This is a genomic window from Pararhizobium sp. A13, assembly GCF_040126305.1.
Taxonomy (GTDB): domain Bacteria; phylum Pseudomonadota; class Alphaproteobacteria; order Rhizobiales; family Rhizobiaceae; genus Pararhizobium.
In genome coordinates, this window is the sequence record NZ_CP149512.1 from 57,672 (window position 1) to 288,357 (window position 230,686).

Consider the following 230,686-nt stretch of genomic DNA (forward strand, 5'->3'; position numbering starts at 1 on the left):
TCGTTTCGACGGACGGCTTTGATGCAAGCGTCCAAAGGCTGCGGGTCGAGGGCAACGAAACCGTTACCTGCCTGCCTGCCGCCGGAGTTTCAAGGTTGACGCTGTCATCGACGGCACGGGAGCTGATCGTGTAGGTTCCGCTCGCCTGGACGACCCAGTTGTAGCTCCAGTTCTCCCTGCCACTCGCCTTGAACCAGTGCGCACCACCATCGGTCGATACCTCGACGCCCGCGATGATACCGCCGCCGAAGTCCTGCGCTGTCCCCGTGACGGTGACACGCTGCCCCTCGACGAAGCTCGCACCGATATTCGGCGAGGAAATCGTCGAGACCGGCTTTGTCTGGTCGGGCGACTGCGTTGCGAGGACCAGGCTCGCATCGATCGTGGTGGGTTGAATGCCCATGTCGGCGAACATATTGATCATCGACTGCTGCACGTTGCGGTCGGTCGGGGTTGCCGGCCCTTCGTGCTGCGCGTTCAAACCCCAGGACCAGAAGACCGTGCCGGCGCCAAAAACGAGCGCGCCGCTCTCCGCCCGGTACATGGTCAGGCTGTGCGTCACATCGGCCGTGCCGAGGGTGGTTCCATAGTCGCGCAGATAAGTATCGACCGACACGGTCGACAGCGAAAGATCGACCATCCCTGCGGGCCGGAAGCCGTTTTCGACGTCGGAATCCCACTCGTAGCCGAGAAGGTTTCTCACAAGGCTGAAACTTTGACCCGGTAGAATGTTTGCGACATCCGTGTTGCGCCAGAACCGGAGGTTGGAATAGTCGTACGGGATCGAAATTACATCCTGGCGGTAGCTGTCGACGGTAAACATGGTGCCCGTCAGCGAGTTCTCCGGCTCCTGCCCGGGATCTGCAAAGCGCGGGTCGCGCCAGGTGCCTGTTCCGATATTGCTCGGATCGGTGCTGTTGCCCCAGGTTTCCTTGTAGCAGACCAGGGTGCGGTAGGGCGTGCCGTTGCCGTCGATGCTATTTTGCCAGCGGACCTTCCAGTAACATTCGTTGCCGCTCCAGAAGGCGAGGTTGACGCCCGCGTCACGCGCCGCTTCGACATTGTTGCGCTGCTCGGCCGACCAGTATTCGTCATGCCCGACCGAAAGGAAGGCCCGGTGATTGAGCAGCAGGCTGCCGCTTCGTGTCGCATCCACGCCGGAGATGTAGGAAACGTCGTAACCGTTCTGTTCCAGCCACTGGATCGCCGAATGCTCGACGCCAAAGATGAAATCGTGCGTGCCGCCAAACGTGCTGGTATTGGTGATGAACGGGCGATTGTAGCTGACCGCCGAAGCGCGGCCGCTCGCGGTCTGGGCAGAATAGAGGCTGGCTCCGCCCCAGGCATTGTAGGCCTGCCAGGTTGTATCGGACGTCTGGAACACTATATCGCTGGTGGAGCCGTCCTCGCGAACGATGAAGGGGATGATGCTCTCACCCGCGGTGCCGTCCTGGCGGACCAGCTTTGCGAAATAGACCCCCGAAACCGCGTCCTGCGGAATTGTCCAGCTTGCCGAGACCGACCAGTTGCCGCAATCGATCAGGCCGAGCGACGCGTCGACGATCGGATTAGGCTGATTCTGTGCGGTGGCGAGCGACCTGTTGATTGTGGCGACCTTGCGGGCGCCGTCGCCGCCGTAGTAGCCGAGACGGTAGATGTCGATGCGGTAATTCCTCGAGTTGGTGGCGATCTTGAAATTGACCGTCTGTCCCACGTTGGTGCTGATTTCCGTAGCGAAGCCCTGGATGTTGCTGTTGCCATCACCGTCGATGCCCCATTCGCTTCGCGGATTGCCCTGCTTCATGTTTTCGAGAGCAATCTTATTGGGCGTTGCCGCAGCCGCGGCCACATCCGTCGCCGGGGCGGCCGCGGTCACAGCGAAGGTCTCGGCAACAACCGGCGGGGTGACGGAGTCACTATTCCCACTGCCCGTGTCGAGTTTTGCGCCGGCCGGGTCGAGGCTTCCCGACGAGCCTGAGTCAAGCGGGGCTGCCGCCACCGAGAAGGCTTCGGCGACAACCGGGGGTGCTGCAAAGACCGGCAATACGGCCTCCGACTGCGCACTGATGGGGTTACTGCTGGGAGTTGATGGTAAGGTCACGCCTGGTGTAGAGAGTATGCTCGCCGGAAGGGTGATAGAGGCCTTGCGTCCATCGGCCGCGTCGAGAGTTTCCGACGAACCCAAGTCAAGTACGGACGATTGTGCGTCGCCTGGGGAGAGTATCTTCGTGTCGCCGAGCACTGAGGCCGGCGAGGGCGCAGTGACGCTGCTTGTCGACAAATCTGTCGACGGGCGATATACGACGGCCGCGGCCTCGTTGGACGGTGCAGCGATCACATTCGATGAAACCGCGCTCCACGCAGCCAGGGGGTTGAAGACGCTGCTCACCCCTCCGGATACACTCAGATACTTGTCGCTCTTGATTTGGATGCTCAACATGCGGCACCCCCGATCGCCGTTTTGGATTGAATGACTAAGGTTTCAAGCCAACCATCTTGCCAATTTTCTCGCGTCGGCGAACGACACCAATCGGTGGTATGCCGCGCAGCGACCGTATCCACCGATGTGATTAGGCAGGTCAATCTAACAACAAGACTTATCTGCATGCGAGGTTTACGCGGCCCGGCTGCAAGCGATGGATCATTATAAACACTGACGAGAGTGGGTCTTCGCAAACGCCCGCGCCTGTTCCCTTGCCTAAAGAAATGAAGCCCTTACTCAGTTTGTGGAGATATCCAATGCTGGTGAACGCGATATGATCGAAACTCATCCCCGTCGAGGATGAAATCGAGCCGTACTCCTGACGCCTTTCTTCAATTGATTGAAGAAAGGCGCTTTTTCGTTGATGTTCAGGCGCTCAACCAGATGAGGCCAGCACAACCAACCGCGGCAACCGCGAGGAAAGCAGCGATTGCCCGCCAACGTGAACTACGGAGGCTCGGCTTTCGATCACTGAGATCGCCCTGATACCCAAACGCATGGTGGTCCTCAGCGAGTGCGGAATTCAGGTATTCGTCCTGGATGGCGTTAATGGCTGGCTCCTCCATTGCGCAAATCCGGCTTTCCGCGCTGCGGTTCCAGATGGATGATGGTGGAGAATAAGCGTAGCCTAAAACATGCATCGATCCAGCTATCACTTTGGTGGATGAGGTACCGGCCCTGCGTAGGGCTCCACTTCCCGCAGCTCTAGTTCCAGGGATTATGAATAATTGAAATGGGCGCTGGCGATGTCGGAGATGTGCCTGCCGATCGGTAATGCCGACGTCGCCGCGGGTGATGGCGCGTTGAGCACATGGACAGTGCGTGCCGTCCGTTCGATCAAAAAATCATGCAGCAGACGGCCGTCGCGATTGACCGCCTGGGCGCGGATACCGGCGGGATGCGAATGCAGGTCGCTCAGGTTCAATTCCGGGCAGTAACGCTGGCACAAGGCAAGATAGCGCCGACGGCTGAGCGAATTGGCGATCTCCGTCAGCCCGGAGCGCATGTTGTCAATGATCATCCGGCGGAAACCGCGGAACCCTACCATCTCCCAGAGGTCCGTGGAATTGACGTCGCCGAAGTGATAGCCGTTGCGGGCAAAGGCAAGCACCGCATTCGGGCCGACCGTCACGAACCCGCCGATCATCGGCGTCAGATGCACGCCGAGAAACGGGAGTGATGGGTCCGGAATTGGATAGATAAGGTGCTCAACGATCCGGTTCCTGTTGGCACCGAGGCGGAAGTATTCGCCACGAAAAGGGATGATGGCAAGGTCGGCTGCAAGGCCGCACAATCGCGCCAAACGATCGGCATTGATGCCGGCACAGGCAACAACATGTCGGGCGCGAAGCAGGATGCCGGCGTTCAGAAGAATGTCGACGCCGTTATGTTGTTCGCTGATGCCGCGAACTTCGGCACTGGTCATGATCGTACCGCCGGCGTCGGTGAGGATCGTGCCCATGCGGCGGGTGATCTTGCCGTAGTCAACGATCCCGGATGCGGGAACGAAGAGCGCCCCACGGCCGGTGACATGCGGCTCGCGCTCGGTGAGTTCCTCCTTGCTGACGCGGCGAACCTCAAGTCCATTGGCGAGCGCACGCTCGTAGAGCTTTTCCATGCGCGGCAGTTCGTCCGCGTCGGTGGCGACGAGCAGCTTGCCGCGCTGTTCGAAGGGTATGTCATACTCCTTGCAGAAGCGCATCGTTGCGGCGCTTCCTTGCCTGCAGAACTGGGCTTTCAGGCTGCCGGGTTCGTAGTAGACCCCGGCGTGGATGACCCCGCTGTTGCGTCCCGTCTGGTGGCCGGCAAGAACCGGCTCTTTTTCGAGGACGGCGATGGCAATGCCCGGAAAGCGCCGAGACAACTGCATGGCCGTCGACAATCCGACAATGCCGCCGCCGATAACCACGATGTCGAAATCCGCCATCGTCCGACGCCCCTTCCTCTCAGTTATCACCGGATTGGAAGTTCGTAGCACTCGTCAGTGCCAAACGCCACGTGTGTCGTAGATAACTTTGCCTCCAAGACGTGTATGCCTCATGGCCTTGAACGGTTCGTGTTCAACGAGAAGGACGACAATGTCTGCACGCTCGACCGCCTGGTAAGCGCCCTCAAGATGGAGATTGCCATACTCCGACAGCAGCCTGGGCATGACGCTGACATATGGATCCGACACGAAGATATCCACCTCCGGCAGAGCTTTAGCGATAAGCCCGACAACTTCTATTGCCGGGCTTTCCCGGACATCGTCGACGTTTGCCTTGAAGGTCAGGCCCAGGCACGCAACTGTCGGCGAGCGGAACCTTTTCGCCTTCTCGACGACCTGCGCGGCAACATGGTGCGGCCGATGATCGTTGACCTCGCGTGCTGTGCGGATCAAGCGCGAGAGCTGCGGCGCTGCGGAAACGATAAACCAGGGATCTACCGGAATGCAGTGCCCGCCGACGCCGGGACCGGGGCTCAGAATATTCACCCGCGGATGCCTGTTGGCCAGGCGGATCACTTCCCACACGTCGATATGAAGAGATTCGCTGATCAGGGAAATTTCATTGGCGAACGCAAGGTTGACATCGCGATAGGCGTTTTCAACCAGCTTGGCCATTTCGGCGCTTGCTGCATCGGTCAACAGGATTTCGCCCTGAGCGAACAGGCGATAGATGGACGCCGCCTTTTCGGCGCATCTCGGCGTCAGGCCGCCGACGACACGGTCGTTGGTGATGATCTCGATCATGATGCGGCCGGGAAGAACGCGCTCCGGGCAATGGGCGACGAATATGTCTGCGCCGGTCTCGCCGTCACGTGGCATTTTGAGATCAGGCCGCAGGGCACCGATCCAATCTCCCACCTTCTGCGTCGTCCCGGGAGGGGAGGTGGACTCCAGAACCACGATGTTTCCGGACCTCAACATTGGAGCGATCTGCTCGGCCGCCGCCTTTACATAGGACAAATCGGCCGTTCGATCCTCGTTGAAAGGGGTGGGCACCGCGATGATGAAAGCGTCCGCTTCGGGTGTTTCGGTTGTCGCGGTCAGCCGGCCCATGGCAACAGCACCGCTGACCCCCACTGCAAGGTCCGGCTCAACGAAAGGCACTTCGCCGCGCCTCAAGGCCGCGACAGTCGCCGGATTGATATCGACCCCAATAACGTCGATGCCGCGCGTCGCGATGGCGACGGCGGTTGGCAAGCCGATATATCCCATTCCCAGTATGGCCAATCGGCCCTTGAACACGTCAGTCATCGGCAACGCTCCGAAGTTGGGCATCCGGGAGCATCGGACTGCCAGGTTCGACATTACGGTCTGCGCCAGCCCTGTAGGGGCCATCGGGATGGAACATCTCACGGGCGGTGAGCTGGGCGAAGCTGGTGTTGGTTTTCAGATAGCGCCACCAGAGCCGCCGGGGTTCCTGCAGCAGCCTGTACGCCCATTCCATTCCGCATTTCTGCCACGCAATCGGCGCGCGTCTGGTCAGACCCGCCATGATGTCGAAGGAACCGCCGACGCCGTGCAACACCGGAACGTTGAGCGAGGCGCCATAGGCGGCCAGAAATATCTCCTTCTTGGGTGACGTCATTCCAAGGAAGAGCATATCGGCCCCGGACTCCCTGATGCCGGCAGCAATCTGCTCCGCTTTAGCGGCTTCATAATATCCGTGATGGCTATAAGCGATTTTCAGACCGGGAAACCGCCGGGCAACAACGCGCTGCATCTCCGCGAGGATCTCCGGCTTTGCCCCCAGAAACGCGACGGAGCGCCCTTCCTGATGCGCAAGGAGGAGAAGCCGGCTGAAGATGTCGATTCCTGCCACACGCTCAGGCAAGGGTCGACCGAGCAACTTGCTCGCCCAGACGATGGACTGGCCATCCGCCAGCAGAAGGTCGCATTCCATCAACGATTGACGCAGCAGCGCGTTTTTGCGCAACTCCACGACCTTGGCGGCATTGAGAACTCCGAGAAGGATTGGCCGCCGTGTGATGAGCGCCGTATGGCAGCGCTCGATGACGTCATCCATGCGCATGGCATCCATGTACATGCCGAACAGAAGCTGACGTTGTCCAGGCATCTCAAATCTCCTCAAAGGGTGCGGGCATGTCCTTCACCGAGCCGGGAGCCAGCCTGGTGACCACCCCGCCCGAGAGCCACGCGTAAAGCAGCCAGCCCAATTCATAAGGGCGGCATTCAAAGTCCACTTGATTGGGGGGGAAAAGCGCATCAAGGGCTGGAAGATGCAGGCCGGGCGCCAGTGCCGTTGTGATCGCTGAAATTGCCCGCACCGCCTTGCGGGGTTCGCGGCGTGCCACCTTGCGCCAGATCACTCCTTTTTCGGGAACGACGAGTGTTGCCGCGACCTCGGGATGTTCATCGAGCCAGCGCAGGCCCTTGACGATCGCCTGGGAATGGTCGGAGCCTCCAGCTTCGCTGAGATCGAGCAAGGCCATCGGGGCCATCGCGTGCTGGTGGACGCTGTAGACCGGATAGCCTTCGACCACGTTTCCGTCGCGGGTATCATAGTGCCACCACCATTGCCCGGTGGGACCCTGCAAGGCGCAAATCCTTTCTGCGCATGCTTCGGCGGCCGACAGGGCGGGAGCATTTCCGCGCGCAACATGAAGGCGAGAAAGGGCCTGTATGGTGTAAACCTGATCGGCAAAACAGCCGATATGCGCACGCAGGCGCCCGCTTGCAGATGCCGGGAGCATGTGCGGAAACAGACCGGTTGGCGACAGTCCCGACATCAGCCGGTTAGTCGCCAACGAGACCACATCCTGGGTAGGACCGAATTGTTCAGCCGCCAGGGCGGCCGTCAGTGTCCACGCACAGTGCACCGTCGCGATGGGAGCATCCGAGGCAAGCAACAGATGAAGCTTGCGAAAGAGTGCCGTAGCATGAAACCACCCTGCTTCCGCGGCAGCCCAGGCGGCCAACGCCACCGCGCCCGTGTCGGAAGATGTCTCGGCGCGCGCAGCGCATGCATGCGCCAGTTCGCACGCCGTGCTGCCGTTCAGTATTTGCTGCTGGATCGCCTCGTCGGCGTAGGATAGGCCGAGGGCAGCGATCGACGCATAGCGAAGACTGTCGCCTTCGAGCCGTTCCAACCAGTGCGGACCTATTTTGACTGCGCGCAGCGTATGGCCGAATACTCCGTCCTTATGCATGCGCGGTAAGCCTCGCAACGCGACGCCCAGCAAGTGAATGACCTGGGCCTGCCCCTCACGCGACGTCAATTCAATGGCTTCCAGCCGGTCGAGCGTGTCGATGCGGCTTTGTTCGGGAGTACGTCTGTTGCGACTACTGTTTTCCGATGGAGCGTTTTGTGTTCTCGCAGACAATGAATGCTGAAAATCAATTGGCATGAAAACTCCTCACACCTTGCGTTTAAACGGAAACGGCCGTTACCAAAGGTTGAAGCGAGCGCGTCGCTTCAAGGCGCGAAGACGACATGCTAGAAAATCCCTGCAGATATTCCAGCGCACTCAAAGACTTACGAGATCGATATCGGCATGCCGCCAATGGTATTGCGATACACCGATCGGATTACCTGGATTGGTCGTCGTCTAGCATTCCGGATTAGTGGTAGATGCGAACGGGGCGTAAGCTACCTCTCTCGACCGTCTTTCGGCCCGGGCACTTTTTCTTCAAGGATTGCCGAAGTCCCATGCCCGGGTTGCCGCGCGATGCGAGAGCGCAAAATGGACGCTTAAACAAGACAGAGAGAACCCCAAAACCACAACGGCGTCGCTGCCACTCTCTTAACTGCGCGAAGAGTTGCGATCGTAGTGGTCACCTACAACAGCGCTTCCGTTTTGCCCGGTTTGCTCGATACCCTGCCGGCGGGACTTGAAGGCACCGAGCAATATGAAGTGATTATCGTCGACAACGACTCGCACGATCAATCCGTCGATCTCGCACTTGCTCACCCGATCGGCGCCAGAGTCATTCGAACGGGCGGCAACGCCGGCTACGCCGCTGCCATCAATGCGGCGACCGCGACCATCGATCCGTCTGCCGATCTGCTTGTACTCAACCCGGACATCCGCCCGCAGCGGCTGCATCAGCAGCCTTAACGCGGGCCTGTGCAATCTTTCTGTCGGCGTAGCAGCACCGCGGCCCAGGGAGAGGACGGCGTCGTCTCGAAATCCATACGCCGCGAACCGTCTGTAGCGACCGCGTGGTCCGAGGTGTTGCTGGGCGGCAGGCTGGCAGCGCGACTGGGGCTTGGCGAAATTGTCGATAGCGCTGCTCTATACAGGGACGAGGGGCCAGATCGAATGGGCGACCGGCGCCATACTGCTGGTTTCCGCCACAGCCCGTGAAGCGGTCGGTGATTGGGTTGAAAGCTTCTTCCTGTACAGCGAAGAGGTTGACTACCTTCGCCGCGTTCGAACGGCCGGCCTTGAGGTCTTGTATGTTCCTGAAGCTCTGGCAATCCATATCGGCGGCGACTACCACAGCAGTCCTTTCCTCACCGCACTCATGACCGCCAATCGTATCAAATATCATCGCCGACACCATAACACTGGGGTCTCGGCACTGTTTCGGCCCGATATCATAGTCGGAGAGGACCTTGCAGCCGGATTGGGACACCGCTCGGCGTTTCGGGCTGCGCTCGGTTTTTGGGACGGTCTGTAAGTCCTGCACTCTCGGCTTGCGGACAGCCAATCCCGCCTCTCTGTAAGCTCTTGCTTTCGCGAATCAGGCGAACGAATCAGCGCCCTCCCGCCCTGCTTCGTCCTCTCCCGCGTACACAGACCTGTGGAAAATGCCCCGAAAAACGGTTGAACCGAGGGTTCTTATACTCTTAGGTTGCCAAGAAAAAAATTTCAAAAAAAAAGATATCGGCTTTGCTCGTCGCGGCGAAGGCGGCTGGTTTGAAATTTTTTTCCAAATATTTTCAGAAGAGTAGCCACACTGCAAGTTGCGCTTTTGTATGATTTTTTCAAAATTTTGAAAAGTTTATTTTTTGTTGAATCGGCGAAAATTAACCAATTATTTCATAGTAGCAACGTCTAATTCAATTTATTGCGGCATTAGTAAGGCCTCCATTTTCGACGCCTTTTAGCCAATTCCTACCGCATTGCACAAGTTTTGAAGTTGCATTAGGTCTCCGTTTCATAGGTTCGGCTTACCAAAAAAGAGGTAGTCGGCTTAGCAGTAAGTCCATCTTGAAACGGGGTTCAAGGGCTGAGGAGAAAGGCAATACAACAGTGACAGATTTTCCAGATGCAACCAACACAGGCGTCAAAGCCGGGGCGGCGATGACCGTGTATAACGGCACTTACTATGTCACCCAGGACAATGCCAACATCAGCAATCTCGAGGTCCATGGGAATATCGTCATCGAAGCCAAGAACGTGACGATGACGAACATCAAGCTGGTCTCCGAAACACCCTGGCATGCGCTCAGGGTCATGGACGACGCCACCGGCTTTACGCTGCAGGACAGCGAGATCGATGGCGCCGGCAGCACCGTCAACGCCATCTACGGCGCCGGCACCTTCCTGCGCAATGATCTGCACGACATGGACAACGGCATTAATGTCGTCGGCCCGTCTGATATCCGCGACAACTACATCCATGATTTCCGCGGCGGCGCCGACGCCCACTACGATGGCGTCGAGATCAATGGCGGTGGCGGTCACGACATCAACGTCATCCACAACACCATCATCAACGCCCACACCCAGACCTCGGCGGTGATGATGAACAACGAATTCGGCGGCCTGTCGAACATCACGGTCGACGGCAACCGCCTGGTCGGCGGCGGCTACACCGTCTATCTGGATGGACGCAAAGGCGGCGGGACAGTCGACGACGCGTCGATCAAGATCACCAACAATCAGATCGGCGACGGCTACTGGGGCGATTTCGCGCTCTATGACGACCATCCGGTGGTGTCCGGAAATACCGACCTGGACACGCTGCCGACAGTCACGCCGCCGACGGACACAGGTACCGACACGGGCACGGGTACTGACACGGGCACGGGCACGGATACAGGCACCGACACGGGCACATCGGCGACAGTCTACACCGGTACCGAAGGTGATGACACTTTGCCTCTCACCGGAAAAACGAATGCGGGAAGCGAGACCTACAAGGGCCTCGGCGGCAACGATCTGCTCAAGGGCGGTGCCGGCGCGGACGTTCTTGATGGCGGTGCAGGTATCGACGCAGCAAGCTATTCTGGATCATCGGCCGCTGTGAAGGTCAATCTTGGGGCGGGCACTGCATCCGGGGGCCATGCAACGGGTGATAAGTTCACCGGCGTCGAGAAAGTGCTCGGCTCCAGCTACGGCGATACCCTGCAGGGTGACTCCGATAATAACGTCCTGAACGGCGGCGCCGGTGCCGACAAGCTCGACGGCGGAGCAGGCGTGGATACCGCCTCCTATATGGGCTCCACGGCCGGCGTTACGGCAAGCCTTGCCAATGCTGCGTACAACACCGGCGACGCCAAGGGCGACACCTATGTCTCGATCGAGCAACTGTCCGGTTCGAGTTTTGCCGATAAGCTCTATGGCGACGCAGGTGCCAATTTGCTTTCGGGCGGCGCCGGCGATGATGTCCTTAAGGGCGGCGGCGGCAACGACGCGCTTTATGGTGGTCTCGGCGCGGATGATCTGGTGGGCGGCTCGGGTGCCGACACGTTCGTCTTCAACGCGGCGGCTGAGAGCACGGCTGCACTGACGGGCCGAGATTCGATCTTCGACTTCTCAGGCACCGGCGGCGACAGAATTGATCTTGCGGACATCGATGCCAATTCGGCAGCGTCCGGCGATCAAGCGTTCACCTACCTCGGTACTGCTGCCTTCACTGGCAAGGCCGGCGAGCTGCGTTACGTCAAGCAGGCCTCTGACACCTATGTTTATGGTGACACCAATGGTGACAGGAATGCCGATTTCGCCATCCATCTGGATGACGCGGTGACGATGTCGAAGGGGTACTTCGTACTTTAATGCGAAGAGGCCGCTTTATGCGGTCTCAGAGCCCTATTTCTATCCATCCGCACAATACCAAAGGCGACCATCGGTCGCCTTTGGCTGTCCGAAGCGTCCAGCACGGTCATGAAACGCCCGGCGCTTCGTATTCCTGCCTCGACATCTCGGAAAAATCCGCAACTCTAGGCGGCGACCACGTGTGCCTGGCGTGGCGGCGCTGGTTTGGAAACAGGATCCAACTCCGTGTCGAACTCGATCGGCCGGTCTCCCAAAGCGAAAAAATGTTCGATGGCCTGGACCGACCGCATCGCGGCGTGTCCATCGCCGTACGGGTTTACCGCGCGTGCCATCTCCTGATAGGCTCGCCGATCCGTTAGAAGGTTTGTCACTTCGCCAACGATACGATCCTCGCTCGTGCCGACGAGCCGCACGGTACCGGCGGCGACGGCTTCGGGACGTTCGGTCGTTTCGCGCATGACAAGGACGGGTTTTCCAAAGGTAGGCGCCTCTTCCTGCACACCGCCGCTATCGGTAAGCACGATTGCGCAGTCGCGCATGGCTTTGACGAAATCGCCATAGTCGAGCGGCTGCGTGATCACGACATTTTCGAGCCCGGCGAGCGGAGGAAGCAGAACCTCGCGCACCACCGGATTAAGATGGGCTGGAAGGAGAAAGGCAACCTCCGGAAATATCCGCGCAAGCCGAGCGATGGCGCGAGCGGCTTGCGCCATCGGTTCACCCCAGGATTCGCGACGGTGCGCGGTAATCAAAACACTCCTCCGGCCCATGATCCGTTCGAGGTCGCGATTTTCGCTCGGGTTGTTTCGGCCCGACACCTGCAGCAACGCGTCGATGACAGTGTTGCCGGTGACGACGATATCGCGTTCAGCAACACCATCCTTCACGAGGTTGAGTTTCGAGGTCTGGGTCGGAGCCAGGTGCAGGGCGGCGAGCTGGGTGGTCAGGCGGCGGTTGATTTCCTCCGGAAAGGGATTGTAGCGATCGCCCGTTCTCAGCCCGGCTTCGAGGTGAAACAGCGGAATTTTCTTGTAAAAAGCGGCCAATGCAGCGGCAAAGCAGCTTGTCGTGTCGCCCTGAACCAGAAGCGCGTCCGGCGCTTCTGCCTCGATGACCCCGGAAACGCCGGAGAGGACACGGGTGGTTACATTTTCAAGGCTTTGCGATTGCGTAATGATATTGAGGTCATGGCTGGGCTGGATACCGAACAGTCGGTTGACCTGATCGAGCATTTCGCGGTGTTGACCTGTAACAGCGACGATGGGCCTGCAATGGCGGGAACGAGCGAGTTCGCCGATCAATGGTGCCATCTTGACCGCCTCCGGGCGTGTGCCATAGACCATCAGTATCTTACGCATGGCAATCTCCTTTTGATCCTGTGTCGACAGCTCATCGGATCGAGAGGTCGTCGGGGTTGCATTTCGCCGCCAAAGACGCGCGTGTCATTGGTCGGAGTTGTACCTGCACCTGTTCAACACGGTGCCGAGCATGTTGGTTCGCTCCGACAGATACCGCTCGCACTCGTCCACTTCGTCGAACGTGCTGCATTCAGCCGCCGCAACGAGGATCGCGCAGTCCACATTCGGCAGAAAAGCCGTGACGTCGTCGTTGGAAAGCATGGAGGGCATGTCGAACAGGATCACGTCCGGTTCCAGCTTCAGTTGCAGATCCTGCAATATCCTTGCCGCTTCCAGAGACTGCAGCAATTCCGCCGAAAACTGCACGGGCTGATGGTTCGTGCCCACCGCCAGGTTGTCGCCATAGCGCAGAAAAAGGTTGTGCGCCGCAGCGTCACCTCTCAAAAACGCCTCCATCGAGGCCGGCGCTTTCACCCCAAGCACCTCACCGATTGCCGGTTGTTTCAGATTGAGATCGATCAGAAGCGTGCGGCAATCTTTCTGGTGGGCAAGACTGAACGCCAGATTAAGAGCGACAAGCGACTTGCCGCAGGAGGGTGTCGGCGAGGTGATCGCAACGGAAGTCCAGTTGTTTTGCCGCAGACTCTGCAGCACTCTCGTCCGCATCATGTCAAACGGGGCGTGCGCGGCATCAGAGCGGTCTATGGTGACGATACGGTTCTGAAGGATCCTCTCTGGATCGAGGTCAAGCGTTGACAAGTTTTCCCAGGCGATTTCACGCCCAAGCCGCGTGCAGGCCTGAATTGCCTGCTCAGTGAGCCGGTCCGTGATTTGAAAACGCCGGGCCTCTTGCAATGGAGTCGGAACCTGCTTCATAATTTAAACTCTGATCCTGATGACAAACACAGCTCGTATTTGGCGATGTTGAAACTATACATCGGGCTTATATCTGCCCGAGGCCGGCGATCATTTCCTGAGCAGCATGTGGCGGCATGGAAATGTGATTGGTCAGAATGAAGGAAATCGGTATCAACCCAGCGGCAAGTATTGCCGCCATGCGGCGTCTGAGTTTGGCGGGGTGACGCTTGTCAGGGGTTCCGATACTCGGAATCGTGGCCAACAGTTGCGATTGAAGCACCCGTTCTAACTCCACGGGCCTGCGGACCGTTTTATTGAGCACTTCGAGCAAAACGACGAAGGCTAAGCCCAGACCGATTCCGGCGACGGCGCCGAGGCCGATTATTAGGTTCCGCTGAGGACGGATCGGGCTTATAGGCGGCGTCGCAGCCTCGAGAAGCGAGAACCGTTCGCCATCCGAACGCATCTCTATCTGTTCGCCAGTCAATGCTTCCGCGCGCCTTGCGATTGCGGCGTTATATTGCGTTTGAATGTTCTCCCGGTTCCGCTCGAGCGAATTCAGAACAGTTTCACTTGCCGGCGTTCCACTTATCGAATGGGTCAGCTCTTCTATACGCCGGGCGACCGAGATCTTCTCCACAGCCACGGCCTGAAGGCGCTTGTCGATATCGGACAGTTGCAAGCTAAGCCCAAACGGTGCGCTCTGTGCGCCGGGTGGACTGTTTTCTTTCTTGCTGCCTTCTGGCTTGGTCGCCAGCAGATTGTTCTGCAACGACGCGATCCGAAGGCGAAGGGCCGCGATGTTTGGACTTGCTTCCGAGAAAATCAAGAGTTGCTCGGACAGTGCCTTGTTTAGATCCAAGAGCATTTGCTGTTCCGGTGTGAGTGAAACAGAGCCGACAAGCTGTCCAGTATTGGTATATGTTGCGATAAGACTGCTCCGCCTGGTGCGGAGATCGGATTCTTCGCGTTCCAGCGCAATTAGCCTTTCCTGCAGACTGCTTTGCTGGCTGCGGCGAAAATCGAGACTGTCCGGCAACGTGTCTTTATGCTCGGTCTTGAACTTGAGGATTTCTGCCTCAAACCGATTCAAATCAGAGACCAGCCTTGAGACTTCCTGATTGAAAAATTGCAACGTGCTTCCCGCACGATCAGTGCGTTGACGCTGGTTTCTGCCCAGGATCATTGCGGCGAGTTCGTTGGCGACTTTTGCCGCAAGATCCGGCTCGTTCGCCAGGAAGGATACACTGAAGATCGTTGCACCACCGTCGTGGCCTTGACTGTCAAGCTGCAGTCGCTCGAACTTTATACGTGACCGCATATCACCTACGACATCTTCACCGTAAGCCTTCATCTCAGTGCCATCATAGACATGGAGCTTCCGCGCTAGCGCAAAGAGGTCGTCGCGTGTGGTGATCTGCTGCTGAAGGATCTGCAGTTGCTCAATCGCACCTGTCGAAACGGTAGACCGGGCGAGTTCAGCTGGAATTTGTGGAGCTTCCGCCAGAATTTTGGCGCTGGAGCTGTACACAGGTGGGAGGACGCGTGTGATCGCTACAGCGGACACGAATACGATGGTGGCAATCGCCAACACATACGGAAGCCTTTGCACCAGGATCGAGCGGTAAAAGCGTAAGTCTCTTAAGTCTATGTTGCCCATTGCGCAAACACCCAACTCCTGAACCAGATTGGTACCGTGACGGGGTTCATTGTTCGGCGGTTCGTAATCGCGGAATAGATAGTCAATATGAGGTGGGAAGAGGGGTGCCCTCCGCGGAAGTAGTACTTTTGGGCATGGCGACTCACCCTATGCGTTAGGGATTGTTTCGGTTTTGCGCAGCTACTTTCAGCCGTCAACTCAGCCTGTTCTTGATGGCTCGACGTCTGGGAACCCGTGCTGCTGCATCACCGACTCTAAGGCCGCGATTGATACTTTGCAGTCTGTTGTCCGTCGAAAGGCGTAATTGGCGCTAAGCCAAGCCCTGATACTTGCCCAGCAAGACTTAGCCGTCCTGCGCCTTAAGGCAAGGAATGGAGGGGTTCCTACGCCCAACCCGTTCATGTTGTGATGAAGGGCATTCACGCTCGCCGCGGTGACAACTGAAAAGGGGTTGCCTTGGCCAGGGCCGTCATGTGCCTGCGATAACGCTTGAGTTCTGCTTGAAACCGGTGGGAAAAACCGATGAACCTTCCATTGCAGCTAAGCGTGATCATTCCGCACCTTAACGAGCCGGACGATCTGCGTCGTTGCCTTCTTACCTTGGCTGCGCAGCACGCGGACGGCATCCCGTTCGAGATCATTGTCGTGGACAATGGCTCGACTGAGATGCCTGAAGCAGCATGTTCCAATATTCCAAACCTCCGCTTGGAGCGAGAAGCGCTTCCCGGGCCGGGGCCGGCGCGCAATTTTGGCGCCAATCTCGCCCGGGCGGAGATACTGGCCTTCATCGATTCCGATTGCATTGCGCAACCTGGCTGGGTTCGTGCGATTGTCGGGTGCATGACGAAAAACCCGAATATCGACCTTGTGGGCGGCGATATTGGAATTTTGATCAACAATCCTCAATGTCCGAGCGCGATCGAATCCTACGAGAGCATCTACAGCTACCGCGCGCGTGTTTACGTGGAACGCTACGGGTTTGCTGCGACGGGCAACATGGCGGTCCGAACACGGGTTTTTCAATCGGTTGGCCCTTTCGGCGGGATTGCGACGATGGAGGATACCGAATGGGGCCAGCGGGCGACGGCACGGGGCCATCGGATCGCGTTTCTGCCCGAGGCAAGAGTTCTCACGCCCTCGTGCAAATCCTTTGCGGAACTGGCCCGTCGATGGGACCGGCACGTCGCGCATGAATACGGGAAAGTCGCCGGCCGTCCCGCGGCGATGCTGCGGTGGCTCGTCGGTTGCGCGATCGTCGTGGCGTCGCCCCTGGCCGAGAGCGTCAAGATCCTGAGGACGGATCGCGTTTCAGGTGTGCGAAACCGCATCCTCGCGCTGGCATGCCTGACACGCATTCGGCTCCACAGGGCCCGGCGGATGTTCGATCTGTTACTTCACGGGGATTCAGGTCGGTTTGTCGAAAGCTGGAACCGCGAGCGGTCCTGATCACCGTTTTCGTGTCGCCTCGCTCCCATCTGCCTTCCAGGCGACGGCGATACGCGCATCGCTTTCGCAAGACCTCAGCGCACGTTTGGCCACACCTCAATTTCTCCAAAGCGATCTACGGCCCGCACGTCATGACCTTTCGACGGTCAGCTCATTTCCTCGCCACCCTGACCGGCAAAAAACCAGCCCTCGTTGAGTTTCTGGCGGGCCCGGTTCGACCTTCCTGGCTTTGTCACCATGCGGCCTACATCTAATTGTTTAGATTAGATTTATTGAGTTTAATTTCAATATGCTTAATATTCTATTAATCAGGGGCTTCCGGGATCAAAACAAGAAACAAGATAACGGAGATAATTGTCCTGGCACAAATTTATTATTTCCATTTTGTGTCATATCGGCCCGACTGTTCTTACCAAATTTATAATGTGGAGGATTTATGTCGAAGGGAGAGATACAATACTCTTTGCGGCTTGTCGCGCAAAGTATCCCAGGCCGTCAGGAGATCAAGTCGCGACTTCTCTATTTCGCGGCGAAGCGCGGGTTTGATGTCGTGGTGACGTTGTTGGCTGCGCCATTTGCGCTCGCGATTGTTGGAATATTTGCGTTGCTGATCCGCCGGGATGGCGGTCCGGTTTTTTTCTGCCAGCCGCGCGTCGGGAAGGGCGGAAGGCTATTCAACCTGTGGAAGCTTCGCACTATGGCTCCCGATGCGGAGCAGCGGCTGCAGGCGCATCTGGCTGCCGATCCTTCCGCAAGGGCAGAATGGGAAACCATGCAGAAGCTAAGGAACGATCCACGTATTACGAGGCTGGGCAAATGCCTGCGCAAATACTCTATCGATGAACTGCCGCAGTTGTTGAATGTACTTATTGGGGACATGAGTCTTGTTGGTCCGCGCCCGATGCTTCCCGAGCAGCGGCAACACTATCCAGGGACCGCTTACTTCGATATGCGTCCCGGCTTGACCGGACTTTGGCAGATCAGTGAGCGCAACGGGTGCACATTCACAGAACGAGCGCTGCACGATGCGCGCTATTCGAGCATCATGTCCTTCAGCACCGATTTGTGGATATTGATGAGGACACCCGCTGTCGTCCTGAAAGGAACCGGCCTCTAAACGGATTGAAGCAAAAAAAGCAAAGCATCAGCTGTCGCTGTATGCTTTGCTTAAGTTCTTGATCCGAGCATTTTTTCGAATTCAAGCGGTTGGATGCGGCCACTCAATGATGCTCACTTCCACTCGTTCCTTCGACTGAAAGCGGGAAGAGATCCTTGATCTTGTAGGCTACCTCGGTCCTGTTGGTAGCCTTGACCTTCTTCATGATGTTGCGGATGTGAACTTTTACTGTGCTTTCCCGCAAATTCAACTCATAGGCGATAATCTTATTGGCTTTCCCGCGCCTCAGCGCCTCTACCACTTCAGCCTGCCGTTCTGTGAACATGCCGGCCAAGGGGCGTGCAGCTGGGTTGCCTGTCTCAATCGCCTGGCGCATTGCCAGTACGCTGCTGGCCGGTACGAAGATGCCACCTGCCATTGAAAGGGCGATCGCCTCGATGCAGACATCAATGCTGACTGAGGATGGAATATAGCCCTTGGCTCCGCATTCGAGCGCCTTCATTATTTGCGAAAGCTCATCGGTGTCGGCCAGCACGATAATCGGCGCTTCCAACGTGGAAGAAAGTTTCCGGATTTCCTCGGCAACGGCTGGTTCGGCGATTTTTTTGCCGCCAACATTCAACAGAATGGCGGCTAGCGGCGGGTAGTCTTGGCGCTTGCGGTCCCATTCATCCATCGACCCGAATGCGAGAACGTCCATGTCCATCTTGTGAGCAGATATGCAATAGGCAAGACATTGACGATCAAGCGCGCGATCGTCGATGATGAGAAGCGAGCGCCCTCGCGGAAGCGCCTCGTGCTCATTATCGTTCAGAGTATGGGATGGGTCGACGGTTGTCGTATGGAAAAGACTATTTTGTACTGCCTTGCCGTTCGTCATCATCAGCGAGTTCATAGGTAGCTTACTCCCTTAAAGACACATGCTTACCTGCCTCGATCCAAGTCGAGACGTCACAAAGCGCATGCGCTAGCCCCAGTTATTATTGTGGGCCCCAAGCCCTTTTTTTATACATTGATCAATAAACGAAGAGTTCTATGCGTACTCGCTTATATTAACCGATCCTTACGCGATTGCATAGCTTTAGAGCGTTTTCGTGAACTATTTGTTTTTGAAAGAGAAATCGCCTGATCACCTAATTGAGATAAAGGATCATCCCTAAGAATACCCCCTATCTTTTTGGGGGATCCTTGATGCTTTTTATCGGGCCAGGGCCATCGAATGATCGCGCTGTGGTCCACCTCGAAGCCACGTTCGAGGAATATTTCTTGCAACTCCCGTGACTCAATGGACCTGAAAGGCTGCGCCCCGACGACAAGAATTCGTTTCCGGTCTTCTTGCCGCCGGGGCACATTATTTGTCACTCTGGATTGCCCCTGATGAATAGTTGTCGCCAGTATTCCGCAGAATATTCACGACCGCCTCCACCAATCCGATAGAGTGACCTTCCTTCCCCCCAAAAGCATTTATAAATAGGTCATTGAAAATGAATTACGTTTAAAGTCTTTTCAATCTTTATATATTCGGCTGCAACAACCAGGCTTTATTTAATACAAACATCAGCCGCGAATGTCGTTATCCGTGCATCCTGAAATTTATCGTCACGTGCATTTCTACTCCAAATGGAGTACAGACGGCCTGCAGGGGGCAGGCCGGACGGATCAGAACAACCGATAGTGGGCGAAGGCCTATAGTCGCCCATTAAACCGCACCTCCCGCGTGACGGCGTCGTGATGTTCGACCAGCGGCTTCGCATTGTCCAACAATACCTCACTGGGAACACCGCAAGATGCGCTTAGGCTGGGAGCCTTCGCCGGCCAATGCGGCGAAAATCCTGTCGAACACGAGCCGATCTTCTTACCGCGTCAAAGCCCCGCAGACCGCCACTCTCCGCGGCTTTTAACGCTCAGGTCGTCGATCACGACAGCCGTCGGAGAGGCTTCCTTTCGCTCCAGTTGCGCCATGAAATGACGGTTGATCCGGTTCCACAGGCCCGTCGTACGCCTCGTCGGTGTTGCGGACGTTTGCGCGTGGTTGGCGTCCGAGGCGCTTTTGCCTTTTCGAAGAGGGGTCAGCGGTTCCGTGCATACGGGCGCCCGAGATACGAATTTCAGGCATCGGCTCGACATCGACGAGCCAGGCACCACTACCCAGAAGAAACAGGAACAGGACATAGGTGGCGTTCCAGAAGTGAACCGTCCAGCCGACCAGGAAGTAGCTGGTCATAACGATGAGGAAGGCGGTCCGATACTGGGCAATCTTTGGATCGAGCCCTTTCCGGAGGCTAACTGAAATGATCGTCAGCAGAAAACTCACTAGCAGCAGAATGCCGGCGGGTAGGCCGAACAGAACGGCGTGATAGAGCCAAAACATATCGATGCTCCCAGGCATCCATTCCGGGCGATCCCATCTGCCGAATCCCACACCGAAAAAGGGATGGTTGAGAGCAGACTCGGATCCGAAATTCCATATCAGGACACGATAGTATGCCGACCCCTGATCAAACGAAAAATGCGTCATGAGGAATTGGGGGACCGTCTGGTTGGAGACCAGCGAGATGAGAACGTATACTGCAAAAAGCAGTGCCCACAACAGTCGCCAGCGCATTTCATTGGCACGCAGAGCCCAGTTCCAGAACAAAAGAAACACCTGGGCCGTGAGCGCAGTCATTGGGCCTGACGACAGCGATAGCGACGCCGTGAACAAGACAAGCGCGGAAGCAGCCCACCTTCGGATGGAAGACTGCTTCTCGCCCAGTACCAGGTGCACGAGTGCCAGGATGGCGCCGCAGGATACGCCGAACAGAATGGGATGCTCGAAAACACTTTGAACACGTCGCACCCCCCATCGAGGCACATTGACAGTTACTTCGTGGGTGGGGAAGAATATCGAGAAGAATTCCAGTAACACGTTAGAACTTGAAAACGCTTCCAACACCGCGAAAGGGAGCAAAGCCGCCACGATCCAAAAGAGCAATCGTATCATTGCGCAATACTGCTCGGGACCTCGAATAAAACACCTGCCCAACAAATAAGCCCCGGCTGTTTCAATGGATATGATCCCACCCGACTGGAGGCCCGCTTGCGTTCCGTGGATGATAGTAAGACTTGTGATGCACCACAGGCAGTAGAGAAGTATCGTAATGTCGGATGCACGAACCCCGCCACCCTTCCCACGTACCCATATCCAGAGGCATGGCAATGTCATCACCAGGAGCACCAGCCGGTAGGGTGAGACGATCACAGAGCCAATCGACCAGTGCCATGGAACGAACGCGCAAATCAAGAAGGCAATAACCGGCCAGGTAAGCATTCTTCCCGATGCCGATTTTGACTCGTGCTTTCGCGAGAATGCAGACCTAGAACGGCTGGATGCGCTAACCAATAATCTAGACGCCGGAAAGCTGGCACTTGTTCTGGGCGACGTTCTCATCAAGATATCCCACTCCGGCTTTTGGTTAAGGGTTTTGGGCATACCAATATCAGGCTAGGGCAAGCGCGATCATCAACGAGCAAGGATAACTTGTGCTGTCCAAATCCGTCCATATGATCGAAATGGGCAATCCCTGTGCAGAAAATCCAATGGGATGCATTGTTACGGAAAATAGACAGCCAAAGGAGGTATTCCTCTCTGCTTGAGAGTTGCACAGCACCAATCCAATCGACCGTCCGGAGAACACGCATCACAAACTTGGAGAGCCACGCTTGACAACAGCGATCAGAGAACTCTTTGGAACGTCGTCCTCCGCAAAATCTACAGCAATTTCCCGTCGGGTTGATCGGGGCCGGGGTATCATCACCGAGTGTATTTAGTCCTGGTCGAATCGTCGAGTTCGACGTTGCCATGCACGACCGGCTTGTGGTCATACAGTGAGAAATCACCCCAGTAGCCGTTGCCGATCTGATTGTTGATGATCTTGATCGACGCGTCGTCGACGGTGCCGCCGCCTTTGCGTCCATCCAGATAAACGGTGTAGCCGCCACCCGACAACCGGTTGCCCTCGACCGTGATGTTCGACAGGCCGCCGAATTCGTTGTTCATCATCACCGCCGAGGTCTGGGTGTGGGCGTTGATGATGGTGTTGTGGATGACGTTGATGTCGTGACCGCCACCGCCATTGATCTCGACGCCATCGTAGTGGGCGTCGGCGCCGCCGCGGAAATCATGGATGTAGTTGTCGCGGATATCAGACGGGCCGACGACATTAATGCCGTTGTCCATGTCGTGCAGATCATTGCGCAGGAAGGTGCCGGCGCCGTAGATGGCGTTGACGGTGCTGCCGGCGCCATCGATCTCGCTGTCCTGCAGCGTAAAGCCGGTGGCGTCGTCCATGACCCTGAGCGCATGCCAGGGTGTTTCGGAGACCAGCTTGATGTTCGTCATCGTCACGTTCTTGGCCTCGATGACGATATTCCCATGGACCTCGAGATTGCTGATGTTGGCGTTGTCCTCGGTGACATAGTAAGTGCCGTTATACTGGGTCAGCGCTCCCACCGAAACGCCCGTGGTGCTCGCGTCCGGAAAACCGAACATGTTCGCCAGAGTCAGGGAAAGGAACAGAATTAGGCCCACGAGCGCCATGCAATCTCTCCGCTAACTATTCATGATATCGCGCGTCAGTTTAACTTGTGCGTTTCGGCCGATTCTGCCGGAAGCCGAAACTTCAGTGGCCCGCCGGCGATCTTGCAGGCTTTTCGTAGGGTAGCGATGCCCACCGAACCTATGTGAGCGGGATGATCTCTAAGAGCTGCGACCATGAACTTGAGGGCCCGTTTCGTTTTCCCCGCCTTGTACAGGGCGACCGCGAGGTCGATCAGCAATCTCGATCGTTGCCTCGCTCTGGATTCAAGGACGATTTTGTTGTTTCGCAGAATGCGTAGCATGCCCATCATCTGCTTGCGCGAGTTGGATGATATGCTGTCCGGTGAAATGAAGCCGAGCACAACTGGCTCGATGTCTTCGTAGACCGTTGTCTGCTGAACGAGCCGAATGGCAAATTCCCAATCTTCGTTGGCGCGCGCGCAGATATCGAACCAGACGGCCTCGCCAAGGCAGTCCCGCCGAAACAGCGCATTCTGGAGGCTAATGCGATTTTCTCGCAGCAGGTGGCCAAGTTGGTCTTCGTCGAGCCGAAGCGTCCCTTCGGGCGACGGCGCGTACGCAACCTTGGCGGGGCCATAGTTGAAGAAGGCGTCTCGACCGTAGATGATCTTGCCCCCCGTCACAGCGCCGATATGACCGGGAAGCGTCGAAAACAGCGCCACCTGGCGGATCAGCTTTCCCGGGAGCCAGATATCGTCGCTGTCCTGAAATCCAATGAACTTGCCTTTCGCGTGAGAAAGCCCGGTGTTACGCGCCGCGGCGGCCCCGCCGTTGACCTGTCGTCGGATATACTTCACGCGAGCGTCCTGGATACCGCGGACAAGCCCCTCCACGTCTTCCGAGGAGCCGTCATCCACCACGATAAGTTCTAGATCCACGTAGGACTGAGTAAGTACACTCATCATGGCGGCGGGGAGGCTGCGCACGCGATTGAACGTCGGCAGGATAACAGAGACGTTGGCATCCATGAAAAGCCTCCACGAAGCGCGGCGTCGATGGCCCCTTCGCAGTTCGCGTTGTCGCTTTGGGTTGCGGTCGCGCCTTCGCGCGAACGGTGCTACACGCGAATTATGCAGAATAGGCTTGACATGGAAAGGCCTGTCAAAGCGGGTCCGACACTATCCTTTAGGAGAGTCCGCGTTCGACACGAGCGCGGGTAAGCAGTGTTCGCTGGCGATATTGGGTTCGGCGCTTGCGCGAGACAGGCAGCGCCGCACCCGGCCACATGGATGGCCTATACTTCAACTCGCCGGACGACGCAGCTTTCACATCGGAGGGCCGTTCGGCAGCAAAAAAATGACGAACCCCATGACCTTCCGAGTGCACGTGTCGAGTCAGCATACACCTTTGAGGTAAGCGCGAGGGAAGGGGGTAGACCGGTTGCGCACCATCGGTGACGTTGCTCCGCAGGGCTGACCCATCATACTGCTGCGGTAAAGTGCATTCTTGCTTGTGCCTGCAAGTTTCGAGAGCACAGAATGCCGCATTTCTCGTCGTCATCACAAAGGATAGAAGACGTGGCGAAAATCCTGCTTATCGCGCCGACCTGCAACGGTGAGGACGTCGGAGAGGCCTGGGTCGCCTGCCAGTGGACGCGCCGGCTCGCGGAGCGCCACGAAGTCACTCTGCTCACCTATTGCAAACGCGGTGCAAAGCCCGCCACGGAGCAATTGAGCGGCATCAGGATTGTCGAATGGCGGGAACCGCCATTGCTCGGCCGCGCCGAGCGGCTGAACAGTCTTATGAAACCGGGCTATATTCCATTCTATTTCCGCGCTCGCCGCTGGATTGCCAATGCGCTAGATAAAGGCGACCGATTCGACCTCGTGCATCAACCAGTGCCGGTCGCCATGCGATATCCGTCACCGGCGGCGAGGTTAGGATTGCCACTCGTCGTCGGACCGCTGGGCGGCGGGCTTTCCACACCCCCAGGCTTTGCCGCCGAAGAAGCATCAAACCCATGGTTCATGAGGTTGCGCGGACTAGACCACCTCCGGCTGAGGTGGGACCCGTTGCTTCGTGCGACATTCCTGAGCGCGGACTGCGTTCTCGGCATCGCAGCCTATGTGCGCGAACAACTCGCGGAAATCCCATTGCGCCGATTTGAGATCATGAGTGAGACGGGCCTTGATGTTCTTCCGGCGCCAGTCGACCGATCCGCGCGGATAGGGCCGGTCAAATTACTTTATGTGGGGCGCCTCGTCCGCACCAAGGGCGTGCGTGACGTCATCCGTGCCCTGGGGCTTCTCGGCGATCTGCCGGTTGAACTCGACATCGTTGGCGAGGGGCCGGAGAGGGCTGAATGCGAGAAACTGGTCTCGACGCTTGATCTTGGCCAGAGGGTGCGCCTGCACGGATGGCGGCGAAAAGACGAGCTGCCGGAATTCTACCGGCAAGCCGACGTTTTCGTCTTTCCGAGCTACCGGGAACCCGGCGGAAACGTTGCCCTTGAGGCGATGGCGTTTTCATTGCCGCTCATCGTCGTCGATCGCGGTGGTCCCGGAAGCGCGACGTCTGAACAATGTGCGATAAAGCTTTCCGTGACGAACCCCGAGATCCTTGCCGCAGACGTCGCCAAGGCTATTCGCAAGCTCGTTGCGGACCCGGGACTGCGGAGGGCAATGGGAGCGGCGGCTTACGCGCATGTCGGACAAACCGCCCTTTGGTCGGCCAAGCTTGATCGAATGGATTCGATCTACGCCGACCTCATCAGCGCGGCTCAGGCCGGCGGCGCCCGCTGAGGTGCGGGCGAAAAGAACAAGGCCGCGCGCAGGGCAGCGCGATGCCCGGGACCCAGCGCGATGCGCATCGTTTCCCCGATGATGATGGCAAGCCGAAAGACCGCCGTTGCCGTTGGTCCGTGATGTTGTCTGAAGTAGCGGATACGATTGGTGGTCATCAGTGCCGACAAATAGGTGTTTTCATGATACGCGCCGCCAAAATGCACGGCACGGGCCTTCACCTCATAGACAACGTTCAGGTCTGACCTGCGGACCCTCGCCATATAGTCGACTTCCTCACTGTAGAGAAAGAAGGACTCGTCCCAGATTCCGGCGGCCCGCCGCGCCCGCGCCGAAATAGCGAGCGCCGCGCCGGTCGCCCATTCTACGATGCCGCCGTGCCGATAGAGTGCCGGCTCGGCAACAATTTCGCCCAAGCCGATCAGGGCCGCGAGTTTCGTTCCGAGCAAAGCATCCGACCACGCCGTGACTATCGTCGGTTCCCGACGCAAGGATAGCGCGACGGTCCGATCCTCGTTCAAGATTTGCGGAACCACGATTCCAACAGTCCCTTCAGACAGGCGCTCGCTCAGGCGAAGCACGCATCCATGCTCGAGGCGAATATCCGGATTGAGAACAAGGACGTCCGTGTCCGCCGAAAGGGTCTTGATCGCGGCGTTGATACCTGCCGCGTAACCGGCGTTTCGTCCCATCTGAATGACTTTTGCCCCGATCGGATGGCACTGCGCCAAATCAACGGAATTGTCACAGGAGTTGTTGTCGACGACTAGCACCTCGTAGCTGTCGACCCCCGCCAGGCCCGAGGGCAGAGAATCCAACAATCCGCCAAGAACGGAGGCGCTATTGTAGGTGACGACGACGACCGCGATTTTTGCTGCGACATCGGAACCGGCCATTGCCCGGGTGTTTCGATAAGCGGTTTTTCTTCGTAACGCGTCCATTTCGTGCTCTCGCTTTCATTGCGACCCGGCGCGGGAAGAGGGTTCCAAGACCTTGTCGAAAAACGGAGCGTCCTGAAAGACTGCCGAGAGTCGTACAGAGCGGAAAAACCAGACGGCTGATCTCGCCCGTAAGGTTAGGCCCGTTACCGTCGTTGTACTCCTATCGACGCATGACGGCCGTCATCATCAGGCAATCACGCCCGGACCTACAGGTTTTTCAGCCTGTGGGCGTCGCATTTTGCGATGTGCTGGAGGGCGCGCTGTTGCCCAGCGACCGGACCGCGCAGCCGGTGGAAGCTCCACAGTCATGCGCCTGCTTTTCCATTTCCCGAACGGCTTCCTTAGCTGGCAGCCGCAGTTTGTTAAAACGCCCGCCACGGGTTTTGCAAGCGAAGCCCCTTCGCGGTGGCGAGCGAAGCCGTTCGGCATGTGTCGTAAACCACATCCTTGAAGCTGAACGGGTCAGTGCTGGCTGAGACGAGAATATCATTCAAGTCGCGACCAATTGCATCGATGGAATAGTGTTGTTCCACAAAACTGCGGGCCAGTTGACCAAGTGAGCGCCGCTCCTCCGGCGACTTCACAAGGCGGGTCATATCCGCGACGAGGAGATCACTACCGGGTCTGCCATCACCTTCGCCATAAATGCCTTTTGTGTAGAAGAATTCCCTCGTTTGCGATGAAAACAAGGCCGAGAAATTTCGTTCTCCAACGACGATCACCGGTTTTTCGAAAGCCATGCCGCGCAAGGCCGACCCTCCCATACCGATGACGGCGTCCGCGGCGGCATAGGCAGGGCGCGGATCGAGCAGCGCGCCCGTAAGCAGGATGGCGTTACGACCAAGCTCTGCGTTGATTTTCGCTGCAAGCGCCTCCAAATCCGCCCGAGCCGAGCCGTCGCCAACGACGACGAAACGCAACCTCTTGTCGGATCCCAGGCGTCGTATCGCACCCATAGTTCTGCTAATGCTTTCTGTCTTCATCCAGTCGACGAGCCGACTCACCGTCACGAACAAGACATCGTCCTCGTCGATCTCGAATCTCTTGCGGAATTCGAGTGCGCTTTGACGATCGGGCGAATTCAACTTGATGTCGACAGGAGGCATGATCAAGTGCGCATGCCGATAACCTGCAACGCGTGCCCTCTCGACAAGTTCCGGCGTCCCGAACGTTGTTCGGGCAGCTCTTTTCGGCATAACTGATGGCACGACCATAGACATGCATGTCACTACCACGGGCATTCGTCTGAGCAGTTGGACTCCTAGGAAAGCGTCCAACCACTGTGGCCAATCCCAGATGTGAACGACGTCCGGCCGCACGGATCGGATGATCTGATCTATGACACGCATTCGCGCTGGTGACGGGTGCGAACTCGCCTCCGGCGCAGCCCGGAAGCGAAGGTCGGCTTTGTCGATCAAGACATTCATGGGGCCGGGAGTTGCAAAATAAGTAATTTCATGTCCGCAAACATCCCGCAAATACGTGCTCAGTTCGATCGCATTGACCTGTGTGCCGCCCACCTCCAGCCGGTGTCCAAACACTAATACTCTCATAGCGGCTCCATCTTGTAATAACCGGTGGCACTAAGCGACCAAATACTGGCCCTGCGCCTGTTCACAGTCGACATGAAAATGTTCGGCCAGTGCTAACGGTAGATAGATCCAGAATTGCGATCTCGTCCACTAGATCGATCGCGTTCAATGGGCGGAGTTAGTCTTATGTCTTGGAGGTTGCGGTACTCCTTTCGGAGATGTTTGTACCGAAATTTGTTCCCTTTACTCGTCGGCCGAAAAGAACTCCTCTAAGCAGACAGAAATCTGGAATAACCCGGGACAAATAAGGCTCGACGACCGGAAATTCGATCCAGGAGAGCGTCGCTGCAGCAAAACTGTGAGACCCGCACATGATTGCATCAAGTGTTACCTTAGACGAAGGGGTGGTGATCCATCATCCTGCCCTGGTCAATCTCTACGGCTGCCGGATTGGTGCGGGCACGCGCATCGGCACCTTCGTCGAAGTTCAGAAAAACGCGGTCCTTGGCCGAAACTGCAAGATATCCAGCCACTCCTTCATCTGCGAGGGCGTAACGATCGAGGACGGCGTCTTCATCGGCCACGGCGTCATGTTCACCAACGATCCGTACCCACGTGCCGTCAATTCCGGCGGAGAGTTGTTGTCTGACGACGATTGGGAGGTCGTTCCCACCTTGGTCAAGCGCCATGCTGCAATCGGCAGCAATGCGACGATCCTGCCGGGTGTGACGATTGGCGAGGGTGCGCAGATCGGGGCTGGAGCGGTGGTGACGAAAGACGTTCCCGACTACGCCATCGTGGCAGGCGTGCCCGCCAAAATTATCGGTCGTGTACCGGATGCATCGGCAAGCATCCCTTTCTCCAGGAGAATATGATGATCGGCGTCGCGGTGATCGGCTACGGCTATTGGGGACCTAACCTGGTTAGAAATATCGCGGAAGTCCCTGGCGCTCGCCTTCTCTATGTTTGTGATCTCATGAAGGAACGATTGGCAGCCGTTAAAGCACGCTATCCGGCAGTGGAGATAACCGACGACTTCGAGCAGGTCTTGCGCGATCCCAGTGTCGATGCGATCGCGATAGCCACCCCGGTGTCGACCCATTTCAAACTCGCGATGAAAGCGATGATGGCGGGCAAGCATGTCTTTGTCGAAAAGCCGATGGCCTCGACGGTGGATGAGGCACGCCGCATGGTCGATGAAGCCGCCCGCAGGCGCTTGATACTCGCCGTCGATCATACGTTCGTGCATACGGGTGCGGTCCGCAAGATGCGCGAAATCGTCGAGAACGGGCTTGGGGACCTGTATTATTATGACTCTGTCCGGGTCAATCTCGGACTGTTCCAACACGATGTCAGCGTGATCTGGGACCTTGCCGTCCACGATCTCTCCATCATGGACTACGTGTTACCGGAAAAGCCGGTTGCCGTGTCAGCAACGGGTATGAGTCACGTCGTCGGCGAACCTGAGAACATCGCCTATCTCAATCTCTTTTTCGAAAGCAAGCTGATTGCTCACGTCCATGTCAATTGGCTTGCGCCTGTCAAAGTGCGCCGGACGCTGATCGGCGGTAGCAGCAAGATGATCGTGTATGACGATCTGGAGCCCAGCGAGAAGATCAAGATCTACGACAAGGGCATCACGCTGAATGGCAATCCACAACGGAATGGCGAGAAGGTCTATCAGATGCTGGTGGGCTACCGCACCGGTGACATGTATGCGCCGCATCTGGACATGACCGAGGCGCTGAGCCGCGAACTGGGCCAATTCGTCGATTGCGTCGAACGAAATCAGCAGCCCATTGTCGATGGACAGGCTGGCTTGCGCGTTGTCCGCATTCTCGAAGCTGCAACCCAGTCCCTTGCGCAGCGCGGGCGGGTGGTCGAACTCGAACAAACGAGGCGGATCGCATGATCCCTTTCCTTGATCTGAAAGCGCAATATGCATCGATCAAGAGCGAGATCGATACAGCGGTTCTGGGTGTGCTTGCCTCGGCCCAATATGTTCTGGGCGAAGAAGTTGCGCACCTTGAAGAAGAGTTTGCTGCTTATTGCGACGTGAGGCATGCCGTGGCCGTCAATACCGGCACGAGCGCACTGCATCTTGCCTTGCTTGCCGCGGGCGTGGGCCCCGGCGACGAAGTCATCACCGTTCCGTTCACCTTCGTCGCGACGGTATCGGCGGTTTGCTATACCGGCGCATTGCCTGTGTTTGTCGATGTCGAGCCGGTCACCTTGACCATGGATCCGGGAAAGCTGGAAGCAGCGATCACGTCCCGTACAAAGGCAATTATCCCTGTTCATCTGTACGGGCAGATGGCCGACATGGACGCGATCATGTCAATCGCGGCGCGTCACGACATCGCCGTGATCGAAGACGCCTGCCAGGCCCACGGCGCGGAATATGACGGTCACCGGGCGGGCAGCATGGGAGTATCCGGTTGCTTCAGCTTCTACCCGGGCAAGAACCTCGGCGCCTGTGGCGAGGGTGGCATCGCCGTCACCAATAACGATGCGCATGCCAAAACCATGCGGATGCTGAGGGATTGGGGGCAGGAGAGGCGCTATCACCATGTGTTGAAGGGGTTCAACTACCGCATGGACGGCATTCAGGGTGCAATCCTGCGCGTAAAACTCCGCCATCTGGACGCCTGGACCGCCGCGCGGCGCGCGCATGCGATACGCTATTCGTCCCTGCTTGCCGAGCTGGGCACGGTTAAGACGCCGGTCGAGGTCGCCCATCGCCGGCACGTCTACCATATCTATGCTGTCCAATGCAGGGATCGTGACGGGCTTCACCGGGCTTTGGCGGCCGAAGGCATCCAGTCGGGTCTTCACTATCCGATCCCCGTGCACCTCCAAAGGGCTCACGAAGACCTGGGATATCGGCCAGGTGATTTTCCGGTATCCGAGACTGCTGCGTGCACGGTGCTTTCGCTGCCAATCTATCCTGAAATGACGGCAAGACAGGTCGAACAGGTGGTTGCAGCCATGGAGCAGGACGCCTATGTCGGTTGAGAAAATCTCCATGACACGAATTGTCCAGGCCGTGCATGGCCGCCGCGAGGTCCCGGAAGACCCGGGCTTCCAAAAGGAACTCGCCGTTGAACTGAAGAGATCTTACGGCTCGGCCGGCCTTCTGGAGCTTTACGGGCGCTTTTCATCCGGCGACGGCTTCATCGACGCCTTGATGCGCCGAACGATCTGGCAGGCGATCGCACGGCGATGCGGCACCGGTCTCCAGGTCGGTAGCGGCGCGGGCTTCAAACATCCCGAAACATTTGAGATCGGCAATGGCGTCTTCATCGGCGCACAGGCCTATATCCAGGGTAGGTACGATGGAACCTGCGTGATTGGCGACAACGTTTGGATTGGCCCGCAAGCCTACATGGATGCGCGCGACCTGGTGATCGAGGAATGCGTCGGCTGGGGGCCGGGCGCCAAGTTGCTTGGTTCCAATCATACGGCCTTTCCGGTTGACGTGCCCATCATCCGAACGGATCTCGAAATCAAGCCCGTGCGCGTGGGTGCCTGGGCGGATATCGGGACGAACGCAACGATCCTTCCTGGTGTGACAATCGGGAAAGGCGCGATCGTCGGCGCGGGCGCCGTCGTCGTTTCGGATGTCGAACCATTCGCGGTTGTTGCCGGCGTCCCGGCTAGGTTCCTGCGTTGGCGAACTGATCAGACACCGGCGAATCCACAGGAGGGGGCCAACCATGCGGAATAGGCGAATCCTGATCACTGGTGGCGCAGGCTTCATCGGCACACATCTTGCCGAGCACCTGGCAGGCAAGTATGAACTGATCCTGCTCGATAATTTCCGGCGCAACTCGCTTCAGTCCACCAACCTCCTGGAGCACGAGGGCATCAGCATTGTCGAGGCCGATGTGCTCGATCAGAGCGCAATGTTCGATGTCACCGAGCATGTTGACGTAGTGGTGCACCTGGCTGCGATAGCCGGCGTCAACAGCTACTATGAGGAGTCGCTTCGCACGCTTCAGGTCAATATCCTCGGCACGGTCAACTTGCTCGAGGCTTCGGCTCGCCGCGGAGTGAGCCAGTTCATCGACTTCTCCACAAGCGAGGTCTTCGGCCCAGATGCCATGTGGGTCACCGAGGAATCGCCGCACGGTATCGGACCGGTATCGGACAGGCGTTGGGTCTATGCCGCCAGCAAACTTGCCTCCGAGCACTTCACCTTGCGCTACGGTGAGCAATACGGCTTTTCCTGCACCTGCGTACGGCCCTTCAACATCTATGGCCCTCGTCAAACGGGCGAGGGCGCCATCGGAAACTTCTTGCGTGCAGCGCTCGTGGGTGAACCGCTCAACGTGTATAACGACGGTTCACCGATCCGGGCCTGGTGCTACGTCACCGATATAGTCGAGGCCATCGCTGCCATCATCGCCCGACCCGAGGCCGCGGTCGGCCAGAGCTTCAACATCGGCAATCCGCGTGAGATCGAGACGACGTTGGGCTTAGCACGGCGGATTGCTCGCCTCGTGCCGGGAACGGAAATCTGCCATGTGCGCATGGAGCGCGCCGAGGTCAGGGCACGCGTGCCCTCCATCGAAAAGGCGCAGCGGATGCTCGGCTTCGAGCCCAAAATTGATCTCGACGAGGGTCTCCGTCGGACCCTTGAATGGTTTAGTCGGAGGACTTCGGATGAAAATTGCGGTCATCGGAGCGGGCAAGATGGGGTTGCCGCTCGCCTGCCAGTTCGCGGCTAGGGGTGGCACCGTCGTGGCCTGCGACGTTCGGCAGGTCGTCGTCGATACCATCAATCGTGGCGAGTGCCCCATTGACGAGCCAGGCGTACTCGAGTTGCTCAAGGCTGCCGTCCAGGCAGGTCAACTGCGGGCGACAACGAGCATTGCGGCCGCGGTCGCTGAGGCCGAAGTGGTGGTAGTCATCGTCCCGGTACTCTTGACGGCCGAGTGTGATGCTGATCTCTCCATTATGGAAAGCGTTACCCGCCAGGTCGGAACCAATCTACGGCCGGGCACTATGGTTTGCTACGAGACAACTCTTCCCGTCGGAACAACCCGGCGCTTGGCAACAATCCTCGAGGAGAGCGGCTATGTTGCGGGGCGCGATTTCGACGTTGTCTTCTCGCCCGAACGAGTCAAGAGCCAGTTCGTGCTTGAACACCTTGAGTGCAACACCAAGGTGGTTGGCGGGTTGACGCCGGCCGCGGGTGCTCGCGCCGCGGCGTTCTACGCTACCTATCTAGGTGCCCCGACCGCTGATGTCGGTTCGCCCGAAGCGGCTGAACTCGTCAAGTTAGCCGGCATGGTCTATCGCGATGTTGCCATTGCCATCAGCAACGAGATAGCCCGTTATGCTGAGGCAGTCGGGGTTGACATTCACGCCATCCTGCCGGCCATCAACGCCGACGGGGAGGCGGCGCTGCTCTCTCCCGGCATCGGGGTGGGCGGCCATTGCACTCCAGTCTATCCTCATTTCGTCATCGGAGACGGTAAGCGGCGGGATGTCAACATGGCAATGACCCAGCTCGCACGCAGAGTGAACGACGGCCAGGCGGCCTGGGCCATCGACCGACTGGAACAGGCTTGGCGACCGGTGCGCAACGAGGATGTGCTGGTCCTCGGCCTCGGCTTCCGCCCGCAGGTAAAAGAGCATATCTGCTCGAGTTCCTTCCTCATCGGTTCGACCTTACGTGAGCGCGGCGCCCGCGTCTTCCTAAACGACATGTTGTATTCGCACGACGAGATCCGCCTGCATGGGTTTGATCCTGTTGATGTCCATGATCGCCGCCTGCCGCCGGCGCTTGTTCTCAGCACCGCACACGATGTTTACCGTCGGCTCGACATGAGGCACCTCGCACGCCGTGGCGTCGAGGCCATTGTCGACGGCCGCGCCGTCTGGCAGCCCGATGAGGCGCGTGCCGCCGGCATCATCTATGTCGGGGTCGGCCGGCCATGATCCCGATCAGCAAACCCCAGATGGATGAAGAGGAGGCCGAAGCCGCCCGTCGTGTCATCCTGTCCGGCTGGGTGACGCAGGGACCGGAGGTCGCAGCGTTCGAGGGCGAGTTTGCCGAGTTCGTCGGCGCGCCTCATGCATGTGCCGTATCCAATTGCACGACCGCTCTTCATCTTGCGCTAAGGGCTGTCGGCATCGGCGCGGCGGACGAAGTCATTACCGTCAGCCATTCTTTCATTGCAACAGCAAACGCCATTCGCTATTGCGGCGCCGTGCCGGTGTTTGTAGATGTTGAGGTTGATGGCTTCAACATCGATCCGAGCCTGATCGAGGCAGCGGTCACGCCACGCACGAAGGCGATCTTGTGCGTGCACCAACTTGGCATGCCCTGCGACCTCGGCCGTATAGTGGAGATGGGTCGTCGGCTTTCCATTCCGGTCATTGAAGACGCCGCCTGCGCATCCGGAAGCGAAATTCTATGGGAAGGCCAATGGCAGAAAATTGGCAGGCCACACGGCGATATCGCCTGTTTTTCGTTCCATCCGCGCAAGGTCATCACGACGGGTGACGGCGGAATGCTGACCACTGCCAACGCCGACTACGATCGCAAATTTCGACTGTGGAGACAGCACGGCATGAGTGTCACCGATGCGGTCCGCCACGGCTCGCGCCAGGTCATCTACGAGGGCTATCCCGAGCTTGGTTACAATTATCGCATGACCGATCTTCAAGCTGCAGTTGGCCGAGTGCAATTGACACGTCTTCCCGCTTTCATCTCAAGGCGGCGTCATCTTGCCGAGCAGTATCGGCAGAGCCTGCGCGACATCCCCTGGTTGGAGACGCCCGTAGAACCAGCATGGGCGCGCAGCAACTGGCAGAGCTATTGTGTCAAGATTCCGCCATGGCTCGACCAGCGGAACACGATGCAGATGCTGCTCGACAAGGGAATTTCAACCCGGCGCGGCGTCATGAATATCCATCGTGAAACCGCTTACGCGGACAAAGCGTCGCATCGGGTAGCTGCAAATCTTGCGCACAGCGTTGCCGCACAGGAAGGTGCTATCATTCTGCCACTGTTTGCGCAGATGACGGACGATGAAATCTCGTTTGTCGCGGAGGCGCTTCGCGGCATGTGCGGCGACCGCCGAGCGGCGACTGCATGATCTCCTACTGCGTAATTCCTTAAATCGGAACCGATTTTTGGATAAAATTATGCAGCATTTCAAAGTGTTACAGCGCCCTTTGCAAGTCTGAAAAGACGCGCGGCGCTGTACGTTTTAGGTTTCCTGAAAATCAAACCACAGGATAATTCAAAGCGTGGCGATTGGGCCCTTCGCGGCACCAGCACTTCAAGCTGACCTCAAGACCCATTTTCTGATCGGTCGCGGAAGCAATTCCACTGGAAGAAGGTCGATTAGCTTTTTCAGTGAGTAAAGTCCGCTCAAAAGAACCGCCAAGAATCCGAGCGCTGTGGCTTGCCACAGCGGCAGGAACAGGGTCGCGCAAAATATCAGTCCTGACAATGCGAGGAAAATGAGTCCAATCCTCCAATTGGCGAGGGACCATCGAAATCCGGTAAGCTTGCGTGCGAACATGTAGATGAGAATACTGTGCCAGACATAAAGCCCAAAAAAAGCCGCAGCGGAGCCGACCAGGCCGATTTTTGATACCAACAACCAGGCCAAGCCTATATGCACGACAGTCGCGGCGATCTCAGTCCAGAAGAAGATTGCCTCCTCACCCTTCGCCAGCACGATGTAACCCATGGGCCAGGCTATGATGCGAAGCAACATGCCAAGGCAAATCCAGCGTAGAAGATCGGCGGCAGCATAGAATTCGGGGGAATAGAACAGCCACATCACGAAGGGGGCAAATGTCAACGTCGCCAATACCCCCGGACCGGCAAGCAAAAGGCTGACTTGCGCCTGCTCATTGACCAGACGGTTACATGCCGCATGATCGCTCGATATCGCCGTGAGACGGGGGTAGAAGTCGGTCCCCATGGCCTGCAGGATGAAGCCGGCGTAGAGACTGCCGAGTGCCCAGGCGGCCTGGTACAAGCCCGCAGCCGCAACGCCACCTTGCTGCAGGACGATAATGCGAACGACATAGGCACTGCCCAGGGTGAGCAAGCCGCTGATCATGAAGACGAAGCCCAGTTTCACGAGGCCAGCCAATTCTTGCCTGAACTGGGGAGCGGACAGATCCGGCGCATTTTGGAGCATCTGTCGGCTGTACCACCACGACGTCAAAAGCGTCGCGGCGGCGGCGGCGACGAGGGACGGCACGATCCCCTCAGACCCGAAGAGGTACACCAGCGGTATGGTCGTCACCGTTGTGAAGAATGCGGCAAGCACGTTGATGCGGGCAAGAGTTGAAATTTCACGTAGTCCCTGAATCAATGCGGTCTGGCCCGCAGAAGCCAAACGAAAGAAGATTGCAAGCGAGAGCAACGCGACGCCGATGACGTGCTGATGGTCGCCGAAAGTGAACCAGGCGACGGGAAAGGCTAGTGCCGCAAGCAGGATCGCGCCGGCGATGCCGAGCGCGATGGACACGCGCTGAAGGACGGACGCGGTTCGCGCAATCTTGCCGGCATCTCCGGTTCCGGTCGCCTCGGCGATTTGGCGAACGCCGCTGGACTGAATGCCGAGACCGGCGACCGTCTGGGCGATATCGGCAATCGAGCTGTAGATGCCCATCAGACCCACACCTTCCGGTCCAAGCAGCATTGCCATTGCCTTGTTGCGGATGATGGCGAAACCCAACGTGACCACGGATGAACTTCCGATCAGGACGGTCGACTTGAGGATTTGGATGTAGGTGTGCCCTGCCACGGGGGTTCCGTTCACGTTCATGGATCGTTCAAGCCTTTCGTTTCCCACGCGCTTTCGGTGGAAAGCCAGGGTAGTCCGCGGCGATGATGCGCCGGACGACGGTGTTTACGCTCGCCTGCCAGGTTGGCGCCCGCCAGCCGAAGGCCCTTTCGAATTTGTCGGTGGAGAGGCACGAATTGGACGGACGCTTGGCCTGCGTGCGGTAGTCGGCGGAAACGATCTCCTTCACCTCGGAGAATGGGCCGCCATGAGTCCGGCTCACCTCGAAGATATATCTGGCGAATCCGGACCAATTGGCCTCGCCGGTGCCGGCGACATGAAAGATGCCGGTATAATGTCTTGCGGGGTGCGTTGCGACGAGCAGGATGGCGACTGCCAGGTCTAAAGCGGATGTTGGATTGCCCCATTGATCGGAAACGACCGCAATCGCCTGCCGCTCGGCTGCGAGGCGCAGCATCGTCCTGACAAAATTGTGGCCGAATGGACTATAGAGCCAGCTCGTCCGCAGGATTATGTGGCGAGGGTTGATGCTGGCAACGGCGCGTTCACTTCGCAGCTTGGTGTAGCCATAGACGGTTTTCGGTTCGGCCTCGTCCTCTTCTTGGTAAGGATAGGGGGCGTCTCCGGAAAAGACGTAGTTGGTGGACAGATGTATAATCGGCACGTGGAGCGTTGCCGCCGTCTCGGCGACGGTAGCGGCACCGTCCACATTGATTGCATAGGCGAGGTTCTGTTCGTCCTCGGCGCGATCGACCGCTGTATAGGCGGCTGCCGACACGACGATTTCGGGCTTCGCACCAAGAATTGCCTGTCTGATGGAAGAGGGATCGGCGAGGTCGAACTCCGGTCGTCCGACGGTTACCAAATCGATGTCAGGCATGCTGGCCGCCACTTCGACAAGGCTGGTTACCACCTGGCCGCTCGTGCCGGTCACCACGATTTTCATTGCCCCGCCGCCCGTCTGCCATGGCGGCTGCCGCCGTAAACGCCCCCGTGGGTCGGCTTCCACCACCATACATTTTCGAAATACCGTGCGTTGGTTTGCGCTAGCCCAACGTCTTGGGTACTCCATGTCTCGAAGAAGAAAGCCGGAACATCGTCGAATTTCGGCGGCACGATCTCCAACACACCATCCAGCCCAGGCGATCTGACTTGGAGGCTCATGCAGTGTACTCGCCGATCAACGCGAGCATCAGTACTCGTAAGGGGCAATACATCATCGGCTTGTCGTAGATTGGCAGCATCTGTTCCGAAACTGCAATCGTAAGAAGACAAAGACGTGTGCTTCCGCTTGGCCAGTATGATCCCTTTCATTACAAGAGCCCTTGCTTCTGCCTCGAAATGGATCTCATCTTTTCATTCGCCTCGTCAGAATGCAGCTCAGATGCGTTGGGCACACTCATTGGCTAGCCTGTTCAGCCCGTGTGTTCTTCGTCACCGGAAGGTCCGTCGCTTGTGGGGATGCCTGGGAGATCTCGGACGTCGCTTTGTGAAGGACCCGCACGACATCTCCCGGTTGGAGAAAGGTTGTATCCGATGCCGGGATCTCGCTGACTGTTTCACCGGTCCGTCGCGTTATTGTAAAGGCGAGCGTAACGCTGCCGCCAAGCGTGCCGGACCCCATGTCCTCGGAAAGGGCGTTCAACAGAAGCTTCTGCGTGGTGTCGCGCTTCGATACCAACTGATCCAGAGCCGCCTGTTCCGACTGGAGGTCAGTGGCAACCTCTGACTGCTGCTTGTCATAGAGACCCTCGAGATTGCGTGTTGTTTCGGCGATGTTCTGGCGCGCCCGCATGATCGCCGTCACCAGATCGAGCCGATTGGCGTGATAAGCACGCAGGGTCCGTTCAAGATCCGCTTGGCGTGATGGAAGTGCGATACCGCGCTCGACCATGCTTTTGGCGTTCGCGAGCTCTTTTTTGATCGATTCGATGTCCTCGTCGGTGCCGCCGATCTTCTTTTCGATGGTTCCTATTTCGGCGCTCAGGAGATCGCGCAGTTCCACAAGAGACTTCGATTGCCGGTTCACGACTTTGAGACGGGCGGCAAAAATGCCCTTTTCCTGTTGGAGAATTGCCGCGGCGAGCTTTCGGTCTTCCTGCGAAACTGGATCGAACCGCATCTCATTTGCGCCCGAAGCCTCGGCTTGAAGCCGGGCAATTCTTATCCGGCTGCGCAACATGGTATTTTCGATTTCCCGAAGTTGGCCGACATATCCTGTATTATCCACGGAACCGATGGCGCCGTTCAATGGTCTGAATTCGCCGCCACTCATGGCTAAGGACTGCAAGACGGTGAGGCCCGGGCGAAACTTGTACTCCCCCGGCTTGCTTACATCTCCCACCACGTAGATCGGTTGCTGATCGAGAATTTCGACCGTGACGTTAGGTGTTTCGACTAATCCTATTTTGGCCTTCAGTTCCCTGGCAATTTCTGCGGCGAGCCCCACGTTATCGAGATTGCTGACGGGTAGAGTACCGATAACGGGCAGCGATATCGTTTTCGCCTCTGAAATCAGGAACTCGCCGCCGATCGAATCCCATTTTTCATAAAGGCCTTTGGTGGGCATCCATTGGACGATCGTCAGTCGAATTCTGGTCTGTGGCGCAAGTTGAGCGCTATCGGCCAGAACGGGTGTAGAGATGCCGCCGACGATACTCATCGCTGCCGCTATGAACGCCGCCTGAAGGGTTCGAGGGTAAGGCCGGAAAGATGCGATCAAGGTCTTTCTCCACGCTGCAAAAACCAAAGCGCCCCGTGGCCCGAAGGCAACGAGCAATGCTCAGTGTGCCAATTGAACACGGATTGAGAAGGGGAAGAGCGGCGCTTCAGCTTCATCAATATTGCTGAAAATCGGATGCCGCGCATACCTGGAATACGCTCAGGTGGACACCGGCTTATCCCGACTGATCTAACGACGGATGCTGGCAAAGAAAGGGTAGGAGAACAGGCGCAGGCGTACTACCGTCGGAGTTCAGGTACTAGACCGTTTGGATGAGTGGGGGCCTAGCTGTATCTCCTCGTCTATTGAGCTTCGCCCCCCGTCTCAACCCTTTTGCGTCGTCGCGGTTGTCGGCGAGCTAGGCTAAAGTCCGCTACTGACGTGTGGATGCAATTTGCGCCGCCGCCGTGGCAAGCAGAGACTGGCTTGCCTTCCGGACGCGCTAAAATCGCTCCAGCACTTTGAATTTTTGTAAAATCCTGAAATCGGCCGGTTTAGGGATCTGTGCAAAGTGGTGATAGGCAATGGATATGCTGTTGGACGGAAATGCGTATGACGCTACAGGCGCCAGAAGGCGGCTGGAGCCGCGACGCGTCATTTTGATTCTGACGAACAGCGGCAGCGTATCGGAACGATTGATCGACGCCATTGAAAGGGAATTCCCCTGGATCCGGATCGAGCAGGTCGAGCATGTTAGTGCTGCCTGCGCGACTTTTTCTCATCCGGTGGCACTCATTCTCATCGACATGGCATTGATGAAGAAAGCAGAAGCCGCATCGGCCGAGCTTCTGCGAATACACCCGCATGCCCTTACCGCCGTCATCGAGCCTTACGACAAGGTTCAGGTCACGCCCCTGAGCGAAGTTGCCGCGTCTCCGCTCATTCGCAGCGTTCTGCCAATGGACCTCAGGCTCGACGTCTGGCTGTCGATCATCCGTCTGATGCTTTGCGGCGGAGAGTATTTTCCACCGGGGTCGATGATCAGGACGATGTTGCGCGATCAAAACGCGATTTTGTCTGCGCACAACGGCGCAGCTCAGGTTTTGCAAGGTCGAATGACCAACATGGCCGAACTCACGGCGCGAGAGTCGCAGATACTCGGGATGGTCTCACACGGCCTTCAGAATAAGCTGATTGCCGCCGAATGCGGGTTGTCCGAGCATACCGTGAAAATCCACCTGCATCACATCATTCGGAAGTTGGGTGTACACAACAGGACAGAGGCGGCGGCAAGGTTTCGCAATCTTCACGACAATGGGCAGCCGATGAATGAGAACTGAGTGCGGATGTCGTTTGCCGCCCCGGCAAAACTTACCGTCAACGGAGCTAGTGGTGTAACCTTTGCCGCGCCAATAGCCTTGATTGTCGGCAATGATCTGGCGGACCTATTGCAACGTGCCTCGCCTCGTGGCGGTGTGTCGAAGCGCGAAAGAAACCAGACCTCCCTAAAGTTTTCAGTGACAGGGGGCACCGTGAAAATCGAAGCGCCAAAGCCAAATTTGGCATACCGGGATCGTGACTTCGCATTCCACGAGGCCTTTGAGCGTGTCCTGCGGGAAATCCCTGCCGACGCAAATGCCAAAGACCGTTGGGGCAAGATCAACACGATAAATCACGCGGACGACCCGCGCCCCGCAAATGCGCCACCCGAGCCCGATCTACTTCCATCCAATGACTGGCCTGCTGCCATGGTCGCGCGGCGGTCGACGGGATCAGGTGCGGCATGACGCATTATGCCTGGACGATCAGGGTACATGGTTGGCACGATCTTCAGAAGGTCACCACGCTGGCTGAGCTGCGTGACATTCTCGAAATATTGGAGCTGCCCGGCACAGCGCCGCCAGATTGGGTTATCAGGGACGCATGGAGCGATGAGGTTGCAGGGCACGGTCACTATACCCACGATGAGGGGGGCAAAGATGAGTGGTCGATCTCGTGGACGACGGTGGATGACGCGCCCGCCGATGGAATGGCATCGCCGGAAACGAAGCACGGGAAGAGACCGTTTTGACGAAGGTGTCAGGAAACGATCGTCGGCGCTTGCGGTGTTGCCCTCCGACCTTGGTCCTAAGTGGATGGGACGAACGTCCTACCTTGTCGAGGGAAAGGTCTGACATTCCTGGATTGGCCTAGTCTCCAGTTGACGGCGCAATCGAGCCGTGAGCAAAATCCTGAAGGCCTGATGGATACGACCGTTGAGGACTCCCCGTTGGTTCATCGTGCCTAAAGGAACCTTTCGCTCCGCTCTCGCAAGGTTTCGATGATCTTGACCTCAACTCCGCCATTGCTCACCGGCGCGTATTTCGATAGCCGATATCAGGCGAGCAATACACCAATCGGAGTTTTCAAGGGGATAATTATGAAGTCGGGTCGGAGATTTGTTGCAGCGCTGTGTTCCGTCTCGATCGCTCTTTCAATTTCCATGATCCCTTGCAAAATTAACATGTCCGGCTCGACCCTTGAGTTGGCTTTCCAGTCCGCTTTGGCCAAAAACGGCGGTAACGGTAACGGCGGTAGCGGCAAGGGAGGTGGCGACGGAAATGGAAACGGCAAGGGAAATGACGGCTCAAACAGCAAGAGCTCCAGCGACAAATCAAGTGGGACGAGTGCAAAGGGCGCGACGGTCGAGGGCGACACTTCGGCCTTGGGCGTTCACCATGACGACGGAATGAGCGAACAGATCAAGGGCGGCCGCTACATCATGAAGGACGCGCGTGGGCGCACCATTGTGAACCGGCGAGCAACGTCAGCAGACGAAAAGCGACTTCAATCCCTTATTCACTGACCGCGCTGGTCGATCGCGTCACGCAGCACCATGGCAGCTTCGGTCCGGTTCGTGACGCTCAGTTTTGTCATGATCTGCGTCATATGGTGCTTGACCGTCTTCTCCTGCAGATCAAGCTTCCTCGCGACAAGTTTGTTGCTCATGCCAGACGCCACGAGACGCAGAACCTCCTGCTCTCTCGTGGTCAGGCTTGCAACCAGTTCAGACTGGTTTGCAGCGGCCTGCGATCGGCTGGACAGGAGTTTGGCTGAGAGTGTCGGCGCGACATAGCTCTCCCCCGAGGCCACGGCGCGAATGACATCTGCCAGTGCGCGGGATCCAATTCCTTTAAGGACATAGCCCTTTGCACCGCTGTTCAAAGCGGCGGTTACATCGTCGCTCGCCTCTGAAACGGTGAGCATGACGATCTTCTGCGACGGCGCGATTTCAAGGATCAGCGGGATCGCATTCAGCCCGCCACCCGGCATGGAGATATCCATTAGCATGACGTCGGGGTTGAGGTTCTCGGCAATTCGGAGTGCATCGTCCTTCGAGCTTCCTTCCGCGACGATTTCAAACCCGTCGATCTCCGACAGGCTTCGCGTCACTCCCTCTCTGAACAATGGATGATCGTCGATCACCGCCACGCGTATTCCTGCCGTCATGCTTGTCCAATCTCCTCACTGCTGAGTGACATCCTAACGACCGTACCCGGGTTAGAAGAGCTGACTTCAAATGCGCCGCCCAGGCTTTCGATCCGTTCCCTCAGACCGGCAAGTCCAAGGCTTGTAGGCTGTATGTCGCCGGGATCGAAGCCAGGCCCGCTGTCTGCAACTTCAATCCTCACCCGGTCGCCTTCCATTGTCTGCACAACACGCTGGCCGACGCCTCCACCGTGGCGGTAAGCGTTGTTAAGCGCCTCCTGCACGAAGCGGTATATGCATATCTTGGCGGACGGAGAAAGGCGATCGGGCGCGGCGGATATCGACAAATCCACCGCCGATCCCGTTCGCTGCTTGTGTGCCTGAACGCTCCGCTCCAATATTTCTGATAAGCTCGCAGCCTCTATCTGCGGCAGGACCAGCCCGCTGCATATCGTTCTGATCTCATCCATGGCCTCGTCGAGGCTTGCCTTGATGGCGATGATTTCGCGTTCGCGCGCCGCCGATGACGTTGACGGGCTGACCAATGCGTTGCTATCCAGCCGCAACGAGGCGAACGCAACGAGCTGCGCAGGGCCGTCATGCAGGTCGGCACCGATGCGTCGCAGATGGCTCTCGTTCAGCGCCGTTGCCCGTTGCGACGCGCGCTGGACACGTTCCCGCAGCGTCTCGTTTTGCGAAAGCAGCGCCGAAAGCTCGTCTATGCGCTGCCTGAGGGCGCGGCGCTGGCTTTCGATGGTTCTGCTGCCCCGCAGGACGATTGCCGAAAGCACAATGAAGAAGGAGACCGTGAAGGCCGCAACCGCCAGCCAGGCATGGAACCGTGCCTGGCGCAGGCTCCGCTGGAAGTCATTGGCAATCTCGTGAAATTCGGAAACAGCGACAACCTGTCCTGACCATGGTTGGAGAACCGGATTGTAGATTTTAAGAAGCGGCGCACGGCCCGCACGGTCAGTCTCGTCCGCAGCGGCGTCAAACGGCTCGAAGCGAGCGACCATCTGGCCGGCAAATGCCGTCCTTAATTCGTCATTGAGGTCAAATCGCTTGCCAACCGCGTTCGCCTCGTTCGAATAGAGCACGGTGCCATCGGCTCGCCAGAGGCGGAACGACCGAAGACGATCCCCCAGCGCTCCCTGTCCAAGCGTTTCATCGAGGGCGCGGGTTGCTGCGTCGTCCAGGACCTGCGTCGTCTGCATGTCAGGCAAGAGCGGTGCGATGACGCTGTCGACATAGAGCGCAGTTGTCGCAGCCGAATTTCGCGTGACCGCATCTTCGATGAGGCTGGAGACAAACCCGCCGACCAGTACCATGGCCGTCGTCGCGACAATGCCGCCGATCAGCAGGAACTGTTTCGTCAGCGACTGCGTGTTCCATCGTATAATCAGGGTGTTGGCGCGCACGAGAAATCTCGGGATCGGCCGCCTGGCTCGCAGGCGGCAATTTGGTAACGTTCGAGTCGGCAAACTACCGGCTCCCGGTGAGCGGTCAATGGCGCGCGGTCCATGCTGATACTTCTCGGACTTTTGGCACCATCATGGTCAGACCTAAGTCTTACCTGTTGTAGCAATGGTCTGAAGGCAATGGAACCATGCGCCTGCACAAACTATTGTCGCTTCACGTCGAGAGTGGCTCAGTCATTTGTACCAAGGGCCGCGAATATTCAACGGGAGGTCATTATGACTATTGCAAAACTACTCGGACGAAGCATCCTCGCTTTGACCATTGCGGCTGCCCCGGTGGCAGGCGGTACGTTTGGTATCACCGGCACGGCTTATGCGAAAGACGGGAACGGCAACTCCGGAGGTGGAGGCGGCAATGGCAACGGCAATGGCAATGGTGGAGGTCGCGGCGGCAGCGAGAACCATGGAAAGTCGGATAACGCGCGCTCAGGCAAGAACGAAAAGCGTAGCGGTGTCGACGACACTCCGACGCTAAAGTCGTTTTTTACGTTCGGGAAGAAATCCGATAAGGCAATCAAGGCGGAAAAGGCGCCGAAGGCGGACAAAACGGCCAAGGTGAAGGTGACGGCAGATAAGGCCAATACGGCTGGAATAAGCTCGCTGAATCGCAACTATCACGCATACCTCAATTCGAATGATCCCCGCATGGCGGCGATTTCGGCCTATGCGATAGCCTATGCGGAGTTCGAAGCTGAGAACGGCCCAGACATCGTTCCGACCGATCCGGCTCTGAGTGACGAGGCACTGCGCGACGCACTCGCCAGCTTCACCAAGGACGGCGTTGTGACCGATGACACATTGGAGACGGCCAAGGACATCCTTGGCGTCGGACCCGCAGTCGGCAAAATCGACCAAATTCGTGACACGCTTCCGGAAACGACGTCTGAGACAACCACGACGACGACGACAACAACAACGACGATTGAAGTCGATACTGCAAACTAAGCCGTCGTGTGGCCGGCACGGATCTGACCTGCCGGCCCGCATTCCCGGGCTCGGTCACACGGCGAGTGTTACATCCGGCGACGATCAACGAAGATATGCGGTGCGGCGCAGGTTATCGAGGACGATTTCGCCTCTGTCCGTTTTGAGGACCAACACGACGTGGCCTTCGCCGGAGCGGCGGCTGACGACGACTCGCATCGCTGTCGCAGGAACACCGGCTCGAATAAGCCTGCGGCGCTTTGTCATGACGTAGTCGTCGCAGTCCCCGCGGGAGACATCGGCCGACCACACATCGGCGGTTTCCCGCGTCGGGATTATTGCGTCGTTGACCTGGGTTTGAACCTTGCTCACGAGTTGCATCAGCGGGGCCGAATAGCGGACGAATCGGGGCCCCTTCGTCGGGCACTCATCGATGTGATCCATGCAATAGATGCTGAATGCGATCGGTTCGGCTGCGCTTACCAACGAGAAGACAGCAGACGCCAGCCAGAAAAGAACCGCCAGGACGGCAAGTGTCATCGATCCGAAGATCAACAGCAAAGACCAGTTGCGGCCATCGTGCCGCTCGCAGGTCATCATGTCGTCGTCGACGGAGTGGCAGGTGGTATCCGACTGTCTGCAAAATGTGGCCGGGTCGAGCGTCCTCATCGTCAAAATCCCTTGCTCGCCGCGCACGATAAAGTGCGCTGCGTTCAGCAGAAAAATAAGCTAAGTTATTGATAGTGTTTGATCTCGGCGATGTCCGAGTTCCTGGGCGTGCTCGCGCTACGTCGAATAAAAAAGCATTTTGACTCCCCATGCGATGGTACAAGTTAGTGTTTCCAGCAACCTGCAATCCGTGGGGCATGGGATTGGGCGCTAGACGCCAGCCGCGCCCTCTGGCACTGAACCGACAAGCCCTTTTTTACCATTTCTTGGTTGCGGTAGGCAGAATGATACAAGCGGTAGAGGCCCAGGCTTTCGGCTGAAAGATCACGGCCGCAAGAGGTATGGCGGTATGCGAACGAGGGCGCCAAACGCCGGAAGGGCGGTGGCCACATGGGCGCCGCTACTTTCACGGGCAAGGGCGGCGAGCGTGGTATGTAAAACAGGGGTCAGCCCCCCTCATCTACCGCGACGTGAGTGGCGACCGGCATGTTGAATTCGCCATCCATTTTGATGACGCAGTCACGACGAGGACCGGCGACTTCGTACTCCGCAGCAGTAGTGATGACGATGAATTCCTCGTTATAATTGGGCACTTAGAATTGCCATCAGGGGCGGTCTTCACTACACTACTGAGTCGGTGCAACGGGCACGCTGACTTGTCTTATCCCGGCATTGATCACCGGCGCGGATGCGCAACTTGTCGCCCTGTCGCCAGCCTGTAAATTCATTGCTAATGCCGGTTATGTGAAGGAACTTACTGCAAGGGAAACCGTTGATCTCATGAGCGAGCCGACAAGCCAGCGATCCCATGGCAACCAACCGGCCGCGGGAGAGCATGATGCAAAAGGGTGAAACCGACGTCTTCGACCTCTTTTCGGAGATTTACACCAGTGCAGCGCAAGAGGAGATCAGTCTCCAAGAATATCTCCTCGCATGCCGTGATGATAAAAACATGTACGCCACCGCGCAGGAGCGGATGGTCGCCGCCATCGGAGACCCGACCTTCGTCGAAACAAGTTCAGACGAGCGTCTTGGCAGAATCTTCTCCAACCGAACAATCAAAATCTATCCCGCATTCTCCGACTTCTATGGCATGGAGGATACGATCGAGCGCATCGTCGGCTATTTCCGCTATGCGGCCCAGGGCCTCGAAGAACGCAAGCAGATCCTTTATCTGCTGGGCCCGGTCGGGGGAGGCAAGTCGTCGCTGGCCGAGCGGCTGAAGAAGCTGATGGAGCTGCGGCCCATCTATACGCTGATGGTCGGCGGCAAGATCAGCCCCGTCTTTGAGTCCCCACTTGGCCTGTTCCATCCCGAACGCATGGCCGATCTTCTGGAAGACAAGTACGGCATAGCCAGGCGGCGCCTCACCGGCATGATTTCGCCCTGGGCGACCAAGCGGCTCGACGAAGTGGGCGGCGACATCTCGAAATTCAGCGTCGTCAAGCTGATGCCGTCCCGTCTGCGCCAGGTCGGCATAGCCAAGACCGAGCCGGGCGACGAAAACAACCAGGACGTCTCGTCGCTAGTGGGCAAGGTCGACATCCGCCAGCTCGAAAACTTCAGCCAGGCCGATCCTGACGCCTATTCCTACAGCGGCGGGCTGAACCGCACGACGCAGGGCCTGCTCGAGTTCGTTGAAATGTTCAAGGCGCCGATCAAGGTCCTGCACCCGCTTCTGACCGCGACCCAGGAGGGCAACTACAACGGCACGGAGAATTTCGGCGCGTTTCCCTATCAGGGCATCGTCGTCGCCCATTCGAACGAATCCGAATGGCTGCAGTTCAAGAACAACAAGAACAACGAGGCATTCCTCGACCGCATTCTGGTGGTCAAGGTGCCCTATTGCCTGCGCGTCACCGAAGAGCGGCAGATCTACGAAAAGCTTCTACGTGAAAGCGAACTGGCCAATAATCCCTGCGCGCCGGAGGTGTTGGAGAACCTAAGCCGCTTCACCGTTTCCACACGGCTCGCAGAGCATGAGAACTCGCCCCTCTACACAAAGATGCGGGTTTATGACGGCGAAAACCTGAAGGACATCGATCCGAAGGCGAAATCGGTGCAGGAATATCGTGACGCCGCCGGCGTCGACGAGGGCATGACGGGCGTCAGCACCCGTTTCGCTTTCAAGGTGCTGTCGGAGACTTTCAACTACGACACCAAGGAAATAGCTGCCGATCCGGTGCATCTCATGTACATCATGGAGCAGGCGATCCGGCGTGAGCAGTTTCCGAAGGAGACGGAGGCAGCCTATCTCGACTTCATCAAGTCGGACCTGGCGGCCCGCTATGCCGAGTTCATCGGTCATGAGATCCAGAAGGCTTATCTGGAATCCTACAGTGAATACGGCCAGAACCTGTTCGACCGCTATATCGCCTATGCCGATGCATGGCTCGAGGATCAGGACTTCAAGGATCCCGACACCGGGCAGATCCTCAACCGGACAGTCCTCGACAACGAGCTGTCGCAGATCGAGAAACCGGCCGGCATCGCCAATCCGAAGGACTTCCGCAACGAGGTCGTCAAGTTCACGCTTCGCGCCCGTGCCAAGAACCACGGCCGAAATCCGTCATGGATGAGCTATGAGAAGCTGCGCGAAGTGATCGAAAAGCGTATGTTCGGCCAGGTGGAAGATTTGTTGCCGGTGATCAGTTTCGGTTCCAAGAAAGACAGTGCCACCGAAAAGCAGCATGCAGAGTTCGTCCATCGCATGATCGAGCGCGGATATACCGAACGCCAGGTTCGGCGGCTCGTCGAGTGGTACATGCGCGTCAACAAGGCGGGGTGAGAGTACGGATGTCCAGAGCCGGATGATTTTAGGTCGAATCCACCTGAAATCTGAATCCGCCTCTCAATAAAAGAGTTGGAGCATGATGTCGCCCGAAAGCCGGTTCACACTTTTCGGCATGATGTTCTAGGGGTAGTCAATGCCGAATTTCATCGACCGTCGCCTCAACCCTAAAGACAAGAGCCTCGGCAACCGGCGGCGTTTCTTGAAACGGGCACGCGAGGAACTGAAGCGGACCATCAAGGAGCACGTCAAGACTGACCGGATCGCCGACGTCGATGCCGGGCACAAAGTCCCCATGCCCGCGGGCGGCGCCAACGAGCCGACTTTCCGGCCTTCACGCGACAGCGGCGATCGGCAATATATCCTGCCCGGCAACCGGGAATACACGCCGGGAGACCGCATCGAGAAACAGAGTACGGGCGCTGGCGGGAGGGGTTCGGGCGCCGGGACCGGCAGCGACGAGGACGACTTCCAGTTCCTGCTGTCGCGCGAGGAAGTGCTCGATCTCTTCTTCGAGGATCTTGAACTTCCTGACATGGTCAAACTCAGCCTCAAGGAAGCCGTCGCCTATAAGCCAAGGCGGGCAGGCTTCGCTACCAGCGGCTCTCCGACAAACATCAATGTGGGCCGCACCATGCGCAACAGCTATGGGCGACGCATCGCGCTGCACCGGCCGGGGCGAAAGGCGGTCGAGGCAATCGCCGACGAAATCGCCAGACTGGAGGCGGAAAAGAGCCCAGACGCGGCTCAACGCCTGCGTTTACAAGCATTGCGCGAGGAACTGGACAGGCTGGAGCGTCGGCGCCGGCGCATCCCCTATGTCGATCCGGTCGACATCCGCTTCAACCGTTTCGAGCGTCAGCCGCTCCCGAATGCCAATGCCGTGATGTTTTGCCTCATGGACGTTTCGAGCTCGATGGGCGAGCGGGAGAAGGATCTCGCCAAACGCTTCTTCGTCCTGCTGCACCTTTTTCTGAAACGGCGCTACGACCGGATCGACATCGTCTTCATCCGCCACACCGACGAGGCCGGCGAAGTCGACGAAGACACTTTCTTCTACAGCACGCAAAGTGGCGGCACGGTGGTATCCACCGCGCTGGAGGAAATGCTCAATGTCATTCGCGAGCGTTATCCCGCAAAGGAATGGAACATCTATGCCGCCCAGGCCTCGGATGGCGACAACATCCCCCGCGATTCAGAGCGTTGCGCCTCGATTCTCAACGGGGCCTTGATGCGGCTCTGCCAATACTATGCCTATGTCGAAATCATCGATGAACGGGAGACCGAAATTTTCGGGTCGACCGACAACGGCACCTCGCTCTGGCGCGCGTATCGCACCGTCGATGACAAATGGCAGAATTTCCAGATGACGCGGATTGCAAGACCCTCCGACATCTACCCTGTCTTTCGAAAACTCTTCGCCAGGCAACCGACTATGCAGTTTCGCAGTTGAACGGAGCCGGCGATGGGAAAGAGCACTGCCTCACAGCTTCTGTTTCATAGTTCCGACTGGAACTTTAAAACGCTGTCGCGCGCCTATGACGCCATCGAGGCGATCGCGCTCGATGAACTCGGTCTCAATGTCTACCCGAACCAGCTCGAAATCATCTCCGCCGAGCAGATGCTCGATGCCTATTCCTCCGTCGGCATGCCTTTGATGTATCAGCACTGGTCCTTCGGCAAGCGCTTCGTTTTCGAGGAACACCACTACCGCAAGGGCCATCACGGCCTTGCCTACGAACTGGTGATCAACTCCAATCCCTGCATCAGCTACCTGATGGAAGGGAACACGATGGCCATGCAGACCCTGGTGACCGCCCACGCTGCCTTCGGTCACAATCACTTCTTCAAAAACAACTACCTGTTCCGGCAATGGACCGACGCCAACGCCATCCTGAGCTATATGGAGTTTGCCAAGAAATACATTACGAAATGCGAGGAGCGGCACGGAACATCCGCCGTGGAAGCCATTCTCGATTCCGGCCACGCGCTTATGGATCAAGGGGTTTTCCGCTCCCGCCGCCCGCCGCGCCTCTCCTCGCAAAAGGAGCAGGAGCGAGCCCGCGAGAGGCTGGAGTATGAGGAGCAGACCTATAGCGATCTTTGGAGGACGCTGCCCCGCGCGACCGAGCGCCCCGACCGGGAAGCGGCCGAACGCGAAGCCTCGGAGCGAAAGAAGGTGCTCAATCTGCCCGAGGAAAATCTGCTCTATTTCCTTGAGAAGAATAGCCTCATCCTGGAGCCGTGGCAGCGGGAACTCCTTCGGATCGTCCGCGTGATCGCCCAGTATTTCTATCCGCAGCGACAGACGAAGGTGATGAACGAGGGATGCGCCACCTTCGTGCATTACACGATCATCAACCGGCTGTTCGACCAGGGCAAAATCAGCGAAGGCTCCATGCTGGAGATGCTCCATAGCCACTCCAGCGTGGTTTTTCAGCCGTCTTTTGATGATCCGCGATACTCCGGCATCAATCCCTATGCCCTGGGATTTGCCATGATGCAGGAGATCGAGCGCATTTGTAACCACCCGACGCCGGAGGACCGCGATTGGTTTCCGCATATCGCTGGCAGCGGCCAATGGCGCGAAACGCTTCTCGATGCCTGGGCAAATCACCGGGACGAGTCTTTCATCCTGCAGTATCTGAGCCCTGCGCTGATCCGTAAATTCAGGCTTTTCCTGCTGACAGATCAACGGAATGCGAAATACTGCGAGGTCGCTGCAATTCACAACGAGCGTGGCTACAGGACCGTCCGCGCGGCACTGGCCAAGAGTTACGATATCGGCGCGAACCAACCGGACATCCAGGTCGTGGATGTCGACCTGCTGGGCGACCGCCAACTCCGCCTGCGGCACAACATAAAAAACGGCATTCTTTTGGAAGAAAAAGAACGTGACGCCACCCTCCAGCACATTCGCCATCTGTGGGGCTATGACGTGAGCCTGGCCGGCGTCGACGCGGAAACAGGTAAAGTTCGCTATGAATGCTCGACGGCGTAGCGCGTCGAACCCCAGCGGCCGGCAAGGAAACGGGCGGAGCCGTCAATACCGAAACTTCGGCTTCTTGGTCGGTGCGTTGACTTCAAGTTCGTGCCGGCTTGCGAAACGACCCAGCATTTGAACGATCTTGCGGGCCTCGGATTTATCGATCCCGTTTCTCTTGCAGTGACTGGCGACCTCATAGGTCGGCTTTGCATTTCTTTGGGTTTGTCGATTGTCGATGTGATGGGTCATGGTTTGCTCCCGTTTTCGGCAAAACGCTGGAGGCGAACCGATGTTCCCGGAGATATAGGAAAAAACGGCCGCCGGGAGCTGGAAACGGCAGGCATCTACGCCTATCGACGTAAGGGGTGCCGGGAGCTGCTGCTCAGCCGAGCGTAAACCCGGTCGCAGCCCAGTCCTGTACTCTAATCGTTCATTGGCCGTTCGTACTTATTTTAGTTAAATCTTTTGAACAGCCGCAAATCCTGGCCCGCCTGCGCGACCCGTACCACGTATGTCGCCGGGCAACAGCGGACGAGGGGTCAGGTTTTCCCAATATCGTGCAGGTCTCTTCACGTCAGCAATGTAGAAAGACGCTGAACGTTGCCGCCGTATCTCAATGATTACGTGCAATAAAAATCAAAATGAAAGCGATCGGGATCCGAACCCTCGCTATGGCTCGAACTATCCCGGAAACGCTCTCCTAACGGATTGCTAAGCCATTGCGCACGAGGGTGTCCTCTCGCGCCCTTTCGCAATTGCCGGGCTGTGGTACTCGCGGTAAGGATCTCTGCCTCCTCGTGTAACCTTGGGAAGACGCCGATGCCGACGTTAAGCAATGGTAGTGAGCTGACCGTATGGGAAGACACAAACAATGAGAGCCCTGACGCGGTTCTTTTTACCATAGCGGAGCCGGATGGTGACGTCCTCGGTCCGATCGGAGCCCGGCAGGATTATTTTTTTGGTTGGGTTGACCTGGCTTCGGTCGATGTCTTCGATGGCTTCTTTACCGTTACGACCTCCACCAACGACGGCAGGACCGAGATCTTCACAACGTTGGAAACGCGCGTTTTCGACAACGAAGGCAATTATATCCGCACCCTATCGGCCCAGGCTGCCTATCTTTCAACCGAGGTCGTTTCTGTCACCGCCGAAAGTCCTGACGACATTGTCGTGACGTGGCTGGGCGCCAACGAATATTTTAGCGGCAAGAACACCCAATACGGAGAGCATAGAATCGTTATCGACGACGGCGCGCTGCAACCCGATACCTTCGTAAACCATGCTCCCATCGTTTCCGACCTCAACTTCACGCTGTCGCCGGGGCAATCTCTCGACGATATAAAGTTCAGCGCGGCGGATGCCGATTTCGATCTGCTGAGCTTTGTCGTCGTGGATGGGCCGGTCCACGGCACGCTGGAGCAGGAGACGAGATATGATGGCGGCTACTATCCGTTTCACCAGGGCCAATATGCGGGCAGCCTGCACTACCACCAGGACTATCTGAAGGGGAACTATTTCGACTATGTTCCCGAGGCCGGCTTTGCCGGGACCGACAGCTTCACGGTTTACGCCACGGATGGCCAGGGCAACAGTAATCTGGCGACCATCACCATCATGCTTGCTGAAAACATCGCGCTTACCGACCTGAAAGATACTGTCAGCTACAAAGCCTACGATCATCCGGTCCTGGTCGCGGCAATGGACGGCAACGACCGGGTCACCGGTAGCCAGTTCAACGATACCCTCGACGGCGGTGCGGGCAACGATCGTCTGCGTGGCAGCGCGGGCGACGATGACATTGCCGGCGGCATGGGCTGCGACCGCGTCCGGGGCGGTGCGGGCGATGACTTCCTCAGCGGTGGCGCGGGGCGCGACTGGCTGTCGGGCGGCATAGGTCATGATGCATTCGTCTTCGACACCGCGCCCGACCCGGCGAACTTCGACAGGATCTTGGACTTCCGTTCTGTCGACGATGTATTCCGGCTGGACAGTTCCGCCTTTGCGGGGCTTGCTGTCGGCGCTCTCGAGGCAGAGTCGTTCGTGATCGGCACGGCGGCTGTCGATGGAAACGATCGCATCGTCTACGACAAAAACTCGGGCGCCCTGCTGTTCGATGCGGATGGCGGCGGTGGAGCGTCAGCGATCAGGTTCGCCATCGTGACTGGGGGCATCTCGCTGGCTGCGAACGACTTCCTTATCTTCTGAACGCAGACTGGCGGCCTGTCTTCGTGTCGCCCAGCCGCCCCACTTTGTCGCTCTCCTGAGGTCGCGTCACGTCTGGGCGCGATCATCGCGCACAACATCATGCGGCCGGCCGCTATCTCTGCGACGGTGGCTTGCCTGTCCAGCTCTTGAAAGCGCGCCAGAAAACCGTGCTGTCAGCGTATCCCAAGGCATCTGCAATGCGGGCGTGGCGTGTGCCTCCACCTTCAAGCTGCAATTCGGCGAGATTCTGCCGGTAGCGGCGGACAAGATCGCGGAGCGATGTCCCTTCCTCCGCCAGCCGGCGTTGCAAGGTTCTGACGGAGATGGAGAGTTCGTCGGCGATGGCGCGGATGGTGATCGGCTTGTGGCCGAGATAGATGCCGATCACCGATAGCACGCGCTTCTGCAGATCGCCGGCTTCATCCGTTTGTCCGACCAGGTCGGTGATGTGCCGCTCGAGAACCGCCGTCAGGTGGTGGTCTTCTCTGCGATAGTGGCGATCGACATCCGATTTTTCCATAACGATGCGATTGCCGGACTGGGAAAACAGGAGAGGTACCCGGAAAATGCGATTGAGTGCTGCGGGATTTCGGGGGGCCGTATGTTCGAAATGGATTTCGAGCGGCCTCCAATTGGAGTTGAAGCAGCTGCGGACAAGCTGGCATGAGGCGGCCAGCGTGTATTCCGCGTCCTGATGGCGCGGCCAAAGGTTTAGGTCCTCTATCCTGTAGGTCCATAACACCCGGTCGTCCTCGGAGATCAAGCCCGAAGTCGTCGCGCCCTGCAGCGCGGTGATGTATTTCGACAGGCGATCAAAGGCAATGCGAATGGTCGAAGAGGCCGAAAACAGGATGCCGATCGGGCCGATATCGGCTGGCTTGAAGGAGATGCCCATCCGCGCTCCGAGGGTCGGTTCGCGCAACACGTCGGCCGCCTCCTCGAAGATCGCGACATAGCGCGCCATCGGCACGAAGGCGTAAGGATCCTCCAGTTGCGAGCGTAAAATGCCGTGACAGGCGAGCAGAATGTCGGTCTTTCCGGGCGTTTTATCGAGTTCATGCACCAATGGGGCCAGTACGGAGGCGCGAATTGCGGCAATCGGCGGGGAATGCCTGATCAATTTGGATGCACCTGCCATTCAAATCACCTCCTGGCAGCGGCCTGGCGCGGTTTATCGAAACTATGGCGTAACTTGCAATTTCCGGACCAGACAGAACACCCTAGCCTTCCCCTCACAATAACCAACAATTGAGGGGTTCCCGTGACTGTCGAAACGAGCATGTCTGCTGGGGCGCGTGGTCGCCTCGCCAAGAATTCCATCGGTCTCCTGCATATCGTCTTCTTCGTCGTTGCTGCCGCGGCGCCGCTTACGGCCGTCGTCGGTGCATCGCCGGCCGCGTTTGCTTTCGGCAACGGTGCGGGCGTTCCCGGTGCCTTCGTGCTCGCCGGACTGCTCTACCTGGTCTTCAGCGTCGGTTTCACCGCCATGAGCCGCTATGTCGGTGGGGCAGGGGCTTTTTACACCTATATCGCCCAGGGCATCGGCAAGCCGGCCGGTGTGGGCGGGGCGATGATGGCAATCGTCACCTACAATGCCGTGCAAATCGCTATTTATGCATTGTTCGGCGTTTTCGTCGGCGGTGCACTTGCGCCTTTGGGCATAGAGCTGCCGTGGTGGACCTATGCCTTTGCCGCGATCGTCATCGTAACCCTGTGCGGTCAGCGCAACATCGCCTTCAGCGGCCACATTCTCGGCGTCTGCATGATCGCCGAGATCGCTATCCTGCTGCTCCTTGACCTCGGCATCGTCCTGTCCGGCGGCGGTCCCGAAGGCATGGGCATGACATCGTTTGCTCCCGCGACCGTTTTCGCCCCCGGGCTCGGGGTTGCGCTGGTCTTCGTCATCGGCTCGTTTATCGGATTTGAGGCAACGGCGATCTTTGCTGAAGAAGCGGAAAATCCCGAGCGGACCATTCCACGTGCAACCTATGTCGCCGTGCTTCTGATCACCGTGTTTTATGCCTTTTCCACCTGGGCGATCGTTCAATTCTATGGCCCGGCACAGGTGTCTGCGACGGCGCAGGCCGGCCTTGACACGTTCTTCTTCAAGGCGTCCGAGAATGTCCTCGGCGCCTGGTCGGTGCAGGTCATGAACATTCTCCTGATCACCAGCCTGTTTGCATGCGTGCTCTCCTTTCACAACACCATCAACCGGTACTTCTTTGCACTCGGCCGAGAGGGCATCATCGCGCGGGTTCTGGGCAAGGTACATGCAAAACACGGCTCGCCTTATGTCGCCGGGATCACGCAAAGTGCCATTGCCGCCGTCGTTCTTCTCGGCTTCGTTCTCGGTGGACAGGATCCTTACGCAGTCGTCTTCTCCTGGATGTCGGCGCTTGCTGTCATCGGCATCGTCGCGGTTCAGGCGCTCGTCTGCATCGCCATCATCCTGTTTTTCCGCAAGACAAAGACAGGTCTCGGTGTCTGGAAAACGACGGTTGCACCGGCCATTAGCTTCCTCGGTCTTCTTGGATCGCTTGGTCTCGTCATCGCCAATCTCTCGCTGCTGTCTGGAACCGAAAGCCTGATCGTTGCCGCTTTCCCCTATCTGATGGCGCTGGTCGGGCTCCTGGGTGCGGCCTTTGCTATGTGGCTCAAGTCCAGCAAGCCGGTGCTCTATGCCTCACTTGGAAAGGCGTTCGAATAATGTTGACACCCAAATCCACACGCAACGGTCGCGGCGACCCCGCCGCGACCCTGGCCGCGATGCTTCCTCTTTTCCTTCTCGCGGCCTCGATTCACTGGCACCTGCTCTGCGATATCGTCTGCTTTCACGGCGAAACCGAACCGATGATGGCAGACATCTGCCACGGCATCGGCTCGCGGCAGCCCTGATTTCCCATCCGCTTCCGTCCGTTTTTCGCTGCCGCGTCTTTCATCGGCGGCTGCACGTCTCTGAAAGGAAATTCACCCATGGACGCACAGGTATCCGTCATCCATCCGCTCGACCTGCTCCGCCCTTCTGAAATCGAGGAAGCAGTCGCTATCTTGAGGAAGGAGCGCAAGCTCGGGCCGCAGTGCCGGTTTCCCATGATCCGGCTCGAAGAGCCGACCAAAGCGGATCTCGCCGCCTGGAAGGCCGGTGCGAAACTTCCGCGTCTCGCCTTCGTGCTGATCCTCGACACGGCGTCGGGTGAAAGCTCCGAGGCAATTGTCGAGCTGACATGCCGTGACGTTCGGTCCTTGAAGCGTCTTCCGCTCGATCAGGCGCCCTACGGCCAGCCGCCGGTCATGATCGAGGAGTTCATGCGCTGCGACGAGATCGTCAAGAACGATCCAGCCTGGCGCGCCGCGGTCAGGCGGCGCGGACTAACCGACGATGACATCGCCATGGTGCAGATCGATCCGTTCTCGTCCGGCTATTTCGGCAATGACTTCGAAAAGGGGCGGCGGATCGTACGCGCCGTCAGCTATTGGCGCGAGGATATCCGCGACAACGGCTATGCCCATCCGATCGAGGGTGTCGTCGCTGTCGTTGACCTTGTCAGCAACACCGTGGTTGATCTGGTTGATGATGAAGAGGCCATTCCCGTACCGAAAAAGAAGCGCAATTACGGGCGCGAGGCATTTCCCGAAACGCGGACGGACGTCAAGCCGCTGCATATCGTTCAGCCGGAAGGCCCGAGCTTCACGGTCGACGGCTGGAAGGTCGAATGGCAGAACTGGAGTTTTCGCGTCGGTTTCACGCCGCGCGAAGGTCTGGTCCTGCATGAACTGGCGATCAGGGATCAGGGCCGGGTGAGACCGGTCATCTTCCGCGCCAGCGTGACCGAAATGGTCGTTCCCTATGCCGATCCGACGACAAACCACTACTGGAAAAGCGCCTTCGACGCCGGCGAGTACGGTCTCGGGCGCCTTGCCAATTCGCTGGAACTCGGCTGCGACTGCCTCGGCCAGATCCACTATTTCGATATTCCGTCGGCCGACGATCTCGGCCGGCCCGTGGTGATGAAGAATGCCGTCTGCATGCACGAAGAGGATTTCGGTATCCTCTGGAAACACTACGAGTTCCGCAACGACATCTTCGAAGTTCGCCGCTCGCGCCGCCTCGTGATCAGCTTCTTCGCCACGGTCGGCAACTACGACTACGGCTTCTACTGGTATCTCTATCAGGACGGTACGATCCAGCTCGAGGCCAAGCTTACCGGCATCATTCAGACGGCTGCCGTCCCGCCGGGCGAGACCTACCAGTGGGGTGGCATGGTGGACGAAAACCTCGGCGGACCAACGCACCAGCATTTCTTCAACGCGCGCCTGCACATGGACATCGACGGTAGCGGCAACACCGTGACGGAACACGAATTCGTGCCACGACCGTGGGGCACGGACAACCCCTACGGGAACGTCTTCGATACCAAGACACGGGTGCTTTCGCGCGAACTCGATGCTCCGGCCCTGGCCGATGGAGTGACCGGCCGCTACTGGAAGGTCAGCAATCCCAACGAGACGAACAGCGTCGGACGGGCGCCGGGCTACAAGCTGTCCGTGATGCCCAGTCCCTTGATGCTGGCCCAGGAAGGATCAACCGTCCGCAGTCGTGGCGGCTTTGCCACGAAACACATCTGGGTGACGGCCTTTGATCCCGACGAGAAATATGCGAGCGGCGACTATCCGAACGTCCATGCCGGTGGAGACGGCCTGCCGAAATATGTGCAGCAGAACCGGCCAATCGAAAACGCCGACGTCGTGCTGTGGCATTCCTTTGGCCATACCCACGTCTGCAAGCCGGAGGATTTTCCGATCATGCCGGTCGAATATGCCGGTTTCACGCTGAAGCCGAACGGTTTTTTTGCGTCCAACATCGCCATGGACCTGCCGCCAGAAAAGGCAAGCCACAGCGTCGATAACCGGACCCCGGTCGCGACGAGCGCGCCAAGCACCTGCTGTCGCAGCTGAGGCAACCCCCAGAAGAGTTCATTGGCTCGTAATCGAGCCAATGAACCAACCCGTAGCGGCGGTTCCTTTTTGACGGACCTGGCATGATTTCCGCCGAAGCGGCCTTTTTTCTCCATCTCAATCAGCGTGACAAAGCCGAAATGAGGGAAGATCACGCCGCGGATACGAAGCGTTAACCATATGCTTTGTAAACAAGATTGGCGAACATGGAGAACCGCCGGATGAGTGCTGCGTTGATGGATGTGCGTTTTTCGGATTCGGAAGAACGAATCGTGCCGTTTCCCCTGGCAGGACAGGTAAGCCTCGTCCGGCGCTGTGCGTCGGAACTCGAAAACATTCATGGCGAAGCCGCCCTGCAGTACTGGAAAACGGAGTGCCGTGCCCTGGCGGCAAGGCTGAAGACGCTTGGTTGCGCAGAGGATGCGATCTCGCAGCAGGTCATGGCGTTCCAGACGGAAGTCCAGGTGGAAATGATGCGACGCTATTCGGATCGCCTCGCGGCCGAAGCGCAGGACGGTTACCGCCTCAATCCGTGAGATGATGATATCATCGCCGACAGTCGCCTAACTTTGGGCGACATGTGGCTTGGGTACTGGACCGAGACGATCTTTGACGGTTTGACCCATCTTCGATCGCCTGCGCATGTTGCACGAGGAACTCGACTTCGATCCGGCGACGCAAGGCGGTAGCTTCTACGCGCTACCATCGAGGGCAATTGCTTTTTGCATCAGCCTGTTGCGGTGAGGTCGGATACCGTGTCATGAGTGCAGGAGTGAGCCCCATAAGCGCATGAGATTGAAGGGCAGGACGGGGGAGTTTTTGCATGACCAAGACGGATATCGCCCGCCGTGTCTACGACAATGCCTGGAAGCTCGATCCAGTGGTGCGCAGCCTGCTCGATACGGACTTTTATAAGCTCTTGATGCTGCAGATGATCTGGCGGCTTTATCCCGAGGTCGACGCGACCTTCTCGCTGATCAACCGTACCAAGACCGTGCTTTTGACCGACGAGATCGACGAGCAGGAACTGCGCGAGCAGCTCGATTACGTTCGCGGCCTGCGTTTCACCAAGAAGGAAATGATCTGGCTCGCCGGCAACACCTTCTATGGCCGCAAGCAGATCTTCGCCCCCGATTTCCTCGCCTGGCTCGCCGATTTCCAGTTGCCGGATTACGAGCTGTCGCGCCGTCACGGTCAATATGAGCTGACCTTCCCCGGCAAGTGGACGCATACGACCATGTGGGAAATCCCGGCGCTGGCGATCATCAACGAATTGCGCTCGCGTACAGCCATGAAGGACATGGGTCCTTTTGCACTCGACGTTCTTTATGCTCGCGCCAAGGCCAAGATGTGGTCGAAGGTGGAACGGCTCCGGGCCTATCCCGACCTGCGTATCTCCGATTTCGGTACACGCCGCCGCCACAGCTTTCTCTGGCAGCGCTGGTGCGTCGAGGCGCTGAAGGAAGGCATCGGCAAATCCTTTTCCGGCACCAGCAACGTGCTTCTCGCCATGGATACCGATCTGGAAGCGCTCGGCACCAATGCGCACGAATTGCCGATGGTCGCTGCCGCCTTGGCCCGCAACGATCAGGAACTCGGCGAGGCGTCCTACAAGGTGCTGCAGGACTGGAACCAGCTTTATGGCGGCAACCTCTTGATCGTTCTGCCGGATTCCTTTGGCACGGCCGCCTTCCTGCGCAATGCGCCTGACTGGGTGGCGGATTGGACGGGTTTCCGCCCCGACAGCGCGCCGCCGGTCGAAGGCGGCGAGAAGATCATCGCCTGGTGGCAGAAGATGGGCCGCGATCCGAGGGAAAAACTGCTGATCTTCTCGGATGGCCTCGATGTGGAGACGATTCTCCAGACCTACCGCCATTTCCGGGGCAGGGTGCGGATGAGCTTCGGCTGGGGCACGAACCTCACCAACGATTTCGCCGGCTGCGCGCCGGTGGAGGTCAGCGGGCTCAATCCCATTTCCATTGTCTGCAAGGTCAGCGACGCCAATGGCCGTCCCGCCGTCAAGCTCTCCGACAATCCCCGAAAGGCGACCGGCGAGCCATCGGAAGTCGAGCGTTACCTGAAATTCTTCGGAACGGAGGATTTTGCCGAGCAGGCGGTAAAGGTCTGACCGCGTTAGCGGGTGACGTTGCCAGCGCAATTGTTGTTCCTGCGACCCGCCTGTGATACTTTGGCCAGTCGTCTTGCGAAGCCGAAGGTGGGATCGGAGGCTGTGCGATGAATTTTCTTTACATATCTACCCTTGGGATCATGTTATGGGCGGCTGCGGCGGCGGCCGGTCCTTTGCACGATGCGTCGAAAAATGGGGATGTCGAAGGCACGAAACGCTTGTTGGACCAAGGCGTTGACGTGGCCGAACCTGACAGCGCCGGTGAGCCGCCCCTGCTCCTTGCCTCGCTCGCTGGACACGCCGATGTCGTTGCGGTGTTGCTGGACCGGGGCGTCGATATCGAAGTCCGCAACAAAGGCGGGCTGACCGCCTTGCATGCGGCGGCCTATAGCGGAAATATCGATGTCGTGAAGCTGCTTGTCGCCAAGGGAGCGGCAGTGAACGACAACAAGAATTTCTACAAGATGACACCGCTCCATGCGGCGGCTGAAGAGGGCCACGCGGATGTGGTCGCCTTTCTGCTGGCCAGCAAGGCGGACATCGAAGCAAAGGAAAGAAACGGCTACACGCCTTTGACCCAGGCGGGGTGGCGCGAGCATTGGGATGCAGCGGACCTGTTGTTGAAGGCAGGCGCCGTGTGCCAGGACGCTGCGCTCGTCGGGCCCTGGCTCTATACCGAATGCACGAAGCGAAAATGACATCTCGTCGCAGCATGAAGCCGCGCCCGTAAAAACGGAGTGTGTTATGTCTGATCACAAACGAAAACGCTGGCATAGGATCACCGGTGCTCTCGGGTTTACTGCGATCCTGTTGCTGTTTGCCCAGCCTTCTGGGGCCGAAGATTTCGTCAATACCGGCTACTTCGGCGATGTCGCCATCAAGGGTTACGACCCGGTCGCCTATTTCACCCAGAACGAGGCTGTGGAGGGATCCGCGAAGTATAGCCATCGCTGGCTGGGCGCCACCTGGCATTTTGCGAGCGCCGAAAATCGCGATCTTTTCATCAAGGAGCCGGCCAAATATGCGCCGCAGTACGGCGGCTATTGCGCTGACGGGGTGTCGCTCGGAACCGTCACGACCAACATCGATCCGAAGGCCTGGCGGATCATAGAGGGCAAACTCTACATCAATTATGATCCGGGAGCCGCCGACGGGTTTGCGAAGAATCCGACCAAGGTCGTCAATTCGCAGAAGCATTGGGCCGAGGTCCAGCACACCCTTGTTTCTGAAAAACTGCAGCCGGATTGGCGGCATACCGCCAAGTGATCCGGTTGCCGTCCGATCCTTGGTACTATGCAGGGGCGAGCGAAAAGAATTTCAGTGCCTGCGGCGTGACGTGAATGTATTGCGCCGCAGGATTTTTCTGGGTCGTGTTGCGGTAAACATAGCCGCAGACCATGCGATCGAGGAACGAGCCGCCGAAGGTTTCGCAGAGGCGGTCGTCCTTTATTTCCACCACCCCCGTGATGCTCGTGTTGGCGCTGCGATAGGCGGTGTTTCCGCTCTTGTCGAAATGTTGGATGAAATCGGTGCCGTTCCTGTGCTTGCCGATCCATGTTTTATCGTCGACGAGATTGCGCAACGCGGCCCCTGCGACCCGATCAGCCTCTTTCCCTTCAAAGCCGAACGGCCATTCGGGAATGCCGGCTGCCCGCAGGCCGGTCAGATGATATTGGAGGTCATCCTCGCGCCAGTAGTCATAGAGATAGCTGTAGTAGGTAAGATTGGTATCTGGAAACAACTGCAGGAGCCTTGCCGCCTCCTCGGCCCCGCGCACCCGGTCGCCACGCACCGTATAAGCTGCGGCCAGATATTCGTGCACCGGTTCGGCGTCCGGCAGGGCGGCCTTCGCGGCCTCCATCAGCGGAATGCTTCTGTCGTTTCCGCGCGCCGTATAGAAAACGATGCCGGCCAGCAACTGAAAACTCGGCGGAGGTGACGGATCAAGCCGCAAGGCTTTCTCCATCTCGGCAATCGCCTGGTCATGATGGCCGGTATGCGCCAGTATCAGTGCCAGGTTCCCGAATGCTTCCGCATCGTTTGGCTGGGCGGCAACGGCCCTGTTTGCCGAATCCATCGCCTCCGCGTCGCGGCCGTCGACCAGTTGCAACAGGGCAAGGACGGTGTGTGCCCGCGCGTTGTTGGGGTCGAGCTTCAGAGCTTGCCCCGCAGCATCATAGGCTATCTTGCGGGCCACCGCCGCCGACCAGAGAAAGGTATAGTCGTTGCGCCAAACATCGACGGCCACGCGGGCGATCCCGGCATGCGCATTGGCAAAGGCGGGATCGAGATCGATCGCCTTCTGGTAGAAGGATAGCGTCCGGCGATAGGTCTCGACATCGCTGTAGGTGACGCCCTCCTGCTCCGCTCTCAGATAGTAGTCGTAGGCTTCCAGATTGTTGGTCGGGATCCGCGCCAACTGGTCTCGCTCTCCTTGGCTCAGCTTGACGGCCAAAGCCGAGATGATCTTGGATATGACGTCGTCCTGCACCGCGAAGAGGTCGGCATATTGGCGGTCATAGCGCTCGGCCCAGAGGGAAAGGCCGGTCACCGCGTCAATCAGCTTGACGTTGATCCGCAGTCTTGACCCTGCGCGTTGCAAACTGCCTTCCAGCACATAGTGCACGCCGAGTTCCGCTGCGACGTCCTGAACTTTGGCGGGCGTATTCGCGATCGCGAAAACCGAATGGCGTGCGATCACGAACAGGCCGGAAACCTTCGACAATTCGGTGATGAGATCATCCGTCAAGCCTTCGGCCAGATGGTCGTGTTCCTTGTCGCCGCTGACATTGATGAAGGGCAGCACCGCAACCGACGGCTTATCGGGCAGCGGATAGGCGAACCGATTGATCGGTGACGGTGCCTGGATCAGCACCCATGGCTGCCACCACAGGGCCGCACCCGTCAACAAAGGGACAATGACTGCCGCAATCGCGGCCGCAACGCGCCAGCGGCGCGGGCTTTTCCGGGCGCCAGCCGTGCTTCCTGCCGCGGCCGGATCAAGCACGACATGGTATGCGCGAACCGGTTCGCCGATACTCTTGACCTTCTGTTCGCCGAGCGACACGTAGCCGACCGAGAGCTTCGATTTCACCTGGTCATAGGCCGCACCGGAAATGGCGATGCCTCCAGGCTTGGCGAGCGTCTGTATCCGGTCCGCGATGTTGACGCTGTCGCCATGGATGTCCTCACCCTCGACGATGATGTCCCCAAGATTGACGCCGATCCGAAATTCGAGCCGCTCACCGGGTGGAAGGGCAGCGTTCTGTTTCGCCTTCTGCTGCTGCGCGTCCACGGCACAACGCAAGGCGTCAACGACACTGTGGAACTCGACCAGCAGGCCGTCGCCCATGGTTTTGACCAGACGGCCGCTGTGCTCCGCGATCTGCGGCTCGAAGATCTCCTTCATGTCGCGTTGAAAACGGAAGCGCGTTCCTTCCTCGTCGATCTCGCTCAAGCGGCTATAACCAACGACATCGGCGATGAGGATTGCAGCGAGGTGGCGCTCCATGTCCGGACTTTCTCGGAATGCGGCGATCTAGTCTACAGCAGGTCCGACGGCGATGCCATTGCGGCTGTCTGCCGATGATCGACGAGAAGCCCGCCGGCGCCCCTGGCGGCAAAGCTGAAGAAGCGTGGTTGCGCGATGCGGAACCGAGGATTTGCGGAACAGGCGGTTAAGATTCGACCGCTCATTCGGGCTTTTGCCACAAGATTGGGCATAAGCCCGCACTCTTACCATATTTTAATCGTTTGAAGCTAATATAGCCGGTGAAATTGAGCGCGCTGCCGGAATGATTCCGGCCGATCGATCCCGCCAGTCATGAGGCCTGCTCCGGGTTGTCCCTTCACCGTCTGCGACGGGAAGGATCGTACCGATTATGGAGCCCGTGCATGTCCCGCCCCTCTATCAGAACGTCACTTGTTGCCATCTTCTCGGCAATTGCCCTCATCATGGCGGGCTTTGCCTGGATTTCCCTTGATTCCCTGTCACGCATCCAGGAAACGACGCATCGCATCACCGCGGAATCGCTGCCGAGCATGCTGGCGGCAAAAGACATCAAGGCGAAGATGCTGGAAATGAAGATCGGCTATCTCGCGCATATTACGGCCGCATCCCCACAAGCGACGAGGGCTGCGGAAGAGGCGATCAAGAAATCGCAGGACGATATCAGGGCGGTAACGACAAGTTATGCGGCTCTTGCCGGTTCGGACAAGGAACGGGAAATCCTGAAGCGGACGACCGACGGTGTCGAAACCTATATCAAGGCCGGCGAGGGCATGTTGAACCTGTCCAGGATGGGCATGTATGACGGCGCCGCCAAGGCGCTGGCTGACATGAACACGATCTCCGACCCCGCTCTCCAGGCGATCGACGAACTGGTCGCATTGAATTTCGAGGATGTCGGCAAGGCCGTTCAGTTGACGGCCGATACCCATAAATCTGCAACAACCTTCGTCTACGCGATCATCGGCGCAGTCACCCTGCTGATCGCGATATCGACCTTCTTTGCCCTGCGCGGTATCGCGCGGCCGATCGGCATCATTACCCGGTCGATGATCAATCTGGCGGAAGGCGATACCGACAAGGTCATTCCTTATGCTGACCGCGCCGATGAGATCGGTTCCATGGCCGGTGCCGTCGAGGTGTTTCGCCAGGCTGCGATTTCCAACAGGCGCCTTGAACTCGAGGCTGAGGAAAGTCGGCGGCAGGCCGAGGCTGACCGTGAACGCCTGACGGCTGAAGCCGAAGAAGCCGCGCAAGGCCGCCTGCTGCAGGCGACGTCCGGACTTGCCGCCGGCCTGAAGCGGCTTGCCGCCGGCGATCTGTCGTTCCAGCTGAACGAACCGTTTGCGCCGGATTTCGAGGCCTTGCGCCACGACCTGAATGCCGCCGTCAGCCAGTTGCAGGAGACATTGTCCTCGGTCGCGCACGCTGCCGACCTGATCGACAACGGATCGCGCGAAGTCAACCACAGCGCCAACGACCTGTCGCGCCGCACCGAGCAGCAGGCTGCTTCGCTGGAAGAGACCGCCGCAGCGCTTGATGAGATCACCGCGAATGTCACCAGTTCGTCTCGGCGAACCGAGGAGGCACGCAGCATCGTGGCCAAGGCAAATGCCAGCGCATCGCAGTCGGGCCTGGTCGTGACCAATGCCGTCAACGCAATGGGCCGTATCGAGCAGTCGTCGAACCAGATTTCCAACATCATCGGCGTCATTGATGAAATCGCCTTCCAGACGAACCTACTGGCGCTGAATGCCGGTGTCGAGGCGGCGCGGGCAGGGGATGCCGGTCGAGGCTTTGCCGTCGTTGCGCAGGAAGTGCGCGAACTGGCGCAAAGGTCTGCCAAGGCCGCCAAGGAGATCAAGGAACTGATCCGCAATTCGACGGCCGAGGTTGAAAACGGCGTCAAGCTGGTCAGCGAAACCGGCGATGTGCTGAAGACCATCGAAGCCTATGTCGTGACCATCAACCAGCATATGGATGCCATCGCCACCTCGGCCCGCGAGCAGTCGACGGGTCTTGCCGAGGTCAACACCGCCGTCAACCAGATGGACCAGGTCACCCAGCAAAATGCGGCGATGGTCGAGAAGACCAATGCGGCGGGCGCGACCTTGGCCAATGAGAGCGACAATCTGCGCGCACTGATTTCACGCTTCACGCTGGAGGCGATCGATCGCGGCAATGCCTACAGCCGCCGCGCGGCATAAGCTTCGCTGAACCCGAAGCCTGAAAAACAAAAACCCAGCCGGTGGAGGCGTCCGGCTGGGTTGAGTTGCGCATTCTTTTTGAGGATGCGCCGGGAGGATAGGGTCTCGTTACGCGCTCATGCGCAGGCAGTCGGAGCGCGAGGCAAGCGGGTGCACCATCGACAGCAGCCGGCGTTTCGGCGCGGCAAGCAGATTGGCCGTATGGTTTTTGGCGCTCACCGTTCCCGGCTGCGTCTGGCGAAGCGCACTGGCAGCGGAATAGAGGAGCGTTTTCATCTCATTTGTGGTGACGCCATCCGCACGCATGACGGCGCGGATCATCGGGTCGGTCAGAACCTCAGTGATGGTCAGATCGCTGTTTGCCTGGTGCATTGGGGTATTCCTTCGGGTTCATCGTCTTTTCCGGTGGGCGGATCCCGGCCGGGGTCTCAAACTTGACATCGTTTTTATGCGGTGTTACCAGTAAGTAACATTCGAATAGTTACCGACCGGTCACACCTATGTCAAGAAGCCTCGTCAATAAAAATTCGAAATCCGTATCGATCCCGAAACCGGCAGATGTAAGGCTGGAGGAAGGTGGTTGTGTGCAGGCCCGCCTGGCGCCGCGAGATCGTATCGTTTCAACGGCTTGCGAGCTGTTTCGGCAACACGGCATCCGCGGCATCGGCGTCGACGCCATCGCCGAGGCGGCCGAGACCAACAAGATGACGCTCTACCGTCATTTCGGCTCCAAGGACGACCTGATCTGCGAAACGCTCAAGTTCAAGTCCGAAAAGGCATCGGCTTTCTGGGACGAGCTTGAAGCCAATCATCCCAATGATCCGATCGCCCGGCTGCATGGCTGGGTCAAGGCCAGGGCACAATGTCTTGCCGACGATCAGTATGGTTGCGATCTCGCCAATGCCGCAGTCGAGCTCAAGGAACAGGGCCATCCGGCTCATGTGGTGATCGAAAACTTCAAACAGGCGCAGCGCCGCCGCCTTGAAAAACTGTGTCGTGACGCCGGTGTGGCCGAACCGGAACTGTTGTCGGATACACTCTCGATGCTGATGGAAGGCGCTCAGGTGAGCAAGCTCGCCACCGGCAGCGAAGGCCCGTCGATGCGGTTCATGCGTGCCTGCGAGGCGGCGATCGCTTCGTTTCGCCAGCCGGCTGCAAGACCCGAAGCTCCCGTCCATAGCCAAGGCTGGAATTCCCCGCTGTAGGCTCCTGCTCGCATGCTGATGAACGGCCAGCGCGGGCGTTCAATGGAACAAAACAGACCTCCCTTCCATTTACTCGTTGATTGAAAAAGAGCGCCGCGAGGCGATGTTTTCTCGCCGCTGCCTGTCAACGAGAAGGACGGTATGCCCTCTTTCCAGCATGTCATCGCAGATCCCGATCCGCTGGGCTGGTGGTCGGCGCATCGCGGCGCCTCGCCGGTCATCGGCACGGCCATTCACAATGGACATCATCTCCGCAGCGATCTCGAAGACCTGATGACGCTCAACAGCGACGAGCGGTTGCGCGAAGAGGATCCGTTCACGGAATTCTTCATCCGCGACCTGCCCAACCGCATTGTCTTCCACCGCTCCCGTTTCGAAGTCGATTTGAACCGCGCCCGTGATAACGCGATCTATTTCCGACCCGAGCAGGCCTGGGGGCTGGAAGTCTGGAGGGACCAGTTGCCCGATACGGCCATCGCGACCTCGCTGCATGTTCACGACGCCTATTACGCTATGCTGGAGGCCTATCTGGGCGGTATCGAACAGCAATACGGCGCCTTCGTCCTCCTCGACATTCACAGCTACAATCATCGCCGCAACGGCGCCGAGGCACCCGAACTGGCTTTCGACAAGGCGCCGCAGATCAATATCGGCACCTCCTCGATGGACCGTGAGCACTGGGCCCCGGTGCTCGACCCCTTCATGGACCAATTGCGCGATTTCGAGTTCCGCGGCGAGCCGATGGACGTGCGGGAAAACATCGCCTTCCAGGGCAAGGGCGAGCAGACGCGCTTCGTCCATGAGCGCTTTCCGAAGACCGGCTGTGCCATTGCCATCGAGTTCAAGAAGTTCTTCATGGATGAATGGACCGGCGAGCCGGATATCGAAGCGCTGCAGGCGCTGCGACGGATGATCCGTCTTTCGGTGCCTGTTCTCGAACAATCCTTGCGGGGGCTATCATGACCCGGACGCGCCGCAAGAACCGCGACAGGCCCGCCGCCTATCCCGAATGGCTGGAGGAAATCCTCGGCTGCCTCCGGACGGACAAGGCGGTGCGCAAGGATTTTGAGCACGGCGGCCGGCTGCATATCGACCGGCCACTGCCGTTCCTGTCGATTTTCCTGACCAGGGGACGGGAAGGCCTTGCGGCGCGCGACGTCGCCGCTGCCAATGCCTCCTATCTGATTGCCAATAATCTGGATGAAGCTCTGCCGATCATTGCAGCGGTCGGCGGCGTTCTCAAGCAGCGGTTCGGCGCCTTCCTGCTGCTGGACGTCGATGAACTGGACCACGACACGTTGCTCACCGATGACGCGCCCTATCTGCCGCCGTTCGAGATCAGGATTGCCGCGACTGGTGAGCCAGCCGCCGAGGAGGCCGAGACGGCATTGGCCGATGGGGTCGACATCAGACAAGTCAAGTTCCGCACCCCCCACGTCGAGCGCTTTGCGCTGGAGACCGATTTCCAGGCGGCGAAGCTGGCTCAGCAAACCGGATTTTCGTTGGTCGCGGTGCGGTTTGCACCGATCTACAAACAGCCGGAATCCGGCACGATCTATCCCGATCTGCGCGAGCGACTGGTTGCCAACATCTTCGACGCCGGTCTGAAGGCCTTCGCCGCCTTTGTTTCGGCAACGCAGTGCCTGAAGATCACCACCCACCGCGCCCTCGGCCGCAAGGCCTTTGTCGATGCGGTGAGCCGGGCCGATCGCAGCATCGACGAGGTCGCCGCGAGCTTCGACTTTCTCCTGGCGGTCACGCCGATCAACGCCGACGCCGCCTGGCAGGAGTTCAAGGCAAGTAACTTCAAGCGCGCTCCGCGGTTTCTCTATCGGCCGCTGTCCGTGCAGGTCGAGGTAGAAAAGCGCAAGCTCTTCTCGGTCGCCTTCGACCGTTTCGAGGATCCGGTTCTCTATCACCTCTATCGCGAGAAGCAGCAGGAGCTTGATCTGCAGCTCTCGCTGATCTCGGCTCGCGAGACCAGCCGCTTCGTCGAATACAGCCGCGCGCTCTATGGTCCTGTCGAGACATCGCTGTACCGCAACGCCGCGGAAATCCTGGCTCAAACGGAGAACGTCGCCCATGATGGCGATGACGGCGAGACCGACACAGAGATCGCCGGCTGTCACGATGTCAAAATTGCCGCCCGGGCGATGATCGCCAGCTATCAGCGGCAATACGAAGGGTTCACCGCCGAGATCGAATTGCGCGACGACCTGCCGCCCGGCCTCCTGGTATCCGACGACCGCCTGCTCATTTCACGTGCCACCCGTGTGCCGAGGAGCCGGGTGCATGCGCTGCTCAGCCACGAAATCGGGGTACACCTGCTCACCTACTTCAACGGGTCGGCGCAAGGACTGCGGCTGTTCCGCTCGGGTCTTGCCGGCTATGAGGGCATGCAGGAGGGCCTCGCCGTGTTCTCCGAATACATGGCCGGCGGCATGACGGTCGCGCGGTTGCGCTTGGTCGCGGCCCGCGTCGTCGCTTGCTCGGCAATGCTGGAAGGGCGGCCGTTTGCCGAAACCTACAACATGCTGGTTGGCGAACACGGGTTCGGCCCGGCCGCCGCCTTCAACCTGACCTTGCGGCTCTACCGCGGCGGCGGGCTCGCCAAGGACGCCATCTATCTTCGCGGCCTACTCGAGCTTCTCAGTCACCTGAAATCCGGCGGCGCGCTCGATCCGTTCTGGATGGGTAAGATTTCTGCGTCACATTTCCGCGTGATGCAGGAACTCAGCCTGCGCGGTCTGCTCAAGGCGCCGGTCATCCGTCCCGCCTTCCTTGTCGATCCTCATGCGCAGGCCCGCCTCGACAAGGCCCGGGCGGGGATGACCCCGCTCGACATGGTCACAAGCTAGGAGCCGCCATGCGTATCGCATTCTTCGTCAATTCGATCGAGAGCGAGGAGACTGGCTTCACGACGACGGCGCTGGCGATGGTGGCAGTCGCCCGCGGGCATGACGTTTGTTACGTCGCTCCGGGCGATTTCGTGCTGCGGCCGGACGACAGCCTGATGGTACGCGCAACGGCGGTTCCCGCCGCGAAATACAAGGACCCGCAGGCCTTTCACGACGCCTTCCAGGGAAAGGATGCCAAGATCCAGACCATCGACGTGCGTGAGGTTGACGTTATCTTCCTGCGCAACGACCCTTCGCTCGATTCCGATGATCGCCCCTGGGCGGCCTATATCGGCGCCATGTTCGGGCGGCTTGCCAGCGAGCGCGGTTCGATCGTCGTCAACGATCCGTCAGGCCTGTCGCTTGCGCAAAACAAACTCTATTTCCAGGACTTTCCAAGGGCCGTTCGTCCCGAAGCGCTGATTTCCAAGAGCATAGAGGAAATCCGCGCCTTCATCGCAGATCATCGAAAGGGCGTCATCGTCAAGCCGCTGCAGGGCTCCGGCGGCAGACACGTCTTCAAGGTCGCGTCGCCTGACGACGCCAATCTCAACCAGATTTTCGAGGCAGTCAGCGGCGAGGGTTACCTGATCGCCCAGGCCTACATGCCAGAGGCCAAGGCAGGCGACATCCGTTTCTTCATGATGAACGGCAAGCCTATCGTTCGAGACGGCGTCTATGCCGCTTTCCGCCGTGTCCCCGCCAAAGGCGATCTCCGCTCGAACATGCATGCCGCCGGTACCGCCGAGGCGGCGAAGATTACCGACGGTATCCTGGCGATCGCCGAGATGGTCCGCCCAAAACTGATCGAAGACGGAATGTTCCTGGTCGGTCTCGATATCGTCGGCGACAAGATATTGGAGATCAATGTCTTCACGCCCGGCGGGCTTCCCGATATCGTCGGCATGCACAAGATCGATTTTTCCGAGGAAATCATCGAGGCGCTGGAAAACAAGCTGGTTATCCGCAAGACGTATGCAGGCTCGATTTCCAATCGGGCGCTGGCAACGCTTTGAGCTGTATTGCGTCGCCATCTGTGCTATCGCGTGCGCCTCTGACGATTGGAAGCGCCCGTGATCCCCTGGACCCACATTGACACAGCGATAATGCCGGACGGCGGTGGCGAACTGCGCCTGAAGCAGCGCGGGAGCGAATTTTCCATCATGCTCGGCACCATCGAATTGATGAACAGCCGGCTGAGCGGCTCCGAGGAAGCGCTGGCGCGCCTATCCTATGAACGGATCCGCAATCACGCTCGACCGCACATGCTGATCGGCGGGCTTGGCATGGGCTTCACGCTCAGGGCCGCATTGGCCGAACTCCCTGCCGATGCGCGCGTGACCGTTGGAGAGCTTGTTCCCTCCGTGGTCAAATGGGCGCAGGGGCCGATGGCGGAGGTGTTCGGCGGTTGTCTCGATGATAACAGGGTGACCATCCGCGAAGGCGATGTCTACCGGCTCATCCAATCGGCGACTGGCGACTATGATGCGATTCTTCTCGATGTCGACAACGGGCCGGAAGGCCTGACCCGCAGGGCCAACGACAATCTCTACAACGTGACTGGCCTTCGCGCGGCACGCAGTGCGCTGCGGCCGAACGGTGTTCTGTCCGTCTGGTCATCGGCGCCGGATGCAGGTTTTACGCTCCGACTGCGTGACGCCGGCTTTGCCGTCGAGGAACTGAAGGTGCGAGCCAGCACCAGAGGCGGCGGCGCGCGCCATGTGATCTGGATGGCGACGAGGAACGGCAAATAGGTCGGGCGGCTTACAGACCCTCACGTTCCAGCAAGGTGCGGACTTCCTCGAACCGGCGCTTGTTCTCCGGATTCCTTTCGCCTGCCGAATAGCAGGTGCTGGCCAGGCAGAAACGCTGCAACCCGAACGGTGCCGTCGTCCTCGTGAATTCGCAGGAGATCACGTCGACCATGTCCTTCTTCTCGACACCATCGCGGGTGGAATAAGTCAGGCGAGCACCCGGCGGCTTCAGTTCGGGAAAGGACTGGACGACGCCGGTGTGCAGATTGTCCGTCATCAAAAGATGTTTTGCCACTTTGACACACAGGTCTTCGACCTTCATCGACTGGGCAGCGGCCGGAGTTGCGGTCAGCGCCAGCACGAGAGCGATTTTTTTCATGGCGCACTCCTGAAATGCGAGCCGACTGGCCAGCACGAACTATATAACTGCGCGCGGCGCTTTCGGTTCCACTTAAGACTGTGCAAAAAAGCTTGCGCCGGATACTTTTATCGGCGATCGAAGTGGCGTAAGCTCAACCTGCGATTGGTTTTTGACGCGTCCTTTTCTCAAATCTTGAGACCGCGTAATTCTGGTGTGAATCCCGGTTTTGCAGTTTGAAAGATCCACGCTGGAAAGCAGCGTGTACGGGCATTGTCAGGTAGAACCAAGCGCTCTCGTCGCAGTTATTGTTGGCCATATGCAAGGGAGAAGCAGATGACGGATATCAGCGAAGACGACATCAGGACACGAGCTTACACTCTCTGGGAAGCCGCCGGCTGCCCGGACGGTAGTCATGAAGAGAATTGGCTGGAGGCATTGCAGCAACTGTCGAAGGAAGCAGAAGCCGCTGCAGCCGGTATTCCGACGAAGACTCCAAGGGCCTCGAAACTTTCGGTCGTCAAGAACGACCCGGTGATCGAGCCCGCCCCCAAGAAACGTACCAGAACGGTCTGAACCGGCCTTTGCGGAGTGCCGGTGAACCGGGGCTCCGCAAACGGATGACAGTGTCGATCGGCGCGCATCTGGCTGTGAAATACGGCCGGGATTCGCTTGCTCTCCAATTTGCGTGCTGGTTCTGCAGGACAAAATTTTTTTGATGCCCGATGCGCTTTTCTGCGGACATCGACTTCGCTTTGCAACATCATGGGATTGAGAGAGCGGTCCATGCCGCTGCTTTGCGATCGTAACCGTCGGTACAAGGAATGTAACCTGCGTGAAAATACTTTCGGTGACGTCGGAAATCTTTCCATTGATCAAGACCGGCGGCCTTGCCGACGTAACAGGCTCCTTACCCAAGGCTCTTACGGGCTACAACTGCTACACGCGTACGCTCGTTCCGGGCTATCCCAGACTGTTTGCCAAGCTCACCGGCGCCCAGCAGGTTCATTTCTTCCCTGATCTCTTCGGTGGTCCGGCCTCTCTTCTGGAAGCCCGCTATGAGCAGCTGGACCTGTTGATCCTCGATGCACCGGCGCTCTACAATCGCCCCGGCGGCCCCTACCTCGATGAAACCGGCCACGATCACCCGGACAACTGGAAGCGCTTCGCGGTCCTGTCCTACGTGGCATCGGCCATCGCTGGTGGCCTGATCAGGAACTGGTCGCCGGACGTCGTTCACACGCATGACTGGCAGACGGCGCTGACCTCCGTCTACATGAAATATTCGAGCACCGCCCGAAACGTGCCAAGTGTGCTGACCATTCACAATCTGGCTTTTCAGGGCCAGTTCCCGACCTCCGTCGTCAGCCAGATCGGCCTGCCGCCTGAGGCCGTATCGCTCGATTGCCTCGAGTATTACGGCGATATCAGTTATCTCAAGGGGGGCATCCGCACCGCCACTGCCATCACCACCGTCAGCCCCACTTATGCCCGCGAGGTGATTTCGCCCGAACTGGGCATGGGCATGGCGGGAGCCCTTGGTTCGCGACCGCGGGCGCTGACGGGTATTGTCAATGGCATCGACATGGAGATCTGGAACCCCGCCACGGACACCTATCTGCCCGCCACCTATGACCACAAGCGCATGAGGCTGAGAAGCCGCAACCGCGCGAAACTGCTGGAAATGTTCCGGCTCGATGACGGCCCTGGACCGATCTTTGCGGCAGTCACCCGGCTGACCTGGCAGAAGGGCGGCGACATGCTGGCCGAGGTAGCCGAGGAAATCTCCTATCTCGGCGGCCGGCTGATCGTGCTCGGCAAGGGTGAGGAGCACATCGAGACAGCACTTCTCGCCGCCGCCGGACGCCACCCTGATCGCATCGGTGTCCGGATCGGCTATGACGAGGCAACGGCCCACCTCATTCACGGCGGCGCCGACGTCATCATCCAGCCGTCCCGCTTCGAGCCCTGCGGTCTCACCCAGCTTTATGCCTTGCGTTATGGCGCAGTGCCGGTGGTGTCACGCACTGGCGGACTGTCCGAGACGATCATCGATGCCAATGATGCGGCGATCTCGGCCCGGGTGGCGACCGGCTTCCAGTTCCATCCGGCGACCCCCGAGAACCTTCGTCTTTCCATTCTTCGCGCCTTCGCGGCCTACCACGATCCGAAGAAATGGGCACGCCTTCAGAACCAGGGCATGAAGGCGAATTTCTCGTGGGAGCGAAGCGCCGAACAATATGCAACGCTCTATGCCCAGCTCATTCCGGACCGCCCGGCAATGGCGATCGTTTCATCAAGAGCCGCCGAGTAAAAGGCACTGATGCTGTCCCGCAAGATCCCGCCTATGCCGGGATAATTTCGGCGCGAGCAAAGCTTTCGTCAAGCGGCGCAGCAGCGACTGGGCAGCAAGATACCAGCCCGCTCTGCGAACATCCGCTCAGCGATCGATGTGCTTGAAATCAGGGCCATGCGGTCTTCGAAGCGGTGCCGCGGGGACGGCATGCCTGAACCGAAAGATCGAAACAGCGACATCTCGTTTTTCGTTGCGCAGGGGCAGGTGACAAAGTGCAGCGGCAATGCTCTAACTCTCTGAATTGCATGAACATGCTTTTGGGGCGGTATGACTTTTGAGGGGGGGCCGCGCGTGAAGAGAGTTTGTGATATCCGGCTGTTTTTGCCGAAACTTTGGCTGATGGTGGCTGTCATGGTTGTTGTGGCAGTCTGTGGCGGCAAGCCCGTTCTCGCGCAGACGCCCACTCCGGCTGTATCCGAGCAAAAGATCGATCAGCTGATCAAGCTGCTCGACGATCCGGAAGTCCGGGCCTTGCTGAACAAGAGCGCGGCCACGCCCACTTCGCCGGCCGCGGAACCAGCTGCGGACATGTCCGCGGAGACGTTCAGCACCTGGGGCAACAGGATCCGCGAGCATTTGCGCAATATCGGGCAGGCCGTCCCGCAGGTTTCCTCCGAATTCATGCGCGCCGGCGGCACCATTGCCGCAGAGATCAACGGCCACGGCCCGTTTGGTGTGTTCCTGCTTTTCCTGACGTTGGTTCTGATCGGTCTCGGTGCAGAGTGGCTGTTTCGCCGCATCGCCAGCCGCAGCCGCGCGCATGCGGCGCTGGTGGCCGGCGAAAGCGTGCTGCATCGGGCCGGCCACCACCTGTTTGCCGTTCTGGCGCCACTGGTGGCCTTCAGCCTGGCGAGCCTTGGGCTGTTCATGGCGCTGACATGGCCGCCGCTTCTGGAAGCGATCATGCTGCCCTTGCTGCTGGGCGTCATTGCCTGCCGCTTCGTGAACCGTATTGCCCGGCTGCTGCTCGTCGGCCCGCCGTCTGCAGAAGGTCTGGAGACCCCCCGCGGTCTCCTTGCGATCGATGCTGCCTCCGGCGCCTTCTGGTACAAACGCATCTTCTGGTTTTCCTGCATCTTTTTTGCGGGCTGGGCGTTCGCCGGCGTGATGACGGCACTTCATATCGCTCCTGCGGTTCGAGGCGTAGTCGTCTACATGCTTGGCCTCGGCTTGCTGCTGGTTGGCATCGAAACCGTCTGGAACCGTCCTGCGGCCATTGTCCGGCCGCAGGGCCGCGGTGTGATGGAGTGGGCGCTGACGGCCTATCTCTGCCTGTTGTGGGGTCTGTGGGTGGCAGGAGTGATCATCATTCTGTGGCTCGGCATCTATTCCCTGATCCTGCCCGGCCTTTTGAAGACGACGACCGCCACTGTGCGAAATGCATTCGCCGCCAAGCACGACGCTCCCGACGGCGGCAATCCGGTGATCGAGGTGCTTGTCGAACGCGGCGCGCGGGCCGGCATCATTGCGCTCGCTGTCGCCTGGCTTGCCTTCCTCGTCAACAGGCGATCCTCGATGTTCACCGGGGAAGGGATGACCGATCGTCTCATTCAAGGTGTCTTGGCGGGGGCCATCATTCTGCTTGTCGCCGATATTCTTTGGCAGATCGCCAAGGCGGTCATCAACCGTACAATTGAGCGAGCACGAATTGCCACCGGCGACGATGCCCAAAAAGCTCGAAACGCCCGCCTCCTGACATTGTTGCCGATTCTGCGGACCATGCTGGCGATTGTCATAGCGCTGATTGCGGTCATGATGGTGCTGTCCGGCCTCGGTGTGCAAATCGGCCCGCTGATTGCAGGGGCCGGCATCTTCGGCGTGGCGATCGGCTTCGGCTCGCAGACGCTGGTCAAGGATGTGATCAGCGGCGTCTTCTACATGATGGACGATGCCTTCCGGGTCGGCGAATACATCCAGGCCGGCAGCTACAAAGGGACGGTGGAATCCTTCAGCATCCGCTCCGTCAAGCTGCGCCACCATCGCGGCCCGGTCTTCACCGTGCCCTTCGGCTCGCTCGGCGCCATCGAGAACATGAGCCGCGACTGGGTGATCGACAAGTTCACCATCTCGGTCGCCTATGACACCGACATCAACAAGGTCCGGAAAATGGTCAAGGGCATTGGTGCGGCGCTGCTCGAGGACGAGGAGTTCGGCCCCTTCATCATCGAAACCGTCAAGATGAAGGGCGTTGAGCAGTTCGGCGACTACGGCATCAGTCTGAGCTTTGCGATGATGACCAAGCCCGGCTACCAGACGATGATCCGCCGGCGGGCCTACATGATGATCCGCGAGGTCTTCGTCCAGAACGGCGTCGTCTTTGCTTCGCCGACGGTCCAGGTGGCGGGCGGCGACCAGTCCTCGGCCGCTGCCGCGGCAGCAACCGTGAAAGCTGTGATGGACCAGAAGAAACTGGCCGAAGGCGGAGGCGAGGGGGCTTGAAGACGCCTTACTCGTCGTAGAGTTCCCGCAATGTTTTCAGCGTCTGTCTGAGAACGCCGCCTGACACGGAACCGAGGCGCTTGACGAGCCGTTGCTTGTCGAGCGCTCGGGACTGTTCCAGCAGGATGAGCCCGCGGATGCCCTGGAAGATGACGGGGACGCGAAAACCGGCGGGGCGGCGGCCGGACGTCATGGGCGCGACGATGACCGTGCGCAGATGGTTGAGGATCTCGGCCGGTGAAATGATCAGACAGCGCCGGGTTTTTCGGATTTCGCTGGCGGCTGTCGGATCAAGCCCGCAAGCCAGACGTCACCATGCTTTACCATGTCAGCGTGGCTGCCGAATTCTGGCCATTCAGGCTTGTCGTCCTCGGCGGCGGCAAAGCGCTTGGCGTCCTCCGCCCAGCCCTTACGCGGCGGATTGGCGATGCGCTCGATGACGATCCGGCCCGCCTCGACCTTGAGTTCGACACTGTCGCCGGCCTCGACACCGAACTCCGCCAAAAGCGGCTTCGGGATGATGACCGCCGCTGAATTGCCGATGTTTTTTACCGCGCTCAACATCGCACTTTTCCGTTCGCTGGCGATATCTCTATATCATCCATACGCGTTGGTTTTAACAAAGTTGCACGAAGGCCGGTTCCAATGGACGACCGGGCGACGACGAGCCGCCTGACGGTGTTCAGCCGGCCTCGCGCATTATCGCGTTCTTAGCGCTGGCGGGCCTTGCGGGCAGCATAACGGCGATCGCGTTCGGCCTTGCGTTCGGCTTCGTCGGCCACAACACGTGCGATGCGGTCGCGCTCGGCCTGTTCGCGGGCCGTCGCTTCAGCCTTCTGCTCTGCTTCTGCCGCTGCGGTTAGGGCCGCGGCTTCGGCGAGCTGGCGCTCGTTCTCTTCCTGCTTCAGGCGGTCGCGCTCGGCGCGGCGGGCTTCGCGTGCTGCCGCGTTCGCCTGCCGTTCGGCAAGCTTGGCGGCGAGTGCCGGATCATCCGCCTTCGGTGCCGATGCAAACTTCTTCAGAAGCTGCTGCTTGGCCTCGGCCGCAGCTTTGCGCCGATCGGCAAAGCCATTATCGGTTGCGTGTCTCAATCTTCGTCGTCCTTGTTGGTAGATTTATCGTTTGACCGGCCCTTGGCCGGCGAGAAGCTCGGGTCGCGAAAACCGCGACCACCTGCCATTTCGCATTTTGCGCTTCCTCAAGATAGAGCGGAAACACCAAAAAAACAGATAGGCCACCGTCTTTCGTGTCCTATTTCACTACGACCGAAGAATAACAGCGATATGGCGCCGGGGACAGCGCAGCGGGCAATCAGCGTTTTGCGGACTTCCTTGACGCAGGAAGCTTTACGGGCGTGTTGGCTTCCCTTTCCAGGCGTAACTCCCGCAGCCTGAGGGTTTTTGCTTCGCGCTCGGCCGCAACGTCGTCGATTTCCGAAATCGTCCGGTTGCGGGCCATGAACTGCGTCTGCGTCCTGCTGAAGGCGGTTTCTGCCTGATCGCGGGTTTTTGTCGAATTCTCGGTCACAATGATTATCCTTTGGCTCTCTCACCTGCATGCCATGTGGCCAATAATCGGCCACGAAAAAAGGCCAGGCGATATGCCTGACCTTCCATTGGGCGTTACCTCGTCAACGATGCCAGTACATCCGTGGTCACCGGAGAGGCTCCGTCCGATTTAGGCAGCCTGGAGCTGGCAAGCGGACATTTTGCCCGACTTGTTGTCGCGTTCCATCTCGTAGCCGATCTTCTGGCCTTCGACGATTTCGCGCATGCCGGCACGCTCGACAGCGGAGATGTGAACGAAAACGTCGGCGCCACCGTCGTCAGGCTGAATGAAGCCGAAGCCCTTGGTGGAATTGAACCATTTAACTGTGCCAGTGGTCATAACGAACCCTTTCAATAGCAACATGTATTCACCACCGTACGACGCACGGCGGGTCTTAATCTCGATTTTTGAAGGGGGAAGTTCGTCAGAGACGCGCTGAGCGCGGGCAGAAACAAATATCGGTCAAACAACTATCGATGACCGGTATATAGGCTCATCTTTCCGACTTGTCAACTTTTGGTTTTCTCGTTGTCTGCATTGACCTAAAGGTTGTATTTGTTTTTCATTCGCGTTGGCTGATCGCCGCCGCTATGGCGGCTTCCCGGAAATTTCGCGTCATGCGCCCGAACCTGGAAAGACGCGCGGGTGTCCGCTCCGCTGCATCGCAAGAGCACGCCCACTGGCGACTGCGACGGGTGCACTTTCATCGATCTGTGCGTGATATGAAACGCGAGCATCCTCGCGGGCTCGTTCCTTGAACAGTTTCTTTCGACTGTTCAGCTATTGGAGACAATCCGTCCAATCCCACACACCTATCACTAGACCGCAAATAGGCACATCTAAGGAGGCGAAACGAGGCCCGCTCCGGGCAGAAAGGGATCAGATCATGCTCACTCAGATCAAGGGACTGCATCACGTCACCTCGATGGCGGCAGATGCCCGCACCAACAACCAGTTCTTCACCGACGTGCTCGGCCTGCGCCGGGTCAAGAAGACCGTCAACTTCGATTCGCCCGACGTCTACCACCTCTACTATGGCGACGAGACAGGTGCCCCCGGCACGGTCATGACCTACTTCCCGTTCCCGGACATGGGCCCCGGTCGGCCGGGCACCGGCGAAGTCGGCACGACCGTCTTTTCGGTTCCCGAAGGCTCGCTCGGCTTCTGGAGCGACCGGCTGTCGAAACGCAGCGTTACCGGCCTGAAGGCGGAAGAGACCTTCGGCGAGAAGCGCCTGAACTTTGCCGGTCCCGATGGTGACGGCTTTGCACTGGTCGAAGTTCGGGACGACAACCGACCGGTCTGGACGGCAAATGGCGTCAGTCAGGATCACGCGATCCGCGGCTTCCACTCCGTCGCCATGCGCCTTCGCGACGAAGGGGCGACGGCCGAGCTTCTGAAGTTCATGGGTTATGAGACGCTTGAGGCCAGAGATGGCGTGACGCGACTGATCGTGCCCGGCGCCAATGGGGCCGGTCTCGTCGATCTCGAGACCATGCCGAACATCCAGCGCGGTCTGCAGGGTGCAGGCTCCGTGCACCATGTCGCCTTCTCGGTCGAAAACCGCGAAAAGCAGCTTGAGGTGCGCAAGGCACTGATGGATACGGGTTACCACGTCACGCCGGTGATCGATCGCGACTACTTCTGGGCGATCTATTTCCGCACACCGGGTGGCGTTCTGTTCGAGATCGCCACCAATGAACCGGGATTTGACCGCGACGAGGATACCGCCCATCTCGGCGAAGCGCTGAAACTGCCGCAGCAGCACAAGCATCTGCGGCCGATCCTCGAACAGCATCTACAAAAGCTCGAAGGCTAAGGGAGAAACATCATGGTTGACTATGGCTACGTGCACCGGCTGAAGGCCGGTGCACCCGGAAATCCGATCTTCTTCGTCTTCCATGGGACCGGCGGCGACGAGCGGCAGTTCTTCGATTTCGGCGGTGACCTCCTTCCGGATGCGACGATCGTCTCGCCGCGTGGCGACGTCTCCGAACATGGGGCGGCGCGCTTCTTCCGGCGCACCGGCGAGGGCGTCTACGATATGGCAGACCTTGCCCGGGCGACCGACAAGATGGCGGCGTTCGTCGCCACGCTTGCCAGGGAATACGAGGCATCTGAAGTGATCGGGCTTGGCTTTTCGAACGGCGCCAACATCCTTGCCAATCTGCTGATCGAGAAGGATCTGTTCGACAAGGCAATCCTTTTGCATCCGCTCATTCCCTTCAAGCCGAAGGACAATGCGACGCTTGAGGCCAGACAAATCCTGATCACCGCCGGCCAGCGCGACCCCATCTGCCCGGCTCCGCTGACGCAAGCCCTTGCCGACTATTTTACGGCGCAGAAGGCGGCCGTGGATATCGAATGGCACACGGGCGGGCACGATATCCGGCAGAACGAGATCGAGGCGGTTCAGCGGTTTTTGAGGTGAGTGCTGCCGGCTCCCTCTTGTCCCCAGCAGGGAGAAGTGCCGAGCGAATGCGAGGCGATGAGGGGTGGTTCGGCAGGCTTCGAAATCAATGGCTTCGCCCCATCATCCGGCCCGCGGCCTGTCCTCGGGCTTGCCGAAGGCAAGTCCCGGGGAAGCCACCTTCCCCCCCGCCGGGGAGAAGAGCGTGTTCGCCGCTCCTGCGAGCAACAAATGCCGGAACGCGGTTCCCCTCAATACCCCCTTGCGGCCCCCGCCGCAGCCCGGCTGTCCATCGCGCCATTGTACCTTGCGCCGCCGCCTTCCTCGATTTCGGCCAGGTTCTCACCGCCCACAAGAATGCCGGCCGCTTGTCCCCAGATCGGCCAGCTCGCATCGATCTGCACATCATGGCCCATTTCCGTCAGCAGCTTCAGCGTATCGGACGACAGCGCATAGGGCTCCATATAGACCTTGTCCGGCAGCCATTGGTGATGGATGCGCGGGGCGTCGATGGCTTCCTGGATGCTCATGCCGTGATCGATGACGTTGATGATGGCTTCCAACGTGATGGTGATGATGCGGGCGCCGCCGGGGCTGCCGATGATCATGAAGGGCTTGCCGTCCTTGGAGATGATGGTCGGACTCATCGACGACAGCGGCGTCTTCTTCGGCGCGATGGCGTTCGCCTCGCCCTGCACCAGGCCATAGAGATTGGGTGAGCCCGGCTTTGAGGTGAAATCGTCCATCTCGTTGTTGAGCAGGATGCCGGTTCCGGCTGCGACGACGCCGGCGCCGAAGGAGCCGTTCAGCGTATAGGTGACCGCGACCGCGTTGCCGTCCTTGTCGATGATCGAATAATGCGTCGTCTCGGAGCTTTCGCCCATGCCCTTCGGCATCAGGTCCTGTGAGACCCCGGCCTTGAAGGGATTGATCTTGGCGCGGATTTCCTTGGCGTAGGCCTTGTCAAGCAGCTTTGCGACGGGGTTTTCGACGAAATCCGGATCGCCGAGCGCGGAGTTTCGGTCGACATAGGCGTGACGCATGGCCTCGATCATCACATGCACGGTCTGCGCCGAGCCATGGCCCGTGAAGGCAATCGGGTAGCCTTCCAGCACGTTGAGGATTTCGCAGATGATGACGCCGCCCGAGCTCGGCGGCGGCGAGGAGACGATGTGGTAGCCGCGATAGTCGCACTCGACCGGCTTCAGCTCGCGCACGCTATATTGCTCGAAATCGGCCTTGGCGAGAATGCCGCCGGTCGCCGCGCTTGCCTTGACGATATTGTCGGCGATGGCGCCCTTGTAGAAGGCGTCGGCGCCATGTTCGGAAATGCTCGTCAGGCTCTCTGCAAGATCGGGCTGCAGCAGTTTCTCGCCGATCTCGAAGGGCTTGCCGTCGGGTTTGAGGAAGATCGCGGCAGCCGCCTTGTCCGTCGACAGTTTCTTCGCCCCATTGGCGAGCGAGGCGACGTCGCCCTGTTCGAGGACGAAGCCCTCCTTGGCGAAGCGGACCGCCGGGCCCAGAAGTTCGGCGCGTGACAGCGTGCCGTAGCGCTCGCGCGCCGTCTCGAAGCCCATGACGGAGCCGGGCACGCCGACGGCGAGATATCCGGTGGTGCTGGCGCCTTTGACGATCTCGCCCTTGTCGTCGAGATACATGGTCTTGGTTGCGGCGAGCGGCGCGCGTTCGCGGAAATCGAGGAAAGTCGCCTTGCCGTCCTTCAGCCGGATGGTCATGAAGCCGCCGCCGCCGATATTGCCGGCGGTCGGGTAGACGACGGCAAGCGCATAGCCGACGGCAACCGCTGCATCAACCGCGTTGCCACCCTTCTTCAGGATCTCGACGCCGACATCGGAGGCGAGATGCTGGGCGGTAACAACCATGCCATGTTCGGCCTTGACTGGCTCGGGCGAGGCGGCGAGGGCAGGCGAAAGGGCGAGGGAAAAGACGAGAGCAAAGGAAGCGAAGGTGCGGGCAACGGGTTTCATGGCGGTCTCCCGGTTCCAGTTTTTCGGACGGTGCATCTTTGCCGAGATCACGCGGCAATGCCAGTCATTTCACCCCGCCTCGAGGGGGGAGGGTCGCAGCGAAGCTCCGGGGCGGGGTGATTTTCGCATCAAGCAATGGTACCCCCCCACCCGCCGCACATGAGAAAGATCGGATTCAATCTTTGTTGGTAATTTTCCGTTAGCAATTGACGTCAGTGGGCGCGGCGGCGCCGTGGGCTTTTGTTTTGCGTGTGTGGTCCTATGCGTCTATCGGCTGTTCTAGCACTCTTCCTCGTCGGCCTTGCCCTTTCGGGCTGCGGTTCGCGGCCGGACAGCGGCGCGGCGGCGCGGCCGTCGCCGGAGACGACCAACTCGGTCACGCAACCGGTCGTCCCCGTGCCTTCGGCGGAGGTGGCTGATGCCGGCATTGAGGCCGCGCCGCAGCAGGAGGAACTGGCCTGGGCGGGACAGGTGCCGCAGCCGCAGGCCTTCGAGGCGGTGGCGACCGAGGGCATGGCCATTCCGACGGAGAGGCCGGTTGCGCTGATGACGCCCGACGATCCCGCGATCGAGACGAAGCCGGGCAGGCGGGCGCAGATCTACAGCCGCCAGTTCCGCGACGCGCATCCAATCAATTTCGGTTCCCGCTCGCCGAGGAAGCTTGCGGTGCATGGCGTCGACATTTCGCGCTGGCAGGGCGAGATCGACTGGGCAAGGCTCAGGAGCCAAGGGGCGAACTTCGCCTATATCAAGGCGACCGACGGCGGCGACCATCTCGACCCGATGTTCAGGAAGAACTGGAAACGCGCGAAGGAGGCCGGGCTGAAGCGGGGCGCCTATCACTTCTTCTACTGGTGCCGCACCGCCGGCGAACAGGCCGACTGGTTCATCCGCAACGTGCCGCGCGACCCACAAGCGCTGCCGCCGGTGATCGACGTCGAATATAACGGCGAGTCGAGCTGCAAGCGCCGCATCTCGCGGGCGAAAGTGCTGGAAAAAATGCAGGTCTTCATGGACAAGCTGGAGCGGCACTACGGCCAGCGCCCGGTGATCTACACCGCACCGGACTTCTATCGCGACAATCTGGACGGCGAATTCCCGAACCACCCCTTCTGGCTCCGCTCCGTCGCCGCCCACCCCTCGAAAGTCTATCCGGGCCGCAAATGGCTGTTCTGGCAATATTCCGGCTCCGGGCTTTCGCATGGGGTTGAAGGCAGGATCGACCTCAATGTGTTCCATGGGAGCGAGGAGGATTGGCATGGGTGGGTGGCGGGGCTGTAAGGTGAGGACGATCTAGCGCCTGATCCCGTCATGCCTGTACTTGTCACAGGTATCCAGCCAAGCAGCGAGAGACGCCCGTTCCGGTATTGCAAGAGTCCTTTGGCGGAGGAGAAAGAGCAAAATCGGCGACCGTTTGAATGGGCGGCTTCGGACCGCCCACTACCGCAAGACGAATCGAGGTAGCCAGAGCAGCACAGAAGGCCTACGGCCCACAGCGGGCGGCTGTGCCGCCTGCCGTTGTGGTACCACAGTCGACCGACGGATTGATGGAACTAAACCCGGTTCTGGACGTTGAGTTGGGTTGGAGTCTATCACGACCAACGCACCGTGCAGTAAGCACGATGGAGATGGCCAGGTACTCCGAGGAGACCTACATGGATATCACCACACTTCTCGTCATAGTTCTCATACTTGTCTTGCTGGGCGGCGGTTTTTACGGCCGAGGACGCTGGTATTAGCCAACGCTTACACGCTATGGATGGCTGTCCAGTGACAGGCGGACTTCCGTGCGGCAAAGTTATTGGCTGGCTACCGCCAGCCAACAACGATAACGCCAGGGCATGCCTCAAAGAGTAACAAGTCCGAAGGCCAAAAGGCTGCCGAAGCAGGTGTCGAGGCTTTCGGAAAGATCTTGGCCCGTAGTTGCCGCTGATCCCGTATCGATGCTGCTTACGCACGCAAAAGTGGGCCGGCAATACATAGTCAAAAATACCACGTCGCCCCGGCGTAGCTGGCGGGCGCTTTCACGCCACCACCCGTCCCCCCATCGCCCGCGTCACCCCCGCCGCCGCTTCCCGCACCACCGGCCCGAGTTCCGTCAGCTTCCCATCCGGCAGCCGGACCGCCGGCCCCGACACCGAAATCCCGGCGATCGCTTCGCCGTATTCGTTGAAGATCGGGGCGGCGAGGCAGCGCATGCCGAGCGTGTGTTCTTCGTCGTCGATGGAGAAGCCGCGGGTGCGGATGGCTGCGAGGTCGGTCATGAGTTTGGGGAGGGTGTCGCGGGTGTTGGCGGTGAAGCGGGGGAGCGGGCGTGTCGCGAACAGACTTTCGACAGCCGGTTCGCCCCAGGTCGAGAGGATGGCCTTGCCGATGCCGGAGGCGTGGATCGGGCCGCGGCGGCCGGGGCGGAAGAAGGCGCGCATCGGGGCGTGGCTTTCGACCTGCGAGATGAAGACGACGTCGCCGCCGTCCTCGATGCCGATATTGGCGGTTTCGCCTGAGTGTTCCATCAGCTGTTTCAGGAAGGGGCGGCTGATCGTGCCAAGCTTGCGGAAGCGCAGGAAGGCGTTGCCGATCTCGAAAGCCCTCAGCCCGATCGTCCAGGCACCGGTTTCGGCGTCGTGGGCGACCATGCCGTGCGCGCCAAGCGAGGTGAGCAGGCGGTGGACGGTCGAGGGGGCCATGCCAGACTGGTCGGCAAGCTCGGTGAGGGCAGCACCATCGGCGCTTGCCACGAGGTCAAGCAGTTTCAGGCTGCGGTCAAGCACCTGGACGGAGGAGGGGGCGGCGTTTTCATTGGCCTTGCGGCCGGGTTTGGCGCGCAATTGATCCTGTTTCGGTGATTGCGGCTTGTCTGCCATGTGCGTCCTTTGCCCCGTTTTCTCATGACATATTGCATCGTTGCGCGAACCGGAACTGGTTTGCGGAGCCATGCGGCGTTTCCTTACCTCTCCCCGCCTGCGGGGAGAGGTAAGGAAAGAATTTGAAGCCGGCCTGATGCTCCCCCGCAGCAGAATTCGCGTGGATGTCAGCGCTTGCCGCGAGCTCCCTCTTCTCCCCACCGGCGGGGAGAATTGGGAGTTCGCGATCCATAGGCGTTTACCCTGCCCCTGGTGACATCGATTGCTTCCGATTCGTTGAAAATGTTTATTTCCATATGATGGGAATGATTTCCATTATTTAATTGCGACCTCGAGAAAAAGGACTACCCTCACTCTCAGACGATGGAGGATCTAGTCATGGCGAAAATGCGCGCTGTCGATGCGGCGGTTCTGGTTCTGGAGCGGGAAGGCGTCGATTGCGCCTTCGGGGTTCCGGGCGCGGCGATCAATCCCTTTTATTCGGCGCTGAAGGCGCGCGGCTCGGTCAGGCACATCCTGGCGCGGCATGTCGAGGGCGCCTCGCATATGGCGGAAGGCTATACGCGCGCCCGGCACGGTAATATCGGCGTGTGCATCGGCACCTCGGGGCCGGCCGGCACCGACATGATCACCGGGCTCTATTCGGCCCAGGCGGACTCGATTCCGATCCTCTGCATCACCGGCCAGGCGCCTCGCGCCCGCCTCGACAAGGAGGACTTCCAGGCCGTTGACATCGCCAAGATCGCAGGGCCGCTGACCAAATGGGCGGTCACCGTCATGGAGCCGGCGCTGGTGCCGTTCGTCTTCCAGAAGGCGTTTCATCTGATGCGCTCGGGCCGCCCCGGGCCGGTGCTGATCGACCTGCCGGTCGACGTGCAGCTCGCCGAGATCGAGTTCGACATCGGCACCTATGCCTCGCTCGGCGCCTACAAGCCCTCGGCGACGCGGGCTCAAGCCGAGAAGGCGATCGCCATGCTGAACGAGGCCGAGCGGCCGCTGATCGTCGCCGGCGGCGGCATCATCAATGCGGATGCCTCTGATCTCTTGACCGAATTCGCCGAGATCACCGGCGTTCCGGTCATCCCGACGCTGATGGGCTGGGGCACGATCCCGGACGATCATCCGCTGATGGCCGGCATGTGCGGGCTGCAGACCTCGCACCGCTACGGCAATGCCAATCTCTTGGCGTCGGACTTCGTGCTCGGCGTCGGCAACCGCTGGGCCAACCGCCATACCGGCAACGTGCCGACCTATACGGAGGGGCGCAAGTTCATCCATGTCGATATCGAGCCGACGCAGATCGGCCGCGTCTTCGCGCCGGATTTCGGTATCGTCTCGGATGCGGGCGCAGCACTGAAGCTGTTCCTCGACGTCGCGACCGAATGGAAGACGGCGGGCAAGTTGCGCGACTGGTCTGGCTGGGCGGAGGAATGCCGCGAGCGCAAGCGCACCATGCTGCGCAAGACGCATTTCGACCAGACGCCGCTGAAGCCGCAGCGCGTCTACGAGGAGATGAACAAGGCGTTCGGCCGCGACACCTGCTATGTCTCGACGATCGGCCTCAGCCAGATCGCTGGCGCGCAGTTCCTGCATGTCTACAAGCCGCGCAACTGGATCAATTGCGGCCAGGCGGGGCCGCTCGGCTGGACGCTGCCTGCAGCGCTCGGCGTGCGCGCGGCGGATCCGGACCGGCCGATCGTGGCGCTCTCGGGCGACTATGATTTCCAGTTCATGATCGAGGAATTGGCGGTCGGCGCCCAGCACAGGCTGCCCTACCTGCATGTGGTCGTGAACAATTCCTATCTCGGCCTCATCCGCCAGGCGCAGCGCGGCTTTAACATGGATTTCGAGGTGAGCCTCGCCTTCGACAACATCAACGCGTCGGGCGATGCGGAGAAAGGGTACGGCGTCGATCACGTGGCCGTCGCCGAAGGCCTCGGCTGCAAGGCGATCCGGGTGAGGAGCCCGAACGAGTTCCAGGAGGCTTTCGCGAAGGCAAAGGCTTTGATGGACGAACATCAGGTGCCGGTCGTCATCGAATTCATACTCGAGCGCGTCACCAATATTTCCATGGGTGCGGACATCAATGCGGTCGTCGAGTTCGAGGAGCTTGCCGAGCGCGGCGAGGATGCGCCGACGGCGATCATGGCGCTGCTCGACTGATCACAGAACAAGGAGGATTGTTCATGCCGAAGTTTGCGGCAAACCTGACCATGCTTTTCAACGAGGCGCCGTTCCTCGACCGGTTCGCGCTGGCCGCCAAGGCCGGGTTCGAGGCGGTGGAATATCTCTTTCCCTATGATTTCGACGCCCACGCGCTGAAGGCTGCCCTCGATGCCAACGGCCTGCTCCAGGTGCTGCACAACCTGCCGGCCGGCGACTGGGCCGGCGGCGAGCGCGGCATCGCCATTCTGCCCGACCGGATCGACGAGTTTCGGCGCGGCGTGGCCAATGCCATCGACTACGCGACGGCGCTCGGTTGTACCCAGGTCAACTGCCTCGCCGGCATCGCCCCGACAGGCGTTTCCGATGACGTCCTGCGGGCGACCTTCGTTGCCAATCTCAGACTGGCGGCGACCGAACTCGGCAAACACGGCATCCGGCTTTTGATCGAGCCGATCAACTGCTTCGACATTCCGGGCTTTTACCTCAACACGGTGGATGAGGCGGCCTCGATCATCGCGGAGGTCGGCAGCGACAACCTGTTCATCCAGTACGACCTTTACCACCAGCAGAGGACGCAAGGCGAGCTGATCGGCACCTATCTAAAGCATAGGGACCGGATCGCCCATATCCAGCTCGCCGACAATCCGGGTCGCAACGAGCCCGGCACCGGCGAGATCAACTATCCCTTCGTCTTTTCGGCGCTCGAAGCCGCCGGATATGACGGCTTCATCGGCTGCGAATACAAGCCGCGCACGACGACATCCGAAGGGCTCGGTTGGCTGTCAGAGGCAAACCGCCAGCCCCGCAGCGCAGACATCATCAAGATCAGGAGCTAAGCATCATGGCCACAATCGGCTTTATCGGACTGGGTATCATGGGCACGCCGATGGCGCGCCACCTGCAGGATGCCGGCCACAGCGTCGTCACCTCGAAATTCTTCATCCCGCCGAAGCAGGAACTCGTCAACAACGGCCTGCTGTTTGCGGAAAATCCGAAGGCGTTAGCCGAAGAGGTCGACATCATCATCCTGATGCTGCCGGACACGCCGGAAGTGAAGGATGTCCTGTTCGGCGAAAACGGCGTTGCCTACGGCCTGTCGAAGGGCAAGCTGGTCATCGACATGAGCTCGATCTCGCCGATCGAGACCAAGGAATTCGCCAGGAAGGTCCGCGAGACGGGCGCCGAATATATGGATGCGCCGGTCTCCGGCGGCGAGGTCGGTGCCAAGCAGGCGTCGCTGTCGATCATGGCCGGCGGCACTGAGGAAAGCTTCGAGCGGGCGCTGCCGCTGTTCAAGCTGATGGGCAAGAACATCACGCTGGTCGGCGACTGCGGCGACGGTCAGGTGACCAAGGTCGCCAACCAGATCATCGTCGCACTGACCATCGAGGCCGTGTCCGAAGCACTGGTCTTCGCCTCCAAGGCCGGAGCCGACCCGGCGCGGGTGCGCGAAGCGCTGATGGGCGGGTTTGCCTCCTCCCGCATCCTGGAAGTGCACGGCGACCGGATGATCAAGCGCACCTTCGATCCCGGGTTCCGGATCTCGCTGCACCAGAAGGATCTCAATCTGGCACTGCAAGGGGCAAAATCACTTGGCATCTCGCTGCCGAACACGGCTGCAACCCAGGAACTGTTCAACAACTGCGCCGCCAATGGCGATGCCGGTCTTGATCACTCGGGCCTCGTCAAGGCTCTGGAACGCATGGCCAACCACGCGGTCGCCTGACGACAGGACCGGGCGGCAAGGAGGAAGGCCGCCCGGTCTTTTATTGGATGAGGATAGGAAATATGGCGGCGATCGCGGACCCCAAGGCTTTTCTCGAAACGTTGTTTCACGCGGCAGTCGCCGCTGCCGATCCAGCCAGGGTGCTGGCGGCGAACCTGCCGGAGAAGCCGAAGGGCAAAGCGGTGGTCATCGGTGCCGGCAAGGGTGCCGCGCAGATGGCGCAGGTGTTCGAACGACTGTGGGACGGGCCGCTTTCGGGGGCGGTCGTGACGCGCTACGGCTATGGCGCACCCTGCGAGCGGATCGAGGTGCTGGAGGCATCGCATCCGCTACCGGATGAAAATGGCTTGAAGGCGTCAATGCGGCTGATGCAGGAGGTAAGCGGGCTGACGGAGGATGATCTTGTCGTCGCGCTGATCTGCGGCGGCGGATCGGCACTGCTGCCGATGCCGGCGGCTGGGCTGACACTGCAGGACGAGATTGCCGTCAACCGGGCGCTGCTGGCCTCCGGTGCGCCGATTAGCGTCATGAATGCGGTGCGCAAGCAGGTCTCCCGGATCAAGGGCGGGCGGCTGGCGGCTGCGGCGTATCCCGCAAGGGTTGTGTCTTTGGTCGTGTCGGACATTCCCGGCGATGATCCGGCGCTGGTTGCTTCAGGCCCGACAATCCCCGATGGCAGTACGCGCGAGGATGCGCTGAGATATATCGAGCGTTATCGGCTGGACCTGCCACAAAAAGCCATGGATTTCATCCGCGGCGGCGACTGCGCCGCACCAACACCGTCCGATCCGCGCTTTGTAGGCAATACCGTCCATCTCGTGGCATCGGCTGCGGGTTCACTGGCGGCGGCGGCGGAGGCGGCGCGCGCGGTCGGCGTCGAGGCCGCCATTCTCTCGGATGCGATGGAAGGGGAGGCGAGCGAGGTCGCGCGCGTGCATGCCGCGATCGCGCGAGAAGTTGCCGTGCGCAACCGGCCGTTCAAGAAGCCTGTCGTCATTCTCTCCGGGGGCGAGACCACCGTGACGATCAAGGAGGGGGGCAGGGGCACGGGTAAGGGCGGGCGCAACAGCGAGTTCCTTCTGTCTCTGGCTCTCGGTATCGACGGATGCACCGATGTCTCGGCGCTTGCGGCGGATACGGATGGGATCGATGGGTCTGAAGACAATGCCGGGGCGTTTGCCGATGGCACTTCGATTGCGCGCCTTGCCGCAAACAATATCGATGCCGCGGCACTTCTCGACCGCAATGACAGCTGGTCCGCCTTCGATGCGATCGGCGATATTTTCAAGCCGGGGCCGACGGGCACGAACGTCAATGATTTTCGGGCGATCCTCGTTCAATAACTGTATCCTTGAGCGAAAATCTGGAACCAAACGCCGGCTTGCCTGTTTGTCCCCTCAGGGTTCAATATCACGAGGATCAAGGCGATGCTGAAATCACTGACTGCCGATGTGTTCGGCATGGGTGTCGATCCGCAGCATGGCGGCGAAAGCCTTGTCGATTTCGAATGGCGATACCGGGTTCTCGTTATCTTTCCCTGCGAGGATCGCAGTAAGGCCACGCGCCAGGCCAATATGCTGTTGGCCGAAACCGAGGGGCTACGGGAGCGCGATTTGATCGTGCTGGAAGTCGGCCGCGACGATGTGACGGTGCTGTTCGGGCCGCATTACGCTCTCAATCCCTACGCTATCCGCTACGATCTCGATGTCGCCGATGGCGTCTTTGCCCTGCTGCTTGTCGGCAAGGATGGATTGGTCAAGCTGCGGTCGGACGATGTCGTGCCTGTCTCCACCATTTTCGAGTTGATCGACCAAACGTCGCAACCGAAACCTTCAAACTGAGGCGAGATCACTGCCGTGCTTGCAGCCATTCCATGATGCCGCGCGCGGCGGCGCGGCCGGTGGCGAAGCAGGCCGTCAGCAGATACCCGCCGGTGGGAGCCTCCCAGTCCAGCATCTCTCCGGCGGCGAAGACGCCGGGAAGCACTTTCAGCATATATCGCCTGTCGAGACTGTCGAAGCAAATGCCGCCGGCCGAGGAAATGGCTTCGGCAATGGGGCGCGGCCTGAGCAGCGGGATGGGCAGTGCCTTGATTAGTCGTGCCAGTTTCCCGGGATCGTTCAGGGCGGCCACGGGCGCGACTTCCCGCACCAGAACAGATTTGACGCCTTCCAGGCCGGCGCCCTTGCGCAGGCGATTGGAGAGGCTTGCCTTTGCGTCCTGCCGGGCAAGGTCCTCGGTCAGGCGCTCGACGCTTCTTCCAGGAGCGAGATCGACCGACAGCGCAGCTTTTCCGTCTCGCGCCAGCGTGTCGCGCAGCGCCGCTGCATGCGCATAGACGAGGCTGCCCTCGATCCCATGTTCGGAGACCACGAATTCGCCGGGAAAGGTCCCGGCATCCGACGTGGCCGTTACCGATTTCAGCGGCGCGCCGGCCAAGCGGGTTTTGAAGATATCGCTCCAGGCAACGTCGAAGCCGCAATTGGCGGGGTGGAGGTCGGTTATTTCAACGCCCTTGCCGCGCAGCAAGGTGGTCCAGGCTCCATCCGATCCCAAGCGCGGCCAGCTGGCGCCGCCGAGCGCGAGCAGCGTCGCGTCGCTGCGGATCACTGTCCTTCCATTCGGCGTTTCAAAGACAAGATCGTCGCCGGCAAAACCCGTCCAGCGATGACGTGTGAGCATTGTTACGCCTTGCGCTTCGAGCCTGCCGAGCCAGGCGCGCAGAAGCGGCGACGCCTTCATGACGTTCGGGAAAACGCGCCCGGACGTGCCGACGAATGTTTCTGTGCCGAGCCCTGCCGCCCAGGCGCGTACATTGGATGGCGTGAAGGCATCGAGCGCCGGGCGCAATCTGTCGGATGCGCCTGCGAACCGGATGGCGAAGCGTTCGTAGTCCTCGGAATGGGTGATGTTGAGGCCGGATTTACCGGCCAGCAGGAATTTCCGGCCGAAGGTCGGCATCCCGTCATAGACTGTCACCACATGGCCGGACAGCGAAAGCACCTCTGCCGCCATCAGGCCTGCCGGCCCGCCGCCGATGATCGTGATCTGTTTTCCTGCCATGATCTTTCCGCTGCCGTTGTCGTGGTTCCGTCTTGAAGCTTGCCGGCGTCGTATGCAAGGGCGAGAGCGACGGTAGCCGATTGTCCGGACAATCCAAACGACGGCTTTCCCGCGGCGATTTTTTGCAAATCATGCGTGCAAGCCTCTGTCTTGGTTCGGAAATTGTTGCGCGGGTGTGATAGTCTCGAAATTCGACACCGGTACGGCGGAAGAGGAGTCCGTTGCGCCGGCATCACTCGACGGCTGTGAACTCGCAGGAGAGCAGTGTCCGCCAAGCGCCTCGGTCGAGGTCGCGGAGGATATCGCTCGTACCCGGCATAGAGCAGCGTGATAGGGAGGAGGCCCGATGTATTCAGGTGGTTTGAGCTTTGCCCTGGGCGAAGAAATCGAGGCGCTGCGCGAGACCGTACGCCGGTTTGCCAGCGAGCGCATCGCGCCGCATGCAGCCGACATCGATCGAGACAACAGCTTTCCGACGCCGCTCTGGCGGGAGCTGGGCGATCTCGGGCTGCTCGGCATCACCGCGGGGGAAGCTTACGGCGGAAGCGGTCTCGGTTATCTCGCCCATTGCGTGGCGATGGAGGAGATCAGCCGCGCTTCGGCGTCGGTGGGCTTGAGCTATGGGGCGCATTCCAATCTCTGCGTCAACCAGATCAACCGCAACGGCTCGGATGCGCAAAAGCAGCAATATCTGCCGAAGCTGGTTTCCGGTGAGCATGTCGGAGCGCTGGCGATGTCCGAGCCGGGCGCGGGCTCCGATGTCGTCTCGATGAAGCTCAGGGCCGACAAGCGCGGCGATCGTTATGTGCTGAACGGCAGCAAGATGTGGATCACCAATGGTCCGGATGCCGATGTGCTGGTGGTCTATGCCAAGACCGATCCGCAGGCAGGTCCGCGCGGCATAACGGCGTTCCTGATCGAAAAGGGTTTCTCCGGCTTTTCCACCGGCCAGAAGCTCGACAAGCTCGGCATGCGCGGCTCCAATACCTGCGAACTGATCTTTAGCGATTGTGAGGTGCCGAAGGAGAATGTGCTCGGCAGCGTCGGCGGCGGTGTCCGCATCCTGATGTCGGGCCTCGACTACGAGCGCGTCGTGCTCTCTGCAGGGCCGCTCGGAATCATGGCGGCTTGCCTCGACGCCGCTGTCCCCTATCTGCATGAAAGAAAGCAGTTCGGTCAGCCGATCGGAGAATTCCAATTGATGCAGGGCAAGATCGCCGACATGTACGTGACGCTGAATGCCGCGCGCGCCTATGTCTACGCCGTGGCATCCGCCTGCGACCGCAGCGAGACGACCCGCAAGGACGCGGCCGGCTGTATCCTCTATGCGGCAGAGCGGGCGACGGCGCTGGCGCTCGAAACCATCCAGGTGCTGGGCGGCAACGGCTATACGAACGACTATCCGGCGGGCCGTCTGCTCAGAGATGCAAAACTCTATGAGATCGGCGCGGGAACCTCGGAGATACGGCGTATGCTGATCGGCAGGGAGATCTTCGGCGAGTCGGCATAACACCAGGGGTGAAGGAGTGCAGAATGTTTGGTCGATCGGGGGATGAATGGCCGTTCTGAAATCGCAGATTTCGACGTCTTCGGAGGCATTCCGTGCCAACAGCGCGGCGATGAGCGAAGCGATGCGCGTGGTGGAGGAGGCAGCACTTCTGGCGGCCGGCGGCGGCGGCGAGATGGCGCGCGATCGCCATGTCAGCCGCGGCAAGATGCTGCCGCGCGAGCGCGTGGCCCAGCTGGTCGATCCGGCGACGCCCTTCCTCGAAGTCGGTTTGACCGCCGCGCATGGGCTCTACAACGGTGATGCGCCAGCTGCAGGCTTGATCACCGGGATCGGCCGCGTGTCCGACCGCGACTGCATGATTGTCTGCAATGACGCCACCGTCAAAGGCGGCACCTACTATCCGATGACGGTGAAGAAGCATTTGCGGGCACAGGAGGTCGCGGCGGAGAACAATCTGCCCTGCATCTATCTGGTCGATTCCGGCGGCGCCAACCTGCCGAACCAGGACGAGGTTTTTCCGGATCGCGATCATTTCGGCCGTATCTTCTACAACCAGGCCAACATGTCGGCCGCCGGCATTCCGCAGATCGCGGTGGTGATGGGGTCGTGTACGGCGGGCGGCGCCTATGTTCCGGCGATGTCGGACGAGGCGATCATTGTCGAGGGGCAGGGGACGATCTTTCTGGCCGGTCCGCCGCTGGTTCGGGCAGCGACGGGGGAGATCGTCTCATCCGAGGATCTGGGCGGCGGTGACGTGCATACGCGGCTGTCCGGCGTGGCCGACCATCTGGCGCGCGACGATGCGCATGCGCTGGCGTTGGCGCGCCGGTCTGTCGCCAATCTGAACCGGCCAGGAATTGCCACCGTCGAGCGGCAAGCGCCGGAGGAACCAATCTACGATCCGGACGATATTCCAGGCATCGTCCCACCCGACCTGCGCACGCCCTATGACATTCGCGAAGTGATTGCCCGCATTGTGGATGGTTCCCGGCTGGACGAGTTCAAGGCGCGATACGGCACCACGCTTGTCTGTGGCTTTGCTCATGTGCACGGTATCCCCGTCGGCATCATCGCCAACAATGGCGTGCTGTTTTCGGAATCGGCGCTGAAGGGCACGCATTTCGTCGAGCTGTGTTCACAGCGAAAGATTCCTCTTGTCTTCATGCAGAACATCACCGGCTTCATGGTCGGGCGGAAATACGAGACGGAAGGTATTGCCAAGCACGGCGCCAAGCTGGTGACGGCGGTGGCGACGACCAAGGTGCCAAAGATCACCATGCTGGTCGGCGGCTCCTTCGGCGCCGGCAATTACGGTATGGGCGGTCGGGCCTTTTCGCCGCGTTTCCTCTGGACCTGGCCGAACAGCCGCATTTCGGTGATGGGCGGCGAGCAGGCGGCGGGCGTTCTGGCGACCGTGCGCGGCGATGCGCTGAAGCGGGCAGGCACGCCCTGGACGGAGGAAGACGAGGCGAAGTTCAAGCAGCCGGTGCTGAACCTGTTCGAAACCCAGAGCCATCCGCTCTACGCCTCGGCGCGGCTCTGGGATGACGGCATCATCGATCCGCGCAAGAGCCGCGACGTGCTGGCACTCTCCCTTTCGGCGACCTTGAATGCGCCGATAGACGATACCCGATTTGGTCTGTTCAGGATGTGAGGAGATGACAATGAAACGCGACGTTTTCAATGCCAAGAATGCCCCTCAACCGCGCGGCGGCTATTCGCAAGCCGTCCGGCTCGAGGATTTCCAGCGGTTGCTTCTCGTCAGCGGCCAGATCCCGACGGATTCCGACGACACCGTACCAGCCGGCTTCGAAGCGCAGGCACGGCAGGTCTGGCTCAATGTCGACGCGCAGCTGAAAGCGGCGGGAATGACCAAGGCGGACATCGTCAAGGTGACGACCTATCTCGCTGACCGGCACCATACGATGGCCAACCGCGAGATCCGCAGCGAGTACCTGGGCAATCTGGCGCCGGCAATGACGGTGGTGATCGCCGGTATTTTTGACGGGGCCTGGCTTCTCGAGGTCGAAGTCGTCGCCGCGCAGTAGACCGGAATAGATCATGTTTTCGAAGATCCTCATTGCCAATCGCGGTGAAATCGCCTGCCGCATCATCCGCACGGCACAGCGCCTCGGTATCCGCACGGCAGCAGTCTATTCCGATGCCGATTCCGGCGCACTTCATGTCGAAATGGCCGATGAGGCTTTCCGCATCGGCACTGCCGTGGCAGCCGAGAGCTATCTGTCGATCGAGCGTATCGTCGGTGCGGCGCAACGGTGCGGCGCGCAGGCGGTCCATCCGGGCTATGGCTTTCTGTCGGAGAACGCGGATTTCGCCGAGGCGGTCGAGGCAGCCGGAATGGCCTTCATCGGACCTTCGCCGGCTGCCATTCGCGCCATGGGCCTGAAGGACGCCGCCAAGGTGCTGATGGAGCAATCGGGCGTGCCGGTGGTTCCCGGTTATCATGGGGACAATCAGGACGCTGCGTTCCTGACCGAGCGCGCCGCCGAGATCGGCTTTCCTGTGCTGATCAAGGCACGCGCCGGCGGCGGCGGCAAAGGCATGCGCCGTGTCGATCAGCCGGAAGATTTCGGCGCGGCGCTCGAAGCGGCGCGGCGGGAGGCGGAAGCGGCCTTCGGCGATGGCGCAGTGCTGATCGAGAAATATCTGCAACGGCCTCGCCATATCGAAATCCAGGTCTTCGGCGACCGCGACGGCAATGTCGTGCATCTGTTCGAGCGCGACTGCTCCTTGCAGCGACGGCACCAGAAGGTGATCGAGGAGGCGCCGGCGCCGGGCATGACGGCAGAAATGCGCATGGCCATGGGCGACGCGGCCGTTCGCGCGGCGCGGGCCATCGGCTATCAGGGGGCAGGCACTGTCGAGTTCATCGTCGATGTCTCCGATGGCCTTGAGCCGGACAAATTCTTCTTCATGGAAATGAACACCCGCCTTCAGGTCGAGCACCCGGTGACAGAGGCGATCACCGGTATCGATCTTGTCGAATGGCAATTGCGGGTTGCCAATGGCGAGCCGCTGCCGACGAAGCAGTCCGAGCTTGCGATCGACGGCTGGGCCTTCGAGGCGCGGGTCTATGCGGAGGACCCGGCGCGGGGTTTCCTGCCATCGACCGGCACGCTGTGGCATCTGAGCTTCCCGAACGATGACACGCGGATCGATGCTGGCGTGCGGCAGGGCGATCGCATCAGCCCCTACTACGATCCGATGATCGCCAAGCTGAGCGTGCACGGCCCGACCAGAGCCGCCGCACTCGCCCGGCTGACAGAGGCTTTGCGAAACAGCCATATCGGCGGCGTCGCCAACAATCTCGAATTTCTTCGTCGCCTGAGCCAGCAGCCGGACTTTGCCTCCGGGCGCCCCGACACCGGGCTCATCGACCGGGAGGTCGAGACGCTGACTGCCGCCGAGGCACCCGACGAGACGGCGGTGGCGCTGGCGGCTGTTCTGTCCCTCGGCATCCTGCGGAAACGACCCATCGGCGATCCCTGGCTGTCGCTTGGCCACTGGCAGATCTGGGGTCAGGCGACGCGCACGGTGACGCTTGATCATGCCGGCGAGCGGCATGCCTTGCGGGTGGCAGCGCGGGGGCTTGATCTGTTTGCGGTTCATATCGGCGGCCGTGTCCTGCCGGTGCGCGTTTTCGGCCGGTTCGACGGCGGGTGCCATGCCGAGGTCGATGGCCGGCAGGTTCGCCTGCTGCTGCTTGAGGCGCCGCACGGCCTGACGCTGTTGCTCGATGGCAGGGCCCATGAATTCCATGTACCTGATCCGCTGGATGGTGAGGCCGAGAGTGCGACCGGCACCGATCGTGTTGTTGCGCCCATGCCGGGACTGGTCAAGCTGGTGCGCGTTCAGGCGGGAGATGCGGTCTCAAAGGGTGACGCATTGATTGTCATGGAGGCGATGAAGATGGAACTGACCCTCTCGGCAAGCCGGGACGGCGTTGTCGAGAGTATGAATGTCGCCGAGGGCGAGCAGACCTCCGAGGGTACGGTTCTCCTGTCGCTGAAGCCCGAGGCCGCGTGATGTCTGAAACGGAAACAGGCGGCGCCTTAAACCGCGTGTCGATCGTCGAGATGTCGCCGCGGGACGGACTTCAGAACGAAAAGGTGCTGATTGATACGGTGGCCAAGATCCAGCTCGTTGATATGCTCTCGGCCTGCGGTTTCGAGCGGATCGAGGTCACGAGCTTCGTCAGCCCGAAATGGGTGCCGCAACTGGCCGATGCGGCTGAGGTCATGGCCGGCATCGGCCGCAGGCCGGGCGTGCGCTATGCGGTGCTGACACCGAATATGAAGGGCTTCGAAGCGGCGCTTGCGGCGGGAGCAGACGAGGTCGCGATCTTCGCCTCGGCGTCGGAAGGGTTTTCGCAGCACAATATCAATTGCTCCATCGCCGAAAGCATAGAGCGGTTTCGTCCGGTGGCGCAGGCGGCGCGGCGGCGCGGTATTCCTGTGCGCGGCTATGTCAGCTGCGTGGTAGAATGCCCCTATGATGGTACCGTCGCCCCCGCAAGCACTGCCCATGTTGCCGTGCAGCTCATGGAGCTTGGCTGCTACGAGATCAGTCTCGGCGATACGATCGGCCGCGGGACGCCGGAGGCAGTGGACAGGATGCTGACCGCCGTGCTGGCGGCGATCCCCGCGTCCAAGCTGGCCGGGCATTTTCACGATACGTCGGGCCGGGCGCTCGACAATATCGGCGTTGCGCTGGAACGCGGCATTCGCGCGTTCGACGCTTCGGTGGGTGGCCTGGGCGGATGCCCTTACGCGCCGGGTGCCAAGGGCAATGTCGATACGCTGCTAGTCGACCGGTATTTGAAGGCGCGCGGCTTCGAGACCGGCCTTGGCGAGGACGCGCTTGAAAAGGCATCGGATTTCGCGCGCAGTTTGAGGAGTTCCGCATGACATTCGAGACCCTTCGCCTGTTCGTCGACGACAGAGGCGTGGCGCGTCTGACGCTGGCCCGGCCGGAAAAGCACAATGCACTCTCGAGCGTAATGATCGACGAATTGACCGACGTGGCCGGGCAATTGGGCGTTGACAGGTTCGTTCGCGTGGTCGAGTTGACAGGAGAGGGTGCGAGCTTCTGCGCTGGCGGCGATCTCGGCTGGATGAAAGCGCAGGTCGATGCCGATCGGGAGACGCGAAAGGCGGAGGCCCGGCGGCTGGCGCTGATGTTTAAGGCGCTGAACGATCTGGAAAAGCCGGTCATCGCCCGCGTCCACGGCAACGCCTTTGGTGGTGGCATCGGCCTGCTTAGCGTCTCCGATGTCGCGATCGGCGCCGATACGGCCAAGTTCGGGCTGACAGAGACGCGGCTCGGGCTGATCCCGGCAACCATCAGCCCCTATGTCGTGGCGCGCATCGGCGAAGGCCGGGCGCGGCCACTGTTCATGTCCGGCAGGATCATCGATGCGCACGAGGCGCTGGCGGCGGGCTTGCTGACGCGCGTGGTGCCTGCCGTGAAACTCGATGCGGCGATCGAGGCGGAAATGGCGCCGTATCTGCAGGTTGCTCCCGGCGCGGTCGGGCGCTCGAAAGCTTTGGCGCGGTCGCTGGGCATGCCGATCACCGAGGCTATCATCGCTGCAACGATCGAGCGTCTGGCCGATATCTGGGAGACGGCCGAGGCTAGGGAAGGGATTTCGGCGTTTCTGGAACGTCGAGAGCCGAGCTGGCGCAAGCCGGTTTAATCCCTGCACTTGAAATGCGCATGATTTGAGCATATTTTGATACTGTCTTTATCAAGATGTGTTAGGAATGTGCCATGGCAGCCTTGAGCTTCGATACTGCGGCAAGCCGGTTCAGTGATGGTCGGTCGCCGTTCCTGTCGGCGCCACGTGTCTCGGAACAGCTCGGCGTCACGCTGTCCGAGCTTGCCCGGCTGATCGGTGTTGCCCGCAACACGCTGACGGCGAAATCGGGCGCGCGCAAGGTGGACAGCGCCTTGAGCCAGGTCGTGCGCATCCTTGCCATGGCCAGCGAAATGGCCGGAGACGAGAACCGCGCGACCATCTGGTTCAAGCATCAGCCGATTCCCGGCTGGGCGGGCAAGACGGCCTATGATCTGGTGAGCGAGGGCAAGTCGGACAAGGTGCTGGCCTATCTCGAGGCGGTGCGGTCCGGCGTTTATGCCTGACAGAAACGTTGAAGCGCTGACCCTGTGGCGCGCCTTCGTGCCGCAATGGGCCTTTGCGCCGCTTTCGGGCGACGGTGCTGCGCGTTTCGGCGGCCGCTGGAACCCGGTCGGCGCGCCGACGATCTATGCGGCGTGCGAACTCTCGACCGCCTGGGCGGAGTATAATCAGGGTTTTGTGCAGCATCCGGCGCTGATCGCGCAGCTTGAGCTCAAAGGCGCCTCTCTTGCCGACCTGACGGATGCGGCGACGCTTTCAAAACTCGGAGGCTCTGCCGATATCCATCGTTGCGAATGGCGGATGCATCTCGACAAGGGCGAGGCGCCCGAGACCCATCGGCTGCGGGAGCGATTGATCGAGCAGGATTTCGACGGGGTCGTCTATCCCTCTTTCATGTCGCCGGGCGGAACCTGCGTTGCGCTCTGGCGGTGGAACGCAAACGGCGCGCCGCGCCTCGATGTCATTGATCCCGATGGGCGGATGCCGAAGACGCCAGCATCGTGGATGTAACGGCCGGCGCTTTTGCGGACGTGCTACCGGGATAATGTCAGACAAAGCTTCGCGTAGTGGAATTGAAACAGAACGAATTTTCCCTGATTAATCCATAAAATAAATAAACATTATTATCTAAATGCGGCCCCCGGAGGTAATTTCCCTCAACTCCTGGGGGAATAGCGGTGCATGCGTGAGACGCCATCTTACATCATCAAGGTTCCCTCGCGTCGCGTGGAATGGCCGACCGTCATCCTTGCAGTTGCCATCTATGGAGGCTTTCTGGCACTCACCTGGTGGTGGGAGTTCCTGCCGCTGGCCCTTGTCGCGCTTGCCGGCGGCTGGCTGATCGCCTGGCATGGATCGCTGCAGCATGAGGTCATCCATGGCCACCCGACGGGCAACCAGCGGATCAACAATGCCATCGGATCAATCCCGCTTTCGCTCTGGCTGCCCTATGAGATCTATCGCGAAAGCCATCTGGAACATCATCGCGACGAGCATCTGACGGACCCGATCGAGGACCCCGAATCCTCCTATTTTACCAAGACGGCATGGGAACGGCTCGGGGCTGCCGGCAAGCTGCTTGCCTGCTGGAACACGACGCTGCTCGGGCGGCTGACCATTGGGCCGGCCGTGATGCTTTTGAGCTTCCTGGTGCAGGAGTGGCGCTTGGTGCGGGCGGGAGAACCCGGCCGGATGCGCATCTGGACGATCCACATGATTGGCATCGCTACCGTGCTCCTCTGGGTCACCGTCATCTGCGGCATGCCGTTCTGGCTCTATTTCTTTGGCTTCGTCTATCTTGGGGCTGCGATGACGCGGCTCAGATCCTATGCCGAGCACCGTTACGCCGAGCGGCACCAGGAACGCACGGCGATCGTCGAAAACAGCCATCTGTTCGGGCCGCTCTTCCTCTACAACAACCTGCATGTCCTGCATCACCTGAAGCCCGGTATCTCCTGGTACCGCCTGCCAGCCATCTATCGCAAGAACCGCGGCGCGCTGATCGCAACCAATGGCGGGCTGGTCTATAACAGCTATTGGGATATCGCCCGCCGGTACTTTCTCAAACCACATGACAGCATCACGCATCCCAACCATTCGTGATCGGAAAGTGCGTGTTCCATGCGGCATGCGATGATGCCGCACCGGTCGAATTGTGGTAACCACGCCTACCACCTGCGAAAGTTCCTGAATGCGCCTTGCCAGCCTTGCGATGTATGCCAGCCCGCCACCGCTCGCTGAAGCCACAGCGGCTTTGTGGCGTTTCCTGAGCGATGCACTGAAGCACGCGGACCTAAAAGACGTTCCCGGTCCGCTCGATGAGGCCGTGCGGTACAATGCGGCATGGACGCACCCCGGCCTGCTGCTGGCACAGGCGTGCGGCTTTCCCTACGTGAAGCACCTGCGCGGCAAGGTGCGGCTGGTGGCGACGCCGGTCTATGCTCATCCGGGCTGTGACGGGCCGTCCAAATGCAGCTTCATCATCGTCGGCAAGGATTCTCGCGCCCGATCGCTCGAGGATCTGCGTGGCGCGCGAGCCGCGATCAACGAGCCGGACAGCAATTCCGGCGTCAATCTGTTTCGTGCCGCCGTCGCGCCGCTGGCGCTTGAGGGCCGGTTCTTTTCTTGCGTGATCGAAACGGGCGGGCACCGCAACAGCATCGCGGCGGTAACGGCCGGCGATGCCGATGTGGCGGCGATCGACTGTGTCACCTACGGCAATGTGCGCCGCTTCGACCCGCAGAGCGTGGCGGGTGTTCGCATCCTTGCCGAAACGGTAAAGGGGCCGGGACTGCCGCTTATCACCCGGGGCGATGCTTCCGATGAGGAGGTTTCGCTGTTGCGGCAGGTCCTGCGGCAGGCCATCGCCGAAACCTCGCTTGGCCCTGTGCTCGATGTGCTGGCGCTGAAGGATTTTGCCTTTCTTTCCGATGCGGACTATGAGCCGCTGGCGGAGTTTGAGCGGCAGGCGCAACGATTGGGGTATCCCGTCATCGCCTGACATCCGCCGCCCGTAATCGGACAGCAACGACAATTAAACGGCCTGAAGCTCTTCCTTCACCGTGTCGAAACGTAACGAGGACGCGGTGAGAGAGATGCTCCCCGGAGCTCCCGTCGTTTCCAGCCAGAACCCCGTCGTACCGCCCTGAAAGGTGATCGTCTCCGGTCCGATCACGCGGGCAGGGCCGTCGACTTTTATCGCCACGACGTCGTTCAGGAAGGGCAGGCGCGCGCCGGCCTGGTCCAGCGCTCGTACGATCACGCGGGTGCTGTCGCGACCCTCGGCCTTCAGTACCTGCCGGTCGGGGCGGATGTCGAGCGTTGTCGGCAGCGGGTTGGGGATCATATGCAGGCTCGTCACCGGCTTGCCATCAATGAAACCGGTGAAGAAACCGTCCTCCCATTTCAAGCCCCAGACGCCGAGTTCGTCATTGCTGAAATGCCGGTGGTCGATAACGACGGGCGGGTGCGGCAGGTGTGGGAAATTCTCCCGATCCGGGCCGATGCGCTTGGTGAGCGAGCCATAGCGCAACTCGACCTCGTCGCAATTGGTCAGGATGATTAACGGCAGCACGCCGCCGATGCTGCGCTCGCCGCGCGCCCAATAGGTCACCGGCTTCAGGATCACCTCGTTTGAAGGGTCGCACTGGCTGGCATAGACGAAGGCGGCGAATTTCGGTTCGCGGAACATGTCGAGCACGCCGTGGTAGCAGATCCGGTCGCCGGAGCCGAAATCCTGGTGCGTGTTGTAGTCGAACATGCACCAGCCGATGCAGCCGGAAATCGACGGATCGCCATGAGCGGCGTTCAGCACCTCCAGATGGCGGCGGACGTGCTCGGCCTGCCGCTGTTCCTGGTCATGGATTTTCGTCGGATACATGTGCCCGCCGAACTCGGTGATGAGATAGGGCACGTTGCGGGAAAGGCCGGTGCATTCCTGCTGGCTGCGCAGCGCCGTGCGCGGGCGGTTGGCGCCGGGCAGTTCCTCGTTGCCGAGGATGAAGTCGTTCATGGTGTAGACGTCTTCGAGCAGTTCGCTATCGGTGATGTAACGGACACCTCCGGTCTGGCGCGTCGGGTCGAGCGCGCGGGCGAGACGGTTGGTTTCCACGTAGAAATCATGATCATCGAGGGATTCGTTGATGCGAACACCCCAGATGACGATGGAGGGATGGTTCCAGTCGCGCTCGATCATCCGACGGACATTGCGGATCGACTCCTGCTTCCATTGCTCGTCGCCGATATGCTGCCAGCCAGGAATCTCCTCGAACACCAGAAGGCCGATGCGGTCGCACTGATCGAGGAACCACTTGGACTGCGGATAATGCGAGGTGCGGACCAGATTGCACTTCAGCATGTCCTTCAGAATATCCGCGTCGCCTTCCTGCGCGGCGCGGCCCATCGCATAGCCAACATAGGGGAAGGACTGGTGGCGGTTGAGGCCACGGATCTTGAGTGGCTTGCCGTTGAGACGGAAACCTTCCGGCGTGAATTCGGCAGTGCGGAAGCCGAAGTGAGAGGAGTAGCCATCCGAGCCCTCCGCCGAGGTCAGCGTGACGGCGATCTCGTAGAGAACGGGATTATCGAGGGTCCAGAGATCGAGATCGGGGAGCTCTTCCATGGAGAGCGTGGTGCTGCTGCCATCCGTTTCCGACGCGACGCTGGCGAGGACTTCGCCCTCGGTATTCTTCAGCTCGACGTCGATCGTGCCGGAGAAGGCAAGGCCCTGCGGGTTGCTCAGATCGCAGCGGACCGAGACGGATTTTGCATCCGCCAGCGTATTGGTCGTCTCGATCTTGATATTGGCGATGGCGACCGGCGCAACGACCTTCAGCCAGACGTCGCGGTAGATGCCGGCATAGGTGAGATAGTCGATGCGGCCGCCAAAGGGCGGGATGGCGGGGTTCTCGCTTCCGTCGATCTTGACGGTGATGAGGTTGTCGCCCTCACGCAGAAGACCGGTCAACCGGGCCTCGAAGGGCGTGTAGCCGTCCTGATGTGCGATGATTTCCGTGCCGTTCAGGTAGACGACGGAATCGGCCATCGCTGCGTCGAAGACGAGCGAGACCTCGCGGCCACTTAAGTCAGGCTGCCAGGCGAGAATCTTCTGGTAGGTGAAGGCGCGCTGATAGCAGGTCTCGTCGAAATAGTTGAATGGTAGCTCGACGGCGTTGTGGGGAAGGCTGATAGCCTGTCCTTCACGCAAAGCCCTGACAAGATCGGGCGAAAAGCCTTTGTGGAAGGTCCAGGCGTCGTTGAAACTGGCAAGAGTACGCATTGCGGTTTCCTGTGATCGGGCTGTCGGATCAGGCCGTGGTTCCCCAGCGGGCTTTGCAGGTAAGGGTGATGCTGTGCGGGCCTTCGAGATCGGCGTCGTGACGGTCGATCAGGTCAACCACGGCATCCATGAAAGCGGCATGATCGAGGCTCAGCGTCGTCAGGTCGTGGCAATCCCAGGCGGCCATGGCGATGCCGTCCTGGCCGACGATCGCCAGATCGTCCGGTGTGTTGCGGTTCAGCACGCGGCGGGCAGCATCGCGGGCGCCGATCGCCATGACGTCGTTGCCGCAAATGATCGCGTCCGCCTTAGAGCGGTGCAGTAGAAGCACCGCTTCCTTGAAGCCGGAATCGTAGGAATAGTCGCCATAGGCATCTGCCTCGAAGGCAAGGCCGTGCTTCGCCAGCGCATCGGCGAACCATTGGCGCCGGAGCTTGTCGATCCAGCTGGAGGCGGTTCCCGAAAGATAGGCGAAGCGCCTGCGTCCGTCCTTGACGATCTTGTCTATGATCTCGCCGGCGGCCGCCGATCCGTCGATGCGGATATGCGAGACGCTGGAGCCTTCCACTGGCTCGAAGGAGACGATGATCGGCCGGGTCGTATGGAAGATCTCGACAGCGTCCTTCATCGAGACCATGTCGGAAAAGATCACGGCATGATCGACCTGATAGGTGGAGGCAAGACGCATCAGTTGCAGACGGTCGGTATGGTCGGCGCAGCAGAGGATGATCGGCAACAATTGCTTGGCCTGCAGCCGGTGAACGAGAAGCTGCTGTTCTTCCGCCTCGCAAGGGTTGCCGATGGCGTTGACGACGAGGGCGACCAGGCGGGAGCGCTGGTTGTTGAGCGAGCGGGCGATCGCATTCGGCTGATAGCCGTGTTCGCGGGCAACTGCGAGGATGCGGTCGCGCGTTTTGCCGCCGATTCGGCTGTCCGGCGAAAACGCGCGGGAAATGGTGGCGGACGAGACGCCCGCCAGTTTTGCCAGTTCCTTTGACGTGATCCGCTTTCTGCTCATGCCTGCCATTCCACCCAAGGTTCAGGCGGCATCGATGAAGACGGATTGACCGTCGGATGCCGCCGATTGCTTGATTGCATCCCACAGCCTGGCGAAGCGCAAGCCCATTTCAACCGAGCCGGTGTTTTCCAACAGGCCAGCGCGGATTGCGAGGAAGTTCTTCATCGGATTGCCGAGGATTTCCGCTTCTTCGCGTGTTCCGCGTTTGCCTTCAAGACTGATCTCGCGCCAGCTGCCCCAGGCGTCGATGCGCACGATCGCCCTGGAATAGAAGAAAGTGATGGCGGAAGCGCAGCCGGGAGGGCCTTCGCCGGCAGCGGTCAGTGTCGCCAGCGCACCGTTTTTCAGCCGGGCGGAGACAGCGGTGACGATGTCGACGGCCGTGCCGCGATTGTTCATGTAGGCGGCGACGCATTCGAAATCGGAGTTGGCCAGCATGCAGACCGTGTTCATCAGGTGGGCGCCGGTATCGAACATGAAGCCACCGCCGGAGATTTCCGGCTGCTGTTTCCAGTGGCCGCCATAATTGCTCGCCCAGCTTTCCCAGATTGTGCCGGCAATGGCGATCAGTTCGCCGAACTCGCCAGCTTCGGCGCGTTTGCACGTATCCAGCACCAGCGGGGAGAGGCCGCCCTGGAAGGCGGTGACGATGAGAATGCCCGACTTCCTTTGTGCGGCGATCAGCGTTTCGGCCTCCTCGACCGTCGTCACCATCGGCTTTTCGAGGAAGATATCGAGCCCGACTTCGGCGACGGCCGTCGCCTGCTCTGCGTGGAAGGCGTGGGGGGTCGAGATATAGACCGCGTCCAGCTCATCGCGGCAGGCTGACAGCATTTCGCGATAGTCCGTGAAGCATCGTGGAGCTGGCGCCCCCGTTGCGGTCACGACATCGACAAGCCGCTGGCGCGAGGCTTCGGTCACATCGGCAAGAGCGACGAAGGTGATCTCGGGCATGGCTGCCCAGCTCTGCGCATACTCGGCCGCTTTCAACCCGGCACCGATGACGCCCAGGCGCAGTTTCGATGACATGAAAAATCCTCCCGCTGATTTTGTGCACACGATTACACAACTGCGAAATCCAAATCAATATGAAAATAATTGTTGAATTTCATATCTTTAATTTCACGATTGATATCTCTTGAAATTGCCTCTTGCCTGATATGGGAATGCGTGTACATTTTTTCGCACGGTGCTGGAGGGTGCCGTGAGGAGAAAGAGGGAGGATAATCCGTGAACAAAACGGCATTGGTTGGCCTGTGCGCCATGACGCTCAGTGCATTCGCGACGCTGGCGCAGGCAGAGACGATCCGCATCGCAAACCACGGTCAGGCTGGCATCAACGCGATGAAGTCGACCGTCGAGAGAATTGAGAAGAAATACGGCATCACCGTCGAGGTCGTGGAGTATCCCTCGCCCGACAAGGACTATATGACGAAGCTCCTGACCGAGCTCGGCGCGGGCAATGCGCCCGACATCTTCTCCGCCCCGACCACGGCCTATGTTGCCGATATGGTCGCCGCCGGATACCTCGCGCCGATTACCGCCGAACTCAAGGCCTGGGACGGCTACGCCAATTTCTACGACGTCGCCAAGCAGCTTGCCGTGAGCCCCGATGGCGAGACCTATGTCATGCCGTTCATGCTCGGCATCCAGGAAATCTATTACCGTCGCGACGTCCTCGACAAGGCCGGTATTTCGACCGAGCAGCCGAAGGACTGGCAGGACCTGTTGAAGCGGGCTGCCGAGATCAAGGAAAAGACCGGCGCCTACGGGCTGCTTTTTCCCGCCGGCGTCAGCTGGGGCACCGGCGCGTTCGATGAAGGCTTCCAGCATCTGCTGGTTGGCTCCAAGACACCGCAGCTGGCGACCGACAACGGCAAGCTCGACCTGACGGGCGAGGGCATCAAGGATGTGTTCGGCGTCTACAAGGAACTGATCGACAAGGACCTGATGCCGACGCAGCCGCTGCTCGGACCGGAGCCATGGGTCATTCCGAAGTACCAGATGTTCCCGGAAGGTAAGCTGGCCGCAACGACCTGCGGCTCGTGGTGCTATATCTTCGATTGGGGCCGCGAGAGCAAGAACCCGATCCCGGATGTCGAAAAGGTCGTCGGAACCTGGACTGTTCCCGGCCAGACGGGCGGCCAATATGTGCTCGCGAACCTGGCTGCCCCTTGGGGCGTGAATGCCAAGACTGAAAACCTCGAACTCGCCAAGAAGGTGCTGCTTGAGATCGGCTCGGTCGAGACGCAGGTGTCCTATGCCGCCCAGATCGGCAATATTCCGGCAAGCAAGGCGGCAGCGGCCGATCCGAAATTCAAGAAGCTCACCGAACTGGTACCGATCCATGCGGCGGCTGAAAACGGCGTCTACCTGAAGCAGGCTTCCGGTTTTGCGACGGTTGCCGAAGGTGTCGCCCGCGCCACCGAAGCGCTTCTGCGCAAGGAAACCGATGCGGCCGGCGCGCAAGCGATCCTCGTCGATTATGCCCGCGAAATCCTGGGTGAAGAAGCGGTCAAATAATCCTCCAGGCCGTTTATCGTCCAACGGGAGACGCGGCCCGCCACAGGCCGCGTCTCCCCCGCTTTATCTTTCAAGCCGCGGGGTCCCATGGTTCGAAGCACATACGAGAAGCGCGTTGCGCGGCAGCTCCTGCTGATCCTTTCGCCATCCCTGGCGCTGCTGCTGGCTTTCGTCATCTATCCCGCCGTTTATTCCGTCTACCTAAGCTTCACCAACGAGGCGCTGACCGGGGCTGCCGCGCTCAATCCGCGGTTCGTGGGCTTGCGCAACTATTCCCGGCTGCTCAATGACGCGAAGTTCTGGAACTCGCTGTTTGTCACCTTCGTCTTCGTCATCGGATCGGCGATCATCGGGCAGTTCGTGCTCGGCCTGATCTCGGCCGTCATGCTGCGGCGCCACCTCGCATTCAAACAGTTGTTCAGCTCGATCATCCTTTTACCCAACGCAGCCCCCGAAGTGGTCGCCGGCTTCATGTGGATCTCGATGCTGGCGGGTGGCGAGAACGCGACGCTTTCCCGTATCGTGATGTTCTTCGGGATGACGCCGACCGACTGGCTGCAGACTTTTCCGCTGACGATGATCGTCGTCGTCAACACCTGGCGCGGCATCGCGACGGCGATGATCCTGCTGACGGCGGGCCTCAGCACCATTCCGCAGGAGGTCTACGAGGCCGCCCGCATGGACGGCGCCAATCCCTCGCAGATCTTTCGGCGGATCACCTTGCCGCTGATGATGCCGACCATCCTGCTCTACATGCTGATCTCGGCCGTCTCGACCATTGCGGTCTTTGGCCTCGTCTATGCGCTTACACGTGGCGGGCCGGGCGGGGCCACCGAGGTGATCAGCATCTACATCTACAACCAGTCCTTTACCGCCTTCCAGCTGGGTTACGGCGCGGCGGTCGCGGTGGTGGCGCTGGTCATCTCGCTGATCCTCGGCATCGCCTATGTGCGGGCCATGAAAGTGCAGGTCTGAATGACGGATTTTGCTGCCGACAAACCCGGAAAGTCCCGTCGACCGGATCTGATGGCCTATGCGACGCTGTCGCTGATCTCTGCCTTCTGCGCCATCCCATTCTTCTGGGTGCTGCTCGCTTCACTCGACGGCAATGCGCAGCTGTTCCTGAGTTGGCCGCGGGAGTGGACCTTGAACAATTATGTCCGCGTGTTTGCCGAAGAAGACGGCGCGCGCTGGGTGTTCAATTCGCTTTTCGTCGTCGGTGGTGCGACGCTGCTGGTGATGGTGCTGGCGGGACTCGGTGGCTATGCGCTGTCGCGCACCCGGGCCTGGTGGAAACAGCCGTTTCTCTACGCGATCCTCCTGATCCGCGTGCTGCCGCCGACGGCACTGGTGGTGCCGTTGTACAAGATTCTGCTGACGCTCAACAACATCGAGGGCAATCTGGTTCGCACCGTCATCGGCGGCGAGCACGCGCGCGCCATCATGCGCTGGATCGGTTTCATCGACGGTTATCTCGGCTTGATCCTCGTGCTCGCGACCATGCAATTGCCGCTGGCGCTGTGGATCATGAAGACCTTCTTCGACGGCCTGCCGCGCGACTATGAGGAGGCGGCGGTGATGGACGGCGCGACGATGGTGCAGCGCATCCGCCGGGTGCTGATCCCGCTCGCGTTGCCGGGGTTAGCGGCGGCCGGGCTCTTCGCCTTCATCTCCGCCTGGGGAGATTTTCTCCTGCCGCTGATCCTGTTGTCGTCGCCGGAGTTGCAGACCCTGCCGCTCGGCCTGTTCCGCGCTTTCCTGCGCGTCAATACGATCGACTACGGGTTCCTCGCAGCGCTCGCCTTCATCTACCTGATCCCGGCCGTCATCGCCTTCGGTTTCGCGCGGCGTTTCCTCGTCCAGACATTCTCAGGCGGCGTCAAGGGATGACGCAGCCAAACGATAGAGCATAAGACATGATCAATCTCAGGAACGTCCGCAAATTCTACGGTGCGCTGGAAGTCATCAAGGGTGTCGATATCACCGTCGAGGACGGCGAGTTCGCCGTTTTCGTCGGCCCGAGCGGTTGCGGGAAATCGACGCTGCTCAGGATGATCGCGGGCCTCGAAGGCATCGATGACGGCGACCTGATCCTCAATGGCCAGCGCATCAACGACGTGCCGCCGGACAAGCGTGGCATCGCCATGGTGTTCCAATCCTATGCGCTCTATCCGCATATGACGGTGGCGGAAAATATCGGCTTTTCGCTCAGCCTGAAGAAGGTTCCCGTCGCCGAGATCAGACGGCAAGTGGGCGAGGTCGCGGAAATCCTGCAGCTGGCCGAGTACCTGGATCGCCGCCCGGCAGCACTCTCCGGCGGCCAGAGGCAGCGTGTGGCGATCGGCCGGGCAATCATCAAGAAACCGTCGCTGATCCTGTTCGACGAGCCGCTCTCCAATCTCGATTCGGCGCTGCGCGTGCAAATGCGGGCCGAATTGCAGCGGTTGCACCGCGAGCTGAAGGCGACCGTCGTCTACGTCACTCACGACCAGGTCGAGGCGATGACCATGGCGGACAGGATCGTCGTCTTGAACAAGGGCGCGGTGGCGCAGTCCGGGCATCCCATGGACCTCTATCACTCGCCGGACAATGAGTTCGTCGCCACCTTCATCGGCTCGCCGAAGATGAACATCCTTCCGGTGACCCTATCGCGGCCAGAACCGGGGAGGATCCGGCTTGAAAATGCGATGGGGCTTTCGATTGCGCTTGCGAATGGCGACGGTTCGATCGCGCCGGGCGACGCCAAGCTCGGCATCCGGCCGGAGCATCTGAAGATTTCACAAGCGGGCGAGGGGCATTTTTCCGCCGAGGTTGTCATCGTCGAGCGGCTCGGCGTCGAGACCTATTTGGCCGTCGGTTCGCCCAAGGAGCCGATCGTCGTGCGCGCCGAGGGCGACCTGACGATCCGGCCCGGCGACCGGGTCTTCCTGATGGCCGATCTTGCCGCCTGCCACCTGTTCGGTTCCACAGGCCGGGTCATCCGCCGGCCGCAGACACTCTAAACCATCGAGGACATCATGAAGACCAAGATTACCATCTGGAACGAGGGCCGCCACGAGCAGGTTCACAAAGTCGTTCAGGACATCTATCCCGACCGGATCGACGGCGCGATCGCCGCCGGCATTGCCCACCCGGATTTCGAGATCCGCCGCGGCACGCTCGACGATCCGGATGAAGGCCTGCCGGACAGTGTGCTCAACGACACCGACGTGCTGCTCTGGTGGGGACACATGGCGCATGAGGAGGTGAGCGACGAGCTGATCGATCGTATCCAGCAGCGCGTGCTGAAAGGCATGGGGCTCGTCGTCCTGCATTCCGGCCACCACTCGAAACTGTTTCGCCGGCTAATGGGTACCAATGCCAATCTCTCTTGGCGGGAAAAGCCGGAGGGCGATATCGAGCGCGTCTGGGTCATCAACCCGTCGCATCCGATCGCCGAGGGCCTGCCGCCGTTCTTCGAAATCAATGCGTCGGAAATGTATGGCGAGCCTTTCGACATTCCGCAGCCGGACGAGCTGATCTTCCTGTCCTGGTACTCCGGCGGCGAGGTGTTTCGCAGCGGCTGCACGTTCCAGCGGGGCAGGGGCCGCATCTTCTACTTCAGCCCCGGCCACGAGACCTTTCCGATCTATCACGACAGCAACGTCCACCGGGTCATTTCCAATGGCATTCGCTGGGCAAAACAGACCCATACCGACGGCCGCATCCTGGAAAACTGGCATCGCGCCGAACCGATCCACGGCCGCCCCGACTGAGGCCGCCCGCAAAGCAGGCGACCGGCTGCGGCTAGGCGGGAGCTGCCTTCACCGCAGCAGGACGCTCGGTCTTGCCGGCGGAGGTACCTGCATAGGCTCGAAGAAACGTCCGGACCGCATTGCGCGCCGCACTTTCCAGCTCTTCCTCCGTTGGTTTTGCGCCGAACAGCGTGCTCATCTGCAGATCGGCATTGACCAGCGCCAGGAACTGCCGGGACGCGAGGTCGAAATCGTCGATCTGCATGAGCCCCTTGTGGGCGAGGCGGGCGAAGAGGGCGGCCAGTGCAGTGCCGATCTTGCCCGGGCCGTGCTGGCGCCAGGATTCGAAGAGATGCGGGTAGCGTTCGCCTTCCGACTGCACCAGCCTGCGCAGGAATTTCCCATCCTGGTTGCAGATGCAGTTGCGGCTGAGGCGCACGGCAAAGGCTGCAAGATCGTCTTCCAGATTATCCGGATTTTCCGGAAAGGTCGACAGAATCGAGAACAGCATCGCGTTCGCCCTGTCCATGACGTCCTCGACGACGGCCGTGAACAGGTTCTCCTTTTCCCGGTAGTGATTGTAGACCGTCTGGCGCGACACGCAGGCTTCGGCGGCGATCTCGTCGATGCTCGCGCCGGCAAAACCCTGGCGGCAAAAGACTTCTGCGGCGGCATCCAGGATCGACAAGCGCTTGGCACATTGTCCGCGCTGACTGTGCACGGAGGTCCTGGGAACGGTATCATTGAAACTTTTCATGAGACGAAGATAATGCCTATTGACGTTTTAGACAATGGTGTCTAATTTTACACTTGTGTCCAAATTTATTGACACGTTGATGCCAACATGAGCGCGGGTCCTCCCAAGTACCGTGCTCATCCTGGTTACGATCACGTTGAACCCTCCTGAGAGCGATGCGGCAAGCCAGTGTCCCGGCTGTGCGCCGCTGTTTTCTGAAAGATGATCACCATGACGACCTCCTTTATTCGCACGGCGCTGATCCTTGGTCTTTTATCGGCGATTGGCCCCTTCGCCATCGATATGTATCTTCCGGCCTTGCCCTCGATCGGACAGGATCTTCAGGCCGAGAACAACGTCGTGCAGCTGAGCCTGCTTGCCTTCTTTATCTCCTTTGCACTCTCCCAGCTGGTCTACGGACCGCTGTCGGATATGTGGGGCCGCAAGGCGCCACTTTATCTCGGCATCGGCCTGTTTGCTGCGGCCAGCATCGGCTGTGCCCTGGCGACCGATATTGAAACCCTGATCGCCTTCCGCTTCCTGCAGGGGATCGGCGGAGCCGCCGGCATGGTCATTCCGCGCGCCATCGTTCGTGACATGCATACCGGCGTGCAGGCCGCACGCTTGATGTCGCTGCTGATGCTGGTCTTCAGCATTTCGCCGATCCTCGCGCCGCTCACCGGCAGCGCCGTCATCGAATTCTACGGCTGGCGCGGCGTCTTCTGGGCCGTCATGGCTGCCTCATTCGTTGGCCTTATCCTTCTTGCGACGCAATTGCGGGAAACCCGCCCGAAGGCGCATCGCGCCGAGAGCAGCCTTGGCAGCGCCATGGCGGCCTACGGTGTGCTCTTGAAGGACAGGAACTTCCTGACACTCACCTTCATCGGCGGGCTCGGCATCTCAAGCTTCCTCGTCTATCTGGCGAACTCGCCTTTCGTGCTGATCGACCATTACGGCCTGACGCCGACGCAATACAGCCTTGCCTTCTCGATCAATGCCGTGTCGTTCTTCGGCGTTTCGCAGGCGACCGGCTGGTTCGGCGAGCGTTTCGGCCTCGTGCGCGTCATGCGCGTCGCCGTCACCGCTTTCGCGCTGACCATGGCAACGATGGCCATCGTCATGAGCCTGGGCTTCAACCAGCTGCCCGTGTTGGCTGTTTTCCTCTTCGTCGGCTATGGCTGTCTTGGTCTCGTGATCCCGACGACGGCGGTTCTGGCACTGGAGGATCACGGCGAGATCGCCGGCACGGCCTCGTCGCTGATGGGAACGTTGCATTTCGTCACGGCCGCGGTTGCCATGGTGGTCGCGTCGGTCTTCTTCGATGGCACCGCGGTGCCGATGGCGATGGGGATAGCGCTGTGCGCAGTCGGCGCCCTGTTGCTGACTCAGGCGACGATCGGCCGCCGCCGTGCGGTGGCTGCTGCAGCCGAATAACCGCGGATCATCGATCGCGAGGAATGCCAGAGGCCCGGGCGATGTTCCGGGCCTTTTTGCGGGTGGGTCGTAGGCGGTTGTCCAGCTGGACAATTCTGGTCCGAGCGTTATCTCGCTTGCGGAATGAATGACGTGGGCCGGAAACCGAGGGCGACGCATGGCTGGCGAGCTGAACAAATGGCAGGGGATCCGGATCCCCGATCTCGACGGAAAAGCAGTTCTGATCACCGGTGCATCGACCGGCATCGGCGCGGCGCTGGTGCGCGCGTTTTCTGCCCAGGGCGCAAGCGTCGCGATCCACTACAATGAGAGCCGCCAGGCGGCAACCGAACTGCTGGCGAACGTCGAGGCCGCGGGCGGCAAGGCGCTGCTTGTCCAGGGCGACTTATCTGCGGATGGGGTGACTGAACGGGTGGTCGAGGAGGCAGCGGGTCATTTTGGCCGGCTTGACGGGCTGATCAACAATGCCGGTGGCATGCTCGGTCGCGTCGCGACTGCCGAAATGAGCGATGCGCACTACCAACGTGTGATGGATCTGAACGCCCGTTCGGTGCTCGCCGCGACACGGGCCGCACATGTGTGGCTGCGCAAACAGGGCGGTTTCATCATCAACACGACGTCGATCGCCGCCCGCAATGGCGGCGGCAATGGGGCCATTCTCTACGCGGCCGCCAAAGGCTTCGTATCGACCATCACCCGCGGCCACGCCAAGGAATTCGTCGGCGACGGCATCCGCGTCAACGCCGTGGCACCTGGCATCATCTCGACGCCGTTCCACGAACGCTACACCAGCCCTGAAATGCTTGATGCGCAACGACGTACCGTACCGATGGGCCGGGTCGGTTCGCCGGAGGACTGCGTCGGCGCCTATCTCTTCCTGGCATCGCCCATTTTGTCCGGCTACATTACCGGCCAGATCATCGAGGTCAACGGCGGCCAGTTGATGCCTTAGGGTGCGCCGATGCTTCAAGACTGGTCAAAATCGCGCGGTTGACAGCGGTGTCGTTCGCCTTGACGCCGCCGCCGCGCTCGGACTACATCATTGCCGACGGTTCCCCGATGGATGACTTCGAGGGGATTAATAGGGAACACGGTGCGGAAGACCCAACAGGGACCAAGACCGTGGCTGCCCCCGCAACTGTAAGCGGATTGCCGATCGTCCTTGTGGCGCCTTTTTGAGGCGCCATGCCACTGCGAGAACCCCTTCAGGTTTCGCGGGAAGGCAGACGCAAAGCACATATCCGCAAGCCAGGAGACCTGCCGTCGAAAGCAAGATCCACCATCCCGGGCGGGGTTGCCCGGAAAGGAGCCATGATGATTGATTTCGACCGCCTTGCCGGGCGCTTTGTCGCCTTTTCCCGTATCCTCGCGCCGATTTCCGCAGTAGTCGTTGCGTTGGGGAGCCTTTGCACACAAGCCGCGGCTGCGCCGACGCGCTATCCTCTGGAAATTGCCAATTGCGGCCAGACCGTCCGCTTCGAGAAGCCGCCGCAGAAGATCGTCTCGATCGGTCAGGGCATGACCGAAATCCTGTTCTCGCTCGGCTTGGCCGACAAGATTGCCGGGACCGCCGTCTGGGTCGGTCCAGTGCTGAAAGAATATGAGGCCGAAAACCGGACGATCAAGCGTCTTGCCGACAACGATCCGAGCTTCGAATCCGTCGTCGGCGAGCAACCTGACCTTGTCGCGGCCGAGTTCGAATGGCATGTCGGAGCGCAAGGGTCGGTCGGCAAGCGCGAGCAGTTTTCAGGCCTCGGCATCAACACCTATGTCTCGCCGGCCGATTGCGTCGCCAAGGTCAACACGGATGGCGGCGATGGCGTGCGCAGGCAACTCTTCACGATGGACCTGATCTACCAGGAAATCCGTGAGCTCTCGGAAATCTTCAACATACAGGAGCGCGGCGATGCGCTGATCGTCGACCTGAAAAAGCGGGAATCCGACGCCGTCGCGTCGATCGGTGGCAAGCTCGGCGAGATTCCTGTCGTCTTCTGGTTCTCGAGCAAAGAAGTCGCAGGCGACGCCTTCATCGCGGGCAAGAACAGCGCCCCGGCCTATATCCTGAAGACGCTGGGCGCCAGGAACGTCGTGACGACCGAGGAGGAATGGCCGCTGGTCGGCTGGGAAACGATCGCGGAGGCCAATCCCTCCGTCATCGTCATCGCCACCATGGACCGCCGGCGCTATGTGGCAGACGATCCGGCGGTGAAGATCGATTTTCTGGAGAAGGATCCGGTCACCAGCCAGTTGGATGCGGTCAAGAACAGGCGCTTCGTGCAGATGGATGCGCAGTCGATGAACCCGACAATCCGCACGATCGATGGCATCGAAACCCTGGCGCAAGGCATCAAGGCGTTCGGGTTGTCGCAGTGACACTTGCGGCTATCGGTCAACCGGTGGTGACCCGTCAAAGATGGTGGGCGCGCTTCGCGCTTGCCATCCTGACGCTCGTCGCACTCGCCTTCGTGATCAGCCTCGCCGTCTCGATCGGCGAGATCTCCATCCCGCTCACCACAACCGGCAAGGCCGTGGCCAACCGGATTTTCGGCGCGTCCTTCGAGCTCAGCCGCATCCATGAGGGTATCGTCTGGGACTATCGGCTGAGCCGCGCGCTTCTTGCCGCGAGCGCCGGCGCGGCCCTTGCGCTGTCTGGCGCGACCCTGCAGGCGCTGCTGCGCAATCCGCTGGCCGAGCCCTATGTGCTCGGCATTTCCGCCGGCGCATCCACCGGGGCGGTCGCGGTGATGATCCTCGGCTTCGGCTATGGCGTCCTGACGTTATCAGCCGGCGCTTTCATCGGCGCAATCATTGCCTTCATTCTCGTCTCGGCTCTGGCGGCAGGAGCCGGAGGAGGATCGGACCGGATCATCCTGGCCGGTGTCGCAGGCTCGCAGCTTTTCACCGCGCTCACCTCCTACATCGTCACGACATCGGCCAATGCCGAGCAGGCCCGCGGTGTCATGTTCTGGTTGCTCGGCAGCCTTGCCGGCGTGCGCTGGCCGGATGTCTATCTGGCCGCTCCGGTCGCTCTGATCGGTTTTGCGGTGTCGATGTTCTATGCCCGAGCGCTCGATGCCTTTACCTTTGGGATCGACGCTGCGGCGGCATTGGGCATTGCAGTTAACCGCGTCCGCATGATCCTCCTCGGCGCAACGGCGCTGATGACGGCCGCCATGGTCAGCATCGTCGGCTCCATCGGCTTTGTCGGACTGGTCATTCCGCATGCGGCACGATTCCTCGTCGGTCCCTCGCATGGTCGCCTTCTGCCCGCGTCGGCGTTGATCGGCGCGATCTTCATGGTCACCGCCGATATTGCATCGCGCATCATCATTCCGCAGCAGATCTTGCCGATCGGCGTCGTCACCGCAATGTTTGGCGCCCCGGCCTTCGCGTTCATTCTCTACAAGGCGAGGAAGCCGGTTTGAGCATTTCCGTCCGTGACGTCCATTGGTCAACCGGCGACGAGATGATCGTCGACGGCATCAGCATCGACGTGGCACCCGGCAAGACGCTTGGCCTGCTTGGCCCCAATGGGTCGGGCAAGTCCAGCCTCCTGCGTCTCATCTGCCGGTTGCGTAACGTCAAAAGCGGCGTCATTTCGCTGGGAAATGCCGATATCGCCGCAATGTCCCGCCTCGATATTGCCCGGCGCGTCGCTTTCGTCGAGCAGCAGGCAACGACTGACGCGCAGGTGACGGTTCTTGACGTGGTACGGCTCGGACGCACACCGCATCGCGGCCCGCTCTCGCCCTGGAGTGCCGCGGACGATGCGGCGGTAAATGCCGCTCTTTTCCACGTGGGCATGCCCGGTCGCGCCGGACAGCTTTGGCATACGCTGTCCGGCGGCGAGCGCCAGCGGGTGCATATCGCCCGCGCATTGGCGCAGACACCAAGCGAACTGCTGCTCGACGAGCCGACGAACCATCTCGATATCCAGCATCAATTGGAAATCCTCAAGCTGGTGGCGCGGCTGCCGGTGACCAGCATCGTCGCGCTGCACGATCTCAATCTGGCAGCGATGTTCTGCGACAGCCTTGCCGTGCTGCACCAGGGCAAGGTCGTGGCTGCCGGCGCGCCGGAGGATATTCTGACAGAAAGGCTCATGACCGAGGTTTTTGGCGTGTGCGCCCATATCGAACGCTCAGCCTATCATGGCCGGTACCATGTCCAGTACCGGATCGACTGATCGGCATCGCTTACAGGGTCGTCGAATATTGATATATCTGTCAATTCAATGACTTAGATAAGTTCCATAATTCCCATTAGATGTGTTATAACATCACCCATATCACCATTTCTTCAAACGGGATGTTGACGGCATTCGCACCCATAAAGTCCATATTTGCCCATCAAGGCCATCCAAGCATACCTAGACTGAAACGCTACTCCAAGTGCGACCATAACCAGTGGGTTGACCGATGGACTCTCGCTGGCAAGTATGGCTGCGACATTATGCTTGGCCTCGCGCGAGCCCACACACGTCAGGAGAACTCATGTTTGACCACGTCGCATTCGGAGTCAGCGACTATGCAGCGAGCAAAGCGTTTTTCCTCAAGGCACTCGAACCGCTCGGCGTCGCTGTTGTCCTGGAGGGGCCGCTCGGTGTCGAGCTTAGCCCAAAGGGTGGTGTGGCTTCATTGTGCATGCGAACCGCTCGGCGTCGCTGTTGTCCTGGAGGGGCCGCTCGGTGTCGAGCTTAGCCCAAAGGGTGGTGTGGCTTCATTGTGCATGTGCCAAACCGAGGAGAAGCCGGCGCATCTTCACTTAGCGTTCACGGCGGAGAATCGCCAGCAAGTCGAAGCTTTCTATCGCGCGGCTCTGGAGGCGGGTGGCAAAGACAATGGTGCGCCTGGTCTGCGCCCGCACTACCACGCGAACTACTATGCAGCTTTCGTCATTGGTCCGGACGGGCACAACATCGAAGTGGTTTGCCACGAACCCGAGGTCTGACCCTTCCATCGAGGGCGAACTTCGGTCGCTAGACGCGTCATAAACGGCAACGCACAGGGTAAGTTCTCTCACAGGGGCGACGCAATCGCAGCCCGGAATCCGGTACATGACGAAGGCTGAGATCGGTGAGAGTGAAGTCGTCCAGCATGCTGCGAGTGAACCGTTTATCCGATACGATCCTGCTTCCTGGGGAGGGCGTATCGTTGCGAAATACATGGAAGCGTCCGATCTTTCCCCCGATGTGGTCTGCGATCTTGATGCGCTTGAGACAATCGCGATCCTGGTGGCGCAGGGGCTTGGCAATGCCCTGGTTCCGGCATGGCAAGGCCTGGTGCCGCAAGGATTCAACCTGGTGGTGGCATCGTCCGGCACCGCTTTTTCTCGCAATATACTGTTTTTACAGGCATCCGTTCCCGCACGACCGAAAGCTGTGAATTTTCTCAGACAACTACTACAACATGGTGGCGGCTAATCGGCCCTGATGCCAGCCAAAAGAATTGTCACCCGCACCAAATTGTCGATAAGTTCCGAACTATTTTCCCAGCGAAACCTCGGCACAATTAAGCAAGCTGCCAAAAGCCCGGATACCAGGCCAACAGCCGACAACGGCAGCTTCAGTTTCAACTTGCCATTTAAATACAACTATAGGGATATCCACCCTCGTGGATCGATTTGCACTTACCAAGGGAAAAGGCCGCTCAAAACGGCTTTCATAGGCGGACAATCTGGCGTTATGATTGAGATGTCGGCAAAAACCTTCGGCGCAACGCCAATTTGGTATGTGAAGAGAATGTGCGCTTTAAGTTCCAAAGAGTGCGGCTTCGGCTCTGTAGCTGGGTGAGTGAGTGATGCATTCGCCCACTAGCGCAGGGGTTCTGGCGTTACTAGGCCAAGGCGGGGTGTTGCACCTGCGATTTTGCAGCGTTTGTTGCTTTTGATCTCCGCTCGTGTCGCTACAGTTGGTAACAATGTTGCGCCTGTCCTCTACCGGGGCAGATCTGCAAAGACTATGAACAACACATTATATCCACGCATGCCGGTCGAAACATTCATCTCAACCGGCGAACGAACGTTTCTGGCCTACCTGGCCAAACCACTTGTGGACTCGTTCCAAGCGCGCCTTCCGGGAGAGATAGGCCCGCCCCGCCTCCTGGATATCGGAAGCTTGGATGTGAAGCGGGCGCCGGATTAATCCGGCGCCCGCTATCACATTGGAGCCTGCGGCTTTCAGCGTCAGACGAAGTGGAAGCCGTCCGCTGGATTATACGCGACCACGGTCCGGCCAGTGCCGTCGTCGGCTAGCGTGAAAGTGCCCGTATCGTAAGCGCCGATCAGGTGGAGTGTGGCATCATGAGTGCCGTCCGAAATGAGCAGCGTTCCTCCACTCCCATCCTGGTTTGCCTGATAGACAGCGGATGTTCCGGTGCTGAACCAGATATCTCCGAGATCTAGCTTGTCATCATTGGTGATGCCGGCGATGGTGCCGCTGAAGTCAAATGAATCGTCCAGCCGTAATGTGCCGGCTGCATTCACCCCGAAAATGACATCTGCGGAAGAGGCGGCGTGAAATTCCAGCTGGGACATGTTTCCGATGATGGCATCGCCGTCGCCGGTGACCTGACCGCCGATCGTGACGTCGCCGCCATTGGCCCAGATCAGTCCGGAATTGGCGACGGCACCGTTGATTGCCAGACCACCCGACCCAGTCGCCTCCAGCGTTCCCAAGTTGACGACGGTGCTGCCCCCGGTGTCGATGACCAGTGCGTTGGAGCCGGTTGCAATGATCGTGCCCTGATTGTTCAGGCCGAGCAGCCCGCCACCCAGTTGGCCGGCGCCAGAGATTATGTTGTCGACATTGGTCAGGGCGATATCGGCGGCCGCGCCCGAGATCAGGTTCGCATCGCTGTCGGACAGAACGATCTGGCCCCCCCCTTGCAGCGTTATGCCGCTGGCGATCACCTCGATCTGCGTGGTTGAGCCCGCACCGTTCAGCGCGATCGTACCTGTGTTGTCGATCGTGCCGCCGAGCGGCATGATCGCGCCGTCGGCGATCGACATCGTCCCGGCATTGTGGGTGACCGGCTCCTGGTTGAAGAGGAAATTGCCGGCGCCGAGTTCGGAGCCCGAAACGCCTTGCACGGTGATCGTCTCTCCGGAGCTGATGGTGACGACGGCATTGCCGCTGCCGTCATCGACGATGACGAGATCGCCGAACCCATTGACACCGTCGAAGTCGATCAGGTCGATCCTGTCGGCCGCCGCGTCGAAGTTGTGCAGCGTGTCGTGCGAGATCGGCTGGCCGAAGACGAAGAGGTCGGCGCCGCTGGAGCCGGTGAGGTGATCCACATCCGAGAGCGCGTAGATCGGGTTGCCCTGCGCGAAGACTTCGACGTTGTTGGAGATCATGACAAGTCCAGTACCGCCATTGCCGTCGCTCCAGGTCTCCGCCATGTGTAGCTTTACCGCCCCCGAAAAACTATGGGGCGAAGTAGCCGTGAGCGCGGAGACGTCATTGGTCTGCACCGACCATGTGCCATCACCGTTGTCGGTGCCTTCGCTCAACGTCCAGCCCGATGGCACACCGGCGATTGTCAGCGTAACCACGCCGACGTGACCGGCGGGGTTGGTCAAGCCCAGATTGATCGGCGCGCCGGCGACGCCAGCGGGGGCCAGAACGTAATCGGCCGTAGCACTTGGTACGCCTGCCGTCGTCACATTCGTGTAATTCGTGAACACCGCAACAAGACTCGCAGCTGTGCCGCTGGTATTGGCGTCTGAATCATAGTACAGCGCAACTTGGTTGCTCGCCAAAACATCCGAATACGCCAGTACGAAAACCCCGCCGTTAAATGTGTTATTCTGGGTGGCGAGAAGGTTGTCGACCTCCGTCCCGGAGTCAACGCTATCGGCGGCGATGTTGTAGACAACCAAGTCCGCACTCGAAATGGTGTTTCCCGCGCCCCCGGTGACTGTAACCGTTCTTACTTGGTTGATCACCCCAAGGGCGTTATTGGCCAATGAGAAGCCTGTGAAACTGAGGGTGTCGTTAGCACTCACGAAATCGGTAATTACATCGAAGTCAGCTGTCGTGCCATTGAGGACAAACGTGTCGTTGTTGGCGCCACCGGTTAAGATATCCTGACCGGCCCCTCCGGTGATCGTATCATCGCCTGCGTTGCCGCTGATCGTGTCGATCCCCTCGAGGCCCATTAGTATGTCGGCCGAACTCGAACCGTTTAGCGTGTCAGCAAAATTTGTTCCGACGACGCCTTCCATGTTCTTATAGGTATCGGTCCCAAGACCAGCCGCAGAGGCATTGAATACCGTGTTGCTGCTGCTTTGAATTAGGGTGAACGTGACGCCGGAAGTGCCATCGGCAAAGTCGATTAGATCGATGTTGCTGCCACCGTCGATCGCGTCGTTGCCCGCCCCGCCCATCAGCCAGTCATTGCCGCCGCCGCCGTTGAGGATGTCGTCGTCGGCTCCTCCGACCAAAAGATCGTTTCCATTGTCGCCATTGATCGTGTCGATGCCGCCGTTTCCGAACAGGAGGTCATTTCCGTTGTTGCCAGTCAATGTCTGCCCGGCAGAGCTCGAAGCAATTGCGTCTTGGGACGACCCGCTGCCGCTTAGGACTGTAAGTAAACTGTAAGCAGCAGTACCGAGATTGTATCCGTATACCGTTCCTCCATTGGAAAATGTTAAGTCCTCGACGTTGCCGCTGCCGACAAAATGGTCCCTAATTGTGATCTCCGTTGTCCCAACATTGACGACTAGGTCGTTTACTACCCGTTCGAAATTCAAAGTACCAACATCGGTGCTCGCGGAACTTGTCACGACTTCAATGTCATCACTGCCACTCCCAGTATCTGACACGATGTCTTGGCCGTCCGCCAGGCCGAAGCGGTAGAGGTCATTACCATTGGCGCTGATGAGAACGTCGTCACCGGTTCCACCGACCAGCGTGGTGCCTGACCCCGCGCTAATGAGGATATCGTCGCCGGCGGTTCCGTCGAGTGTCGTCCCAGAGTCCTGGCTGACATTGACAGTGCCGGGAGCACCGGTGGTCGTCCCGTCTGTGGCCGTATACGTGAACGTGCCTCCCGCGGGCGCAGCATCTATAAAGTTTACCGTTCCATTTGTTCCGGTACCGGCCGTGTGAGTTACACTTCCACCCGTTGCAGTTCCGATGCCCGCGACATCCACGATTGGGTTGCCTTCCGGGTCCTTATCGTTGGAAAGTAGCGCCCACTCCGGTATGGCGATGACATTGCCGAGAGCAAGATCAGTAATCACGTTGGCGCCTACTGCAGTTGGCCCGTCATTGGTGCCGGTGATGGTGATAGTGACGTCCTGGGTGGCGGAGTCTGTCGTGCCGTCATTGACCTTCACGGCGTAGGTGATGGTTAAACTGGCGCCTGCGGCGAGGAAATCGAGGTTGGCCGCCGCCGGATCGTAGTTGTAGCCGACGTTAACCGCCCCGCCCACCGAGGCCGCCCCCGTCAGCGTGAACGCGCCGCCCGCCGTCAGCGCCGCAGCGCCCGCCGGCAATGTGAAGGCTGATCCATTGAGCAGCACCGTCGGGCTGCCCACGACGCTGGGCGTCAGCGTATCGCCAACGTCGAGATCGTTGACCGAGAAATTGCCTGTGATCGGCGACAGATTCTGCGCTGAGGCATCCGTCAGTTCCACAACCGCGGCCGGGTTGGTCGTGTCGCTCAGCACCGGCGCGTCGTTGGTGCCGGTGATGGTGAACGTCACGTCCTGCGTGCCCGAGCTCGTCGTGCCGTCATTGACCTGCACGACGTAGGTGATGGTCAGGCTCTGGCCTTCGCGAAGGAAGTCGAGGTTCGCCGCCGCGGGATCGTAGGTGTAGCCGATCGCCGTGCCGGTGCCGCCGTTGGAGGTCTGCGTCAGCGGCGAGATGCTGAACGCACCGGCCGCCGTTAGTGCCGCCGTACCTGCCGGCAGCGTGAAGGCGCTGCCGTTGAGCAGGACCGTCGGGCTGCCCACCACCGAAGCGGTGAGGGTGTCGCCCATGTCCTTGTCGCTCACCGCAAAGTTGCCGATGATCGGTGCCAGGTTCTGCGCCGAGGCGTCAGTCAGTTCGACGACTGCTGTCGGATTGGTCGTATCGCTCAGCACCGGTGCATCGTTGGTGCCGGTGACGGTGAAGGTGACGTCTTGGGTGGCGGAGTCCGTCGTTCCGTCATTGACCTTCACCGCGTATGTGATGGTCAGGCTCTGGCCTTCGCGAAGGAAGTCGAGGTTCGCCGCCGCCGGATCGTAGGTATAGCCGATCGCCGTGCCCGGGCCGCCGTTGGAGGTCTGTGTCAGCGGCGAGATGCTGAACGCACCGGCCGCCGTTAGTGCCGCCGCACCTGCCGGCAGCGTGAAGGAGTTGCCGTTGAGCAGGACCGTCGGGCTGCCCACCACCGAAGCGGTGAGGGTGTCGCCCACGTCCAGGTCGCTGACGGCGAAGCTGCCGGTGATCGCCGCCAAATCCTGCGCCGAGGCATTCGCCAATTCGGCAACCGCAGCCGGGTTGGTCGTGTCGCTCAGCACCGGCGCGTCGTTGCTGCCGGTGATAGTGAAGGTCACGTCCTGCGTGCCCGAGTACGTCGTGCCGTCATTGACCTGCACGACGTAGGTGATGGTCAGGCTCTGGCCAGCGCGTAGGAAGTCGAGGTTGGCCGCCGCCGGATCGTAGTTGTAGCCGATGTTGACCGCGCCGCCGGTCGAAGTCGCCCCCGTAAGCGTGAACGCGCCACCCGCCGTCAGCGCCGCAGCGCCCGCCGGCAATGTGAAGGCTGATCCATTGAGCAGCACCGTCGGGCTGCCCACGACGCTGGGCGTCAGCGTATCGCCAACGTCGAGATCGCTTACCGAGAAATTGCCCGTGATCGCCGCCAGGTTCTGCGCCGAGGCATCAGTCAGTTCGGCGACTGCTGTCGGATTGGTCGTATCGCTCAGCACCGGTGCATCGTTGGTGCCGGTGATGGTCACCGAAACCGTGCGATCCACGGTGCCGCCGTTGCCATCGTCGAGGGTGATGGTGAAGGTCTCGACCTTGGTCTGGTCCTTGGCGAGGTACTCCACGTCGCTATCGGCGACGCTGTAGTTCCAGGTGATCACGCCACCCAGGCCGGAGCCGGTGGTGTCGGTGGTGACGCTGGCGGTGAGGGCGCCGAGGGCGCCGGCCGAGGCCGTGATCGTTGGGCTGATGCTGTGGGCGTCGGTGAGGTCGACGTCGGTGAAGGCAAGGGTGCCGGTGTCGGTGAGGTTGCCGACCGGGGTGACCTGCTCGGTGACCGCGCCGGTGACGTCCGTCGCCGCCACGACCGGTGCATCGTTGGTGCCGGTGATGGTCACCGAAACCGTGCGATCCACGGTGCCGCCGTTGCCATCGTCGAGGGTGATGGTGAAGGTCTCGACCTTGGTCTGGTCCTTGGCGAGGTACTCCACGTCGCTATCGGCGACGCTGTAGTTCCAGGTGATCACGCCACCCAGGCCGGAGCCGGTGGTGTCGGTGGTGACGCTGGCGGTGAGAGCGCCGAGGGCGCCGGCCGAGGCCGTGATCGTTGGGCTGATGCTGTGGGCGTCGGTGAGGTCGACGTCGGTGAAGGCAAGGGTGCCGGTGTCGGTGAGGTTGCCGACCGGGGTGACCTGCTCGGTGACCGCGCCGGTGACGTCCGTCGCCGCCACGACCGGTGCATCGTTGGTGCCGGTGATGGTCACCGAAACCGTGCGATCCACGGTGCCGCCGTTGCCATCGTCGAGGGTGATGGTGAAGGTCTCGACCTTGGTCTGGTCCTTGGCGAGGTACTCCACGTCGCTATCGGCGACGCTGTAGTTCCAGGTGATCACGCCACCCAGGCCGGAGCCGGTGGTGTCGGTGGTGACGCTGGCGGTGAGGGCGCCGAGGGCGCCGGCCGAGGCCGTGATCGTTGGGCTGATGCTGTGGGCGTCGGTGAGGTCGACGTCGGTGAAGGCAAGGGTGCCGGTGTCGGTGAGGTTGCCGACCGGGGTGACCTGCTCGGTGACCGCGCCGGTGACGTCCGTCGCCGCCACGACCGGTGCATCGTTGGTGCCGGTGATGGTCACCGAAACCGTGCGATCCACGGTGCCGCCGTTGCCATCGTCGAGGGTGATGGTGAAGGTCTCGACCTTGGTCTGGTCCTTGGCGAGGTACTCCACGTCGCTATCGGCGACGCTGTAGTTCCAGGTGATCACGCCACCCAGGCCGGAGCCGGTGGTGTCGGTGGTGACGCTGGCGGTGAGGGCGCCGAGGGCGCCGGCCGAGGCCGTGATCGTTGGGCTGATGCTGTGGGCGTCGGTGAGGTCGACGTCGGTGAAGGCAAGGGTGCCGGTGTCGGTGAGGTTGCCGACCGGGGTGACCTGCTCGGTGACCGCGCCGGTGACGTCCGTCGCCGCCACGACCGGTGCATCGTTGGTGCCGGTGATGGTCACCGAAACCGTGCGATCCACGGTGCCGCCGTTGCCATCGTCGAGGGTGATGGTGAAGGTCTCGACCTTGGTCTGGTCCTTGGCGAGGTACTCCACGTCGCTATCGGCGACGCTGTAGTTCCAGGTGATCACGCCACCCAGGCCGGAGCCGGTGGTGTCGGTGGTGACGCTGGCGGTGAGGGCGCCGAGGGCGCCGGCCGAGGCCGTGATCGTTGGGCTGATGCTGTGGGCGTCGGTGAGGTCGACGTCGGTGAAGGCAAGGGTGCCGGTGTCGGTGAGGTTGCCGACCGGGGTGACCTGCTCGGTGACCGCGCCGGTGACGTCCGTCGCCGCCACGACCGGTGCATCGTTGGTGCCGGTGATGGTCACCGAAACCGTGCGATCCACGGTGCCGCCGTTGCCATCGTCGAGGGTGATGGTGAAGGTCTCGACCTTGGTCTGGTCCTTGGCGAGGTACTCCACGTCGCTATCGGCGACGCTGTAGTTCCAGGTGATCACGCCACCCAGGCCGGAGCCGGTGGTGTCGGTGGTGACGCTGGCGGTGAGAGCGCCGAGGGCGCCGGCCGAGGCCGTGATCGTTGGGCTGATGCTGTGGGCGTCGGTGAGGTCGACGTCGGTGAAGGCAAGGGTGCCGGTGTCGGTGAGGTTGCCGACCGGGGTGACCTGCTCGGTGACCGCGCCGGTGACGTCCGTCGCCGCCACGACCGGTGCATCGTTGGTGCCGGTGATGGTCACCGAAACCGTGCGATCCACGGTGCCGCCGTTGCCATCGTCGAGGGTGATGGTGAAGGTCTCGACCTTGGTCTGGTCCTTGGCGAGGTACTCCACGTCGCTATCGGCGACGCTGTAGTTCCAGGTGATCACGCCACCCAGGCCGGAGCCGGTGGTGTCGGTGGTGACGCTGGCGGTGAGGGCGCCGAGGGCGCCGGCCGAGGCCGTGATCGTTGGGCTGATGCTGTGGGCGTCGGTGAGGTCGACGTCGGTGAAGGCAAGGGTGCCGGTGTCGGTGAGGTTGCCGACCGGGGTGACCTGCTCGGTGACCGCGCCGGTGACGTCCGTCGCCGCCACGACCGGTGCATCGTTGGTGCCGGTGATGGTCACCGAAACCGTGCGATCCACGGTGCCGCCGTTGCCATCGTCGAGGGTGATGGTGAAGGTCTCGACCTTGGTCTGGTCCTTGGCGAGGTACTCCACGTCGCTATCGGCGACGCTGTAGTTCCAGGTGATCACGCCACCCAGGCCGGAGCCGGTGGTGTCGGTGGTGACGCTGGCGGTGAGAGCGCCGAGGGCGCCGGCCGAGGCCGTGATCGTTGGGCTGATGCTGTGGGCGTCGGTGAGGTCGACGTCGGTGAAGGCAAGGGTGCCGGTGTCGGTGAGGTTGCCGACCGGGGTGACCTGCTCGGTGACCGCGCCGGTGACGTCCGTCGCCGCCACGACCGGTGCATCGTTGGTGCCGGTGATGGTCACCGAAACCGTGCGATCCACGGTGCCGCCGTTGCCATCGTCGAGGGTGATGGTGAAGGTCTCGACCTTGGTCTGGTCCTTGGCGAGGTACTCCACGTCGCTATCGGCGACGCTGTAGTTCCAGGTGATCACGCCACCCAGGCCGGAGCCGGTGGTGTCGGTGGTGACGCTGGCGGTGAGAGCGCCGAGGGCGCCGGCCGAGGCCGTGATCGTTGGGCTGATGCTGTGGGCGTCGGTGAGGTCGACGTCGGTGAAGGCAAGGGTGCCGGTGTCGGTGAGGTTGCCGACCGGGGTGACCTGCTCGGTGACCGCGCCGGTGACGTCCGTCGCCGCCACGACCGGTGCATCGTTGGTGCCGGTGATGGTCACCGAAACCGTGCGATCCACGGTGCCGCCGTTGCCATCGTCGAGGGTGATGGTGAAGGTCTCGACCTTGGTCTGGTCCTTGGCGAGGTACTCCACGTCGCTATCGGCGACGCTGTAGTTCCAGGTGATCACGCCACCCAGGCCGGAGCCGGTGGTGTCGGTGGTGACGCTGGCGGTGAGGGCGCCGAGGGCGCCGGCCGAGGCCGTGATCGTTGGGCTGATGCTGTGGGCGTCGGTGAGGTCGACGTCGGTGAAGGCAAGGGTGCCGGTGTCGGTGAGGTTGCCGACCGGGGTGACCTGCTCGGTGACCGCGCCGGTGACGTCCGTCGCCGCCACGACCGGTGCATCGTTGGTGCCGGTGATGGTCACCGAAACCGTGCGATCCACGGTGCCGCCGTTGCCACGTCGAGGGTGATGGTGAAGGTCTCGACCTTGGTCTGGTCCTTGGCGAGGTACTCCACGTCGCTATCGGCGACGCTGTAGTTCCAGGTGATCACGCCACCCAGGCCGGAGCCGGTGGTGTCGGTGGTGACGCTGGCGGTGAGGGCGCCGAGGGCGCCGGCCGAGGCCGTGATCGTTGGGCTGATGCTGTGGGCGTCGGTGAGGTCGACGTCGGTGAAGGCAAGGGTGCCGGTGTCGGTGAGGTTGCCGACCGGGGTGACCTGCTCGGTGACCGCGCCGGTGACGTCCGTCGCCGCCACGACCGGTGCATCGTTGGTGCCGGTGATGGTCACCGAAACCGTGCGATCCACGGTGCCGCCGTTGCCATCGTCGAGGGTGATGGTGAAGGTCTCGACCTTGGTCTGGTCCTTGGCGAGGTACTCCACGTCGCTATCGGCGACGCTGTAGTTCCAGGTGATCACGCCACCCAGGCCGGAGCCGGTGGTGTCGGTGGTGACGCTGGCGGTGAGGGCGCCGAGGGCGCCGGCCGAGGCCGTGATCGTTGGGCTGATGCTGTGGGCGTCGGTGAGGTCGACGTCGGTGAAGGCAAGGGTGCCGGTGTCGGTGAGGTTGCCGACCGGGGTGACCTGCTCGGTGACCGCGCCGGTGACGTCCGTCGCCGCCACGACCGGTGCATCGTTGGTGCCGGTGATGGTCACCGAAACCGTGCGATCCACGGTGCCGCCGTTGCCATCGTCGAGGGTGATGGTGAAGGTCTCGACCTTGGTCTGGTCCTTGGCGAGGTACTCCACGTCGCTATCGGCGACGCTGTAGTTCCAGGTGATCACGCCACCCAGGCCGGAGCCGGTGGTGTCGGTGGTGACGCTGGCGGTGAGAGCGCCGAGGGCGCCGGCCGAGGCCGTGATCGTTGGGCTGATGCTGTGGGCGTCGGTGAGGTCGACGTCGGTGAAGGCAAGGGTGCCGGTGTCGGTGAGGTTGCCGACCGGGGTGACCTGCTCGGTGACCGCGCCGGTGACGTCCGTCGCCGCCACGACCGGTGCATCGTTGGTGCCGGTGATGGTCACCGAAACCGTGCGATCCACGGTGCCGCCGTTGCCATCGTCGAGGGTGATGGTGAAGGTCTCGACCTTGGTCTGGTCCTTGGCGAGGTACTCCACGTCGCTATCGGCGACGCTGTAGTTCCAGGTGATCACGCCACCCAGGCCGGAGCCGGTGGTGTCGGTGGTGACGCTGGCGGTGAGGGCGCCGAGGGCGCCGGCCGAGGCCGTGATCGTTGGGCTGATGCTGTGGGCGTCGGTGAGGTCGACGTCGGTGAAGGCAAGGGTGCCGGTGTCGGTGAGGTTGCCGACCGGGGTGACCTGCTCGGTGACCGCGCCGGTGACGTCCGTCGCCGCCACGACCGGTGCATCGTTGGTGCCGGTGATGGTCACCGAAACCGTGCGATCCACGGTGCCGCCGTTGCCATCGTCGAGGGTGATGGTGAAGGTCTCGACCTTGGTCTGGTCCTTGGCGAGGTACTCCACGTCGCTATCGGCGACGCTGTAGTTCCAGGTGATCACGCCACCCAGGCCGGAGCCGGTGGTGTCGGTGGTGACGCTGGCGGTGAGGGCGCCGAGGGCGCCGGCCGAGGCCGTGATCGTTGGGCTGATGCTGTGGGCGTCGGTGAGGTCGACGTCGGTGAAGGCAAGGGTGCCGGTGTCGGTGAGGTTGCCGACCGGGGTGACCTGCTCGGTGACCGCGCCGGTGACGTCCGTCGCCGCCACGACCGGTGCATCGTTGGTGCCGGTGATGGTCACCGAAACCGTGCGATCCACGGTGCCGCCGTTGCCATCGTCGAGGGTGATGGTGAAGGTCTCGACCTTGGTCTGGTCCTTGGCGAGGTACTCCACGTCGCTATCGGCGACGCTGTAGTTCCAGGTGATCACGCCACCCAGGCCGGAGCCGGTGGTGTCGGTGGTGACGCTGGCGGTGAGGGCGCCGAGGGCGCCGGCCGAGGCCGTGATCGTTGGGCTGATGCTGTGGGCGTCGGTGAGGTCGACGTCGGTGAAGGCAAGGGTGCCGGTGTCGGTGAGGTTGCCGACCGGGGTGACCTGCTCGGTGACCGCGCCGGTGACGTCCGTCGCCGCCACGACCGGTGCATCGTTGGTGCCGGTGATGGTCACCGAAACCGTGCGATCCACGGTGCCGCCGTTGCCATCGTCGAGGGTGATGGTGAAGGTCTCGACCTTGGTCTGGTCCTTGGCGAGGTACTCCACGTCGCTATCGGCGACGCTGTAGTTCCAGGTGATCACGCCACCCAGGCCGGAGCCGGTGGTGTCGGTGGTGACGCTGGCGGTGAGGGCGCCGAGGGCGCCGGCCGAGGCCGTGATCGTTGGGCTGATGCTGTGGGCGTCGGTGAGGTCGACGTCGGTGAAGGCAAGGGTGCCGGTGTCGGTGAGGTTGCCGACCGGGGTGACCTGCTCGGTGACCGCGCCGGTGACGTCCGTCGCCGCCACGACCGGTGCATCGTTGGTGCCGGTGATGGTCACCGAAACCGTGCGATCCACGGTGCCGCCGTTGCCATCGTCGAGGGTGATGGTGAAGGTCTCGACCTTGGTCTGGTCCTTGGCGAGGTACTCCACGTCGCTATCGGCGACGCTGTAGTTCCAGGTGATCACGCCACCCAGGCCGGAGCCGGTGGTGTCGGTGGTGACGCTGGCGGTGAGGGCGCCGAGGGCGCCGGCCGAGGCCGTGATCGTTGGGCTGATGCTGTGGGCGTCGGTGAGGTCGACGTCGGTGAAGGCAAGGGTGCCGGTGTCGGTGAGGTTGCCGACCGGGGTGACCTGCTCGGTGACCGCGCCGGTGACGTCCGTCGCCGCCACGACCGGTGCATCGTTGGTGCCGGTGATGGTCACCGAAACCGTGCGATCCACGGTGCCGCCGTTGCCATCGTCGAGGGTGATGGTGAAGGTCTCGACCTTGGTCTGGTCCTTGGCGAGGTACTCCACGTCGCTATCGGCGACGCTGTAGTTCCAGGTGATCACGCCACCCAGGCCGGAGCCGGTGGTGTCGGTGGTGACGCTGGCGGTGAGGGCGCCGAGGGCGCCGGCCGAGGCCGTGATCGTTGGGCTGATGCTGTGGGCGTCGGTGAGGTCGACGTCGGTGAAGGCAAGGGTGCCGGTGTCGGTGAGGTTGCCGACCGGGGTGACCTGCTCGGTGACCGCGCCGGTGACGTCCGTCGCCGCCACGACCGGTGCATCGTTGGTGCCGGTGATGGTCACCGAAACCGTGCGATCCACGGTGCCGCCGTTGCCATCGTCGAGGGTGATGGTGAAGGTCTCGACCTTGGTCTGGTCCTTGGCGAGGTACTCCACGTCGCTATCGGCGACGCTGTAGTTCCAGGTGATCACGCCACCCAGGCCGGAGCCGGTGGTGTCGGTGGTGACGCTGGCGGTGAGGGCGCCGAGGGCGCCGGCCGAGGCCGTGATCGTTGGGCTGATGCTGTGGGCGTCGGTGAGGTCGACGTCGGTGAAGGCAAGGGTGCCGGTGTCGGTGAGGTTGCCGACCGGGGTGACCTGCTCGGTGACCGCGCCGGTGACGTCCGTCGCCGCCACGACCGGTGCATCGTTGGTGCCGGTGATGGTCACCGAAACCGTGCGATCCACGGTGCCGCCGTTGCCATCGTCGAGGGTGATGGTGAAGGTCTCGACCTTGGTCTGGTCCTTGGCGAGGTACTCCACGTCGCTATCGGCGACGCTGTAGTTCCAGGTGATCACGCCACCCAGGCCGGAGCCGGTGGTGTCGGTGGTGACGCTGGCGGTGAGAGCGCCGAGGGCGCCGGCCGAGGCCGTGATCGTTGGGCTGATGCTGTGGGCGTCGGTGAGGTCGACGTCGGTGAAGGCAAGGGTGCCGGTGTCGGTGAGGTTGCCGACCGGGGTGACCTGCTCGGTGACCGCGCCGGTGACGTCCGTCGCCGCCACGACCGGTGCATCGTTGGTGCCGGTGATGGTCACCGAAACCGTGCGATCCACGGTGCCGCCGTTGCCATCGTCGAGGGTGATGGTGAAGGTCTCGACCTTGGTCTGGTCCTTGGCGAGGTACTCCACGTCGCTATCGGCGACGCTGTAGTTCCAGGTGATCACGCCACCCAGGCCGGAGCCGGTGGTGTCGGTGGTGACGCTGGCGGTGAGGGCGCCGAGGGCGCCGGCCGAGGCCGTGATCGTTGGGCTGATGCTGTGGGCGTCGGTGAGGTCGACGTCGGTGAAGGCAAGGGTGCCGGTGTCGGTGAGGTTGCCGACCGGGGTGACCTGCTCGGTGACCGCGCCGGTGACGTCCGTCGCCGCCACGACCGGTGCATCGTTGGTGCCGGTGATGGTCACCGAAACCGTGCGATCCACGGTGCCGCCGTTGCCATCGTCGAGGGTGATGGTGAAGGTCTCGACCTTGGTCTGGTCCTTGGCGAGGTACTCCACGTCGCTATCGGCGACGCTGTAGTTCCAGGTGATCACGCCACCCAGGCCGGAGCCGGTGGTGTCGGTGGTGACGCTGGCGGTGAGGGCGCCGAGGGCGCCGGCCGAGGCCGTGATCGTTGGGCTGATGCTGTGGGCGTCGGTGAGGTCGACGTCGGTGAAGGCAAGGGTGCCGGTGTCGGTGAGGTTGCCGACCGGGGTGACCTGCTCGGTGACCGCGCCGGTGACGTCCGTCGCCGCCACGACCGGTGCATCGTTGGTGCCGGTGATGGTCACCGAAACCGTGCGATCCACGGTGCCGCCGTTGCCATCGTCGAGGGTGATGGTGAAGGTCTCGACCTTGGTCTGGTCCTTGGCGAGGTACTCCACGTCGCTATCGGCGACGCTGTAGTTCCAGGTGATCACGCCACCCAGGCCGGAGCCGGTGGTGTCGGTGGTGACGCTGGCGGTGAGAGCGCCGAGGGCGCCGGCCGAGGCCGTGATCGTTGGGCTGATGCTGTGGGCGTCGGTGAGGTCGACGTCGGTGAAGGCAAGGGTGCCGGTGTCGGTGAGGTTGCCGACCGGGGTGACCTGCTCGGTGACCGCGCCGGTGACGTCCGTCGCCGCCACGACCGGTGCATCGTTGGTGCCGGTGATGGTCACCGTTACGACCTGCGTTGCCGTCGAGCCGTGGCCGTCGTTGACCGTTACGGTGTAATGCTCGACCACGCTCTGGCCGGCAGCGAGGTACTGCGAAGCCCCGTTGTTGAGGGCGTAGCGCCACTGCACCGAGCCGTTGGCGGCGTTCGCGGCTTCACTGGCAGGGTCGAGCGAGAAGGTGCCGAGCGCAGTTTCGCCGGCGGTCGGGGCGAACGACGCGGTGTGGCCGTCGGTGAGGTCGACGTCGGTGAAGGAAATGGTGCCGGCGGCGTTGAGGGAATCGGTCGGCAAAGCAGTGGTGTCGGCATCCTCGACCACGGCGCCATTCTGAGCGCCGCTGGTAATTGAGACAATATCGTTCGTCCCGGTGATAGTGATAGTAAGCTGTGCAGTATCGGTAAGTCCGTGCGGGTCACGGACGGTGTACGTAAACAGCTCAGTGACTGTGACCCCGTCGGCCAGCGCATTGGTGTCCACATCGCTGTTATTGAGGTTGTAGGTATAGGTGCCATTGGCATTCAAGGTCAGTGAGCCGTAGGTGCCCACCAATGCAGATCCGACCGTGCCGGCAGTTCCAGATCCGGATTCCGGACCCGTCCGGACCGCCGACACAACCAGCGACGCCTGGCCATTGTCGGAATCCGTGTCGTTGACCAGCACATTACCTGCCGCCGTGGAATCCCCCGGAAACGGCGTATTCCCCGGGCCAACGCCGGCCTCGCGCACCGCGTCCGCTGCGTTGGTATCATTGAAGCCGACGGGCGAAGTTGGATCGAGAGTGAATGAAACCTGCTCGATCGCGGAGACTTTCAGATTAATGCTCGTGAAGGTGAATTCTGCTTGACCCGCCTGGCCGGTATTCGCGTTCGAGTTAGCGGCAATAAAGGCTCGAAACTGAGTGACTTCAGCATTCAATGCTGCCATGAACGACGAATTAAGTAATTGCGCATTACTAAGATAGATAACGAGCTTATCGATTTCGGCGGTGCCTTTCGCAGCATTGCCGTTGCCGCCGTCGTAAACGTCGTAGCCAGAAAATGTCGCCTGTCCAATCGTTGTCCCTGTGCCGTAAACTTGGCCACCAATCTTGTACTGGTTTTCCCACGCTCGGTAGATAAGGATGTCCGCTCCTGATCCGCCCAGGACCGTGTCGAAACCACTGCCTCCATCGAGCGTATCGGCACCTGACCCGCCATTCAGGCGATCGTCTCCAGCACCCCCCGACAGCACGTCGTCTCCGCTACCGCCGACCAGATTGTCGTTGCTGCTTGTGCCAATGGTCGTTGCCATACCCCGCCCCTATCGCCCTAGTTGTTGTTGTTGTTGTCAGTCATGGGAATTGCCGGCGCCGTCGCGCCGCTTGCCGGATAGTCGCTCAAAAATTGCAGACCTATGAGGGCAAGTTCGCCTTCGCCAACAAACGGGTTGATCCTGGGCGAGAGCGCCAGGACCAGATGAGTTCGCATTCAGACCAATGACATTTGTACCGACACCAAACGCGCACGCTCGCGGGTCCGCCGGATACTTGATGTCGGCTGAATCTTCGCAATGGGCAGACGCGGGCTTCGTATCGGTCGAGGGGGAAAACTCATTGTCGATGGAGCAAAGTGCGATTCCGGCCAAATCGTTGCTCAACACATCGAGAGAAGTAACGGTCAGGGGGGCGGAAATGAGGATAGCCGTATCTTCGGCAAAACTGCAGGCTGTATTAGGAAACGATGTCGTAGTTCCGTTAACATATTTGCTTTGGCAAGAAGCCATTTAATCCCCCCCTTTTTACTCTTACGCCAGCATAAAAACAGATCCCCATCCATTTGAGTGCCGTATTGGAAGACTACCACCTCTCCATCTAAGACTTGCGGTACAATCAACACACTGGTCTGACGGCTTTTTCTGGCCGCGCTGCGTGCCCTTTAACCCCTATGCGTCGCCCATCCCCTGATTGCCGGTTTAGGCGATGCTTATATTAGAGTATTCTTAACGCCGATGAAGAGTAAGCGTCAACATCCCCAAAGGAGGAACAGTTAACGGCCGAAAGGATCAGCAGGGGGGCGGCTGCCGCGCCGGAAAGTGGCAGGACGGTAGCCGAAGGTTGTGACTTCAGCCTCCCTCATCATCTGGCGGCCGCGACTGATCGCCTGAAAACAATGGACACCCACTCCCTTTCGCCAGGAACGGAACTCCCCTCCAACTGGGCTTTCGCATCGGCCAGGGATTGTGGGATCAGCGCTCCGAGCCTGCCGCGTTCTAGCCAGGTTTCGCCTTCAGGCAGACCTACGTCATCATCGGCTACAACAACGCGACAGCTATTATCGACTATGATCCCACCTACTATTGCGACACCATCGCGCACTGGCAGAACTACATCGGAAAGAGCGCTGTCCTCGCTGATGGAATAGAGCGTTTTGGCTGTAGCGGAAGAACGAGGGGGGGATTCCAATTCGGTCAATGACCAAATCCTGGCTCGGAGGCGATCCGATGTCCGCTGAAGGCGATGGCAAATGAAGACATTAAGTGGCAGGTATCGGTTACGGCAAACCTCCGGACCCGCTTCTAGAAAGGAATGGGGACCGCGGGGAGCGGCCGCCAATCTGAAGCTTTCGGAGCAAAATGCTCAGGCCGCTGAAAGGCGCCTCTCAACTGCCCTCCGAAGTCTGACGCGCGGCTGAGCTATGTACCATTTGACCGGTCGTTCTCTGAGAATCTGGCGGATCGCTTCCTGCCGGCTGAGCGGATAGGGGTACACCGCGCTCGCGAATGCATCGAGTCAGGCTAAAATGTCATCATGCAACCGAACGCCCGTATCTTTGCTTCAGCAAGCGCCGACCTCGACTGACAGTGACTGTGGCTCGTGCACAATAACCTTTGCAGAAGTTCCATTTCGCAGCTGAATCAGCCATAGTTCCATAATTCAGCTTATCCAATTTGGATGTTATAACATTACATTCTGGACAATGATCTCAGCTGACATGACATTGCCGACCGTCCAACGGCATCATGGTTCCAAGGATCTGCGCCTCAAACACCTTCCCTATTTGCACTGCGCGAAATGCAGCGGAATCCCACGTCGCACTTGCCGAGTGCCGGCCCGGCACTGCGGCTTCTGGAGATATCGGCCGCAATGCCGTGGAAGGTCGGCCTAAAACGCCTTGATCAACGTTCCGACCGTCACATGCGGGAAGCTCTTGCCCCCGAAATTCAAGAGGCCGGTTTGCGAGTATTGCAGCTGCAGGAACTCGTTGCCCAGGGCATCCACGACCGTTTCGATGGCAAAGACCGAATCGAGGTCGAGCGTGTTTGCATTGGTGGTAATGAACGGGATATTCGCGATGCCGCCGGCCGTGGACGTTATCAGTCGCGTAATCCGCTTGAGGGTCAGACCCTCTTCCATGACCTGCTGGTTCAAGGTATCCCGTAGCATCTGGTTCGGATCGTCGATCATCGCCTGGGTAATCACCGCGGGAACAGGGCTCGTGCGGAATTCACTCGCAATGCTGAGGTCGTATTCCGGATAAGGGTTCTTGCTGCCCGGCGCCGGCGGCTGGCCGTCTATGTCGAACGGGACGGTGTTGGCTGGAGGAATATCCGGCACCTTGTCGAACACGGCATGCTGCACGAAGCCAACGGTACAGAAGGCGTTGCCATGCGGAATCGTGCCGAGCCGCGCGATACTTGCGTTAGCCTTGGGGGCGGTGGTTGCCGGAATGTTCAGCCACATGCCGGGTTCGATGTGCAGGGCGCCGCCGTAGATGCCGTCGGTGACGCGATGCAGATAGGTGACGCCATAAATGGCGATGTCCTCCTGCACACTACCGCGATTGAAGACCGGCGATCCGATGGTGGTGAACTCGATGGTTTCATGCAACAGGTTGAGCTGCAGAAAAACGCCGTTCTTGCTGCGGCCGGAATAGTCGGGGCGAGCGATCAGGCTGAAGCCGGAACCCTCCCAGAAACCCGGGAGATCCCTCAGGGCGCCAAGACGGTCGGCGGTGGCCACTTGCGACGGCACGGCACGCCGCAGGGTGTTTGGGGCCTTGGTGGTGAGCGGGAAAGATTGCATATCGTTCATCGTCTCCAATCCTTTCTGTGGCGATCGCCGGCAGGGTTGCCGGAAGCGCATGCCGTCAAAACGGGTTCAACGATGCGCTCATCTCCTTGTTTTCATGCGTGTCGTCGTCCCAAAACCGCGGCGCACTTTGCGCGACGTGCCTTAGGGGTGTACTGGATGCCGCTCAAGCTGGGCGAATTCCTGCCGCAGGGTTTCCAAACCGTCGCGAGCAACGTCGTAGGCGCTGCGTTGGTCGGGCACGGGCCGATCCTCCCCGGGAATCCAGAACTTGCTGCGGGTCAGGCGCAGGCCGTTGAGAAAGGGTGGCACTGCATTGAACACCTCGATCAGGAACGGGCCGTCATAGACCGGCAGGATCGGCCCAAGGAAGGTTTTCCAAGGGATCCAGCTGCCTTTTACCGCGCCACGATCGGGCGCGGAGATGTGAATGTAGTGTAGACGATCCTGACCGACCGTGGCGCGCAGACTGTCCGCGAAGATCTCAGGACCATTGCTTCCAAGCACCACATGGGCGCTGTCGATGGTAAGGCCGGCCTGGGGACTTCGAATGCCCTGCAAGAAGCCGAGCACATCCGACACCATGTTCGGTGCCGGTGTTTCCCAATGATCCACCGGCTCGATCGCCAGCTTGACGGCCTTCTTCTCCGCATAGTCGGCCAGCTCCTCAATGATGGGGCGTGCGAGTTCGTAGCGGGGTCGGAGCCAGTCCTGCAGCGCATCGCTCCACAGCGGCGTGCCCGAATCCAGGGATGGAAAGACCCCATAGGGAAAGAGGATCGGCCCTGCCATGATCGTTTTGCCACCCAGGATGGAGGTGATGTCGACGCGGGACTTCAGATAGGCCAAGGCGCCTTCCCGTTGCTCCCTGTAAAGCGAGGTGGGGTCGAAAGTCCGTGTGGTGCCGACATTGGTGGTGAACCCCAGGGCCTCGAAACCGGCAGCATCCAGAGCCCTTTTGAAGCGGACATAGCTGTCGATTTCTGCCTTGTGGTCCGCGGTCTGTTGGGCGGCGATCGGCAGGTCGAAGCCGTCATAGCCCATTTCGCTCAAGGCTCTGATGTGGTCGACCAGGACCCGGGTGTAGGCTTCATCCTTCGGCCTGAGGTCTGCGGTGAACATGAACAGGCTGAGATAGATGTCTCTTTTCGCGCGCGGGTCCATCGCTACCACCCCAACGTCTCGCGCAAGTAGGCGCGGGCCATCTTGGCATATTGGAGCGGGTTGGCCTTGGCCGGATCCTGTTCGGCCTCGATCACCAGCCAGCCCGCGAAACCGGCTTCGGCGAGCGCTGCAAGGATTTGCGGGAAGGTCCTGATCGAGCCGTCACCGGGAACCGTGAAGATGCCGGCTTCGATGGCCGCTTCGAAGGAAAGACCATCGGCATGAATCCGGGCGACCACATCGGCGCGGATGTCCTTCAGGTGGATGTGCTTGACCCGGGAAGCATATTTTTTGGCGACGGTCAGCGGATCCGCGCCAGCGGCGGCAAGATGGCCCGTATCCAACAGCAGATGGACCAGATCGGCATCGGTCCTCTCCATCAGTCGATCGATGGCCTCGGCGGTCATCACGCCGGTTCCAAGATGCGGATGATAGCAGAGACGCCGTCCCTCGGCCCTGGCGATCCTGCCGATCTCGTGCAGGCCGTCCACCAACTGGTCCCACTGCGCGTCGGTCAGCTTCGGGCAGTTTGGAAAGAGCGCGATCGGCAGCGGGTTTACGGCATCACCAAACTCGGCCACCACGAGGTCGGCCTTCCTGGGATCGTCGCCGCTGCCTTCCATCTCCTTCAGAAAGGCGAGTTGCTGGCGTACTTTCCGGATCGTCTGCTCCTTCATCGCCCGGATCGTGAAATAAGTGCTGACCCATGGCTCCGAAATGCGCAATCCACGCAGATCGAGTGCCGCCTTCAGGGTTTTCGGATCGGTCGGATATTTGTGGCCAACGCTGCAACCGACATAGCCGGCGAGCGCCATCTCGCTGATGCACTGTTCGAACGGAATGCCGATGTCGATGTTGATGAAATCATCGTTCCACCAGAGCGTCGGCGTGATTCCAAGCCACACCTTTTCCGGGGAAAGCCGAGAGGTCTGAGTGCTCATCTTGCTGCTCCTATGTCTGGGGTTAAGACTGGGCTTCAATGGCTTGCGCGTTCGCGGGATCGCCCGCAAACGCCGGAATCCGCGGCGGCGATGCCCACGAGCCGTAGCCCGGGGCTCTTGCACCCGCAGGGTGGGCACCGATTGCCTTCCACATCAGGCCTTCGACGTAAGACGCGGAAGACACGACGAAAGTGACGTCCTTCGGCGCTGGACCGAAGGCTTCGGTCCAGGCCGTCGGCAGCTCGTACCAGGTGCCGACGTACCAGAGCTTGACGATGTTGCGCGCGATCGGGCCTAGTTTCTCGCTTCCGAAGATCTCCCGACGGAGACGTGCCTTGCGCTCGGATGGCGGTTCACCTTCCGTCTCCCGCAGTATTTTTTCATAGGCGCCAAGGAGCTCGTCCAGGAACGCAGTGCCGACGACGGCACCGACCGTCGCAAGATAGGCCTCGGCCTGCCCCGTGCCCCACAGGTCGAAGGTCGTGAACGCGGTAACCTCGGTGGAGAAGGCGATGAAGTGGTCCATGCGGTCTTCCGGCCTCATACCCTTGCCTCCTCTTTCACGGCAGACGGCGCTGTCGCTGCGTCGCCAGCGATCTCAAACGTCGCCATGGCATGAAGGCCATTGGTGCCGGGCAAAGGATTGCGGATCAGTTCCCCGATCATGTTTCTGAACTCGAACATCCTCGGCACTGCTTCCATAAGCAGCTGCGGCTGGCCGTTGTAGGCCTGCGTGAGCTTCTTCAGGAACGCCGCATAGGCCCGGTTGAACGACAATGCCGCGTCATGGAGTTCTGAGCCGGCTGGAATCTCCACCAGCTTCAGATCGCATTTGATCGGGTAGGCCGCCTGCCAATCGACGGTAAAGGTCGGGCCGGTCGGATTGCCGGGACTGTCGTCGGGCTGGTAGTAGCGCCCTTTGGAAAGTTCGTCGAAGCGGTAATAGTGCGCGAGCTCTCTCTCATGGTCGTAGATACCGCCGCCTAAGCCTTCGCCCTGCTCCATCACCAGCCGGATTGCCGCGCGCGCGCTCTCAATATCCAGGACCGGAAAGAGTTCGCCGCCGCCGGAGTAATAATATTCCGAGGTAACCTGACGCGCCGGATCGCCGGTGAAGATCGTCTTGCCCGCGTCATTGGCTTCTTTTTCAAGAAAATCGAACCCTTCCTCTATGGCGGCGTAGAAGTCCCCGATGCTGTAATAGTGAATGTCGCTGGCGCCCGGATATGTTCCAAGCACCGTCACACCGGCCCGGTAGGAGCGCCTGACCAGTTTCTGCGGCCCGGGGGCGAGGCGAGGACGCTCTATCTTCTTGAAGATCTCGAGCGTTTCCTTGCTGAACGACGCCAGATGCACCTCGAAATCCGTCTCGCCGTCCGGAAGATAGGCTGGGTAGGACGGCACGAAGCCGGCAACGGTGAGGTCCGGTGTCCCGCGGATGGCGTTCAGCAGGTTTGCCGCCACAGTCAGATGCAGCATTTCCTCCACAGCGACCACCCGGATGACCTGGACAGCGTCCAGATTGGTGCCGGGCTTGATCGAATAAAGCGCAGTCAGATACGGCGGGATCGTTGCGTGTTCCAACTGCATCGCAATGTGGAGATGTGCTTTCAGGTCATCAATCGTCTTGATCGTGTTGGACGTCATGGGTTTCTCCGATCGTTGTGTGCGCGAAGCGACAAGCGCCCCATCATTGCAACTGCTTCAGCATGGCGCGCGTGCTCCGGTAGCAGAGCGCAGCGAGCGTCAGGGTGACATTGGCCGTGCCGATCGAGGGCATGCTGCCGCCGCCGACCAGATAAAGATTGTCGTGGTCCCAGGAGCGCTGGTCGGTGTCGACAGCGGAACGAGACTTGTCCCGCCCCATGACATGTGTGCCGGCCAGGTGGTTGCCGCCGCGGATGGCGTAGCCCTCGCCTTCATAGTTGACATAGCCGTAGTCGCTCGTGTCGTAGCGGGTGTGATCGACCGCACCCAGCCGCGCAAACATGGTCTGTGCAAACTCGCGGGCATAGGCTGCGCCGCGCAGCGTGTATTCAGGCACCGTGAACGAGACCACCGGCCGCATGTTGCCGAGCCGGTCGGTGTATTGCGGATCGACCGTCACGCGGTTGCTCTCGACCGGCATCACCTCGATCATGAAGGCGAGCAGCAACTGGCGCGAAATTCGGTCGATCAGGCCCCGCCGCAGGTCGCCTCCGAACTGGTTGTGCTGGTCGACCAGTTCGGTGACGTCGGAATAGGGCGAGCCGACCGCCCAGCCCCAGCCGTCATTGTGGATGTCGACGCTGAATGCCGCCTGATGCCGCCTGAAGGCCCCGCCGCGCAAATCCACGATGCCGCCGGTACAGCTTGTGCCGCGCATGGTGCCGCAGACCTCCGGCATTAACGCCCAACTCAGCAGGTAGGCATGGTCCATCAGGTTGCGGCCAACCAGCCCGCTGGTGCTTCGCAGGCCCGAGGCCAGCATCAGCCGAGGCGTCTCGATGGCACCCGCCGCCAACACGAAGATCTTGCCCCTGACGGTGATCGTTTCGTAGTCGGCCGAGGCCGCGTCCCGGTAGACCTTGACCTCGAGCGAGGTGACGCGACCGCTGCCGGAATCAATCACGACCCGCGAGGCAACCGCCTGGGCGAGAAGCTCCACCCTGCCGCTCTGGAACGCCTTTGCGAGGGTTTTGCCGGAATGGTAGCGCGCCTGCACCGGACAGATCGGAACGCAGTTGGTGTTGCCCTGGCAGCGTCCGCCCTCCTCGACCTCATGGGTGTTCACGGCGCCGACCGGCACATAGCCCCTGCCCCCGTCATAGGCGGGATTGGGGATGCCGTTGCGTCCCTGCGGATAGGGCCGGACCTTGATTGGATAGGTGTGCCCGTAGAGCTCGACATCGGTTCCGTCGATGCCTTTGGCCACCATCTGGTCCAGGTAGGACAACGGCAGGCCCCGCATGGGAAACACGTAATCCTTGGGAAAGGTCACATCGAGATAGCTTTGATCCGCGACATCGGCCGATACGCCGATCTCGCGCTCCGCGACCTGGTAGTCAGCCTCGATGTCATCGTAGTCCAGGGGCCAGTCGACGCCCTGACCGAACAGCGATTGCGCCTTGAAATCTTCCTGCAGCATTCGGGGGGTCTTGGCTTCCCAGTGCATCGTAGTGCCGCCGAATACACGCGTATAGGTTGTGTCTGTCACGTAGGGGCCCGATTGCACCATATAGGTCGAGGCATCGGTCTCGCCCGGCTGAAGCTTGCGCAGTTCCGGACTGCGGGGCATCGGCGCATTGAGATTGACCGGATAGGGCGATTGGTTGTCCTTGCTCGCCGCAGCATAGAAGTTGGTGACGTATTCATCGTAGCCGCTAAGCGTCCGGTCGGTTCCGGAACCCGCTTCAAGAACGAGGACGCGCTTGCCCGCCTTGCTGAGCTCATGGGCGACGATCGCACCCGATATGCCCGAGCCGACAACGATCGCATCATAGTCGCTATCTGCCGCAACGGCCCCTATGTCCGTCCTTCGTGCGGAATCAATTGGAAACAGCACAGCGCACCTCCATCACACCGGGTGAAAAATGAGGGCCGGTCCCTCGGTCTCTTTTTTGGCTGGTTGGCAATCGGCACGATGGATGCATACTGCTTGCTCCCACTTTATGGCGCGGTCGAACGACCGCCCTGTCTGCAATGACATCAATCGAAGGCGAGCGGCGCGTCGGGCGGCGTTCCGCCACGATCGGGCCGTATGCTGTCAGTGTGCGAAGGTCGCGATCAACCGATCCGCCGTCCGCAATGCCAACGCCGACAGGGTCAGCGTCGGATTGGATGTGCCCAGAGTGGGAAAGCTGCCGGAGCCGACCATGAACAGATTCCTGTGCTCCCACGCGCGCTGGTCCGCATCGACGACAGATACTCCCGGATCCACACCCATGGCATGCGTGCCGGCGAAATGCCCCATTCCGTGGTAATGGAAGACACGGTCCTGATAGTTGACCGTTGGAAACCAGCTCCCTTTGTCCGGGTCGGTGCAATCCGTTATGCCGGCCCGGTGAAAGACGGCTTGAGCGACGGTTGCCGCCGCCGCCATTCCGGCAAGTGTGTAGTCATCGATCCTGTAATCGATCACGGGGCGCGGGTTGCCCAGGGGATCGCGATAGCGCGGGTCGATGCTGACACTGTTGGCAGGATCCGGAAGCTGTTCGACCGCCAGAGAAAAGCGGACATGGCGTGACAAGGTCGCCTCGAGCTGCTCGCGCAGTGCCGAGCCATGGAGGCCGCCCGTCATCACGGCTTGAGACACGGCCGTGTCAGGCGCGCCCGTGCTCGCCCGCCAGCCGTCATTGCCGACGTCAAAGCGGAATGCCGCATGTCTTGAGCGAAAAGCACCGCCCCTCAGTTCCTCGATGCCGGCCGTCGACTGAGGACCCCGATAGGCGCCGATTGGAAAGGGCGCCAGCCCCCAGGCGTAGAGCGTCGGATGGTCCATGAGGGTCTTGCCGACCTGGCCGCGCGGCCCACCGAGCCCCGAGGCCAGCATGAGCTTGGCGTTTTCCACGGCGTGCGCCGCCAGAACATAAATGCGGGCCTTTGCGACATGCGTCGTGGAATTGGGCGAGTTCGGATCGTCGTAGCGTTGATATTCAACCCCCTTCACCTCACCGCTTGCCGGATCAACATGGATTTTCGAGGCGACAGCTTGAGCAAGAACGGTCAGCCGGTTCGGGTCCGCCTGGGCCAAGGTCTTGCCAGCATTGTACTTTGCCTGCACCGGACAGATCGGCGTGCAGGACGTATTGCCCTCGCAGCGCTCTCCGAGATAGCCGGAACCCAACGCGCCGGCGGTCTGGATATCGACGGCACCGTGGGGTCGATAGGACTTGCGCGGGACCGAATTTCGGGCGGCCGGATAGCTGCGGATCTTGAGCCGGAAAGGCTCGTCCTTGAGCCGGACCTCCATGCCGTCGACGGCTGCGGCGAGCACCCGATCCGAGAAGCTGAGTGGCACACGCCGCATTGGGTAATCATACCCCTCAGAGAAGGTCAGCCCGAGATAGTGTTGTTCGGTGACGTCCGCGGAAACGCCGATCTCGTGCTCCGCCTGCTCGTAGTAGGGGGCGAGCGTTGCATAATCGAGCGGCCAGTCCCGGCCGACGCCATGTAGCGATCTCATACGGAAATCCTCCGGCAGCATGCGCAGCGACACGCCAAGCCAGTGCAGGGTTGACCCGCCCCGCAGCCGCGTATAGCTGCTGCCATAGAGATTGGGGCCGCGCTGAACGAAATAGCCGTTGTTCAACCGCAAGTCGGCGGTGTCAGGCTGCGGGGCGGCGACCGCCGGCGGCCATGGAGATTCCGGCCCTTTGCTGTTGGCGGCGTAGAAATGCTCCAGATGCTCCGTGTAACCCTTGAAGCTACGCGTCGTGTCGGATCCAGCCTCAAGCAGCAGCACGCGCATGTTGGCTTTCGTCAGGCGTTTTGCAATCAGGGCACCGGCAACGCCGGCACCGACGATCACCGCATCAAAGGACGTCTCGCTCGCCATGCCCCCTCCCCCCCGGCCCCAGGGCCCATGCGCCGAAACCTTGCTGTTTGGCGCCCGCCGGATGGGCGCCCGCCGCCACCCATTGCAAGCCGGCCTGATAGGCCGCGCCCGAGACCACGTGGGTCGTGTCAAGTGGTGACTCTCCATACGCCGCCCGCCACGCCGCAGGCAGTTGAGACCAGGTGCCGCAATACCAAAGAATGATCAGGTTACGAGCGATCGGTCCAAACCGCACATCCTCAAGGATCGCGGCTTCCAGGCGGTCGCCTTCGTGGTCGACCGGCAATCGCTCAAGGGTATCGAGCAGATCGTCTACGGTAGGGATGGTGACGATCCGGTCCAGCAGGCTCAGATAGTCCTCGGCCATACCGCTACCGTGCAGCCGCACGGCGTTGAAGCCGGTCAGCAGAGCCGACAGGGCAACGAAGCGTGCCAAGCGCTCGGTCATTGCTTGGCCCCCGACTTTCGCACAGGCTTGCCGGCTTCTTTGCCAGGCAGCGGGTTCTGACTGGTTCTGGCACGCACGGCTGACAGAAACGACGCGTAGCTCCATGTCAGATTGCGCACACTCTTTTCGTAGCCGGACGTACCGTCAAACTGCTCGCTGAGTTCGTAATGATCGCTGTGATAGATCACCGCACGCAGCATGGCGTCGCCAGCGCTTCGCAAGGCCGCGGCCGCATCGCCAGCGGATGTGGCGCTCGTCACGCCGACCTGCGCGAAAAAGTCTTGAGACAGGCTATCGAACGGAACGGTTCGCGCCTGATCGATATCGTTGGCGAGCCGATAGTAAAGTTCCGCGAAGTTGCACGTGCACAATGCCCAGGGATGCCCGCCGCGCACCGGATGGGTAACGTCGCCGTCATAGACGTCGCCAGGGTAGCGGCCCATCAAGGGGCCGATCCCGCGTGTCTGGTCTGCTGCATTGATCGGATAGAACACCGGCGAGCCTGGCTCGGCCCACTGCCCGCGCAGGCGGGCTGCGGTTGCGAGCAACTTGGTGTCGGTTGCAGGTACCGCGCCGTAGATGCTGGCCGACACAATGTCGATGTTCGGATCGTAGCCAAACTCGGCGGGGACGACGGAGATGCCAGGCCCGGCGCCCGGTGCCAGCATCGTCACGTAACAGGAACCGTTCCAGTGGTCCTGAAGGGCGTTCTCGAGCCAGGCAATTGCCGCCGTTGTCTCAGGGGGCACGACAATGCCATAGACGTTGGCGTCGACTTCCCGGAAACAGCGCAGCTGGACCGAGCGCGCGAAGAAGGAAAGGCCTTCATGTTCCTCCCACAGATTGGTGGTGGGCTGCTGGTAGACGCCAACGAGATAGGTCACGTTTGTTTCGATGACCTGCTTGGCAATGGCCTGGGTTGCCGCGTCCAACTGCGGAAAAGCCCGCAGGAGAGCGATGGTCTGAATGGCCGGCCCATCATTCTGCTCGGTCCAGGGGCGCGATTGCCCGGCGACGGTAAAGCATGCATGCCCGAGGGTGGGATGGGCATTTGTTTGACAGAGCTGTGCGAAGGTGACGTAGTCAGTCAGCATCGGGACGCCGCCGCCAGACGCTGCGGGCAGGCGGGCGGCCGCGATCTCAATGGCAGTGATCGCCGCGTCGCGAACCCAGTTGAAGACATAGTCCTGGTCCACGCCCGGCGTATTGGCGGGGAAGGACGGGGCGGCGATGACGCATCCCGGAGCGGAATACTGTCCAGGATCGACCGGATCCTCGATGACATAGCCGTCGCTGGTGACGTTGCGCAGTATCAGCAGCAGCAGGTAGTTGGCGAGCGCCGGCAGGTCGGTTTGCTGGTAGGCCGGCTTCGGATGTTGCCGGCCCAGGGCAAGCGGAAGCGCCGCCCGAACGTGGGTGGTGTCGGTCTTGTTCATCTTTCGCTCCAAATGCGTGAATGAGGCGCAACCGCGCCGGATAATTGGAAATGTCAGGCGCCAGCCGGACCCTTGTCTCGGATCCAGGAAATTTCGTTCACGACGGTAACGCCGCCGGTTTCGGTGGGTGGCGTACGCAGCACCAGCTCGTCACCATTGAGCTCGTATGGGCGCACCTGCTCGGTGCGCGACCAGTTGGGAAATGAACTGCCTTCGATGCTGTGTATGATCTCGCCGTCAGTAACCTTGTAGCTGCCGAAATAGGCGAGAAAGGTAGAGTAGGCAGCCGCGCGCTCTTCGGCGCTTCCACCGAGCGGATCGCTGGTTTCAACGGGCGAACGATCCGCGGCCGTCATCTGCACGATCATGCGGCCGTTCGACGTGTAGACAAGTAAACCGGATGCTTTTTCACCAAGCGGGTAGACGACGCCCCCCTCGCTCGTTTTCCTTCGCCACGCCAACAAGCGCCACGACCCTTGAACATGATTCATGGTTCGCCCCTGTACTCGCTCAGGAAGTAAAGATTAAATTTGTCTCTACTCTAGGTAACAAAACGGCGGACGTCAATCCTGAGGGAACAGAAAGGTAAAAACTACTTTACATTGTATTCCGGTGGTGGATGACCGGCAAAACCGCATGATCGGCAGGAGCGATATGCCGTCCGAGAAGTCCCCTGCCCGGCTGATCGATGAGCCGGCGCGTCGGAAGCCTAATTGCCCGGCCTAAAAGGATGTTCCCGCACCGGAATCGGCCCGCAGGAGAGGGGCAGGCATCGCCTATGGAGGGCCGTTTCCCGTAGATTGCGGCCCCACAAGGGTCGCGAAGTCGATCGATCTCGATCGTTCACAGTCCTGAACCGCTCTGCCCGGCGCGCCAAAGTGGCACGTCGCGGCCGAGTTGCGCTGGCAGCTCAATCGCTGGGAAACGTCGCAGCGCCGGAGCGTTTGCGCAATCTGTCTCATTTCGGTGTCACGAGGCAAATGAGCTGACGTCCGACAGCCCATACAGCATTCCTGTAGGTTTGCACCGAGGGGTAAGTCTTTCGGCTGAGTGCGTTCGAAACGTTCCGCATGAATTGGGAGGCGTGGACAAGCAACGAAGCCTTGAACAAAATGGGTTCGCGGTAAACATCGTCGGTGGTTTCGCCAGGTGCAGGCAGCGGAGTGCACCGCGGTGACTTCTAGGCTCTTTTGAGTTCTTGCAGCATTGCGAGGAGGAATAGAGGAGGAGGAGATGACGATTTTCGGCGAAACGAAAAGTCACGCTGCGCTATGGGCAACGAGCACCAACCAGCGCATTATCGAGTGGCTTTCCTTCATTGATCCAATTGGCGAAACGATTTTTGGCACTGAGAACAGCGACACTCTCAGCGTACAGGCCGACGGCGCCATCGTCTTCGGGCTTGATGGTGATGATGATCTGAGCAGCGCGTTCAATCGAACGGCACTGATCGGTGGCAGAGGCCATGATACTCTGACCACCGAAGCCATCGTCCCATTACAAGGCAGCGAGCCGGTTCATGGGCTGGCAATCCAGGGCGGCGGCGCGGGCAACGATACACTGGATGCGACAGTGACGCTTCAGGGCGGAGACGTGACGGTTCAGGACAGACAATTGCGCGCAGAGGTTTTGCTTGACGGCGGCAGCGGCAACGACGTCATCAACGCCGTGGCGAATGTGGTGCTGCCGGTATTTGGCGATGTGACCGTAAAAACTCACATTCTCGGTGGCGCCGGCAACGACATCATTGATGCCGTCGCGGACGCTCGAGGTACGCTGAACCGCAACTTTGCCGTGAATTGCGTCGATGGCGGTTCCGGAGATGACAACCTCACAGCTCAAGCTGAAACAGACTTCAATGGATTCAGCGGTACAGCCATCAACATTCTCAAGGGTGGGTGCGGTAACGATGTCTTGGATGCCTCGGCCAGAGGGGTGTCCAATGCCACCGAGCTGGTGTCGAATTCCCTTCAGGGCGGCCGAGGCAATGACGTGCTGCACGCTTTCAATCAGACAGATTCCAACTCGCGGGCACCCGTCGGAATCAACAGGCTTTGGGGCAATGAGGGTGATGACGTCCTGGCGGCAACCCATTCCACCGATGGCGAGAACACTATCACGGATGTCACCAACCGCCTGGATGGCGGCAAAGGCGACGACAGGCTCACAGCGGATTCCACTGCGCTTGGCGGTCTTGTGTCGGCCCTAAACCAGTTGAAGGGAGGCGCCGGAAACGACATCCTGTCGGCGAACCTTGAGGCCGACGCGCATGGCGGGCCGAGTCTGCCCGACCTTAATTTGTACGACGTTGCGAATGCCCTGAACGGAGGAGCCGGCCGCGATCATCTCGAGGCCTTTCTCTCGGTAACAGCCGCGGCCTTTGTGACAGATGATTCCCGGGCGGAGAACCGGCTGAACGGCGGCTGCGGCAATGACACGCTTTCGGCGACAGTTGCGACCGGCTCGGTTGGAGCGAGCTTTCTGAAGGGCGACTCGGGGAATGATCAGCTCACCGTATTCGGCGGTTCGGGAAATGTCCTCAATGGGGGAAATGGAAAGGATACGCTGACTGGCGGCATCGGGGACGACCACCTGATTGGGGGAAACGGTGCCGACAGGTTCGTGTTCGCTCCTCAGAACGGGCACGACACGCTCGATTTCGAGGTAGATCGGGACACAATCGACCTGACCGCCTTTGCCGCAAATGGCATCCACGGTTTCGCCGACTTGAACATCGAGGTGACCGGCGGCAGCAGCATCGTTCATTTTGATCTCAATAACGATCTCACGGTCGTCGGTGTGGCGAACTTGAGCGCAAGCGATTTCCTGTTCGCGTGACTGCGCATCACCAATGCACGATCACTACCGGGTCGGCCGCCGGCCCGGTGAGCGAGGCCCGCGATCGCATGCCCGTTGTTCTCGACATCGTATAGCACGATGCATGGCTCGATCCGGCGACCAACCGACCAACCGGTCGCCGGTCTTGAAACATCGTGAAAGGCAGCCGACGATAATCAGCGGGCGTGACTTGCATGGGTGATTTCGCGCCGGCCATAGGTCACGCGATATCCGCCGGTCTCGACAGGAAACATGGCGTAGGCGATCCCTTTGATGGTCTCGATCGCGTAGTCCACGGGCAACCCGTCGCGGCTGATTGCGAATACCTCTTTGCCATCAGTTCGCGCCGGGACCATTCCGCTAAGCATTGTTCCGGTTCGTCTGTCGGCGAATGCCTCGAAAGTGAGGGCGGTGCCGCTCCATGCGATCTGCGCGAAATGCGAGTTGTTGCGACCGTCGGTCCAATCCAGCAATTGCTGCACCGAGACTAGTGGCACGCCGCGGGCTTTCGCCGCGGTGGACAACTGCCTGTCGAAACCGTCGCTGAAGTCGTAGTGCGTCCCGAACGCGCCATAATAACCCTGAGGCCCCAGCGCCCGGTCGAGTTGGGTTTCGATGGCTGACGGAAAGCGCATTCCGCTCTCGTTCACCAGATGCGACGCCACCTGGTAGACGTCGATCATGCTCCCATCGACATCGGCAAACCGCATCGGCAGACCGGAGCCGGTCATGAAACCGGGACGGCCTTTTATCCAGAAGGGCGGCCAATAGTAGTAGCTAAGGTCCATGCGGACCCCATAACGCGCCTCCACTTTCGGTGTCGACGCCCAGTCGCTCCACGCGACACAATGCGTACGGCTTCCCGCCTGCGGAGGCAAGTCAGAATACTTGATGCGGAATTCGTAAAGGTCGCGACTGAACATCCTCGCGAAGTCCATCGGCAGTAGATTGTTGCAACCCCTGTTGACATGAACGCCGATGTCAAAACCCTCTGCGGCGTAAGCGCTGGCCTCCCTGGGCGACAAACCGCCATTCGTGTAAATCCACGCGGTGGCGCGGTAACATTCCCACTCGGCGATCGAGCACCCCTCGGGCTCGGCGGCCTTGAGCCGATCGAATGAATCCTCGGTCCCGCTTCGGGTCCCGTGATCGTCGCCCGCCATCACCAGGACTGCCTTATACCGCTTGGGAAAGTACCACAGTCTCGGCAGCGGTGCCTTACCTTCGAGCATGAAATTCATCAGGCTGACGAGCAGTCGCTGCTGCTCGTCAGCCACTGGGATCGCGATCCGATCGAAATCGTTCCAGTCGGATTGCTTGTCGCCTTTCCTGGCGCCGAAGAACAGATCGTTGGTCCGGATGACGGAATTGCCGTCACGCTCGTCGCCGGCCCAAGCAGGATTGCCCTGACGCGTGTAGATGACAGACCGGGCGAGATCGTAGGTGAACGCCGCCGCCTGGCCTCCTGCTTTGCCAACGGTGCGCACCGTGGTGGCCGGGTTCGGCGTGGCGTTCGAAGAGTTGCTGTAGAGCCGGGCGATTTCGGTCGTGCCTTCTGCCAACGCGTATAGATCGGCCGCGCCATGATACTGGATTGTCTCGCCGGCAATGCCGTGTCCAGGAGCGGTTGCCGTGTCGATCAGCAGATAACCTTCGTTCAGCGATGCGGCTTGGTCCTCCAACCCCAGCAGACCGGCCAGCTTCTTGTCTGGACGCATGGCGATCAGATCGCCGCCTGTGTCGACCCATCTCGAAAACATCTCCGCTTGCGCCTCGCTCAGCGGCATTTCCCCCAGCAGGGCCAAGTTGAACCGGTCGAGCAGTTCCGCGGTAACGTGCGAAAGGTCGACGCTTTCGAACGAACCTATGCCTTCGGCCCGCAGAATCTCGCTGTAATATTTGCTGAAGGGCAAAGTCCCTGAGGTAACGATCAGGACAGGCCCGCCAAAACCGTGCTCAAGATCGCGCCGCGTCGTGAACGACCAGCTGTGGCCGGTCGCCAGCGCGTTGCCGGCCCTGTCCCGAGCGCCTGGAGCAATGCTGACCGTATACGTCGTAGCGCTCGTCAGTGGCGTGGCCGGCGCAAGCACTACGGAGCGGGTCCACCTGTCGTACAAGACGCCGGCGTCGACCGGCACGCCCGCCGCTGAGAGCCGGAACGAGTTGGCGCCGATGGAGGCGGGATCGATGTCTTCGCTAAAAGTCACCATGATCACGGCCCCGAGATCTACATCCACTGCGTCCGGCGAGGGTGCAACCCAGGACACAGACGGAGATCTATGGTCCCGCAAGGCGAGCGCAGCTAAACCCGTCGCCGCCAGCATTGCCGCGGCAATCAGTATCAGGCGCTTGCTGTCTCTCGCCATTCTTACCGCTCCCTCTCCTTCCTCGTAATGAGAACGGGCATCATTGGTTCCGCAAGCAACAGCTAATTGAACAACTAGACCAAGTGGTGGCGGCGCGCGGATGATGTCCGCAAAGACAATGCGTCCGGTGCTATTGATCAATGTGCCGTTGCAACACGCCTCCAGTGCCGCTGCAGCGAACCGGTTCTCCGGATCAGCCGACGTTAACGCGACGGTCGGAGCCGAAAGCGGAACCCTGGGAGGGCGACTGGCGCTCGCGACGGGCTCGTGAGAAGGTTAGGCAAGGATGGCCCATGTTCTGCCAACTCAACCGCCGAGGAGGTTCCCCATGCCTGCAGTGTCGGACCTGAGCTACGATGCCTGGCTGGAGCACGCATTCAGCCCCCCGGTCCGGCTGCACGGCTACCCCTGGTTCTTCGATGAGGACCCTCCTTGGTGGGATCCCCAGCCGCCTGTCGCCATGGATTACTTCACGAGGCTTTTTTCGACGACCGAACGGTCGCTCGCCGGCTTTTCCGACGCGCAGATCGCACAGGGGTTCACCTATCTGTTGAGCACGAGCGCGTCCGGCGACAACGGGTGGTTCTACAGCACTTCCACGCCCACAGGGGCGCGCCTGCGCTGCGTCGAGACGATCGAGAAACTCTTCGCCGACCTGTTCGCCCCGCGCTGCGCCACTGTGTTGGGTCACATCGACGAACCCGGCGCGGGTCCCTTGAACAGCGTCTGCTACATGTGGTGGGACGAATTTCCGTGCGTGGCCCTCCCGAACGATCCGGATTGCGACCTGCTGCATAGGGCTGCGATCGATGTCATGCGTCGAACGCTAAGGCTCGACTCAATTGCCTGCCAGGAGGCAGCACTGCATGGCCTCGGCCATTGGGCGCGGTACCGGCCGAACGACGTTGCCGCGGCCGTCGATGAGTTCCTCGGCGACAGCCGCGACAGGCGAGGAGAGCTTGTCTCCTATGCCCAATCCGCGAGGTGCGGCTGTGTCCTCTGAGGCGTTGTGGCACCGCCCTTTTAGGCTGACTTTGACTCGTCTTAAGAGCAATTCTTGGTGTAGCTTGTCGGAGATCTTGGTGCGGCTGAGGCGACCAATCAATTTCGGAAAGCAGCATATTAGTCGGCATCGTCGCAGACGACGTGGAGCGTGGAATACAATTCGCCTTTGGTTCGCCTGTCCGCAGAACCAATTCGTGGCAGGCCATATCGGGCATTCGTATCAACCGGCCCCGGCGGCGGCAATCCCGTCCGCAAGCGACTGAAAAAGAATGCGATTGCGACCTTGCGTCTTGGCGTCGTAGAGCGCGGCATCCGCCGCCGACAGGAGACGGCTCGGATCCGCCAGCAACATACGCCCTGTTGCACTGGATATACCGACGCTCGCGGTCACCCTTCCGAATTCGCTCCGGGAGTGGACGATATTCTCCTCGTTGAGATGGAGCGCGAATTGCTCGGCGACGACGATCGCCCCCTCCGCCTTGGTTTCGGGGAGCAGAACAACGAACTCCTCGCCGCCGTAGCGAGCGGCGATATCCGCCGGACGCTTTACCGATTTGAGGAGACATCTGCTGATGATGCGCAAGCATTGGTCTCCGGCAGGATGCCCATAGGTGTCGTTATATGCTTTGAAGCGGTCGATATCGACCAAGAGCAGACTGAGCGGCGTGTTGTTCCTGGCGCATCTCGCCGCTTCTCGCACGAATGCCTCGTCGAAGGCCCGACGATTGACGATACCGGTCAACCCGTCCGTTTCCGACAAAGTTTTCAATTGCTCCGCTGATGCCCGAAGCGCGACTTCTGCCTGTTTCATCCCGGTAATATCCGATACGACGACAATCGCTGTGCCGTCTTCGCCGAGTCTGGTCCTGATGCTGCGCCAGTCTCCGTTGTAAAGCTGGACCTCTTCGTTCTTGTTGCGGTGAAGCGTGGCAGCCGTCTCCATCGCCCATTCCTTCCCCGCGTCTTGCGGGACACCTACCCGTTCGCGCGTTTCGACGACGCGGCGAACGATATCGCCGATGTGCGCGCCAACCACACGGGCATTGCCTGATAACGGGAAGGCATCGCGATACTGCTCATTGCAAAATACAAGAAAGCCCTTGCTGTCAAACAGGGCGAAGCCATCGGACATTCCGGCCATGGCATGCGACAGCAAGTTCCTTTTTTCCCGCAGCTCGCGTTCGAGAGCAGTCCGTTCCGTAATGTCTCGCGTTACCCCTGCCAGGCCGATGACACGCCCCTCGTTGTCTCGAAGCGGAACCTTGGAGGCCAGCATAAACCTGTCGCCGATATGTTCGAAAGAGTCGACAAGGGGCGTTCCCGTTCGCATGACCTCCTGTTCATGATGATACAACCCTTCCGCGAGTGGCGGCGTCATGAGATTGAAATCGGACAGTCCGACCATCTCGTCGGGAGAATTGAACCGAAAGAGGCGGACCATGTTGTCATTGACAGTAATGAACCGGCTGTCCTGGTCTTTCACGTAAAGATAATCGGGCGATTGCGAAAACGCCGTCTCCAGCATCCTCCGCTCACGATGCAGTTGGCGCGTTTTCAATATTATGAAACCGCAGATGATAGTTGCGGCGCAGTTCATAACGGCCATGGGCAGGCCGACCGCAGACAGCGTATCGGCCTTCGACAACGTGGGTAGCACCGCCATCAAAATAAAAAGTGCGCTACCCACCGCGACGGTTAGGAGCATGATGTCCAGGAACCGCGGCGTCCTCTTCCTGATGAAGAAATGCGCTGCCAGGCCAATGGCTGAAACAACCATAATTGCCAGGACGCCGTCGACCACGGCTGCTCCACCGATCACGATACGAGAAATGACGGCAAGCGGCGCGGCTATGCCAACGGCGAGCGGACCGCCAAACATGCCCGCGAGCACGAGAGGCGCGAAGCGCAGATCGATATAGACACCGGGGTTGAATTCAATTGCCAGCAAGACAGAGCCGATTGAAGTCCCTCCGGCTATGATCCCGAAGACGACCCTTTCACATCCAACAAACAGCCGCTGAAACCAGATTGACAGATGCGCCCAAATCGATATTGCCAAGCTTACAAACGCAAGATTGCCAACGAACTGCTCCCAGATGCTATTCATCACGCTGCGTCGGCCTTTTAAGCATGTTTTGAAAGGAACCGATCTTACGGCAAAGCTGGTTTGAGTTTGGTTAAGTCGAGAAGCGCAGTCTACCAGCGACCGAGGCAATAATGTCCACTTTTCACCTTTGATATCCACATCACGCATTTGAAATGCACTCGACGCGGAAGAGGCCGTCGCGGGTCGCAATTTCCAGCTGTCTCCGGCTCCTCTTCGCTGACCATTCAGTCTGAGACGCCATCAAAAATAGCGCTTTCGACGTTGCAAAGGCAATAGGCCGGCGGATCGACTGAACTCGTCCTCATCATGCGTTCTGCCTCGCGTCCTCGAGGATAATGCCGGCTGCTTTTTCCGCGATCATCAGGGTCGGCGAATTGGTGTTGCCACTCGTAATGGTCGGCATGATCCCGGCATCGACGACGCGCAGTCCGGCGACGCCTTTCACCCGCAGGCGGCTATCAACGACTGCCATGGGATCGCCGTCACGCCCCATTTTCGTCGTCCCGACGGGATGGAAAATGGTGTTGGCGATATCGCCTGCGAGCTTCGCCAGATCCGCATCGCTCTGGAACTCCGTCCCCGGTTTCCATTCTTCCGGCTGGTATTTGGCGAGCGCCGGCTGCGACACGATTTTCCGGATCTGGCGGATGCTGTCGGCGGCAATCTTGCGGTCGGCATCCGTGCTCAGATAGTTTGGCGCGATTGCCGGTGCATCGCTGATCTTGTTCGAGCGAATACGCACTGTCCCGGCGCTCGTGGGGTTCAGGTTGCACACGCTCGCTGTGAATGCGGGGACGCTATGGAGCGGTTCACCGAACGCGTCGAGACTGAGCGGCTGGACGTGATATTCCAGATTGGCGTGCGCCTGCTTATCGTCGGAGCGCGTGAAGGCGCCGAGTTGCGAAGGAGACATGCTCATCGGCCCGCTGCGACGCAGCGCGTATTCGAGGCCGATTTTCGCCTTGCCGAAGACACTGTTGGCCAGAGTGTTGAGGGTCTTCGCCCCACTCACCCTGAAGACCGCGCGAATCTGCAGGTGATCCTGCAGGTTTTCTCCAACCCCCGGGAGATCCAGCGCAACGTCGATGCCATGTTTCTTCAGCAAGCCTGCCGGACCGATACCCGACAACTGCAGAACTTGCGGCGATCCAATCGCGCCAGCGGAAAGGATGACCTCCTTCGTCGCGCGCACGCCTATTCTTTGACCCTGTCGATGAAGAACGACCCCGACACAGCGCTTGCGCCCCGTTGCTTCTTCCTCGATGCAGAGCTTTTCAACGTGAGATTCCGTCCAGATGACGAGATTGGAGCGATTTCGGACCGGGCGCAGAAACGCCTTTGACGTGTTCCAGCGCCAACCGGATTTCTGATTGACCTCGAAATAGCCCACGCCCTCGTTGTCGCCACTGTTGAAATCATCGGATCTTGGGATTCCGGCCTCGACGGCTGCCTGCGCGAAAGACTCCAGAATGTCCCATTTCAGCCGCTGTTTCTCGATTCTCCACTCGCCGCCATGGCCATGCATGTCGGAGAAGCGGCTGTTGCCACCCGTTTGTGGATCAGCGCCTCCATCAAGCCTGTAGTGGTCTTCATGGGCCTTGAAGTCGGGCAAGGTATTTTCCCAGGACCAAGCGTCATCACCTGTCGAGGCCGCCCAACCGTCGTAGTCACGCGCCTGCCCGCGCATATAAATCATGCCGTTGATGGAGGAGCAGCCGCCGAGCGTCTTGCCACGAGGGTAGCGCAGCGACCGCCCGTTCAATCCGGCGTCCGGTTCGGTCTTGTATAGCCAATCCGTCCGCGGGTTACCGATACAGTAGAGATAGCCGACGGGGATATGGATCCAAGGATAGTTGTCCTTCTTGCCCGCCTCCAGCAACAGCACGCGCCTAGAGGAATCTCGGCTGAGGCGATTGGCGAGCAGGCAGCCGGCAGAACCGGCCCCGACGACGATGTAGTCGAACGCCTCATTTGCCTGCAAAGCGGTGGAGTGCGTCATCGGGCGGCAACTCCGCCCCGATGCTGGCCTCGTTTATTATAACGTTTGTGCGCTCGGCTTGTCATTTTAGGCGTCCTCCTCACGTTTCTTGACTGAATAAACGGGCGCGCGCCGGAAAATCCAATGACAAATGAAGTGGGTCATTATAAGCAAAATTAATATGGCTTACCCAATCGATCTTAAGACGCTGAGGGCGTTCGTCACTGTTGCGCGCGAGGGAAACGTCACGCGCGCCTCGGCGCAACTGCATCTCACGCAACCCGCGATCAGCTTGCAGTTGAAACGGTTGGCGGCCGACACCGGCATCACGTTGTTCCGCCGCACGTCGACAGGTTTGGAGCTTACCCACGAGGGCGCGCTGCTTGCCGCCAAAGCCGAACAAGTGCTCGCTTCGCTGCTGGATTTCAGCCAGACGGCTCGGCATCTCGAAACGCAGGTGCGAGGCAAACTCCGGATCGGCACCATTATCGATCCGGAGTTTACCAGGCTCGGCGCCCTCCTGAAGGCACTGGTCGAGAGCGGGCCAAGAATCGAAACGGAGCTACGCCATGGAATGAGCGGAGAGGTGCCGGAGGGGCTGAAGCGAGACGAGCTGGATGTTGGATTCTTTCTCGGGGACATCAGCGATTTTGACCCCGTCGCGGGACTTGCGACCGAAGGGCAGGAAAATCTCTTTCGAGCAAAACAACTCGCGCGACTGACCTACCGCGTTGTTGCGCCTCCGTCTCTCGCCGGATTCGTCCGCGGCCAGGATTGGGCGGAACTGGCTGCCTTGCCCTGGATCGGAACGCCGCCTGCTTCCGTCCACAACCGGCTGCTGGGACGATTGTTCGGCGAGCTTGGCGTGCGACAGAACGTCGTCGCCTCGGTCGATCAGGAAGCGTCCATGCTGGCGATGGTTCGCACAGGCGTTGGGCTCAGCCTCTGTCGCGAGGCGATTGCTCTCCACGAACAGCAGGCCCATGGACTGGTGATCGCCGACCACGTCCAGGTCGAAACCGCCCTGAGCTTTGTCAGTCTGAACGCCCGCGCCGACGATCCCACAATCGCATTTGCATTCGATGCAATTCGGGGAGTGTGGGGTTGATAAACATTTGCCAGGTCAATCTTTTGCGCTGTCATCACCATGTTTACGAACCTCAGCGCCCGCGACGGCTTACCCCGCACCGCGGCGTGAACAGTTCGAGCGCCGACGCGTGAGCTAGCGGCTCAGGTAAAGCCTTACTCCCGCAATGCCCGTGTCCGTTTTGGAAATGGAGCCCAGTCCTGGTTGCTGCCGGCCGAATGTTGCCTCGGCTGCAGCCAAACGGTTGACATATCTTCAGCGGTAAGCAATTCTCTCGGTATTGGTATGACCACTTGGCCAGATGACCACTTTAAGCGGGTCGCAGGCACCGTCGAGGAAGCTGATGTTCTCTGCCGTAGAATCGCGCCGCCTCTATCGCCAGGTGGCGGACCAGATGCGAAGCTTGATCGAACGGGGCGAGTTGGCGCCAGGTTCTCGCCTCCCAGCCGAGCGTGAACTGGCACAGATGCTCGGTGTATCCCGCCCGACGGTCCGCGAAGCTCTGATCGTTCTGGAGGTGGAGGGCTTTGTCGACATCCGAATGGGCTCGGGCATCTATGTGACGGCGCGCAAGGGACCGTCGGCCGATCTGCCGCCGGAGGATTTCGAAGGACCGTTCGAATTGCTGAGGGCGCGGGCGGTGGTGGAGTGCGCCGTCGCCGAGGAGGCCGCCCGCCTGGCACGGCCCGAGCACATCCTCATTCTTGACGACAATCTGGCGCGGATGGCGGCGGCACTCGATGACCGGCGCTTGGCTCTGGCGCTCGACCGCGACTTTCACGTCGCCGTCTCGGGCATCATTGCCAATGCGACCCTGAACCGCTTCGTCGGCAGCATCCACGACATGCGCATGACGCCTTATTTCGAGAAGCTCGCCAGCTATTTCGAAAACACCGAGACCTGGAGGGCCGCGATGGAGGAGCATTGCGCCATCCGGGATGCGATCGCCACCGGCGATCCGGCTGCCGCGCGGGCTGCAATGCGCGCGCATCTCGACCAATCTCAGCTTCGCCTGTCGAAAAGTTTCGAGGAGGAACCGTCCGACAGCGCGATACCCGCTGCGTGGAGGCGTGTCGGGGGCAATTAGCCACAGGACCAATGACTTCAACTTGGGAGGAGAACGAAGATGAAGTTCAGACTGACAACGTTACTGGGCGCGACAGCGGCCATTTTGGCCTCGACGCTTACGGCTCAGGCCGAAACAGTGCTCAAATGGGCGCACGTCTACGAAACATCCGAACCATTCCACACTGAATCCGCCTGGGCGGCCGAAGAGATCGGCAAACGCACAGAGGGCCGCTATAAGATCGATGTCTTTCCGGCCTCGCAGCTCGGCAAGGAAGCCGATCTCAACCAGGGCCTGAAGCTCGGCACGGTCGACATCATCATTTCCGGCTCAAGCTTTGCAGCGCGCGAATACGCGCCAATTGGCGTTACCTACTATCCCTATACGTTCCGCGATCCCGCGCATCTCATCGCCTATACCAAGAGCGATGTGTTCAAGCGGCTGGCCAAGGGATACGAGGACGCTTCGGGCAATCATATTGCCGCCGTCACCTATTACGGCACGCGCCAGACGACATCGAACCGGCCGATCGGCAAATGCACCGACATGCAGGGTCTGAAGATGCGCGTCCCGGACGTGCCGGCCTATCTGGCCATGCCGCGCGCCTGCGGTGCCAATACCACGCCGATCGCCTTTGCCGAGGTCTATCTCGCCCTGCAGAACGGTACGGTCGAGGCCCAGGAAAACCCGCTGACCACAATCGATGCGAAGAAGTTCTACGAAGTGCAGAAGCATATCGTGCTCACCGGCCATATCGTCGACCATCTGAATACGCTGGTGTCGAAGAGCCTGTGGTCGCAACTTTCCGACGCCGACAAGCAGATCTTCACCGAGGTAATGCAGGAGGCCGCCGAGCGCAGCACGAAGATCATCGAAGAGCGCGAAAAGAGCCTGGTTGCGACGTTCAAGGAGCGTGGCATCGAGGTCACCGCGATCGACAAGGCCGATTTCGAAAAGACCGTCGTGGAAAAGGTCGCGCTCGAGGATTTTGGCTACAACAGGGCAGACTGGGAAGCCATCCGCGCTGTCAAGTGAGCCATTGATGCCGGCGGCCCGCAAGAGCCGCCGGCATTCCGCCCCTCCTTTCGCCGGATGATCCCCATGCAACAAGAAGTCCATTCGCTGATAACGCCTCAGGAAATCGCCCATTCCTTCGAGGATGCCGCGCCGGTCGCCGATGTGTCGCATTATGCCGTCGAGGACTGGGCCACGCTCGCTATCTTCTGGGTGATGACGGCCTGCGTCTTCCTGCAGTTCTTCACCCGCTACGTGCTCAACGATAGCTATGCCTGGACCGAGGAGATCGCGATTAACTGCCTGATCGGCGTCGTGTTCCTGGGCTCTGTCATGTGCGTTCGCGTATCACGCCATATCCAGGTCGACGTCCTCTATCACTACCTGCCGCGGCGTTTGGCCAGGGGGATGGCGATCTTCGTGGATATCGTCCGTATCGGCTTCTTCGCCTATGCCTGCTGGCTGATGTGGCGTTATGTGGCGATCGTCGCCGGCGAGCGCATGGTGACCGTCAACCTGCCGCGCAACATCGTCTTCTACAGCGTGATGGCCGGCTTCGTGCTGATGCTCGTCCGCTCCATCCAGGTCTTCATCGCCAATCAGCGCCGCGGTTATTCGGTTCTCGAAAGGCCCGAGGAATTTCAGAAGGTTGAGGATTGATCCATGCTTCTGCTCGTCGGTTCGTTTCTCGTCTTGATGGTGGTGGGTGTGCCCGTTGCCATTTCCATGGCCGTGGCCTCGGTTCTCTACCTCGTATTCTACAATGTAGCACCCGACATCATCGCGGCGCAGCGGATGATCGCCGGGGTTGAGAGCTTTCCGCTGCTCGCCGTTCCCTTCTTCATTCTCGCGGGCAACCTGATGAATTCCGCCGGTGTCACCGGCCGCATCTATTCCTTCGCCGTCGCTTTGGTCGGCTGGATGAAGGGCGGGCTCGCCCAGGTCAACATCATCGGCTCGGTGATCTTTTCCGGCATGTCGGGCACGGCGCTCGCCGATGCCGCCGGCATCGGCACGATCGAGATCAAGGCGATGAAGGATCATGGCTATCCCGTTGAGACGGCTGTCGGCGTAACCGCCGCCTCGGCGACGCTTGGCCCGATCTTTCCGCCGTCTCTGCCCTTCGTCATCTACGGCATGATGGCTAACGTCTCGATCGGCGCGCTATTCATGGCGGGTATCGTGCCGGGCGTGGTCATGACCGTTCTGATGATGGTAACCGTCGCAATCTTCGCCTACCGACGTGGCTGGGGTTCGGACACGCCGTTCGAGATGAAACGGCTGTTGTCGGCGTCGCTCGAGGTCGTGGTGGTCTTCTCCGTGCCACTCCTGATCTTCCTCCTGATGTCGGCCGGCCTGCCGATGAACGTCGCCGTCGGCATCGCTCTTGCCGCGCTGCTCGCTATCGACTGGTACTTCGACTTCTCCGCCGTCATGGCGTTGATGACCCCGGTCATCCTGATCGGCGGCATGACGATGGGTTGGTTCACGCCGACAGAGGCTGCCGTTGCCGCCGTCCTGTGGTCACTGTTCCTCGGGCTGGTGCGTTACCGGACCATGACGCTGTCGACGCTGTCGCGGGCCACCTTCGACACGATCGAAACCACAGCGTCGGTGTTGTTCATCGTGACAGCCGCCTCCATCTTTGCATGGCTGTTGACGGTCAGCCAGGCCGCCCAGATGCTGTCGGGTGCGATCCTGTCGATCACCGACAACAAGTGGGTGTTCCTCATCCTGGTCAACCTTCTGATGCTGTTCGTCGGCTGCTTCCTGGACACGATTGCCGCGATCACCATATTGGTCCCGATCCTGCTGCCGCTGGTCACCCAGTTCGACATCGATCCGGTGCATTTCGGACTGATCATGACGTTGAACCTGATGATCGGCCTACTGCATCCGCCTCTCGGCATGGTGCTCTTCGTGCTGTCACGTGTCGCCAAGCTGTCGGTCGAGCGGACCACAATGGCGATCCTGCCCTGGCTCGTGCCGCTGTTCATTGCGCTCATCCTGATCACCTTCGTTCCGGCGATCACGCTTTGGCTGCCGAGCGAGATCGGGCTGATCCGCCGATGAGGAGAAAAGTTATGCAGGCGCGTCTCGCGCGGCTCCACGGCCAAGGCGACTTGAGGGTGGAAGTGGTGGATGTGGCCGAACCGGGCGATGGGGAAGTGCTACTGAGGATGGCGGCGGGCGGTATTTGCGGCTCAGACCTCCACTATTACCAGGATGGCGGCTTTGGTCCGGTGCGGGTTCGCGAGCCGATCGTTCCGGGGCATGAGGCGTCCGGCCATATCGCGGCATTCGGCCCCAACGTCTCCGGGCTAGCACTCGGCGACCTTGTGGCTGTCAATCCGAGCCAGCCCTGCGGAAATTGCCGCTTTTGCCGGGAAGGCCTCGCCATTCATTGCCTGAACATGCAGTTCATGGGCAGCGCCATGCGCGTGCCCCATGCGCAGGGCATGTTCCGCGACTGGCTGGTGGTTCCTGCCATCCAATGCATGCCTGCCGGCACTCTGGTCGGCGCCGGCGAAGCGGCCTGCGCGGAACCGCTTGCGGTCTGCCTGCACGCGGTGGCGCAAGCAGGGGATATCCGGGGTAAGCATGTGCTGGTCACCGGCGCGGGGCCTATCGGCGCGCTGGTCGTCGCCGCCGTCCGCCATGCGGGTGCGGGAACGATCGTGGTGACGGACCTCGCCGACGCCGCTCTTGAGCGGGCATCGGCCTGCGGCGCTACCCGCGTCATCAATGTCCGCCGCGATCCCGAGCAACTCGCGGCCTATGATGCCGACAAGGGCCAGTTCGACATCGTGTTCGAATGCTCCGCCGCCGAACCGGCACTGCGCAGCGCGATCGCGACCGTCAGGCCACGCGGCCTGATCGTGCAGGTCGGTGTGACGGGCGACATCACGTTCCCGCTGAATGCCCTGGTCGGCAAGGAATTGCGGCTGATCGGATCACAAAGGTTCGACAGCGAATTTCCCCTTGCCGTCGGGCTCATCGCAGATCGCCGGATCGACGTCAGGCCGATCATTTCCCACACATTCCCGGTCGATCAGGCCGTCGACGCTTTCGAGCAGGCCAGCGACCGCTCGGCTGCCTGCAAGGTACAGCTCAGCTTTCTGGCGTAGGAGTTCACATGCGACACACATGGCGTTGGTTCGGTCCGGTCGACCGGGTGAGCATAGAGGATGCGGCTCAGGCCGGTGCGCATGGCATCGTCAGTGCGCTACATCACATTCCGACCGGTGACATCTGGCCATCGGATGAGATCACAAAGCGGCAGGAACAGGTCCGCGCCGGCGGCCTGGAATGGGAGGTTGTGGAAAGCGTTCCCGTTTCGGAGAGTATCAAGACGCAGACAGGCCCCTGGCGCGAGCACATTGCCAACTGGCAGGAAACACTGCGCCGGCTTTCCGCCGCCGGTATCCGCACGGTCTGCTATAATTTCATGCCCGTGCTCGACTGGACGCGCACCGACCTGCGCTGGACTGCGCGCCACGGCGCCAAGGCCATGCGCTTCGACCGCATCGACTTCGTCGCCTTCGAACTGCATCTGTTGCAGCGACCAGGGGCCTTCGAAGACTATGACGAGGCGACGCGCGAGATGGCCGCGAGCCGCTTCCGCGAGATGACGGAGGAGCGACGGCTGGACCTGTCGCGCAATATCGGCGCGGGCCTTCCGGGCTCCGCCGACGGCTACAGCCTGCCGCAGCTCAGGGCGCATTTGGAAACCTATGCGGGGATCAACCGAGAAAAGCTGCAGCACCATCTTGTCAATTTTCTCGCCGAGGTGACGCCGGTGGCCGAGCAGGCCGGGATCAACATCTGCGCCCATCCAGACGACCCGCCATGGGCGCTGCTCGGATTGCCGCGCATCCTGTCGAGCGCCGAAGATTATGCCCACATGCTGCGCGAGGTCGACAGCCCGGCGAATGGCGTGACCTTCTGCACGGGTTCGCTCGGCGCCCGCGCGGCCAACGACCTGCCGGCCATGGTTCGCCAGTTCGCGCCGCGCATCCACTTCGTCCATCTTCGCAATGTCCGCCGCGAGGAGCCGCAGACACCCTGCTCGTTCTTCGAGGACGAACATCTGGAGGGCGATACTGACATGGTGGCTGTTATCGCCGAGCTCCTCACCGAGGAAAAACGGCGGCGCGCCGAAGGCCGAGCGGATCACCAGATCCCCATGCGACCTGATCATGGCCAGGAGATCCTGGACGATCTCACGCGCGGTGCCCAGCCCGGCTATCCGGCCATCGGCCGCCTGAAAGGACTGGCCGAGCTACGCGGCATCGAACGTGCCCTTACGCATGCGACATATGGATTGGCCTGATCCATGGACCGCCTGTCCGCCTCGACGCTTTTGCCCGGCACCATCGCCACGCCCCGTTACGATCGTGCGGCCCTGAAGCCGGGCATCCTGCATATTGGCTTCGGCGCCTTTCACCGGGCACATCAGGCCGTCTACACCGATGGTGCCCTGGTCCAGACCTTCGGCGATTGGGGCATCATCGGCGTCAGCCTGCGGTCGCTCGACGCGATCCGGGATCTGAGGGCGCAGGACCATCTGTTTTCGGTGATGAGCCGCGGGGCGGCCGGTGCCGAGGTCCGGGTTATCGGCTCGGTGATCGGCGGATTGTCCGCCATGGAGGACCACGAGACACTGCTCGCCCGGCTCGCCGATCCGGCGATCCGCATCGTCTCGATGACCGTCACGGAAAAGGCCTATGGCATGGATCCGCTCACCGGCGGCCTCGACCACCAGCATCCGGCCGTCGCCGCTGACCTCGCCCGTCCAGAGGCGCCGGCCGGTGTAATCGGCTTTATCGTCGAAGGTCTGGCACGGCGGCGTTCCGCCGGGCTTAAACCCTTCACCATCCTTTGCTGTGACAACCTGCCGACAAACGGCCGTGTCGTGCAACGTCTGGTGACCGAGATGGCCACAAGGCGCGAGCCGGCGCTTGCCGCCTGGATTTCCGAGCACGGTGCCTTTCCTTCGACCATGGTGGACCGCATCGTGCCGGCAGCAACCGAGGAGACGCGGCTGCGCGCTGCGGCATTGCTCGGCGCCGAAGACAGGCTCGCGCTCGACACCGAACCTTTCATGCAATGGGTAGTCGAAGATCACTTCGTCTTGGGCCGCCCCGCCTGGGAGGCAGCCGGCGCGCTTTTCGTCAAGGATGTTGAGCCTTATGAGAAGATGAAACTGAGGCTACTGAACGGCGCCCATTCGATGATCGCCTATCTCGGCCAACTGGCTGGCCTAGACTATGTCCGTGACGTCATGGCCGTTGCGCACTATCGGAGCCAGGTTCGACGATATATGCAAGCAGCGGCTCGAACGCTCGATCCGGTACCGGGCATCGATCTTGAGGCTTACCAGGAGCAGTTGATGCAACGGTTCGCCAATCCGACGATTGCCCACCGCACGCGTCAGATCGCCATGGATGGCAGCCAGAAACTGCCGCAGAGAATTTTCGCCGCAGCGGTGGACGATCTCGCGGTCGGCCGCGACGGTGCTATGTTCGCCTATGCCACCGCACTGTGGGTAGCCTATGTGCTGCGAACGCCGGATGTGGAGGACCCGCGCCGCCAGGAGCTCAAAGCCGCGGCCAGCGAAGCGATCGACAACGACGAACCATCTGCCTTTTTCGCCGTCCCCGGTCTCTTTCCGACGGCTCTGGTCGAAGACAGAGCCTGGCTGAACCGGCTGAGCCGTGAACTCAAGAGAATAAAAAGCGTGAACTCTGGAATGTCGCCATTCGGTAGCGTGTGAGATCGGCAGCTTCAGCTAAACTCGGCCGGGGAGAGGTGGTCCATTCCCAAGCGGTGATCGGTTGCGTTAAGGTCAGCGACCGCAGGCTGCTCTATTTGAACTGCGCCACAAGAGCATCGGCTCCCTTGCGAACACCGACCTTGGCAGCATCCAAGGCGGTGAAGGTTGAACCGACGTTGAGCGCATTCGGATATTGTTTGGTGACGTATGCGGACAGCAGACGGTTGGTCGTCGCATCGTAAATTTCCACGGCGTAGTTGACGGAGCCCGTCATCGATCCTTCGCGCCCGCGAACGGCCTGGACCGTGTTATAGACGCCACCTGCTATATCAAGTCGCGTGGCCGGTCCCAGAATGGCGGTGGTGGTCTTCGCACCCGTCAGCGTCAGGTGCAGTCTGAGAGTGCCCGGAGCCGGAGTATTCACAATGGCAAACCGCGTCTTCAGCTTTTCGGTGAACTGTGCCTGCATGTAGTTGGCAAGGAATGCCTTGTCCTTAGCGGCGACCTTGCCGAACTGATTGTCGGGTCCGCTGTAGACAATCACGGGGTCGACGATGATCCTGCTGTACAGCCTCCAATCGGCATTACCCTGATAGCTGTAGGGAACGCGTCCCGTCCGGTCCTGGGTGTTCGGCTGGAGCTGGGATGCCGAGGCGAGGCCGGCGTAGACGGTGGGGCTCGGCGTCGAGCATGCAGCGAGGGTGGAGCAAGCGGCGATCAGCGCGGCAGTAATTGGAAGGGATTTCATCGGGTGTTTGGCTCCAGCGGGAATTTTGCCGAACGGCATGATTTGCTGAAGACAGGTGTATTTGATCAGAATGTTGCGGTGTTTTTTGAAATGTCTGGAAATGTTCGCGGCGGAGATTGCATCGACAGGTTTCCGGTTATGCTGCGACTACGGAGGAGCCGGATCTTGGCACATCCCTTTCTCCAGCCCGCGATTCCTCAAGCCGCGGGAAGGTCGATTGCAACGATAAGACCGTTTGGCTCCGCGTCCATCAAGGTAAACTGTCCGTTATGTCCCTTCATGACGATGCCCTTTGCAATGGGAAGGCCAAGGCCAAAGCCGCCCTTTCTTCCGATTTTCCGGGATTCGTCTGCCTTGAAAAACGGCTCCAAGACCTTCGCCTTGAGTTCATCCGTCAAACCAGGGCCATTGTCGATCACTCTGATCTGAACACCACCATCGTCACGAGGTTTCAAAGTGATTGCAATCTGCGTCGCATAACGCGACGCGTTGTCGATGAGGTTCGACAAGGCACGTGTAAGGGCCTGGGGCCTGCAGGCATGGGCGAGCCTCCTTGGTCCGGAGTAGGTCACGTTGACACCTGTCTCGGAGAAGTCTGTCGCGATCGTCTGAAGCAGACTGGACAGGTCGACCTTTCGAAAATCCTCGCCGGCCGATGGATCCTTAAAATAGGCAAGGCACTCATCGACCATCAGGGTTAATGTTGCAATATCGGCCAGCATCAGACGTCGAAGTTCCGGCTCTTCGGAACGCTCCGCCCGCATGTGCAACCGCGTCAGAGGTGTCCGCAAGTCGTGCCCCACTGCACTGAGCACCCTTGTACGATCCTGCAACATGTTCTGGATCCGACTGCGCATGACGTTCAACGATTCTGCCAGACTTCTCAGTTCCAATGCCCCGTCAGGTTCGAACGCCTCATCGGAACTGTCGTCGAGGCTTGCGCGCTTGGCCGTGGCGGCAAACCGACGTAGCGGATCCGTGATCAACCAGCTACTCACGAGACCCAACAGGAACAAGGGGACCACGATTTTCAAAAGCCCGCTTGCAACCGCCGGTGCGAACCAGATTCTCGCAGGAAATACAGGCATATGGAAGATGAGCGCACGCTCCGCATCGACCTTGACAACCAGACGGTCGGAATTCGGTTCGTCGGTCAGAAGATGTTCGATTGAGATTAACACACTGCTTGAAAGCGATTCTTTGATCTTCCCCACCAGGTCGCCCGAGGAGATGATCTTTTCGCGCATAGCAACGAGGTTGGTCGAGGAAAGCCGCTCTGCGCGTATCCCGAAGCGTGATGCGAAATTTAAGGCAGCGTCCTCTTCAAGTGTCGACGCCGCTGCTTTGAACCGGTCGAGAACCATCGCCGCTTGCCCGGCGAATAACCCATCCTGGAAGTCACGATCACTCCGGCCGTAGATGAACGGTTCAGAAAACATTGCAATGGCGGAAACAAGGATGACCAGCAAGGTCGCCAGAATGAGGATCTGCTTCTGGATCGAAGCCCTGCGCAGCTTTTTCAAGAGACACGCTCCACTTTGGATGCGAATAGATAACCTCCGAGCCGCACCGTTTTGATGAAGGTGGGGTCCTTGAGATTGGGTTCTATTTTCTGCCTGACGCGGCTGATGTGGGCGTCGATGCTGCGTTCGACCGGACCCGCCAATCCAGCATGCGTCATGGACAGGAGCTGTTCGCGCGTCAGCACCTTGTTGGGATTGGAACAGAATGCCAGCAGGAGATCGAACTCCGCGGTGGTCATGGATACCTGCACGCCATCCGGATCTTGGAGCCGGCGACTTTTGGGGTCGATGCGCCACCCCGCAAATGTCATCGGCGCAAGGCTTTCGTCCGCATTATGGCTGTACGAGGCCCGACGAAGGATGCTCTTGATACGCGCCATCAGCTCCCGGGAATTGAACGGCTTGGTGACATAGTCATCGGCCCCAAGCTCAAGACCGAGGATGCGGTCGATATCCTCGCGTAGTGCCGTCAGCATCAGGATCGGGATCGGACGCGACGAGCGAAGCCGCCTGCAGATGCTGAAACCGTCCTCGCCGGGAAGCATCGCGTCAAGGACGATCAGATCGAACTGGTGTCGAACCAGCAATCGATCCATCTCGTGGCCGCTTGCGACAGACGATGCCTGGAAGCCGCTGCTTTTGACAAGATCGACCAGCATGCCCGCGATGTCGGAATCGTCCTCGACGATGAGGATATGCGGTTGGTCCGAGACTGCCATTTCGTATGCCATGGTCGATCGCTTTGCTTTCGAATTGAATTCTACCGCCTGTGGCATGCTCTCATTTCAAAGGCGGTATGTCATTCGGGTTCATATCGCATTGCCGCTGGCGAAACAGGTGAAGGCTTTAGGACGCTGGTGTCGCTCCTCCTGCATGCTGCCGCCTCGATGCGCTTCACGAGCGCAACCTCGTCCAGACTTTAGTCGTCCCGTTGCTCATTGGAACCGTCATCGGTCTTGAGATGAGTGCCTCGATCGTGACAATCGGCAAAGCCGACACGGTACGAATCCCGGCGACGAGAGCCGCCAATGTCATAATGACGGTGTAGCTGCCAAATCTTGCCGCCTCTTCAAATTCGCCGACATCCTAGGTCGAGGTCACGGCAAAGCCGTTGGACGTGAGAATTCCATTGAGAGCGGTAATGGAGTCATGATCGGGCAGGCAGCATGAGGATCCTTGAAGCGACGCGTTGCCGCAAGATATCAACTGTTGTGCAATACGATGTTCTAATATGTTGAGATATATTGCGGCAGGTTGGCTGATTTAGTCAGAAGTTCGCATCGGGCCAATTGAAACAGCGATCAGCGGGACGATCGGCGTTCGCAGTTCGGTATTGACGAGGACTGTCGCAATATAACATGCACGAGCGATCACCAGGCAAAACAGGCAAAGCGAAACCAGTCCCGTCGCATAGCGCCTGAGCATGGAGCGCTTGCCCAGCTTCGCCAGGATGTTGTTCGTCGTCCTTCTGACGAACTGTCCGGCGGCCACGATGACGAAGAAAGCGGTGATTATGAACCCGCTCGATGCTGCTGCTCCAATTGCCCAGAACATCAGAAGACACCCGCTGCATAGAAGCAGCTCACGTTTCAGAGCCGCGATTTGACATTGGTCAAGAGTGATTGACCGGGACGAAATGCTGCTGGCCAGACCTGCTTCCACGGTCTGAGGTCGGGGCCGGTCTTGAGAGCCAGATTTGCCACGTGCAACATGATCGGTGCCCTGGCGGAGGCTCGCGTTCACTTCCTCGCACCGGCAGGCGTACAATTTCGGAGAGCTGACTTCGTGGCTTCCCACCATCGAAAAACGTGGCTCCTGCGTTCATTCGAGCGGGAGTTGACCGCGGGATTGCCGTGAGCGGCCCCACTCCTGCTTGACCTTGGTTCATTGAGAGCCCTGATGCGCTCGAGAAACGCCTTGCCATCGAACTGTTTGGATGCGGTCACACTGTCCCCTGTGGAGCCGACTGTGTGAAAAAACACCTCCAGGTTCACGACCGGCATCGCCTTGATGTTACGCACCATATCGATGTCGGGCCGGGTGGTGACCGCCAGGAAATAGCCGTCAGAACGCAAAGCATCAAACAACTCGGGCACGGAATACACCGCGGCCGCAGCATATCCATGCTCGACGAGTTTCGAGACAATGACCTGGGCCGCGCTCCTTGGGAGAAATACCAGAATCGGCTTTTGATTTTTGATTTCCGAATGCGACGTCACGACCGTGCTCCTAACCGTTCAAGGAACAGATACCGGATGTCTGTGCGTCAGTGTGTTCGGTTTTATTCGGTTTTATTACGAGGCTGTTTCGGGCGCGCAGCGCTCTTCGACATGCTTAGACGGAATGGCCCCAAGGATGGCCACAGCGTACTCGCGTAAGCTGTGCAATCTTGGCGTCACACGCAGATCCACCGTTTTGCCGATCTCGCAGAACGCAAAGGCGGCGCTGATCTACATCGCGCCGCCCATCATCTCTAGCTGAAGGATTCAGCTTTAAAACTCAGGCGAAGGCAATCTGCGTCTTCATCGCCCGACTCCTGTCGCTCGCCAGTTCAAACGCAGCGACGGCTTCCGACAGGGGAAGCGTGTGGGTGATCAGCGGCTTCACGTCGATTAGACCCTTCTGCATGAGCCCAACTCCGGTCGCGAACTCCTCATGGAAGCGGAAGGATCCGCGAAGATCCAATTCCTTGGCCGTGATTGCCATCATGGGGACTGCCATGTCTCCGCCAAGACCCAGCTGGACGATCACTGCCCGCGGCCGCAACGCTGCGATGCCTGCCGCCAGCGCCGGAGCGGCGCCGGAGCATTCGTAGAGCACATCGAACGTGCCCTTGCCGGCCGCATAAGGGGTCAGCGCGTCGGGTTCGCTGCCCATGTTGATCGTCCGGTCGGCACCGACCTTGCGGGCCAGCGACAGAGTGAAATCTGAGAGGTCCGTCGCGACGATCTCGGCTGCACCAGCGCGGCGAGCGGCGAGGATTGCCAGAACGCCGATCGGCCCGCAGCCCGTCACCAGAACTCGCTTGCCCAGCATTTCTCCTGCCCGGCGGGTCGCGTGGAGGGTGACGGCCAGCGGCTCGGCCATTGCCGCCTCGCCCGGCGTCAGGCCATCGGCCGGCACGCATTGGATTGCTGCCGCGACGAGAACTTCGCGAAAGGCGCCCTGAATGTGCGGAAAGGGCATGGCACTGCCGTAGAACCGCATATTGAGGCACTGGTTGTGTAGTCCCTCCTGGCAGTAGCGGCAGGTCCGGCACGGACGGGAGGGCGAAACGGCAACGAGCTGCCCAACCTCCAATCCTTCCACGCCCGGCCCCAGGGCTTCCACGTGCGCGGAAACCTCGTGTCCGAGGATCATCGGCTCGCGCAGCCGCACTGCACCGAAGCCGCCGTGATTGTAATAGTGGAGATCGCTGCCGCAGACTCCGCCGGCCGCGAGGCGCAGGCGCACTTCTCCGAGGCCCGGCGCTTCGACCGGACGCTCCTCGATGCGTAAATCTTTCGGGCCGTGAACGACGATGGCTTTCATCGCTGCCTCCTCAAAGAACCGGCGTCGGCAGGGGCCGACCGGAAAAATGCGCGGTGAGATTGTCACGCACGAGCTGTCCCATGGCCTTGCGCGTCTCGATGGTTCCCGAGGCGTGGTGCGGCTGCAAAAGCACGTTGTCCAGAGCGAGAAAACGCGGATTGAGTTTCGGCTCGCCTTCGAACACGTCAAGGGCGGCACAGCCGAGCACACCGCTTTCGAGCGCGGTCAGCAGGGCCTCCTCATCGATATTGGAAGCGCGAGAGATGTTGATCAACATCCCCTCCCCGCCAAGAGCCCCGATCACTTCGCGGCCGACGATGTGGCGGGTCGCGGCGGAAGCGGCGAGCGTGACGAAGAGGAAATCCGACCGTGCGGCGAGCGCAACGGGATCGGCGACGAACTCCCAGTTCGGGGCGAAATCCTTTGGCGCCACGTCGGAATAGGCGATCTGCATGTCGAAGCCCTGAAGGCGCTTGGCCACTTCATATCCGATCCGACCGAGGCCGAGCACCCCGGCGCGCCTGCCCCAGACGCGGCGCTTCAGCGGATAGAGCCCCTTGGTCGCCCAGCTTCCGTCCTTGACCCAGCTCTCCGCGCCGATCATGCCGCGCGACAGGCACAGCATCATCGCCACGCCGAGGTCCGCCACGTCGTTCGTCAACACGTCCGGCGTGTTCGTGACGCGGATGCCGCGCTCCCGGCAGGCCGCGAGATCGACAGCATCGAAGCCGACGCCGTAGACGGAGATGAGCTCGAGCGCAGGGCAGGCCTCGATCATCGCCCGGTTCGCGCCAAGCTCGCCGCGGGTAGCGATCGCTCGGACATTCGGACCGACGGCGGCAAGAAAGCTTGCCTTGTCATCGGCCTCGAAATAGCGATGAACCGAAAAGGCTACGTTCAGCGGCTCTTCGTCCCACTCCGGATAGGGTCCGACCTGGAGGATCTGAGGCTTGTTCATTTTGGTGTCTCCGTCGCTTGACAATTAATGTTATCGATAACATAAGAATTACCGTGAGAAATGTCGAGAGAGAAAGTGGAGGAAACGATGGGGCGAGACTTGTTTGATTTGACAGGTCGTCGGGCGCTCATCACTGGGTCGTCACAGGGCATCGGCTTTGCCCTTGCACGCGGCCTTGCCGATGCCGGCGCAGAGATCGTGCTCAATGGTCGCAACACCGAAAAGCTGGCGGAAGCCGCGAGACGCTTCGGCAGCGACACGCATCAATTGGCCTTCGACGCCACCGATCACGAGGCGTCCCGCGCGGCGATCGACGGCTTTGAAGCGAAGATCGGCGCGATCGATATTCTTGTGAACAATGCGGGCATGCAGCACCGAGCCCCGCTAGAGGATTTTCCGGTGGATGCGTTCGAACGGCTGTTGCGCACCAATGTTTCCAGCGTCTTCAACGTCGGGCAGGCGGTCGCGCGCCACATGATCGAGCGTGGCGCCGGCAAGATCATCAACATCGCCAGCGTGCAGACGGCGCTGGCCCGTCCCGGCATCGCGCCCTATACTGCCACCAAGGGCGCCGTCGGCAATCTGACCAAGGGAATGGCGACCGACTGGGCAAAATACGGGCTGCAATGCAATGCCATCGCCCCCGGCTATTTCGACACGCCGCTGAACGCCGCACTGGTTGCCGATCCCACCTTTTCCGCCTGGCTGGAAAAACGCACCCCGGCCGGCCGCTGGGGGAAAGTCGAGGAACTGGTTGGCGCCTGCGTGTTCCTCGCCTCTGACGCATCCTCTTTCGTGAACGGACATGTACTCTATGTTGACGGCGGCATCACGGCCTCCCTCTGAGGTCCCGCGGCGAATGGTGCTGATGGGCGTTGCCGGATGCGGCAAATCCTCGGTCGGCGCCGCGCTCGCGACCAGGTTGGGGGCGACATATATCGATGGCGATGATCTTCATCCGCCGGCCAATATCGAGAAGATGAGCCGCGGCGTGGCGTTGAACGACGACGACCGCTGGCCGTGGCTGACGCTTGTGGGACAGGCCCTGGCGGACGGCGAAGGGCGGCGGATCATCGGCTGCTCGGCACTCAAACGAGCCTACCGCGCCCATATCACGCAAACGACCGAAGCGCCGGTGACCTTCATCCACCTTGCTGGCACGCCCGACGTGATCAAAGCGCGGATGAGCACCAGACAAGGCCATTTCATGCCGGCGGGCCTGCTCGCGAGCCAGTTCGCGGCGCTGGAACCAGCGGAAACGGATGAGAACGCAATCAGCGTGGATATCGATCGGCCGCTCGCCGCGATCGTCGATGCGATCGTTGCGCAATTGGGAGGAATGGAAAGATGACGAACAAGGTTGCATTGATCGGCGCCGGGGCGATGGGCGGCGCCATCGGAGCCCGGCTCGTCGAGACCGGGAACGAACTCACGGTCTTCGATCTGGACAAGGACAAGGTGCGCGAGCTTGTGGACAAGGGCGCCCGGCCGGCCCTAACCGCCGCCGAGGCAGCAGCCCGCTCGGACTATGTCATCCTTAGCCTCAACTCGGCGAAAATCGTGCGGCTCGCCGTCTTTGCCGGAGATGGCGTCGCCGAGGGCGCCAGGCCCGGTACGCTCATCATAGACATGTCGTCGATCGATCCGGAAGCGACCAAGGCGCTGGCTTCCGAGGCCGAGGAAATAGGCCTGCGCTGGGTCGACAGCCCCCTGTCGGGCGGCGCCCCCAAGGCGTTGGTCGGAGAGCTCACGCTCATGGCCGGCGGCAAGGAACAGGATGTCGCCGACGCGCATCAAGTGCTGCAGCATGTCGCCTCGAACTACACGCATATGGGCCCTTCCGGCGCCGGCCAGACGACCAAGCTGATCAACCAGGTTCTCTGCGGGCTGAACTTCCTCGCCGTGGCGGAGGCGACGCAATTGGCGCTCGACGCCGGCGTCGACGCGGCGAAGATCCCGCAGGCGCTGAAAGGCGGGCGGGCGGACAGCGCCATCCTGCAGGAATACATGCCGCGCTTCGTTGCCAAGGACTACCGGCGCACCGGCAGGATCGACAACATGGTTAAGGATCTGAACGGCGCGCAGGATCTCGCCCGACGCACCAACACTGCCATGCCGCTGACGGCGATCTGCGCCGAAGTGCATCGCATGCTGACCGCCGCCGGCCTCGGCGGTGAGGATCAGGCCGCGTTGATGGAATTTTTTAAGGGACCCAACAAGGATATCGTACAATGATCACGCTCTATCCCGACCTCGCCACGGTCGAGGCGGCGCTGGCGAGCCCCGCCCGCGCGGCGGCGAAGGCGCCAACGGAAGAGGTCCTTGCCCGCTGTTTAGACGGCCGGATTCACCATCACGTCACCCAGGCCAACGAATTCCCGCTCTGAGCGTCAACTCGGGGGCGGGCAGCCTTGGCGACTTGCCCCCCCGCAACAACGTGCTTGCAATCATCGGCCAGACTGGCTGTATATTCGCTGATAACGATAACATGGATGCAAATGCACACGATCCGCAAACCCCCGACGATGGCGGATGTCGCCCGCAAGGCCGGCGTGTCACCGATGACGGTCTCCCGCGCTTTCAAGCGGGACGCCTCCGTCAGCCAGAAGACGCGCGAAACCGTGCTGCGCGCCAGCGAGGAACTCGGCTACGTCTTTGACAGCACGGCTTCCAACCTGCGGTCTCAGCGAACCGACTTCGTGGCGGTGACGATCCCCTCGATCAACAACGCCAACTTCGCCGACACGGTGCGGTCACTCTCCGATGGCCTGTCGCAACGGGGTCTACAGATCCTCCTGGGCTATACCAATTACGACGTCCGCGAAGAGGAGCGGCTGATCGAGCAGTTCTTGCGGCGCAAGCCGGAAGCAATCGTGGTGACCGGCGGCACGCACACGCCCCGCGCCCGCAAACTCCTGTCGAACGCCGGCATTCCCGTCGTCGAAGCCTGGGATCTTCCTGAAGAGCCGATCGGCCACGTCGTCGGTTTTTCCAATGCGCGCGCGGTGCGCGAGATGGTCGATCACTTCGTCGCCGTCGGTTACCGAAAGATCGCCTTCATCGGCGGTGACGCAGACCGCGACACGCGTGGCACCGATCGCCGGGCCGGTTTCATCGCGGCGATGAAGGATCATGGACTGGACGCAGACCGCCTGATCGCCGCCGGGCCACCGCCGATTTCGATGCGCGAAGGCGCGAAGGCCATGGGGCGGCTGCTCGAACATTTCCCGGGCACCGAAGCGGTCATCTGCGTCTCCGATCTCTCCGCCTTCGGCGCGCTGACCGAATGCCAGCGGCGCGAGATTGCGGTGCCCGAGGCAATCGCCATCGGCGGCTTCGGCGACTACGAGATCGGCGCCATCTGCGTTCCGAGCCTGACGACGATCAATGCGTTCGCGGCTGAGATCGGGGCAAAGACGGCGCAACTCATTCTCGACGTTCTCGACGGACGGCTCACGGACGAACCGGGACGGGTGACGATCCGGCCGGACCTGATCCTGCGGCAGACCAGCCGCTGAGGGCCGGCGCAAGGATTTGCATTTGGTTCAGGCAACACCACGACGGCCGTCTGAAACGCGTCGAAACGGAGCCAGCGATAGATCTCATCACGTTGATCGAGGGGCTATCCAGTCCCGCTTGGTAGTGGACCACCTATGAGCATCCCTTGCTATAGAAGAACTTTTCCACCGCTTCGAAGGCCCTCTGGGAATAGTCCGCCGGGTTCAGATCGCCAATCAAATCGGGAAGTGCGAGGTCAGCGTTTGCGTGATCGACGTACTCCTGGAGAAAGACGCAACCCTTGTCCTCTCGAACAATACGCAAGGCGATCGCCTCGACAAAACCCGCGCAATATCCCTGCTGACGCGGATCCTTGTCGTTTCGGCACATAGCTTGAAGTTCGGCGAATGTCGGCTCGCCAGCACGCGCAGACATGACATGACTTGAAAGCAACATGATCAGGGATAGTACGCTTGTTGTTGAAATCGTTGGCTTATGCATGAGTATCTTCTCCGAGAACTGCTTCACAGCCTGCGGCAGTACCTGCTTCGCTATTGAATGGTGGGGCAGTCAGTCCAATTCCGTCGAAAGCTGGCCCCGGATGTCCATCAAGCGTTTCTTCTGCTTGTCGTCGACGACCGGCATTCTCAGATCAAGGCCCTCGAGGGCTGCAGACACCACCTCGGATATAGCAAGGCGGGCAAACCATTTGTTGTCTGCCGGAATGACAAACCACGGAGCCCAATCCGTACTTGTATTCTCAAGCATATCCTCGAACGCTTTTTGATAGTCGTCCCAGAACGTTCGCTCCTCGTAGTCAGCCGCAGAGAACTTCCAGTTCTTGTCGGGCTCGTCGATCCGCGAGAGGAACCGTTTTTTTTGCTCGTCTTTGGAAATGTTGAGAAAGAACTTCAGAACGATCGTGCCGTTCTGGCGTAGATATCTTTCAAAGTTGTTGATCTCCTTGAAGCGATTTCCCCAGATATCCCCTTTAAGGGTTTTCTCAGGAAGCTTCTGCTTCGCAAGGAATTCGGGATGCACCCTAACCACCAGAACTTCCTCGTAGTAGGAGCGGTTGAATATGCCGATCATGCCACGCCCCGGGAGCGCCTTGGAAGCTCGCCACAGGTAGCCGTGATCCAGATCTTCGGCTGACGGCGACTTAAAGCTTGTCACCTGGCACCCTTGAGGATTGACCCCCGACATGACGTGCCGTATCGCCCCGTCCTTTCCGGCGGCATCCATCGCTTGAAAAATGATAAGCAACGCGTAGGTGTCCTGCGCATACAGCATTTCCTGCATGTCCGACAATCGCTGGACGTTCGAGGCAACCTGTTGAAGCGCCCCGGCCTTATCGTCAAAACCGCCAGTAAAGTCCGGGTCGAAGTCCTTCTTGAGGGAGACGGGCTTTCCCGGCTCCACCACAATATCCCGGATTCGAAATTTTACCCGGCCACTTGTCCCCACTCGTATTTTGCGCTTCTCGTCATAGTCCACGTCGAGTTTCATTTGTCCCTCCTCACGCATTGGACCAAGGGCCGGCGGCTGACTGGATATTCTTTCCTTGAAGCTAATTTATGCTATCATCATTGGCGGTAAAATCCATACGGCCCAGGTGAAATTCAACCAAGGCTAGTGTTTCGGCGCATTGCCAGCCCAGGGTCTTTTGGCAGTTGGTGGAGACGTCGCGACCTAGGGGGGTGCAATGACCAATCCGAAAAACGAAGGTGAGCCCGCCCGCGCGGACGCTCTGATCATGACGGCCGAAGAACTGCGCGATTACGCCGACAAGATCGACACGGCACGTGCATCGACCGCTTTCAAGGACATGCGCACCGCCGAGGATGCGCGAAAGATGGTGATGGACAAAATGTCCAAACCGATCGTTGTCACCGACGAGATGAGGGCCAGCCTTCTTACCCGCGTAAAGGCGGCTGCCGCCGAAGGGAAAAGCGAACTAAAGGTCCTTCAGTTCCCAGTTGAACTTTGCACCGACCTCGGCCGTGCGATCAACAACAACGAGCCCGAATGGCCCGACACCCTGACGGGTGTTCCGCGGCAAGCCTACGAAGCGTGGCGAGACCGACTGAAGCCTGCCGGCTACCGCCTGACGGCCTCGATTGTCGAATGGCCACACGGAATGCCGGGCGATGTCGGGATGTTCCTCGGATGGAGCAAACCCAAAGCTCTTTGATCGGGCCATGCGTGTATTGCAAGTGATGCAAGGTCAATCGGCAGACAGTCGCATCCGGAAATGTTGCTCGGGACGGCTGCAGGGGGAAGCTTCCTATGGATTTCACAGTCATCGATGTTGGTCTGGTGGCAAAGCTTCTCCTGCTCCTGCTCGTCGGCATGGGACCGAAAATTGCACTCGTGCCGTTCCTGGAAATGACCCAGGCCTTCGATGCGAAGACAAAGGCGGCGATAGGCCGCCAGATGGTCTTGACGGCGGTTGTCACGGCTCTGATCATTTTTGCGACCGGCGCTTTGCTGATGCGGCTGTTGCATATCACCGGCGGCGCGGTGGCGATTGCCGGCGGCATTGTGCTTGCCCTGCTTGCGCTCAAAATGGCGGCTGGGCCGACCGAAAAACACCATGACGACCTCGGAATGCCGGTCGACCCGGCAAAAATCGCGGTCTTTCCCCTTGCTGTTCCCTATATGCTCAATCCCGTCGGCATTACGGTGCTCATCATCGCATCTGACGAAGTCGTTTCGATCGCCAGCGCCGGGCTCGTTGTCGGCCTGGTCCTGCTCGTCGCCGCCTTCGACTATCTGGTGTTTACCAATATCGATGCGTTGGCAAAGCGCATGAAGCCGGCCAGCCTTGTCATTTCGGAGGTCGTCTTCGGCATCCTTTTGACCGCGGTCGCCGTCCAGCTTTTCGTTACCGGCCTTGTTAATCTCGGGATTGTTACCGCGAACGTCGAACACTGATTCCGCGTTCGTGGCGTGGCCGGTGCTGTTGCAGAATGTACCGCTCCTTCAACTTTGGAGATGTTCGACGCCATGCCGACCCTTCCTCTCATATCCAGCCTAAGAGATTATCGGGCGGAGTGGCTTCGGCAGGATCTGACATCCGGGCTGGCCATCGCCGCGGTTGGCTTGCCAAGTGCGATTGCCTACCCTGCGCTTGCTGGCTTGCCGCCGGAAGTCGGCATATATGCGAGCATCATGTCGGTTCTGGGCTATGCTCTGCTCGGCTCCTCGCGGCAACTCATCGTGGGTCCGGACGCAGGCACGGTCACCGTGCTGGCCGCAGTCCTCGTTTCTTTCGGCCTGTCGTCGACTGGCGAAAATGTCGTGGCTTCTGCGGCCATCGCCGCAATCGTCGGCCTCTTTTGCTTTCTGGGAAGCTTCCTTCGGCTTGGCTTCATCGCCAACCTCCTCTCGCGTCCGATCCTGACCGGCTTTATGACCGGTATCTCGCTGTCGATCCTCGTTGGCCAGATCGGCCGACTGACAGGCGTGAAGATCGAGAGCGACGGGCTGTTCGGGCCACTTTTCGAAATCGCTTCAAAGTCGGAACTGATCCACTGGCCCTCCCTTGGACTTGGCATCGGGCTATTTGTTCTGCTCCGGCTGCTAACCGCATGGCGTCCGGCTATTCCAGCACCGCTTGTTATCGTGGTGCTCGCGACCGTCCTGTCATTCGTTTTTGATTTTCCGGCTTTGGGAATTCGCGTTGTAGGCGTCGTCCCTTCTCAGCTACCATCGCCATCAATACCGATCCCGCAAGGTGTCTCCATCGATGACCTCATCCTGGGCGCCGCAGCCGTACTGATCATGAGCTTCGGCGCTGGCATTGTGACTGCGCGCAGTTTTGGCGCTAAAAACAAATATCCCGTCGATGCAAATCGTGAACTCCTCGGATTTGGGGCAGCCAACCTTGCCTCGGGATTGTTCGGCGGCTTCGCTGTGACCGCGTCGGATTCCCGCACTGCAATCAACGATCTGATGGGTGGAAGGACGCAATTGGCGGCTGTTTTCTCCGCCGCCGCCTTGGCGCTTACTGTCCTGTTCCTTACCGATGCGCTCGCTCTCCTACCCGCGCCAGCACTAGGGGCCGTACTCGCATCGGCAGCGATTGGCCTCATCGATCTGAGAACCCTGCAAGAGGTATGGCGGATCAGCCGGATCGAGTTCTTCTTTGCCCTGATCAGCATTGCGGGCGCGCTCGGTCTCGGCGTCTTGAAGGGAGTCATCGTCGCGGTCGTTGCGACATTGCTCTATCTCGTCATGCAAGGAATGAAGCCGCGCGACGCATTGCTGGGTCGGATTCCAGGGCGCGACGGCTTCTACAAGCTTCATCGGCATAAACAAGCCGAGCCAGTTCCCGGCGTCGTGATCTACCTGCTCCAGGGCAGTCTGCTGTTCTTCAATGCTGATTACGTCAAGAGTCGGATTGAAGACATCTTTGCAAAGCTGGGACCGGATACCAAAGGGTTCATCTTCGACGCAGGGGCGTCCGCGCAGATCGACAGCACCGCGGCCGCCATGCTCGATGAGATACGGGCATTGGCGCAGGAGCGAGGCATGAAATTCGCAATTGTTGAACTTCATAGCGAGCCGCTTGAGATATTGGAACGCTCTGGCGTTCTTGCCAAAATCGGTCCCGCCATGATTTTCGATGAGCTGGAGGAGGCGGTGGCGGCATTCTCGACAAAGCCTGACTTACCTGGACTGCAAGGAGCCGGAGCGGACCCCAGGTGAATGCCAGCGATGGCCCCCGGGAATGGACTACCGTCGCAGCGCGTGAGCGCACGACTTATGACACTGCGTTTGTTGCTGGCTCCTCGAGGACGGAAAGATGTTGTTACAGATCATCACGGCAACTGGCGTACTGCTGGCCACCATCGTTATTCACGGCACGGCGGTCATGCTTCTGTTTCGTATAGCGCGAGAACCCGTTACGAACCCGCAGAAGCTGCGAGCGTACACCCGGTTGGGTGTCAGTTGCTTTTTTGTCGTCGGCTTCGTGATGGCTCACATGATCGAGATCATGCTGTGGGCGGCGGCCTATCGGCTGGCAGGCGAATTGCAGAGCTTTGAGGAAGCCACATATTTCTCGGCGATTACCTTCGCGACGATCGGTTATGGCGACGTCACGCTGTCCGGCGAATGGCGGCTTGCCAGTGCCATCGAGGGTGTGAACGGGATCCTGCTGTTCGGCTGGACCACGGCATTTCTATTCAAGGTCTCCGAGATACTGTGGTTCTCGCGGAATGCTCCGCGTCAAAACATCGCTCGCTCGTGAGGCACGGACTTTCCGTCAGGGACATCTCCGCTTTCAGCGGTCACTGCCTGGAGGATCGTTCAACTTCTGATCCAGGCCAAGAGGTGCTGTCATGCAAGAAATGAGCAGTCAGAATGGCGGGCAACAGCAGGTCATCGAGACAGCGCTGGCATTGTTGCTTGTTTCTGCGCTGTTAGCCGCAACCTTCTGGGTATTGCTGCCTTTTGTCGGCGTCCTGACCTATGCCGTTATTCTCGCCACGGCGACGGCGGGGCTGTTCGATCGAATGGTTGTTCTCCTGGGCGGAAGGCGCCTGGCTGCGTTCAGCTTCGGCGCTATCGCTGCGGCCATCACGATCGTGCCGCTGATCTATCTCTGCTCCTCCGTTGTCAGCCATGTCGATGTCGCCGAGGCATGGCTGAGGGAGGCCAGCAGTCGCGGCATCCCCAATCTGCCCGAGTGGATTTCAAGTCTCCCGCTGCTCGGAAAGAAGGTGACGCCGGTATGGCAGGAGCTTCAGCGCGACGGACTGGCGTTGTTGCAACGATACCAACCCCAGCTCGCCACCGTGGGACGCTGGCTTCTCAGTTTCAGCGCAGGTCTTATGCTGGCCGTCCTTGAAATATTCGTGGGCATAATCGTAGCCGCGATGATCCATGCCTCGCGCATCCGGGTGGTCGGTTTCGTATCCGCCATTACCGTACGCATAATCGGCCCGAGAGGACCTGTAGTGCTGGATGCCGCGGCGAAGGCCATCAAGGGTGTTGCGATAGGGGTGATCGGAACGGCTTTGCTCGAAGGGGTGCTGGCTTGGATCGGCTTCGCACTCGCCGGCGTTCCGGGTGCGATTGTCTTGGCCGCAGTGACGTTTTTCCTGGCCGTTATTCAAATCGGACCACTTCTGGTCTGGGTGCCGGTGGCAATCTGGCTTGGTTCCCAGGGGCAGACGGGGTGGACGATTTTCACCGTCGTATGGGGCGTTGTCCTGCTCATGGGAACAGACACTTTCGTCAAGCCGATGCTGATCGCGCGCAGCGGCCAGTTACCGCTGCTGGTGCTGTTCGTCGGAGTGATCGGCGGGCTGGCAGCCTGGGGCTTTACCGGCATGTTTATCGGCGCAACGACGCTGGCCATCCTTTGGACCGTGCTGCAGACTTGGATCGGAACGAAGAGTGAACCGCTGGCCTCGACCAATTGAGTGCATGTCCTGCAACGATGTCACATCCGGGAACGGCGAGCAGCGAAGACAAAGCAGGGGCAAAGCGCGTTCGCCAATCTGCGGCAAGCCCCGAAACGCACCGATGGTGGCAACGGCTCCGATTTACGCCGCCTGCCGCCACCTCCTTTTGTCCCGCTGGCGCGACCAGGGACGGTCACTGTATCGTTGGCTACGGTTCGGTCGGCGGTGGACCCGTTTGATTTCGGCGTCGAACGACCGGTTCGGTTTGAGGTTCTTGATATCAACGAACCAGCGGGTGGAGATGTTGTCGTGAGTGCCACAAGACTCCTGCTGATCATGCCCCTGGCCGCGGCTTTCGCCTACGTGTCGCTTGTCGGCTTTACCTATCTGTCGCAGCGCGCCCTCCTCTATCCCGGCGCCAGCGCAGCACCGGCCCCCGAGCACGCGAACTGGGGGCAGAACGTGCATATCACGACGCCCGATGGAGAGACGCTTCATGGACTTTATAGTCCGGCCGCGGCCGGCAAGCCGTCGGTATTGTTCTTTCTTGGAAACGCTGACCGGGTCGGCAGCTATGGGTTTTTCGCCCGGGCGCTCGCCGCACGGGGCATTGGCCTACTCGCGCTCTCCTATCGCGGTTATCCGGGATCAACCGGCACACCGAGCGAGGACGGTCTATTGACCGACGGCATTGCTGCATTCGACTGGCTTTTGTTGCACTCTGAAAGTGGGATCGTTGTGATGGGTCAGTCGCTGGGAAGCGGCGTCGCCGTGAATACGGCTGCGCAAAGGCCGGCTTCCGGCGTCATCCTTGTGTCTGCCTACCTCTCGGTCCTATCCATCGCTGAGACGCGTTACCCATATTTTCCGATCGCGCTTCTCATCAAGGATCCATTCCGCTCGGATCTGAAGATAGCAGACGTGAGGCAACCGAAGCTGTTTATTCACGGTCGGCGTGACAGCAGCGTCCCGCTGTCTTCGGGCGAGGCGTTATATCACGCCGCTCCCGAGCCCAAGCAGATGCTGATTGACGACGACTCTGGTCATAATGATCTTTGGGACGACCGCATGGAAGCCCACATCATCCGCTTTGTGGAGGCGCTGAAATGAGGCGTTAGCTAAGGCGTGTCGCCCCGGCCGCCGAGCAGCTTTCGGCGCTGCCTTCGGTTTTTAAAGCGTATCGCATGGCATCCCAGGCGGTCAGAGCAGCCTGCCAAAACGGATTGTCTGCACAGACGTTCCGACTTCCGCGGACTCAGTCCCCCGGCAGCGCGAAGACCGCGCAGGGATCAGCGATACCGCGCAATAAGTGCTCTCCCAAAGGGATCAAAACCGTCGTCGTCTTCGCCGCCACCGCGCCCGAGATGAGCACGCTACGACCAAGCGGCTTGCATAACCCTTCGAGCCGGCTGACCAGGTTGACCGCGGGACCGATGGCGGTAAAGTCCAACCGGTCGGCCGCGCCGATATTGCCCCACAGCATCTCGCCGAAATGCAGTGCCGCACCAAAGGGTAGCGCCGGCAGCCCCTGCGCCTGCCGCACCGCATCGAGATGGGCCATGCCGGCGCGGGCGGCGGCGACCGCGCGCAGCCCCGCCTCGCAGGCCTCGTCAGGCGCGCCGGTGACCGGGAAAATGGCCAGCACGCCGTCGCCGATGAACTTCAGCACCTCACCCCCGAAAGCGTGCACCGCCCCGGTGACGCGCTCGAACCAAGCGTCGAGGGCAGCGATCATCACCGCCGGGTCCGTCGCCTCGGACAGGGCGGTGAAGTCGCGCAGATCGGCACAGAGCAGCGCGGCACGGATGGTCTCTCCCGTGCCGCGGCCGAGCGCGCCGGCCTGCACCCGGGCCGCACTGCGCCGGCCAAGATAGGCCTCGAGCAGCGCTGACAGCGCCGCACGCGCGGCCAGGGCGGCTAACGGCGCTGCGGTGAAGCGCGCGGCCTGGCGCAGCCGGTCGGCCTCGGCGGGGGAGAATGGCCGAGCCCCGGCCCAGGCCAGCACCGGACTGTCCGGCGCCGAGCCGACCGTGTCCTGCCGCACCGGGCCGAGCCCCACGAGCCAGTCGTGCCCGGCTTGGCTGGGCGGACCGCTGGCGAAGCCCAGCGCCTCAATCACCTCCCCGGTCTCCTCCCGCCATAACCAAGTGCGGCGGGCGATAATCGGATGCGGTACGGCGAGCGTCAGGGCTCCACCGGACAGCGGCAGGCCGTCGGCTAGCAGCCGGCCACCGAGCTCGGCCAGGAACGATGCGGGGCTGGGCGAGGCGCAGGCCTCGTCAACCAGCCAGACGAGGGGGGCGGGCAGGTCCATGCCTCGATCATGCCACGGCGATTGCAGGCTGTCATCGGCGGCGCCGGAGCGATGGCGCTTCTGCTTCTCATGTTTCCGCGTGTAGACTTCCCGCGACAGGACAGGAGGTCCTCGAGGGCGGGGTTAGCAGAGGTGATATTCAGAGCGAGGCCGCTTTCGAAATGCCTGCGAGCCTGCGTTGCCTGAACGTGCAATCGGCTCACGGGCGACGATTTCGTGAGCGGAAAGGACTTACACCCTGCCGTGCCACGGGTCCGGACCCGCGTCGCGCCCGGCTGCGACCTCGGCCAGCCGGCCGAGGTAGTGAGCCCAGCCTTCAGCATGGCTGGCACATTGCGCGGCACTGGGCAAGCCGGTGTGGGTCAGGCGCAGCAACGTTCCGTCCGGCTGCTCGATCAAATCGATCTCGACAAGGCTCGACCCCGGCGGCACGACCTCGCTGCCGTCCCAGCCAAAGCTGTAGGCCAGGCGGTGTACCGGCACGACCTCGCGAAAGGATCCGCGAGCGAAGCGTGCACCGGTGACGTTGACGAGATAAAGCCCCCCAGGCTGAGGCTCGATTTGCGCGTCCGTTCCCATCCAGCGCAGAATCTTGTCTGGATCGGTCAGAAGCGCGAACACCGCGGCGGGTGGCGCCGGGATCTGCGTCTCGCGGCGGACGACAAGGGGCTCTTGCATCGGTCTCTCCTTTGGTTGCTATTGCCTGCCCCGTCTGAGGCGGAAGGTGGACGTCGCGCGTCCCGTCCGATCGTGGGACGTCCCATGTGACAGCATGTAGGCAGAAGCTCGCCCCCAACAAGGGGTACCGCCCAGCGCCACGATGGCGCCGAAGACGATCGATGGTCGCCAAGTCGGGGCGGCTCCAATCTGGAACGCATTCGTCGTCAACAGCATTCAGCAGGGCGTTTTTGGACGAAAACCAAGACACCTGTCAAGCGAAGCGAGGAATTGACCCCTTGGGCGAAACGAAGATTTGCCCCCCCCTTCATTGATTGGTCGTTTCGTTTGTTTCTAGCGCCGCTCCGGCCTTCTGCAGAAGGCCGGAGCGGCGCTTTTCGCGAAGCCGATAGCTGTCGCCTCGGATGGTGATCACCGTCGAATGATGAAGCAGGCGGTCCAGTATCGCCGTGGCGACTACGGGGTCACCAAAGACGCTTCCCCATTCTCCCACAGAGCGGTTGGAGGTGATCAGGATTGATCCCTTCTCATAGCGCCGAGAGACCAATTGGAAGAACAGGTGGGCGGCGTTGGCTTCGAACGGAAGATAGCCCAACTCGTCGATGATCAGCAATTTCGGCCGTGACAGGATCGCCAGCTGCTTGTCGAGCGCGCCGTCGATGTGGGCTTTGGCCAGCATCGCAACCAGCGTCGCGGCCGTGACGAACTGCACGTTGTAATTCTGGCGGATCGCCTCGCGACCAAGGCTGACAGCAAGATGGGTTTTCCCCGTACCAGGCGGTCCAAGGAATAGCACCGTATCGCCGTGAGCTATCCAGCGGCAGGTCGCCAGTTCCCTGATTTGCCCCTGATCCAGCGATGGCTGCGCCTCGAAGTCAAAGCCGTCGAGTTCGCGCACGAACGGGAACTGCGCCAGCTTGCTCGACATGGAGATGCGCCGCTCATCGCGCCGGGCGATCTCTCGCGATACTAGGAATGCCAGAGCTTCGCGCAAGTTCATCTTCGAGCGAGCCGCCTCGTCAAGCAGAGTGTCGAGCTGATCGCGGATCGCCGTCAGCTTCAGTCGATCGAGTGTTGCGATGAGTAGGTCATGATCCACGTTCGTCATCACCAGCCTCCTCCAACAACTGCCTCGTATTCGGCAAGCGGCCGCAGCAGGGCGGCTGGCGCTATCTCAATTGGAGCTGTGCGCACCAGACCTTCGCTACCAGCCACACCAACAAAATGGGACCGGTCCACGATCCGTTGTCGCCGTCCCTGGCAGAGAGCATGATCGGCCACTACCTGGCCCGCGTGACGGATGATCACACGGCCTGCCAGCACAACGACTTGAACGCTCTCGCCGATTAGGCGCCAAGGTAACGAATAGCTGTTCGTGTCGAGGTCTATCGCGCAGTCGGCCTGAACTTTGCGCACGAGGTCGCGCAATTGTCCGAACGGTGCGCGGCCAGCCAGCGGACGAAGCGCGTCAGCCTCCGCAGCAAAGCGTTCCGTCGGCGCTACGCCGGTCGTGCCGTGTTCACGCTGGTCGGCAACCTCGCGTATCCACCGGGCCAGATGCGCCTCGAACGACGCCCAGCTCTCGAACCGGCGACCGGCGATCGCGTTCTTCTTGACGTAGCCGACTCCGCGCTCGTCCTTGCCCTTCGTACGGGCGCGATATGGTGCGCAAGCTCGTGGGGTGAAGCCCCAGTAACGCGCAAAGGCATGCAATCGCGCATTGAACCGCACCTCCCGGCTGACCGCATCGTGGTGTTCGACCAGCGGCTTCGCATTATCCAGCAACACCTCATTGGGAACGCCGCCAAATCGAAGGAACGCACCTTCCATTCCTTCGAACCAGTCGGTTTGCCCCTCTCGCAACGAGGCTCGGATATGGATGCGTCTCGAGTAACCCAACGTTGCGACAAACACGTACACCCGAAGCCGCTCACCGCCGATCCATACGCGCGTCTGGCCAAAGTCGATTTGCAACTGGCGACCTGGCGGAGTTTCGAAACGAACTGTCGCACGCTTCTGTGCCTTCAACTCCCGTCGCCACTGCCGAACTCGAAGCTCTACAGAACGCAGGCCGATGACAATTCCGTGCTCGCTCGCCAATTCCTGGCGGATTACATCCGCATTGCCGTCATGACGGAAAAAACGTTCTCGCAGCCAATCGTCCAGCCCGTCAAACGAACTGCGCCGAACAGGTTTCTTGAAAGGCGAGACGCCGCCTTCCCGCAAATATCGGCGAACCGTGTTGCGCGCACATCCAAATTCCTTGGACAGCCGCTTGGCACCCCAACCAAGCGCATGTAGTCGCAACATTGCCACCACCTCATCAGCCTGAAGCATATCCCCGCCCTGCATCGTTCGCGACAATGCAGGATGCAATGAAATCTCACTCGTCATCCATCTCTCCTCGTTTTGACACGAGGGGTCAGTTCTTCGCTTCGTTAGGGGGTCAGTTTCTCATTTCGCCCGACAACACCGGAAACCAATTCTCAGATGCGCAAACCGGCTCAAGCAACGCAGCCTACGCACGGACGCAATCTAGGCCCAGCCACTGCCAGCGGCGCAGCCTCTGCCCATCGTCATGATCGTCGCCGCCGTCGCCATGCGAGAACTCGCGCATTCGATGCTTGATGGCAAGGGTGTAGATGGTGTCCAGCACCCAGCCAAAAATGGAGGTCAATCTACAAGGGCAGATGGTGGCCATTGAAGCAACGACCGCTCCCACCCAAAGCGGAAATTGACTCGGGAACATCCTCAATCTCCAAGGACGGGTCGGGCCGAGGCCCCGTCGCAATCATCATGTTACACGACCTTGAAATCTACGGTCCGCGCGCCCGGACATCGTCGGCGTCGTCTCATTCCTCCACTCGGCGGATTCAGCCTTTTGCGACCGGCCAGACCAATCGCAGCGGACGGCGGTCAGGCGCGCAGCTGGCAGGCAAATCCTCGCCCGCTCCTCTGCCTCAGATGGCATGCCGAGCGGGAAAGGGCTATCTCAATCGCTCTCGCAGAAACTCGATAAACCGCTGCGTCTTCGCGGGCAGCAACCGTGTCTCGGTAATCGCAAAGACTGGCGTGGGTGCACCCTGCCACTGCGGCAGAATGCGTTGCAGCCGTTTGTCCGCCAGTTCATCGGACACGATCTCTTCCGGCAGGATGACGATGCCCATGTTCAGGGTGGCGAGGCGGCGGATCATCCCTACGCTGTTAAGCCGGAACCTGCCGCCAATGGCGGCCTCTACCGTTTCTGTCCCGTTGCTCAGCGTCCAAACCTTGGTCTTCAACATGCACAGGCATTGATGATCGGACAAGCCTGAAGGCTCGCTTGGTTCCCCGTTGAGTTCGAGATAGCGTGGTGACGCGTAGAGGCGCGGCGACAGACGAGCCAGCAGTCGCGCGATCATGTGGGACGGCTCTGGCTCTCCCATACGAATTGCCACATCAAATGGCTCCGCCACCAGATCGACCCTGCGCGGTGTCAGATCGAACTCGAAACTGATGCCAGCGTATCGCTGTGCGAATTCGGCGATCAGCGGGGCCAAATACGTATTTGCAAAATCCACAGGCAGGGATACCCGCAGAAGGCCGCTTGGCTGCTCCAGCATCTCGCCGAGTTGCTCATGCGCCAGCCGTGCTTCGTCAACGATGCGCTTGCAGCGCTCGAAGTAGATCTGACCAGCTTCCGTCAGCTCGATTCGTCGCGTCGTGCGGTGCAAAAGCCGCAGTCCGATCGCCCTCTCCAGCAAGCTGATCCGGCGGGATAGGGTGGAATTGGGCACGTTGATCGCTTCGGCCGCTTTACGGAAGCTGCGCGCCTTCACGACCTCGACAAACAGAGCCATGTCATTCAGAAGTTGCATCATTGCTCCATCAATGGATCAATCATTTCCATACTAGCCTATTTATCCTGATCGGTGCAGCAACCATTTATTGCGGGAGATAATCAAGAAGGACATTCCCGAACATGAGCCAAATCTTCACGCCCGTTCATATCGGCCGCTACGAACTTCCCAATCGCCTCGTCATGGCTCCGATGACGCGCTCCCGAGCCAATGACGACGACGGCGTGCCCACCGATATCGTGGCGACCTATTACAGCCAGCGGGCAGGTGCCGGGCTTATCATCAGCGAAGGCGTATACCCAACTGCCACTGGCAAGGGCCATGTGCGCACGCCAGGCATTGAGACCGACGCCCAGGTGGACGCCTGGAAGCGCGTGACGGACGCCGTTCATGCTCGTGGCGCTCGCATCTTCATGCAGCTCATGCATTGCGGACGTATCTCGCACCCATCTTTGCTTCCTGCGAACGCGCAGCCGGTCGCACCGTCTGCAATCAAGCCAGCGGGTCAGACATGGACGGCCAGCGGCCAGCAGGAATTCGTCACACCCCATGAACTGAGCGTCGCCGAAATCGCCGATGTTGTCGCCGGATACCGCGCGGCTACCCGCCGGGCGCTTGAGGCTGGCTTCGATGGCGTCGAGTTACATGCCGCATCGGGATATCTGCCGGAACAGTTCCTCTCTTCGGGCAGCAACAAGCGCGAGGATCAGTATGGCGGCCCGATCGAGAACCGCGCCCGTTTCATCCTGGAAGTATTGACAGCGATGGTGAAAGAGGCCGGCGGTGATCGCGTCGGTATCAAGATATCGCCCGAGATGAACTACAATGACATCAGCGACGTCAATCCGCAGGCGACCTACTGGCACCTCGTCGAGCAACTGAATGCGTTCAATCTCGCCTATCTGCATGTCGCACTCTTTGGAACGCCGTTCGACTACCACGCGCTGCTCAAGCCTCGCTTCAACGGTGCGTACCTGATGGGCGGCGGGCTTGACCGTGCCAAGGCCGAGGCGGCGCTGAAAAAGGGGCAGGCCGACGCGGCGGTGTTTGGCAGTGCATTTCTCGCCAATCCGGACCTGCCGGCCCGTCTCCGTAATGGTGCGACACTCAATGCACCCGACAGGGAGACGTTCTTCTCAGCGGGAGAGAAGGGTTATATCGACTACGCGTCACTAGATGCGGCTGAACCCGCCTGACAAGGAAACGACGACTGCCGCCTGGCTGCACAATGTCTAATGAGGAAGCAATTCCGGACAGCGGCTGGGCGGCGTCCAAATTGCCGGCCTGATTATCTTTTCCAGGAACCGCTTGATTGAATGAGGTTGGCACTTCTCATAGAACGTCCGCAAACCTGCAAGAGAATGAGATTGCTCTCTGTGATCGTCCGCAGCTGGCGGACGCCGATGGTCAGCCGGACAGACCGATTTCAACCGGCACAGCGCGGCGATAGCCTGTTCAGGGCCAGAGGGCCGGACTACGCTACGGCTTGAGCACCGGTAATTTCGACCAGGGAACCACACATGAATGCGGCTTCGTCGGATGCGAGGAAGGCGACGAGCGCTGCGACTTCTTCCGGCTTGCCGATGCGGCCGAAGGGCACGAGTTTGTCGAGATCGGCGATTGTTCGACCCGACCTCTTGACGCCAGCCTCCAGCATCGGCGTGTGGATCTCCCCCGGGCAAACTGCGTTCACGCGGATCTTGTCGGGAGCGTAATCGCGCGCCAGATTCTGGGTGAAGGCGGCTACGGCGGCCTTGGTGGTATTGTAGGCGATGTGGTTCGGCGCCGGGTAGAGTCCCCATTGCGATGCCGTGTTGACGATCGCGCCGCCTCCAGCCGCGATCATGTGCGGTATCACGGCCCGGCAAAGATGGAACATGGAGTCGAGATTGACGGTGAAGCTGACGTGCCAGTCGTCATCCGTCAGCGAGAGAAGGTTGCCGCGCCGATTGATGCCGGCATTGTTGATAAGAACATCCACCCTCCCCTTGAGCGCGACCGCGTTTTCTACCAGCCGGAAGCAAGCGTCCTTCTGCGAAATATCGGCCGCAAACGCGACCGCCACGCCGCCAACCGCCTCGATGTCTGCCGCGACCACGCCAGCAGCCTCGCCATTCATGTCGGATACGACGACGAGAGCCCCTTCTTGCGCCAGACGTCGGGAGATCGCCGAGCCTATGCCGCCGCCACCGCCGGTGACGATCGCAACCTTGCCTTCGAACCTTTTCATGATCTGCTCCTCGATTTCGACTATCGGATGTAGCTGCCACCGTTCACATCGAGCGTCGCTCCGTTCAGCGAACGCTGCGAGGGACGCAGCACGAAGGCGACGAGTTCGGCGATCTCTGAGGGCTGTGCCATCTCGCTGATCGGAATATCGGCGACGGCCGCCTGCTTGCCGAATTTCGCGATGAACTCGTCGGCCATTTCGGTCTGAACCCAGCCTGGCGCGATCGCCACGGCAACGACGCCGTCTGCGCCGAAACTGCGCGCGATCGACTTCGTCAGGTTGACGAGCGCCGCCTTGGTCGCGCCATAAGGCATGGCGTCGGCCGCATAGCCGCGCTGACCAGCGCGGCTTGCAATGTTGACGATCCGCCCACCGCCATGCGCCTTGAAGTGCCTAAGTGCCTCCTTGCAGAGATCGGTCGCGGCAAAGAAATTCACCTGGAACTCCTTCTGCCAGGCGCCTCGCCAGGCACCCGCTTCGGCGTCGATCGAAATCTCGGTGCGGATGCCGGCATTGTTGACGAGTGCATGTATAACCCCGACGGCGCTTTCGGCCTCCCGCCAGAGCTCGAAGGCGCCGCCTGCCGTCGAGAGATCCGCCTGAACGATCAATCCCTCCTCCGGAAGGCGCGCCAGAAGCGCCGATGCCGCCGCCCTGTCACGACCGTAGTGGATGATCGGACGCGCGCCTTCTTCCGCCAGGCGCTCGACGATGGCAGCGCCAATGCCGCCCGACGCGCCGGTAACGAGCACGTTGTGACCTGATAGAGACTTCATCGTTCCCCCCTTCAGCCCAGCATATCGACCTGCGGTCCCCAGCTATCGGACAGGGCAAACCCGTTTCTGAACAGATCCTCCTGCGAAATGCGGAGCTGCTCGCGGCCGTAGATCCAGCCCAGTCCTGTGATCCTCGGCAGCACTGCAGGACGCCCACCCACCTCGGTCGTGCCGGTCGCCTCCGCGATGAACTCACCGCCGATGATCGAACGCGACGTCCGTCGATCCCCAACCGCAATCTGTCCGCGCGCGAACAATGTCGCGAGGTTTGCGGAGCTTCCTGTCCCACAGGGAGATCGGTCAACGCGGCCGGGTTTCAACGTCGTGCAGGTACGCACCGCGCCATCCGATTCCTGCCCGCGGAACATCACATAGGCGATTTCGTCGACACCGCTCAGCTCCGGATGCTTCACGCTCACCTGTTCGCTCATGAGCGACTTCAGGTCGATCCCCGCCTCGGCCAGATAGCGCGCATTGGCCGGCGCGATATCGATCCCGATCTGATCGACATCGACGATCGCATAGTAGACGCCGCCGAACGCAATATCGACCTTGATGCGCCCCCAGCGCGGCGTATCGACTTCCTGGTCGAGCGCCTCGGCGAAACTCGGCACGTTGTCGAGACTGACCGACAGGCAGCGACCGTCTCGACAAACGGCACGCGCAACGATCAACCCGGCCGGCGTGTCGAGCCGCACAACAGTTTCCGGTTCGCGCATTGGAACACGACCGCTTTCGAGGAGCGCAGTCACGACGCAGATGCAGTTGCTGCCGGACATCGGATGGGCGCGATCGGCCTGCAGAACAATGAAGCCGGCGTCCGCGTCCGGTCTGGTCGGCGCGAGCAGGAGATTGACGGACATCGCAACGCTCGCCCGCGGCTCGAGGGTGACGAATCGGCGGAGTGTGTCGTCGACACTGTTGATATGGTTCATCTTGTCGAGCATGGTCGCGCCCGGGATTTCAGGTGCGCCGCCGACGATCACCTTGCCGATCTCACCCTGGCAATGAACCAGAAGCAGGTCGAGTGCCCGATCCCAGCCAATCATGCCCGCACCACCGGTTTAACGTACCAACCCCAGGGATCCTCGCTGACATATTTGGTGATTTGCTTCGTCTCGAGATAGTTCTCGAGACCCCAACGGCCAAGTTCACGGCCGATGCCCGACTCCTTGTAGCCGCCCCATGGTGCCTCGGTGAAGGTCGGCTGCGAGCAGTTGATCCAGACGATGCCCGCCCTGAATGCTGCGGCGACGCGCTCGGCGCGAACATCATCCTTGGACATCACCGCAGCAGCCAATCCGAAGCGGGAGTCGTTTGCAAGCGCGATCGCTTCCTCTTCGGTCGAGAACGGCCTGACGCAGACGACCGGACCAAAGATCTCCTCACGCCAGGCGTCACTGTCCAGGGGAACATCCGTCAGGATCGTGGGCTCCAGATAGTAGCCCTTGTCGACGCCTTCTGGCGGCTTCCCGCCGCATGCGACCGTCGCACCGGCGGACCTACCAGCCTCGATCGCCGCGACGACCTGCTCGTATTGACGCTTCGAGACCAGCGGTCCGAGCAGCACGCCCTCGTCGAGACCGTTACCGATCTTGATTTTCCCCGCCTCCTCGACAAGACGCGCCAACAGGCGGTCGTAAATTCCTTCCTGGACGAGGACGCGTGACGTGGCGGAGCAGACCTGTCCCTGGTTCCAGAAGATACCGAACATGATCCATTCGACAGCCTCGCCGATATCCGCATCATCGAAGACGACAAAGGGCGACTTGCCGCCGAGTTCGAGGCTGACGCGCTTGATGTCGCGGGCTGCGGCCGCCATGATTTTCGAACCAACCGGGCCAGAGCCGGTGAACGCCAGCTTATCGATGCCCGGATGATCGATGATCGCCTGTCCAGCGACGGAGCCTGCCCCCGTCACGATGTTCAGCACGCCGGGAGGAAGCTTCGCTTCTTCGGCTATGGCGCCGAGCTCAAGGGCGGTGAGCGAGGTCAATTCGGCCGGTTTGAGAACAATTGTGCAGCCGGCCGCCAGCGCAGGAGCGACTTTCCAGGCTGCCATCAGCAGCGGGTAATTCCAGGGAATGATGGCGCCGGCGACGCCGAGCGGTTCCTTCACGGCTTTAGAGGTAAAGCGGCCGTCGGCAAGTGCGATCGGCTCTTCCGGATTGTTGTCGAGCTGTACGGCAAGGTCCGCGTAGAAGTCGAAACAGCCGGCGGCATCGGCGATATCCCAATCTGCCTCCGGGAACGGCTTGCCGTTGTCGATCACCTCAAGGCGGGCAATTTCCGCCTGACGGGCGCGGATGCCGTTCGCAATGGCACGGAGATAGACGGCACGCTGGCTGCCGCTCAGCTTGGGCCAGCCGTCCTTGTCAAAGGCTCTGCGAGCGGCCTTGACCGCAGCATCGACGTCTTCGGCCGTTGCCGCTGGCGCATGATGGATAACCTCCTCGGTCGCCGGGTTGATAACGGCGAAGGTCCTGCCCTGTGCCGGTTTGACCCAGCGACCATCGATATAGAGTTCGGTGCGCATGTATATTATCTCCCGTTTGCCTTACGCAGCGACCAATGCCGCCGTCTACGCGGATGTTTTGGCCGGCGATGAAACCGGCATCGTCGGAAAGTCAGAAAGCCGCCGTCTTGGCGATCGCGGCGAGCGGCCGGCCGTTTTCGGGATTGACTCATCCATATCTTCCTCCTCTGTCATCAGAACCGGTTTACCCGGTAGGGTCGAAGATCGATGGGCGGAGTGCGACCGGTCATGAGATCGCCGATCAGCCGTGCGGTTGTCGCCGCATAGGTCAGACCGAGATGTCCATGGCCCGTGGCGTAGAAGACGCCGTGATGCTTTGCCGAGGGGCCGATGATCGGCACGGTATCGGGAAGCGCCGGCCGGTGACCCATCCACTCCGTAGCCTCATCCGCCCGAAGACCCGGCAGGGCCTCCTTTGCGCGCTTGACGAGCACCTTTGCCCGCCGATAGTCCGGCGCAGCGTCGAGACCCGCCATTTCCACCGTACCGCCGACGCGAATCCCGCCGGCCGTCGGCGTGACCATGAAGGCGCGTGCCGGCCAGATGATCGAATGGCGCATTGAGATCCCCGGCGTCATGATCTGGGTGTGATAGCCACGCTCCGTTTCGAGCGGGATGGGTTCGCCCAACTTGCGCGACAGCCGCGCGGTGTAGGCTCCGGTGCAGAGCACGATCTGCGAAGCGTCGATCGCGCGTCCGTCCTTAAGGCGGACAGCCTTGCCTTCGCCTGCAAGATCGAAACCGACGACATTGCCCTGCTCAAGCTTTCCGCCCAGGGAAAGGAAGTTCTCGCAGAGTTTTGCAACGAGCTGATAGGGATCCCGGATGGAGCGGTTGTCAGGGAAAAGGACAGCCTTGGCGATCTTCGTTGTCAGCGCGGGTTCAAGGTCGCGAATTGTATCGCCGCCGAGGATCTCGTGGCGGAGGCCGAAGCGCTCCAAGACGTCGATATGCTCCTTGTCCGCCTTGAACTCCGCTTCGTCCGCATAGAGACTGAGACATCCCTCCTGCGTCAGCATATCGGAAAGTCCGGTTGCCTTCAGGAGGTCGCGAAGATCGTCGTGAACGCGATGGCACAACGCTGCCCCCGCCGCTTCCAGTTCTCTCACGCGCGAAGGCCGGCTGGCCTCCAGAAACCGCAGGAACCAGGGCATGAGCTTTGGCAAATAGGAGGGCCGTATACGCACGGGTCCCTCCGGATCGAGCAGCCAGTTCGGCATCTGTGCCCAAATCGAGGGCCGGGATGCCGGCATGAATTCCGTGACCGCGATGCTTGCCATGTTGCCGTAGGACGCGCCTCTTCCTGGCGCGTCCCTGTCGATCAAGACGACGCTCGATCCGCGACGCTGCAGTTCGAAGGCAATGGAGACACCGATGATACCGGCGCCAACGACGGCAATGGGAGACACGACATACCTCAAGGAAAGCGAAATGTATGGGGAGGCGTTTTGCGCCTCCCTTTCAGGCTTACCAATTCAAGATCGGCGCCATCGCCGCCTTGAATTCGACCTTTTCCTCTTCGGTCAAAGATCCCAGAGGAGCACGGCAGTCGCCTACCGGCGTGCCCTGGAGTTCGCAGCCATACTTGATCTTCTGCACGAATTTGCCGCTCTCCAGGATGTTCATCGCGCGGTAGAGAACGGTCATCTGCTCGCGTGCCTTGTCGAGATCGCCGGAGCGGAACGTGCGGTCCAGATCGCAGCAAGCCTTCGCCATGCAGTTGGCCGGTCCGCAAATCCAGGAATCGGCTCCCCAGAACATGAAGTCGAGCGCGATGTCGTCCGAACCCGAAACGAGGTCGATGCGGCCCTTGTAGCGGGCATGGATGTCGACGGCGCGCTGAAGGATGCCAGAGCTTTCCTTGATACCGATCACGCGCGGGTGGTCGGCCAGCGCATCCATCAGCTCAAAGGAAATCTCGACGCCATCCTTCGGTGGGTAGTTGTAGAGGATGAGGCTGACATCGACGGCGTCGAGAACGGCGCGATAGTGGCTGAGCAGCTCAGCCTGGGTCGGGCGGGTGTAGAAAGGCGTCGCCAACAGCACGATATCGTAGCCGATCTCCTTGGCGCGCGCCGTATTTTCTATCACTTCGCGGGTCGCTGGCGCATTGGTGCCGGCAATCAGGATTTCATCGTCCTTGGCGAAATCCTTGACGAACCTCAGCACGTCCTCCCGCTCTTCGTTCGACATGGAGAAATATTCGCCCGTCGAACCGCAGGGTACCCAGCCGGTTGCACCCGCCTCCCGAAGGCTCAGCATGTGTTTTTCAAGAGCCTTGAAATCGATCTTGTTGTTCACGTCGAAGGGGGTGACAAGGGCCGGCATCACGCCTTTGAGTTTCATAGGATGTCTCCTTTTGGAATGTTGAATTGCCGTCAAATGGCTAGTTTTTTCAGGAACCGCTGCTCGATGAGCGTGACGGCACGGGTGAGCGGAAACGCAATCGCGAAATAGATCAGCGCCACGATCGTCAGAACCTCGACAGGACGTGCCGTGTTATTGGAAATGTTCTGGCCGACGAACATCAGGTCGGCCATACCGACAGCCGAAACCAATGCGCTCTCCTTGAAGAGGCTGACGCAATTCGACAGCAGCGTCGGGACGGCGCGCAGCACCGCCTGGGGCAGGATGACACTCGTAACCTGGACGCGGCGTGGCAGCCCGAGTGCGACGCAGGCATCGAGCTGCTCCGGCCCGATCGATTTCAGGGAGGCGCGGAAAGTCTCGCTGGTGATCGCACCCATATAGAGGGTCAGTGCGATGACGCCGGAAGCAAGATTGGAAAGCTCGACGCCGAGGATCAGCGGCAGGCAGAAGAAGATCCAGAAGAGCTGGATGAGCACAGGGGTGCCGCGGAAGAACTCGACATAGACGCTGGAAATGCCGCGCAGCACCGAGCTGCGCGACGTTCGGGCAAGGCCGACGAGGAAGCCGAGCGTGCAGCCGAGAACAACGCAGATCAGCGTGAGCTTGACGGTGGTCCAGAGACCGAGCGCGAGCGCATTCTGGAAGCGAAGGACGATCGAGAAGTCGAGAGCCATGGTCTTGTCCTCAGCCCGTTACCAGTTGGCGACGGCGTTCCAGGAAACCGACGATTTGGGCAACCGGGAAGGAGACCGCGAAGTAGACGAGCGCGACAATTGTGAAGGTTTCAATTGGCCGGTACGTCTCCGTCGCAAGCGTCTTGGCCTCGTACATGAGATCTTGCACGGCCACGATCGCGACCAGAGCGCTTTGCTGGAAACTGCCAATGCCGTTGGTCAGAAGTACGGGAATTGAGGCTCGAATTGCTGTCGGCAGCACGATATAGAGAGTGCGCTGCAGCGGATTGAGACCAAGCGCGATGCCAGCATCGAGTTGCTCGCGCGGCACGCCCTGGATTGCGGCGCGATAGGCTTCCGCGTTGAAGGCCATCAGATTGAGGCCGAGCGCCAGGATGCCCATCGTCATCGAGCCGAGGAAGACGTTGAAGAGCATCGGCACGCAGTAGAAGAACCAGACGATCTGAACGATTGCCGGCGTGCAGCGGAAGAATTCCACGAAAAGCATCGCCGGCACCCGAATGTCGGCTATGCGGCTCATGATCATAAGAGCGAGTGGAAACCCGAGGATGATGCCTATGAGGTTGGCGGCGGCTGTCAGTTGCAGGGTAACGATCAGGCCATCAAGCAGCGGGCCGTAGGAGACTGACTGGAAGTCGAATGTATAGTTCATCTTCGCCCCCTAGTGCCGGATATGGAAAACGCGGTCGATGAACTCGCGGGTGCGCTCTTCCTTCGGCGAGCCGAGCACCTGCTCCGGAGGGCCATCCTCGACAACCACGCCGCCCGCACAGAAGATGACGCGCGAGGCGATGTTCTTCGCGAACCACATGTCGTGGGTGACGATCATCATCGGCATGTCTTGGGCGGCTAGCTGTAAGATGACCTGTTCGACCTCGGCGACGAGTTCTGGATCAAGAGCCGACGTCACCTCGTCGAACAGCATCAGCTTCGGATCGAGCATCAGGGCGCGAGCGATCGCCACACGTTGTTTCTGTCCGCCTGAAAGCTGCGCCGGATAAGCACTCGCCTTTGCGCCAAGGCCAAAGCGTTCGAGAAGCGCCTGGGCGCGCTTGGTCGCACCTGTCCTGTTTTCACCCCTCACCTTGCATGGCGCAAGAACCAGATTTTGAATGACGCTCAGGTGAGGAAAAAGCGTGTAGTGCTGGAACACCATGCCGATCGAGCGGCGCACTTCGGTATCGATAATTGTCTTCCTGTCGACGCTCTCGGACGAGATATAGGGGTTTCCACCGAAAGTGATCGATCCGCTGTCGATCTTCTCGAGCCCCATCATCACGCGCAGAAGAGTGCTCTTGCCGCCGCCGCTTGGGCCGATGACGACGACCCGTTCGCCGGTCTTCATTTCGATATCCACACCCTTGAGGACCTGAATATTGGGTCCGTAGCCCTTGTGAAGGGACTGGATCTTGACAAGAGGAGTACTGCTGCATGTGGTCATGACGGATCTCCGGCTTAAAACAGAAAATGAAAGAGGGCCGAGCAGAGCGCGCCGTGCCCGGCCCTTGGCATCACTGCGCTGCCTTGAGCACCTCATCGACCGCCTTGCGGATCAGTTCGTCCACGTGGCCGGTCGCGACCTTTTCCTCGAGGAATATGTTCACCACTTCCACATCGGCTGCCGACAACTGGTATGGTAGGCCGAATGCGACACCCTGCTTCGCCAGCGCCGGTGTCGGATTGAGAGCAATCGCCCAGTCAGGATTGGACTGCGTGAAGAGCTGGTTCGTATCTGAAGCGTCGACCAGGATGTCGGCGCGTCTGGAAACGACCGCCAAACGCGTCTCGTCATTGCCTGGCAGCCGCAGGACAGTAGCGTTCTTCACGGCAGCTGTTATTGCCTTGTCCTGGGCGGTGCCCGACATGACTGCCAGCGTCACGTCCTTCTTGTCGATGTCCGCAACCGAGGTAGCGCCCGCCGGAACCTTCGGGTTGTCCTTATTGTAGGCAAGCGAGATCTGGTACTCCATGGCAGGAACTGAGAACTGAACGGCCATGGCACGCGCCGGCGTCCTGTTCAGCGCCAGCGAGACGTCCCACTTTCCAGCCTGCAGGCCCGCGACGATGTTGTCCCAGGTCGTATCGACGAATTCCGGCTTGACCTTCAGAGCTTCGGCGAATTCGCGGCAGAGATCAGCGAAGAAACCCGAGTATTCGCCGGTAGCAGGATCTCGCATGACGTAGGGCGGAGCAACCGCCGCGCCGCAGCGAACCACACCCGCCTTCTGCACGCCCTGCCAGTAGCCTTCGGCGGCCTGGGCAGAAACGGGGGCGGTTGAAAGGCCAGCAATCAGGGCAAGTGCAGGCAGCGCCCGCAATACGGGCGAAAGCATCTTCGAAACCATCGTCATTTCCTCTTTTTGTGATGCGCGATCCGCGCGGTTCCTCTCGTCGGCTTGTAAGCCGATCTTGTCTTTGTGTCGTCTCTGTGTCGACACTGTAAATAATGTCGGCTGAGTGTCGACAAAGTCAAGGGGAAATTTTACATTGTCACCGCACGGCCATTCTGGCCTTATGCGTTCGGGCAACGTGAAAGGGACGTAAGTGTCTGACGAAGCAGAAACCAAGCGAGCCAAAGGCACGGGCTGGAAAAACGTCTATGAGACGCTGAGAAACGAGATCCTGGCGCTCACGCTTGCGCCTGGTCAGCTCCTCGACGAGAGCACGCTCGCCGAAAGGTTTGACATGTCCCGTTCGCCGGTTCGCGAAGCCTTGATTAGGCTCGCGGGCGAGGATCTCGTCGTCACCCTGTCAAACCGCAGCACGATCGTCGCACCAATCGAGGTCGCAACCTTCCCGAAATATGTCGAGGCGCTGGACATAGCCCAGCGCATGAACACCCGACTGGCTGCGGAACTGCGCACCGAGGCAGACCTGAAGGCCATCGCCAAGCGGCAGAAGGAATTCGAAGCCGCCGTGAAAATCGGCGATCACCTCAAGATGTCCGAGGCCAACAAGCAGTTCCATATGGCGATCGCCCATGCCGGCAAGAACGGCTATCTCGCCTCGTTCTACGAGCGCTTGCTCAATCAAGGCCAGCGCATGCTGCATCTTCACTTCGACTATCTGGAGCGTACGCATGAGGGGTATCTTCTCACTGACGAGCACGATCTGATGCTGGAGGCGATCAGGGCGAAGAATGTCGATCTCGCCGATGAACTGGCTCATGCCCACACGCGCCAGTTCCAACAGAATTTCATCGACTTCATGCGCGAGAACTACACGACCGATGTCTCGCTCGCGCGGCGCAAGGCAGCCGAATAAATGCGTATCGGTTTCGTCGGCACAGGTGCCATCACCGAGGCGATGGTAACAGGTATCTTGTCCGGGACGCCATTGGCACGCGATGTCTTGGTCTCGCCTCGCAATGCCGAGGTTGCGGACCGATTGGCGAGAATGTTTCCGGCGGTGCGAATTGCTGCGGACAACCAGGACGTCGCAGACGCTTGCGACATCCTCGTTCTCGCCATCCGGCCGCAGGTCGCCGAAGAGGTTGTAAAGTCACTTCGCTTCGCGCCTGGCCAGACAGTCGTCAGCGTGATTGCTGCAACCGATCGCGACAGGCTGCAAGAGTGGATCGGCCAGGAGGTTGACCTCACCCAGGCAATACCGCTGCCCTTCGTTGCCAACCGCGAAGGTGTGACCGCGATATACCCACCGAATTTTGAAGTCGCATCGCTGTTCGCCAGCCTGGGAACAACCGTTCAGTGCGCGACGCGAGAAGAATATGACCTTCTCGCCGTCGCGAGCGCAATGATGGCGACATACTTCGGCATCATGGACCGGACAACGAACTGGCTTGCTGCGAAGGGGTTGCCAGACAATTCCGCGAGAGACTATCTCGCTGCACTTTTTGCCAGCCTCTCACAAACCGTGCTGCGATCGAACGGCACATCTCTCAAGGAGTTGAGCGGTGAATTTGCGACCAAAGGCGGGCTCAACGAACAGGTTCTTGTCGACTTTGAACGCAACGGCGGCGTTACCGCATTGACCGACGCGCTTGAAGCCGTTCTCCGGCGCATCAAGGAATAGCCAACGCGTCCCCGCTTCCAAGAGCTTGGAGAGCGATGGATCAGATCAACAACCCGAACACCCCTCCCACGCGGGTGGCGGCCGGTACCTTGGAAAGGTGACATGGACAACGGGAAGGTTTTCCAAGCAGCCGATCAGTGGAGACTCGACATCCGTAGCCGCCATCGCCACCTGGTTGTCCGAAGCAGGCAGCCCGCTTGGCACTGTGCCGGGAGGTAAGCTGGTTCGTCGATCACAACGCCGCGCAGAGTTGGTGAGTGCCCGCCGCGCCCACCAGCGCGGCCGGCCGGCCGGCGGTCACACGGAGTTGCGGGATCATCGTGCGTACTGTGCTGATCACCGCCACTGCAGATCGCCAACGATCTAGTTCCGCCCCCACCCCATGCGCGATCATCAGATTGAACAATCGGAGATGGTTCCGCCCTTCATTGGGATCTCGCCACTCGAAGACTTTCTTCTGTCAGACCGTTTGACAACAACAGGTTATTGCCGGATCGTCGGCGGTTAGCTGTGAAATGCCAGCAGTTGTGGCGCAGCGTTGTCTGCGTGACGATGCCCGCTCGATTGGGCAGTCTCGTCGAGCGCCCTTGAGGCCAAGCACAGTCCTGAAGCAACCCGGGAGGATAACGTGAGCGACCATGTCTATAAAAAGGTGGAACTTATCGGTAGTTCGAAGGTCTCGCTGACCGAGGCGATCGAGACAGCGATTTCGCGAGCTTCGAAAACCATGAGAAACCTTGAATGGTTCGAAGTGGATCAGATCCGCGGGCACATCAAGGACGGCACGGTGGCGCACTATCAGGTGGTCATGAAGGTTGGATTTCGGATCGACGATTGATGCGCTGAGCCGATTGTCTGTTGCTACCCCAAGAGCTGGGTCGAAGCCTGGCTCCTTGGATGATGCGCGAGCGGTTTACCCGGCCGGACATTCCGATCCGGCCCTGCAACCAACAGTTCATCGGCATTCTGAGGGGCCTCTTGAATAATAATCAGACGAATGCTCGACCAGAGTAGCCGCCGCGATCAAGCGGCTCTTCGCAGCTCAGAGCACGGCGACAGCGAAAAACGCTGCTTCCGCTCGATATTGCAGGTTTGCTGGACAAGCCATAGCGTAGGGAAATGGCGACATCGAAACTGACGGCCTATCGCAAGAAGAGGGACTTTTCGAAGACGCAAGAGCCGGTTGGAAGTCTTGCCGGCGGCGGCAATCGTTTTGTTGTGCACAAGCATCATGCCACCGCAGATCACTACGATCTGCGGCTGCAGATCGGCGGCGTACTGAAGAGTTGGGCCGTCCCGAAGGGGCCTTCGCTCAATCCGGCGGACAAGCGGCTGGCGGTCGAGACCGAGGATCATCCGCTCGAATATATCGACTTCGAGGGCGTGATCCCCGAAGGCGAATACGGCGCCGGTCCGATGATCGTCTGGGATACCGGCGTCTGGGCACCGATGGACGATGTCGACAAAAGCTTGAAGGCAGGCGCCTTCAAGTTCCGGCTTGCCGGCGAAAAACTCAATGGCGGCTGGATGCTGGCACGGCTGAAGCCCAAGCCGGGGTACGATGACCAGCGCAACTGGCTCCTGTTCAAGGAGCATGATCTTGCCTCAAGCGACACCATCGATATTCTCGCGGCGCGCCCGGAAAGCGTCAAGTCAGGCCGGCGGATCGAGGAGTTCGCGGAGAAGCCAAAGCCCGCGATCCGGCCGGCAAAGCCCAATCCCGGCGTGCTTCCTGGCGCGGTGAAAGGCGCCCTGCCAGCGCGCATCGAACCACAACTTGCGACACAGGCGGCTATACCGCCCGGCCGCGCCGAACAACGTGAGATTTGGCTGCACGAGATCAAGTTCGACGGCTACCGGACGATGGCGCACGTGTCCGCAGGTGCCGTGCATCTGATCACCCGCGGCGGACTGGATTGGACGAAGCGCTATGGCGACCTGCCGGAGGCTTTTCGGCGGCTGCCGTGCCGCGATGCCGTCATCGACGGCGAAATCGTCGTGCTGGACGACAAGGGGATCAGCAGGTTCGCGCTGCTTCAGGACGCACTCGCAAATGGCGCAGGCAACAGGCTTGTGTTCTATGCCTTCGATCTTCCTCATCTCGACGGCTGGAACCTTATCAATGTTCCGCTCGAGAAGCGGAAGGCCCTGCTGGCACAGCTGCTCAAGGGGCACATATCCAGCCACTCCGCCATTCAGCTGAGTGATCATGTCGTTGGCGATGGGCGTGCACTCTACGAACAGGCTTCGGAAATGGGGCTCGAAGGCATCGTATCGAAGCGCGCATCGGCTCCCTACCACAGCGGCCGGTCGAAAACCTGGGTGAAGACCAAGGCGCTGATGACCGGTGACTTCGTGATTGCCGGATACACCATCTCCGAGGCCGCGGGCGGCCTTGCTGCGCTTGCGCTCGGCGAATGGGTGGACGGCGAACTGGAATACCGCGGGAAGGTTGGAACCGGCTTCGACGCGGGAATGCTCAAGCAGTTGTTTGCGCGGTTGGAGCCGATGCGTGCTGGCGCAACGAAGCTTGAGGGCGCGCCAAAAGACGTCATGTGGGTCCGGCCGGTGCTCTCGGCGCACATTCACTATTCCAACCGGACCGCCGACGATGCGCTCCGCCACGCGGTCTTCAAGGGGCTTCGCGATGTCGAGCTCTCCACCCCAGTTTCCTCCCGGCAAGAACGGTTGATCTCGGACGCCGATCTCGCAAGCATCTCCGTTACCAACCCGACGCGCCGACTGTTCGGCAAATCCGGCCCGACCAAGCTCGATATTGCAGTCTACTATGCCCTGGTCGGCGATTTCATGCTGCCGCATATTCTCGGCCGCCCGGTGTCGCTTTTCCGCTGCCCGACGGGAAAGTCCCAGGACTGTTTCTTCCAGCGCCATCCCTTTACTGGCATGCCACCCTCGATGGCGACATTCGAGTTCGCCAATTCCGAAGGCGAAACGAAATCCTACCTCTCGGTAGAAGACGCAAGAGGGTTTCTAGCACTGGCCCAATTCGGCGTGGTCGAATTCCACACCTGGGGGACAACTCGAAAGCAGCTGGAAAAACCTGACCGCATCGTCTTCGACCTCGATCCCGGCGAGGGCATTGGCTGGCGAGAGGTGGTCGAGGCGGCTGTCCACATCCGCGGTGAACTCGAGGCAATTGGCCTTCTCCCGTTCGTCAAGACATCCGGCGGCAAGGGTATCCATGTGGTCGTGCCAGTCACGCCGAAGCTCCCCTGGAAGAAAGTGCATCCGGCGACAAGCGCCATTGCCGCTCGCCTGGCAGCGACTGCTCCGCAGACGTTCACCACAACTATGGGCAAGGATAATCGGATACGGCGAATTTTCATCGACTTTCATCGCAACGCCCGCGGGCACACGTCTGCCGCTCCCTATTCGCTTCGCGCACGTACCAATCTGCCGGCATCGACCCCCGTGAGCTGGACCGACCTTGAAGCTATCGACGCTCCGGAGGATTTGAACTATTCTTCCTTGCCGGGCCTCTTGGCCACTTCCGGCGATCCCTGGGCCGATATCGACGAATTTGCCAGGGACTTGCCGTTGTTGTCCCAGGCTGGAAAGTAATCGTGTTGCCGCTTAGGAGATGATCATGGCGCCCAGGGCAAGTTGGAAAGGTTACCTCAAACTCAGTCTCGTGAGCTGCCCGGTCCGGCTGTATCCCGCCACCAGTTCGAGCGAGCGCATCAGCTTCAATCAGCTTCACAAGGATACTCATAACCGGATCAACATGAAGCCGGTCGACCCGGAACTTGGTCTGATCGAACGGTCCGACCTGGTGAAAGGCTACGAGTACGAGGACAAGAAATACATCATCATCGAGGACGCCGATCTTGAGAGCGTCAGGATTGAATCCAACCACACAATGAACATCGAGGCCTTTGTTGACGAAGGGGCGGTCGACGTCATCTACCAGGATGCTCCCTATTATCTGGCGCCGGATGGGGCGATGGCCGAGGAAACGTTTGTCGTGCTCCGTGAAGCGTTGCGAAAATCCGGCAAGCTGGCGATCGCGCGTCTGGTGCTGTCCAGCCGCGAGCGAGTGATCACTATTGGCGCGCGCGAGACCGGCATGTTCGTCTGCACGCTGAGAAATCCCAGCGAGGTGCGCGGAACGGCCGAATATTTCGGCAATATCCCGGTCGGAAACCCCGATCCCGAGATGCTTCAACTCGCCGAAGCGCTCATCCAGCAGAAGCTGACCACCTTCGATCCCAGGAATTACGAGGATCGCTATGAGGAGGCGCTGATGAAAATGATCCGCGAGAAGCTCAAGGGTCACAAGCCGATCATTGCGGCAGCTCCGGAGCGCGGTAATGTCATCAACCTCATGGACGCGCTGAAGGCGAGCCTTTCGCAATCGAAGCCACCGGCCAAGAGCAAGAGCAAGTCGGAGCCAGCCGCCAAGCCGGCGGCGAAGGTTGTCGCTTCGGCAACGGCCAAGCCGACTGCCAAGAAGAAAATCTGATGGGGGTTTCTGGCCAGACATTTGGCATCGTGGGCGCTCTGGCCGCATTCCCCCAACGGCTGGCGGCGCGGGAGGTCGAACGGCAGCACGGGCATTTGAGACGCGGTGTGACGCGCCGAACCTCGCATCTGGTCTTCGGCAGAGGTTTGCTGACAAAGGCAAGTGAAGCCGAGATCGAAGCGCGGTTCGACATGGAGGCCAGCCACGGCAGGTGTTTCCTCAGCGAGAACGGATTTCTTCGATTGCTGGGTTTGATGACATCCCCGGCAGCATCCGCCCTGACACGGCAGGCTTTGATCGACCAATCCCGACTGTCTCCACGGAGCTTTGATTTTCTTTCCCTATTCGATGCTTTCGAGCACGACGCGGAGCCCTACTCCTTCCGTGATCTGATCCTCGCCAGGAAGTACGCTGGCCTGATCACCAGCGGCGCTACCTGGTGTGCGATCGCAAGGTCGGTGTGCCGCTCCCGTTCGGTGGCCTCACTCACCGCGCTGTCGCTCCACCACGAGGGCTCCGATACGATTTATGTCCGCGATGCCGAAGGTTTGAGCGAACTCGACGGCCAATTGCTATTCGATCTGGGAGCGCCCGACGACGCCGAGCTTGAAGACCTCTTCTCTCGGGCCGAGGCTGCCGAAGAGGACAGTCTGTACGACGAGGCTGCCGCCTTCTATCAACGTTGCCTTGCCATCGATCCCACCGACTCCGTCGCGGCGTTCAATCGCGCAAATTGCCTCAAGGCGGGTGGCCGGCCGCTGGAGGCTGCGCATGATTATGCGCGCGCGATCAAGCTCGACCCGACCTTCGTCGAGGCATGGTTCAACCTCGCCGGGCTTATGGGCGATCGCGGGCGGACGGATGCTGCTCGCAGGCACCTGCAAAAGGCGATCGAACTCGACGGCGACTATGAGGATGCCATCTTCAATCTGGCGAAACTTGAATTCGATGCCGGCAATCTCGGCGAGGCGCGACGCCGGTGGGCGCGCTATCTCGAACTCGACAACGATTCCGAATGGGCACGAACAGCCGCTCGCGGTGTGCAGTTCGTCGACCTCCAGTTCATCGCAAAAACGGCTGGTTGAGATGGGCGAACGCTTTCTGTTCGACGGGCCGGACGATGCCGCCATCACGATCCTGCTTGCACACGGCGCCGGCGCGCCGATGGATTCCGCGTCGATGAGCGCAGCCGCCAAAGCTCTTGCCGAGGCCGGCTTTCGCATCGCCCGTTTCGAGTTCGGTTACATGGCGGCCCGCCGCACATCGGAGGGCCGCAAGCCACCACCCTGGGCCGAGACGCTTAATCCGGAGTATAACGCCGCCGTCGCTGAACTTGCCGCAGACGGCCGCCTCATTATCGGCGGCAAGTCGATGGGCGGACGGGTTGCCAGCATGGTTGCTGACGATCTTTACTCGGCGGGGAAAATCACCGGGCTTCTTTGCCTCGGCTACCCTTTTCACCCTCCCGGCAAGCCAGAACAACTCCGTACAAGGCATCTCGCCGGGCTGACGACGCCGACATTGATCTGCCAGGGAACGCGTGACGAGTTCGGCACCCAGCAGGAAGTTCAGGGCTATACACTCTCGGACAAAATCGAAATTCTCTGGCTTGACGACGGCGACCATGACCTCAAACCTCGCAAGAGCATCTCCGGTTTCTCGGCCGCCGATCACCTGACGACCATGGCCGAGGCGGTGGCGGCGTGGGCCGGCAAGCTGGCGCGCTGACGATGCGACCCGCATGAAGATCGCGACCTTCAACATCAATGGCGTCAACCGGAGGCTCGACAATCTACTGGCTTGGTTGAACGCATCCAGGCCCGATGTCGTCTGCCTCCAAGAGCTTAAGGCAACGGACGGCCAGTTCCCCAAGGCGGCGATCGAGGCCGCCGGCTACGGCGCGGTCTGGCGTGGACAGTCAGGCTGGAACGGGGTTGCGATCTTGGCGCGGGACGGCGAACCGATCATGACCCGCGCCGAGCTACCCGGCGATCCGTCCGATACACAGGGCCGTTACATCGAGGCGGCGGTCAACGGCATCCTGATCGCTTCGCTCTATGCACCCAACGGAAATCCGCAGCCCGGCCCGAAATTCGACTACAAACTTGCCTGGCACGACCGCCTCGCTCTGCATGCTGCGGAGCTGTTTGCGACGGGTCTGCCGGTGGTGCTTGCCGGAGATTACAACGTCGTTCCGGAACCACGGGACATCTATCCCACCCATTCTTACGATGACAACGCCCTCATTCAGCCCGAGAGCCGCGCCGCGTTCCAGCGCCTTCTCGATCAGGGCTGGCTCGACGCGCTTCGTAAAATCCTGCCCGAGGGAGCGATCTATACGTTCTGGGACTATCGCCGGAACCGATGGCAGCGCGACGCCGGCCTGCGTCTCGATCACATCCTCTTGAGCACGAAACTGAAGCGCCGGCTGGGCGGCGCGGGCATTGACCGGTATATCCGAGGGATGGAGGGTGCTAGCGACCATGCACCCACATGGATCACGTTGCGGAACTAAAGCGGGCAATATCACATTGTTTTTGGCTTAGTCTCGCTCGTGAAGAATGCACACTTATTTCACCAGAATTGCCGCGACACGCAACCCGTTCCGGTGATCGGCGGTGCCGATGGCCGCCAGATTGACGTATCCATAGGCGACGGCATCGTCCTGCCGGCGGGACGGGACATCGCCGGACCAGGGCGGGTCCGGACTTTCTGGTCGTCGGCGCTTAGCCGCCGAACCAGGAGGCGGATATCAAGACCGACGCCGCAGATCAGGCGGATTTACAGACCATCCGAGCGGCCCCTTTGCCCGCTGCCCGCCCGATCGAAGGCAACACGGGCGTCGCATGAGTCAGGCGAGCACCGCCCTCGGTTCGAGATGACCCTCCAGGCCGAACACGCCAAATTCGCGACCTATCCCCGATTGCTTGAAGCCGCCGAACGGAGCCAGAGGCTCGTGCGGCGCTCCGTTGATCACCACACTGCCGGTCTCGAGTTGAGCCGCAAAGGCCCGGGCGCGGTCGAGGTTTGACGACAGCACGTAAGATTGCAATCCGTAGCTCGTATCATTGGCGATCGCGACGGCCTCGGCTTCATCCTCATAGGGAATGACGCAGAGGACGGGGCCGAAGATTTCCTCGCGGGCGATGCGCATGTCATTGGTGACGTCGGTAAAAATCGTCGGGCGAATGAACCAGCCGTGGTCCAATCCGTCCGGACGCCCCTCGCCGCCGGTGAGCAGCGTTGCGCCCTCTTCCAGCCCCAGGTGGAGGTAGCCCTGCACGCGATCATACTGTTTTTGGCTGACCAGCGGACCGATCCTAACTTCTGGATCCGAGGGGTGCCCGACCTTGATCGCGTCGACCGCTGCCTTCAGATGCTCAAGAATTTCGTCAAGACGGCCCTTCGGGGCCAGAATGCGGGTGCCGGCGATACAGGCCTGGCCGCTATTGGCAAAACCCATCATCAATGCGGTCGGAATCGCCGAAGAGAGATCGGCATCGTCCAAAATGACGTTCGGACCTTTCCCGCCCAGTTCCAGCGTCACGCGCTTCATCGTTTCCGCGCCCGCGCGCAGGATAGCGCGGCCGACCGCGGTCGATCCGGTGAAGGTTATTTTCGCCACGTCGGGGTGGGAACTGAATTCGGCGCCCACGACGTCGCCACGGCCATTGACAATATTAAAGACGCCCGCGGGCAGGCCGGCCTCATGCAGGCATTCCGTGATCAGCTGCGTCTGGATGGCGCTCAGCTCGCTGGGCTTGATGACGATCGTGCAACCGGCGGCAATCGCTGTTGCCAGCTTGCCGCAGATGAAACCGTAATTGCTGTTCCAAGGTGTGATCGCGGCGACCACACCGAGCGGCTGCATCGTCACTTCCGCGCGGCCGATTGTGCGTGAGAATTCATAATTCTCAAGCGTCTTTGCCATGTCGAGGAAGATCGAGGCCGCGTAGGGGACGGCAAAGCAGAGGAAGTACTGCGGCGCTCCATATTCCTCGGCCATTGCGGCCTCCAGCTCATCGGAGCGCGCGGACACGGCGGCACTGAGCCGCTTCAGCATTGCGATACGCTCTGCCTTGCTGGTTCGCGAGAAGGCTGGAAATGCCCGTTTGGCGGCGGCAATGGCCGCGCGGGCGTCGGTCTCATCGCCAAGACGGACCTCGCCGATCTTCCGTTCGGTGGCCGGGTTGAACAGGTCGGCGAACTCCTCGCCGTGCGGGGTGACGAAGGTACCGTTGATGTAGATCTTGTCGATCGTGCGCATGACGCTCTCCACTGCTTTTGACGGAGAGGTATATGGCGGTTTCCTATTGATCTGATAAGCTCATCAAAATAATGCAGTCTGATGCGAATTCCGGGACAATGATCAACGGCAACCTGATAGAACTGGAGTTCACCGTTGCCGTTGCGCGGCATGGTGGCTTCCGCGCGGCGGCCCGCGAACTCGGCGTATCCTCGTCCGCGATCAGCCACTCGATCGCTGCGTTGGAGGCCCGCCTCGGTGTGCGTCTGTTCAACCGGACCACGCGCAGCGTTTCCTTGTCGTCGGCCGGCGAACAGTTTGTCGCGGAGATCATGCCCGCCCTTTCCACAATCCGCACAGCCATCGAAGGTGTGGACGAACACCGCTTGGAACCATCGGGCACGCTGCGCCTGAACACCTCGCTCGGCGCGGCGCGCATGATTCTCGAGCCGCTTATTCTGGAATATCTGCACCGCTATCCACGAATGAAGGTCGAATTGGTGACCGAGGACGCGCTAATCGATATCGTCGCCCAAGGCTTCGACGCCGGCGTGCGGATCGTCGAAGCCGTGCCGCCGGACATGATCGCCATACCGATCAGCGAGACGATCCGCTCCATCATCGTCGGGGCCCCGTCGTACTTCGATCGGTATCCGCGGCCAGGGGCGCCGGGCGACTTGATGGCGCATAACTGCATCCGGATGAGGATGGCGAGTGGAACCATCTACCGCTGGGAGTTCGAAGGGCACGGGGAAAGCCTGACGGTCGATGTTCCGGGAAACCTGACGCTCGACGAGAGCGACCTGATGCTGCGTGCCGCCCGAGAGGGCGCGGGCCTTACCTACCTGGCGGAAAGTTTGGTTGCCGACGATGTCGCCGCGGGGCGTCTCATCCAGGTTCTCGACGACTGGACGCCGCCCTATCCGGGACTTTGCCTCTACTACCCCGGCCGGCGGCATCTACCGGCAAAAATGCGCGCATTTGTTGATCTCATATACGAAACGCGCAAAGACCGTGGCGTTGAACGATTGAGGGCATGAATTGGAAACGACGCTCTATCTGCCGATCAAGCGCTTTCTCGAGGCTGCCGGCTACAGCGCCAAGGGCGAAATCGCCGGCTGCGACATCGTGGGCTTGAGTGCCGACGAACCGCCGGTCGTCGTCATTTGTGAACTGAAGCTCAGCTTCAATCTCGAACTCATCCTGCAGGCCGTCGATAGGGCAGCGGCCAGCGACGAAGTGTGGATTGCCGCCCGCGTTTCGACCAAGGGAAAGGGACGCGAAAGCGACCGCCGCTATCGCGACCTCTGCCGCCGGTTGGGCTTCGGCATGCTCGGTGTTGCCGACAATGGCATGGTGGACGTTATCGTCAGCCCGATCGCACTGATGCCGCGCAAGAATCTCCGCAAGCGATCGCGCCTCGTTGACGAGCACAAACGCCGCAAGGGAGACCCGGCCGTTGGTGGTAGCACCAGAGCGCCGATCATGACGGCCTATCGTCAGCAAGCGCTTGCCTGCGCGGCTGCCTTGCAGAACGGTCCGTTGCGTCCGAGGGACCTGAAGGCCATTGTGCCCACTGCGGCTAATATCTTGCGCGGCAATGTCTATGGCTGGTTCGAGCGCATCGACAGGGGCGTCTATAGTCTGACTGCCGCCGGCGGCGAAGCGTTGATGCGCTGGCCGCGGTCGCCATCGGCGGGCGACCTGGAAGTTGCGGCCGAATAGACCGGCGACGAGCGATAGGGCGTGGCGATTTCCGGAACGATCAGGCAGACGATGCCGCTTTCGTGGCGCATCAGGCCGCGAGCAAGATGATTGACGTGATAGCCAAGCGCCTCGGCCGCATCAGCACCTTCTGGCGCATATTCGGCGACACGCTGGCGCCTGGCGTGAACGTGCGCGAGACAGCGGAACGTGAAACGCCCGCCTTCTCCGCAACTTCCTGGGCACTGACGAACAGTTTCTGTGACAAGCCGGTCTCCGTCCTTGCCGCGCGCTTTGCATAATTTTGCAAGAACGTTCAAGCAATTGCTCTCCCCGCTTTGTGATCGTTTTATGAAGATTGGGATCAATGACGAGTCTGCTTCGAACGGAAATTGCACGCGATTGCAGACCGCTGCTATGGAGACGGCGTTGACGTCGAGGACTTTCCTGCGACAACCTCGAATACGAGGCAGACATCACCGCGGCGATCGGAAGGACCATATCGATGACATCGCAGGAATCCGGGCTCGGGGCGCGTTTCGCGCTGGCGCAGGCCATTAGCAGGGAAGCGGGCGCCGTCGCACTCGGCTATTTTAGCCAGCGCGAAACGCTGGTGGTCGAAACAAAGCGGGACCTGCAGGACGTCGTGTCAATTGCCGACCGCGAAGTGGAGAACCTGATCCGGGCTCGGGTCGTCGAGGTTCATGCCGATGACGGCTTCCTCGGAGAGGAATACGGTGTTGCCGCGGGGCATTCCGGTTACACCTGGGTGGTCGATCCGATCGACGGGACCAGCCCCTTTGTCAACGGCATGCCGAACTGGTGCGTTTCGATTGCGGTGCTCCATCAGGGCGAACCGGTGATCGGCGTCATCTGCGCGCCCTGCCATGACGAACTCTATGCCGGCGCCTCCGGCCAGGGTGCGACGCTAAACGGCAGAGTGCTGACCCTCGATCCCTCCCGCACCATCCGCAACGCTGTCACCGGTATCGGTGCGAACAACTACGTGACGCCGGCCTTCGTTGGAAAGACAGTCGAAAAGCTGCTTGAGGCAGGTGGCACTTTCATCCGCAACGGATCCGGTGCGCTGATGCTCGCCTATGTCGCCTCAGGACGCCTCGTCGGCTACTATGAACCCTACATGCACGCCTGGGACTGCCTTGCCGGCTATTGCCTCGTCAAGGAAGCCGGTGGTTGGGTTCACCCCTTCCCCGTCGAAGGCGAGCAACTGACCAAGGGTGCGCCGGTACTTGCCGCCGCGCCGGGTGCGATCGACGATCTGAAGGCAATCGCCGGGCTCTGAGCGGCTGCGGACCCGACAATCGGTCCAGGCGCGGGGCCGGTTTTCACACGCGCGTTCGACCGCGCCTGCGCTTTGGTCCACAAACGATGCAGCGGTCGTCAGGTTTTGGCGCACGCTGCCGCAAAGAACCCTTCCGGGCTTTCGACCTCGACAAGGCGCGCCTTGTCGATCAGCCAGAAACGATTGCCGACCGAGCGTACGAAGCTGCGGTCATGCGACACCAGGAAGCAGCTTGCCTGATGCGCCATCAGTTCGCCTTCCAGCGCCTCCTGAGCGTCGATATCGAGATGGTTCGTCGGCTCGTCGAGCAGATAGAAATTGGGGTTGGTCAGCCGCAGGACCAGCATACCGAGTCGCGCCTTCTGGCCGCCGGAAAGTTGGCTCACCGGCCGGGCCTGCAATTCCATCGTCATGCCGGCACCGGCAAGCAGCGTCCGTGCCCGCTGATCACCAATGTCGAACCGGCGAATGATTGTCTCCATAGGCGTATCGCTATCGCGAAGATCGGCCAGCGCCTGATCGCCGTAGCCAAGAACCAGCGAGGGCGTTGCTTTTATGCCCGCTTGCGTGATGTCCACATGATCGATTGCCCGGCGAAGCATGGCAACGAGGCGGGTCTTGCCGGCGCCGTTGGCTCCAAGCAACACAATTCGGTCACCCTGGCAGATGAACTGCTTACCGGTCCGGAAAAGCAGCGCGCCATCCGGTGTCTGAATGGTAGCATCGTCCAGCGTAATCAGAACCTTGGCATGCGTGCCGCGATTGCCGAGCTTGATCGCACCGGCAGAGCGTTCCAGATACGCCGGCTTTGCAGCCTCCTCCAGCTTTTCCGCCCGCTGCTTCAATTGCTTGGTCTTGACCACCAGAAGGTCGCTGCCAGAATTGATGCCAATATTGTTCAGCTTGGTTGCCTGCTTGCGAAGCTGCTCGGCTGTTTTCATGTCACGCTGATAGCGGCGCTCCTCAGAGGCATCGGTTTCGTCGAGCACAGCCCGCGCCCGGCTATAGGGCAGAGCGTAGATCTGCGATTGCACGGGGCGCAGAAACAGCGTCCGGTTCGTCACCGCATCGAGGAAAGCGCGGTCGTGGCTCGCGATAATCACCGGCACATCGCGCGGTAGCGTGCTCAGCCACGCCTCGAGCATCGCGATCTTGCCGAGATCGAGATGGTTGGTCGGTTCGTCCAGCATGAGCACATCCGGTTCGGTTACCCAGACGCGAGCGAGCATCGCAATCCTTTGCCAGCCGCCGCTCAACTGTTTCAACGGTCGCTCCCGAAGCGTCTCTGGAACCTCCAGCGATTCCAGCGCGACATCCACGCGCCAACTTTCGCTCGCCTGCTGATCGGTAGAAAGCGCATCCAGCACCGCGGCGTAGAAAGAAAGGTCGAGTGACGCTGCTGGGACGTTCTGCTCGACATAGCCGATCGTTAGTCCGCGCGCTTTTGCAATGTCGCCCTCACTCGCTTCCAGCATCCCAGCCATGCAGCGAAAAAGCGTCGATTTCCCGCGGCCGTTGGCCGCGATGAGGCCGATGCGATCGCCTGCGTTGACGACAAGATTGAGTTTGGAGAACAGCGGGGTGCCCAGCACGATGCCGAGATTGCGGATATTGATGAGGGTCATGATCGTTCTCTGGTCTTGCCGCGCGACCGTCCACCGAGGGCTCTCAGCCATTATCGATGCGGTGCGTCAGGTGCGGCGATTTGAAGAATGCAGGCGGCTCAAACCATCAGGCTCGGCGCGGCAATGTCACGAAGGGCAGACCAGAAAGCGGTTTTAAGAGAAACGGTCTCAGGTCAGCCCTGCAAACGCATTTGCAGGGCGTTGACGGGACCACGCTGGCGATGGTGCCGGAAACAAGTCTTCACTGCGCAGCCCTCCTTTCTCTGTGTCTAGACACAAGCGCATAGCATCGGGGTGACAAAATTGCAATCCTGGCTGGCGGTCGATCACTCCTGATCGAAGGCCGAAATGATGGGGCACGGACCACTTGAGGTGGCACCGCAGGCAATCGCGAGCCGGCGAAGCGAATCCCGCGCTGTCTGCAGTGCGGCGATCTTCGCATCGAGCGCCGCGATCCGTTCCGCGGCAAGGGTGCGGGCGCGTTCCCGGTCCTCGCTAGCGTCCAGTTCCAGCAATTCGCCGATCTGCTCGAGCGTGAAACCCGCCGACTGGGCCGAGCGAATGAACCGCAGGCGGCGGATATCCTCTTCGCCATAGCGCCGAACCCCGCCGGCGAGCCCGACGCCCCCGGTACGTTGCGGCGTGCCGATCAGCCCTCGCCGTTGGTAATAGCGGACTGTCTCGACGCCGACGCCGCCCTCGCGGGCGAGCCCGGCGATCGTTATGTTCCTCATCGCTTGACTCCGTACTATGGTACGGACCTTATACTCCTGGCAATCGATCGAACCAAGCGAAATGAGAGATTGCATAATGCTCGACAACGTATCCAAAACGGCCACCCTCTACCGCATGGTCATGGACAAACACACCTGCCCCTACGGCCTGAAGGCCAAGGATCTCCTGCAACGCGAAGGCTATCACGTGGACGACCGGTGGCTGACCACACGCGAGGAGACCGACGCATTCAAGGCCGAGCACAACATCAAGACCACGCCGCAGACCTTCATCAATGGCTCGCGCGTCGGCGGCTATGACGACCTGCGCCGGCATTTCGGAAAACCGGTTCGCGATCCGAAAGCCGTCACCTATCGCCCCGTCATCGCCGTATTTGCCGTCACCGCCCTGATGGCGCTGGCTGCAAGCTATGCTGCCTATGGCAGCGTTGTCACGGTGCGGGCGGCCGAGTGGTTCATCGCGTTCACGATGGCGGTGCTTGCCATTTTGAAGCTGCAGAATATCGAGGGTTTCTCGACGATGTTCCTCAACTACGACCTGCTCGCCAAGCGCTGGGTCCGCTACAGCTATGTCTATCCCTTCGCGGAAGCCGGAGCGGGGATCCTGATGATTGCCGGCGCCCTCAACTGGATATCGATTCCCGTCGCGCTGTTCATCGGCACGATCGGGGCCGTCTCGGTGTTCAAGGCGGTCTATATCGACAGGCGGGAACTGAAATGCGCCTGCGTCGGTGGCGACAGCAACGTACCGCTCGGTTTTGTGTCCTTGACCGAAAACCTGATGATGATCGCCATGGCGATCTGGATGCTGGCGGCTTTATTGTCCGGCAATGGCGCCGATCATGCCATGCCGGGAATGGGCGCGATTTAAGACTGTTGCCCAATCTAATGCCGGGTTGAGACACGTCCCATTCTGGCCAGCAGGATGACGGGCAGGATGCCGATGGCGACGATGGCGAGAGCTGCGATGGACGCCTCCTCATAGGTACCCCTCGCTGCCTCGCCGTAGAGATGCGTCGCGAAAGTCTCGACGTTCAGCGGGCGCAGCAGCAGGGTGGCGGGAAGCTCCTTGACGCAATCGACGAACACCAGCAAGGCGGCAGCCGTGATCGCCGCCTTCGACAACGGCAGGTGGACATATCGGAAGGTACCCGCCTTCGATTGGCCCAGGGTACGCGCCGCATGGTCGAAAGAGATGGGGATACGCGCCAGCCCCGCCTCTATGCCGCCGGCCGAGATGGCAAGAAACCGAACCGTATAGGCATAGAGCAGCGCTGCATTCGACCCCATGAAGAGCAACCCTGTTGAAATGCCGAACCAAGCGGTCGCTGTACGGTCCACGAAGCGGTCAAATGTCCCCAGAACGATCAGAATTCCGATCGCGACGACCGTACCGGGAGCGGCATAGCCGAGCGTCGAGAGGCGGTGAAACCAGGATGACGCGGCACCGGGACGCAGACGGCTAGCATAGGCGACAAGCAGGCCGAGAAGAACCGTTGTGACCGTCGCAAGGGCCGCCAGGCCTATGGTGTTGGCGCCCTCGACGAGGAACCGGGGCGAAAGCCCTGCAAACTCCACCCTTTTCCAGGCTTCGACGACAAGATAGGCCGCCGGAGCGGCGAAGCCCACAAGGATGGGCAAAAGCCCTGTGACAAACAGGAGCAGCCCTTTTGCCGGGGAAACGCGGCTTGGTTCGAAAGCGCGATTGCGCTGCGCGCTGGAAGAGTAGCGCTGCTTTCCCCTCGCCCATCTTTCCCACGCAACCAGGATGACGACGATCGCAAGCAACGCCAAGGCGATCTGCGCTGCCCCCGGCAGATCGGACCGGGTGACCCAAGTCGTGTAGATAGAGACGGTCAATGTCCGCACGCCGAGAAACTCGGAGGCGCCGATATCGTTGAGTGCTTCCATAAGCGCGAGACTGACGCCGACGGCAACCGCGGGCCGCGCCAGCGGCAGAGCAACGTGCCAGAAGATCGCGCGCCGGGAAATGCCGAGTGTTCTTGCAGCCTCGATCAGATTGGCGGACTGCGTCAAGAACATCGCCCGCACCGGAATATAGACATAAGGGTAGAGCACGAAACCCAGAAGCACGATACAGCCCGTCATCGAGCGCAGGTCCGGCAGGCGAAATTCCCTTGGGCTGGAATAGCCGAGCAGCCAACGCACCGCCCCCTGCACCGGCCCTATCGGATGCAGGATGTCGAGATAGGCATAGGCAATGATATAGGTCGGCACCGCAAGCGGCAGCAGCAGCGCCCATTCGAGCACCCGGCGGCCCGGAAAGGTGTAGGCTGTGACCAGCCAGGCCGTCGTCGTTCCGACAATGGCGGTGATCAGACCCACACCACAGAGGAGAATGACTGTATCCATCAAGGCGACGGGCAGGACTGTGGTGACAAGATGCGACCACAGGCCTTCGGATCCCTGCACCGCCTGCAGCAAGAGCGCCAAGAACGGCAACAGGACGAAACAGGCGACCGCGGCCGCGCAGACCAGCCACCTGGACCCAGTGGAGCGCCGGTGCCGGCTTCGTGCGGCGCTGGTCATCAAGGAGAATCCATTTCGTCGGCGACGGGACGGCGCCCGCGTTCTCCGCAGGCGCCGTCCTGCTTTTAGTTGTCGAAGCCGACCTTGTCGACCAGTTCACTTGCCTGCTTACGATGGCTGACGATTTCCGTCAAAGGTTTCGGATCGATCTTCAATTCACCGAAGGATGCAATGATCGGGTCGGCCGAGGCGCCGGGCTTCACCGGATATTCGAAATTCGCTTCGGCGTAGATCTTCTGGGCCTCGTCGGACACGAGGTATTCCAGGAGCTTTACGGCTTCTGCCCTATTCGGCGCATGTTTTGCGACCGCAGCGCCGCTGACGTTGACCTGCGTCCCGCCGTCCTTGAAGGTTGGCAGGATCACCTTGATGGCGTTGCCCCAGGAAGCCTGCTCTTCGCCGCCCTTGCCCGACCGCATCAGGCCGACATAGTAGGAATTGGCAATCGCGATATCGCAAATGCCGCCGGCAATATCCTTGGCGCCGTCGCGGTCGCCGCCGGCAGCCTTGCGGGCCAGGTTGTCCTTGACGCCGGCGAGCCATTTCTCCGTCTCTTCAGCGCCGTAATGGGCGATGTAATCGGCAAAGAGCGCGGTGTTGTACGGGTGCTGGCCGGAGCGAATGCAGATCTTGCCCTTCCATTTCGGATCGGCCAGATCCTCGTAGTGGAAGGCCGCGAGATCGAGATCCTTTGCGGCATAAATGACGCGGGCGCGCATGGACAGCGCAAACCAGTTGCCTTTCGCATCGCGCAACTGCTCCGGAATCGATTCCGTCAGGACACTGGATTCCACCGGCTGGGTGACGCCCTTCTCGACGAGATCGACGAGATTTCCCGCATCCACGGTCATCAGGATATCGACCGGCGAGCTTTCGCCCTCGGCCGCGACGCGCTCGACCAGCCCGTCCTTGAGAAAGACCGTGTTGACCTTGGTACCCGTGGCTGCGGTGAAGGCATCCAATAGCGGCTGGATCAGACCCGGCTCGCGGGTCGTGTAGATATTGAGCTCCGCAGCCGACGCGGCGCCGGCGCCGAGCAGCAAGGTTGCTGAAAGCAGTGCGGATTTCGCGATGATCGACATGGTCATTTATCCTCCAGATGAACTGCGCCGTGCTGTCGAGCATTATAGGAGGCGCACGGTCAAGTTTAGTACGAGCAGTTTACCGTAAATGCCGCCCTGACACTCAGGCTGCGGCAAATGCCAGACAGCTCTCCGGCAAGACGACCAAGCCGACAAGGTCCGTCCCAGCCTCCAGACGCTGCATCGTTCGAACCAGTAGCGGCTGCTCCAACCCCTCCACCTTGACGGCGAGTTGTTCCACGTCACCAAGGAAGACACGGCTATGCACGCGCCCGCAGACTTCTCCTGGCTCACGTGACACCGAAATTCCCTGTGGGCGGATATAGAGCGTGGCGGGGCTGCCCTCGCCGAGATCCAGCCTCTGCGCAAACCGGCCGATCACCGTTTCGACATATCCTTGGCGGTAAACGCCAGGAACCTTGTTGAAGGCGCAAAAGAACTCAGCGGCATAGGGGTTCACGGGCCGATCGTGCAGGTCGTAGCCAGACCCGGTCTGGACGATCCGGCCGGCCTTCATCAAGACAACCCTGTCGCCGGCCGAAAGGGCTTCTTCCGGGTCGTGGGTGACCATGATGACAGTCGTGCCGAGGCTTTTCAGAAGCGAAAGCGTTTCATCTCGAACCCTGTCCCGCAGGCCGCGATCCAGGTTGGAAAACGGCTCGTCCATTAGCAGGATATCCGGCTGGGGCGCGAGCGCGCGGGCCAGAGCGGCGCGTTGCTGTTCGCCGCCCGACAGCATATGCGGATACCGTGCCTTCAGATGCTCTATGCCGATATGTTCGAGAATTTCGGCGACCCTGTCGGCGACAGTCTTTTTCGGCCGGCCCCTCAGACCGAACAGGATGTTCTGCTCGACGGTCAGATGAGGAAAGAGAGCGTAGTCCTGGAAAACGAAACCGATCCTGCGGTCCTCCGGCTCCACGAAGACTGAAGGGCCCGAAACTTCGTCTCCGTTCAGCAGGATACGGCCGGCGTCGATCGTATCGACCCCGGCGATCATTCTCAGCAATGTCGATTTCCCGCAGCCGGAACGGCCAACGAGACAGATGATCTCGCCGGAGCCGATCGTCAGCGACACGTCGTCTAGGGCGACGGTCTTTCCAAACCTGCGACTTACATTGCACAGTTCGAGCGCCGGATCTTCTGCTGCCGGAATCAATCTCTCCTCCGTCTTTCGGTTCCACGCACCAAAGGTCATCGTTCCTCCGAAAACACCTATGCGCCCGCCGATAACTTGACAATAGCATTCATGCATTTCATAGGGAGCAAATCCGACTTCCCTTTTTTCTTCCATACTGATTGCTTACCATGGCACCGCTCTTTACGTCCGCGCTGGCAAATTGGGGCGATGCGCCGGCACTGCTTTTCCCAGACCGCGACCCGATCACCTATCGGGAACTGGCAGATCGTGTCAGTCAGAAATTCACGGCGTTCGGCCCGCAGAAGATGCTGGTCGGCGTAGAAGCGTCGCATTCGGAGCACGCAATCATCGGCTACCTCGCGGCCCTTCAATCCGGCCATGCCGTGGTCATGATTCCACCGACGGATCAGGTGCAGGGAGCTGTCGTAGAAGAGGCGTTTGCGCCCGATATCACCTGTCGCCAGGTCGATGGGCGCTGGAGGCCGATCAAGCCTTTCCGCAGCCGCGACCAGCACGGCGTTCCACCACATCCCGATCTGGCGCTGCTGCTGATGACATCCGGAAGCACTGGTCGCGCCAAGGCCGTGAGGCTTTCCGCCCGGAACCTCGACGCCAATGCGGCGTCGATAGCCCAATATCTCGGCCTGACGGCAACAGATCGCGGCTGCATGGCGCTACCTCTGCACTATTGCTACGGCTTGTCCGTTCTGCATTCCCATCTTTCGGTCGGTGCTAGCCTCTATTTCCCGAAACTGTCGATATCGGATCCGCAGTTCCACGATCGGCTGGAACAGTCCGGATGCACGAATTTTTCCGGCGTGCCCTATTCCTACGAGCTTCTGGAGAGCATTGATTTCTGCAGCCGGCTCCCTTCATCCCTGCGCTTCATGACCGTCGCTGGCGGCCGCCTCTCGCCCGATATCATCCGCCGCTACAATCATCGTATGCGCGAAAGAGACGGCGCTTTTTTCGTAATGTATGGCCAAACGGAAGGCACTGCGCGGCTGGCCTATGTGCCACCGGATCGACTTGAGGGAAACGAGGACCGGATCGGGATCGCCGTTCCCGGCGGGACGCTGACGCTCGAGGACGAACAGGGAAGAACGATCTCCTCATCGGGACGGCTCGGCGAACTCGTCTATCGCGGTCCCAATGTTATGATGGGGTATGCAAGTTCGCGCCGCGAACTGACGCATGGCCACGAGCTCGACTGCCTGAAAACGGGCGACCTCGCCGAGATGGACCATGAGGGACTGTTACGCATCTGCGGGCGTCTGAAGCGCATCTCGAAAATCGCTGGTCTGCGGATCAGCCATGATGCGATGGAGGCGGCGCTTGACAAACATGGTATTCGCGCGGCCGTCATCGGCGACGACCGCTCGATCCATGCCTATTGCGCCGGTCCTGCCGATGAACTTGAGGCAAAGCGCATTCTGGTGGCTGCAAGCGGGCTCACCTTGCTGCAGGTCGGCGCCACGTCGCGGGCCAAGCTGCCACGCCTTTCATCGGGCAAGATCGACTATGGCCGGCTGATGCAGCAATTTTCCGCGAGGAGCGCGGAACGCGAAAACCGGCAAGAAACCGTCCAGGAGGTCTTCGCTCAGCTCTTTTACCCGACCCGGGTCGGCCCGCGGGATAGTTTTCTGTCGTTGGGTGGGGATTCGCTGCGCTTTGTCCAGCTTTCGATCGCGCTGGAGCGCATCCTCGGTGAAGCGCCGCCGAATTGGGAAAGGCTTTCCGTTTCGGAACTGGCCGGCAGGGTCAAGCGCACCGAAACAGCGCCCAAACTGGAGGCCAGTCTTCTCATCCGCGCGCTCGCTATCCTCTTCGTCGTTGTCCAGCACGAGACGCTCTGGCCGATTCCGGGCGGTTCCGCCGCGATGATCCTGCTTGTCGGCTTCGGACTTGCCCGCTTTCAATGGCGGCCTGTTATGGAGTTCGATATCGTTCGCCTGTTCCGCTCCGCGCTTCCGATCGTGATCCCCTACTATCTTATCGTCGCGGGCTACACGGTGGCGTGGGGTGAGGTGCCGTGGGCGTCCGTCGTCATGACCGGTAATTTCGGCTTCGCCGATCCGGAGCGACATTCCATGCTTCCCTACCTCTATTGGTTCATCGAAGCTTACTGCCAGATGCTTCTGCTGTTTGCGGGTTTCTTTGCCCTTCCACCCGTTCGAAAGATGGCCGCATGGTCACCCTTCTCGGCGGGACTGGTGCTGCTGGGCGTCGCGCTGCTTGCCCGCTTGATCCTTCCCGATCTCTGGCAAATTGGAAACCGGCAGATTTTCACATTGCCGTGGATGCTCTATCTCGCCGCCATCGGCTTTCTGGCGGCTTTCGCGGATACCATCGCGAAGCGACTGTTGCTGATGGCGGCGGGCATGGTTGTCTTCAGCTTCTTTGCGTTCTACGAAAGCGTCTGGATCGGCACCCGGGTCAAATATTTCCTGCAAATCCCTGTCCTGGCCCTGCTTTTGTTCCTTCCGAGGCCATCGGTGCCGCGAGGGCTGAAAGCGCTCGTCCTGCCGATTTCTGCCGCGAGTTTTCACATCTACCTCCTCCACCGTTTCATGCCGGAACTGCTTCTTCTTCCGCTCTCCGGGAAAATCCCGGCGCCTGCTTTTTCCATGCTCGCCATTGTCGGAGGCGTGGCTTTGGGGGTCATCGCATGGTGGGCGCAGAAGCAGGTCTTGTCGTTCCTCTCCAAACACCGCGATCTCCCGTTCGGGATGACGGGCGCTGCACTTCGCCGGCACTGCCCCGCCGCAGTCGATTTCGCCAAACGGATCAGCATGCCGACGGCCGCGCCGTGTGGCGGCCGTCGAGATAGATGAGCAAAGCGAAGCCCAGCATGCCGGCAAATGCACCGAGCAGCGACGTTCCGGAATAGTCGCTGAACCGGGTCCCAAGCGCAAACAGGATGGCACTAAGCCCGCCGCTTAGGAACAGGTTGACCGAAATAAGCGAGCTTCCAAGACCGGGACGATCGGCGATCAGGTCTTGGATGTAGGTTATCGGAATGCTGATCAGCGCCGCGGCAGCGAAAGCGCTGAGCGGCGTCAGGGCATAGATCTGCCAGGGCGCGGAGGAAAAGGCGAGCAACGCCAGATAGGCCGCATAGAGCACCGTGCCGGCCGCAAGCGCCGTTACCGGGTGCAGGTGAAGCTGGATGCGCGCCCAGACGAAGATGAAGACGACTTCGAGGAAAGCGACGATCCCGACGATGGCACCGATATCGGTGACCCTGCCACCGGCGGTACCGGTTATGATCAGCGGCTGGACCGCCGCGTTGACATGCAGCGTCGAGGTGATCAGCGAGACAGCCATCAGCCGCGCAAACACCTTGGGCGAGAGAACTTCGGCGAAGGAGGCGAGATAGGAGTGACGATGGCTGATCTGTGCAGGAGGTCCGGCGGCGGCCGGCAGTTTGACGAAGACCAGCGCCAGGTTGACGATGCAGCCGAGGCAGGCGAGAAGATAGGCGGGCAACATGCTGCCGCTTCCCGTCAGTACGAGTGCAACAAGGCCGGGCACAAGCACCCAGGCAACTGAAATCGCCGCGCGAACCCCGGAATTGATCGCGGCGGCATCACGCCCGCCCGAGGCATTGGCGATCGCGCGGACATTGGCAAACAGCAGCGATGTCGTCGAATTGTAGACCGGCAGCAGGACCAGTGTGCAGAACACGAAACTGGCCGGTACCGGCACGGCATAGACCAGGCCATAACCGACAACGCCGAACACCATCACGGTCATCAGCAATATCCGGTAGTTGCCGATGCGGTCGGCAAGCACGCCAACCCAGAGGCTTGCGGCAACGTTGACGGCAGCCGCGGCGAATATCAGGATCGAATAGAAGGCATCGCTCAGCCCCAGCTCGGTGATGCCGATGACCGACTGATAGGGCGACGTCGCAGCACCCGTGAATCCAAACAGGAAGATCGCGATCATGCTCAGCCTGACCACAGGGTGGCGGAAGGCGATCAACAGCGTGGAGGTCATGATGAAGGTACCAGGAGAGAGATCAATGGCCCGGGAATTGACGGGATCGTGCGGATATCGGATTGCGTGACTATCGTTCGGCTCGGTCCGCCGAATCTGCCAAAGCGTCCCAACGCGCTGAAAGTCTGGCCTGCGGCTTAAATTCAAAATTCCGGTCGAAGGGAAAGACCGGCCTCACCCTTCGGTTGCTCGCGAGATTGGCGATGTCCTGATTGACGACGCCATCGGTCAACGCCATCAGGTTCGGATTGGCGATCGGCGCCAGTTCCGGCGACAGATAGCCGGACTTCACCACCAAGAGCTGCACGGCCTTCGGATCGAGCCCGAGCCGCTGGAAGTCCTGAATATTATGATAGGGGCGGCGGCGCGCTGAAAGCACGATCTCGATGCCACCGACGCGCACCAAAGCTTGGCGTTCGGCCGGAGACGCCTGATCATCAAGGCGAACGACGATTGCCGTGACGTCAGCCGGAAGGCTTGCCGGATCGAGGCCGCCGCCGAGACGAAGGGCGACCGTCGCTCCCTCGCCCGCGGCAAAGCAGGCTTCGACGGCAGGCCGATCGGTGATGCCGGCGATGAGAGCGCCGTGCCAGTTACGGGCAAGAAGCGCGCGCAACACATCAGCGCGGTCGCCGACGCCACCGCCGGTCGGATTGTCGGCGGAATCGGCAAGAATGACCGGAGATGTGGTCGCCTTCTCGGCGATGTCGAGCATCTCTTCCAGCGGCCCGGTCTGCGGGCCGAAGCCGAAACTCTTTCGGGCATCCCAGTATTGGAGGGCGATCTCCTCGGCGGCCTTCAGCGCACTGGTCTTGTCCACGCCAGTGACAACCGCACAGGCCGTTGCCCGTGGCTCATCGGCCCAGACATAGCCGATCATGAGGTTGGCATCGAGGACGCCGGGTTTCGCGTCGAAAGACGAAAGCCCGAGATAGATCGACTTTGCCGGCTCGTCCTCGGTCGAGGTGCATTCGCCTGGCAGCAGGACGGGCACCTTGGCCCAGGCGACACCCGGGCGCCGGCCGGTGCGCAGCGTCTCGACCAACATCGACCAGGCGCGCACCATGGTCTCGCGGACATCGATATGCGGCGCGGTGCGATAGGCCGCGAAGATATCGAGCTGATCGATGATCCTCTGGCTGACATTGCCGTGCAGGTCATAACTCGCAGCGACCGGGCAATCGGGGCCGACAATCCCGCGCGCGGCGGAAATCCAGTCGCCCTCGGCATCGTCCATGCCCTCGACGTTCATCGCGCCATGCATCGCCAGGTAGAGACCGTCGATCGGCAGGGCCGCCTCAAGCTTTGCAAGGAACTCGGCCTTGAAGGTCTCGTAGGCCTGTCGCGACACTGGTCCCCCAGGTATCGCGCGGGCGTGCAGCAGAGGCACATGCTCGATGCCGTCGGCATTGAGAAAGTTGAAATATTCGGCGCCGAGCAAATCGGCATCGCGAAGTACACGAAAATCCTCGATTGCCATCAGGACAGGCGAATAGGTACTGCACTCGGTATGGATACCACCGACGGCTATGCGCATGGCTTTCCTCACAGTTCGGACCTCATAGTTTCGGGCTGAGACCGACGATTGCCGCGAAGCGCGGCCAGTTCTTCTCGCTCTTCGGCGTCCACGCCGCCTCGGCGATGGCCGGCAGGCGCGGAAAGACGAGGCGGTTGAAATAGCCGCGCGAGAGGAAATGCTCCGACCAAATGCAGGCCTGCACGCCCTTCAGCCGATGTTTCAGCTCCTCCGGAAAATCGCCCTCGGCCTCGTAGTCATAGGTGTGTGCGGGTGGCACGGTACCGGCCCAGCTTGCGCCCGGCTCCTGCCATTCCTCTGCCTGCACCATGTCGAGATAATAGGCCTGGCCGGGCGTCATCACGACTTCATAGCCTTCGCGGGCAAGCTCGATGCCGACCTCCGGCGTTTGCCAGGCCATCAGCAGCGTACCTTGCGCCTCGACGCCGCCGCCATGGGCAACCTCGTTCCAGCCGGCGAGCTTCCTGTCGCGCCTGCTCAGCATGTCTTTTACCTGTTTAAGGAAATAGGACTGCAGTCCGAAGGTGCCGGAAATGCCCTCGCGTTCCATCAACGTCCTTGCCAGCGGCGAGGCGAGCCACGCGCCGTCCGGCACCTCGTCGCCGCCGACATGGATGTAGGCGGACGGGAAAAGCTCGACCATTTCATCGAAGACCTTTTCCAGGAATTCGTAGCTGAACGGCACGGCCGGATTGAGCGCGTTGTTGGCGTACCCCTGGACCGAATGATAGCTTTCCGGGGCCTCCTGACCGTCGGAAAGGTCGCGCAGCGCGACAAGCGTCGCCGCGTTGTGGCCGGGAATATCGATCTCCGGCACGATCTCGATATGCAGTGCTGACGCATGGCCAACGAGCCTGCGGACATCATCCTGGCTGTAGAAGCCTCCCACAGGCTCGGCGCCATTGCCGAGTTGTGGCAGAAGCGGTCCATCCGGGCCACGTCGGACGCCGACCGTGGTGAGCTGCGGATAGGCCTTGATCTCCAGCCGCCATGCCTCGTCGTCTGTCAGGTGCCAGTGGAAGATGTTGAGTTTCAGCCAGGCGAGGATATCGATCAGCCGCGAGAGATCGCTGAGCGGATAGAACTGCCGCGACACGTCGAGATGGCAGCCGCGCCAGCTGTAGCGCGGCGCGTCGGAGACGGTGCCACGGATCGGAAACCGGAATTTCGCGGGCTCCCGGCGTGCGCCATTCAGAAGCTGTGCCAGGCTCGTCAGACCGTATTGACGGCCGGCTGTGCCACCGAATCTCAGGCTGACGTCGTTTGCTGAGAAGGAAAGCTCGTAGCCCTCCGGCGCGAGTGCTGCGTCCGGTTCGAGATGCAGCGCCCTGCCCTGGCTGTTTGGCGTCAGGCTGAACGGTACATGATCCGCCTCAAACAGACGCCGGAAGAGTGCAAGCACTGTGTCGACAGCCCTGAGATCCTCCAGCGATGCGCCCGCGGCGGGATACAGGCAGACCGGAAAGCCTTCCCCGGCTTCCGCGTCGATCCGGCGCGGCCAGGGTTGCAGAGCAAACGGCAGATCGAGTTTTCCTTCCGGCAGCAGCACCGGTGGTGGCTCGCTGACGCGGCCTTCGAGAAGCAGATCGGACACGGCAACCGCCGCATGGCTGCCATCGCCCAGCGTCAGATAGGCGGACTTCGCACCGTCGGTACAATGCACCGCCTTGCGGTGCAGGCCGCTGACCGAAAATGCCCAGGATGCGCCGGGGGCCAGCACGAAACCGGCCGGCGGGGCGAATTCGTGGTAGTTGGCGTCCCGCTTTACGAACGTTGCATTCTCGCACGCCTTCTGGTCGATGACCCGCGTCAGCGATGTATAGACGATCGTGAAATTCTCCACCGGGCGGTCGCAGAGATTGAACAGGCTGAAAGTAAAGCGGCCATGCGGACCACCATCCGGTTGCCACGCACTTTCGAGACGATAGGGCGCCGATTGCATGTCTGTTCCTCTTATTCTTAGTAGTGGTCCGATTGGGAGAAGGTACGGGCGAGTTCGGCCTGGCCGGCCGTCAGGCCGCAATCGACCGGCAGGCAGGCGCCGGTGATGGCGGCGGCAAGTGGGCTGGCAAGAAAGCCGACGGCATTGGCGACATCTTCCGGAATGGCGATCCGCTGCAGCGGATACCAGCGCCTCGCGTCGTCGAAGACATTCGGATTGGCAGCGGCGCGATCCTCCCAGGCCTGGGTGCGGACCGTTCCGGGCGAGACGGCATTGGCCCGGATGCCGAACTTGCCATATTCGACGGCGATCAGTTTCGTCAGGTGCAGCAGGCCGGCCTTTGCGGCGCTATAGGCCGGATGGCCGAAGACATGGGTGCCGTTGACCGAGGCGATGTTGACGACCGAGCCCTTCGTCGCCTTCAGCGCTTCTTCCACAGCGCGAAAGCAGACGAAGGCAGCCTCCAGATTAAGCACGCTGTCCATGCGCCAGATTTCGGGCGTGGTAT

General features: G+C 60.5%; 187 protein-coding genes, 6 pseudogenes and 1 riboswitch (2 of these 194 only partly in view). Of the genes and pseudogenes, 104 read left to right on the forward strand and 89 right to left on the reverse strand.

Annotated features, from left to right (window positions below; all coding sequences use genetic code 11):
• From WI754_RS28990 to WI754_RS29010, 5 genes are all read right to left on the reverse strand, one after another.
• Positions 1-2,440, reverse strand: partial view of a DUF4082 domain-containing protein gene (locus tag WI754_RS28990; RefSeq protein WP_341486477.1) — the 5' portion only. 2,006 nt of this gene lie to the left of the window's left edge; 2,440 of the gene's 4,446 nt are visible here — the first part of the coding sequence; its start codon is at positions 2,438-2,440; its stop codon lies off the left edge, out of view.
• A 760-nt stretch (positions 2,441-3,200) separates the two neighbouring features.
• Positions 3,201-4,409: an L-2-hydroxyglutarate oxidase gene (lhgO, locus tag WI754_RS28995; protein ID WP_341486478.1), complete on the reverse strand. Its 1,209-nt coding sequence runs from the start codon at positions 4,407-4,409 to the stop codon at positions 3,201-3,203.
• A gap of 54 nt (positions 4,410-4,463) precedes the next feature.
• On the reverse strand, positions 4,464-5,720 hold the full coding sequence (gene wecC, locus WI754_RS29000; RefSeq protein WP_341486479.1) for a UDP-N-acetyl-D-mannosamine dehydrogenase: 1,257 nt from the start codon (positions 5,718-5,720) through the stop codon (positions 4,464-4,466).
• On the reverse strand, positions 5,713-6,543 hold the full coding sequence (locus WI754_RS29005; protein WP_341486480.1) for a WecB/TagA/CpsF family glycosyltransferase: 831 nt from the start codon (positions 6,541-6,543) through the stop codon (positions 5,713-5,715). The genes wecC and WI754_RS29005 overlap by 8 nt, the downstream gene beginning before the upstream one ends.
• 1 nt (position 6,544) lies before the next feature.
• Complete coding sequence (locus tag WI754_RS29010; protein ID WP_341486481.1) at positions 6,545-7,834, reverse strand: hypothetical protein; 1,290 nt, start codon at positions 7,832-7,834, stop codon at positions 6,545-6,547.
• A 423-nt stretch (positions 7,835-8,257) separates the two neighbouring features.
• Between WI754_RS29010 and WI754_RS29015 the strand changes: the two genes are divergently transcribed.
• From WI754_RS29015 to WI754_RS29025, 3 genes are all read left to right on the forward strand, one after another.
• A complete protein-coding gene (locus tag WI754_RS29015) occupies positions 8,258-8,545 on the forward strand; it encodes a glycosyltransferase (protein WP_341486482.1) in 288 nt (95 codons plus the stop codon).
• Between the two features lie 151 nt (positions 8,546-8,696).
• Positions 8,697-9,110: a hypothetical protein gene (locus WI754_RS29020; protein ID WP_341486483.1), complete on the forward strand. Its 414-nt coding sequence runs from the start codon at positions 8,697-8,699 to the stop codon at positions 9,108-9,110.
• 575 nt (positions 9,111-9,685) lie between these two features.
• The gene (locus tag WI754_RS29025; RefSeq protein ID WP_341486484.1) at positions 9,686-11,437 is read left to right on the forward strand and encodes a calcium-binding protein; all 1,752 of its coding nucleotides are present in this window, start codon (positions 9,686-9,688) and stop codon (positions 11,435-11,437) included.
• A 164-nt stretch (positions 11,438-11,601) separates the two neighbouring features.
• Here WI754_RS29025 and wecB read toward each other — a convergent pair whose 3' ends face one another.
• The 3 genes from wecB to WI754_RS29040 form a co-directional block, all read right to left on the reverse strand.
• Positions 11,602-12,795 (reverse strand): UDP-N-acetylglucosamine 2-epimerase (non-hydrolyzing), encoded by a 1,194-nt coding sequence (gene wecB, locus WI754_RS29030; RefSeq protein WP_341486485.1) that lies wholly within the window; start codon positions 12,793-12,795, stop codon positions 11,602-11,604.
• A gap of 84 nt (positions 12,796-12,879) precedes the next feature.
• Positions 12,880-13,671: a CpsD/CapB family tyrosine-protein kinase gene (locus WI754_RS29035; RefSeq protein WP_341486486.1), complete on the reverse strand. Its 792-nt coding sequence runs from the start codon at positions 13,669-13,671 to the stop codon at positions 12,880-12,882.
• A 67-nt stretch (positions 13,672-13,738) separates the two neighbouring features.
• The gene (locus tag WI754_RS29040) at positions 13,739-15,313 is read right to left on the reverse strand and encodes a lipopolysaccharide biosynthesis protein (protein WP_341486487.1); all 1,575 of its coding nucleotides are present in this window, start codon (positions 15,311-15,313) and stop codon (positions 13,739-13,741) included.
• Between the two features lie 546 nt (positions 15,314-15,859).
• On the opposite strand from WI754_RS29040, the gene WI754_RS29045 reads away from it, so the two are divergent.
• On the forward strand, positions 15,860-16,759 hold the full coding sequence (locus WI754_RS29045; protein ID WP_349438079.1) for a glycosyltransferase: 900 nt from the start codon (positions 15,860-15,862) through the stop codon (positions 16,757-16,759).
• Positions 16,760-17,195: 436 nt separating this feature from the next.
• Positions 17,196-17,876: a sugar transferase gene (locus WI754_RS29050; RefSeq protein WP_341486489.1), complete on the forward strand. Its 681-nt coding sequence runs from the start codon at positions 17,196-17,198 to the stop codon at positions 17,874-17,876.
• Positions 17,877-17,979: 103 nt separating this feature from the next.
• Here WI754_RS29050 and WI754_RS29055 read toward each other — a convergent pair whose 3' ends face one another.
• The 4 genes and pseudogenes from WI754_RS29055 to WI754_RS29070 all read right to left on the reverse strand — a co-directional run bounded on the left by WI754_RS29055 (position 17,980) and on the right by WI754_RS29070 (position 23,444).
• Positions 17,980-18,771 (reverse strand): response regulator transcription factor, encoded by a 792-nt coding sequence (locus WI754_RS29055; RefSeq protein WP_341486490.1) that lies wholly within the window; start codon positions 18,769-18,771, stop codon positions 17,980-17,982.
• Between the two features lie 955 nt (positions 18,772-19,726).
• A pseudogene (locus WI754_RS29060) lies at positions 19,727-19,877 on the reverse strand (IS5/IS1182 family transposase); the annotation flags it as partial.
• Between the two features lie 1,792 nt (positions 19,878-21,669).
• Positions 21,670-22,455 carry a hypothetical protein gene (locus WI754_RS29065; protein WP_341486491.1) on the reverse strand — a complete coding sequence of 262 codons (786 nt, stop codon included), beginning with the start codon at positions 22,453-22,455 and terminating at the stop codon, positions 21,670-21,672.
• A gap of 35 nt (positions 22,456-22,490) precedes the next feature.
• Positions 22,491-23,444, reverse strand: coding sequence for a glycosyltransferase family 2 protein (locus tag WI754_RS29070; protein WP_341486492.1), 954 nt, complete (start codon positions 23,442-23,444; stop codon positions 22,491-22,493).
• A 549-nt stretch (positions 23,445-23,993) separates the two neighbouring features.
• Here WI754_RS29070 and WI754_RS29075 point away from each other — a divergent pair.
• On the forward strand, positions 23,994-25,217 hold the full coding sequence (locus WI754_RS29075) for a glycosyltransferase family 4 protein (RefSeq protein ID WP_341486493.1): 1,224 nt from the start codon (positions 23,994-23,996) through the stop codon (positions 25,215-25,217).
• On the opposite strand, the gene WI754_RS29080 is transcribed toward WI754_RS29075, so the two are convergent.
• Both WI754_RS29080 and WI754_RS29085 read right to left on the reverse strand, forming a co-directional pair.
• A complete protein-coding gene (locus WI754_RS29080) occupies positions 25,196-26,113 on the reverse strand; it encodes a glycosyltransferase family 2 protein (protein WP_341486494.1) in 918 nt (305 codons plus the stop codon). The two genes, WI754_RS29075 and WI754_RS29080, sit on opposite strands and share 22 nt — an antisense overlap.
• Before the next feature lie 407 nt (positions 26,114-26,520).
• On the reverse strand, positions 26,521-27,711 hold the full coding sequence (locus WI754_RS29085; RefSeq protein WP_349438080.1) for a glycosyltransferase family 4 protein: 1,191 nt from the start codon (positions 27,709-27,711) through the stop codon (positions 26,521-26,523).
• 350 nt (positions 27,712-28,061) lie between these two features.
• On the opposite strand from WI754_RS29085, the gene WI754_RS29090 reads away from it, so the two are divergent.
• The 7 genes from WI754_RS29090 to WI754_RS29120 are packed head-to-tail and all read left to right on the forward strand — an operon-like array spanning position 28,062 to position 34,799.
• Positions 28,062-28,565 (forward strand): acyltransferase, encoded by a 504-nt coding sequence (locus WI754_RS29090; protein WP_341486496.1) that lies wholly within the window; start codon positions 28,062-28,064, stop codon positions 28,563-28,565.
• Positions 28,565-29,602, forward strand: coding sequence for a Gfo/Idh/MocA family oxidoreductase (locus WI754_RS29095; protein WP_341486625.1), 1,038 nt, complete (start codon positions 28,565-28,567; stop codon positions 29,600-29,602). The genes WI754_RS29090 and WI754_RS29095 overlap by 1 nt, the downstream gene beginning before the upstream one ends.
• On the forward strand, positions 29,599-30,705 hold the full coding sequence (locus WI754_RS29100; RefSeq protein WP_341486497.1) for a DegT/DnrJ/EryC1/StrS family aminotransferase: 1,107 nt from the start codon (positions 29,599-29,601) through the stop codon (positions 30,703-30,705). Before WI754_RS29095 ends, WI754_RS29100 begins: the two co-directional genes overlap by 4 nt.
• Positions 30,695-31,417 carry a DapH/DapD/GlmU-related protein gene (locus WI754_RS29105; RefSeq protein WP_341486498.1) on the forward strand — a complete coding sequence of 241 codons (723 nt, stop codon included), beginning with the start codon at positions 30,695-30,697 and terminating at the stop codon, positions 31,415-31,417. The genes WI754_RS29100 and WI754_RS29105 overlap by 11 nt, the downstream gene beginning before the upstream one ends.
• Complete coding sequence (locus WI754_RS29110) at positions 31,407-32,420, forward strand: NAD-dependent epimerase/dehydratase family protein (protein ID WP_341486499.1); 1,014 nt, start codon at positions 31,407-31,409, stop codon at positions 32,418-32,420. The genes WI754_RS29105 and WI754_RS29110 overlap by 11 nt, the downstream gene beginning before the upstream one ends.
• Entirely contained in the window at positions 32,356-33,636 is a 1,281-nt protein-coding gene (locus WI754_RS29115; protein WP_341486500.1) for a nucleotide sugar dehydrogenase, read from the forward strand. Before WI754_RS29110 ends, WI754_RS29115 begins: the two co-directional genes overlap by 65 nt.
• Positions 33,633-34,799: a DegT/DnrJ/EryC1/StrS family aminotransferase gene (locus tag WI754_RS29120; RefSeq protein WP_341486501.1), complete on the forward strand. Its 1,167-nt coding sequence runs from the start codon at positions 33,633-33,635 to the stop codon at positions 34,797-34,799. Before WI754_RS29115 ends, WI754_RS29120 begins: the two co-directional genes overlap by 4 nt.
• 186 nt (positions 34,800-34,985) lie before the next feature.
• On the opposite strand, the gene WI754_RS29125 is transcribed toward WI754_RS29120, so the two are convergent.
• The 4 genes and pseudogenes from WI754_RS29125 to WI754_RS29140 all read right to left on the reverse strand — a co-directional run bounded on the left by WI754_RS29125 (position 34,986) and on the right by WI754_RS29140 (position 39,195).
• A complete protein-coding gene (locus WI754_RS29125) occupies positions 34,986-36,494 on the reverse strand; it encodes an O-antigen translocase (RefSeq protein WP_341486502.1) in 1,509 nt (502 codons plus the stop codon).
• Between the two features lie 7 nt (positions 36,495-36,501).
• Positions 36,502-37,419, reverse strand: coding sequence for a dTDP-4-dehydrorhamnose reductase (gene rfbD, locus WI754_RS29130; RefSeq protein ID WP_341486503.1), 918 nt, complete (start codon positions 37,417-37,419; stop codon positions 36,502-36,504).
• Positions 37,420-37,645: 226 nt separating this feature from the next.
• Positions 37,646-37,787, reverse strand: a pseudogene (locus WI754_RS29135) (sugar phosphate nucleotidyltransferase); the annotation flags it as partial.
• Between the two features lie 85 nt (positions 37,788-37,872).
• A complete protein-coding gene (locus WI754_RS29140) occupies positions 37,873-39,195 on the reverse strand; it encodes a polysaccharide biosynthesis/export family protein (RefSeq protein ID WP_341486504.1) in 1,323 nt (440 codons plus the stop codon).
• 524 nt (positions 39,196-39,719) lie between these two features.
• Between WI754_RS29140 and WI754_RS29145 the strand changes: the two genes are divergently transcribed.
• The 4 genes from WI754_RS29145 to WI754_RS29160 all read left to right on the forward strand — a co-directional run bounded on the left by WI754_RS29145 (position 39,720) and on the right by WI754_RS29160 (position 41,980).
• Complete coding sequence (locus WI754_RS29145; RefSeq protein ID WP_341486505.1) at positions 39,720-40,475, forward strand: response regulator transcription factor; 756 nt, start codon at positions 39,720-39,722, stop codon at positions 40,473-40,475.
• 6 nt (positions 40,476-40,481) lie between these two features.
• Entirely contained in the window at positions 40,482-40,922 is a 441-nt protein-coding gene (locus tag WI754_RS29150; RefSeq protein ID WP_341486506.1) for a hypothetical protein, read from the forward strand.
• A complete protein-coding gene (locus tag WI754_RS29155) occupies positions 40,919-41,206 on the forward strand; it encodes a hypothetical protein (protein ID WP_341486507.1) in 288 nt (95 codons plus the stop codon). Before WI754_RS29150 ends, WI754_RS29155 begins: the two co-directional genes overlap by 4 nt.
• 348 nt (positions 41,207-41,554) lie before the next feature.
• On the forward strand, positions 41,555-41,980 hold the full coding sequence (locus WI754_RS29160; protein WP_341486508.1) for a hypothetical protein: 426 nt from the start codon (positions 41,555-41,557) through the stop codon (positions 41,978-41,980).
• Here the strand turns inward: WI754_RS29160 and WI754_RS29165 are convergent.
• A complete protein-coding gene (locus tag WI754_RS29165; protein WP_341486509.1) occupies positions 41,974-42,624 on the reverse strand; it encodes a response regulator transcription factor in 651 nt (216 codons plus the stop codon). The genes WI754_RS29160 and WI754_RS29165 overlap by 7 nt on opposite strands.
• Positions 42,621-44,021, reverse strand: coding sequence for a sensor histidine kinase (locus WI754_RS29170; RefSeq protein WP_341486510.1), 1,401 nt, complete (start codon positions 44,019-44,021; stop codon positions 42,621-42,623). The genes WI754_RS29165 and WI754_RS29170 overlap by 4 nt, the downstream gene beginning before the upstream one ends.
• A gap of 102 nt (positions 44,022-44,123) precedes the next feature.
• Here WI754_RS29170 and WI754_RS29175 point away from each other — a divergent pair, with 102 nt between their 5' ends.
• The gene (locus WI754_RS29175) at positions 44,124-45,026 is read left to right on the forward strand and encodes a hypothetical protein (protein ID WP_349438081.1); all 903 of its coding nucleotides are present in this window, start codon (positions 44,124-44,126) and stop codon (positions 45,024-45,026) included.
• Positions 45,027-45,110: 84 nt separating this feature from the next.
• Here the strand turns inward: WI754_RS29175 and WI754_RS29180 are convergent, their stop codons facing one another.
• On the reverse strand, positions 45,111-45,674 hold the full coding sequence (locus tag WI754_RS29180) for a transglutaminase-like cysteine peptidase (RefSeq protein ID WP_341486512.1): 564 nt from the start codon (positions 45,672-45,674) through the stop codon (positions 45,111-45,113).
• Between the two features lie 838 nt (positions 45,675-46,512).
• Between WI754_RS29180 and WI754_RS29185 the strand changes: the two genes are divergently transcribed.
• The 3 genes from WI754_RS29185 (at position 46,513) to WI754_RS29195 (ending at position 51,466) form a co-directional block, all read left to right on the forward strand.
• On the forward strand, positions 46,513-48,462 hold the full coding sequence (locus WI754_RS29185) for a PrkA family serine protein kinase (protein ID WP_341486626.1): 1,950 nt from the start codon (positions 46,513-46,515) through the stop codon (positions 48,460-48,462).
• Between the two features lie 139 nt (positions 48,463-48,601).
• Positions 48,602-49,918, forward strand: coding sequence for a YeaH/YhbH family protein (locus WI754_RS29190; protein ID WP_341486513.1), 1,317 nt, complete (start codon positions 48,602-48,604; stop codon positions 49,916-49,918).
• Between the two features lie 12 nt (positions 49,919-49,930).
• Entirely contained in the window at positions 49,931-51,466 is a 1,536-nt protein-coding gene (locus tag WI754_RS29195; RefSeq protein WP_341486514.1) for a SpoVR family protein, read from the forward strand.
• Between the two features lie 42 nt (positions 51,467-51,508).
• Here WI754_RS29195 and WI754_RS29200 read toward each other — a convergent pair whose 3' ends face one another.
• Complete coding sequence (locus tag WI754_RS29200; protein ID WP_341486515.1) at positions 51,509-51,700, reverse strand: hypothetical protein; 192 nt, start codon at positions 51,698-51,700, stop codon at positions 51,509-51,511.
• Between the two features lie 516 nt (positions 51,701-52,216).
• Between WI754_RS29200 and WI754_RS29205 the strand changes: the two genes are divergently transcribed.
• Complete coding sequence (locus WI754_RS29205; protein ID WP_349438082.1) at positions 52,217-53,656, forward strand: calcium-binding protein; 1,440 nt, start codon at positions 52,217-52,219, stop codon at positions 53,654-53,656.
• Between the two features lie 112 nt (positions 53,657-53,768).
• On the opposite strand, the gene WI754_RS29210 is transcribed toward WI754_RS29205, so the two are convergent.
• A complete protein-coding gene (locus WI754_RS29210; protein WP_341486517.1) occupies positions 53,769-54,794 on the reverse strand; it encodes an AraC family transcriptional regulator in 1,026 nt (341 codons plus the stop codon).
• 141 nt (positions 54,795-54,935) lie between these two features.
• Here WI754_RS29210 and WI754_RS29215 point away from each other — a divergent pair, with 141 nt between their 5' ends.
• The 7 genes from WI754_RS29215 to WI754_RS29245 all read left to right on the forward strand — a co-directional run bounded on the left by WI754_RS29215 (position 54,936) and on the right by WI754_RS29245 (position 62,006).
• On the forward strand, positions 54,936-56,363 hold the full coding sequence (locus tag WI754_RS29215) for an APC family permease (RefSeq protein ID WP_341486518.1): 1,428 nt from the start codon (positions 54,936-54,938) through the stop codon (positions 56,361-56,363).
• Complete coding sequence (locus WI754_RS29220) at positions 56,363-56,551, forward strand: hypothetical protein (protein ID WP_341486519.1); 189 nt, start codon at positions 56,363-56,365, stop codon at positions 56,549-56,551. The genes WI754_RS29215 and WI754_RS29220 overlap by 1 nt, the downstream gene beginning before the upstream one ends.
• A 78-nt stretch (positions 56,552-56,629) precedes the next feature.
• On the forward strand, positions 56,630-58,612 hold the full coding sequence (locus WI754_RS29225; protein ID WP_341486520.1) for a primary-amine oxidase: 1,983 nt from the start codon (positions 56,630-56,632) through the stop codon (positions 58,610-58,612).
• 221 nt (positions 58,613-58,833) lie between these two features.
• Positions 58,834-59,148, forward strand: coding sequence for a DUF6074 family protein (locus tag WI754_RS29230; RefSeq protein ID WP_349438083.1), 315 nt, complete (start codon positions 58,834-58,836; stop codon positions 59,146-59,148).
• A 287-nt stretch (positions 59,149-59,435) separates the two neighbouring features.
• Positions 59,436-60,740: a nicotinate phosphoribosyltransferase gene (pncB, locus tag WI754_RS29235; protein ID WP_341486522.1), complete on the forward strand. Its 1,305-nt coding sequence runs from the start codon at positions 59,436-59,438 to the stop codon at positions 60,738-60,740.
• A 107-nt stretch (positions 60,741-60,847) separates the two neighbouring features.
• Positions 60,848-61,438 (forward strand): ankyrin repeat domain-containing protein, encoded by a 591-nt coding sequence (locus tag WI754_RS29240; protein ID WP_349438084.1) that lies wholly within the window; start codon positions 60,848-60,850, stop codon positions 61,436-61,438.
• 46 nt (positions 61,439-61,484) lie between these two features.
• Complete coding sequence (locus WI754_RS29245; protein WP_341486524.1) at positions 61,485-62,006, forward strand: YHS domain-containing (seleno)protein; 522 nt, start codon at positions 61,485-61,487, stop codon at positions 62,004-62,006.
• 25 nt (positions 62,007-62,031) lie between these two features.
• Here WI754_RS29245 and WI754_RS29250 read toward each other — a convergent pair whose 3' ends face one another.
• On the reverse strand, positions 62,032-64,251 hold the full coding sequence (locus WI754_RS29250) for an adenylate/guanylate cyclase domain-containing protein (RefSeq protein ID WP_341486525.1): 2,220 nt from the start codon (positions 64,249-64,251) through the stop codon (positions 62,032-62,034).
• Positions 64,252-64,634: 383 nt separating this feature from the next.
• Here WI754_RS29250 and WI754_RS29255 point away from each other — a divergent pair, with 383 nt between their 5' ends.
• Entirely contained in the window at positions 64,635-66,455 is a 1,821-nt protein-coding gene (locus tag WI754_RS29255; RefSeq protein WP_341486526.1) for a HAMP domain-containing methyl-accepting chemotaxis protein, read from the forward strand.
• 108 nt (positions 66,456-66,563) lie between these two features.
• Here the strand turns inward: WI754_RS29255 and WI754_RS29260 are convergent, their stop codons facing one another.
• A complete protein-coding gene (locus tag WI754_RS29260; RefSeq protein ID WP_341486527.1) occupies positions 66,564-66,827 on the reverse strand; it encodes a hypothetical protein in 264 nt (87 codons plus the stop codon).
• Between the two features lie 128 nt (positions 66,828-66,955).
• Between WI754_RS29260 and WI754_RS29265 the strand changes: the two genes are divergently transcribed.
• From WI754_RS29265 to WI754_RS29285, 5 genes are all read left to right on the forward strand, one after another.
• Complete coding sequence (locus tag WI754_RS29265; RefSeq protein WP_341486528.1) at positions 66,956-67,660, forward strand: TetR/AcrR family transcriptional regulator; 705 nt, start codon at positions 66,956-66,958, stop codon at positions 67,658-67,660.
• A 141-nt stretch (positions 67,661-67,801) separates the two neighbouring features.
• Positions 67,802-68,623 (forward strand): N-formylglutamate amidohydrolase, encoded by an 822-nt coding sequence (locus WI754_RS29270; RefSeq protein WP_341486529.1) that lies wholly within the window; start codon positions 67,802-67,804, stop codon positions 68,621-68,623.
• Complete coding sequence (locus tag WI754_RS29275; protein ID WP_341486530.1) at positions 68,620-70,518, forward strand: flavohemoglobin expression-modulating QEGLA motif protein; 1,899 nt, start codon at positions 68,620-68,622, stop codon at positions 70,516-70,518. The genes WI754_RS29270 and WI754_RS29275 overlap by 4 nt, the downstream gene beginning before the upstream one ends.
• Before the next feature lie 8 nt (positions 70,519-70,526).
• Complete coding sequence (locus tag WI754_RS29280) at positions 70,527-71,573, forward strand: glutathione synthase (protein WP_341486531.1); 1,047 nt, start codon at positions 70,527-70,529, stop codon at positions 71,571-71,573.
• Between the two features lie 57 nt (positions 71,574-71,630).
• Positions 71,631-72,311 carry a hypothetical protein gene (locus WI754_RS29285; RefSeq protein ID WP_341486532.1) on the forward strand — a complete coding sequence of 227 codons (681 nt, stop codon included), beginning with the start codon at positions 71,631-71,633 and terminating at the stop codon, positions 72,309-72,311.
• 10 nt (positions 72,312-72,321) lie between these two features.
• On the opposite strand, the gene WI754_RS29290 is transcribed toward WI754_RS29285, so the two are convergent.
• The gene (locus WI754_RS29290) at positions 72,322-72,690 is read right to left on the reverse strand and encodes a hypothetical protein (RefSeq protein ID WP_341486533.1); all 369 of its coding nucleotides are present in this window, start codon (positions 72,688-72,690) and stop codon (positions 72,322-72,324) included.
• Positions 72,691-73,005: 315 nt separating this feature from the next.
• Here WI754_RS29290 and WI754_RS29295 point away from each other — a divergent pair, with 315 nt between their 5' ends.
• The 3 genes from WI754_RS29295 to WI754_RS29305 all read left to right on the forward strand — a co-directional run bounded on the left by WI754_RS29295 (position 73,006) and on the right by WI754_RS29305 (position 77,464).
• Positions 73,006-73,245, forward strand: a complete 240-nt coding sequence (locus tag WI754_RS29295; protein ID WP_341486534.1) for a DUF2934 domain-containing protein — start codon at positions 73,006-73,008, stop codon at positions 73,243-73,245.
• A gap of 259 nt (positions 73,246-73,504) precedes the next feature.
• Entirely contained in the window at positions 73,505-74,983 is a 1,479-nt protein-coding gene (gene glgA, locus WI754_RS29300; RefSeq protein ID WP_341486535.1) for a glycogen synthase GlgA, read from the forward strand.
• Positions 74,984-75,376: 393 nt separating this feature from the next.
• Complete coding sequence (locus WI754_RS29305; RefSeq protein ID WP_349438085.1) at positions 75,377-77,464, forward strand: mechanosensitive ion channel family protein; 2,088 nt, start codon at positions 75,377-75,379, stop codon at positions 77,462-77,464.
• 7 nt (positions 77,465-77,471) lie between these two features.
• Here the strand turns inward: WI754_RS29305 and WI754_RS29310 are convergent.
• The 5 genes and pseudogenes from WI754_RS29310 to WI754_RS29330 all read right to left on the reverse strand — a co-directional run bounded on the left by WI754_RS29310 (position 77,472) and on the right by WI754_RS29330 (position 79,351).
• Positions 77,472-77,791, reverse strand: a pseudogene (locus WI754_RS29310) (type II toxin-antitoxin system PemK/MazF family toxin).
• A 147-nt stretch (positions 77,792-77,938) separates the two neighbouring features.
• Positions 77,939-78,028, reverse strand: a pseudogene (locus WI754_RS29315) (AbrB/MazE/SpoVT family DNA-binding domain-containing protein); the annotation flags it as partial.
• A gap of 146 nt (positions 78,029-78,174) precedes the next feature.
• On the reverse strand, positions 78,175-78,555 hold the full coding sequence (locus tag WI754_RS29320; protein ID WP_341486537.1) for a DUF6481 family protein: 381 nt from the start codon (positions 78,553-78,555) through the stop codon (positions 78,175-78,177).
• Between the two features lie 220 nt (positions 78,556-78,775).
• On the reverse strand, positions 78,776-78,991 hold the full coding sequence (locus tag WI754_RS29325) for a hypothetical protein (RefSeq protein WP_341486538.1): 216 nt from the start codon (positions 78,989-78,991) through the stop codon (positions 78,776-78,778).
• A 150-nt stretch (positions 78,992-79,141) separates the two neighbouring features.
• Positions 79,142-79,351, reverse strand: a complete 210-nt coding sequence (locus WI754_RS29330) for a cold-shock protein (protein ID WP_037127964.1) — start codon at positions 79,349-79,351, stop codon at positions 79,142-79,144.
• Positions 79,352-79,898: 547 nt separating this feature from the next.
• Between WI754_RS29330 and WI754_RS29335 the strand changes: the two genes are divergently transcribed.
• The gene (locus tag WI754_RS29335; RefSeq protein WP_341486539.1) at positions 79,899-80,831 is read left to right on the forward strand and encodes a VOC family protein; all 933 of its coding nucleotides are present in this window, start codon (positions 79,899-79,901) and stop codon (positions 80,829-80,831) included.
• A gap of 12 nt (positions 80,832-80,843) precedes the next feature.
• On the forward strand, positions 80,844-81,443 hold the full coding sequence (locus WI754_RS29340) for an alpha/beta hydrolase (protein ID WP_341486540.1): 600 nt from the start codon (positions 80,844-80,846) through the stop codon (positions 81,441-81,443).
• Between the two features lie 230 nt (positions 81,444-81,673).
• Here WI754_RS29340 and ggt read toward each other — a convergent pair whose 3' ends face one another.
• Positions 81,674-83,410: a gamma-glutamyltransferase gene (gene ggt, locus WI754_RS29345; RefSeq protein ID WP_341486627.1), complete on the reverse strand. Its 1,737-nt coding sequence runs from the start codon at positions 83,408-83,410 to the stop codon at positions 81,674-81,676.
• 261 nt (positions 83,411-83,671) lie between these two features.
• On the opposite strand from ggt, the gene WI754_RS29350 reads away from it, so the two are divergent.
• Positions 83,672-84,691: a GH25 family lysozyme gene (locus tag WI754_RS29350; protein WP_341486541.1), complete on the forward strand. Its 1,020-nt coding sequence runs from the start codon at positions 83,672-83,674 to the stop codon at positions 84,689-84,691.
• A gap of 743 nt (positions 84,692-85,434) precedes the next feature.
• On the opposite strand, the gene WI754_RS29355 is transcribed toward WI754_RS29350, so the two are convergent.
• Entirely contained in the window at positions 85,435-86,274 is an 840-nt protein-coding gene (locus WI754_RS29355) for an IclR family transcriptional regulator (protein WP_341486542.1), read from the reverse strand.
• Between the two features lie 378 nt (positions 86,275-86,652).
• Here WI754_RS29355 and gcl point away from each other — a divergent pair, with 378 nt between their 5' ends.
• The 5 genes from gcl (at position 86,653) to WI754_RS29380 (ending at position 92,007) form a co-directional block, all read left to right on the forward strand.
• Positions 86,653-88,437, forward strand: coding sequence for a glyoxylate carboligase (gene gcl / locus WI754_RS29360; protein ID WP_341486543.1), 1,785 nt, complete (start codon positions 86,653-86,655; stop codon positions 88,435-88,437).
• Between the two features lie 23 nt (positions 88,438-88,460).
• Complete coding sequence (hyi, locus tag WI754_RS29365) at positions 88,461-89,276, forward strand: hydroxypyruvate isomerase (protein WP_341486544.1); 816 nt, start codon at positions 88,461-88,463, stop codon at positions 89,274-89,276.
• 5 nt (positions 89,277-89,281) lie between these two features.
• Positions 89,282-90,166, forward strand: a complete 885-nt coding sequence (locus WI754_RS29370; protein WP_341486545.1) for a 2-hydroxy-3-oxopropionate reductase — start codon at positions 89,282-89,284, stop codon at positions 90,164-90,166.
• A 62-nt stretch (positions 90,167-90,228) separates the two neighbouring features.
• Positions 90,229-91,509 (forward strand): glycerate kinase, encoded by a 1,281-nt coding sequence (locus WI754_RS29375; protein WP_341486546.1) that lies wholly within the window; start codon positions 90,229-90,231, stop codon positions 91,507-91,509.
• Between the two features lie 84 nt (positions 91,510-91,593).
• The gene (locus tag WI754_RS29380) at positions 91,594-92,007 is read left to right on the forward strand and encodes a DUF4174 domain-containing protein (protein ID WP_341486547.1); all 414 of its coding nucleotides are present in this window, start codon (positions 91,594-91,596) and stop codon (positions 92,005-92,007) included.
• Positions 92,008-92,014: 7 nt separating this feature from the next.
• On the opposite strand, the gene WI754_RS29385 is transcribed toward WI754_RS29380, so the two are convergent.
• Positions 92,015-93,229, reverse strand: coding sequence for a TIGR03862 family flavoprotein (locus WI754_RS29385; protein ID WP_341486548.1), 1,215 nt, complete (start codon positions 93,227-93,229; stop codon positions 92,015-92,017).
• Positions 93,230-93,575: 346 nt separating this feature from the next.
• Here WI754_RS29385 and WI754_RS29390 point away from each other — a divergent pair, with 346 nt between their 5' ends.
• From WI754_RS29390 to WI754_RS29435, 10 genes are all read left to right on the forward strand, one after another.
• Positions 93,576-94,739: an isovaleryl-CoA dehydrogenase gene (locus WI754_RS29390; RefSeq protein ID WP_341486549.1), complete on the forward strand. Its 1,164-nt coding sequence runs from the start codon at positions 93,576-93,578 to the stop codon at positions 94,737-94,739.
• Between the two features lie 46 nt (positions 94,740-94,785).
• A complete protein-coding gene (locus WI754_RS29395) occupies positions 94,786-96,393 on the forward strand; it encodes a carboxyl transferase domain-containing protein (protein WP_341486550.1) in 1,608 nt (535 codons plus the stop codon).
• A gap of 10 nt (positions 96,394-96,403) precedes the next feature.
• Positions 96,404-96,787 carry a RidA family protein gene (locus WI754_RS29400; RefSeq protein WP_341486551.1) on the forward strand — a complete coding sequence of 128 codons (384 nt, stop codon included), beginning with the start codon at positions 96,404-96,406 and terminating at the stop codon, positions 96,785-96,787.
• Between the two features lie 13 nt (positions 96,788-96,800).
• Positions 96,801-98,786: an acetyl/propionyl/methylcrotonyl-CoA carboxylase subunit alpha gene (locus tag WI754_RS29405; RefSeq protein ID WP_341486552.1), complete on the forward strand. Its 1,986-nt coding sequence runs from the start codon at positions 96,801-96,803 to the stop codon at positions 98,784-98,786.
• Positions 98,786-99,667, forward strand: coding sequence for a hydroxymethylglutaryl-CoA lyase (locus WI754_RS29410; protein ID WP_341486553.1), 882 nt, complete (start codon positions 98,786-98,788; stop codon positions 99,665-99,667). The genes WI754_RS29405 and WI754_RS29410 overlap by 1 nt, the downstream gene beginning before the upstream one ends.
• Positions 99,664-100,455, forward strand: a complete 792-nt coding sequence (locus WI754_RS29415) for a crotonase/enoyl-CoA hydratase family protein (RefSeq protein WP_341486554.1) — start codon at positions 99,664-99,666, stop codon at positions 100,453-100,455. The genes WI754_RS29410 and WI754_RS29415 overlap by 4 nt, the downstream gene beginning before the upstream one ends.
• Before the next feature lie 74 nt (positions 100,456-100,529).
• Positions 100,530-100,901 (forward strand): antitoxin Xre/MbcA/ParS toxin-binding domain-containing protein, encoded by a 372-nt coding sequence (locus WI754_RS29420; protein ID WP_341486555.1) that lies wholly within the window; start codon positions 100,530-100,532, stop codon positions 100,899-100,901.
• The gene (locus tag WI754_RS29425; RefSeq protein ID WP_341486556.1) at positions 100,894-101,409 is read left to right on the forward strand and encodes an RES domain-containing protein; all 516 of its coding nucleotides are present in this window, start codon (positions 100,894-100,896) and stop codon (positions 101,407-101,409) included. The genes WI754_RS29420 and WI754_RS29425 overlap by 8 nt, the downstream gene beginning before the upstream one ends.
• A 171-nt stretch (positions 101,410-101,580) precedes the next feature.
• On the forward strand, positions 101,581-102,501 hold the full coding sequence (locus WI754_RS29430) for a fatty acid desaturase (RefSeq protein WP_341486557.1): 921 nt from the start codon (positions 101,581-101,583) through the stop codon (positions 102,499-102,501).
• An 88-nt stretch (positions 102,502-102,589) separates the two neighbouring features.
• Complete coding sequence (locus WI754_RS29435; protein ID WP_341486558.1) at positions 102,590-103,399, forward strand: PhnD/SsuA/transferrin family substrate-binding protein; 810 nt, start codon at positions 102,590-102,592, stop codon at positions 103,397-103,399.
• Positions 103,400-103,432: 33 nt separating this feature from the next.
• On the opposite strand, the gene WI754_RS29440 is transcribed toward WI754_RS29435, so the two are convergent.
• From WI754_RS29440 to WI754_RS29450, 3 genes are read right to left on the reverse strand one after another with little or no spacing between them, the layout of a single operon-like run.
• Positions 103,433-105,676, reverse strand: coding sequence for a glycoside hydrolase family 2 TIM barrel-domain containing protein (locus tag WI754_RS29440; protein ID WP_341486559.1), 2,244 nt, complete (start codon positions 105,674-105,676; stop codon positions 103,433-103,435).
• 28 nt (positions 105,677-105,704) lie between these two features.
• On the reverse strand, positions 105,705-106,703 hold the full coding sequence (locus tag WI754_RS29445) for a LacI family DNA-binding transcriptional regulator (protein ID WP_341486560.1): 999 nt from the start codon (positions 106,701-106,703) through the stop codon (positions 105,705-105,707).
• A gap of 12 nt (positions 106,704-106,715) precedes the next feature.
• Positions 106,716-107,723 (reverse strand): Gfo/Idh/MocA family oxidoreductase, encoded by a 1,008-nt coding sequence (locus WI754_RS29450; RefSeq protein WP_341486561.1) that lies wholly within the window; start codon positions 107,721-107,723, stop codon positions 106,716-106,718.
• A 234-nt stretch (positions 107,724-107,957) separates the two neighbouring features.
• Here WI754_RS29450 and WI754_RS29455 point away from each other — a divergent pair, with 234 nt between their 5' ends.
• The 5 genes from WI754_RS29455 (at position 107,958) to WI754_RS29475 (ending at position 112,972) form a co-directional block, all read left to right on the forward strand.
• Complete coding sequence (locus WI754_RS29455; RefSeq protein ID WP_341486628.1) at positions 107,958-109,217, forward strand: extracellular solute-binding protein; 1,260 nt, start codon at positions 107,958-107,960, stop codon at positions 109,215-109,217.
• Positions 109,218-109,304: 87 nt separating this feature from the next.
• Complete coding sequence (locus WI754_RS29460; RefSeq protein ID WP_341486562.1) at positions 109,305-110,192, forward strand: sugar ABC transporter permease; 888 nt, start codon at positions 109,305-109,307, stop codon at positions 110,190-110,192.
• Positions 110,193-111,107, forward strand: coding sequence for a carbohydrate ABC transporter permease (locus tag WI754_RS29465; RefSeq protein ID WP_341486563.1), 915 nt, complete (start codon positions 110,193-110,195; stop codon positions 111,105-111,107).
• A 26-nt stretch (positions 111,108-111,133) separates the two neighbouring features.
• On the forward strand, positions 111,134-112,219 hold the full coding sequence (gene ugpC / locus WI754_RS29470; RefSeq protein ID WP_341486564.1) for a sn-glycerol-3-phosphate ABC transporter ATP-binding protein UgpC: 1,086 nt from the start codon (positions 111,134-111,136) through the stop codon (positions 112,217-112,219).
• A 15-nt stretch (positions 112,220-112,234) separates the two neighbouring features.
• Positions 112,235-112,972, forward strand: coding sequence for a ThuA domain-containing protein (locus WI754_RS29475; protein ID WP_341486565.1), 738 nt, complete (start codon positions 112,235-112,237; stop codon positions 112,970-112,972).
• 31 nt (positions 112,973-113,003) lie between these two features.
• Here the strand turns inward: WI754_RS29475 and WI754_RS29480 are convergent, their stop codons facing one another.
• On the reverse strand, positions 113,004-113,708 hold the full coding sequence (locus WI754_RS29480; RefSeq protein ID WP_341486566.1) for a TetR/AcrR family transcriptional regulator: 705 nt from the start codon (positions 113,706-113,708) through the stop codon (positions 113,004-113,006).
• 210 nt (positions 113,709-113,918) lie between these two features.
• Here WI754_RS29480 and WI754_RS29485 point away from each other — a divergent pair, with 210 nt between their 5' ends.
• The 7 genes and pseudogenes from WI754_RS29485 to WI754_RS29515 all read left to right on the forward strand — a co-directional run bounded on the left by WI754_RS29485 (position 113,919) and on the right by WI754_RS29515 (position 120,543).
• A complete protein-coding gene (locus tag WI754_RS29485; protein ID WP_341486629.1) occupies positions 113,919-115,121 on the forward strand; it encodes a multidrug effflux MFS transporter in 1,203 nt (400 codons plus the stop codon).
• A 157-nt stretch (positions 115,122-115,278) separates the two neighbouring features.
• Positions 115,279-116,073, forward strand: a complete 795-nt coding sequence (locus WI754_RS29490; RefSeq protein ID WP_341486567.1) for an SDR family oxidoreductase — start codon at positions 115,279-115,281, stop codon at positions 116,071-116,073.
• Positions 116,074-116,153: 80 nt separating this feature from the next.
• A riboswitch (cobalamin riboswitch) is annotated at positions 116,154-116,401 on the forward strand.
• A gap of 34 nt (positions 116,402-116,435) precedes the next feature.
• Entirely contained in the window at positions 116,436-117,494 is a 1,059-nt protein-coding gene (locus WI754_RS29495) for an ABC transporter substrate-binding protein (RefSeq protein WP_341486596.1), read from the forward strand.
• Complete coding sequence (locus WI754_RS29500) at positions 117,491-118,546, forward strand: iron chelate uptake ABC transporter family permease subunit (RefSeq protein ID WP_341486568.1); 1,056 nt, start codon at positions 117,491-117,493, stop codon at positions 118,544-118,546. Before WI754_RS29495 ends, WI754_RS29500 begins: the two co-directional genes overlap by 4 nt.
• A complete protein-coding gene (locus WI754_RS29505; RefSeq protein ID WP_341486569.1) occupies positions 118,543-119,307 on the forward strand; it encodes an ABC transporter ATP-binding protein in 765 nt (254 codons plus the stop codon). The genes WI754_RS29500 and WI754_RS29505 overlap by 4 nt, the downstream gene beginning before the upstream one ends.
• A 307-nt stretch (positions 119,308-119,614) precedes the next feature.
• Positions 119,615-120,071, forward strand: a pseudogene (locus tag WI754_RS29510) (VOC family protein).
• Positions 120,072-120,177: 106 nt separating this feature from the next.
• Complete coding sequence (locus WI754_RS29515) at positions 120,178-120,543, forward strand: LysR substrate-binding domain-containing protein (protein WP_341486570.1); 366 nt, start codon at positions 120,178-120,180, stop codon at positions 120,541-120,543.
• Between the two features lie 761 nt (positions 120,544-121,304).
• Here WI754_RS29515 and WI754_RS29520 read toward each other — a convergent pair.
• Positions 121,305-129,755, reverse strand: coding sequence for a VCBS domain-containing protein (locus tag WI754_RS29520; protein WP_341486571.1), 8,451 nt, complete (start codon positions 129,753-129,755; stop codon positions 121,305-121,307).
• Positions 129,734-136,147 carry a VCBS domain-containing protein gene (locus WI754_RS29525; protein ID WP_341486572.1) on the reverse strand — a complete coding sequence of 2,138 codons (6,414 nt, stop codon included), beginning with the start codon at positions 136,145-136,147 and terminating at the stop codon, positions 129,734-129,736. Before WI754_RS29525 ends, WI754_RS29520 begins: the two co-directional genes overlap by 22 nt.
• Positions 136,148-136,385: 238 nt before the next feature.
• Here WI754_RS29525 and WI754_RS29530 point away from each other — a divergent pair, with 238 nt between their 5' ends.
• Complete coding sequence (locus WI754_RS29530) at positions 136,386-136,622, forward strand: hypothetical protein (RefSeq protein WP_349438086.1); 237 nt, start codon at positions 136,386-136,388, stop codon at positions 136,620-136,622.
• A 1,374-nt stretch (positions 136,623-137,996) separates the two neighbouring features.
• Here the strand turns inward: WI754_RS29530 and WI754_RS29535 are convergent.
• The 10 genes from WI754_RS29535 to WI754_RS29580 all read right to left on the reverse strand — a co-directional run bounded on the left by WI754_RS29535 (position 137,997) and on the right by WI754_RS29580 (position 148,939).
• Positions 137,997-138,926 (reverse strand): heme-binding protein, encoded by a 930-nt coding sequence (locus WI754_RS29535; RefSeq protein ID WP_341486574.1) that lies wholly within the window; start codon positions 138,924-138,926, stop codon positions 137,997-137,999.
• 141 nt (positions 138,927-139,067) lie between these two features.
• Positions 139,068-140,087 (reverse strand): sugar phosphate isomerase/epimerase family protein, encoded by a 1,020-nt coding sequence (locus tag WI754_RS29540; protein ID WP_341486575.1) that lies wholly within the window; start codon positions 140,085-140,087, stop codon positions 139,068-139,070.
• 2 nt (positions 140,088-140,089) lie between these two features.
• Complete coding sequence (iolE, locus tag WI754_RS29545) at positions 140,090-141,028, reverse strand: myo-inosose-2 dehydratase (protein WP_341486576.1); 939 nt, start codon at positions 141,026-141,028, stop codon at positions 140,090-140,092.
• A 22-nt stretch (positions 141,029-141,050) separates the two neighbouring features.
• Complete coding sequence (locus WI754_RS29550) at positions 141,051-141,572, reverse strand: hypothetical protein (RefSeq protein ID WP_349438087.1); 522 nt, start codon at positions 141,570-141,572, stop codon at positions 141,051-141,053.
• Positions 141,569-142,675: a ferritin-like protein gene (locus tag WI754_RS29555; protein ID WP_341486578.1), complete on the reverse strand. Its 1,107-nt coding sequence runs from the start codon at positions 142,673-142,675 to the stop codon at positions 141,569-141,571. The genes WI754_RS29550 and WI754_RS29555 overlap by 4 nt, the downstream gene beginning before the upstream one ends.
• A 43-nt stretch (positions 142,676-142,718) precedes the next feature.
• Positions 142,719-144,572 (reverse strand): GMC family oxidoreductase, encoded by a 1,854-nt coding sequence (locus WI754_RS29560; RefSeq protein WP_341486579.1) that lies wholly within the window; start codon positions 144,570-144,572, stop codon positions 142,719-142,721.
• Positions 144,573-144,773: 201 nt separating this feature from the next.
• A complete protein-coding gene (locus WI754_RS29565; protein WP_341486580.1) occupies positions 144,774-146,564 on the reverse strand; it encodes a GMC family oxidoreductase in 1,791 nt (596 codons plus the stop codon).
• Entirely contained in the window at positions 146,542-147,012 is a 471-nt protein-coding gene (locus WI754_RS29570; RefSeq protein ID WP_341486581.1) for a hypothetical protein, read from the reverse strand. The genes WI754_RS29565 and WI754_RS29570 overlap by 23 nt, the downstream gene beginning before the upstream one ends.
• Positions 147,009-148,448 carry a glycoside hydrolase family 15 protein gene (locus tag WI754_RS29575; protein ID WP_341486582.1) on the reverse strand — a complete coding sequence of 480 codons (1,440 nt, stop codon included), beginning with the start codon at positions 148,446-148,448 and terminating at the stop codon, positions 147,009-147,011. The genes WI754_RS29570 and WI754_RS29575 overlap by 4 nt, the downstream gene beginning before the upstream one ends.
• Before the next feature lie 53 nt (positions 148,449-148,501).
• A complete protein-coding gene (locus WI754_RS29580) occupies positions 148,502-148,939 on the reverse strand; it encodes a lipocalin-like domain-containing protein (protein WP_341486583.1) in 438 nt (145 codons plus the stop codon).
• Positions 148,940-149,681: 742 nt separating this feature from the next.
• On the opposite strand from WI754_RS29580, the gene WI754_RS29585 reads away from it, so the two are divergent.
• Positions 149,682-151,286: a calcium-binding protein gene (locus WI754_RS29585; protein WP_341486584.1), complete on the forward strand. Its 1,605-nt coding sequence runs from the start codon at positions 149,682-149,684 to the stop codon at positions 151,284-151,286.
• A gap of 176 nt (positions 151,287-151,462) precedes the next feature.
• On the opposite strand, the gene WI754_RS29590 is transcribed toward WI754_RS29585, so the two are convergent.
• On the reverse strand, positions 151,463-153,652 hold the full coding sequence (locus WI754_RS29590; protein ID WP_341486585.1) for an Ig-like domain-containing protein: 2,190 nt from the start codon (positions 153,650-153,652) through the stop codon (positions 151,463-151,465).
• Between the two features lie 328 nt (positions 153,653-153,980).
• Between WI754_RS29590 and WI754_RS29595 the strand changes: the two genes are divergently transcribed.
• On the forward strand, positions 153,981-154,655 hold the full coding sequence (locus tag WI754_RS29595; RefSeq protein ID WP_341486586.1) for a hypothetical protein: 675 nt from the start codon (positions 153,981-153,983) through the stop codon (positions 154,653-154,655).
• A gap of 222 nt (positions 154,656-154,877) precedes the next feature.
• On the opposite strand, the gene WI754_RS29600 is transcribed toward WI754_RS29595, so the two are convergent.
• On the reverse strand, positions 154,878-156,764 hold the full coding sequence (locus WI754_RS29600) for a diguanylate cyclase (RefSeq protein ID WP_341486597.1): 1,887 nt from the start codon (positions 156,762-156,764) through the stop codon (positions 154,878-154,880).
• Between the two features lie 304 nt (positions 156,765-157,068).
• A complete protein-coding gene (locus tag WI754_RS29605; RefSeq protein ID WP_341486587.1) occupies positions 157,069-158,763 on the reverse strand; it encodes a GMC family oxidoreductase N-terminal domain-containing protein in 1,695 nt (564 codons plus the stop codon).
• Positions 158,764-158,923: 160 nt separating this feature from the next.
• On the opposite strand from WI754_RS29605, the gene WI754_RS29610 reads away from it, so the two are divergent.
• From WI754_RS29610 to WI754_RS29645, 8 genes are all read left to right on the forward strand, one after another.
• Positions 158,924-159,850, forward strand: coding sequence for a LysR family transcriptional regulator (locus WI754_RS29610; protein WP_341486598.1), 927 nt, complete (start codon positions 158,924-158,926; stop codon positions 159,848-159,850).
• 322 nt (positions 159,851-160,172) lie between these two features.
• On the forward strand, positions 160,173-160,916 hold the full coding sequence (locus WI754_RS29615) for a FadR/GntR family transcriptional regulator (protein WP_341486599.1): 744 nt from the start codon (positions 160,173-160,175) through the stop codon (positions 160,914-160,916).
• A gap of 39 nt (positions 160,917-160,955) precedes the next feature.
• The gene (locus WI754_RS29620) at positions 160,956-161,930 is read left to right on the forward strand and encodes a sialic acid TRAP transporter substrate-binding protein SiaP (RefSeq protein WP_341486588.1); all 975 of its coding nucleotides are present in this window, start codon (positions 160,956-160,958) and stop codon (positions 161,928-161,930) included.
• A 66-nt stretch (positions 161,931-161,996) separates the two neighbouring features.
• Positions 161,997-162,569, forward strand: coding sequence for a TRAP transporter small permease (locus WI754_RS29625; RefSeq protein ID WP_341486589.1), 573 nt, complete (start codon positions 161,997-161,999; stop codon positions 162,567-162,569).
• A gap of 3 nt (positions 162,570-162,572) precedes the next feature.
• Positions 162,573-163,982 carry a TRAP transporter large permease gene (locus WI754_RS29630; protein WP_341486590.1) on the forward strand — a complete coding sequence of 470 codons (1,410 nt, stop codon included), beginning with the start codon at positions 162,573-162,575 and terminating at the stop codon, positions 163,980-163,982.
• A gap of 11 nt (positions 163,983-163,993) precedes the next feature.
• Positions 163,994-165,037 (forward strand): L-idonate 5-dehydrogenase, encoded by a 1,044-nt coding sequence (locus WI754_RS29635; RefSeq protein WP_341486591.1) that lies wholly within the window; start codon positions 163,994-163,996, stop codon positions 165,035-165,037.
• Positions 165,038-165,045: 8 nt separating this feature from the next.
• Positions 165,046-166,242, forward strand: coding sequence for a mannonate dehydratase (uxuA, locus tag WI754_RS29640; RefSeq protein WP_341486592.1), 1,197 nt, complete (start codon positions 165,046-165,048; stop codon positions 166,240-166,242).
• A gap of 3 nt (positions 166,243-166,245) precedes the next feature.
• Entirely contained in the window at positions 166,246-167,685 is a 1,440-nt protein-coding gene (locus WI754_RS29645) for a mannitol dehydrogenase family protein (RefSeq protein ID WP_341486593.1), read from the forward strand.
• Positions 167,686-167,776: 91 nt separating this feature from the next.
• On the opposite strand, the gene WI754_RS29650 is transcribed toward WI754_RS29645, so the two are convergent.
• The 7 genes from WI754_RS29650 to WI754_RS29680 all read right to left on the reverse strand — a co-directional run bounded on the left by WI754_RS29650 (position 167,777) and on the right by WI754_RS29680 (position 174,445).
• Positions 167,777-168,433 carry a DUF3313 domain-containing protein gene (locus tag WI754_RS29650; protein ID WP_341486594.1) on the reverse strand — a complete coding sequence of 219 codons (657 nt, stop codon included), beginning with the start codon at positions 168,431-168,433 and terminating at the stop codon, positions 167,777-167,779.
• Between the two features lie 197 nt (positions 168,434-168,630).
• Positions 168,631-169,956: a HAMP domain-containing sensor histidine kinase gene (locus WI754_RS29655; RefSeq protein ID WP_341486595.1), complete on the reverse strand. Its 1,326-nt coding sequence runs from the start codon at positions 169,954-169,956 to the stop codon at positions 168,631-168,633.
• A complete protein-coding gene (locus WI754_RS29660) occupies positions 169,953-170,675 on the reverse strand; it encodes a response regulator transcription factor (protein ID WP_341486600.1) in 723 nt (240 codons plus the stop codon). Before WI754_RS29660 ends, WI754_RS29655 begins: the two co-directional genes overlap by 4 nt.
• Positions 170,676-171,219: 544 nt before the next feature.
• Complete coding sequence (locus WI754_RS29665) at positions 171,220-171,618, reverse strand: hypothetical protein (protein ID WP_341486264.1); 399 nt, start codon at positions 171,616-171,618, stop codon at positions 171,220-171,222.
• A 77-nt stretch (positions 171,619-171,695) separates the two neighbouring features.
• Positions 171,696-172,175, reverse strand: a complete 480-nt coding sequence (locus WI754_RS29670) for a hypothetical protein (protein ID WP_341486265.1) — start codon at positions 172,173-172,175, stop codon at positions 171,696-171,698.
• A 280-nt stretch (positions 172,176-172,455) separates the two neighbouring features.
• Positions 172,456-173,487 carry an L-idonate 5-dehydrogenase gene (locus tag WI754_RS29675; protein WP_341486266.1) on the reverse strand — a complete coding sequence of 344 codons (1,032 nt, stop codon included), beginning with the start codon at positions 173,485-173,487 and terminating at the stop codon, positions 172,456-172,458.
• A gap of 10 nt (positions 173,488-173,497) precedes the next feature.
• Positions 173,498-174,445 (reverse strand): 2-hydroxyacid dehydrogenase, encoded by a 948-nt coding sequence (locus tag WI754_RS29680; RefSeq protein ID WP_341486267.1) that lies wholly within the window; start codon positions 174,443-174,445, stop codon positions 173,498-173,500.
• A gap of 87 nt (positions 174,446-174,532) precedes the next feature.
• On the opposite strand from WI754_RS29680, the gene WI754_RS29685 reads away from it, so the two are divergent.
• From WI754_RS29685 to WI754_RS29705, 5 genes are all read left to right on the forward strand, one after another.
• Positions 174,533-175,291 carry an SDR family oxidoreductase gene (locus tag WI754_RS29685; protein ID WP_341486601.1) on the forward strand — a complete coding sequence of 253 codons (759 nt, stop codon included), beginning with the start codon at positions 174,533-174,535 and terminating at the stop codon, positions 175,289-175,291.
• A 13-nt stretch (positions 175,292-175,304) separates the two neighbouring features.
• Complete coding sequence (locus WI754_RS29690) at positions 175,305-175,796, forward strand: gluconokinase (RefSeq protein WP_341486268.1); 492 nt, start codon at positions 175,305-175,307, stop codon at positions 175,794-175,796.
• Positions 175,793-176,680, forward strand: a complete 888-nt coding sequence (locus WI754_RS29695) for an NAD(P)-dependent oxidoreductase (RefSeq protein ID WP_341486269.1) — start codon at positions 175,793-175,795, stop codon at positions 176,678-176,680. Before WI754_RS29690 ends, WI754_RS29695 begins: the two co-directional genes overlap by 4 nt.
• Positions 176,677-176,832, forward strand: coding sequence for a hypothetical protein (locus WI754_RS29700; protein ID WP_341486630.1), 156 nt, complete (start codon positions 176,677-176,679; stop codon positions 176,830-176,832). The genes WI754_RS29695 and WI754_RS29700 overlap by 4 nt, the downstream gene beginning before the upstream one ends.
• 111 nt (positions 176,833-176,943) lie before the next feature.
• Entirely contained in the window at positions 176,944-177,963 is a 1,020-nt protein-coding gene (locus WI754_RS29705) for a LacI family DNA-binding transcriptional regulator (protein WP_341486602.1), read from the forward strand.
• A gap of 133 nt (positions 177,964-178,096) precedes the next feature.
• On the opposite strand, the gene WI754_RS29710 is transcribed toward WI754_RS29705, so the two are convergent.
• Positions 178,097-178,444, reverse strand: a complete 348-nt coding sequence (locus WI754_RS29710; protein WP_349438075.1) for a hypothetical protein — start codon at positions 178,442-178,444, stop codon at positions 178,097-178,099.
• Positions 178,445-178,513: 69 nt separating this feature from the next.
• Positions 178,514-179,452: a polyphosphate kinase 2 family protein gene (locus WI754_RS29715; protein ID WP_341486271.1), complete on the reverse strand. Its 939-nt coding sequence runs from the start codon at positions 179,450-179,452 to the stop codon at positions 178,514-178,516.
• A gap of 196 nt (positions 179,453-179,648) precedes the next feature.
• Here WI754_RS29715 and WI754_RS29720 point away from each other — a divergent pair, with 196 nt between their 5' ends.
• The 6 genes from WI754_RS29720 to WI754_RS29745 all read left to right on the forward strand — a co-directional run bounded on the left by WI754_RS29720 (position 179,649) and on the right by WI754_RS29745 (position 185,469).
• On the forward strand, positions 179,649-180,137 hold the full coding sequence (locus tag WI754_RS29720; RefSeq protein ID WP_341486272.1) for a hypothetical protein: 489 nt from the start codon (positions 179,649-179,651) through the stop codon (positions 180,135-180,137).
• Positions 180,138-180,232: 95 nt separating this feature from the next.
• Positions 180,233-180,880, forward strand: coding sequence for a MarC family protein (locus WI754_RS29725; protein ID WP_341486273.1), 648 nt, complete (start codon positions 180,233-180,235; stop codon positions 180,878-180,880).
• A gap of 60 nt (positions 180,881-180,940) precedes the next feature.
• On the forward strand, positions 180,941-182,656 hold the full coding sequence (locus WI754_RS29730) for a SulP family inorganic anion transporter (protein ID WP_349438088.1): 1,716 nt from the start codon (positions 180,941-180,943) through the stop codon (positions 182,654-182,656).
• Positions 182,657-182,753: 97 nt separating this feature from the next.
• On the forward strand, positions 182,754-183,200 hold the full coding sequence (locus WI754_RS29735) for a potassium channel family protein (protein ID WP_341486275.1): 447 nt from the start codon (positions 182,754-182,756) through the stop codon (positions 183,198-183,200).
• Positions 183,201-183,291: 91 nt separating this feature from the next.
• Complete coding sequence (locus WI754_RS29740; RefSeq protein ID WP_341486276.1) at positions 183,292-184,377, forward strand: AI-2E family transporter; 1,086 nt, start codon at positions 183,292-183,294, stop codon at positions 184,375-184,377.
• A gap of 291 nt (positions 184,378-184,668) precedes the next feature.
• Complete coding sequence (locus tag WI754_RS29745) at positions 184,669-185,469, forward strand: alpha/beta hydrolase (protein ID WP_341486277.1); 801 nt, start codon at positions 184,669-184,671, stop codon at positions 185,467-185,469.
• A 145-nt stretch (positions 185,470-185,614) separates the two neighbouring features.
• On the opposite strand, the gene WI754_RS29750 is transcribed toward WI754_RS29745, so the two are convergent.
• The 6 genes from WI754_RS29750 to WI754_RS29775 form a co-directional block, all read right to left on the reverse strand.
• Positions 185,615-186,673 carry an adenylate/guanylate cyclase domain-containing protein gene (locus WI754_RS29750; RefSeq protein ID WP_341486278.1) on the reverse strand — a complete coding sequence of 353 codons (1,059 nt, stop codon included), beginning with the start codon at positions 186,671-186,673 and terminating at the stop codon, positions 185,615-185,617.
• Between the two features lie 231 nt (positions 186,674-186,904).
• Complete coding sequence (locus tag WI754_RS29755; RefSeq protein WP_341486279.1) at positions 186,905-187,351, reverse strand: SRPBCC family protein; 447 nt, start codon at positions 187,349-187,351, stop codon at positions 186,905-186,907.
• Between the two features lie 307 nt (positions 187,352-187,658).
• Positions 187,659-188,459, reverse strand: a complete 801-nt coding sequence (gene istB / locus WI754_RS29760) for an IS21-like element ISSme2 family helper ATPase IstB (protein WP_341486280.1) — start codon at positions 188,457-188,459, stop codon at positions 187,659-187,661.
• Positions 188,459-189,745 carry an IS21 family transposase gene (gene istA, locus WI754_RS29765; RefSeq protein ID WP_341486281.1) on the reverse strand — a complete coding sequence of 429 codons (1,287 nt, stop codon included), beginning with the start codon at positions 189,743-189,745 and terminating at the stop codon, positions 188,459-188,461. Before istA ends, istB begins: the two co-directional genes overlap by 1 nt.
• Before the next feature lie 124 nt (positions 189,746-189,869).
• Complete coding sequence (locus tag WI754_RS29770; RefSeq protein ID WP_341486282.1) at positions 189,870-190,100, reverse strand: hypothetical protein; 231 nt, start codon at positions 190,098-190,100, stop codon at positions 189,870-189,872.
• Between the two features lie 238 nt (positions 190,101-190,338).
• Positions 190,339-191,208 (reverse strand): LysR family transcriptional regulator, encoded by an 870-nt coding sequence (locus WI754_RS29775; RefSeq protein WP_341486603.1) that lies wholly within the window; start codon positions 191,206-191,208, stop codon positions 190,339-190,341.
• 104 nt (positions 191,209-191,312) lie between these two features.
• Here WI754_RS29775 and WI754_RS29780 point away from each other — a divergent pair, with 104 nt between their 5' ends.
• Positions 191,313-192,386 (forward strand): alkene reductase, encoded by a 1,074-nt coding sequence (locus WI754_RS29780; RefSeq protein WP_341486283.1) that lies wholly within the window; start codon positions 191,313-191,315, stop codon positions 192,384-192,386.
• 278 nt (positions 192,387-192,664) lie between these two features.
• On the opposite strand, the gene WI754_RS29785 is transcribed toward WI754_RS29780, so the two are convergent.
• The 10 genes from WI754_RS29785 to WI754_RS29830 all read right to left on the reverse strand — a co-directional run bounded on the left by WI754_RS29785 (position 192,665) and on the right by WI754_RS29830 (position 202,142).
• On the reverse strand, positions 192,665-193,420 hold the full coding sequence (locus WI754_RS29785; protein WP_341486284.1) for an SDR family NAD(P)-dependent oxidoreductase: 756 nt from the start codon (positions 193,418-193,420) through the stop codon (positions 192,665-192,667).
• A 20-nt stretch (positions 193,421-193,440) separates the two neighbouring features.
• Positions 193,441-194,196, reverse strand: coding sequence for an SDR family oxidoreductase (locus tag WI754_RS29790; RefSeq protein WP_341486285.1), 756 nt, complete (start codon positions 194,194-194,196; stop codon positions 193,441-193,443).
• A gap of 11 nt (positions 194,197-194,207) precedes the next feature.
• Positions 194,208-195,242, reverse strand: coding sequence for a proline racemase family protein (locus WI754_RS29795; protein WP_341486604.1), 1,035 nt, complete (start codon positions 195,240-195,242; stop codon positions 194,208-194,210).
• On the reverse strand, positions 195,242-196,732 hold the full coding sequence (locus WI754_RS29800; RefSeq protein ID WP_341486286.1) for an aldehyde dehydrogenase family protein: 1,491 nt from the start codon (positions 196,730-196,732) through the stop codon (positions 195,242-195,244). The genes WI754_RS29795 and WI754_RS29800 overlap by 1 nt, the downstream gene beginning before the upstream one ends.
• 173 nt (positions 196,733-196,905) lie before the next feature.
• The gene (locus WI754_RS29805) at positions 196,906-198,141 is read right to left on the reverse strand and encodes an FAD-binding oxidoreductase (protein WP_341486287.1); all 1,236 of its coding nucleotides are present in this window, start codon (positions 198,139-198,141) and stop codon (positions 196,906-196,908) included.
• A 58-nt stretch (positions 198,142-198,199) separates the two neighbouring features.
• On the reverse strand, positions 198,200-199,078 hold the full coding sequence (gene dapA / locus WI754_RS29810; RefSeq protein WP_341486288.1) for a 4-hydroxy-tetrahydrodipicolinate synthase: 879 nt from the start codon (positions 199,076-199,078) through the stop codon (positions 198,200-198,202).
• 32 nt (positions 199,079-199,110) lie between these two features.
• On the reverse strand, positions 199,111-199,776 hold the full coding sequence (locus WI754_RS29815; protein WP_341486289.1) for an amino acid ABC transporter permease: 666 nt from the start codon (positions 199,774-199,776) through the stop codon (positions 199,111-199,113).
• 10 nt (positions 199,777-199,786) lie between these two features.
• Positions 199,787-200,449, reverse strand: a complete 663-nt coding sequence (locus WI754_RS29820) for an amino acid ABC transporter permease (protein ID WP_341486290.1) — start codon at positions 200,447-200,449, stop codon at positions 199,787-199,789.
• Positions 200,450-200,458: 9 nt separating this feature from the next.
• Complete coding sequence (locus WI754_RS29825; RefSeq protein WP_341486291.1) at positions 200,459-201,238, reverse strand: amino acid ABC transporter ATP-binding protein; 780 nt, start codon at positions 201,236-201,238, stop codon at positions 200,459-200,461.
• Between the two features lie 70 nt (positions 201,239-201,308).
• Positions 201,309-202,142: a transporter substrate-binding domain-containing protein gene (locus tag WI754_RS29830; RefSeq protein ID WP_341486292.1), complete on the reverse strand. Its 834-nt coding sequence runs from the start codon at positions 202,140-202,142 to the stop codon at positions 201,309-201,311.
• Positions 202,143-202,341: 199 nt separating this feature from the next.
• Between WI754_RS29830 and WI754_RS29835 the strand changes: the two genes are divergently transcribed.
• The 8 genes from WI754_RS29835 to xth all read left to right on the forward strand — a co-directional run bounded on the left by WI754_RS29835 (position 202,342) and on the right by xth (position 210,827).
• On the forward strand, positions 202,342-203,061 hold the full coding sequence (locus WI754_RS29835; protein WP_341486293.1) for a GntR family transcriptional regulator: 720 nt from the start codon (positions 202,342-202,344) through the stop codon (positions 203,059-203,061).
• Positions 203,062-203,829 carry a pyrroline-5-carboxylate reductase gene (locus WI754_RS29840; RefSeq protein WP_341486294.1) on the forward strand — a complete coding sequence of 256 codons (768 nt, stop codon included), beginning with the start codon at positions 203,062-203,064 and terminating at the stop codon, positions 203,827-203,829.
• A gap of 628 nt (positions 203,830-204,457) precedes the next feature.
• Positions 204,458-204,667: a dodecin gene (locus WI754_RS29845; RefSeq protein ID WP_341486295.1), complete on the forward strand. Its 210-nt coding sequence runs from the start codon at positions 204,458-204,460 to the stop codon at positions 204,665-204,667.
• 281 nt (positions 204,668-204,948) lie between these two features.
• Positions 204,949-207,411 (forward strand): DNA ligase D, encoded by a 2,463-nt coding sequence (ligD, locus tag WI754_RS29850; RefSeq protein WP_341486296.1) that lies wholly within the window; start codon positions 204,949-204,951, stop codon positions 207,409-207,411.
• Between the two features lie 25 nt (positions 207,412-207,436).
• A complete protein-coding gene (locus WI754_RS29855) occupies positions 207,437-208,312 on the forward strand; it encodes a Ku protein (protein ID WP_341486297.1) in 876 nt (291 codons plus the stop codon).
• Positions 208,312-209,397: a tetratricopeptide repeat protein gene (locus tag WI754_RS29860; RefSeq protein WP_341486298.1), complete on the forward strand. Its 1,086-nt coding sequence runs from the start codon at positions 208,312-208,314 to the stop codon at positions 209,395-209,397. Before WI754_RS29855 ends, WI754_RS29860 begins: the two co-directional genes overlap by 1 nt.
• 1 nt (position 209,398) lies before the next feature.
• Positions 209,399-210,040, forward strand: coding sequence for an alpha/beta family hydrolase (locus WI754_RS29865; RefSeq protein ID WP_341486299.1), 642 nt, complete (start codon positions 209,399-209,401; stop codon positions 210,038-210,040).
• Positions 210,041-210,053: 13 nt separating this feature from the next.
• A complete protein-coding gene (gene xth / locus WI754_RS29870; protein ID WP_341486300.1) occupies positions 210,054-210,827 on the forward strand; it encodes an exodeoxyribonuclease III in 774 nt (257 codons plus the stop codon).
• Positions 210,828-211,163: 336 nt separating this feature from the next.
• Here xth and WI754_RS29875 read toward each other — a convergent pair whose 3' ends face one another.
• The gene (locus tag WI754_RS29875) at positions 211,164-212,579 is read right to left on the reverse strand and encodes an aldehyde dehydrogenase family protein (RefSeq protein WP_341486301.1); all 1,416 of its coding nucleotides are present in this window, start codon (positions 212,577-212,579) and stop codon (positions 211,164-211,166) included.
• A 98-nt stretch (positions 212,580-212,677) separates the two neighbouring features.
• Between WI754_RS29875 and WI754_RS29880 the strand changes: the two genes are divergently transcribed.
• Together WI754_RS29880 and WI754_RS29885 are read left to right on the forward strand one after the other, a co-directional pair.
• Positions 212,678-213,598 (forward strand): LysR family transcriptional regulator, encoded by a 921-nt coding sequence (locus WI754_RS29880; protein ID WP_341486605.1) that lies wholly within the window; start codon positions 212,678-212,680, stop codon positions 213,596-213,598.
• Position 213,599: 1 nt separating this feature from the next.
• The gene (locus WI754_RS29885; protein WP_341486302.1) at positions 213,600-214,283 is read left to right on the forward strand and encodes a DUF2161 family putative PD-(D/E)XK-type phosphodiesterase; all 684 of its coding nucleotides are present in this window, start codon (positions 213,600-213,602) and stop codon (positions 214,281-214,283) included.
• Positions 214,284-214,288: 5 nt separating this feature from the next.
• Here WI754_RS29885 and WI754_RS29890 read toward each other — a convergent pair.
• Positions 214,289-214,530 (reverse strand): annotated as a pseudogene (locus WI754_RS29890) (LacI family DNA-binding transcriptional regulator); the annotation flags it as partial.
• Positions 214,531-214,767: 237 nt separating this feature from the next.
• Between WI754_RS29890 and WI754_RS29895 the strand changes: the two are divergent.
• Positions 214,768-215,565 carry an inositol monophosphatase family protein gene (locus WI754_RS29895; protein ID WP_341486303.1) on the forward strand — a complete coding sequence of 266 codons (798 nt, stop codon included), beginning with the start codon at positions 214,768-214,770 and terminating at the stop codon, positions 215,563-215,565.
• A 98-nt stretch (positions 215,566-215,663) separates the two neighbouring features.
• On the opposite strand, the gene WI754_RS29900 is transcribed toward WI754_RS29895, so the two are convergent.
• Positions 215,664-217,190 (reverse strand): ABC-F family ATP-binding cassette domain-containing protein, encoded by a 1,527-nt coding sequence (locus WI754_RS29900; protein WP_341486304.1) that lies wholly within the window; start codon positions 217,188-217,190, stop codon positions 215,664-215,666.
• A 326-nt stretch (positions 217,191-217,516) separates the two neighbouring features.
• Positions 217,517-217,924, reverse strand: a complete 408-nt coding sequence (locus tag WI754_RS29905) for a MerR family DNA-binding protein (RefSeq protein WP_341486305.1) — start codon at positions 217,922-217,924, stop codon at positions 217,517-217,519.
• A gap of 76 nt (positions 217,925-218,000) precedes the next feature.
• On the opposite strand from WI754_RS29905, the gene WI754_RS29910 reads away from it, so the two are divergent.
• Entirely contained in the window at positions 218,001-218,795 is a 795-nt protein-coding gene (locus WI754_RS29910; RefSeq protein WP_341486306.1) for a glutaredoxin, read from the forward strand.
• 14 nt (positions 218,796-218,809) lie between these two features.
• On the opposite strand, the gene WI754_RS29915 is transcribed toward WI754_RS29910, so the two are convergent.
• The 3 genes from WI754_RS29915 to WI754_RS29925 all read right to left on the reverse strand — a co-directional run bounded on the left by WI754_RS29915 (position 218,810) and on the right by WI754_RS29925 (position 222,754).
• Entirely contained in the window at positions 218,810-220,474 is a 1,665-nt protein-coding gene (locus WI754_RS29915; protein ID WP_341486307.1) for an iron ABC transporter permease, read from the reverse strand.
• Positions 220,475-220,539: 65 nt separating this feature from the next.
• Complete coding sequence (locus WI754_RS29920; protein WP_341486606.1) at positions 220,540-221,556, reverse strand: Fe(3+) ABC transporter substrate-binding protein; 1,017 nt, start codon at positions 221,554-221,556, stop codon at positions 220,540-220,542.
• Positions 221,557-221,659: 103 nt separating this feature from the next.
• Positions 221,660-222,754 (reverse strand): ABC transporter ATP-binding protein, encoded by a 1,095-nt coding sequence (locus WI754_RS29925; RefSeq protein ID WP_341486607.1) that lies wholly within the window; start codon positions 222,752-222,754, stop codon positions 221,660-221,662.
• Positions 222,755-222,864: 110 nt separating this feature from the next.
• On the opposite strand from WI754_RS29925, the gene WI754_RS29930 reads away from it, so the two are divergent.
• Entirely contained in the window at positions 222,865-225,531 is a 2,667-nt protein-coding gene (locus WI754_RS29930) for an AMP-binding protein (protein WP_341486308.1), read from the forward strand.
• On the opposite strand, the gene WI754_RS29935 is transcribed toward WI754_RS29930, so the two are convergent.
• The 4 genes from WI754_RS29935 to WI754_RS29950 form a co-directional block, all read right to left on the reverse strand.
• Positions 225,485-226,699 carry an MFS transporter gene (locus WI754_RS29935; protein ID WP_341486309.1) on the reverse strand — a complete coding sequence of 405 codons (1,215 nt, stop codon included), beginning with the start codon at positions 226,697-226,699 and terminating at the stop codon, positions 225,485-225,487. The genes WI754_RS29930 and WI754_RS29935 overlap by 47 nt on opposite strands.
• Before the next feature lie 70 nt (positions 226,700-226,769).
• A complete protein-coding gene (locus WI754_RS29940; protein WP_341486310.1) occupies positions 226,770-228,236 on the reverse strand; it encodes a M81 family metallopeptidase in 1,467 nt (488 codons plus the stop codon).
• A gap of 22 nt (positions 228,237-228,258) precedes the next feature.
• Positions 228,259-230,178, reverse strand: a complete 1,920-nt coding sequence (locus WI754_RS29945) for a family 20 glycosylhydrolase (protein WP_341486311.1) — start codon at positions 230,176-230,178, stop codon at positions 228,259-228,261.
• Positions 230,179-230,195: 17 nt separating this feature from the next.
• Positions 230,196-230,686 carry the 3' portion of an SDR family oxidoreductase gene (locus tag WI754_RS29950; RefSeq protein ID WP_341486312.1) on the reverse strand. The gene runs 286 nt beyond the window's last position, so only the last 491 of its 777 coding nucleotides appear in the window; its start codon lies beyond the right edge, outside the window — the gene reads right to left on this strand; it ends in the stop codon at positions 230,196-230,198.

Bases quoted from the DNA above. Each gene is read 5' to 3' on its own strand.
- WI754_RS29915 (WP_341486307.1), bottom strand. From the start codon at position 220,474: ATGACCAGCGCCGCACGAAGCCGGCACCGGCGCTCCACTGGGTCCAGG.
- WI754_RS29680 (WP_341486267.1), bottom strand. From the start codon at position 174,445: ATGAACAAGCCTCAGATCCTCCAGGTCGGACCCTATCCGGAGTGGGAC.
- WI754_RS29445 (WP_341486560.1), bottom strand. From the start codon at position 106,703: ATGGCAGGCATGAGCAGAAAGCGGATCACGTCAAAGGAACTGGCAAAA.
- WI754_RS29495 (WP_341486596.1), top strand. From the start codon at position 116,436: ATGATTGATTTCGACCGCCTTGCCGGGCGCTTTGTCGCCTTTTCCCGT.
- WI754_RS29820 (WP_341486290.1), bottom strand. From the start codon at position 200,449: ATGAACTATACATTCGACTTCCAGTCAGTCTCCTACGGCCCGCTGCTT.
- WI754_RS29260 (WP_341486527.1), bottom strand. From the start codon at position 66,827: ATGCACCAGGCAAACAGCGATCTGACCATCACTGAGGTTCTGACCGAC.
- WI754_RS29570 (WP_341486581.1), bottom strand. From the start codon at position 147,012: ATGACCGAGCGCTTGGCACGCTTCGTTGCCCTGTCGGCTCTGCTGACC.
- WI754_RS29750 (WP_341486278.1), bottom strand. From the start codon at position 186,673: ATGGACCTGCCCGCCCCCCTCGTCTGGCTGGTTGACGAGGCCTGCGCC.
- WI754_RS29055 (WP_341486490.1), bottom strand. From the start codon at position 18,771: ATGAACTCGCTGATGATGACGAACGGCAAGGCAGTACAAAATAGTCTT.
- WI754_RS29110 (WP_341486499.1), top strand. From the start codon at position 31,407: ATGCGGAATAGGCGAATCCTGATCACTGGTGGCGCAGGCTTCATCGGC.
- WI754_RS29335 (WP_341486539.1), top strand. From the start codon at position 79,899: ATGCTCACTCAGATCAAGGGACTGCATCACGTCACCTCGATGGCGGCA.
- ugpC (WP_341486564.1), top strand. From the start codon at position 111,134: ATGATCAATCTCAGGAACGTCCGCAAATTCTACGGTGCGCTGGAAGTC.
- WI754_RS29215 (WP_341486518.1), top strand. From the start codon at position 54,936: ATGTCTGCTGGGGCGCGTGGTCGCCTCGCCAAGAATTCCATCGGTCTC.
- WI754_RS29475 (WP_341486565.1), top strand. From the start codon at position 112,235: ATGAAGACCAAGATTACCATCTGGAACGAGGGCCGCCACGAGCAGGTT.
- WI754_RS29295 (WP_341486534.1), top strand. From the start codon at position 73,006: ATGACGGATATCAGCGAAGACGACATCAGGACACGAGCTTACACTCTC.
- WI754_RS29910 (WP_341486306.1), top strand. From the start codon at position 218,001: ATGCTCGACAACGTATCCAAAACGGCCACCCTCTACCGCATGGTCATG.
- WI754_RS29700 (WP_341486630.1), top strand. From the start codon at position 176,677: ATGATCACGCTCTATCCCGACCTCGCCACGGTCGAGGCGGCGCTGGCG.
- WI754_RS29405 (WP_341486552.1), top strand. From the start codon at position 96,801: ATGTTTTCGAAGATCCTCATTGCCAATCGCGGTGAAATCGCCTGCCGC.
- WI754_RS29220 (WP_341486519.1), top strand. From the start codon at position 56,363: ATGTTGACACCCAAATCCACACGCAACGGTCGCGGCGACCCCGCCGCG.
- WI754_RS29590 (WP_341486585.1), bottom strand. From the start codon at position 153,652: ATGGCGAGAGACAGCAAGCGCCTGATACTGATTGCCGCGGCAATGCTG.
- WI754_RS29065 (WP_341486491.1), bottom strand. From the start codon at position 22,455: ATGGCGCTCGTGGGCCTAATTCTGTTCCTTTCCCTGACTCTGGCGAAC.
- WI754_RS29660 (WP_341486600.1), bottom strand. From the start codon at position 170,675: ATGGCAGTCTCGGACCAACCGCATATCCTCATCGTCGAGGACGATTCC.
- WI754_RS29185 (WP_341486626.1), top strand. From the start codon at position 46,513: ATGCAAAAGGGTGAAACCGACGTCTTCGACCTCTTTTCGGAGATTTAC.
- WI754_RS29145 (WP_341486505.1), top strand. From the start codon at position 39,720: ATGGATATGCTGTTGGACGGAAATGCGTATGACGCTACAGGCGCCAGA.
- WI754_RS29940 (WP_341486310.1), bottom strand. From the start codon at position 228,236: ATGCGCATAGCCGTCGGTGGTATCCATACCGAGTGCAGTACCTATTCG.
- WI754_RS29200 (WP_341486515.1), bottom strand. From the start codon at position 51,700: ATGACCCATCACATCGACAATCGACAAACCCAAAGAAATGCAAAGCCG.
- WI754_RS29535 (WP_341486574.1), bottom strand. From the start codon at position 138,926: ATGAACGATATGCAATCTTTCCCGCTCACCACCAAGGCCCCAAACACC.
- WI754_RS29840 (WP_341486294.1), top strand. From the start codon at position 203,062: ATGCGTATCGGTTTCGTCGGCACAGGTGCCATCACCGAGGCGATGGTA.
- WI754_RS29210 (WP_341486517.1), bottom strand. From the start codon at position 54,794: ATGGCAGGTGCATCCAAATTGATCAGGCATTCCCCGCCGATTGCCGCA.
- WI754_RS29935 (WP_341486309.1), bottom strand. From the start codon at position 226,699: ATGACCTCCACGCTGTTGATCGCCTTCCGCCACCCTGTGGTCAGGCTG.
- WI754_RS29800 (WP_341486286.1), bottom strand. From the start codon at position 196,732: ATGCGCACCGAACTCTATATCGATGGTCGCTGGGTCAAACCGGCACAG.
- WI754_RS29050 (WP_341486489.1), top strand. From the start codon at position 17,196: ATGTCGAAGGGAGAGATACAATACTCTTTGCGGCTTGTCGCGCAAAGT.
- WI754_RS29485 (WP_341486629.1), top strand. From the start codon at position 113,919: ATGACGACCTCCTTTATTCGCACGGCGCTGATCCTTGGTCTTTTATCG.
- WI754_RS29555 (WP_341486578.1), bottom strand. From the start codon at position 142,675: ATGACGTCCAACACGATCAAGACGATTGATGACCTGAAAGCACATCTC.
- WI754_RS29195 (WP_341486514.1), top strand. From the start codon at position 49,931: ATGGGAAAGAGCACTGCCTCACAGCTTCTGTTTCATAGTTCCGACTGG.
- WI754_RS29480 (WP_341486566.1), bottom strand. From the start codon at position 113,708: ATGAAAAGTTTCAATGATACCGTTCCCAGGACCTCCGTGCACAGTCAG.
- WI754_RS29610 (WP_341486598.1), top strand. From the start codon at position 158,924: ATGGCTTACCCAATCGATCTTAAGACGCTGAGGGCGTTCGTCACTGTT.
- WI754_RS29265 (WP_341486528.1), top strand. From the start codon at position 66,956: ATGTCAAGAAGCCTCGTCAATAAAAATTCGAAATCCGTATCGATCCCG.
- WI754_RS29420 (WP_341486555.1), top strand. From the start codon at position 100,530: ATGGCAGCCTTGAGCTTCGATACTGCGGCAAGCCGGTTCAGTGATGGT.
- WI754_RS29180 (WP_341486512.1), bottom strand. From the start codon at position 45,674: ATGAGGACGCTCGACCCGGCCACATTTTGCAGACAGTCGGATACCACC.
- gcl (WP_341486543.1), top strand. From the start codon at position 86,653: ATGGCGAAAATGCGCGCTGTCGATGCGGCGGTTCTGGTTCTGGAGCGG.
- WI754_RS29350 (WP_341486541.1), top strand. From the start codon at position 83,672: ATGCGTCTATCGGCTGTTCTAGCACTCTTCCTCGTCGGCCTTGCCCTT.
- WI754_RS29825 (WP_341486291.1), bottom strand. From the start codon at position 201,238: ATGACCACATGCAGCAGTACTCCTCTTGTCAAGATCCAGTCCCTTCAC.
- WI754_RS29785 (WP_341486284.1), bottom strand. From the start codon at position 193,420: ATGAAAAGGTTCGAAGGCAAGGTTGCGATCGTCACCGGCGGTGGCGGC.
- istA (WP_341486281.1), bottom strand. From the start codon at position 189,745: ATGACGAGTGAGATTTCATTGCATCCTGCATTGTCGCGAACGATGCAG.
- istB (WP_341486280.1), bottom strand. From the start codon at position 188,459: ATGACGAACGTGGATCATGACCTACTCATCGCAACACTCGATCGACTG.
- WI754_RS29650 (WP_341486594.1), bottom strand. From the start codon at position 168,433: ATGAAATCCCTTCCAATTACTGCCGCGCTGATCGCCGCTTGCTCCACC.
- WI754_RS29600 (WP_341486597.1), bottom strand. From the start codon at position 156,764: ATGAATAGCATCTGGGAGCAGTTCGTTGGCAATCTTGCGTTTGTAAGC.
- WI754_RS29125 (WP_341486502.1), bottom strand. From the start codon at position 36,494: ATGAACGTGAACGGAACCCCCGTGGCAGGGCACACCTACATCCAAATC.
- WI754_RS29620 (WP_341486588.1), top strand. From the start codon at position 160,956: ATGAAGTTCAGACTGACAACGTTACTGGGCGCGACAGCGGCCATTTTG.
- WI754_RS29645 (WP_341486593.1), top strand. From the start codon at position 166,246: ATGGACCGCCTGTCCGCCTCGACGCTTTTGCCCGGCACCATCGCCACG.
- WI754_RS29275 (WP_341486530.1), top strand. From the start codon at position 68,620: ATGACCCGGACGCGCCGCAAGAACCGCGACAGGCCCGCCGCCTATCCC.
- WI754_RS29040 (WP_341486487.1), bottom strand. From the start codon at position 15,313: ATGGGCAACATAGACTTAAGAGACTTACGCTTTTACCGCTCGATCCTG.
- WI754_RS29090 (WP_341486496.1), top strand. From the start codon at position 28,062: ATGATTGCATCAAGTGTTACCTTAGACGAAGGGGTGGTGATCCATCAT.
- WI754_RS29770 (WP_341486282.1), bottom strand. From the start codon at position 190,100: ATGTTCCCGAGTCAATTTCCGCTTTGGGTGGGAGCGGTCGTTGCTTCA.
- WI754_RS29725 (WP_341486273.1), top strand. From the start codon at position 180,233: ATGGATTTCACAGTCATCGATGTTGGTCTGGTGGCAAAGCTTCTCCTG.
- WI754_RS29440 (WP_341486559.1), bottom strand. From the start codon at position 105,676: ATGCGTACTCTTGCCAGTTTCAACGACGCCTGGACCTTCCACAAAGGC.
- WI754_RS29860 (WP_341486298.1), top strand. From the start codon at position 208,312: ATGGGGGTTTCTGGCCAGACATTTGGCATCGTGGGCGCTCTGGCCGCA.
- WI754_RS29710 (WP_349438075.1), bottom strand. From the start codon at position 178,444: ATGCATAAGCCAACGATTTCAACAACAAGCGTACTATCCCTGATCATG.
- WI754_RS29945 (WP_341486311.1), bottom strand. From the start codon at position 230,178: ATGCAATCGGCGCCCTATCGTCTCGAAAGTGCGTGGCAACCGGATGGT.
- WI754_RS29160 (WP_341486508.1), top strand. From the start codon at position 41,555: ATGAAGTCGGGTCGGAGATTTGTTGCAGCGCTGTGTTCCGTCTCGATC.
- WI754_RS29550 (WP_349438087.1), bottom strand. From the start codon at position 141,572: ATGAGGCCGGAAGACCGCATGGACCACTTCATCGCCTTCTCCACCGAG.
- WI754_RS29735 (WP_341486275.1), top strand. From the start codon at position 182,754: ATGTTGTTACAGATCATCACGGCAACTGGCGTACTGCTGGCCACCATC.
- WI754_RS29280 (WP_341486531.1), top strand. From the start codon at position 70,527: ATGCGTATCGCATTCTTCGTCAATTCGATCGAGAGCGAGGAGACTGGC.
- WI754_RS29615 (WP_341486599.1), top strand. From the start codon at position 160,173: ATGTTCTCTGCCGTAGAATCGCGCCGCCTCTATCGCCAGGTGGCGGAC.
- WI754_RS29225 (WP_341486520.1), top strand. From the start codon at position 56,630: ATGGACGCACAGGTATCCGTCATCCATCCGCTCGACCTGCTCCGCCCT.
- WI754_RS29400 (WP_341486551.1), top strand. From the start codon at position 96,404: ATGAAACGCGACGTTTTCAATGCCAAGAATGCCCCTCAACCGCGCGGC.
- WI754_RS29080 (WP_341486494.1), bottom strand. From the start codon at position 26,113: ATGGCCGGTTCCGATGTCGCAGCAAAAATCGCGGTCGTCGTCGTCACC.
- WI754_RS29245 (WP_341486524.1), top strand. From the start codon at position 61,485: ATGTCTGATCACAAACGAAAACGCTGGCATAGGATCACCGGTGCTCTC.
- WI754_RS29270 (WP_341486529.1), top strand. From the start codon at position 67,802: ATGCCCTCTTTCCAGCATGTCATCGCAGATCCCGATCCGCTGGGCTGG.
- WI754_RS29575 (WP_341486582.1), bottom strand. From the start codon at position 148,448: ATGAACAAGACCGACACCACCCACGTTCGGGCGGCGCTTCCGCTTGCC.
- WI754_RS29155 (WP_341486507.1), top strand. From the start codon at position 40,919: ATGACGCATTATGCCTGGACGATCAGGGTACATGGTTGGCACGATCTT.
- WI754_RS29230 (WP_349438083.1), top strand. From the start codon at position 58,834: ATGAGTGCTGCGTTGATGGATGTGCGTTTTTCGGATTCGGAAGAACGA.
- WI754_RS29720 (WP_341486272.1), top strand. From the start codon at position 179,649: ATGACCAATCCGAAAAACGAAGGTGAGCCCGCCCGCGCGGACGCTCTG.
- WI754_RS29115 (WP_341486500.1), top strand. From the start codon at position 32,356: ATGAAAATTGCGGTCATCGGAGCGGGCAAGATGGGGTTGCCGCTCGCC.
- WI754_RS29150 (WP_341486506.1), top strand. From the start codon at position 40,482: ATGTCGTTTGCCGCCCCGGCAAAACTTACCGTCAACGGAGCTAGTGGT.
- WI754_RS29515 (WP_341486570.1), top strand. From the start codon at position 120,178: ATGACGAAGGCTGAGATCGGTGAGAGTGAAGTCGTCCAGCATGCTGCG.
- WI754_RS29455 (WP_341486628.1), top strand. From the start codon at position 107,958: ATGACGCTCAGTGCATTCGCGACGCTGGCGCAGGCAGAGACGATCCGC.
- WI754_RS29430 (WP_341486557.1), top strand. From the start codon at position 101,581: ATGCGTGAGACGCCATCTTACATCATCAAGGTTCCCTCGCGTCGCGTG.
- WI754_RS29685 (WP_341486601.1), top strand. From the start codon at position 174,533: ATGGGGCGAGACTTGTTTGATTTGACAGGTCGTCGGGCGCTCATCACT.
- WI754_RS29435 (WP_341486558.1), top strand. From the start codon at position 102,590: ATGCGCCTTGCCAGCCTTGCGATGTATGCCAGCCCGCCACCGCTCGCT.
- WI754_RS29465 (WP_341486563.1), top strand. From the start codon at position 110,193: ATGACGGATTTTGCTGCCGACAAACCCGGAAAGTCCCGTCGACCGGAT.
- WI754_RS29875 (WP_341486301.1), bottom strand. From the start codon at position 212,579: ATGCGCACGATCGACAAGATCTACATCAACGGTACCTTCGTCACCCCG.
- WI754_RS29690 (WP_341486268.1), top strand. From the start codon at position 175,305: ATGGTGCTGATGGGCGTTGCCGGATGCGGCAAATCCTCGGTCGGCGCC.
- WI754_RS29715 (WP_341486271.1), bottom strand. From the start codon at position 179,452: ATGAAACTCGACGTGGACTATGACGAGAAGCGCAAAATACGAGTGGGG.
- lhgO (WP_341486478.1), bottom strand. From the start codon at position 4,409: ATGGCGGATTTCGACATCGTGGTTATCGGCGGCGGCATTGTCGGATTG.
- WI754_RS29900 (WP_341486304.1), bottom strand. From the start codon at position 217,190: ATGACCCTCATCAATATCCGCAATCTCGGCATCGTGCTGGGCACCCCG.
- wecB (WP_341486485.1), bottom strand. From the start codon at position 12,795: ATGCGTAAGATACTGATGGTCTATGGCACACGCCCGGAGGCGGTCAAG.
- WI754_RS29675 (WP_341486266.1), bottom strand. From the start codon at position 173,487: ATGAAAGCCATCGTCGTTCACGGCCCGAAAGATTTACGCATCGAGGAG.
- WI754_RS29920 (WP_341486606.1), bottom strand. From the start codon at position 221,556: ATGTCGATCATCGCGAAATCCGCACTGCTTTCAGCAACCTTGCTGCTC.
- hyi (WP_341486544.1), top strand. From the start codon at position 88,461: ATGCCGAAGTTTGCGGCAAACCTGACCATGCTTTTCAACGAGGCGCCG.
- rfbD (WP_341486503.1), bottom strand. From the start codon at position 37,419: ATGAAAATCGTGGTGACCGGCACGAGCGGCCAGGTGGTAACCAGCCTT.
- WI754_RS29085 (WP_349438080.1), bottom strand. From the start codon at position 27,711: ATGAGAGTATTAGTGTTTGGACACCGGCTGGAGGTGGGCGGCACACAG.
- wecC (WP_341486479.1), bottom strand. From the start codon at position 5,720: ATGACTGACGTGTTCAAGGGCCGATTGGCCATACTGGGAATGGGATAT.
- WI754_RS29530 (WP_349438086.1), top strand. From the start codon at position 136,386: ATGTCGGCTGAATCTTCGCAATGGGCAGACGCGGGCTTCGTATCGGTC.
- WI754_RS29705 (WP_341486602.1), top strand. From the start codon at position 176,944: ATGCACACGATCCGCAAACCCCCGACGATGGCGGATGTCGCCCGCAAG.
- WI754_RS29580 (WP_341486583.1), bottom strand. From the start codon at position 148,939: ATGAATCATGTTCAAGGGTCGTGGCGCTTGTTGGCGTGGCGAAGGAAA.
- WI754_RS29595 (WP_341486586.1), top strand. From the start codon at position 153,981: ATGCCTGCAGTGTCGGACCTGAGCTACGATGCCTGGCTGGAGCACGCA.
- WI754_RS29165 (WP_341486509.1), bottom strand. From the start codon at position 42,624: ATGACGGCAGGAATACGCGTGGCGGTGATCGACGATCATCCATTGTTC.
- WI754_RS29250 (WP_341486525.1), bottom strand. From the start codon at position 64,251: ATGGAGCGCCACCTCGCTGCAATCCTCATCGCCGATGTCGTTGGTTAT.
- WI754_RS29755 (WP_341486279.1), bottom strand. From the start codon at position 187,351: ATGCAAGAGCCCCTTGTCGTCCGCCGCGAGACGCAGATCCCGGCGCCA.
- WI754_RS29460 (WP_341486562.1), top strand. From the start codon at position 109,305: ATGGTTCGAAGCACATACGAGAAGCGCGTTGCGCGGCAGCTCCTGCTG.
- WI754_RS29565 (WP_341486580.1), bottom strand. From the start codon at position 146,564: ATGGCGAGCGAGACGTCCTTTGATGCGGTGATCGTCGGTGCCGGCGTT.
- WI754_RS29380 (WP_341486547.1), top strand. From the start codon at position 91,594: ATGCTGAAATCACTGACTGCCGATGTGTTCGGCATGGGTGTCGATCCG.
- WI754_RS29305 (WP_349438085.1), top strand. From the start codon at position 75,377: ATGGTTGTTGTGGCAGTCTGTGGCGGCAAGCCCGTTCTCGCGCAGACG.
- ligD (WP_341486296.1), top strand. From the start codon at position 204,949: ATGGCGACATCGAAACTGACGGCCTATCGCAAGAAGAGGGACTTTTCG.
- WI754_RS29540 (WP_341486575.1), bottom strand. From the start codon at position 140,087: ATGGACCCGCGCGCGAAAAGAGACATCTATCTCAGCCTGTTCATGTTC.
- WI754_RS29105 (WP_341486498.1), top strand. From the start codon at position 30,695: ATGTCGGTTGAGAAAATCTCCATGACACGAATTGTCCAGGCCGTGCAT.
- dapA (WP_341486288.1), bottom strand. From the start codon at position 199,078: ATGAAACTCAAAGGCGTGATGCCGGCCCTTGTCACCCCCTTCGACGTG.
- WI754_RS29775 (WP_341486603.1), bottom strand. From the start codon at position 191,208: ATGCAACTTCTGAATGACATGGCTCTGTTTGTCGAGGTCGTGAAGGCG.
- WI754_RS29790 (WP_341486285.1), bottom strand. From the start codon at position 194,196: ATGAAGTCTCTATCAGGTCACAACGTGCTCGTTACCGGCGCGTCGGGC.
- WI754_RS29730 (WP_349438088.1), top strand. From the start codon at position 180,941: ATGTTCGACGCCATGCCGACCCTTCCTCTCATATCCAGCCTAAGAGAT.
- WI754_RS29410 (WP_341486553.1), top strand. From the start codon at position 98,786: ATGTCTGAAACGGAAACAGGCGGCGCCTTAAACCGCGTGTCGATCGTC.
- WI754_RS29830 (WP_341486292.1), bottom strand. From the start codon at position 202,142: ATGGTTTCGAAGATGCTTTCGCCCGTATTGCGGGCGCTGCCTGCACTT.
- uxuA (WP_341486592.1), top strand. From the start codon at position 165,046: ATGCGACACACATGGCGTTGGTTCGGTCCGGTCGACCGGGTGAGCATA.
- WI754_RS29095 (WP_341486625.1), top strand. From the start codon at position 28,565: ATGATCGGCGTCGCGGTGATCGGCTACGGCTATTGGGGACCTAACCTG.
- WI754_RS29865 (WP_341486299.1), top strand. From the start codon at position 209,399: ATGGGCGAACGCTTTCTGTTCGACGGGCCGGACGATGCCGCCATCACG.
- WI754_RS29190 (WP_341486513.1), top strand. From the start codon at position 48,602: ATGCCGAATTTCATCGACCGTCGCCTCAACCCTAAAGACAAGAGCCTC.
- xth (WP_341486300.1), top strand. From the start codon at position 210,054: ATGAAGATCGCGACCTTCAACATCAATGGCGTCAACCGGAGGCTCGAC.
- WI754_RS29740 (WP_341486276.1), top strand. From the start codon at position 183,292: ATGCAAGAAATGAGCAGTCAGAATGGCGGGCAACAGCAGGTCATCGAG.
- WI754_RS29525 (WP_341486572.1), bottom strand. From the start codon at position 136,147: ATGGCAACGACCATTGGCACAAGCAGCAACGACAATCTGGTCGGCGGT.
- WI754_RS29120 (WP_341486501.1), top strand. From the start codon at position 33,633: ATGATCCCGATCAGCAAACCCCAGATGGATGAAGAGGAGGCCGAAGCC.
- WI754_RS29585 (WP_341486584.1), top strand. From the start codon at position 149,682: ATGACGATTTTCGGCGAAACGAAAAGTCACGCTGCGCTATGGGCAACG.
- WI754_RS29390 (WP_341486549.1), top strand. From the start codon at position 93,576: ATGTATTCAGGTGGTTTGAGCTTTGCCCTGGGCGAAGAAATCGAGGCG.
- WI754_RS29780 (WP_341486283.1), top strand. From the start codon at position 191,313: ATGAGCCAAATCTTCACGCCCGTTCATATCGGCCGCTACGAACTTCCC.
- WI754_RS29625 (WP_341486589.1), top strand. From the start codon at position 161,997: ATGCAACAAGAAGTCCATTCGCTGATAACGCCTCAGGAAATCGCCCAT.
- WI754_RS29815 (WP_341486289.1), bottom strand. From the start codon at position 199,776: ATGGCTCTCGACTTCTCGATCGTCCTTCGCTTCCAGAATGCGCTCGCG.
- WI754_RS29635 (WP_341486591.1), top strand. From the start codon at position 163,994: ATGCAGGCGCGTCTCGCGCGGCTCCACGGCCAAGGCGACTTGAGGGTG.
- WI754_RS29695 (WP_341486269.1), top strand. From the start codon at position 175,793: ATGACGAACAAGGTTGCATTGATCGGCGCCGGGGCGATGGGCGGCGCC.
- WI754_RS29450 (WP_341486561.1), bottom strand. From the start codon at position 107,723: ATGTCATCGAAACTGCGCCTGGGCGTCATCGGTGCCGGGTTGAAAGCG.
- WI754_RS29925 (WP_341486607.1), bottom strand. From the start codon at position 222,754: ATGACCTTTGGTGCGTGGAACCGAAAGACGGAGGAGAGATTGATTCCG.
- WI754_RS29370 (WP_341486545.1), top strand. From the start codon at position 89,282: ATGGCCACAATCGGCTTTATCGGACTGGGTATCATGGGCACGCCGATG.
- pncB (WP_341486522.1), top strand. From the start codon at position 59,436: ATGACCAAGACGGATATCGCCCGCCGTGTCTACGACAATGCCTGGAAG.
- WI754_RS29385 (WP_341486548.1), bottom strand. From the start codon at position 93,229: ATGGCAGGAAAACAGATCACGATCATCGGCGGCGGGCCGGCAGGCCTG.
- WI754_RS29905 (WP_341486305.1), bottom strand. From the start codon at position 217,924: ATGAGGAACATAACGATCGCCGGGCTCGCCCGCGAGGGCGGCGTCGGC.
- WI754_RS29010 (WP_341486481.1), bottom strand. From the start codon at position 7,834: ATGCCAATTGATTTTCAGCATTCATTGTCTGCGAGAACACAAAACGCT.
- WI754_RS29035 (WP_341486486.1), bottom strand. From the start codon at position 13,671: ATGAAGCAGGTTCCGACTCCATTGCAAGAGGCCCGGCGTTTTCAAATC.
- ggt (WP_341486627.1), bottom strand. From the start codon at position 83,410: ATGAAACCCGTTGCCCGCACCTTCGCTTCCTTTGCTCTCGTCTTTTCC.
- WI754_RS29290 (WP_341486533.1), bottom strand. From the start codon at position 72,690: ATGAAAAAAATCGCTCTCGTGCTGGCGCTGACCGCAACTCCGGCCGCT.
- WI754_RS29070 (WP_341486492.1), bottom strand. From the start codon at position 23,444: ATGGATGCCAACGTCTCTGTTATCCTGCCGACGTTCAATCGCGTGCGC.
- WI754_RS29415 (WP_341486554.1), top strand. From the start codon at position 99,664: ATGACATTCGAGACCCTTCGCCTGTTCGTCGACGACAGAGGCGTGGCG.
- WI754_RS29340 (WP_341486540.1), top strand. From the start codon at position 80,844: ATGGTTGACTATGGCTACGTGCACCGGCTGAAGGCCGGTGCACCCGGA.
- WI754_RS29175 (WP_349438081.1), top strand. From the start codon at position 44,124: ATGCTGATACTTCTCGGACTTTTGGCACCATCATGGTCAGACCTAAGT.
- WI754_RS29005 (WP_341486480.1), bottom strand. From the start codon at position 6,543: ATGCCTGGACAACGTCAGCTTCTGTTCGGCATGTACATGGATGCCATG.
- WI754_RS29395 (WP_341486550.1), top strand. From the start codon at position 94,786: ATGGCCGTTCTGAAATCGCAGATTTCGACGTCTTCGGAGGCATTCCGT.
- WI754_RS29605 (WP_341486587.1), bottom strand. From the start codon at position 158,763: ATGACGCACTCCACCGCTTTGCAGGCAAATGAGGCGTTCGACTACATC.
- WI754_RS29240 (WP_349438084.1), top strand. From the start codon at position 60,848: ATGAATTTTCTTTACATATCTACCCTTGGGATCATGTTATGGGCGGCT.
- WI754_RS29630 (WP_341486590.1), top strand. From the start codon at position 162,573: ATGCTTCTGCTCGTCGGTTCGTTTCTCGTCTTGATGGTGGTGGGTGTG.
- WI754_RS29330 (WP_037127964.1), bottom strand. From the start codon at position 79,351: ATGACCACTGGCACAGTTAAATGGTTCAATTCCACCAAGGGCTTCGGC.
- WI754_RS29375 (WP_341486546.1), top strand. From the start codon at position 90,229: ATGGCGGCGATCGCGGACCCCAAGGCTTTTCTCGAAACGTTGTTTCAC.
- WI754_RS29355 (WP_341486542.1), bottom strand. From the start codon at position 86,274: ATGGCAGACAAGCCGCAATCACCGAAACAGGATCAATTGCGCGCCAAA.
- WI754_RS29880 (WP_341486605.1), top strand. From the start codon at position 212,678: ATGATCAACGGCAACCTGATAGAACTGGAGTTCACCGTTGCCGTTGCG.
- WI754_RS29255 (WP_341486526.1), top strand. From the start codon at position 64,635: ATGTCCCGCCCCTCTATCAGAACGTCACTTGTTGCCATCTTCTCGGCA.
- WI754_RS29855 (WP_341486297.1), top strand. From the start codon at position 207,437: ATGGCGCCCAGGGCAAGTTGGAAAGGTTACCTCAAACTCAGTCTCGTG.
- iolE (WP_341486576.1), bottom strand. From the start codon at position 141,028: ATGAGCACTCAGACCTCTCGGCTTTCCCCGGAAAAGGTGTGGCTTGGA.
- WI754_RS29100 (WP_341486497.1), top strand. From the start codon at position 29,599: ATGATCCCTTTCCTTGATCTGAAAGCGCAATATGCATCGATCAAGAGC.
- WI754_RS29490 (WP_341486567.1), top strand. From the start codon at position 115,279: ATGGCTGGCGAGCTGAACAAATGGCAGGGGATCCGGATCCCCGATCTC.
- WI754_RS29895 (WP_341486303.1), top strand. From the start codon at position 214,768: ATGACATCGCAGGAATCCGGGCTCGGGGCGCGTTTCGCGCTGGCGCAG.
- WI754_RS29930 (WP_341486308.1), top strand. From the start codon at position 222,865: ATGGCACCGCTCTTTACGTCCGCGCTGGCAAATTGGGGCGATGCGCCG.
- WI754_RS29425 (WP_341486556.1), top strand. From the start codon at position 100,894: ATGCCTGACAGAAACGTTGAAGCGCTGACCCTGTGGCGCGCCTTCGTG.